191 protein-coding genes, 1 rRNA gene, 3 pseudogenes and 1 riboswitch are annotated in these 227,991 nt (G+C 46.3%); of the genes and pseudogenes, 62 read left to right on the forward strand and 133 right to left on the reverse strand.

The window, feature by feature from the left end; genetic code table 11:
• Positions 1 to 133: 133 nt before the first annotated feature.
• From G3352_RS17805 to G3352_RS17840, 8 genes are all read right to left on the reverse strand, one after another.
• Positions 134 to 1,684, reverse strand: a complete 1,551-nt coding sequence (locus G3352_RS17805) for an extracellular solute-binding protein (protein WP_205524923.1) — start codon at positions 1,682 to 1,684, stop codon at positions 134 to 136.
• A 135-nt stretch (positions 1,685 to 1,819) separates the two neighbouring features.
• Positions 1,820 to 4,189 carry a DUF4962 domain-containing protein gene (locus tag G3352_RS17810; RefSeq protein ID WP_163758437.1) on the reverse strand — a complete coding sequence of 790 codons (2,370 nt, stop codon included), beginning with the start codon at positions 4,187 to 4,189 and terminating at the stop codon, positions 1,820 to 1,822.
• A gap of 34 nt (positions 4,190 to 4,223) precedes the next feature.
• The gene (locus G3352_RS17815; protein WP_163758439.1) at positions 4,224 to 4,991 is read right to left on the reverse strand and encodes an SDR family NAD(P)-dependent oxidoreductase; all 768 of its coding nucleotides are present in this window, start codon (positions 4,989 to 4,991) and stop codon (positions 4,224 to 4,226) included.
• Positions 4,992 to 5,020: 29 nt separating this feature from the next.
• Complete coding sequence (locus G3352_RS17820; RefSeq protein ID WP_163758441.1) at positions 5,021 to 6,859, reverse strand: cache domain-containing sensor histidine kinase; 1,839 nt, start codon at positions 6,857 to 6,859, stop codon at positions 5,021 to 5,023.
• Positions 6,856 to 7,893: a response regulator transcription factor gene (locus G3352_RS17825; protein ID WP_163758443.1), complete on the reverse strand. Its 1,038-nt coding sequence runs from the start codon at positions 7,891 to 7,893 to the stop codon at positions 6,856 to 6,858. Before G3352_RS17825 ends, G3352_RS17820 begins: the two co-directional genes overlap by 4 nt.
• A gap of 42 nt (positions 7,894 to 7,935) precedes the next feature.
• The gene (locus G3352_RS17830) at positions 7,936 to 8,814 is read right to left on the reverse strand and encodes a carbohydrate ABC transporter permease (RefSeq protein WP_163758445.1); all 879 of its coding nucleotides are present in this window, start codon (positions 8,812 to 8,814) and stop codon (positions 7,936 to 7,938) included.
• 12 nt (positions 8,815 to 8,826) lie between these two features.
• Entirely contained in the window at positions 8,827 to 9,744 is a 918-nt protein-coding gene (locus G3352_RS17835) for an ABC transporter permease (protein WP_063567852.1), read from the reverse strand.
• Positions 9,745 to 9,800: 56 nt separating this feature from the next.
• Positions 9,801 to 10,010: a tautomerase family protein gene (locus G3352_RS17840; RefSeq protein ID WP_064640394.1), complete on the reverse strand. Its 210-nt coding sequence runs from the start codon at positions 10,008 to 10,010 to the stop codon at positions 9,801 to 9,803.
• Positions 10,011 to 10,290: 280 nt separating this feature from the next.
• Between G3352_RS17840 and G3352_RS17845 the strand changes: the two genes are divergently transcribed.
• Both G3352_RS17845 and G3352_RS17850 read left to right on the forward strand, forming a co-directional pair.
• Entirely contained in the window at positions 10,291 to 10,869 is a 579-nt protein-coding gene (locus G3352_RS17845; protein ID WP_063567826.1) for a TetR/AcrR family transcriptional regulator, read from the forward strand.
• Positions 10,870 to 10,949: 80 nt separating this feature from the next.
• Positions 10,950 to 13,136, forward strand: a complete 2,187-nt coding sequence (locus G3352_RS17850) for a YhgE/Pip domain-containing protein (protein ID WP_163758448.1) — start codon at positions 10,950 to 10,952, stop codon at positions 13,134 to 13,136.
• Positions 13,137 to 13,265: 129 nt separating this feature from the next.
• Here the strand turns inward: G3352_RS17850 and G3352_RS17855 are convergent, their stop codons facing one another.
• The 7 genes from G3352_RS17855 to G3352_RS17885 form a co-directional block, all read right to left on the reverse strand.
• Positions 13,266 to 13,604, reverse strand: coding sequence for a DUF4190 domain-containing protein (locus G3352_RS17855; protein ID WP_163758450.1), 339 nt, complete (start codon positions 13,602 to 13,604; stop codon positions 13,266 to 13,268).
• Between the two features lie 176 nt (positions 13,605 to 13,780).
• Complete coding sequence (locus G3352_RS17860) at positions 13,781 to 14,536, reverse strand: amino acid ABC transporter ATP-binding protein (protein WP_163758451.1); 756 nt, start codon at positions 14,534 to 14,536, stop codon at positions 13,781 to 13,783.
• 62 nt (positions 14,537 to 14,598) lie between these two features.
• Positions 14,599 to 15,258, reverse strand: coding sequence for an amino acid ABC transporter permease (locus G3352_RS17865; RefSeq protein WP_163758452.1), 660 nt, complete (start codon positions 15,256 to 15,258; stop codon positions 14,599 to 14,601).
• Positions 15,259 to 15,370: 112 nt separating this feature from the next.
• Positions 15,371 to 16,141, reverse strand: coding sequence for an amino acid ABC transporter substrate-binding protein (locus tag G3352_RS17870; protein ID WP_163758453.1), 771 nt, complete (start codon positions 16,139 to 16,141; stop codon positions 15,371 to 15,373).
• Between the two features lie 131 nt (positions 16,142 to 16,272).
• A complete protein-coding gene (locus G3352_RS17875; protein WP_163758456.1) occupies positions 16,273 to 16,830 on the reverse strand; it encodes a DUF4825 domain-containing protein in 558 nt (185 codons plus the stop codon).
• Positions 16,827 to 17,519: a permease prefix domain 1-containing protein gene (locus G3352_RS17880; RefSeq protein WP_163758457.1), complete on the reverse strand. Its 693-nt coding sequence runs from the start codon at positions 17,517 to 17,519 to the stop codon at positions 16,827 to 16,829. The genes G3352_RS17875 and G3352_RS17880 overlap by 4 nt, the downstream gene beginning before the upstream one ends.
• On the reverse strand, positions 17,516 to 17,875 hold the full coding sequence (locus tag G3352_RS17885; RefSeq protein WP_163758460.1) for a PadR family transcriptional regulator: 360 nt from the start codon (positions 17,873 to 17,875) through the stop codon (positions 17,516 to 17,518). Before G3352_RS17885 ends, G3352_RS17880 begins: the two co-directional genes overlap by 4 nt.
• A 71-nt stretch (positions 17,876 to 17,946) precedes the next feature.
• Here G3352_RS17885 and G3352_RS17890 point away from each other — a divergent pair, with 71 nt between their 5' ends.
• On the forward strand, positions 17,947 to 18,597 hold the full coding sequence (locus G3352_RS17890) for a hypothetical protein (protein ID WP_163758465.1): 651 nt from the start codon (positions 17,947 to 17,949) through the stop codon (positions 18,595 to 18,597).
• Between the two features lie 117 nt (positions 18,598 to 18,714).
• Here G3352_RS17890 and melA read toward each other — a convergent pair whose 3' ends face one another.
• Both melA and G3352_RS17900 read right to left on the reverse strand, forming a co-directional pair.
• Positions 18,715 to 20,220, reverse strand: coding sequence for an alpha-glucosidase/alpha-galactosidase (melA, locus tag G3352_RS17895; RefSeq protein ID WP_113054582.1), 1,506 nt, complete (start codon positions 20,218 to 20,220; stop codon positions 18,715 to 18,717).
• 180 nt (positions 20,221 to 20,400) lie between these two features.
• Complete coding sequence (locus G3352_RS17900) at positions 20,401 to 21,363, reverse strand: AraC family transcriptional regulator (RefSeq protein WP_163758758.1); 963 nt, start codon at positions 21,361 to 21,363, stop codon at positions 20,401 to 20,403.
• A 227-nt stretch (positions 21,364 to 21,590) separates the two neighbouring features.
• On the opposite strand from G3352_RS17900, the gene G3352_RS17905 reads away from it, so the two are divergent.
• Positions 21,591 to 22,193, forward strand: coding sequence for a histidine phosphatase family protein (locus G3352_RS17905; protein WP_163758467.1), 603 nt, complete (start codon positions 21,591 to 21,593; stop codon positions 22,191 to 22,193).
• Between the two features lie 160 nt (positions 22,194 to 22,353).
• On the opposite strand, the gene G3352_RS17910 is transcribed toward G3352_RS17905, so the two are convergent.
• From G3352_RS17910 to G3352_RS17945, 8 genes and pseudogenes are all read right to left on the reverse strand, one after another.
• Positions 22,354 to 24,696: a rhamnogalacturonan lyase gene (locus G3352_RS17910; protein WP_163758760.1), complete on the reverse strand. Its 2,343-nt coding sequence runs from the start codon at positions 24,694 to 24,696 to the stop codon at positions 22,354 to 22,356.
• A gap of 633 nt (positions 24,697 to 25,329) precedes the next feature.
• Positions 25,330 to 27,762 (reverse strand): annotated as a pseudogene (locus G3352_RS17915) (glycoside hydrolase family 6 protein).
• A 551-nt stretch (positions 27,763 to 28,313) separates the two neighbouring features.
• Entirely contained in the window at positions 28,314 to 29,423 is a 1,110-nt protein-coding gene (locus tag G3352_RS17920; RefSeq protein WP_163758469.1) for an efflux RND transporter periplasmic adaptor subunit, read from the reverse strand.
• Positions 29,424 to 29,489: 66 nt separating this feature from the next.
• On the reverse strand, positions 29,490 to 30,854 hold the full coding sequence (locus G3352_RS17925; RefSeq protein WP_163758471.1) for an FtsX-like permease family protein: 1,365 nt from the start codon (positions 30,852 to 30,854) through the stop codon (positions 29,490 to 29,492).
• Positions 30,851 to 31,555, reverse strand: coding sequence for an ABC transporter ATP-binding protein (locus G3352_RS17930; protein ID WP_163758472.1), 705 nt, complete (start codon positions 31,553 to 31,555; stop codon positions 30,851 to 30,853). The genes G3352_RS17925 and G3352_RS17930 overlap by 4 nt, the downstream gene beginning before the upstream one ends.
• Positions 31,556 to 31,787: 232 nt before the next feature.
• Positions 31,788 to 32,945: a hypothetical protein gene (locus G3352_RS17935; protein WP_163758474.1), complete on the reverse strand. Its 1,158-nt coding sequence runs from the start codon at positions 32,943 to 32,945 to the stop codon at positions 31,788 to 31,790.
• Positions 32,942 to 34,405 (reverse strand): sensor histidine kinase, encoded by a 1,464-nt coding sequence (locus G3352_RS17940; RefSeq protein ID WP_163758476.1) that lies wholly within the window; start codon positions 34,403 to 34,405, stop codon positions 32,942 to 32,944. The genes G3352_RS17935 and G3352_RS17940 overlap by 4 nt, the downstream gene beginning before the upstream one ends.
• Positions 34,402 to 35,115 (reverse strand): response regulator transcription factor, encoded by a 714-nt coding sequence (locus G3352_RS17945; RefSeq protein ID WP_024628875.1) that lies wholly within the window; start codon positions 35,113 to 35,115, stop codon positions 34,402 to 34,404. Before G3352_RS17945 ends, G3352_RS17940 begins: the two co-directional genes overlap by 4 nt.
• 206 nt (positions 35,116 to 35,321) lie before the next feature.
• On the opposite strand from G3352_RS17945, the gene G3352_RS17950 reads away from it, so the two are divergent.
• Both G3352_RS17950 and G3352_RS17955 read left to right on the forward strand, forming a co-directional pair.
• Positions 35,322 to 35,798, forward strand: coding sequence for a sigma-70 family RNA polymerase sigma factor (locus tag G3352_RS17950; RefSeq protein ID WP_163758478.1), 477 nt, complete (start codon positions 35,322 to 35,324; stop codon positions 35,796 to 35,798).
• Positions 35,799 to 36,003: 205 nt separating this feature from the next.
• A complete protein-coding gene (locus G3352_RS17955; protein WP_481856307.1) occupies positions 36,004 to 38,814 on the forward strand; it encodes a chitinase N-terminal domain-containing protein in 2,811 nt (936 codons plus the stop codon).
• A 369-nt stretch (positions 38,815 to 39,183) separates the two neighbouring features.
• Here the strand turns inward: G3352_RS17955 and phnE (G3352_RS17960) are convergent, their stop codons facing one another.
• From phnE (G3352_RS17960) to G3352_RS17975, 4 genes are all read right to left on the reverse strand, one after another.
• Positions 39,184 to 39,990 carry a phosphonate ABC transporter, permease protein PhnE gene (gene phnE / locus G3352_RS17960; RefSeq protein ID WP_163758480.1) on the reverse strand — a complete coding sequence of 269 codons (807 nt, stop codon included), beginning with the start codon at positions 39,988 to 39,990 and terminating at the stop codon, positions 39,184 to 39,186.
• The gene (gene phnE / locus G3352_RS17965; protein ID WP_163758483.1) at positions 39,987 to 40,850 is read right to left on the reverse strand and encodes a phosphonate ABC transporter, permease protein PhnE; all 864 of its coding nucleotides are present in this window, start codon (positions 40,848 to 40,850) and stop codon (positions 39,987 to 39,989) included. The genes phnE (G3352_RS17960) and phnE (G3352_RS17965) overlap by 4 nt, the downstream gene beginning before the upstream one ends.
• The gene (gene phnC / locus G3352_RS17970) at positions 40,847 to 41,647 is read right to left on the reverse strand and encodes a phosphonate ABC transporter ATP-binding protein (protein WP_063565947.1); all 801 of its coding nucleotides are present in this window, start codon (positions 41,645 to 41,647) and stop codon (positions 40,847 to 40,849) included. Before phnC ends, phnE (G3352_RS17965) begins: the two co-directional genes overlap by 4 nt.
• A gap of 173 nt (positions 41,648 to 41,820) precedes the next feature.
• The gene (locus G3352_RS17975; RefSeq protein WP_481856311.1) at positions 41,821 to 42,771 is read right to left on the reverse strand and encodes a phosphate/phosphite/phosphonate ABC transporter substrate-binding protein; all 951 of its coding nucleotides are present in this window, start codon (positions 42,769 to 42,771) and stop codon (positions 41,821 to 41,823) included.
• A 285-nt stretch (positions 42,772 to 43,056) separates the two neighbouring features.
• On the opposite strand from G3352_RS17975, the gene G3352_RS17980 reads away from it, so the two are divergent.
• Positions 43,057 to 44,694 (forward strand): bifunctional metallophosphatase/5'-nucleotidase, encoded by a 1,638-nt coding sequence (locus G3352_RS17980; RefSeq protein WP_163758486.1) that lies wholly within the window; start codon positions 43,057 to 43,059, stop codon positions 44,692 to 44,694.
• Positions 44,695 to 44,798: 104 nt separating this feature from the next.
• Here G3352_RS17980 and G3352_RS17985 read toward each other — a convergent pair whose 3' ends face one another.
• The 3 genes from G3352_RS17985 to G3352_RS17995 are packed head-to-tail and all read right to left on the reverse strand — an operon-like array spanning position 44,799 to position 47,405.
• The gene (locus tag G3352_RS17985; RefSeq protein WP_163758488.1) at positions 44,799 to 45,809 is read right to left on the reverse strand and encodes a Gfo/Idh/MocA family protein; all 1,011 of its coding nucleotides are present in this window, start codon (positions 45,807 to 45,809) and stop codon (positions 44,799 to 44,801) included.
• Between the two features lie 55 nt (positions 45,810 to 45,864).
• Positions 45,865 to 46,713, reverse strand: coding sequence for a sugar phosphate isomerase/epimerase family protein (locus tag G3352_RS17990; protein ID WP_163758490.1), 849 nt, complete (start codon positions 46,711 to 46,713; stop codon positions 45,865 to 45,867).
• 50 nt (positions 46,714 to 46,763) lie between these two features.
• Entirely contained in the window at positions 46,764 to 47,405 is a 642-nt protein-coding gene (locus G3352_RS17995; protein ID WP_163758491.1) for a carbohydrate-binding family 9-like protein, read from the reverse strand.
• A 186-nt stretch (positions 47,406 to 47,591) separates the two neighbouring features.
• Between G3352_RS17995 and G3352_RS18000 the strand changes: the two genes are divergently transcribed.
• Entirely contained in the window at positions 47,592 to 48,497 is a 906-nt protein-coding gene (locus G3352_RS18000; protein WP_163758493.1) for a helix-turn-helix transcriptional regulator, read from the forward strand.
• Positions 48,498 to 48,644: 147 nt separating this feature from the next.
• On the opposite strand, the gene G3352_RS18005 is transcribed toward G3352_RS18000, so the two are convergent.
• Positions 48,645 to 49,865 (reverse strand): stalk domain-containing protein, encoded by a 1,221-nt coding sequence (locus G3352_RS18005; RefSeq protein WP_163758495.1) that lies wholly within the window; start codon positions 49,863 to 49,865, stop codon positions 48,645 to 48,647.
• Positions 49,866 to 50,216: 351 nt separating this feature from the next.
• Here G3352_RS18005 and G3352_RS18010 point away from each other — a divergent pair, with 351 nt between their 5' ends.
• Positions 50,217 to 50,684: a hypothetical protein gene (locus G3352_RS18010; RefSeq protein ID WP_163758497.1), complete on the forward strand. Its 468-nt coding sequence runs from the start codon at positions 50,217 to 50,219 to the stop codon at positions 50,682 to 50,684.
• Positions 50,685 to 51,070: 386 nt separating this feature from the next.
• Here G3352_RS18010 and G3352_RS18015 read toward each other — a convergent pair whose 3' ends face one another.
• The 6 genes from G3352_RS18015 to G3352_RS18040 form a co-directional block, all read right to left on the reverse strand.
• Positions 51,071 to 51,874, reverse strand: a complete 804-nt coding sequence (locus tag G3352_RS18015; protein ID WP_163758499.1) for an undecaprenyl-diphosphate phosphatase — start codon at positions 51,872 to 51,874, stop codon at positions 51,071 to 51,073.
• A 481-nt stretch (positions 51,875 to 52,355) separates the two neighbouring features.
• Positions 52,356 to 53,387 (reverse strand): LacI family DNA-binding transcriptional regulator, encoded by a 1,032-nt coding sequence (locus G3352_RS18020; protein WP_163758501.1) that lies wholly within the window; start codon positions 53,385 to 53,387, stop codon positions 52,356 to 52,358.
• A gap of 251 nt (positions 53,388 to 53,638) precedes the next feature.
• Positions 53,639 to 54,982 carry an ABC transporter substrate-binding protein gene (locus G3352_RS18025; protein ID WP_163758503.1) on the reverse strand — a complete coding sequence of 448 codons (1,344 nt, stop codon included), beginning with the start codon at positions 54,980 to 54,982 and terminating at the stop codon, positions 53,639 to 53,641.
• A gap of 70 nt (positions 54,983 to 55,052) precedes the next feature.
• Positions 55,053 to 55,886 (reverse strand): carbohydrate ABC transporter permease, encoded by an 834-nt coding sequence (locus G3352_RS18030; RefSeq protein ID WP_163758505.1) that lies wholly within the window; start codon positions 55,884 to 55,886, stop codon positions 55,053 to 55,055.
• A gap of 12 nt (positions 55,887 to 55,898) precedes the next feature.
• Positions 55,899 to 56,789: a carbohydrate ABC transporter permease gene (locus G3352_RS18035; protein WP_072735121.1), complete on the reverse strand. Its 891-nt coding sequence runs from the start codon at positions 56,787 to 56,789 to the stop codon at positions 55,899 to 55,901.
• 11 nt (positions 56,790 to 56,800) lie between these two features.
• Positions 56,801 to 57,901 carry a Gfo/Idh/MocA family protein gene (locus G3352_RS18040; RefSeq protein WP_163758507.1) on the reverse strand — a complete coding sequence of 367 codons (1,101 nt, stop codon included), beginning with the start codon at positions 57,899 to 57,901 and terminating at the stop codon, positions 56,801 to 56,803.
• A gap of 641 nt (positions 57,902 to 58,542) precedes the next feature.
• Here G3352_RS18040 and G3352_RS18045 point away from each other — a divergent pair.
• The gene (locus G3352_RS18045; RefSeq protein WP_163758509.1) at positions 58,543 to 60,534 is read left to right on the forward strand and encodes a DUF4832 domain-containing protein; all 1,992 of its coding nucleotides are present in this window, start codon (positions 58,543 to 58,545) and stop codon (positions 60,532 to 60,534) included.
• A gap of 137 nt (positions 60,535 to 60,671) precedes the next feature.
• Here G3352_RS18045 and G3352_RS18050 read toward each other — a convergent pair whose 3' ends face one another.
• Positions 60,672 to 61,235 carry a TetR/AcrR family transcriptional regulator gene (locus G3352_RS18050; RefSeq protein WP_163758510.1) on the reverse strand — a complete coding sequence of 188 codons (564 nt, stop codon included), beginning with the start codon at positions 61,233 to 61,235 and terminating at the stop codon, positions 60,672 to 60,674.
• A gap of 176 nt (positions 61,236 to 61,411) precedes the next feature.
• On the opposite strand from G3352_RS18050, the gene G3352_RS18055 reads away from it, so the two are divergent.
• Entirely contained in the window at positions 61,412 to 62,428 is a 1,017-nt protein-coding gene (locus tag G3352_RS18055; RefSeq protein ID WP_163758512.1) for an NADP-dependent oxidoreductase, read from the forward strand.
• Between the two features lie 59 nt (positions 62,429 to 62,487).
• Here G3352_RS18055 and G3352_RS18060 read toward each other — a convergent pair whose 3' ends face one another.
• From G3352_RS18060 to G3352_RS18095, 8 genes are all read right to left on the reverse strand, one after another.
• Positions 62,488 to 64,329: an ABC transporter ATP-binding protein gene (locus tag G3352_RS18060; RefSeq protein WP_163758514.1), complete on the reverse strand. Its 1,842-nt coding sequence runs from the start codon at positions 64,327 to 64,329 to the stop codon at positions 62,488 to 62,490.
• Complete coding sequence (locus tag G3352_RS18065; protein WP_163758516.1) at positions 64,310 to 66,064, reverse strand: ABC transporter ATP-binding protein; 1,755 nt, start codon at positions 66,062 to 66,064, stop codon at positions 64,310 to 64,312. The genes G3352_RS18060 and G3352_RS18065 overlap by 20 nt, the downstream gene beginning before the upstream one ends.
• 292 nt (positions 66,065 to 66,356) lie before the next feature.
• Positions 66,357 to 68,012, reverse strand: coding sequence for an extracellular solute-binding protein (locus G3352_RS18070; RefSeq protein WP_163758518.1), 1,656 nt, complete (start codon positions 68,010 to 68,012; stop codon positions 66,357 to 66,359).
• A gap of 62 nt (positions 68,013 to 68,074) precedes the next feature.
• On the reverse strand, positions 68,075 to 68,944 hold the full coding sequence (locus tag G3352_RS18075; protein WP_163758520.1) for an ABC transporter permease subunit: 870 nt from the start codon (positions 68,942 to 68,944) through the stop codon (positions 68,075 to 68,077).
• A gap of 15 nt (positions 68,945 to 68,959) precedes the next feature.
• On the reverse strand, positions 68,960 to 69,931 hold the full coding sequence (locus tag G3352_RS18080; protein WP_163758522.1) for an ABC transporter permease: 972 nt from the start codon (positions 69,929 to 69,931) through the stop codon (positions 68,960 to 68,962).
• Between the two features lie 143 nt (positions 69,932 to 70,074).
• Positions 70,075 to 71,151, reverse strand: coding sequence for a response regulator transcription factor (locus tag G3352_RS18085; protein WP_163758524.1), 1,077 nt, complete (start codon positions 71,149 to 71,151; stop codon positions 70,075 to 70,077).
• Between the two features lie 46 nt (positions 71,152 to 71,197).
• Complete coding sequence (locus tag G3352_RS18090) at positions 71,198 to 72,976, reverse strand: cache domain-containing sensor histidine kinase (RefSeq protein WP_163758526.1); 1,779 nt, start codon at positions 72,974 to 72,976, stop codon at positions 71,198 to 71,200.
• A gap of 136 nt (positions 72,977 to 73,112) precedes the next feature.
• Positions 73,113 to 74,165: a CotH kinase family protein gene (locus G3352_RS18095; protein WP_240343131.1), complete on the reverse strand. Its 1,053-nt coding sequence runs from the start codon at positions 74,163 to 74,165 to the stop codon at positions 73,113 to 73,115.
• Between the two features lie 341 nt (positions 74,166 to 74,506).
• On the opposite strand from G3352_RS18095, the gene G3352_RS18100 reads away from it, so the two are divergent.
• The 3 genes from G3352_RS18100 to G3352_RS18110 all read left to right on the forward strand — a co-directional run bounded on the left by G3352_RS18100 (position 74,507) and on the right by G3352_RS18110 (position 77,468).
• The gene (locus G3352_RS18100) at positions 74,507 to 75,229 is read left to right on the forward strand and encodes a hypothetical protein (protein WP_163758530.1); all 723 of its coding nucleotides are present in this window, start codon (positions 74,507 to 74,509) and stop codon (positions 75,227 to 75,229) included.
• Between the two features lie 189 nt (positions 75,230 to 75,418).
• Entirely contained in the window at positions 75,419 to 76,786 is a 1,368-nt protein-coding gene (locus G3352_RS18105) for an arsenic transporter (protein ID WP_163758532.1), read from the forward strand.
• Positions 76,787 to 76,799: 13 nt separating this feature from the next.
• Positions 76,800 to 77,468, forward strand: a complete 669-nt coding sequence (locus tag G3352_RS18110) for a DUF2642 domain-containing protein (RefSeq protein WP_345940775.1) — start codon at positions 76,800 to 76,802, stop codon at positions 77,466 to 77,468.
• A 109-nt stretch (positions 77,469 to 77,577) separates the two neighbouring features.
• On the opposite strand, the gene G3352_RS18115 is transcribed toward G3352_RS18110, so the two are convergent.
• The 3 genes from G3352_RS18115 to G3352_RS18125 all read right to left on the reverse strand — a co-directional run bounded on the left by G3352_RS18115 (position 77,578) and on the right by G3352_RS18125 (position 80,686).
• On the reverse strand, positions 77,578 to 78,477 hold the full coding sequence (locus tag G3352_RS18115; protein WP_163758533.1) for a hypothetical protein: 900 nt from the start codon (positions 78,475 to 78,477) through the stop codon (positions 77,578 to 77,580).
• 333 nt (positions 78,478 to 78,810) lie between these two features.
• Positions 78,811 to 79,545, reverse strand: coding sequence for a nuclease-related domain-containing protein (locus G3352_RS18120; protein ID WP_163758534.1), 735 nt, complete (start codon positions 79,543 to 79,545; stop codon positions 78,811 to 78,813).
• 247 nt (positions 79,546 to 79,792) lie between these two features.
• Positions 79,793 to 80,686 (reverse strand): NAD(P)-dependent oxidoreductase, encoded by an 894-nt coding sequence (locus G3352_RS18125; protein WP_076290322.1) that lies wholly within the window; start codon positions 80,684 to 80,686, stop codon positions 79,793 to 79,795.
• Between the two features lie 196 nt (positions 80,687 to 80,882).
• On the opposite strand from G3352_RS18125, the gene G3352_RS18130 reads away from it, so the two are divergent.
• The 3 genes from G3352_RS18130 to G3352_RS18140 are packed head-to-tail and all read left to right on the forward strand — an operon-like array spanning position 80,883 to position 84,641.
• Entirely contained in the window at positions 80,883 to 82,019 is a 1,137-nt protein-coding gene (locus G3352_RS18130; RefSeq protein ID WP_163758536.1) for a GerAB/ArcD/ProY family transporter, read from the forward strand.
• Positions 81,976 to 83,481, forward strand: coding sequence for a spore germination protein (locus G3352_RS18135; protein ID WP_163758538.1), 1,506 nt, complete (start codon positions 81,976 to 81,978; stop codon positions 83,479 to 83,481). Before G3352_RS18130 ends, G3352_RS18135 begins: the two co-directional genes overlap by 44 nt.
• A complete protein-coding gene (locus tag G3352_RS18140; protein ID WP_163758540.1) occupies positions 83,478 to 84,641 on the forward strand; it encodes a Ger(x)C family spore germination protein in 1,164 nt (387 codons plus the stop codon). Before G3352_RS18135 ends, G3352_RS18140 begins: the two co-directional genes overlap by 4 nt.
• A gap of 662 nt (positions 84,642 to 85,303) precedes the next feature.
• Here the strand turns inward: G3352_RS18140 and G3352_RS18145 are convergent.
• Positions 85,304 to 85,675, reverse strand: a complete 372-nt coding sequence (locus G3352_RS18145) for a hypothetical protein (protein WP_163758542.1) — start codon at positions 85,673 to 85,675, stop codon at positions 85,304 to 85,306.
• 264 nt (positions 85,676 to 85,939) lie between these two features.
• Between G3352_RS18145 and G3352_RS18150 the strand changes: the two genes are divergently transcribed.
• The 3 genes from G3352_RS18150 to G3352_RS18160 all read left to right on the forward strand — a co-directional run bounded on the left by G3352_RS18150 (position 85,940) and on the right by G3352_RS18160 (position 87,968).
• A complete protein-coding gene (locus G3352_RS18150; RefSeq protein WP_163758544.1) occupies positions 85,940 to 86,284 on the forward strand; it encodes a hypothetical protein in 345 nt (114 codons plus the stop codon).
• 237 nt (positions 86,285 to 86,521) lie between these two features.
• A complete protein-coding gene (locus G3352_RS18155; RefSeq protein ID WP_163758546.1) occupies positions 86,522 to 87,052 on the forward strand; it encodes a hypothetical protein in 531 nt (176 codons plus the stop codon).
• Positions 87,053 to 87,635: 583 nt separating this feature from the next.
• On the forward strand, positions 87,636 to 87,968 hold the full coding sequence (locus G3352_RS18160) for a DUF1433 domain-containing protein (RefSeq protein ID WP_205524925.1): 333 nt from the start codon (positions 87,636 to 87,638) through the stop codon (positions 87,966 to 87,968).
• Positions 87,969 to 88,030: 62 nt separating this feature from the next.
• Here the strand turns inward: G3352_RS18160 and G3352_RS18165 are convergent, their stop codons facing one another.
• The 4 genes from G3352_RS18165 to G3352_RS18180 all read right to left on the reverse strand — a co-directional run bounded on the left by G3352_RS18165 (position 88,031) and on the right by G3352_RS18180 (position 91,609).
• Complete coding sequence (locus tag G3352_RS18165; RefSeq protein ID WP_163758549.1) at positions 88,031 to 88,312, reverse strand: hypothetical protein; 282 nt, start codon at positions 88,310 to 88,312, stop codon at positions 88,031 to 88,033.
• Positions 88,313 to 88,612: 300 nt separating this feature from the next.
• On the reverse strand, positions 88,613 to 89,911 hold the full coding sequence (locus G3352_RS18170; RefSeq protein ID WP_163758551.1) for a galactokinase: 1,299 nt from the start codon (positions 89,909 to 89,911) through the stop codon (positions 88,613 to 88,615).
• A gap of 163 nt (positions 89,912 to 90,074) precedes the next feature.
• The gene (locus tag G3352_RS18175; RefSeq protein ID WP_163758553.1) at positions 90,075 to 90,836 is read right to left on the reverse strand and encodes a hypothetical protein; all 762 of its coding nucleotides are present in this window, start codon (positions 90,834 to 90,836) and stop codon (positions 90,075 to 90,077) included.
• A gap of 32 nt (positions 90,837 to 90,868) precedes the next feature.
• Positions 90,869 to 91,609, reverse strand: coding sequence for a hypothetical protein (locus G3352_RS18180; RefSeq protein ID WP_163758555.1), 741 nt, complete (start codon positions 91,607 to 91,609; stop codon positions 90,869 to 90,871).
• Between the two features lie 134 nt (positions 91,610 to 91,743).
• Here G3352_RS18180 and G3352_RS18185 point away from each other — a divergent pair, with 134 nt between their 5' ends.
• The 4 genes from G3352_RS18185 to G3352_RS18200 all read left to right on the forward strand — a co-directional run bounded on the left by G3352_RS18185 (position 91,744) and on the right by G3352_RS18200 (position 94,817).
• A complete protein-coding gene (locus tag G3352_RS18185) occupies positions 91,744 to 92,208 on the forward strand; it encodes a hypothetical protein (RefSeq protein WP_163758557.1) in 465 nt (154 codons plus the stop codon).
• Positions 92,209 to 92,408: 200 nt separating this feature from the next.
• Positions 92,409 to 93,335, forward strand: coding sequence for a DUF2268 domain-containing putative Zn-dependent protease (locus G3352_RS18190; RefSeq protein WP_163758559.1), 927 nt, complete (start codon positions 92,409 to 92,411; stop codon positions 93,333 to 93,335).
• A complete protein-coding gene (locus tag G3352_RS18195; RefSeq protein WP_163758561.1) occupies positions 93,310 to 94,077 on the forward strand; it encodes a MerR family transcriptional regulator in 768 nt (255 codons plus the stop codon). The genes G3352_RS18190 and G3352_RS18195 overlap by 26 nt, the downstream gene beginning before the upstream one ends.
• A 68-nt stretch (positions 94,078 to 94,145) precedes the next feature.
• Positions 94,146 to 94,817 (forward strand): metal-dependent hydrolase, encoded by a 672-nt coding sequence (locus G3352_RS18200; RefSeq protein ID WP_163758563.1) that lies wholly within the window; start codon positions 94,146 to 94,148, stop codon positions 94,815 to 94,817.
• 76 nt (positions 94,818 to 94,893) lie between these two features.
• Here G3352_RS18200 and G3352_RS18205 read toward each other — a convergent pair whose 3' ends face one another.
• The 3 genes from G3352_RS18205 to G3352_RS18210 all read right to left on the reverse strand — a co-directional run bounded on the left by G3352_RS18205 (position 94,894) and on the right by G3352_RS18210 (position 96,129).
• Positions 94,894 to 95,214 carry a nucleoside triphosphate pyrophosphohydrolase gene (locus G3352_RS18205; protein WP_163758565.1) on the reverse strand — a complete coding sequence of 107 codons (321 nt, stop codon included), beginning with the start codon at positions 95,212 to 95,214 and terminating at the stop codon, positions 94,894 to 94,896.
• Between the two features lie 98 nt (positions 95,215 to 95,312).
• Positions 95,313 to 95,507, reverse strand: a complete 195-nt coding sequence (locus G3352_RS30915; RefSeq protein WP_205524926.1) for a hypothetical protein — start codon at positions 95,505 to 95,507, stop codon at positions 95,313 to 95,315.
• A gap of 223 nt (positions 95,508 to 95,730) precedes the next feature.
• Positions 95,731 to 96,129 carry a HEPN domain-containing protein gene (locus G3352_RS18210; protein WP_345940777.1) on the reverse strand — a complete coding sequence of 133 codons (399 nt, stop codon included), beginning with the start codon at positions 96,127 to 96,129 and terminating at the stop codon, positions 95,731 to 95,733.
• A 274-nt stretch (positions 96,130 to 96,403) separates the two neighbouring features.
• Here G3352_RS18210 and G3352_RS18215 point away from each other — a divergent pair, with 274 nt between their 5' ends.
• The gene (locus tag G3352_RS18215) at positions 96,404 to 97,255 is read left to right on the forward strand and encodes a hypothetical protein (RefSeq protein WP_163758569.1); all 852 of its coding nucleotides are present in this window, start codon (positions 96,404 to 96,406) and stop codon (positions 97,253 to 97,255) included.
• A 94-nt stretch (positions 97,256 to 97,349) separates the two neighbouring features.
• Here the strand turns inward: G3352_RS18215 and G3352_RS18220 are convergent, their stop codons facing one another.
• From G3352_RS18220 to G3352_RS31720, 14 genes and pseudogenes are all read right to left on the reverse strand, one after another.
• Positions 97,350 to 100,487, reverse strand: a complete 3,138-nt coding sequence (locus G3352_RS18220) for a DEAD/DEAH box helicase (protein WP_163758571.1) — start codon at positions 100,485 to 100,487, stop codon at positions 97,350 to 97,352.
• 207 nt (positions 100,488 to 100,694) lie between these two features.
• Complete coding sequence (locus G3352_RS18225) at positions 100,695 to 101,171, reverse strand: hypothetical protein (protein WP_163758574.1); 477 nt, start codon at positions 101,169 to 101,171, stop codon at positions 100,695 to 100,697.
• Positions 101,171 to 102,370 carry a WXG100 family type VII secretion target gene (locus tag G3352_RS18230; RefSeq protein WP_163758576.1) on the reverse strand — a complete coding sequence of 400 codons (1,200 nt, stop codon included), beginning with the start codon at positions 102,368 to 102,370 and terminating at the stop codon, positions 101,171 to 101,173. Before G3352_RS18230 ends, G3352_RS18225 begins: the two co-directional genes overlap by 1 nt.
• Positions 102,371 to 102,560: 190 nt before the next feature.
• A pseudogene (locus G3352_RS18235) lies at positions 102,561 to 103,043 on the reverse strand (NgoFVII family restriction endonuclease); the annotation flags it as partial.
• A gap of 454 nt (positions 103,044 to 103,497) precedes the next feature.
• Positions 103,498 to 104,046 carry a hypothetical protein gene (locus G3352_RS18240; RefSeq protein ID WP_163758579.1) on the reverse strand — a complete coding sequence of 183 codons (549 nt, stop codon included), beginning with the start codon at positions 104,044 to 104,046 and terminating at the stop codon, positions 103,498 to 103,500.
• A 194-nt stretch (positions 104,047 to 104,240) separates the two neighbouring features.
• A complete protein-coding gene (locus G3352_RS18245) occupies positions 104,241 to 104,729 on the reverse strand; it encodes a hypothetical protein (RefSeq protein WP_163758581.1) in 489 nt (162 codons plus the stop codon).
• Positions 104,730 to 104,793: 64 nt separating this feature from the next.
• Positions 104,794 to 105,267, reverse strand: a complete 474-nt coding sequence (locus tag G3352_RS18250; RefSeq protein ID WP_163758583.1) for a hypothetical protein — start codon at positions 105,265 to 105,267, stop codon at positions 104,794 to 104,796.
• Between the two features lie 55 nt (positions 105,268 to 105,322).
• Positions 105,323 to 105,757: a hypothetical protein gene (locus tag G3352_RS18255; protein WP_163758585.1), complete on the reverse strand. Its 435-nt coding sequence runs from the start codon at positions 105,755 to 105,757 to the stop codon at positions 105,323 to 105,325.
• A 126-nt stretch (positions 105,758 to 105,883) separates the two neighbouring features.
• The gene (locus G3352_RS18260; RefSeq protein ID WP_163758587.1) at positions 105,884 to 106,357 is read right to left on the reverse strand and encodes a hypothetical protein; all 474 of its coding nucleotides are present in this window, start codon (positions 106,355 to 106,357) and stop codon (positions 105,884 to 105,886) included.
• 79 nt (positions 106,358 to 106,436) lie between these two features.
• Complete coding sequence (locus tag G3352_RS18265) at positions 106,437 to 106,907, reverse strand: hypothetical protein (protein ID WP_163758589.1); 471 nt, start codon at positions 106,905 to 106,907, stop codon at positions 106,437 to 106,439.
• Positions 106,908 to 107,063: 156 nt separating this feature from the next.
• A complete protein-coding gene (locus G3352_RS18270; protein ID WP_163758591.1) occupies positions 107,064 to 107,393 on the reverse strand; it encodes a hypothetical protein in 330 nt (109 codons plus the stop codon).
• A gap of 188 nt (positions 107,394 to 107,581) precedes the next feature.
• Positions 107,582 to 108,064 carry a hypothetical protein gene (locus G3352_RS18275; RefSeq protein ID WP_163758592.1) on the reverse strand — a complete coding sequence of 161 codons (483 nt, stop codon included), beginning with the start codon at positions 108,062 to 108,064 and terminating at the stop codon, positions 107,582 to 107,584.
• Positions 108,065 to 109,090: a PDDEXK family nuclease gene (locus tag G3352_RS18280; protein WP_240343132.1), complete on the reverse strand. Its 1,026-nt coding sequence runs from the start codon at positions 109,088 to 109,090 to the stop codon at positions 108,065 to 108,067.
• A 17-nt stretch (positions 109,091 to 109,107) separates the two neighbouring features.
• Positions 109,108 to 109,260, reverse strand: a pseudogene (locus tag G3352_RS31720) (WXG100 family type VII secretion target); the annotation flags it as partial.
• 540 nt (positions 109,261 to 109,800) lie between these two features.
• Between G3352_RS31720 and G3352_RS18290 the strand changes: the two are divergent.
• The gene (locus G3352_RS18290; RefSeq protein ID WP_163758598.1) at positions 109,801 to 110,202 is read left to right on the forward strand and encodes a hypothetical protein; all 402 of its coding nucleotides are present in this window, start codon (positions 109,801 to 109,803) and stop codon (positions 110,200 to 110,202) included.
• A 151-nt stretch (positions 110,203 to 110,353) separates the two neighbouring features.
• Here G3352_RS18290 and G3352_RS18295 read toward each other — a convergent pair whose 3' ends face one another.
• From G3352_RS18295 to G3352_RS31450, 4 genes are all read right to left on the reverse strand, one after another.
• The gene (locus tag G3352_RS18295; protein ID WP_163758600.1) at positions 110,354 to 111,241 is read right to left on the reverse strand and encodes a permease prefix domain 1-containing protein; all 888 of its coding nucleotides are present in this window, start codon (positions 111,239 to 111,241) and stop codon (positions 110,354 to 110,356) included.
• Complete coding sequence (locus G3352_RS18300) at positions 111,228 to 111,485, reverse strand: helix-turn-helix transcriptional regulator (RefSeq protein ID WP_163758766.1); 258 nt, start codon at positions 111,483 to 111,485, stop codon at positions 111,228 to 111,230. Before G3352_RS18300 ends, G3352_RS18295 begins: the two co-directional genes overlap by 14 nt.
• A 107-nt stretch (positions 111,486 to 111,592) precedes the next feature.
• Complete coding sequence (locus G3352_RS18305; RefSeq protein ID WP_163758602.1) at positions 111,593 to 111,877, reverse strand: DUF4183 domain-containing protein; 285 nt, start codon at positions 111,875 to 111,877, stop codon at positions 111,593 to 111,595.
• 82 nt (positions 111,878 to 111,959) lie between these two features.
• On the reverse strand, positions 111,960 to 112,748 hold the full coding sequence (locus G3352_RS31450) for a DUF4183 domain-containing protein (protein ID WP_345940776.1): 789 nt from the start codon (positions 112,746 to 112,748) through the stop codon (positions 111,960 to 111,962).
• 800 nt (positions 112,749 to 113,548) lie between these two features.
• Between G3352_RS31450 and G3352_RS18315 the strand changes: the two genes are divergently transcribed.
• Positions 113,549 to 113,734, forward strand: coding sequence for a hypothetical protein (locus G3352_RS18315; protein WP_163758604.1), 186 nt, complete (start codon positions 113,549 to 113,551; stop codon positions 113,732 to 113,734).
• A gap of 84 nt (positions 113,735 to 113,818) precedes the next feature.
• Here G3352_RS18315 and G3352_RS18320 read toward each other — a convergent pair whose 3' ends face one another.
• Positions 113,819 to 114,292, reverse strand: coding sequence for a DUF4362 domain-containing protein (locus G3352_RS18320; protein ID WP_163758606.1), 474 nt, complete (start codon positions 114,290 to 114,292; stop codon positions 113,819 to 113,821).
• Between the two features lie 195 nt (positions 114,293 to 114,487).
• Here G3352_RS18320 and G3352_RS18325 point away from each other — a divergent pair, with 195 nt between their 5' ends.
• On the forward strand, positions 114,488 to 116,065 hold the full coding sequence (locus tag G3352_RS18325) for a stalk domain-containing protein (protein WP_163758608.1): 1,578 nt from the start codon (positions 114,488 to 114,490) through the stop codon (positions 116,063 to 116,065).
• A 129-nt stretch (positions 116,066 to 116,194) separates the two neighbouring features.
• Here G3352_RS18325 and G3352_RS18330 read toward each other — a convergent pair whose 3' ends face one another.
• From G3352_RS18330 to G3352_RS18340, 3 genes are all read right to left on the reverse strand, one after another.
• Positions 116,195 to 117,010, reverse strand: a complete 816-nt coding sequence (locus G3352_RS18330) for a putative phage abortive infection protein (RefSeq protein ID WP_163758610.1) — start codon at positions 117,008 to 117,010, stop codon at positions 116,195 to 116,197.
• Positions 117,011 to 117,198: 188 nt separating this feature from the next.
• Positions 117,199 to 120,678, reverse strand: a complete 3,480-nt coding sequence (locus tag G3352_RS18335; RefSeq protein ID WP_163758612.1) for a glycoside hydrolase family 2 TIM barrel-domain containing protein — start codon at positions 120,676 to 120,678, stop codon at positions 117,199 to 117,201.
• A 225-nt stretch (positions 120,679 to 120,903) separates the two neighbouring features.
• Positions 120,904 to 122,061: an epoxide hydrolase family protein gene (locus G3352_RS18340; RefSeq protein WP_163758613.1), complete on the reverse strand. Its 1,158-nt coding sequence runs from the start codon at positions 122,059 to 122,061 to the stop codon at positions 120,904 to 120,906.
• 204 nt (positions 122,062 to 122,265) lie between these two features.
• On the opposite strand from G3352_RS18340, the gene G3352_RS18345 reads away from it, so the two are divergent.
• Positions 122,266 to 122,847 carry a hypothetical protein gene (locus G3352_RS18345; protein WP_163758615.1) on the forward strand — a complete coding sequence of 194 codons (582 nt, stop codon included), beginning with the start codon at positions 122,266 to 122,268 and terminating at the stop codon, positions 122,845 to 122,847.
• Positions 122,848 to 123,047: 200 nt separating this feature from the next.
• Complete coding sequence (locus tag G3352_RS18350) at positions 123,048 to 124,817, forward strand: glycoside hydrolase family 13 protein (RefSeq protein ID WP_163758617.1); 1,770 nt, start codon at positions 123,048 to 123,050, stop codon at positions 124,815 to 124,817.
• A gap of 237 nt (positions 124,818 to 125,054) precedes the next feature.
• Here G3352_RS18350 and G3352_RS18355 read toward each other — a convergent pair whose 3' ends face one another.
• From G3352_RS18355 to G3352_RS18365, 3 genes are read right to left on the reverse strand one after another with little or no spacing between them, the layout of a single operon-like run.
• Complete coding sequence (locus G3352_RS18355; protein WP_163758619.1) at positions 125,055 to 126,467, reverse strand: ANL family adenylate-forming protein; 1,413 nt, start codon at positions 126,465 to 126,467, stop codon at positions 125,055 to 125,057.
• Positions 126,464 to 127,885 (reverse strand): cysteine peptidase family C39 domain-containing protein, encoded by a 1,422-nt coding sequence (locus G3352_RS18360; protein ID WP_163758621.1) that lies wholly within the window; start codon positions 127,883 to 127,885, stop codon positions 126,464 to 126,466. The genes G3352_RS18355 and G3352_RS18360 overlap by 4 nt, the downstream gene beginning before the upstream one ends.
• 2 nt (positions 127,886 to 127,887) lie before the next feature.
• Positions 127,888 to 129,261 carry an alpha/beta hydrolase-fold protein gene (locus G3352_RS18365; protein ID WP_163758623.1) on the reverse strand — a complete coding sequence of 458 codons (1,374 nt, stop codon included), beginning with the start codon at positions 129,259 to 129,261 and terminating at the stop codon, positions 127,888 to 127,890.
• A 485-nt stretch (positions 129,262 to 129,746) separates the two neighbouring features.
• Here G3352_RS18365 and G3352_RS18370 point away from each other — a divergent pair, with 485 nt between their 5' ends.
• Positions 129,747 to 131,906, forward strand: coding sequence for an alpha-amylase family glycosyl hydrolase (locus G3352_RS18370; RefSeq protein WP_163758625.1), 2,160 nt, complete (start codon positions 129,747 to 129,749; stop codon positions 131,904 to 131,906).
• Between the two features lie 99 nt (positions 131,907 to 132,005).
• Here G3352_RS18370 and G3352_RS18375 read toward each other — a convergent pair whose 3' ends face one another.
• The 4 genes from G3352_RS18375 to G3352_RS18390 form a co-directional block, all read right to left on the reverse strand.
• The gene (locus G3352_RS18375) at positions 132,006 to 133,292 is read right to left on the reverse strand and encodes an MFS transporter (RefSeq protein ID WP_163758627.1); all 1,287 of its coding nucleotides are present in this window, start codon (positions 133,290 to 133,292) and stop codon (positions 132,006 to 132,008) included.
• A gap of 158 nt (positions 133,293 to 133,450) precedes the next feature.
• Entirely contained in the window at positions 133,451 to 134,287 is an 837-nt protein-coding gene (locus G3352_RS18380; RefSeq protein WP_076290382.1) for a sugar ABC transporter permease, read from the reverse strand.
• Positions 134,284 to 135,639, reverse strand: coding sequence for a carbohydrate ABC transporter permease (locus tag G3352_RS18385; RefSeq protein ID WP_163758630.1), 1,356 nt, complete (start codon positions 135,637 to 135,639; stop codon positions 134,284 to 134,286). The genes G3352_RS18380 and G3352_RS18385 overlap by 4 nt, the downstream gene beginning before the upstream one ends.
• 95 nt (positions 135,640 to 135,734) lie before the next feature.
• Positions 135,735 to 137,021, reverse strand: coding sequence for a sugar ABC transporter substrate-binding protein (locus tag G3352_RS18390; RefSeq protein ID WP_163758632.1), 1,287 nt, complete (start codon positions 137,019 to 137,021; stop codon positions 135,735 to 135,737).
• A 458-nt stretch (positions 137,022 to 137,479) separates the two neighbouring features.
• Between G3352_RS18390 and G3352_RS18395 the strand changes: the two genes are divergently transcribed.
• Entirely contained in the window at positions 137,480 to 138,508 is a 1,029-nt protein-coding gene (locus G3352_RS18395) for a LacI family DNA-binding transcriptional regulator (RefSeq protein WP_163758634.1), read from the forward strand.
• A 125-nt stretch (positions 138,509 to 138,633) separates the two neighbouring features.
• Here G3352_RS18395 and G3352_RS18400 read toward each other — a convergent pair whose 3' ends face one another.
• Positions 138,634 to 139,392 (reverse strand): SDR family oxidoreductase, encoded by a 759-nt coding sequence (locus G3352_RS18400; RefSeq protein ID WP_163758636.1) that lies wholly within the window; start codon positions 139,390 to 139,392, stop codon positions 138,634 to 138,636.
• A gap of 191 nt (positions 139,393 to 139,583) precedes the next feature.
• On the opposite strand from G3352_RS18400, the gene G3352_RS18405 reads away from it, so the two are divergent.
• The 3 genes from G3352_RS18405 (at position 139,584) to G3352_RS18415 (ending at position 142,210) form a co-directional block, all read left to right on the forward strand.
• Entirely contained in the window at positions 139,584 to 140,192 is a 609-nt protein-coding gene (locus G3352_RS18405) for a TetR/AcrR family transcriptional regulator (protein ID WP_163758638.1), read from the forward strand.
• 167 nt (positions 140,193 to 140,359) lie between these two features.
• A complete protein-coding gene (locus tag G3352_RS18410; protein ID WP_163758640.1) occupies positions 140,360 to 141,400 on the forward strand; it encodes a cupin domain-containing protein in 1,041 nt (346 codons plus the stop codon).
• Between the two features lie 102 nt (positions 141,401 to 141,502).
• A complete protein-coding gene (locus G3352_RS18415) occupies positions 141,503 to 142,210 on the forward strand; it encodes a YoaK family protein (RefSeq protein ID WP_163758642.1) in 708 nt (235 codons plus the stop codon).
• Positions 142,211 to 142,322: 112 nt separating this feature from the next.
• On the opposite strand, the gene G3352_RS18420 is transcribed toward G3352_RS18415, so the two are convergent.
• The 5 genes from G3352_RS18420 to G3352_RS18440 all read right to left on the reverse strand — a co-directional run bounded on the left by G3352_RS18420 (position 142,323) and on the right by G3352_RS18440 (position 149,305).
• A complete protein-coding gene (locus G3352_RS18420) occupies positions 142,323 to 143,462 on the reverse strand; it encodes a toxic anion resistance protein (RefSeq protein WP_163758644.1) in 1,140 nt (379 codons plus the stop codon).
• Positions 143,463 to 143,543: 81 nt separating this feature from the next.
• The gene (locus tag G3352_RS18425) at positions 143,544 to 145,232 is read right to left on the reverse strand and encodes a vWA domain-containing protein (protein WP_163758646.1); all 1,689 of its coding nucleotides are present in this window, start codon (positions 145,230 to 145,232) and stop codon (positions 143,544 to 143,546) included.
• Between the two features lie 12 nt (positions 145,233 to 145,244).
• Complete coding sequence (locus G3352_RS18430; RefSeq protein WP_063566066.1) at positions 145,245 to 145,976, reverse strand: hypothetical protein; 732 nt, start codon at positions 145,974 to 145,976, stop codon at positions 145,245 to 145,247.
• A 358-nt stretch (positions 145,977 to 146,334) separates the two neighbouring features.
• A complete protein-coding gene (locus G3352_RS18435) occupies positions 146,335 to 146,901 on the reverse strand; it encodes a Uma2 family endonuclease (protein ID WP_163758648.1) in 567 nt (188 codons plus the stop codon).
• Between the two features lie 82 nt (positions 146,902 to 146,983).
• Positions 146,984 to 149,305, reverse strand: coding sequence for a beta-L-arabinofuranosidase domain-containing protein (locus tag G3352_RS18440; protein ID WP_163758650.1), 2,322 nt, complete (start codon positions 149,303 to 149,305; stop codon positions 146,984 to 146,986).
• A 194-nt stretch (positions 149,306 to 149,499) separates the two neighbouring features.
• Here G3352_RS18440 and G3352_RS18445 point away from each other — a divergent pair, with 194 nt between their 5' ends.
• Positions 149,500 to 150,267 carry an AraC family transcriptional regulator gene (locus tag G3352_RS18445; protein ID WP_163758652.1) on the forward strand — a complete coding sequence of 256 codons (768 nt, stop codon included), beginning with the start codon at positions 149,500 to 149,502 and terminating at the stop codon, positions 150,265 to 150,267.
• A gap of 166 nt (positions 150,268 to 150,433) precedes the next feature.
• Positions 150,434 to 150,943 carry a GNAT family N-acetyltransferase gene (locus G3352_RS18450; RefSeq protein WP_063566024.1) on the forward strand — a complete coding sequence of 170 codons (510 nt, stop codon included), beginning with the start codon at positions 150,434 to 150,436 and terminating at the stop codon, positions 150,941 to 150,943.
• Between the two features lie 147 nt (positions 150,944 to 151,090).
• Here G3352_RS18450 and G3352_RS18455 read toward each other — a convergent pair whose 3' ends face one another.
• Complete coding sequence (locus G3352_RS18455; protein WP_163758654.1) at positions 151,091 to 152,134, reverse strand: 2,3-butanediol dehydrogenase; 1,044 nt, start codon at positions 152,132 to 152,134, stop codon at positions 151,091 to 151,093.
• Between the two features lie 141 nt (positions 152,135 to 152,275).
• Between G3352_RS18455 and G3352_RS18460 the strand changes: the two genes are divergently transcribed.
• On the forward strand, positions 152,276 to 153,181 hold the full coding sequence (locus G3352_RS18460) for a LysR family transcriptional regulator (protein WP_163758656.1): 906 nt from the start codon (positions 152,276 to 152,278) through the stop codon (positions 153,179 to 153,181).
• Between the two features lie 75 nt (positions 153,182 to 153,256).
• Here the strand turns inward: G3352_RS18460 and G3352_RS18465 are convergent, their stop codons facing one another.
• From G3352_RS18465 to G3352_RS18490, 6 genes are all read right to left on the reverse strand, one after another.
• Positions 153,257 to 153,547, reverse strand: coding sequence for a hypothetical protein (locus G3352_RS18465; RefSeq protein ID WP_163758658.1), 291 nt, complete (start codon positions 153,545 to 153,547; stop codon positions 153,257 to 153,259).
• A gap of 93 nt (positions 153,548 to 153,640) precedes the next feature.
• Positions 153,641 to 153,922, reverse strand: a complete 282-nt coding sequence (locus tag G3352_RS18470) for a hypothetical protein (protein ID WP_163758660.1) — start codon at positions 153,920 to 153,922, stop codon at positions 153,641 to 153,643.
• 85 nt (positions 153,923 to 154,007) lie between these two features.
• Entirely contained in the window at positions 154,008 to 154,415 is a 408-nt protein-coding gene (locus tag G3352_RS18475) for a hypothetical protein (RefSeq protein ID WP_163758662.1), read from the reverse strand.
• Between the two features lie 2 nt (positions 154,416 to 154,417).
• Complete coding sequence (locus G3352_RS18480; RefSeq protein ID WP_163758664.1) at positions 154,418 to 155,704, reverse strand: WXG100 family type VII secretion target; 1,287 nt, start codon at positions 155,702 to 155,704, stop codon at positions 154,418 to 154,420.
• 289 nt (positions 155,705 to 155,993) lie between these two features.
• Positions 155,994 to 157,346, reverse strand: a complete 1,353-nt coding sequence (locus G3352_RS18485; RefSeq protein ID WP_275898439.1) for an amino acid permease — start codon at positions 157,344 to 157,346, stop codon at positions 155,994 to 155,996.
• 347 nt (positions 157,347 to 157,693) lie between these two features.
• Entirely contained in the window at positions 157,694 to 158,149 is a 456-nt protein-coding gene (locus G3352_RS18490; protein ID WP_079694988.1) for a GNAT family N-acetyltransferase, read from the reverse strand.
• Between the two features lie 256 nt (positions 158,150 to 158,405).
• Between G3352_RS18490 and G3352_RS18495 the strand changes: the two genes are divergently transcribed.
• Together G3352_RS18495 and G3352_RS18500 are read left to right on the forward strand one after the other, a co-directional pair.
• A complete protein-coding gene (locus tag G3352_RS18495) occupies positions 158,406 to 158,981 on the forward strand; it encodes a GNAT family N-acetyltransferase (RefSeq protein WP_163758666.1) in 576 nt (191 codons plus the stop codon).
• A gap of 2 nt (positions 158,982 to 158,983) precedes the next feature.
• Entirely contained in the window at positions 158,984 to 159,325 is a 342-nt protein-coding gene (locus G3352_RS18500) for a DUF1801 domain-containing protein (RefSeq protein ID WP_163758773.1), read from the forward strand.
• A gap of 209 nt (positions 159,326 to 159,534) precedes the next feature.
• Here G3352_RS18500 and G3352_RS18505 read toward each other — a convergent pair whose 3' ends face one another.
• The 4 genes from G3352_RS18505 to G3352_RS18520 all read right to left on the reverse strand — a co-directional run bounded on the left by G3352_RS18505 (position 159,535) and on the right by G3352_RS18520 (position 165,458).
• Complete coding sequence (locus G3352_RS18505) at positions 159,535 to 160,839, reverse strand: DUF1963 domain-containing protein (RefSeq protein WP_163758668.1); 1,305 nt, start codon at positions 160,837 to 160,839, stop codon at positions 159,535 to 159,537.
• A gap of 78 nt (positions 160,840 to 160,917) precedes the next feature.
• Positions 160,918 to 162,096: an alanyl-tRNA editing protein gene (locus G3352_RS18510; RefSeq protein WP_163758670.1), complete on the reverse strand. Its 1,179-nt coding sequence runs from the start codon at positions 162,094 to 162,096 to the stop codon at positions 160,918 to 160,920.
• A gap of 450 nt (positions 162,097 to 162,546) precedes the next feature.
• Positions 162,547 to 164,316, reverse strand: a complete 1,770-nt coding sequence (dhaK, locus tag G3352_RS18515; RefSeq protein ID WP_163758672.1) for a dihydroxyacetone kinase subunit DhaK — start codon at positions 164,314 to 164,316, stop codon at positions 162,547 to 162,549.
• Positions 164,313 to 165,458 carry a glycerol dehydrogenase gene (locus G3352_RS18520; RefSeq protein WP_163758674.1) on the reverse strand — a complete coding sequence of 382 codons (1,146 nt, stop codon included), beginning with the start codon at positions 165,456 to 165,458 and terminating at the stop codon, positions 164,313 to 164,315. The genes dhaK and G3352_RS18520 overlap by 4 nt, the downstream gene beginning before the upstream one ends.
• A gap of 369 nt (positions 165,459 to 165,827) precedes the next feature.
• Between G3352_RS18520 and G3352_RS18525 the strand changes: the two genes are divergently transcribed.
• Together G3352_RS18525 and G3352_RS18530 are read left to right on the forward strand one after the other, a co-directional pair.
• Positions 165,828 to 166,859, forward strand: coding sequence for a PocR ligand-binding domain-containing protein (locus G3352_RS18525; protein ID WP_063566033.1), 1,032 nt, complete (start codon positions 165,828 to 165,830; stop codon positions 166,857 to 166,859).
• Between the two features lie 140 nt (positions 166,860 to 166,999).
• On the forward strand, positions 167,000 to 167,989 hold the full coding sequence (locus G3352_RS18530; protein ID WP_163758676.1) for an aldo/keto reductase family protein: 990 nt from the start codon (positions 167,000 to 167,002) through the stop codon (positions 167,987 to 167,989).
• A 197-nt stretch (positions 167,990 to 168,186) separates the two neighbouring features.
• On the opposite strand, the gene G3352_RS18535 is transcribed toward G3352_RS18530, so the two are convergent.
• The 4 genes from G3352_RS18535 to G3352_RS18550 form a co-directional block, all read right to left on the reverse strand.
• The gene (locus G3352_RS18535; RefSeq protein ID WP_163758678.1) at positions 168,187 to 169,086 is read right to left on the reverse strand and encodes a LysR substrate-binding domain-containing protein; all 900 of its coding nucleotides are present in this window, start codon (positions 169,084 to 169,086) and stop codon (positions 168,187 to 168,189) included.
• Between the two features lie 32 nt (positions 169,087 to 169,118).
• Entirely contained in the window at positions 169,119 to 169,589 is a 471-nt protein-coding gene (locus G3352_RS18540; RefSeq protein WP_163758680.1) for an SMI1/KNR4 family protein, read from the reverse strand.
• A gap of 200 nt (positions 169,590 to 169,789) precedes the next feature.
• Positions 169,790 to 170,890 carry a threonine aldolase family protein gene (locus tag G3352_RS18545; RefSeq protein WP_163758682.1) on the reverse strand — a complete coding sequence of 367 codons (1,101 nt, stop codon included), beginning with the start codon at positions 170,888 to 170,890 and terminating at the stop codon, positions 169,790 to 169,792.
• 6 nt (positions 170,891 to 170,896) lie between these two features.
• Complete coding sequence (locus tag G3352_RS18550) at positions 170,897 to 171,772, reverse strand: LysR family transcriptional regulator (protein ID WP_163758684.1); 876 nt, start codon at positions 171,770 to 171,772, stop codon at positions 170,897 to 170,899.
• Between the two features lie 138 nt (positions 171,773 to 171,910).
• Between G3352_RS18550 and G3352_RS18555 the strand changes: the two genes are divergently transcribed.
• The 4 genes from G3352_RS18555 (at position 171,911) to G3352_RS18565 (ending at position 174,126) form a co-directional block, all read left to right on the forward strand.
• Positions 171,911 to 172,900 carry a zinc-binding dehydrogenase gene (locus tag G3352_RS18555; RefSeq protein ID WP_163758686.1) on the forward strand — a complete coding sequence of 330 codons (990 nt, stop codon included), beginning with the start codon at positions 171,911 to 171,913 and terminating at the stop codon, positions 172,898 to 172,900.
• A gap of 128 nt (positions 172,901 to 173,028) precedes the next feature.
• A complete protein-coding gene (locus tag G3352_RS30920; RefSeq protein WP_205524928.1) occupies positions 173,029 to 173,253 on the forward strand; it encodes a hypothetical protein in 225 nt (74 codons plus the stop codon).
• A gap of 36 nt (positions 173,254 to 173,289) precedes the next feature.
• A complete protein-coding gene (locus G3352_RS18560; RefSeq protein ID WP_240343133.1) occupies positions 173,290 to 173,508 on the forward strand; it encodes a hypothetical protein in 219 nt (72 codons plus the stop codon).
• A 27-nt stretch (positions 173,509 to 173,535) separates the two neighbouring features.
• Positions 173,536 to 174,126 (forward strand): hypothetical protein, encoded by a 591-nt coding sequence (locus tag G3352_RS18565; RefSeq protein ID WP_163758690.1) that lies wholly within the window; start codon positions 173,536 to 173,538, stop codon positions 174,124 to 174,126.
• A gap of 106 nt (positions 174,127 to 174,232) precedes the next feature.
• On the opposite strand, the gene G3352_RS18570 is transcribed toward G3352_RS18565, so the two are convergent.
• Entirely contained in the window at positions 174,233 to 178,570 is a 4,338-nt protein-coding gene (locus G3352_RS18570; RefSeq protein ID WP_163758692.1) for an S-layer homology domain-containing protein, read from the reverse strand.
• Between the two features lie 40 nt (positions 178,571 to 178,610).
• The gene (locus tag G3352_RS18575; protein WP_163758694.1) at positions 178,611 to 181,274 is read right to left on the reverse strand and encodes an S-layer homology domain-containing protein; all 2,664 of its coding nucleotides are present in this window, start codon (positions 181,272 to 181,274) and stop codon (positions 178,611 to 178,613) included.
• A gap of 381 nt (positions 181,275 to 181,655) precedes the next feature.
• Between G3352_RS18575 and G3352_RS18580 the strand changes: the two genes are divergently transcribed.
• Positions 181,656 to 182,444 (forward strand): formate/nitrite transporter family protein, encoded by a 789-nt coding sequence (locus G3352_RS18580; RefSeq protein WP_053784134.1) that lies wholly within the window; start codon positions 181,656 to 181,658, stop codon positions 182,442 to 182,444.
• Positions 182,445 to 182,648: 204 nt separating this feature from the next.
• Here G3352_RS18580 and G3352_RS18585 read toward each other — a convergent pair whose 3' ends face one another.
• The 6 genes from G3352_RS18585 to nirB form a co-directional block, all read right to left on the reverse strand.
• On the reverse strand, positions 182,649 to 183,638 hold the full coding sequence (locus G3352_RS18585) for a WXG100 family type VII secretion target (protein ID WP_163758696.1): 990 nt from the start codon (positions 183,636 to 183,638) through the stop codon (positions 182,649 to 182,651).
• A 50-nt stretch (positions 183,639 to 183,688) separates the two neighbouring features.
• Complete coding sequence (locus G3352_RS18590) at positions 183,689 to 184,177, reverse strand: acetyltransferase (protein ID WP_449008195.1); 489 nt, start codon at positions 184,175 to 184,177, stop codon at positions 183,689 to 183,691.
• Positions 184,178 to 184,453: 276 nt separating this feature from the next.
• Entirely contained in the window at positions 184,454 to 189,439 is a 4,986-nt protein-coding gene (locus G3352_RS18595; protein WP_163758698.1) for a DUF4132 domain-containing protein, read from the reverse strand.
• A gap of 23 nt (positions 189,440 to 189,462) precedes the next feature.
• Complete coding sequence (locus G3352_RS18600) at positions 189,463 to 189,882, reverse strand: hypothetical protein (protein WP_163758700.1); 420 nt, start codon at positions 189,880 to 189,882, stop codon at positions 189,463 to 189,465.
• Positions 189,883 to 190,210: 328 nt separating this feature from the next.
• Positions 190,211 to 192,343: an assimilatory nitrate reductase catalytic subunit NasC gene (gene nasC, locus G3352_RS18605; protein WP_163758702.1), complete on the reverse strand. Its 2,133-nt coding sequence runs from the start codon at positions 192,341 to 192,343 to the stop codon at positions 190,211 to 190,213.
• Positions 192,344 to 192,383: 40 nt separating this feature from the next.
• A complete protein-coding gene (nirB, locus tag G3352_RS18610) occupies positions 192,384 to 194,663 on the reverse strand; it encodes a nitrite reductase large subunit NirB (protein WP_163758704.1) in 2,280 nt (759 codons plus the stop codon).
• Positions 194,664 to 195,090: 427 nt separating this feature from the next.
• Between nirB and G3352_RS18615 the strand changes: the two genes are divergently transcribed.
• Positions 195,091 to 196,320: a nitrate/nitrite transporter gene (locus G3352_RS18615; protein ID WP_163758777.1), complete on the forward strand. Its 1,230-nt coding sequence runs from the start codon at positions 195,091 to 195,093 to the stop codon at positions 196,318 to 196,320.
• 99 nt (positions 196,321 to 196,419) lie between these two features.
• On the opposite strand, the gene fabF is transcribed toward G3352_RS18615, so the two are convergent.
• The gene (fabF, locus tag G3352_RS18620; protein WP_163758706.1) at positions 196,420 to 197,658 is read right to left on the reverse strand and encodes a beta-ketoacyl-ACP synthase II; all 1,239 of its coding nucleotides are present in this window, start codon (positions 197,656 to 197,658) and stop codon (positions 196,420 to 196,422) included.
• A 142-nt stretch (positions 197,659 to 197,800) separates the two neighbouring features.
• Between fabF and G3352_RS18625 the strand changes: the two genes are divergently transcribed.
• Complete coding sequence (locus G3352_RS18625; protein ID WP_163758708.1) at positions 197,801 to 198,664, forward strand: helix-turn-helix transcriptional regulator; 864 nt, start codon at positions 197,801 to 197,803, stop codon at positions 198,662 to 198,664.
• Positions 198,665 to 198,789: 125 nt separating this feature from the next.
• Here G3352_RS18625 and G3352_RS18630 read toward each other — a convergent pair whose 3' ends face one another.
• From G3352_RS18630 to G3352_RS18680, 11 genes are all read right to left on the reverse strand, one after another.
• Positions 198,790 to 199,629 carry a MetQ/NlpA family ABC transporter substrate-binding protein gene (locus G3352_RS18630; protein WP_163758710.1) on the reverse strand — a complete coding sequence of 280 codons (840 nt, stop codon included), beginning with the start codon at positions 199,627 to 199,629 and terminating at the stop codon, positions 198,790 to 198,792.
• A 76-nt stretch (positions 199,630 to 199,705) separates the two neighbouring features.
• Positions 199,706 to 200,374, reverse strand: a complete 669-nt coding sequence (locus G3352_RS18635; RefSeq protein WP_163758712.1) for a methionine ABC transporter permease — start codon at positions 200,372 to 200,374, stop codon at positions 199,706 to 199,708.
• Positions 200,364 to 201,182, reverse strand: a complete 819-nt coding sequence (locus G3352_RS18640; RefSeq protein ID WP_163758714.1) for a methionine ABC transporter ATP-binding protein — start codon at positions 201,180 to 201,182, stop codon at positions 200,364 to 200,366. The genes G3352_RS18635 and G3352_RS18640 overlap by 11 nt, the downstream gene beginning before the upstream one ends.
• Positions 201,183 to 201,313: 131 nt before the next feature.
• On the reverse strand, positions 201,314 to 203,596 hold the full coding sequence (locus G3352_RS31610; protein ID WP_205524929.1) for an outer membrane protein assembly factor BamB family protein: 2,283 nt from the start codon (positions 203,594 to 203,596) through the stop codon (positions 201,314 to 201,316).
• 109 nt (positions 203,597 to 203,705) lie between these two features.
• Positions 203,706 to 204,500, reverse strand: coding sequence for an energy-coupling factor transporter transmembrane component T family protein (locus G3352_RS18650; protein ID WP_163758718.1), 795 nt, complete (start codon positions 204,498 to 204,500; stop codon positions 203,706 to 203,708).
• Entirely contained in the window at positions 204,475 to 205,983 is a 1,509-nt protein-coding gene (locus G3352_RS18655) for an ABC transporter ATP-binding protein (protein WP_163758720.1), read from the reverse strand. Before G3352_RS18655 ends, G3352_RS18650 begins: the two co-directional genes overlap by 26 nt.
• Complete coding sequence (locus G3352_RS18660; protein WP_163758722.1) at positions 205,984 to 206,577, reverse strand: ECF transporter S component; 594 nt, start codon at positions 206,575 to 206,577, stop codon at positions 205,984 to 205,986.
• Between the two features lie 593 nt (positions 206,578 to 207,170).
• Positions 207,171 to 207,839, reverse strand: coding sequence for a pectate lyase (locus G3352_RS18665; protein ID WP_163758724.1), 669 nt, complete (start codon positions 207,837 to 207,839; stop codon positions 207,171 to 207,173).
• A gap of 331 nt (positions 207,840 to 208,170) precedes the next feature.
• The gene (locus tag G3352_RS18670; RefSeq protein WP_163758726.1) at positions 208,171 to 210,975 is read right to left on the reverse strand and encodes an S-layer homology domain-containing protein; all 2,805 of its coding nucleotides are present in this window, start codon (positions 210,973 to 210,975) and stop codon (positions 208,171 to 208,173) included.
• A 280-nt stretch (positions 210,976 to 211,255) separates the two neighbouring features.
• Positions 211,256 to 212,131, reverse strand: a complete 876-nt coding sequence (locus tag G3352_RS18675) for a radical SAM/SPASM domain-containing protein (protein WP_064640556.1) — start codon at positions 212,129 to 212,131, stop codon at positions 211,256 to 211,258.
• Positions 212,132 to 212,266: 135 nt separating this feature from the next.
• Positions 212,267 to 212,959 (reverse strand): aspartate/glutamate racemase family protein, encoded by a 693-nt coding sequence (locus tag G3352_RS18680; RefSeq protein ID WP_163758728.1) that lies wholly within the window; start codon positions 212,957 to 212,959, stop codon positions 212,267 to 212,269.
• A 286-nt stretch (positions 212,960 to 213,245) separates the two neighbouring features.
• On the opposite strand from G3352_RS18680, the gene G3352_RS18685 reads away from it, so the two are divergent.
• The 12 genes from G3352_RS18685 (at position 213,246) to G3352_RS18740 (ending at position 224,623) form a co-directional block, all read left to right on the forward strand.
• The gene (locus tag G3352_RS18685) at positions 213,246 to 214,388 is read left to right on the forward strand and encodes an iron-containing alcohol dehydrogenase family protein (RefSeq protein ID WP_163758730.1); all 1,143 of its coding nucleotides are present in this window, start codon (positions 213,246 to 213,248) and stop codon (positions 214,386 to 214,388) included.
• A complete protein-coding gene (locus G3352_RS18690; protein ID WP_240343134.1) occupies positions 214,385 to 215,440 on the forward strand; it encodes an ABC transporter substrate-binding protein in 1,056 nt (351 codons plus the stop codon). The genes G3352_RS18685 and G3352_RS18690 overlap by 4 nt, the downstream gene beginning before the upstream one ends.
• A 27-nt stretch (positions 215,441 to 215,467) precedes the next feature.
• Positions 215,468 to 216,253 carry an ABC transporter permease subunit gene (locus tag G3352_RS18695; RefSeq protein WP_163758732.1) on the forward strand — a complete coding sequence of 262 codons (786 nt, stop codon included), beginning with the start codon at positions 215,468 to 215,470 and terminating at the stop codon, positions 216,251 to 216,253.
• A 24-nt stretch (positions 216,254 to 216,277) separates the two neighbouring features.
• On the forward strand, positions 216,278 to 217,054 hold the full coding sequence (locus tag G3352_RS18700; protein ID WP_163758734.1) for an ATP-binding cassette domain-containing protein: 777 nt from the start codon (positions 216,278 to 216,280) through the stop codon (positions 217,052 to 217,054).
• A 24-nt stretch (positions 217,055 to 217,078) separates the two neighbouring features.
• Positions 217,079 to 218,200, forward strand: coding sequence for a histidinol-phosphate transaminase (hisC, locus tag G3352_RS18705; RefSeq protein ID WP_163758736.1), 1,122 nt, complete (start codon positions 217,079 to 217,081; stop codon positions 218,198 to 218,200).
• A 108-nt stretch (positions 218,201 to 218,308) separates the two neighbouring features.
• Positions 218,309 to 218,411, forward strand: a riboswitch (TPP riboswitch).
• Between the two features lie 176 nt (positions 218,412 to 218,587).
• Complete coding sequence (locus tag G3352_RS18710) at positions 218,588 to 219,355, forward strand: ABC transporter ATP-binding protein (RefSeq protein ID WP_163758737.1); 768 nt, start codon at positions 218,588 to 218,590, stop codon at positions 219,353 to 219,355.
• The gene (locus tag G3352_RS18715; RefSeq protein WP_481856310.1) at positions 219,342 to 220,154 is read left to right on the forward strand and encodes an ABC transporter permease; all 813 of its coding nucleotides are present in this window, start codon (positions 219,342 to 219,344) and stop codon (positions 220,152 to 220,154) included. The genes G3352_RS18710 and G3352_RS18715 overlap by 14 nt, the downstream gene beginning before the upstream one ends.
• Positions 220,155 to 220,202: 48 nt before the next feature.
• The gene (locus G3352_RS18720) at positions 220,203 to 221,270 is read left to right on the forward strand and encodes an ABC transporter substrate-binding protein (protein WP_163758739.1); all 1,068 of its coding nucleotides are present in this window, start codon (positions 220,203 to 220,205) and stop codon (positions 221,268 to 221,270) included.
• A gap of 151 nt (positions 221,271 to 221,421) precedes the next feature.
• A complete protein-coding gene (thiM, locus tag G3352_RS18725) occupies positions 221,422 to 222,231 on the forward strand; it encodes a hydroxyethylthiazole kinase (protein WP_163758742.1) in 810 nt (269 codons plus the stop codon).
• Complete coding sequence (gene thiD, locus G3352_RS18730; protein ID WP_163758744.1) at positions 222,231 to 223,043, forward strand: bifunctional hydroxymethylpyrimidine kinase/phosphomethylpyrimidine kinase; 813 nt, start codon at positions 222,231 to 222,233, stop codon at positions 223,041 to 223,043. The genes thiM and thiD overlap by 1 nt, the downstream gene beginning before the upstream one ends.
• A complete protein-coding gene (gene thiE, locus G3352_RS18735) occupies positions 223,043 to 223,708 on the forward strand; it encodes a thiamine phosphate synthase (RefSeq protein WP_163758746.1) in 666 nt (221 codons plus the stop codon). The genes thiD and thiE overlap by 1 nt, the downstream gene beginning before the upstream one ends.
• Positions 223,709 to 223,879: 171 nt before the next feature.
• A complete protein-coding gene (locus G3352_RS18740; protein WP_163758748.1) occupies positions 223,880 to 224,623 on the forward strand; it encodes a MerR family transcriptional regulator in 744 nt (247 codons plus the stop codon).
• 376 nt (positions 224,624 to 224,999) lie between these two features.
• On the opposite strand, the gene G3352_RS18745 is transcribed toward G3352_RS18740, so the two are convergent.
• Complete coding sequence (locus G3352_RS18745; protein WP_163758750.1) at positions 225,000 to 225,482, reverse strand: hypothetical protein; 483 nt, start codon at positions 225,480 to 225,482, stop codon at positions 225,000 to 225,002.
• Positions 225,483 to 225,674: 192 nt separating this feature from the next.
• Between G3352_RS18745 and G3352_RS18750 the strand changes: the two genes are divergently transcribed.
• Complete coding sequence (locus G3352_RS18750; RefSeq protein ID WP_163758752.1) at positions 225,675 to 226,136, forward strand: ferritin-like domain-containing protein; 462 nt, start codon at positions 225,675 to 225,677, stop codon at positions 226,134 to 226,136.
• 90 nt (positions 226,137 to 226,226) lie between these two features.
• Here the strand turns inward: G3352_RS18750 and G3352_RS18755 are convergent, their stop codons facing one another.
• From G3352_RS18755 to rrf, 3 genes are all read right to left on the reverse strand, one after another.
• Positions 226,227 to 226,877 (reverse strand): deoxynucleoside kinase, encoded by a 651-nt coding sequence (locus G3352_RS18755; RefSeq protein WP_076290439.1) that lies wholly within the window; start codon positions 226,875 to 226,877, stop codon positions 226,227 to 226,229.
• A complete protein-coding gene (locus G3352_RS18760; protein WP_163758754.1) occupies positions 226,874 to 227,497 on the reverse strand; it encodes a deoxynucleoside kinase in 624 nt (207 codons plus the stop codon). Before G3352_RS18760 ends, G3352_RS18755 begins: the two co-directional genes overlap by 4 nt.
• A 225-nt stretch (positions 227,498 to 227,722) precedes the next feature.
• A 5S ribosomal RNA gene (gene rrf / locus G3352_RS18765) occupies positions 227,723 to 227,839 on the reverse strand.
• Positions 227,840 to 227,991: the final 152 nt, after the last annotated feature.

Genomic DNA, 227,991 nt, shown 5'->3' on the forward strand with positions numbered 1-227,991 from the left:
GCTGTTATCCCCAGATTTTTTTGATTCCTCTTTTCAAAGGGGAAAATCCGGGGATAAAGGCGAACGCTCCGCTTCTTCAGGTTATTTCTGTCATCTCCGTTATCATGTAAATTGTATAGTTCAACTTAAATCGTTAGCGACGCGGTGCGGACACGCCTTCACCCTTCTTGAATTTCTCGGTGGCTTCTTTGATTGCCTGATCGCCACCCTTGGATTTCCATTCCTCTACCACTTTCGGCCAATCAGAAATTGGCTCCTTACCATAAACCATCTTGATCATGTGTGTGAGCAATACCTGAGGAGGTGTATCCGAATTGGGAGCAATATCGGGATTCTGTACAAAAGCTTCCAAACGCGGATCAAAGTTGATGCCATCCCGACCTTCTTTGGCTAAGATGGTATCGTAAATATTCATCAGCTTTCTGCCTTCTTCTGTCAGCGATAACGAGCCTTTATTGTACGTTGTGTCCTGTACGAACCATAAGAACGACTGACGGTAACGCTCTTCGTCCACACCAGCAGAGTCTGTTGGCGCTGTGTATGAAATCACGCCATTATCCTCTGTGTAGGTCTCTCCTTCTGTGCCGTATGTGAAAAACTTTTCGGCTTCGTCAGACACCATCCAGTTGAAGAAACGGATAATGGAAGCCGGATCAGCCGCATCCTTATTAATAAAGTAGGCACGTGTCACCGGACCGTACAAATAATAACCGCCCTTTCCGTCCGGGCCGACAGGGGATGGGATAATCTCGATTTTGGCATCGGGAACCGACGCTTTAATCTGCTTCTCCCATTGGATCAGTTCGTTGGCGTTCATGGACCACATGCCTGCCTTGCCAGAGAGAATCGTATTTTTGAATACGGTGGAATTGATGGTGGCGAACTCTTTGTTGATGAGCCCTTCCTCGTACATCGTCTTATAAACAGTTAGGGCTTGCTGCATATTCTCGTTATCCATGAATTTCGGTACAACCTGGTCGCCCTGCTGCTCCATCATGGACAGGAATTGCTGTACGTCATAGGCACCGAAAAAGGTATCCGCATATTTGAAATCCTCACGCCCCATATATGGATTCTCCACGCCGAGCTTCTTAAAGGCCCGCAAAACATCCATTGTCTCCTCAACCGTAGTAGGCACCGGTAGTCCCGTTTGATCCAGCAGATCCTTGCGAATCCAAGTTGCCCGGCGGGATGGATTGGATAAATATTCGGGGATGGCATAGATATGGCCGTCATGTGTTACCTGGTCCCAGGCTTCCTTCGGTACAGCTTTGAGCAAATCTTGCCCGTACTGTTGCAGCAGTTCATCCAACGGCTGAAATACTCCAGCTTCGACCGAGCCTGCCATCTCCTTGCCGTTGACGCCGCCGTCACCCTGCACTACGTCAGGAATATCATTGGTGGCAAACATCTGGACCATTTTCTGTTCATATTCCTTATGGGGCACCAGAACAATTTTCAGATCAGTATTGGTCAGATCCTCCAGTTTCTTCACCCATTGATCCTTGTTAATGTCGGGTGACTTCTCCACATACGTATACGCCAGCGTACGGAGTGAAATGGAGAATTTCGTTTTGCCGTCTCCCCCGCCCTCACCGGATGCCGCTCCGCTGCCTTTGTTGCACCCCGTCATAACAGCTGCCGCCAACAATAGCGCCATGCCTGAGACCATCCACTTTTTCATGCTACCCCTCTTTTCATCCTGATTTAGGTACCACTCATTGGTGAAGCGCTTTCAAATAGATGTTAAAACATCCCCACCGCCTGCAACAATGGGGATGTTTTAGATGAGATTGCGTTTTCTTTAGGTCAGCACTCCCTAGTACGTCTTGGATACCTCGATCTTCTTCGTTACACCGTTGTCGGTAAAATAGAGATGGATGCCGTGATCTTGGTCATCGATGAAATAGGGGACATACTTCGGCTCCTCGATTTTATATGGTACAAGCAGAGTCACAATCCTGTGGCTTGTGGCCAGCCGCGTTTCCGCGCTGAGATGATAATGTCTTTCCAACCCTTTATACTCTGCCGGGTCCACCTCTGCGAATTGATCCGTCTGGCTGAGCGACAACTCACCGGAGGATGCATATACAAACGTGCCCTCAAGCCCCGCCTTATTACCGTTCAGACGGAAGCTCTGCCCTTTCAGCTGTAGCGGGTGCAGTGCATGGAACAGCCATTGAACGCTGTCCGGCTTCTCCAGATCAATGTGGTCCACAATGACGAAATAGGATGATTGCAGAAAATGAATCTCCCGTACAACACGCTTCACATGGGGTACGGTGCTGGCGTAGGCATCGGTCGCTACCGCGCGCACATAACCATCGCCATCCCGCCAATAGGCCTCTTCGATCTGCCCGGTTGCGGCCATGTTCAGCACCTTGTTGTTCTCGGCATACTGACCTGTTCCACCAATCAGCAGGTTGTTTTTGGAACGTGTCTGCCTGCGCCATTCCCGGTGAAAGGAGCTGCCGTGCGCGATATAATAGCCCGTATCCGCCGCAAGCGGCTCACCGAATGCATGCAGGGTGAAACTGTTTTGATCCGCATGACTGTGGCTGATGGAGCCATAACGGCTCGATTTGAGCAGCAGCATAACATGCTCATCCGGATCGTCCATCCGGTGATGCATGGCTACCCACCCCACATCACGGAACCACTTAAGCGGCTCGATGTCCACAGGCGACTCTTCCTCAACCTGCGGATAATCGTGGCGGTATACCAAGTCGTCAAAGTTAAAGTCCCACCAACCGTAGTTATAAAAAGCTCCCTCTGTCCCCGGATCGGATTGGCGGACACGCTCAAAGTACCACTGGTACCAGCGGTTGCCTGTAACACCTGCCAGTTGGCGGACAAGATAGCCTGTTTTCAAGTTTACCGGGTCACCCAGCGTAGACTGATCTCCAAAGCTGGCGCGCCGAGCGTCGGGCGGGTACACGTAGAGTGGAAAATCTCCGGTACGCTGGAAGAACGGCCGACGAAAGAAATCGATGCCCGCATAGTTTCGCAACAAATTCATCGCTTCGGTCACATAAGCCATGCCTGTTGTCCAATACATTGGGCCTTCGGCCCAACCTCCATCACTTCCTCCCCAAGGGGAGTACAGACAGGCATAATAATCAATCGCATAATCCAGCCACTCTGCAGCCTGCTGCTCCTCATGCAACAAGGCCATACAGCAGGGCACAAGCACGGAAGACAATGAACGCACAGCATGGCTGTCATAAGGCACATGATGGATCTTCGAACGGACCATCACATGCTGGGCTACCTGTTCTGTTCGCCGCAGCAAACTGCGCCTTACCACCTCTTGCTCTTCACTGGTCAACTCATCATGCAGCCAATCATAGCCCCAAGCGAGCGCAGCTGCGACCCGAAAGGCCGACTCATCGTTATAATCACGGGAGGTCGTTCCCTCCGTATCCCAAGCCGCCACATGCAACAGCCAGGTTTTGGCTGCTTCAAGCAACCGTTCGTCACGTAGGACCCGCCCCGCGATGCTGAGATGACGAATCGCATATAACGTTTCCTGACAGTCAATGTACATTTGCCTCCAGAGCGAGGCGACACGTTTGTTCTCCGGGTAAGGCTGCGGTTCGCTGATCGGCTCGCGGTTGGCCCATGGCTCCACGGAATTTGCCATAAACACATCCCAGCCGCAATATGTAGCATCTGACGCAATGGCATCCGCAAGTTCCGTTAGCCCGCTCTCTCCGAGCCATAGCCGAGGGTGAGTCGTTTCCGTGGCAACATATCGCTGTGCCCGAGAAGGTATCGGTGTCTCGGGTAATCCCGCTGGTACTGTAAACCGCCTCACCTCACTCCATGCCGACATTTCCTGCTGCTTACCCAGCACAGCATCCGCTTTGGCTTCGCAATCTTGCTGCACTGGTTGATCTACAAGAAGCGCATATCGCCAATAATACTCCCCAGGTTCAAATACCCGGTCAGGCGTGAAAAAGTTATACGGGAGCGGCGCAAAGGTCATCGTCTCTTCTTCCTGAAAAGAAGGCCCCACCGAAATCTGCAGCAGATAGGCATTTTCATCCTCTTGCTGCGCCGCCATCCAGGTAAATCTCGGCGGATTTTCTGCCAGAACGGTATGTTCATCAGGAGCATAGTCCACATGGAACGGCCCGCTGATTGGTTGGTACAACGGTCTTTCTGCAAGCTTCCGCTTCACTTCCATCGTATCGTCCCCTCCTTATCGCAATGGTGTAGCATCAACGCATGTACATTCCGCCATTGATTTCAATCGTTTCTCCGGTTATAAAAGAACCCAGCTCGGAACACAGGTACAGCGCCGCTCCTGCGACATCATCGGGTGTCCCTTCCCGTCCAAGCGGAATGCTGCTTACCGCAGAAGTTCGTCCTTCCGCCGAGGTGAACGTAGCATGGAATGCCGTTTGCCCGATGAAGCCCGGGGAGAGGGCATTGACCGTAATCCCGCCAGGAGCCAGTTCTTTGGCAAGCCCTTTGGTTAACGCAATGACAGCCGCCTTGGAGGCTGCGTAAATAGCTGCACCGAGGCCGCCTCCATTATGAGCCGCTACCGAGGTCAGATTGATAATTCGGCCGCCTCCAGCCGCCCTCATGCCAGGAATGACCGCTTTAGAGACAAATACGGCGCTCTTCAGATTGACATCCATAATCCGGCTGTAAAGCTCCTCGCTCATCGTTTCAATGGGGCTCCGTTCCACCAGATGCCCCGCATTATTAACCAACAGATCAATCGGACCGCCGAAGTGGAGAGTAATATCTCCAACCATCGATTCTATGGCATTCGTATCGGTCACATCTGCCTGAAATGCAGCTGCTTCACCGCCAGCATCCCGGATGGCGGCAACGACCTCCTCCGCCCGATCCATATTATGCAGGCCATTCACAGCCACCTTTGCTCCGCAACGTGCCAATGCCCCAGCAATGGCAGCACCAATTCCTCCGCTGGAGCCGGTAACCAGCGCAATTTTGTTCTGCAAGTTAATATTCATTTTGATCTTCCTCCCTGTTATAGATTCAATTAAATCCGCTTGCTATGCTGATCTGCGGGAAGCGCCATCGTAATGGTCGTTCCCAAGCCTTGCTCACTCTCAATCATCAAGCCATATGTTTCTCCAAATACCAGCTGAATCCGGCGATGAACATTCATGAGTCCGATGCCTCCGCGATGGTATACATCATCGGAATCTTCGCCTGCCAGACGATTTAATTCCAGACGGTCACGCAGCTTCTCCAGGCGTTCCTCGCTCATGCCCATACCGTTATCCTGGACGATGACAAGAAAGCGATCTTCCAGGCGCCTAGCATCAATGCGGATAAAGTGACCAGGCTCCATGCCTCGCGGAAATGCGTGTTGTAACACATTTTCCACCAGTGGCTGAAGGGTGAGTCGGACCATTTTTTCCAGCAACAGATCCGGTGCAATGATGACCTCAACTTCAAGCTCCCGATCCATGCGATGTTTCATGATGGAAAGGTAGGCGAGCACATGCTTCAGCTCATTGGCAACCGTAATTTCCTCCAGATTGGTCTGAATGGAATAACGGAGCATATGAGCCATCGATTCCACCATCTGTGCAATTTCTTCGGAGTCCTGTACGACGGCATAACATTTGATCGTTTCCAGGGTGTTGTAGAGAAAATGCGGATTGATCTGCAACTGAAGCGCCTGAAATTCCGCACGGTGCCGTTCCAGTGCCTCCTGCTGAAGCTCGATTTCGGACTTCTGGCGACGCAGCTCCGACTCGTATACACTCTCAATCATGTCCGACAAGCGGCTGACCATCAGATTATAGCTGCGGATCAGCACACCAATTTCATCGCGCCTTTCCTTCATCTCCACCTTGTTCCAGATTCCCTTCTCCGTCTGTCTCATTCCGTTCATCAGCACACGAATGGGTTCCACTTGAGATGCTCCGATCCGGTAGGCCACGACAAGTGCAGCGAGCAAGGTCCCTGCACCAACCCATAAGGTGGCCGAACGAATCGTTGCAATCGGTCTTTGCAGCTCCGACAGCGGCACGGAAGCGACAAAACGCCAGCCCGAATAGGCAGAAAGCTCCGATATGAGTAGCCGTTTGGTGCCATCCATGTTCTGTTCCAGTGACCCTGCCTCCATGTGCATAAGCCTGTTCACAGTGTTGGACGGCATCGCTGTCTGCGCCTCTTCGTCCCCGGGTGTGTAGATTACAGTTCCGTTCTGATCCATCACATACTGATACCCACCTTGACCGAGGTCGAGTTCTCCCCATATTTTGTCAAGCTCCAGCACATTCACTTCCATCGCCAGTACTCCGTTGGGCGTATAGGAGGACACCCCTCTGATCCGGCGCGCGATCGTAATCACGTTGGCACTCTGTCCACTGCGAATACTGCGGGTAAGCAACATCGATTCGCCATTTGCAGGGGTTGCAGCCAGCAACTCCTTATACTGCTGTGCCGCGTCGATATCCGGTATGCCGGCTGAATTCTGGTTGTCGTCAATCACAACACGGCCGTTTTCCCCAATAACATACAGGAACTTGATCTGTGGGTATAACATAAAAACAGGCGGGAACACGTTCGTCTTAATCTGACGGCTGTACTCGTAATAGGCATAACTGTCCTCCGAATTCATATCGAGAAAGTGCTTCACACTTCCGTTCGAGAGGATGGAGTAGGTCGCACGATCATAATTTTGCAAATACAGATCAGTCTGGTACGCCGTATTGCGCATCGTTTGGGCGATGTTGTCCGCAAGCTGGTCGTTCATTTCAGTCGAGGCATAGGTATAGGTGAACAGGCCGATGGCGGACAGAGACAACGTAATCACGACGGCAAAATGAAAGAACAGGCGGATGGACAGGCTGCGCTTCATCATTCAATGCCCAGCTTGCTGCGGTATTCGGACGGTGTCAGTCCGGTAATTTTCTTGAATGTCTTCGTGAAATGGGGATGATCCGCGTACCCCACTTCGTAGGAAATATCCGTAATCCGGTTGCCCGGCTGTTCCAGCATGCGTTTGGCCAGTTCCATTTTGCTGCGTATCCGGTATTGGATAAAGGTCTGGCCTGTCGTTTGCTTAAATAGTTGGCTAAAGTAAGACGGGTTAAGGCCCAGCTTAGCAGCAATCTCGTCCAGTGAAACTTCGCGACGCAAGTGCTTCTCCAGATAGGCTTTTGCTTCTTCCACTGGATGCTTGCGCTTGCCACTGCGCTTTTCCTTGATCGTCTTCATTAACGTGTGGATCTCGTTGCCCAGAGCCTCGAAGCATTCTTTTGAGGAAGCGCTTTCATTTATCTCGCAGGATGTACTCATCGTACCGTTGCCACGTGCGTTCATTCGGGCCACAATCAATTCCAGCAATTCCTGAAAAAGCTCCGCTGTCTGCTCAGGCATCAACGAATATGCCGGATAGCGACCAGACCATGCTGCGAGCAGCTCCGTGACATCGGACTGTCTCAGCTCCCATATGGCCTCTTCCAGACGCATCGCCCAATCATTCAGCTCCCTCACGGGTACAAGGGACACCGTAGGTTTATCCTCTTCGGATGCCAGCAATTTGAGCAGCAGTTCTTGTAGCTCCTGTCGTCCCACAGGCTTCAGCAAATATCGCTTTACCCCATAATCCATACAGGCTCTTGCATATTCAAAGTCCGAATAACCGGAAACCACAATAATGCGCATCGTACTGCCTTGCTCGGATAAACGTCGACACAGCTCAATACCATCCATCGTCGGCATGCGGATATCCGTAAACAGGATGTGTGGCCGAAAGGCCTCTACCACCTGAAGGGCCTCTTCCCCATGCGCTGCCTGTCGTATCTCACAGTCGAACAGCCCCGCTTGCTTGATCATTTTTGCCAGACCCATCCGAATCATCGGTTCATCGTCCGTAATCAAGATTCTGAACATCGCCATTCCCCCGTTTCCGTCAGATCTGTATGCTTCTTGTACTTAAGATTTGACGGAGCCGACCATGATTCCTTTTACAAAATGCTTTTGCAGGAAAGGGTAAATGATAATAATCGGCAAGGTGGCGATGATGATGGTTGCCATTTTGATGCCTTCCGGCGATGTATGTGCAAGGGTGCTATAGACGGCAGATCCTGGATCGACGGAAATATCGTCACTCTCAAACAGCTTCTTGAGTGTTACCTGGATCGGCCACCAGGCCGGATCATTCAGATAATAAAGCGCGGTGGAATAGGCGTTCCAGTGGCCCACCGCATAGAAAATGCCGAGTGATGCCATAGCTGGTTTGGACAATGGAATAACGATACGCCATATGATGCCAAATTCCCCACAGCCATCAATACGGGCAGCGTCGATTAGTTCACCCGGCAGCTGTGCGAAGAACGAACGCATAACGAAAAAGTTAAAGGCATTAATCGCTCCTGGCACAATCAGAACCAGCGGATTGTTGACCAGATGCAGTTCCTTCATCAATATGAAGTTCGGAATGAGCGGCGCCGAGAACACAACGGTCACTAAGACAAACATGACGACCAGGGAGCGCCCCTTGTACTCTGGACGGGAAACGGGATACGCCAGCGATGCCGTTGCAGCGAGATTGACCAGCGTCCCGAACAACGTCACCCCAACAGATACCGCAAATGCCCGCCAGAACGAAGCATCGCCGAATACATATTCATAATTGATCCAGGTAAAAGCAACAGGCCAGAAGCTGACCTTTCCGCCCATGATCGCTTCCGAGCTGCTAAGAGATTGAGCCAGCACATTAATGAAAGGCAGAATCATCGTCAACGAGAGCAGCGTAAGAAAAACGAGATTTCCAATGCGGAATATACGGTAACGGACACTGGGGTTACGCATCAATCTCGCCTCCTAATACAGGCTTTCGCCGGTTGTTTTTTTGCTGAAGAAATTACCGAGTAGAACAAGCATTAAACCCACGACCGACTTGAACAACCCGATGGCCGTTGTATAGCTGTATTGCTGTGAGAGAAGGCCGGCTTTGTAGATATACGTATCGAGAATTTCTCCAGATTCCAGATTGAGCGGATTCAGGAATACGAACACACGCTCAAAGCCCAGATCGAGGAACTTCCCGATGTGCAGCAGCAGCAGGATCATAATCGTTGGCAGTAATGATGGCAGGGTAATCGACCATATTTGCTTCAAACGTCCGGCTCCATCCACCTCTGCCGCCTCATACAGATCGGGATTAATGCCCGCAATGGCAGCCAGGAAAATAATCGTTCCGTAACCGGAATCCCGCCAAATCCCCGAACCGATCAGAATGGAACGAATGTACGAGTCTTCTCCAAGAAAGTAGATCGGTTGCATGCCCAGAAATCCAAGTGCCTTGTTCACTACCCCGGCATCCATCGAGAAAATACCCATGAAGATACCACTAATGACGACCCAGGACAGAAAGTGAGGCATGTAAACAATCGTTTGCAGCAAACGCTTAAACACAATCATCCGTACTTCATTGAGCAGAATCGCCAGTAAGATCGGTACCGGGAATGCAATTACCAGATCATATAGTCCGAGCAGAAGTGTGTTGTTGAGAATTCGTAAAAAGTCATAATGGCTGAACATCTTCTGGAAATGCTCCAGGCCTACCCAATCACTTCCGGTAATGCCTTTGAAAATGTTGTAGTTCTGAAAAGCAATGATCGAGCCGAACAGAGGCACATATTTGAAAAGGAAAAAATACAGAATGCCCGGTACGGAGAGCAGATATAGTATCCGGTATCGCCACAGATAACGTCCCGCATCTCCGAGCCGAGTGCCCAGACCAGACGAGTTAAGTCTGGCTGTTCGTCGGCTTGGCGGCGCAATGTCCGCCGGCTTCACGTCTTCTCCCCTCCTTGCTTCTGTGATTGCATGGCTTTCAAATTATCAGGAACGTTCTCGTCCCATGGAATTTCATTGAATTCAACAGAAATATAATCCGGCTCACGGTCGATAATACGCGAGAGCTCGCGTGTGAACACCTCCACTATCTCCTGCTTTTGCTCATCCGTCCTGCCTTCATACAGCTTGATCGTAATTTCTGGCATCCGAGTTAAGCTCCCTTCACCATATAATGTAAACGCTTCAACAACTTCATCTTAGCGTTCCTGAGAGAGAGCAACAATGGACTGTCTTTTCGTTCACTTGTGTTTTCTTTAGGTGGGGATGATGGTGGAGGGCTAATATTTCGGATGGGCTTATGACAAACATCACTTCCTTCCTCCCCATTCAATGATACATTTGTTTACGACCAATTGACCAATTAAGTAATCCGGTCAACTCTGAGTTGTCTTTTATCATTGCATACGATCAGGAGGTGCATATGCCATGAAAACTATCGATCGAAGGCAGCAGGTCATTGACTCTGCTGAGAAATCGTTCGCGTTGTTTGGATACAAAGCCACTACAATGGAGCAAGTTGCAAGACTGGCCAATGTGGGCAAAGGTACGATCTATACTTTTTTCGAGAACAAGGAAGAACTGTTCGGAGAGATCCTCCACTCGATCATTACTGATATGAAGCGGATTACAGAGCAAACTGTGCAGGACGACAAACCATTTCTTGAGAACGTACACCAGAGCATGGACGCTTTGCTGGAGTATAGAGAGGAACATGAGTTGTTAATCAAGCTGTTTCAGGAGGTGAACGAGTTCGGCACGCCTCAGGCGAAGGAAGGTTTGCAGAAAGTAGAGACAGCCATTCTCGAATATTTAGAACGTCAAGTTCAGCGCGCTATGGAACTAGAGCAGATTCGCGAGGACGATCCCAGACTGGTCTCTTTTGTCCTGCTGAAGCTGTATGTCACCTTAACTTCCGATTGGAACAAAGCGCATCCTTCGCTGCACAAGGATCAGATCAAGGATTTCGTGGGCCTCTTTCTCAAAAGTGGATTATCCCCTACATAAAGAAAGATGTGAATATGAATCCTTTATCAATTAGAGATAGATATAGCAACAGAGTAGCGTAATGATGGGGAGAGAACATGATGAAATCATTCACTGTATTTGGGCAGGATTTGAAATCTGCCTTCAAGAAACCAAAAGTATTTATTCCGATTCTCGTGGTGCTGTTCATTCCGGTACTGTATAGCGGTCTGTTCCTCAATGCGTTCTGGGACCCTTATGGCAAAATGAATGAACTGCCTGTTGCCGTGGTCAACACGGATCAGGGGGCAACCTACAATGACAAATCGCTGGAAGTAGGACAGAATCTGGTCGATGAATTGAAAAAAAGTGATGACTTCAACTGGCAATTTGTGACCCGAGAAGAAGCCGAGCAAGGCATGGAAGACAACACATTTTACATGACGATTGTTATTCCGGAGGATTTTTCCGAGAAAGCAACCACTCTGATGGATGACCATCCACAACCGGCAGAGCTGATCTATGAACCCAATGAAGGATACAACTTCCTTGCGGGTCAGATTGGCGGGACAGCGGTCAAACAGATCAAATCCAAAGTCTCTGCGAAAGTGACGGAATCATATACGGAAACCCTGCTGGATCAGGTAGAGAAAATCTCTAGCGGTTTGGCAGATGCCGGAGACGGCGCAGGTCAGATCAACGAGGGTGCGGTTAAGCTGGATGAAGGTGCCTCCAAGCTGAAAGAGAACCTATCCAAACTGGCCGATGGAACCAACCAACTCGAAACAGGCATTACCCCGTTAAAAGAAGGCACGAACACCTTAGCTCAGGGTATTGATGAGCTTCATACAGGAGCCAGCTCCCTTTCCAAGGGTTTGTCCCAATTGGCGGCAGCAGGTACGAAGCTTGGTGACGGAGCAGCACAGGCTGAAGCTGGCGGCAAAAAGTTACAGGCTGGGATTGAATCTGCTCAGGAAGGAGTCGCAAAATTGGATGCTGGACTGGCTGCAACCGAGGAAGGCAGTGCCAAGCTGACCGCTGGATTGCAGACTTCAGTCGGAGGCAGTGGCAAAGTAAGTGAAGGGGCCAAGGCCGTTGCGCAAGGTCTTGCCCAATTAGCTGAAGCCAGTCCAGAGTTAGCTGCTAACCCGGCTGTACAGCAACTCCTAGCAGCAAGCCAGGCTGTTGCCGCTGGTAGCGAACAGGTATATCAAGGTGGACAGCAATTGCTCGAAGGCAACCAAAACCTGCAAGCTGCGCAGCAGCAGCTGCATCAAGGCAGCAGCCAGTTAGTGCAGGGTGAGCAGCAGCTTCTAGAAGGAGCAACGCAATTATCCGCTGGACAGGTGCAGCTTGCGACTGGCCTGCAGCAGTTCAACGCCAAGTTGTCTGAAGCTGCCGCTGGCGGAGCCAAACTTTCAGAGGGTTCGAGTCAATTAAACGCAGGTGCAGGAAAACTGGTTAATGGGTTGAACCAACTTTCAGATGGGATCACCACCATTGCCGATGGTTCCCGCAAGCTGGATAACGGCGCAGGAGATTTAAAAGAAGGTACTGCCAAGTTGAGCGACGGCTCTGGTGAGCTTGCCACCAAACTGAATGATGCCGCCGATCAAACGGGTAGTGTGAAAAAGACGGATGAACTCGTATCGATGTACGCAGAGCCCGTTCAGGTGGATGAACATAAACACAATGAAGTGCCCAACTATGGTACAGGATTTTCGCCATACTTCCTGTCATTGGGTCTATTTGTCGGGGCGTTGATTGCAACGCTGGTTGTACCAACACGCAGCAGCTCGGTTACCGATGCGAGTGGCTGGAATCGTTTTGTGAGCAGAACGCTGGCTTTCACGATCATGAGTGCCGTGCAGTCCCTGCTCGCTTCCTGGCTTGTCTTGTCCGGCTTGGGCCTGAAAGTCCAAAGCGTGCCTTTGTTCCTTTTATTCAGTTTCGTTACCAGCCTGACCTTCATGTATATCATTCAGGCTCTGGTTACTTGGTTAGAGAATCCCGGCCGCTTCCTGGCGATCCTCATGTTAATCTTCCAATTGACCACCAGTGCAGGTACGTTCCCGTTGGAGCTCATTCCGAATTGGCTGAAAGGTTTCAATCCATGGCTGCCAATGACCTATTCAGTAACCGGGTATAAAGCTGTTATTTCGAGTGGACAGTTCGGTGTGGCCTGGGATCAGATCGGAATTCTGTGCATCTTTGCGGTGATTGGTCTGGCAGCTACCTTTACCTATTTCATGATACATCGCACGAGTGAGGTCGAAGAAGTAAATAGTGAGGCAGTGCTTCACGTATAAAAAATGGAAAATAAAAAGCAAGGCATGTTGTAAGCAACACCCTCGCCACAACAACAGCGGGTGTTTGCTTATACACGGCCTTGCTTTTTTTGATCATGAAGAAAAAGAGGTAGGAAACTGCTCAAACACTTAGTATGTAGAAGTAACATTGGTACTTACCACAACAGTAAATAGCAGGACAAGTATAATGAGAATAGCATAGAGGGCCGTCCCAATTATCCCACAGACGAGACCCGCAATGGCCAACCCTTTCCCTTGTTCCATACGAATTCTGAGTTCTTTCAGTGCCAGCGCCGCAAATATGATAGCTACGATACCAATAAAAAATCCCAAGTATGGTATGGTGAGCGACAAAATCCCCAAGACAAGAGCTGCAATAGACTTGCTATTGGTTTTTGGTACTACATAAGGTGGTGGCGGAAGCGGATCGCTATAATAACGGTCCACATCATTGTGACGTTGATCCAAAGGTAAATCCTCCCTGTTTAATAAGTAGTCTTATTATACTTGATTAACTGGAAAAATATGCTCCATTATTTGTAAATATTCCGATTTTATTAAAAAAATCCGGATCCATCGTCGACTTTCGTCGAACCAATGAATTCGGATCCCGTTTACATTCATATCTCAACTCGTCTGAACTTCTATCCTTCCACTTCCACGCGCTGCAAAAACGTGCGTGTGCGCTCCAGCTTGGCATTGCCGAAGATCTGCTCCGGCGGACCCGCCTCGGCGATTTCGCCGTTATCCATGAAGAAGACGCGGTCAGCGACATCGCGGGCAAAGCTCATCTCATGGGTGACGATCATCATCGTCATATTCTCCTGTGCCAGCTGCTTGATGACGCGCAGCACTTCTCCGGTCAGCTCGGGATCGAGTGCCGAGGTCGGCTCGTCGAACAGCAGAATGTCGGGCTGCATCATCAGTGCGCGTGCAATCGCTACGCGCTGTTTCTGTCCACCGGACAGGTTAGCGGGATACGCATCCGCCTTGTCGGAGAGCCCTACTTTACCGAGCAACTCCAGACTTCGCTGCCGGATGATCGCTGAGCTTTCTTTTTTCAACGTCTTCGGTGCCAGTTCCAGATTCGCCTGTACCGTCAAATGCGGAAACAGGTTGAAATGCTGAAAGACCATGCCCATGCGATCCGTAATCTTCCGAATATCCGCGGCACCTGCATACGATCCGTTCTCAGCCAGCGCCTGGCCTTGAATACGAATGGTGCCACCCGAAATATCCTCAAGATGAATCAGGCTGCGCAGCATCGTACTTTTACCCGAACCCGAAGGTCCGATTACGGCAATAACCTCACCTGGCTCCACGTTAAACGATACCTGCTTCAGCACATCGAGTGTACCGAATGATTTTCTTAAATGATTTACTTCTATAATATGTGTCATATGCAGACAGTCCTTTGATTGATGAGATTGGATAACTTCATAAGCTTCTGTTCCGTTCGTTTTTACTCAAATGTATAACGTTTCTCCAGTGCCTTGAAGAACAAGGTGAGTACCATGGTCATTAGCAAATACATAATAGCTGCTATAACAAACGGCATCAATTTAAAATCCCGGTTTACTGCGGCCTGTGCGTAATGCAGCAGCTCAGGTACAGCAACAGCGTACAACAATGCCGTATCTTTGATAAGGCTTATGGATTCATTTGCAGTGGCAGGTAATGCTACCCGAAACATCTGCGGGATGATGACTTTCGTCATCGTCTGCCATTTGCTTAGACCCAGTACCTGTGCAGCTTCATGTTGTCCTTTATCAATCGAGAGCAATCCACCTCTGAAAATCTCTGCAAAGTACGCACCATAATTCAAAATAAAAGCCAACGTTGCCGCCGTAAAGCGGTCAAATACAAGATACTCCCCTACCCCTGGAAGCAGCGGCAGACCGAAGCAGAAGAACAACAGCTGAAGCATCAGCGGCGTTCCCCGCATCACATATACATACGTATGAGCGATCCATGCCAACGGCTTGAATCGGCTTTTCATCAATAAGGTTACTCCAAATCCAAGTGGTACAGACACTACAATTGCCACCAAAAATAAAAAGATCGTGGTCTGTGCCCCTTCAAGCATGGGCTTCATGACGCCCAATAAATACTCCCAGCTCATTGCAATCGGCTCCTCTAATCTGTTAACCCCGCATTCCGCAGGAGACTTGCTCCTTTTTGGAATCCGGGGTCATGTTGTTTACTACATATGTCAGGCAAATGGTGGCCTGATCCTATTTCAAAACCTCATCTTCACCAAACCATTTGGTGGAAATCTCGGCTGCTGTGCCATCGGCATTCAGCTCATCCAATACTTTTTGTAGCTGATTCAGCAGTTCTTCATTGCCTTTTTTCACACCAATGCCGTATTGTTCCGGAGCAAGGGATTCATCCAGCAGTTTGAACGTTCCCTCTTCCTTGGACATGTAATATCTCGCGACCACTTCGTCGATGATGACAGCATCCAAACGTTTCGTCTTGAGATCAGTAAGCGCCAGTACGTTGTCCGGGAATTCGGAAGCATTCACTTTATCCTTCAAAGAACTTGCCGCGAGTGCATCTGCCGCAGAGGACAAGGCCTGCAATCCTACATTTTTACCATCCAGTTCATCCAGCTTCGTAATCGGTGAGTCCGCGAGTGTGACTGCAACCTGGCTGTTCTCTAGATACGGCTTCGTGAACAGCACTTTATCTTTCCGCTCATCCGTAATCGTGTACCCGTTCCAGATCAGGTCGATTCGGCCGCTGTTCAGCTCCGATTCTTTGGAAGACCAATCAATGGGCTGGAACGTAATTTCTTTACCCATTTTCTCCGCTGCCGCTCTGGCATAATCAATATCAAAACCAACAATTTCATTCTTGTCATCCCGGAAGCCCATTGGAGCAAATTTATCATCTATCCCCACAATAATGGCATTATCATCTTTGCTTCCCGAGCTGGAACATCCCGCAACAACAATCATGCATATGCTGATCAATAATAGAAATATCGCTTGTTTTCTCATCTCTCTAACCCCTCCATGTCTATAACCAAAACCCAAACGCTTTAGTTCGTTACCACGTTATCAGAGTCTTATAATAACATAGCATAGGAGAAGAGTCGAGCCTCTTACCTTTTCCTTATCTTTGAACCAGCTTAATTGTCAACAATTTGTGAAAAAGCTTCTTTCACTTGTGCGGGCTCCACCAGCTTCTTACGCACCGATATATCCCACTCCCCCGGTTCCTGAAGCGTCTTCAGTTCTGTTCCGGCCCATTGCCGGGCGGCTTCACGGCTCAAAGTATATTGAACATCCTCAAATGAATAAAGCACATGCTCCAAATTATCAATCCATACAAAATTGGCAGCAGCGTTATATACAAGTATTCGTTCCAACTCTTCGGGCTTCATCTCGCTGGTATTCATCCTGTAATTGATCTGAGCCGTAAATGTCTCTGGAACCAACTGATACCCATTCAATTGGCCGTTTAGAGGCAAGGCTTGATTCAAATGGCTGAGATTAGAGAAGTCTCCCATATAAGCACTGCGATATTTCGCTAATGCCGCAAAATCATGGGTCAACGGATCTTGCTGCTCTGCTTCATACTGCGACTGCTTCGCCTCTATTCTCGGATTAACGATGCCCTCAACCACAATAACACCAAAAATACCGAGCATGACCAATGCAATAATCCATTTATTCTTTCCTGTCATATGACATCACCTACCTCATACTTGCCCACGATCCGATACGCCCTCTGCACGATCAAAGGAATAATAATACTTAATAAAGGTATGGCAAAAGCAATCGCGATTACCGCAAATTGATAGGGCCCCTCTACCTGTATCGGTCGGCTATACCAGATGTTGCTTCCAAATCGCAGCGCCGCCTGTGTACCCCATAACACAACGATGAGCCCTACCCATAACCACCACACTCTGCGCGTCCATTGCAAGAACACAGGTGTTCGAATAACGGTAGTGTCCTCTGGATCAGTCGAAGTATTTTTATTTTTCATCTTGTAAAATACATACGCTCCACCAACAATCACACTCATGATCATAAGCAAATTGTTAATGGTTGCGCCCTGGACCATGACTCTCATTGGAATGGTAATGATCCAGGCGATAAGACTATAGATCAAGGCAGACTGCAACACCGCAGTCCAATAAGGAACGCGATGCACCCTGCGATGATCACTCATGATCTGATCCATGCCAGCCACATGCTGAATGGCAGTCTGAAAAGCCTGCTCCTCGTCCATACCCTGCTCCATATAATCTTCAATTCGTGCAGCGAGATTACTGTGAATCTCTTCTTTTAACTCCTGATTAGCCAATGTATCCTGCGCATGATTGAACAGACGATTCACATGGCGGGTAATGCGAGCTTCCAATGTCATATCCCTTCATCTCCCTTTTCCCCGGAAATAATCATGCAGTCAATTAATGTTTTGGCTGCATGCCAAGCTTGAACTTGCTGTGTATAAGCTTCCTGCCCCTGGGTTGTAATTCGGTAATATTTGCGTCGTCCTCCCTGGGTCTCTTCCCCCCAGTAGGATTCCACATATCCACTCTTCTCCAGCCTTTTCAGACTGGAATAGAGCGTCGGTTCCTTTAATTCAAACCGTTCTCCACTCTTGCGATAAATTTCCTTAATAATGCTATAGCCGTAGTTATCCTTCGGTATAAGTACACTCAGAATAATGGGGTCAATGTTGCCTCGAATTAGGTCACTGTTAATCGCTTGTTCATCCATCTGCCAAATTCACCGACTTTCTTCAATCCTGGGTATACTATAAGACATATTACTATGTCTGTAAAGGTAATATGTATCGCATGGTAAATTTGCATTCCAATGAGCAACATTCTTCTCTTGCTTTTCGTCTGGAAGATATTAGGGAGGTGGCTAAAATAAAATTTATCATTACTATAAGAACGATAACTCTACTCGTGTTCCTCACAACATTGCTAATATTATCTGGCTGTAATCCTACTCCAAGTAATGGTACAAACGGAACTGCCTCACCGCCAGCGACAAATGCAAAGGAAACCGAAATGGGATCAAAACAGACTCAGGAATCGGAACCCAACTTACCTCAGAAACTGCCTACTCCAACTATCCAGAGCGAAAGCGGCATCTCTATTCCAGCTATACAGGGCAGTTATTGCTGGGGAGGTATGTGTGCTGACTATGCTAGCCTAAATTTTGAAGACAAAAGTCCGGTCCAAGTTCTTGTCGGTGAGGAATTATCCATAGACATGGGCATAGATATCCCCCCGGATGAGATAAGTATTTCTGAATATGTGGACAACCGCAATCAACCCATTACTTCAACGGATGGGACCTTCCAACTTCCCAAGAAACCAGGGACACATTATTACGGAGCATTCGTCCGTTGGTCTTCCCCTCAAGATTCACAAATCAGTCTGGGGGATACTTCTTTTACGTTTGTGGTTCATGTCGTTGAGAAAAAATAGAACCAAACAGGGCCCCTCCATACTGGAGAGGGCCCTGTCTACTCTTTTTATTTCTTATTCGTTTTTCTTATTTTTCAAATTCCGTTTATATTTCGTTGTTGTACATCCTGCCTCTATCTATTGCTGCACTTTCTCGCGATCTTTCCCTTTATCTGATTCACCCGCATTTTTGTTGGCGGCGTCGCGATCCTGCTGCATCTCCTCAACGGTTTTCACTTTGAGACGTGCAGCACCTTCATATTCCTTCGTAGGAATCAGGTTGCCTGCAGCAAGTCTTGCTTCTGCCGCGGCAATCGCATCACCATATTGCGGCAACCATTCGGCTTGGGCGACCAGCATCTCGTCAACCATTTGCCAGATCTCTTTTGGATTACATACCGCACCTACGAGTGGGTCCATCATGAACGCCTGACGCAATAGTTTATCGTCACCATGTACCGCAGCTTCAACCGCAAGCCGTTGAACGGAAATGCTCACATTACACACGGCAGCCGGGCCGAGTGGCAGGTCGCCTACATGTGGCATCGAAATACCATTACGGTCCACATATCCCGGTGCTTCGATAATCGCATCATCAGGCAGATTGGAGATCACACCGTTATTGACGGTATTGAAGTGTCCACGATATACACGCCCAGTTTCCAATCCTTCTATAATGTAGGAACCATGTTCTCCGCCTCGTTTTTCCGGGGCAAACTGCATCGGTTCATCCTTCATCCAGTTCGGGAAATCTGTCTCAAACCAATTTCTGCCCTCTGTACACACACGCAAATATCCACCTGTCTCGCCATTAATCCAGCTGTCCAGATCAATCCAATCCTTGATCTCCTCTGGACGTTTGCGGTACCAAGGCACATATTCGCTAAGGTGACCATTCGATTCCGTACTGTAATAACCAAATCGGCGCAGCATATCAATCCGCACTTTCTCGGTGCGGCTATACTCTGGATGTTTCTCGAAGGCTTCGAGCAAATCACCTGTAAGGTCTTTCCCTTCATGGGATGCCTTGATGTACCAGGTCTGATGATTAATTCCGGCACATACGATATCCACTTCATTCATTTTCAATCCAAACGCTTCCGCAATCTGGTGATGCCCATGCTGTACCCCGTGACATAGTCCAATCGTGCGAACACCGCCATACTTGTTGCAGGCCCATGTCAGCATAGCCATCGGGTTGGAATAATTGAGGAGCAGCACATCCGGTGCGCTTTGCTCACGAATATCTTTACAGATGTCGAGCATCTCGGCAATTCCACGCTGGCCATACATAATCCCACCTGCACACAACGTATCGCCGACACATTGATCTACCCCATATTTGAGCGGAATATCCACATCGGTTGCAAAAGCTTCCAACCCGCCCACACGGATTGTACACAGTACATACTTCGCGTCCTTGAGCGCTTCTCTCCGGTCCGTTGTCGGCTGAATCTGAATATTCAGTCCATTCTCGCGGATATCGCGCTGACACAGCTCGGTAACCATGTCCAGATTGTGCTGATTGATATCACAGAACGCAATCTCAATATTGTTGAATTCCGGTACCGCGAGCAAATCCCGCAGCAACCCCCGTGTAAATCCGATACTGCCCGCCCCGATAAATGCTACTTTAAACGACATGCACAGTTCCTCCCGTAATCCGAGTATATTCGCCCCGGTTAATGATCTCACTTCATGAAATCATTGTAGCAACGGGTTGTAAGGAAGCGTTATCAAAATCATGACCTCTTCGAAGCGAGGTTGTCAAAAATCCTCACTTTTGCATCAACCGTGCCGTACTTTCCAGATAAACTGCACGATTTATTCTTCAGCGGGATAATGACTGACATGTCGTTCCATCGAAGAACGGAATTCAACCGGAGTTCGGCCTGTATATTTCTTGAATAACATATGAAAATACTGTCTGCTCCCCACGCCCACGTAATCGGAAATTTCGGAGATTGGAATATCTGTCTGCTGCAGCAGCATCTTCGCCTTTTCCATTCGGAGCATCGTGAGATAATCGGTAGGCGTGCGCTGCGTGTGCTGGCGAAAAATACGGTGCAAATAGCCTGGATGCAGATTCACCGCTGCCGCGATATCCTTCATTTGAATATTGCGATCCATATTGTGATGCATGAATTCAATCGTACGTTTTACGTACAGCTCCGTCTGATCCAGCGCACTTCGGTTAATTTCCCCGCGAAGTCGTGCGACCCGCACCAGCAGTTGGATAAACAACGTGCGTACCAGCGTACCTTGCTCAGGCGACTTCAGATCACGGGATTCGCGATGATGCGAGCGTTCCTCCGGCGGGATGATCCGCATGGGTGCAGAAGACCGTCCCTTCTCCATCAGTCCACGCTGATCCAGCTCCAGCACCAGGCTTTTCATAATATGGTACACCTCTTCGGGGTCAGGCAAAACCAGATAAGGCGAGGCATCGGATAGAAAAGCATGGACTTCTTCCTCTTCCAGCGCAAGCTGGCGAATGGATGGATGCCCTGGCTCCGAACGGGCAACTCCAAATTCCACATTGAGCATGCGGCACGGGACGCCATCCTCCACCAGCAGACGGTGTGGAAGCCCTGCGTCCAGCAGAATGAACTGCCCTTTTTTTAATACTGCCTGTTCGGAGCTGCCATCCTGCATCTGTACATCGACCCGGCACATTCCCGAAATAATGTACATGATCTCCGTGGAATCATGATCGTGATAGGACATCTGGTAGTTGTCCCATTGCTTGTAATAATACGCGTAAAAACGCGGTCCATAATCCTCCATGCGCAGTTTCTCCTGAAACAGACTGCCTGTCCAATGTTTTGCTTCCAATGCCTGCACCTCCGTTGCTGCAACGATCCTCACTTTTCTCCATTGTAGCAAGTCTAGGCGATGTATTTCACCCGTGAAGAAGAAAAATCATTGTGATCATAAATTAGATAATAATATAATTAGTTATGAATCTAATCGATCTGTTTTTATCCAATCTACAAGAAGGAGGTCGTGAGACTATGAAAACTACATTTTATTTGGTGAGGCATTCATTAAAAGAAAAGCGCATCGGTGATGTTCCCATCACATCCGAGGGAGTTGTACAAGCTAAGTCAACAGCACTTCGTTTAGCTATCGTACCTGTCACCAAAATCATTGCAAGCCCACTTCAAAGAGCGATCGACACTGCGGCACATATTGCTCTCCAAACAAACGTTACAGTGATGGAAGACCCGCGTCTGCGTGAACGCGCCAACTGGGGTGACCTGCCTGAACAAACATTTGACGAATTCATCGCGATGTGGGACCGATGCACATGTGATCCAGACTACCTCCCACCCGTGGGTGATTCCTCTAAGCAGGCTGGTGAACGTTTGGCCTCTTTCCTAACGGAATTAACGAATGTAGAGCCACCAGATGGCCATATCGTTATCGTTACCCATGGCGGGTTAATTACGGATTTTCTGGTAAACACATTCCCGGAGCATGAACTTAACGTCTGGCATCCTGATTTTATCGCCATGCAAAGTCAGCTGATTCCCGAATGCTCCATCACCACATTGATTCATGAAAACGGGAAGTACACCATTCAAGGTTTTGCATCCGTAGCACATTTGAAATGATGATGCCGTATGTTGCTTCAGTTTAGCCATATCAAAAAAAACTCCGGGTAACCTCCCGTACGCTAAACGCACTGAGGTTACTCCAGAGCTTCACTTTAATACAACAGCAAAGACTTCCTATAACAAAATAATACTTTTGGATACCTATCGCCTATACTTCTCAATTTCCACCCTTACCCGACTTGGGCGTTTGGAACTTCGGTAGCGTAACCTTCGACCAATCGATATCCGATGCCATGTAGAAGGATGGATAGGACGGCTGATTGTATCCACTGTTCTGTCCAGCAATACCGACACGATACATCGCATCGTGCATCAGCGTGTACAGTTTACGGTCAGTCTTCTCGGTGCTCAGGTAGATGCGGATCGCCGAGCTGTCCTCAGTTCTCACCAGCATCTCTTCCCGCCAATCCCCGAAGATATCCGCAACGAGAGATGGCGTACCTTTGGTATAATTGTTAGTCAACGTTCCGGTTGCGGTCAGCAGCGTACCTCGATTCCAATCTTTAATCGTAGGTGTAACATCGATGGCACCATCCACGATCTGAGTTGTCATATCGGCGGCCCATCGTATATTCATATTCGTGCCAGGGGCTTTATCGCTTATTTTCTCACCGCTGGCCGTCCACAGTCCCACAGCCCATATCTCCAAGCCGCGGCGAGTCGGGTCCACATCACCGATCATGCCACGTCCGGTATCTTTGCCCGTATACCCGCCATAGATCACTTTCCCAGTCTTCGCATCCCGCAGGGAATATCCGTATGGCGCCCAAGGACCACCCTCATGCACCATGAAGATCTCCAGTCCTGGACGATCTGGATCAATATCCGCTACATGAAGTGCATCCCCATGGCCTAGACGTGCAATGGTTCCCGGAGCAGCACTCTCCGCAGGCATCAGGTCCTTGGAGCTGTACAGCACACTGCCATCATGGTCAATCGTGGCCGAGCCATACACAATCTCCTGTTTACCGTCTCCATCCACATCAGCGACACTGAAATAATGTGCGCCTTGCGTTGTAATTGAGCCATACACCGGATCTGTACCATCCACTCCATGCGGACCGTCATTGAACGGATTCTTCATCGGCGTCCAGCCACTATCCACTTTCCATTCACGCTTGAGCTTTTTGCCATCCCAGTTGTAGGCGACCATGGTTGAACGTGTGTAGTACCCTCGTGCAAAGATTGCAGACGGTTTCTTTCCATCCAGATATGCCACGCCTGCAAGGAAACGATCTACCCGGTTCGCTGGTTCAATACGCGCCATTGCGTAATCGCCCCACATCAACCCATCATCCTGCCGTCCCGGTTCATAAGGAATGGTCTCCAGCTCTTTGCCCGACTCTCCTTCGAACACCGTTACATACTCAGGTCCATCGACGATAAAACCTTCGAACTTGCGCAGCTCATTCTTGTCACTGCGGCTTGGTGCATACACATCGATGAAGTAATCGGCCAAGCTCTCAGCATCCTTCTGAGACAATGGATAACTATACTTTTTCTCAATCCCAAAAGCTTCCTCCAACGTAGCAGGCCAGTTGCCCTTCACGACCTCTTCATGTTTATGCCAGTTCTTGAACATATCCACGACATGATCATAGTAACCATCTGCACTTAAACGGTAATCATCTTCGTTGGAGTATCCTGCCTTACGATCCTGCTTCGGAAGGGTGATGTATTTCTCTGAAGTGACCTTTCCTTTTTTGTTATATTTGATAATCTTGGTTCCCGGTGCGGTCTTGAACATCAGCTCAGCCTTGCCATCCCCGTCAAAATCATAAACGAGCATCTGTGTATAATGAGCACCCGAACGGATGTTAACCCCGAGATCGATCCGGTACAACAATTGTCCGTCCAGCGTGTAACAATCCACGTAAGTTTTACCGGTGTAGCCTTTTTGCGAGACATCCTTGGAGTTAGAAGGGTCCCATTTTACAAAAAACTCATACTGACCGTCCCCATCCACATCACCCACACTCATGTCATTTGCAGAATACGAGTAGGCTTCTCCCACTGGCGTCACACCATCGGCCGGTTTTTGCAAAGGAATATCGACGTAGCCGTTCGCCCAAGGTTTGACAGCTGCACTGCGTTTGCTCTCCTTGCCCTTATTGCTTACTGCTGCCACTTCATAACGGGACGACGATTTGCCTGAGGCATCAACATAGTTGGTGCTGTCGGTGACCGTAGCAATCTTCTTGCCATCACGATATACGTTGAAATCCGTGCCTGTCAGACCTTTATCGCTATACCCTGTAGCCTCATCACCAAGCAATCTCCAACTGAGAAAAACACCCTCGGAAGTAGACGCCGCAACCAGACCGCGATCAAGATACTCAAGCTGAATGTCTTTCAAAGAACTACCTCCCTTATGTGACTGCACGCTGGCCTCAGCCGCGCTGTTCTCACTGGGAGCTGCTGCTCCGCTCGCACCCGCTGTTCCCGCAACGAGCAAAGCAACGCTTAGTGCCGAAGATAGCATTTTGGCTGCAAGTGGCATACGCACCTTCCTGCGATTGGAGTGCATACCTGAAACCGATCCCTTATGTATCGGCGCTGTTATTTTGGATTTCATCGACCTTCACTCTCCTTGAGACAGAATGGGTGATGCTTATGGCTGTGCTTGGATCGTGGCGACATCCGTCAATCCATACAGACGTTCATATCCTTCAAATTTCACTGAATGCGCTTACAATAATATAAATGAATAACTCTCCTGAACAGACTTCTTTGACTCCGTCCCCCTTCCAATCTCTCTCCATCAGAGCAGCTTCATCCTGCCCATCGGGTATTATTATAGACATCCCACCTGCTGTGACATAGGCAAATATCCGTCCAAAACGATCAATATTCAGTGTTGTTCAGGTCTCTAACGATACGAGCACACCTTATTACGAAGATTAGCGGGCAATAGAAAAACTAACGAACTCCAGTACGTTATCTGGTAAAAACCATCGGAAACAGAGTAAACACAGGGCGAAAACCTGGTAATAACGTGTATACGATTCGTTAAAACATTGCACCAGCTCCATTACACGAAATAAGATGCACTCCATTCGTTAAAATTGAAAACAGGGGCGCCCCCCAGTCATGAACATGACTTGGAAACGCCCCTGTTTCGTATTCGCTCCTTTTAAGGCTCAATGCCCCAGACCAGGGTTCCGCCTTTGTAGAGGGTCACCTTGTTCCAGTCCTGATAGGATGATTTGGTTGGATCGTAGGAATAATCATTGGTTTCATCAAAGTTGCTCCAGTCCGTTTTGTACATGCGGAGCTGGATATCCCCGGATTGTCCACCTGCCTGGATCGCACCTGCTCCAGAAGTAAAGCTCAGCTCCACATAGGAATCGGTGAATGTGCGTTGGATGTTATCACCACCGACCTGAGCCCAGTCAATTGCAGAGTCCATCGCTGCGGTACCTTCTTTGGAAAAGTAATAACGGATTTTCAGATCACTCAGGTTTACAGCCGTGTTACCTACGTTTTTGATGTTGAAATACGGTTTGATTTGGTTATCTGCCGCGTTGGTATCTCCCGCACGATATTGCAGAACTAGGTCACTGGTCGGAACAACTACACTTTGTGGTGTTGCAGAAGCTGCAGCAGAATTGACACTTTCCCCGGCAGCGTTCACGGCACTAACCACATAATGATAGGTCATTCCATTGGTCAGCCCTGTATTCGTGTAGGATGTGCCGCTCACGCCCGCAGCAACCGTAGTGAATGGACCCGATGCACTCAACGCCCGCTTCACGTTATAACCTGTCGCTCCTGCAGAAGCCGCCCAGGACAAGCTGATTTGCGCATTGCCTGCCGTAGCTGTCAGAGCTGTTGGTGCGGCAGGAGCGGTTACGCCTGCAACTGGCACAGCATTTTGTACTGTCGAATTCACACTCTCACCCGCAGCATTCACGGCACTAACTACATAATAGTAGGTTGTTCCATTGATCAGACCTGTGTTGGCATACTATGTGCCGGTCACGCCCGCAGCAACCGTAGTGAATGGACCCGATGCACTCAACGCCCGTTTCACGTTATAACTGGTCGCACCTGTGGAGGCTGTCCAGCTCAGGGAAACCTGTGCGTTACCTGCTGTCGCAGACAGTGTTGCCGGAGCTGCTGGAGCTGTCGTTCCACCCCCTCCACCATTGCTGGCAGGAAGAACAGGGAATGAGTTTTGCACCAGCATGACGAATTGGTCATGGAACCAGTGACCTGACACTGGTGCATTAGGCAGTGCACCCGTCAACACACCATCACGAGTTGTAAACGTTGGATCACACATCCGGTCGAAACCTTTTCCTTCGTTGTTCGGAATTTCCGAGCTGGAGCCATCAGACTCACCTGGAGGTTTGACCCATACATAGGCATCCAGATGGGCTGGTCCTGGTGCTGCTTTAGGTGCTTCACCTATCCCTGCTCCACTGTTATTACACCAGTTCCCCCGGTGATCACGCTTATCCACACGCCCGGAATTCACATACGTGTTAATATCACTGCCTGTGGCAGACGTTGGACGGTTCACCCCGCCCCATCCATTTCGGCTGGTATCAATAAGGAAGCCTGTGCTGGCCGGCCAGCCAGCTTGTACAAATCCGCTATACAGTGCCGCAGTGAAATCGGTTTCGTCAAAGTAAGGATTCCACTCGTAAAACTTGGAAGACTTGATCGGTTGTCCGCCGATGTTCAGATCCGGATTAGGCAGATTCGGTTCATTCAGCGGTGTGCTGTTCGCCGTGTTCGTAATGAAGCCATCCGCGCTGTTCAGACCTGCTACTGTTCCTTGGACAACGTTGGTATACAGCGAGATTGCACCTGTACGGTTGTTATCCCACCCAAGCCAGCCGGAGTGACCAATATCCAGATAGTTGTACACATTCGGAATGGCATGCAGCTTTTCCAAGGCGTATTTCACGCCAGCTTCATAGATGCCTGTTGAACTCGCCTGGGCACAAGCTGGTGTACTGAGATTAGTTACCAGATTGGGCAGACTGTCCGGCTCAATGATAGCGATGATGCGAATGTCCTGATACTTGGGCTTTGCAAAAATATCGGCGATTACATTGATATAATCATTTCGATACGTCTGCAGGGCAGCCTGTGTTAGTGGAAGTTCACCATTGGATGCAAGGGCATGACAATCCCGCCCAGGCAAGTTGTAGATAACGAATGAAGCGGTAATGGGAGTACCTGCTTTCTTTTGTGCCAAGGCAGCATCCAGATGCTGCTCCACACTTTTGCGTCCGGCATTGTCTGTTCCACCATTAATGGCTGCGATACGGTCGATCCAGACTGCCGTTGGATAGGATTTGACCGTTTCCATCTTGGCTTTTAACGACGCATCACTGGTGAGGGCAATGGACGTATCCACGAGAGCGGAATAATCCTGGTTTAAATACGCTGTAGCTCCGACAAACGGATTATCCACATGCGCTTCAGCCGCCTGACTCACTCCTGGAGCCATGCCCGGGAAGATTCCCGCCGCGAGCAGCGTTGCTGCCAGCATTTGTTTTACACTTCTGCGAAGCACCTTTCCGCCTTTCGATAAGGTTTTCGATCTTGTCATTAGGGTTCCACCTTTCCTGTACTTGGATTGGGTATATACTCATGTCTGATCCTCTGTGTCGGCAAGATGCTATGCACGGTAGAGAACGTATGGATGAGCTGTAGGGACTTCACCTCCATGAATGTAGTTCAGTTGGGTCAAGCTAGGTCAACCACAATAAGGTGTGAAACAAGAAACAGAAATGGTGTCTTACACTGAGGTTAAGTGACAAAGCAAGGGGAATAACATCTGTAGGTGTGTGCGGGTGATCTTTGGTGAACGGCTTTCAAGGCATTGCTCAGACTTAAATGAAGTAAGCGCTTACTTTTAGAGGTTTTAAAAAAAGGCTTACCCTCGATACAAACCTCACATCGCGTGTCCACCTCCTTATGAATCGATTATAACTCATGTAAATATTACTGTAAATTGAATTTATTAAAAATTATTATATTTAATTCCATAAATCTAGCAGGAATTCTGAGATGTGCCTCCCCAAGCCATAAAAAAGGCTCATCACGGGCTTATCCCCCGTAATGAGCTAATTGACATAGCATATTCTCAAGCTCTTTTTTTTATGGAAGCACTACAATATCTCCTGGTTTCAAGCCGTTCAATACTTCAGTCTTGTCATCTGTCTCGATGCCTGTTTGAATCGTCTGCTGTACATATTGCCCGTTGCCCTGATCCAGCATCACATATGCCGTATCCTGATCCCGCATGACCGCCAGCGTGGGAACGACCGTCGCTTTCTCCTTGCGCAGCGTTTCAATCTTGCCTTCCAGACTTAATCCACCGATCAGCTTGGCGTTTGGCTTCAGATCAATGATAATATCGAATTGGGACGGCTGCTTCAGATCTGTCTCTGTTCCCTTTTTGGCAAACTTGGAGATTTTGCTGACCTTTCCGGTTAACGGAACCTCCTTGTTTCCCGTCATATGTACACTTACAGGCATACCTGCTTGGATTTTGAATAGCTCCTGCTCGCTAATGGTCGCCACAAATTGTAGTTTGCCTGTGTCCACAATGGTACCCACATACTGACCTTCACCCACCATACGTGTCTTAGTCTCCGTATCGTTTATCAGAAACACACCGGATACCGGCGCGTACACGGTGGATAAACCGATGACCGCTTTCTTGGCCTGAACCTCCTGCTCCTTTACAGCGATGGATTCCTTGTTCATTTCGTTGGTCAGTCGTTTTGTTTCCCGCTCGGCGAAGGCTTTCTTCCGTTCTTCTTCGGTAACCCCCAATTGCTCTGGGCCCTCTCCCTGAGTAAGACCAATCTCATTCAATTGAGCTTCCAGCCTCGATTTCTCAATATCGGTCTCCAACTGCTGCACTTCCGTCTGCAATGCTTTCGAATCAAGCGAGAACATGACGGCTCCCTTGTGAATGTGCTCCCCATTCTCCACATTCCACTGCTTTATTTTCGAGGCAAAAGGAGCGTACACATCCGTCTGTTTGGCATAAGCCGACTTGCCTTTGACCTGAATTTCCTGCGTGATCGTCTCCTGTGTGACTTCAAATGTAATGGGCTGCGGGGCCTCGATGGGCGCTTCGGGTACCGGTTTATATTGCTGGTACAGGAAGTATCCAGCGCCTGCGAGCAGTCCGATCATGATGATTCTCTTTAACCATTTGCTTATTGCCGAGTTCTTCATTGCCGTATGTCCCTTCATTGAATCTGTCTGTTGATTCTGTCTGTTCAGTCCCTAAACTGTGCTTCCCCTGTATCTCTGCTTTATTTATGCCGATTTAATTACCTGCAACGCATTTGTACGCGAGGCGCTAATCGCCGGATAGATTCCCGAGAGTACTCCGGTGAACACCGCAAACGCTATACCAGCAGGCAGGGCCGACGTCTCAATAACCACTTGGAGAGGTGTGCTTGCCTCCATTGAGATTTGTCCTTGGAGTAGTCCATTTACCCCCTGAATGGCTCCGTAAGCGATGAAGACACCAACAATGCCACCCAACACTCCAAGTACAGCAGCTTCAGTAATGAACATCTGCCTGATCTGCCACAGATTGGCTCCCAGCACCTTCATGACGCCAATCTGTTTGCGGCGCTGATGCGTGGACATGATCATCGCAACAATAATGGACAGCGAAGCCAGCAACATGACGAATATCCCTATACCCATAGCGGCCTTCTGGTACATGCCAAGCTGTTCCTTCATCGCCTGCTCCTGATACAGATTGCTGTCTGTCATCAATGTCAGCTTCTGAATCTGCTCCTGCACCTGTGCCACATACTTTTTGTCCTCTACCTTCACGAGCGCCGAGTTCAACCGTCCTGCTGCCGCGGCCTGTGCCTGACTGCTCTGGAACTGTTCCGCGAGCATCCGGGCGGTTTCGAGGGAAACATAGACTTTTTTGTCATACATCGCATTGTTCTCACTCATGCCGCCAAGTACTTTCAGCACACCCGTCACTCGCAAAGGCGAACTTGTTTTGGCTTTGGACGAATCATTCATGTCCTGATATTTCAGGTTAAACTGTGCCTGAAACAGCTCGGTTTGGGTAGCCATCAACGCCATATACTGCTGTATAAACTCGTCATTAAACGAATCCTCCATGAGCTTGTTGTTCAGTTCGCGGATCACCTCGGCGTCCACAAGTCCGAAGGTTGCACCGTAATTCACAATAGCGGCTCCGCTAATCCCCGATGCCCCGCCTTTGTCAAAACGGTAGCCGAAACGGCTCAATGATCCAAGCTCTGTCCCGATGACTTCCACATTGGAGCTTTTGCCATCCAATGTAGCCATCTCCAGCATATCCAGCTTCAGCATCGGAGCAACGGCGACAACATGTGGAAGGCTGGCAATAATATCGATTTTTCGAGCCGTCAGTGCTCCGCGTTCGAAGGTGGACGTCTGCCCATTGCTTCCGCTCGAACCGATTCCCTCATTGGGAGATACCGTAATCTCATCCATTTTGTAATTCTCATTTAACGTTTTCTCACCATAGACCTGTACCGACTGCCCCACGCTTAATGCAATAATCATAGCTGCACAACCGATGGACAGGCCAATCATGCACAGTAGAGTTACGACCTTCCTGCGCACAATCTGTCCCCATGACATTCGCAACACATCCAGAACTCTCACAACCGCTCTCCTTGCTCTACTGCCTTGGACTGGCCACTCTCCACCAAGCATCCGTCCTGCAATGTAATGACAACCTGCATCTGCTCCGCCACTTCAGCCTCATGCGTGACAATAACAAATGTTGTATGCATCTCCCGATTCAGCTGTTGCAAAATGGAAATGATCTCTTCCTCCGTTCGCGTATCCAGGTTCCCGGTAGGCTCGTCCGCGAATATGACGGACGGCTCCGTAATCAGTGAACGCGCAATGCTGACGCGCTGCTGCTGCCCTCCCGATAGCTGGGAAGGGAATAATTCGGACTTGCCGACAAGGCCAACCTGTTCCAGCAGGTGCATCGCCTTTTGCCTACGCCGTGATGGGCGAATGCCCTGAAACACGAGCGGCAGCTCCACATTTTCCCGAATCGTCAGGTTCGCCAGCAGCTCATACGCCTGAAAAATAAAGCCAATATGTGTTCGGCGGAATTCCGCCAGTCGGTTCTCACTCATACGCACAATATCCTGATCTGCTATAAGGATCTTGCCTGTGTCCGGCTTCATCAGACCTGCCATTAGATGCAATAACGTCGATTTGCCTGAACCGGAGCTTCCCAGCAGTGCAACCATCTCACCCTTACCCACGGATATGTTAATGTCCTGCAATACGGGAACAGTCCCTTGTGCATTGCGGAATGTGTGTGACACCTGTTCTACTCGCAGCATGAATCCGGCTTCCTCTCATCGATGTAATAGAGGTAATTATAGCCATCAGATGTATCGGTCCAATCTGGACTTGTATCCAATTTGTAAAATCAGCCTTTAGCGCATTGGATTGAAAGGCCTTCTTTGGATTTATGCAAAATGTTCAAATCACAAAAAGGCCCTATGGGTTCAGTCCTTAACATAGCGACTTGATTCCATAGGGCCTAATTTCTGAGCTTTCATATTCACATCTTTACCAAGCTCGGAAGCTAAACCGATATAACTCGCTTTTTTCCATAGAGCTCCCGACAACAAAGAGATTGCTGTCATTCCATTTCAACTTGATAAAGTAATCGATATTTCGGTAGATAACTGTATCGGACCCCAGCTTGCGGTCATTCAGATAGGCAATGTGCACCTCGTTCTTCTGTCCTTCGAGTGTCAAAAAATAGGCAATGCGGGACTCCTCCTCATCCAGATCGAAGCTCCAGATGGGCCCTTTGACCAGCAGCTCAAACTTCTTGGTATCCTCTCGATATCTATACAATCCCTGTTCGTTGTTGATCATGCCCTGAATCAGCATGTCCCCATTCTTCAATACCTTAAACTGCTGTATATCCTGGGCAGGGGTGTATGCGGTGATATCATTTTTGTCGTTCAGAGAGAAGCTATAGACGGCGTAATTTTCTTTCAGTTTAACCAGCACATACACCCGTGATAAATCCCGGCTAATCTCATATGAATCCAGCATAATCAGCGTATCATCCGGACTTGAAATGTTACTCACCTGTGCAACCTTGGCAACTAACTCATCATAACTGTACAATTCGTGTTTCTTTCCTGTACTCAGATCCACCATGTTGAACACCAGGTCATCATATCCGATGTAGGATTCATTACCTACAAAGACGCGTGAATAGGAGTTGTCATTCTTCAGCTTGTGATGTTCTCCAGTTTTCAAGTCATATTCATAGGTTGTCTTCTGCGCCTGAGTCGATCGGTATTGGGAATAAATCATCTTGCTCTGATCCGGACTCAGAGTAATGCCATACTCTGTATTTGTGGCGATGTCCTTCAAGAGATTATCATCCATATGCAGCTGTGACAGCTTGATCCCGGTATAGGAACGATCCGGCCGATTCAATATGACCGTGTTGGGATCTGCTACTTCAAAATCATAAATGGCAAAGTCATTGGGCAGCTTGGTAGCCGACTCAATCTGAATGGTGCTGCTTGGCGGCGGGGTGAGACGGCTGTTGAACTGTTTATCCGGCAGAATGACGGTTCTGGGCTTCCCATGTCCAATGCTGAACAGGCTACCAATGCCAAAGATACCTCCAACAAATACAATCAGCAAACCGGATAACATAAGCATATCGCGATATCTGCTCCAAAATCCTCGTTTCTTCATACGTCCGATTCTCCAGGCAGACTGATATTCACCTGTGTTCCCTTATTTAATATACTCTTCATTTCCACCGTTCCCCCATGCTGCTCCACCGTGTTTTTCACAATTGACAAGCCCAGCCCAGCGCTTCCCTTCTCTGTCCTGTTCATTCCATTATCCCGATAAAAGGGTTCAAATACATGCTTCAGCGCTTCCTCCGGAATGCCTTCTCCTTCATCACGAATCAGTATAGCTACTGAATCCCCCAGCCGAAATGATTGGACCTGAATGATGGAATTCACATTCCCGTATTTGACCGAGTTATCCAGCACATTCAAAAAAACTTCCTTGAGCTTATTCCAGTCTCCCTGAACATACAGCATTTCTTCCAGTTCATAGCGAATGCCAATATTGTACTTGCCCGCCTTGATGGACATGTCTTCGCAGGCTTCCCGAATAATATTCGATACATTCACCCGCTCAAAACGGAAGGTCTGAATCGGTGTAGATGATACGGTCACTTCAAGGATATCCGCAACCATCACGTTGAGGCGTTGGCTCTCATTGATAATATATTTCAAACCTTTATCGAAGAACGCTTGATCTGTAAATCCATTATCCCGCAAAATCTGGGCATACCCCAGTATCGTGGTCAGCGGTGTCTTTAATTCATGCGTCACATTGTCAAAAAAAACCTTGTTACGTGCCTGTAAATGCTTGACCTCATCCCGTTCTCTTTCAATCACGTCTATCTGCTCCTTTACCCGAGCAATCATGACCGTAAAGCTGGAAGCCAGCTCTCCAATCTCATCTTTCGTAGAGATGTGGATGTCTGCATTCAGGCTGCCTTGTGCAACTTCGGCTGAACGTTTTGTCAGCACACGAATCGGCTTCGTAATCTGGCGTGAAATAAAGACAGATCCAATGAAAACAAACACAAAAATGACGGCTGCAAAGCCCTTGATGGTGTTCTGAAATCGCAGATGCCGTTTGAACAGATCTGTATAATCCCTTTCCAGCTGGATAATGCCAAGGATGCTCCCCTCCGACAGCACAGGGAAGGACAAATTCCCTGTTACTCTGCCTTTGTCCACCACGGTTGTATAGGCGATCTTTGATTTCATGGCAGCCTGTAGATCAGAGGTTTGAGCAGCAGCCAGCTTCGCCTCCGCACCCACGGTGCTAAACGGAGTGCCATCAGATCGATAGACCATGACCTTGCCGCCTACTGCGGAGCCGATCTGTTCTGCGAGGTCCCGATTCCCTGTTCCCAGGGAGTCCTCACTAATCCGTTTGTTATGAATCAGGAAGTATTGATTGAGCGCGATATCCAGGTTTTTTTTGGATTGCACCATGTCCTCCTGCACTTCCCTGTACATGTTCTCCTCACCCACTTTATTCGAAATAATGAGCAAGGCCGAAAAACCGATAAATACGATGACCGAGAAAAGAACGACCATTTTGAACTGGATCGTCCACTTCATGTATGCACCTGAATATTCAGTTTGTATCCTACGCCGAAGACCGTCTCGATAAGTGAAATCCCCTGCTCCCCACTATCCAGCTTCTTGCGGATGCGCTGAATATGAATGTCTACCGTCCGGGTATCTCCGGGAAAATCGAATCCCCACACTTTATCAAGCAACTCGGACCTTGTATGTACTTTGCGGTGATGGTTGACCAAATATAAGAGCAGATCATACTCCTTATTGGTCAGTCCGGCGCGTTCCCCATCTTTCCAGACTTCACGCTCATCCTTGCGTATCTCAATATGTCTGCCAAGCCGTACCACTTCATAAGACTGATTCTCCAGCGTCTCGCTGATTAGATCAATCCGGCGGAAAATGGCCCGAATGCGCACAACTACCTCACGAATGTCGAATGGCTTGGTAATATAATCGTCCGCCCCCAGCTCCATGCCGAGCACCTTGTCCAGCATATCGGACTTCGCCGTAATCATAATTACGGGAATCTTCGAATTCACAGAAAGTTGTCTGCATACATCGAACCCGCTCATATCAGGCAGCATCAGGTCGAGCAGAATCAAGTCTGGTCTGGACTCTCTGAGCAGATCTAAGCCCTCTCTGCCTGTTGCTGCTTCAGTCATCTCAAATCCTTCCTTGCGCAAAGAATAGGACAGGATGTCGCGAATGGACTCTTCGTCTTCAATAATCAAAATCTGTTTCGGTCTCATGATGAATCTTAATCTCCCTGCTCTATGAATTTCATCTGCCTTATATTTTGTATCTCTGCTCCAGGATTGAACAGAGGTTCACCGGAAATGTTACAACTCGGATACAAGTCTGGCGTCTTTGGAAACATCATCCCGATATACTTGGAACACAGAGAACAAACCAGACCGGACAAAGCCAGAACGGTATCCAAAGGGGAAAACATCACGTGAACAAAACAACCATTCATGATGCTTATATAAACTATAAATCAGAAGTGACACGGTATCTATCTCAGATCGTCAAAAATCAACAGGATGCAGAGGATCTCACGCAGGAGTGCTTCATTCGAATGATGAATGTATCGGCAGATATTCCGGAAGAACGGCTTCTCTACTACCTCAAAAGAATTGCCCGTAACCTCGCCATGGATACATTCCGCAAGCGAACCCGTACACTGAAGCGGGACAGCAAGTTGGAGATGCAGACGTATCACTGTGATACATCCGAATTGGAGATCTCTGAAGGTGTTAACGACCTTGTGTCGATCATTAATAATACGGAGCATCGCAAAATTCTTGAATTACGCGTGATTCACGGGTACACCATCAAGGAAACCGCACAGCTCGTTAACCGTAGTGAAGGCATGATCAAATCCTCGGTATTCCATGCCGTCAATCGCATTCGGGCCAAAGTCATCTCATAAGAGATGGCTTTTTTCATGAGCAGAAATGACGTGAAATCAACATCTGATGTTAGAAAGTATCAAAATTTACTCTATCGAGCATGACAAAGGACTTATTTTTACAAAAGTCGAGTTCGTTTTTACAAATTGTTATGACTATGTGAGATTTTGGTGTGTTAGAATATGGACGAACTCATGTTTTAACTAATATTTGGGAGGGATTTGGTTGGGTAAATTGACACGTATGCGAGGAGTATGGGTAAAATCACTCCTGGCATTATCCATGGCATTGCCGCTTCAGATTGGATTGTGGAATGGAGACGCAACGGTTCAGGCCGAATGGGCAACAGACCCTGCACCGTTCATTCAGGCAAAGGTTGTTAATGGAAATGCAGGCAAGAAAGTATTGTTCGACAATACTCATGCACAGACAGCCGGAGCGGCTGACTGGGTCATTGACGGAGGCTTCTCGGACTTCGGCAATGCACTCGCGAATGATGGATATTATGTAAAGGAACTGCGCAAGACGACTCCTTTTACCTATGACGATCTGAAAGAATATAACGTGTTTGTCATTGCTGAACCCAATGTTCCCTTCAAAACGACAGAACAGGCAGCCTTGAAAGAGTATGTAGAAAAAGGCGGCAGCATCTTCTTCATTGGAGATCACTACAATGCTGACCGTAACAAAAACCGCTGGGACGGTTCTGAAGCGATTAACGGCTATCGTCGTGGCGCATTCGAAGATCCAGCCAAAGGTATGAGCACAGAGGAACGTAACTCTGAGGCTATGCAAAATGTAACCAGCACGGACTGGCTGTCCGATAATTTCGGCGTACGCTTCCGTTACAACGCATTAGGCGATATTAACGCTACTAACATTGTGCCTGCTGGACAGGCATTTGGTATTACGGAAGGTGTATCCGCTGTAGCCATGCACGCAGGGTCAACTCTTGCGATCACCGATCCAACAAAGGCTAAAGGTATTGTATACCTGCCGAAAACGAATGCAGCTTGGCCAAACGCTGTTGACCAGGGCGTATACAACGGTGGTGGAGTTGAAGAAGGTCCTTACGTAGCCGTATCCAAGTTGGGTGCAGGTAAAGCAGCGTTTATCGGGGATTCCTCTCCGGTTGAAGATGCTTCACCGAAATATCTGCGCGAAGAGACTGGCGCTCGCAAAACAACGTATGACGGCTTCAAAGAAGTTGATGATGGCAAATTGCTCGTCAATACCGTTAACTGGCTTGCTAATCAAGAAAGTTACACTAGCTTGACTCAAGTGAGCGGACTTCAACTGGATAATGCAACAGCATTGCTTCCGTTCGAACAACCTGCTGCTTCCACAGAACCACAGGCTGAACCTTGGGCCGCACCAGCTGCAGGATACAAGTGGTATGATCGTTCCACATTCAAAGCAGGTTCTTATGGTGGACCAGCTTCAAGCGCGAACGCTTCCTACAGCTTCGTGAAGCAGGACACCCTTCCTAATGCGGAGGATTTCCAGATCCGTGTGGTTGTAGAGAACATGCCTGCGAACACAACCGTTTCCGGTTACAGTGCAGGGATTTACCTGACTGGCGGAACACAGGTCGCCATGATTCAGAATGAAGGTGGTACATGGCCGACTTCGTATGGTTACAGCTCCAACTTTAGCGTAACTTCCGACAGCAAAGGTCGCGCAATCAAGGACCTGAATGTCCGCATTAAATCAGGTACAACGGGCGCTGCCAGTCTGCGTCTGCGTCTGAACGGCAGCAACCTGATCACGACTGCAGTTACCGTCGGCAATGTTCCGGCTGAGCAGCTTCCGGAAGAAGAAGGACCAATCCCGGCAACAATCAGCATTGCTGATGCACGCACCAAAGCAGCTGGTTCAACAGTTACGGTTGAGGGTGTAGTTACTACAGAGCCAGGCGCTTTTGGTGGACAATCCTTCTATCTTCAAGACACAACCGGCGGCCTTTATGTTTTCCAAAGCACTGGCGGCTTCCACGCTGGAGATGTGGTTAAAGTAACCGCAGCAACGGCGCTGTACAACAGTGAATTTGAGCTTACAGATATCGTAGCGATCGAGAAAACGGGTACAGCCTCCATCCCTGCTGCCCTTGAAGTGCCAGCAGTTACGGCTGCAAACCAAGGTCAACTCGTTCAATTGAAAGAAGTAACTATTGAGAACATCATCAGTGCAACACCGGTAGGTTCGTTTGAATTCGATGCGGTTGCAGCGGACGGAACAAGCACGCATGTACGTGTGGATACACGCACAGGTGTAACGCAAACGACCTTCCCTTATGCAGCAGGCGATAAAATCAGCGTGACAGGTGTTGCCGCTATTTTCAAAGATGTATTTCAACTGAAGCCTAGAAGCTTGAACGATTTCGTAGCAGTTGAAGAAGGCGGCGAAGAAGGACCTTCGACGCCAGCTGTTGGCGCACCAGGTAAGCCGGCGCTTACATCCAACAATGGTTACAGCAACGGTCTGTCCGAAGGATCTTATACGGTTACGATGAACCTCTGGTGGGGTGACAATGGCACAAGCTATAAGCTGTATGAAGATGGCGTTCTGATTGACACACAAAAACTGACAGACTCTACACCAGCGGCGCAAACGGCCCAAACAACGATCAATGGCAAAGCTAACGGTACTTATACCTATGTAGCTGAGCTGACGAACTCCAAGGGTACAACTCGCAGTGAAGTACTCACAGTACAAGTTGCGAATGCTGCCCCTGGCAAAGCAGTTCTCTCCCAAGACAATTGGGATGGGGACGGCAACTACAAAGTGACGATGAATCTGTGGTGGGGAACAAATGCAACAGAGTACCGTCTCTATGAGAATGGTCAACTGATCGATACCAAAGCACTGAACGCAGTAACACCTAATGCACAAAGCGCTGTGACAGATGTATTCGGTCACGCGAATGGAACGTACACGTATCGTGCCGAGCTGATCAATGCAGCGGGTGTGACAAGCACTGAAACGATTACGGTACAAGTAACGAAATCCGCTGTATCTCTGCCAGCAGCAAGCTAAGTCTCACTAAGGAATGCCTAACGTTTAACCAAGCATTGAAAAACCGAAGCAAGTTTGCCGGGACTCCAGGCACTCGCTTCGGTTTTTTTCTGTTATTTTTCTCTTAAGATCAGTTTCTCTTCAAAGTTGTTACCATTCATATCTGTCCACTCAATGACAATAGTTTGGTCTTCATTCCTACTAACCATTGAACCTTTTGTTCTCGTTATAGGTAACATTTTGCTGATATTAACTTCCTATAAAATACAAAAAGCAGCACCTGCTATTGCATGGGCTGCTCTTCCGATAGATCAATAATGGATTGAAACATATCCATCATGTTCTTTATTTTATTCATCTTTATTAGCAAACAATCTTACCTTTACTTCTCTACACCAGCTTCTTGCGAATGTATCCAGAGATCAGATCAATGATCGTGATCATCACGATAATCCCCAGCAAGATAATCCCTACTCGCGGCCAGTTCCGCGTACTAAGTGCAAAGATCAACGGTGTACCAATCCCCCCTGCCCCGATAACCCCCAGAATGGTTGCGGAACGCACATTAATCTCGAACCGATACAACGTGTAGTTAAGGAATCCAGGCAAAACCTGTGGCAGTACAGCAAACCACAGCTGCTGCATACGAGTCGCCCCGGAAGCGAGCAACGCTTCAGAAGGACCATAATCAATATTTTCCACTTCATCAGCGAACAGTTTACCAAGCATCCCGATGGAATGAAGTCCAAGGGCGAGTACACCCGCGAAGGAACCCGGGCCCACTGCCTTGATAAACAGCAAAGCCATAATAATCTCCGGGAACGTACGGATAAAGCTGAGCACCATTTTGCCCGTACCCGATACAGGACGGAAGCTGCTCATATTTCGGGCAGACCAGAATGCAAACGGGATACACAGTACAGCGGAAATAACGGTACCCAGCACTGAGATCGCCAGCGTATCCAGCAATCCTCGCAGCAAATCCTCACCCTCAGGCAGATAAACAAAGTCCCAATCCGGGGAGAAAATCCCGGCGACAATTGCCTTCATGATCTGACCAGCCGTTTCCTTCAATCCGGTAAACGGTACACCGGTAAGTGCCCAAGCGTACACAAGTATAAGCAAGATTACAATGACCCAGCGAAGCGGGTTCTTCCGTGGTTTGCGCCGGATTACGCTTGTTTCATTTTTCATCATAACAATTTCTCCCGCAGCTTAGTACTTACATAATCAATGATCAGAACAATGACAAGGGTAAACAGAATGATTACACTCGTTTTGTCATATTCCAGGAATCCAAGTGTTGCTTCATAATACAGTCCGATACCCCCAGCTCCAACCAATCCGAGAATCGCAGCGGCACGTACATTAATCTCAAATGCATACAGTACATAGGAAGTAAACTGGGCGGCCAGTTGCGGCACCACGCCATAAACAATCAGTTGAATCCGGTTCATGCCGACAGCCGTCATCGCTTCAAGCGGTCCCTGATCAATCGTTTCCAGCGTTTCGTAGGTCAGCTTGGCAATCAGTCCCACCGAGAAGACGGCGAGTGCCAATATACCAGGAATCGGTCCCAGTCCAAACACAGCAACGAACAGCGCCGCAAGCAGCAGGTCAGGCACGGTACGGATCAGGTTCAGTACAAAACGGGCTGGATAGTAGATCCAACGGCTAGGCATTAAGTTGCCTGCACAGATAATCGAGACCGGAATTGCGATGATCGCACCGATCGTTGTACCGATCAGAGCCATGCGGATCGTCTCCAGCATGCCCTGAACGATGTTGTCAAAGTAACTCCACCGTGGCGGGAACATCTCACGCAGCAAATCCAGCATGTTGGGCAAACCTTCAAACAGCTCACTGAAGCTGGCATCAGTCTGTCTCGCACTTGCCCACAAAAGCAGTAGAATGATAACTAGCGTGAGCAGATGTTTCGTACGCCCCGGTGGTTTGGGACGGTGGACAGCCGAGCCTGAACCTGTGCCAGGACGCTTTCCCTTTCCTGATTCATTCTGCAATGATCCATCTATCGATACGTTTACGGGTTGCTTCATACCAGAACTTCTCCCCGCTGTTCCTGTACAGCCTGTTTATCCAGCAGCTCGTCTGCCAGAATAGGTCTGCCATAAATTTCTGCAAAACGCTCATCCGTTGCTTCGGATACCGGACCATCAAACACCACTTCGCCGGCACGCAATCCAACAATACGGGTCGCATACTCTCTGGCTAGGTCAATAAAGTGAAGGTTAACGATCGTTGTAATACCGAGATCCTGGTTGATGCGTTTCAGATCATCCATTACCTGCTTCGTTGTTAGTGGATCGAGTGAAGCGACAGGCTCGTCTGCCAGAATGATTTTGGCTTCCTGTGCAAGTACTCGGGCTATAGCCACACGTTGCTGCTGCCCACCGGACAACTGATCTGCACGGGAATAGGCTTTTTCTGCGATATTTACCCGTTCCAGTGCTCCAAATGCGAGTTCTGTATCTTCTTTTGGAAAACGACCCAGAATGGTACGCATCGTGGAATGATATCCCACGCGTCCAGCAAGCACGTTACGAAGCACACTGGAACGTTTCACGAGATTGAAGCTCTGGAAGATCATGCCGATATCCCGGCGAATCATGCGAAGTGACTTGCCATGAGCTTTCGTGATCGACTTGCCATTAATCAAAATCTCACCGTCACTGATATCATGAAGTCGGTTAATGGAACGCAGAAGCGTCGATTTTCCCGCACCAGACAAACCAACGACGGCAATGAATTCTCCTTGTTTAAATTTCAGATTAATATTATTCAGGCCCTTAGTGCCGTTAGCATATGTTTTCGTTACATTGTGAAGCTCAATCATGGCAGTAATCCTTCTTTCATTAATATGGTATTTCGCAGGGGCACGCTGTAATGGGACAAGCCAGCGCAGCGTATGTCACGCTGAACTGGCCTGCCCGCTGATACGATGAAGTTATCCAATGAAAAGATAATCAATGCAAAGCGATCATTAACGATCTTTCTTTTGATAGAAAACTACTCGGTTTTTACTTTTTCGTTGTATTGACGAACAATATCAAACTTGCTGTCATCAGACTCTACATAACCTTCGTGTGTGTAGATTTCTTTGATAATTTCGTGACCTTGTGGATCTTTACCGATGTCGATGAACGCTTGTTTGATCTTCGCTGTCCAATCTGCATTCATGTCTGTACGTACTGCGATTGTATCGTTAGGAATTGGCTCAGTGAACGCCAGTACACGAGTATCTTCAAATACAGTCGGGTAGTCTTTCGCTACAGTGTTACGAGCATCTTGGAAAATTGCTGCAGCATCAACGTCGCCGTTCAGTACTGCCAATACGCCTTGGTCATGGCCTTTAACCGTGATTGGTTGTACATCTTTCAAAGGATCAAGACCTCTGTCGAGCAACAGGGCTGCCGGCCATACATAACCTGCGGAAGAAGTTACGTTCTGGTAAGCGATTTTTTTGCCTTTCAAATCCTCAACGGATTGGATCGGCGAGTCTTTTTTCACAATAATCATGGATTTATACGAATCTGCCAGTTCCTCAGTTGGAGCGCCAGTCTCATCATTTACACCAAAACGTTGTGCCTGAAGGATAACTTCAGCTGCGCCTTTTTCTTTGGCAAGTACATAAGCCGTCGGAGGCAGGAAACCTACGTCCACTTTATTGGAAGCCATTGCTTCAATAATTGTGTTGTAGTCTGTGGATACGCTGACCTTCACCGGGATACCCAATTTGTCACCCAGCAGCTTCTCGAGCGGTTTTGCTTTGGCTTCGAGTGTATCTGCATTTTGTGATGGAACGAATTGTACAGTCAGCTCAGTCGGCACATAACCTTCAGCGGCTTTGTCTGTCTCTGCCGTGTCAGTACTGGATGAATTCGAGCTCGTATTAGCCCCGTTAGCCGAACCTGTTGTACTACTGTTAGACCCACAAGCACTTAGAAACAGAACCAAAATCAACAATGGTAAAAATAAAGCAGACTTCTTCAAGCGAACACCCTCCAAAGAGTTTCTATTTTTCATTACTTGTCTACTATAGTCGTCAATTATTTGCGCGATGTGAAACGAAATTTGGAGTTTTGTAAAGTTTCCTGTCAGGCTGTCAGAGCAGCTTTGATCTGTTAGAATAGCCTCATTACGGTTGATAATACAAGTAGAAATGGTGAATTCCCTTGTACACTGCCGCTAGAATGACCTGTGATTTGATATGTTTAAACTTATATATTTAGAGGAGATTGTAAAATGACATCCATAACAACTACTGCAAACTTCGACATCATGGTAACCAGTGACCTTCATGGGGCCATTCGTCCCATACATTACAACACCAATGCATATCGCCCAGCCGGACTTGCTTTGCTTGCTTCGCTGATCCGGCATGAACGAGAGCGTTCACCCGAACTGCTGCTCGTGGATAACGGTGATCTGTTGCAGGGCTCCCCTTTGGCCTCGTATACTGCGTCCTTTGTTTCAGATCACGAAGTGCATCCCTTCATTAATGTTCTGAATGAACTTGGGTATGATGCAGCCGTGATGGGCAATCACGAATTCAACTACGGTCAGGACTTGCTGCGTAAAGCCGTTGAAGATTCCCATTTCCCTTGGCTATCTGCAAATATTGTTAATGAAGGAAAGCCTGACGAAGAGGTACCAGACACTGCACTTACTGGAGCAGGCATACCCGCCTTCGGTCCTCCCTATCTGATCAAAACCTTGTCTTCGGGTGTTAAAATTGCTTTGCTGGGCGCAACGACACACTATATTCCGAATTGGGAGCATCCGAAAAATATAGAAGGTTTACAGTTCCTTGACGCTTTGGAGACTATTCGTGCGTGGGTTGGTTATATTCGTGAACATGAACAGCCGGATGTGCTCGTCGTCAGTTATCACGGTGGTTTTGAAAGTGATCTGGAGACAGGTGAACCTGCTGAGCGGTTAACCGGGGAAAATCAGGCGTACGCCATCTGCCGTGACATTGAAGGAATTGACGTTCTTCTTACCGGACATCAACACCGTCAACTTACCGCTGAAATACATGGTGTGACCGTGGTTCAGCCTGGATTTAGTGGGAACGGTGCGGGTCATGTATCCATTGAGTTGGACCGGTTATCGAATGGAAAGTGGCAGATTGCAGGCAAACAGGCTCGCTTGTTGCTCTTGGATGAAAATAGTGATGTACAGCCCGATGCGGCTGTTATGAAACTGACGGACGAGTTAGAAGCAAAAGCACAGGCATGGCTGGACCAGCCGATTGGCGAGGTGGCCGGAGATTTATCCATCACCGATCCTGCCGCCTTGCGGCTCGCGGCGCATCCCTTCATTGCTTTTGTACATCAGGTGCAGATGGAAGCAACGGGAACTCAAATCTCCAATACCGCATTACTTAGCGAAGAAGCCCGTGGGTTCGGTTCCCTCATTACCGTCCGGGATGTGTTGTCTAACTTTATCTATCCCAATACACTAACGGTGCTGGAGCTTCGTGGTCAGGATATTCGGGATGCATTAGAGCAAACGGCGCGTTACTTTGAAGTGGAGGTATCAGGCAAAGTAGTCGTTAATCCTGCTTATATGCAGCCGAAACCACAGCATTATAATTACGACATGTGGGCGGGCGTCGAATATGAGCTGGATATCTCCAAACCTGTGGGAAGTCGTGTGGTGAAGCTGGAACGTGAGGGCATACCTGTTGCGATGGACGCGACGTATTCTGTCGTGATGAACAGTTATCGCGCGGCAGGTGGCGGTGATTATGCGATGTATACAGGCAAAAAGGTACTTCACGAAGGTGCCACGGATATGGCAGCACTGGTCGAGGATTATATTCGCAGACATCAACCACTTACAGTGAAGCAGGCGAATAACTGGCGAGTTGTTGGATAATGCGGAGTAACTACTCTAATTGAAGGAGTATAATCATTACCCTAAGTCGTAATATTTCAGAAATGCAAAGAGCAGAACCTGCATCACAGGTTCTGCTCTTTCTATTATAATGAAACCAATGCCCCACGCTCATCCGCCGAGCGCATCTCCGCTTCAATTAACTCAAGCGTGCCTGTTGCACTCTCCGGTGTACATACAGATACAGGCGCACCTGCTTGAACAGACTGGATAAAATATTTGAGTTGGTGATAATATCCCGAGTCGGGTGACAGCTCAGCGACGAAACCGGGAGCATCGTTCGGATTTACTTTCAGCTCACCATTCTCAAAGACCAGATTGCCCTGCTCCAAGTTAACCCGATACGTCATCGAGAAACCGTAGTCTCCCCCCAGCGTCCAGTCGGCTTGGGCATTCAGCACTTTTCCATCAGGGTATACATAATTGGTGGAGACGGTATCATAGCCACTTCCCGGAATGACGTTGCGAGCCAGCGTGGATACTTGATCCGGTTTGCCAAACACCCAGTGAATAATATCCGCATCATGGATGTGCATATCTAATATGCAGCCCCCGCTTTTCTCCCCATCCAAAAACCACTCTTGAGGCAAACCTGAACCCCTGAAGAAATAACCTGCGTTGACCGCTCCATAACGACCATCTTCTACTACGGATTTCAGATAGGCATAGGCTGGCCAGAAGCGTAAACATTGACCAATCATCAGTGTTTTTCCTGTCTCTTTGGCCGTCTGTGCCATCTTCCAGCCTTCCGCCGAATGGCGCGCAACCGGCTTCTCACACAGCACATGCAAGCCTTTCTCCAGCAAGGAACACGTTAGTTCAGCATGCAGTGGCGTAGGCAGCGTAATATCAATGATATCCAGTTCTTCTTGTTCCAGCATTGCGTCGATGTTGTCGTACAAACGATAAGGTGTGAGATCATATACCTCTTGCTCTGTCGCCATATTGCCGGCTGCTTTACCGTTCTTCAGTTCCTCTATTCTAAGATCGCAGATGGCTACCAATTCCACGGGTTCCCCTTCTGAGGCAAGGCGTACATAGTTATCAAAATGCATACGTCCCATAAACCCAAATCCGATCAATCCCACTTTCAACATGTTTTTACCTCCCATAAAAATAGATTTTATATCGTATAAACGTTGTTATCTGTACCTACTCCTGAGAACGTCCAAGAATGGCATCTATCGCTTTGGATGTATTGAATATGATCTGCTTCGAATGATGAGTGTAAGGCGGAATCATCTCGGCAGTCACGTAGTTGTCGTAACCTATGGCCTGTAACGCCTGCATCACCGCCGGATAATTCACATCTCCAGCCAGCAAATCCACAAATCCATGAAGTCCTCCCGCTTGACGACGGTAATCCTTGAAATGCACTTTCTTGATCCGGTGACCCAGAATGCGAACCCACTGCTCCGGGTAACCATTCTGTACGACATTGCCCACATCGAAATACGAACCTATATAATCTGAGCTAAAGGAATCAATAAAGGTACGCAGCTCTAGCGGTGACACCAGAAATTTGTTCCACACGTTCTCAATGCCAATCGATACTCCAGCACTTTCCGCATACGGCAGCAGATACGCAAGGGCTTCTTGCGCTCGTTCATAGGCAACTTCATAATCCGTTACTTCGCTGTCTGGAATAAAGTCCACACCCACCGCACCCGGAATGACCAGAATGGTATCCACACCAAATGCCGCGGCAAGCTCCAGCTGTTTTTTACACACATCCAGTGCTTTCGTACGGATCTCTGGACGAGCGCTCGTCATCGGGTAATCCCAGTACAATCCGGTTGCAAGTCCCGCGATTTCGAGTTCGGCCTCTTCGAGACGTCCCTGAATATCACGAACCTCCTGATCTGTGGCAGACAGACTCAGCTCGCCTTCTCCATTAAGCGAAAGTTCAATCCCCTCAAAGCCAGCTTGCTTCGCCGTCTGAATACAATCCGCAATAGAGGCGTCTCCTGGAAACGACCATATGTTAATCCCTTTTTTCATCCGTGTACCCTCCTTCAAAATATGAAAACCTGTTCTTCAGCATCGCATCGCTATCCTAATTGAAAATGACCAAACCGGGCAGGCAAATGAAAGTTTACAGCCCCCGTGGGCTGCCATGCCTGATACTCCCGATCTCCCTGCACATTCTCATCAATACGATAAACGTTGACCCTCCAGCATACGCCTTTAGTCAGGGGCGACTTAAAGTTACTAGCTGGAATATGGATCAAATACACTCGATGGCCCTGACGATCCACTTCTACAGCCGTTTGCAACCCCTCCAGCTGCCAGGTTACATCTGCCTTCAATTCGGAACCTTCGCTGTTATTGTGAATGAGTGCATCAAATATTACGTTGTGCGGACTGACCTCCAGTTCGATATAATTCCTGCCATCGCCCTGTTCATCAATGAATAGTTCAACCACATCCTGCTCATACAATGGCTGATCCCTTTCCGTGAAATCAGATACAACGTAATCATCCTGGCATACAAACCGAATATGCAAGTATTCGGGACTCCAGCCAAAACGGACTTCTGTGGATTGATGAGGTGGTCTGCCTGTTACCGTGTCCACCAGTTCCACTGGAACACATCGTTCCCAATCCGCAGTCGAGGGAAATCCACTCTGTGCAGCTGACCTAAGTGGTTCGCAGCAATAACTCGGGCTCCGTTCCACAGGGAGAGAGCGCATCTTAATCCTCTCCTTTTTAGCTTAATCCGTGATGTTGTCACTCTCGTAAGAACATGTGATAATACATATATTATAAATAAATTATCTGATCATTTATTTAGGAGATAAAGAGATTATTTGCACAATTCCGTTCAGTTTTAATTAAATCTGTTTGTGCCAATCTCAGTGAAAAAGGAGATGGAATTTATGTCTCTCCAACAAGGGGTATATCCTCTGCAACGAACCGTCACTTACAAGGACTGGTCTCCCAACGTACATTATGCTCAGTTCCAGAGTCTTCCTCCCGGTAAGCTGGCAAAGCGGCGTTTGTATGATTTTGAACTTCTGTACGTCTCTCAAGGTGAAGCTGCAACTTATATGAACGATAAACACCATATTTTGAAGGCGGGTCAGCTAATCTTGCTACCCGCCGGGGTTTATCATCAGAATGAGGTGGTTTCGAGCCCGGAAGCACGTTTCATTGGCATTCATTTCGATTTCTTCAACGAATTGACCATTCAGACCGAGGCAGATATGGTTGTTAATGAAGAGACTGTTCTGCACCATAAATTCGCAGTGGAAGCTTGCGCAGAGGGTATGACGCCGCTATCTATTAACCCCGTGTATACCCCTTCTCCAGCTGCCGTGCAGCTTATGGAGCAATTGGTACATGAATTTACGATGCGTCCACCGGGATATGAACTGGTATGCAAAGCCTTGATGTTGCAAATATTGACCCATCTGCTGCGTTCATCCTGGCGAAGTTCGTCACGCCATGATTCGGTACACGGAGAGAAGCTGCTCGAACTCATGAAACGTATAGAGGTTGCCCCATCCGACCCGTGGACCAATTCGGGCATCGCTAAACAATTGAACCTGAGTGTGGATCACATGGCCAAATTGTTCAAACAGATTGCGGGCATGCCTCCCAACGAATACATTCAATCCATCCGCCTGAGTGAGGCACGTAAGCTGCTGCGGGAAACCGATCATTCCATTGAGGCTGTGGGTGTACAAAGCGGTTACCCGGACATTCATTATTTCAGCCGTATGTTCCGCAAATATGAGGGCATTTCCCCCCGGGAATACCGGAAATTGTCCAGAATGTTATAAAAAAAGGAGCAGCCTGCCAATGTGCAGTCTACTCCATGCTTTTTGAACTAATGTTACCCGTTAGTTTAATGACGGTCTATACTTGTTTCGAAGCATGATAACTGAGTCCTTATCTTCAAATATTATTCTGTAATTCCATTATGCTGATTAATTTTTGAAAATCACGACCATATGCTTGCTTCCCATATATTCAAGGGAAGTGTTTAACTGCTCCGCCACAAAACGAACAGGAACGAACGCACTGCCGTTCTTCAGAAGTAGAGGAGCATCTTGCATCACCGTTTGCTGGTTTACTTTTACCTGCCTGTTCCCTACAGCCCAACGAATCGTTTTACCATCCTTCTGAATCGTTACCTCTTTGGTGCTCTGGTTCCAATTCACGGTTGCCCCAAGCTTCTCGGAGATGAAACGGATCGGCACATAGGTACGTCCCATCTGAATAAATGGCGCTGCGGTAATACGATAAGCACTTTCTCCCACATAAGCTGTCGTGCTGCCGATCACCAAGCGCTGTGTCTTACGCTGACCGCTAGGCAACTCATTTCCTGCCAGTTTCACAAATAATTTATATGTTTTCGATCCCTTGCTTAAATCTAAATAGTTATTTTGCAGCGCAAGTGGTTCAATGAATGCACCCGTATCATAATACGGAAAAAAACTACGTTGTTGGATCGGCTCTAAATCCCACACTCTATTGTTGTTCAAATAGAGGTAAGCCAAACTTTGAAGATTTCTCAACGGCTCCAAATCATAGATTTGGTTAGATGATAAATCCAGAGAAAGTAAGTTAGTTAATTTAGATAACGGAGTAAGATCTTTGATGTTATTATTCGCAGCATCGAGTCTCCAAAGATTAACCAATCCTGCTAGCGGCTTTAGATCTGTGATCTTGTTAGAACTTATGGACAACGTATTCAGATTAACTAGTCCCGCTAGCGCTGAAAGATCATTGAATTGGTTCCTAGATACCGATAAATCTGTCAACTTCGTTAACTTCCCAAGGGGCTTAATATCCTCAATTTGATTGCCACTCAAATCCAAAGTCGTCAAATTCACAGCATCGGATAGAGGTGAAATATCCTCAATTTGATTTCTGCTTAAAGAGAGCTTCGTCATATTGACTGCATACTCCAAACCCTGCAAACTCTTAATTCCTTTACCCGATAAAGGAACGTCGGTCAGTGACTCTAAATCCTCTTTTGTTAGGGATTCATCGTCGTTTTTATTCAATAATGACTTAATCGCTTGTTCTAGATTGAGATCCTCAAAAGCCAAAGGCTGTTGGTTAGACGCCTCCATGTAAGCCTGTCCTGGTAAGCCCAAACATAGGACAAAAATAATTAATAATCCAGCAAGGTATTTCTTCATTCTGACCATTCCTCTCTAATCACTGTATAATCTAGCCAATAGTTGCTTGAATTTAAGACGCAGTTTGCAAAGAAAAGTTGTATTGAAGAGTAATGTAAGTATTCTGCTCGTTAGTTGAACAGCCCATCAAGTTGATCGGCTGCTTTCTTTGTGTTATTGATTTATGACCCGTCTCGTAGTCGAATGGCAGCAAACAGTTTGGCTCCTTTATGCTCGCCATGAGTCGGGATTTTGCGTTGTTGTCCTTTCGGAAACCAGTTGTACTGCAAAGCCAAATAGACCCTTACCTTTTTAGTGAATATAATGTTGTAAAGTAGGAAAAAATTGTTGGTATAGAAGGGTGGGGATAATATGTTTAAAAAAATATTTTTAATAGCCTTTGCAGTGACTATAATTTCAGGAGTGGCATTAATATCCAATTCAAAAGCAGACACCTATCCAGAAATGGAAACCGTAAATAAGACAGTTGAGAATCCTGTTAACACTAATTTTTCAACAAATAACGTGAAATCCGTAGAATCCGAAGAATCAGTAAAAAACGTAGTATCCGTAGAATCAAAAATCGCAAAAGGGTATTATAGTCAACTATATACACCTCATGGCATGTTCGTGCGAGCAGATGAACAAAGTATCTTTAAGGAATCGGAGATAGCAAGAAATTTAGATCAAATCGGGCCTAATACGAATCAACTAATTTTTGAAGGCGAATTTTTTTTAAAAGTAGATGAAGCAGAATTTCTTAAAAATTATCCCAATTCGTTGCTCTTAAATGATGAAAACCCGACTGATACTGATGTTCCATCAAGTTCATCAAAATAGTAATTTCACTTCATAAAGAAGGAGCCATTGTTTTCGACAATGGCTCCTTCTTTTTTTATTTTGGAATTAGCGTGACTCCAGTGAAGTGAATGTTTCGACTTCCGGCCGCTGTTGTTCCCATATATTCACGGTAGAAATCCGGAGACAAAGGCGGACGCTATCGCACCAAACTTCTCCTCCGTCTCTCTTCCCTTATAAAATATTTTCAAGTTCACTATATAATTTAAAAACTTCGTTTCAGTCACGCCCATATCTATTTTCCTACGTTAACCTGCCTGTTAGTTGAATAAATACAGCCGACCATATTGATCGGCTGCGTTCTTGAATTTTATTGAGTAATTGTTTCCCGTTAGTTGAAATGAGAGTTTATAAATTATAGTTTACAGTTACAGTATGACGATTAAATAGAAAAGGGCTGCTAATGCAAAACGGTATAGAGCAAACCACTCCAATCGAAGTCGCTTGATCAGTCTAATAAACGTTACTACCGCAATCATAGCCACAAGAAAGGATGTCATAAAGCCAATTAACATTAGATACAAATCGTCTAAACTAAGTAAATCGCGGCTATCATATAAGTCCAACAAGGTAGCACCAAACATAACAGGTACAGAAATAATGAACGTAAAATCTGCGGCAGCTTTTTGGCTAGTACCGAGCAAAAGGCCACCTGAAATCGTCGAACCCGATCTCGAAAAACCTGGCCACAAAGCTAGACATTGGAATAAGCCAATCCCAAAAGCTTGTTTGTAACTAATCATATCAATTGTATCAACGCTGGTAGTTCTCTTACTCTGTGCTGCGATGATCATTAACAAACCACCAGCAACTAAACCAATTAAGACAGGTGTAGGGCCGAATAATTGACTTTTTATAGTGTCCTTTAGTAGAAGATATACGATTAATGCTGGTAACATAGCCAAAATCATATGTATTACGTTTAATCCTTTACTTTTTGAAAAATCCATTTTAATTAAGTTTGACCCAATCTCCATATACCTTTTCCAATAAAGAATTAGAACTGCCATCACTGCACCCAACTGTATAACAATTTTAAAGGTTATTGCCGCGTCTCCCTCAAAGTTAAGTAAATTGCCTGCTAAAATAAGATGTCCAGTAGACGATACTGGTAAGAATTCAGTTAAGCCTTCTATTATGCCAAGTATTATTGCTTTTATTACATCAGTCATTAGAAGATATCCCCTTTACGAAAATAAACTCGCTTAACAAGTTCAAGTATAAGAGTAAATGACTATATATTCCCATCGATTAGCATAACAATATTCATTTCAGTGTGACATTATTGTCACATCATTTAAATGATATACAGTTCATATTGATGTATCTTGTTAAACTAACCTGCCCGTTAGCTTAATGGAAAGAAAGCCGACTATTTAGCCTGCTGTATACTTGAATTATCATTCTGGGTTCTATTGGGGACTTACGACATACTTATACTTCCGGTTGTATTATAGAAAACATGAATACACCTTGATATCGCCAATATACGCACACTTATGGGTGAATAACTGATCCCTTTATGGGCTAAGTCACACAGTGGTGCACTGCCGTTTCAGCAAAAAAAGAGTTTCCTTCGTCCAGATCCGGACAAGGGAACTCTTTTGATAAAAGCTACTATATTTTAGGCACCTAGTTGATCTGATATAGGATTTACATTTCCTGCTTGCCATTGGAAGACTGCCGGAATATACAGCGGTACGGGACGATCATTTTGACAGCTACTTCATACTGATGATCCAGATAATCTAGCAGCTGTTTCACCGCGAACATACCCATCTCCAACTTGGGTACATGAATGGTCGACAACGGCGGAGAGGTGAATTCGGATATTTCAATATTATCTACCCCAAAAAAGGCGATATCCTCCGGAATACGGAGCCCCTGTTCGGTTGCAGCACGCATGGCGGCAATCGCCATCATATCACTGGCTGCAAAGATGGCTGTAGGTCTGTTCGCATTGTTGGTAAATGCCTGCTTGGTCAATTCATAACTCAGCGAAACATCCCATTTCACGTCGATCACCCAGTCATTATCAATAGATAATCCCGCATCCGTCATGGCACGGCGATAACCAAGAAACCGTTTTTCCTCCAGGAAATCATTCTTGAATTCTGCTCCGCCAATGTAGGCAATGATCCGATGACCTTGGGCAATCAGATGATTCGTTGCTTCCCTCGCTGCCTCTTCACGATCATAACCGACGACCGGAATGTCGGGGTCTGTAATATCCACACCCACAACAGTCCGTACATTAGCCTTGAGCCAGCGATAGGCTTCCGGATCAATCCGTTCCACCACAATCATGCCATCAATCTGATGTTCCTTCACCAGAGACTGCAGCTGCACGATATCCCCATCGTTTTCGATGCTGTACACAAATTCCAGACGCATGCCCGCTTCAGCAAGCTGCTTCTCAATCCCTTCCATAATGACTGAAAAATAAGGACTGTTGTATTTATTTTGAGGAATAGCCACCACACAGCCGATGGCATATGCCGTCTTGGGCTGGACCTTTTTCTTCTTGGCCGGACGCTGTGAACGATAACCCAGTTCCTCAGCGGTGTCCCATATTTTTTTGCGGGTTTCATCGCTGACCGATCGATTGACATCGTTCTTCATCACACGTGAAACGGTAGAGATCGATACACCAACGCGGTCTGCAATATCCTTCAATTTTGCCATGTGAAGTCCCCACCTTTCCTCTACCTATGTATTTAAACCCCATTCGTATTGGGGCAATTTCATCTCTGCAAACACAAATTTGCGGCAAATATAATTCTATATTTCTACTGGCCAGAAGTCAATGAAATGGTGCACTGGCGCAGTCTTTTATAAAATAATAGCGGCAGTCAGGGAGCTTGTTGTCCCCCATAACTGCCGCAATTTTAATCCTTTTTAAGAAAACGTATGAAGCTTTGCACCTCTTTATCTGCTTATTGCATCTTGGAGGCCAAATCCTTAAGCGCTGCGTTCAGATCACCATCTCCGGCAAGTGGAAGTTTGAGTGATTGCTCACCATACGTCCAGACCAGATCGGTTTTCTTGGTGGTAAAGGGAGATACAATGCCATACTGCTGCGCATCCAGGAAGATTTTATTATCTTCACCTACAGTGGCAATATAAGCATCCGCTGCGGCCTTGTTCGCCGGAATCGAGTATCCCTGCTTCGCCAGTTCTGTCTGCCCTTCCGGACCTGCTAGCCAAGCCAGCAGCTTGTAAGCCGCCTCTTCATGCTTTGTATTGGAGCTGATTGCAAGACCTGCTGGCTGAACAACGGTTTGGTTCGTTTTGAATTTCGGCAAATAGGAGATGCCGTAATCCACACCAGCCTCCTGGTAGTTGGTTGTATTCCAGCTGCCACCCGGATTCATCGCTACTTTGGATGTAGTAATCGCAAGGTTCACCTGTCCACCCAAACCTTCAATCTGTGCAGGTGTGGTGTTGATCTTTTTATTTTTGGTCAAGTCGATAAAATAGTTCAACACTTCCATCGCTTCAGGTGTCTCAAGCGCAAGGGAGCCATCGTCATTCACCAATTTCGCACCGTTGGACCACAATTCCGGCTCCAGGAACCAATCCATCGTTGATCCTGGTGAAATGGACAAGCCCCACTGCACAATGTTTCCGGCATCAAAACCCGCTTCGTCTGCGCTTTTCCCGTTCTTATCCAGCGTCAGCTTGGTTGCAATGTCGGTAATTTCATCCCACGTTGGCTCAAGCGACGGAACGGGAGCTTTATGAGGATTCGTGGCTTCATTCTCAAAAATCGCTTTGTTGTAATACCATACGATGACGTTGGCATCGATAGGCAAGGATACTTGTTTGCCTTGATATTGGTGAAGACCGAGCAGACTTTTGTCCACATTGTTCAGATCAAACTGATTTTCCGCGAGTAAGCCGTCCAATTCCTTGAAAATGCCCAGCTCGGCGTATTTCTCCACGTATGCATAACTCGTTTTGAACACGTCCGGAAGTGTGCCCCCAGCTGCATTCGCTGTTAGTCCATCCCAATAGCTGCCCCAATCCTTGCCTTCGAGTTTGACCTTAATATCGGTATTGGCCTTCATGAACTGATCCAACAGTTCCTGTGTACGATGAAGCTCTTCCGCCGTCCCCCACTGGGAGTATGTGATCGTTACAGGTTCACTCTGGCTGCTGCCGGAACCAGAAGAGTCGGCGTTTTCGGACGTTCCCCCATTTCCACATCCACTGATCACCACCATTGTAGCAAGTACAAGTGCCCATACATTGAATAGCCGTTTACTCTTCGCTCTCATATACACAGCTCCCCTTTAAGTCATATCAATAAGTCCTGTTCACCTGAAAACCGGAAAGCAGGCAGCCACTCTACCCTTTGGTGCCCGTAAGCACCACCCCCTCGACGATATAACGTTGTGCAAACAGATACAGTAGACCGATAGGTACAATACTGATAAATGCACCCGCAGCGAGCGCCGGTAAATCCTGGCTCGTCTGACCAATCAACAGCTGCAAGCCCACGCTCAGCGTGAACATTTCTGCGTTTTTGATATACAGGAACGGCCCCAGAAAATCGAGCCAGGAGTTCACAAAGGCAAAAATAATGGTCGTCATAATAATGGGTTTGGACAGCGGCATAATGACTCGTGCATATACCGTCCAGCGATTGCCGCCATCGAGATATGTAGCCTCGTCCAGCTCCTGGGGAATAGTCATGAAAAACTGTCGGAACAGGAAGATATAATAGGCACCTCCAAGCCAGGCTGGCACAATGAGCGGCAACCAGGTGTCAATCCAGTTCAGCTTGGAAAAAAGGACGTACGAGGGAATCATCATAATGGATGGAGGAATCATTAAGGTAACAAGTACAACCGGGAACAGAATATTCCGATACTTGGTTGCAAAACGGGAGAAGCCGTAAGCGACAAGTGAACTGGACACCACCGCTCCCGCTGCCACAAAAAAGGAAATGATAAATGAGTTCTGAATCCACTGCCACATCATCGGCTGCACAGCGAACAACCGTTCAAAGGCTTCCAGGCTGAATGTGTCTGGCAGGATGGCTGGAGGTACCTTGTAGGTTTCCGCTTTGGTTTTCAGCATGGTCGAGAGCATCCATACAAGAGGCCCTGCGAACAGCATTAATGCTACAATCAGCATGGTATATTGGGACGCTTTTACCGCTATTTTTCGGCTGTTCATGTAACTCTCCTCCTATCGTTCTCCCTCGTAATACACAAAGCGGTTCGATACTTTCATCAGGATCAGGGTGACAAGCGAGATCACGGCGAACAGGAAAATCGACTGCGTCATCGCCATGCTGAATTTCAGATCGGTAAAGGCCGACTTGTAAATATTGTAGACAAACGTATAAGCAGAGTAGTTCGGACCACCCTTGGATAACAGCAGCGCTTCCGTAAACATCTGAAAGTTATACATCGTCTGAATAATGATGACAAACAGAATGGAAGGACTGATCATCGGCAGTGTAATTTGGAAAAATCGGCGAATCCCGCTTGCACCGTCAATTGCAGCAGCTTCATACAAATGTCTGGGTACATTTTTCAGTGCAGCCAGGAAGATCAGAACCCCACTGCCCGAAATCCAGACCTGAAGCATGATGATGACTGGCTTGATCGTATGCTCCCCGCCAATCCAATCCACTTTGCCTATACCCAGCGCGCCAAGTCCGGCGTTCAGGATGCCGAATTCAGAGTTGAACACTAGCCGCCAGATAATAACCGTTGCCACAATAGGCACCAGTGTCGGTAAATAGAAGAAGGTGCGGAACAAGGCAATACCTTTGACATTAAAATTAAGCAGCATCGCCAGACCCAGCATACCCGCCGTTACGATCGGAACACCGAATACAACGAAAAACATCGTGTTCATCAAGCTTTTCAAGAAGATGGGATCATCCATCATGTGCGTAAAATTATCGATCCCGACAAAATTAAAGTTGGTCGCTCCCGGAAGTCTCGCATCCGTAAAGGCGTAGAAAACCGAAGTCCCGAAAGGAAATAGGAAAAAGGTGATAAATCCGATAATCCAAGGCAAAATGAAGAGAAAGAACAGCAGTGTGTCATATTTTCTCAACCTGTTCATGATGACACCCCTCAGCCTGAAATTTCTTCTAAATAGACGTACCGTTCTTCCAAAATAGATTTCTCTGCCGCCAGGGCAATAAGCAACGCGTTACGACCAACCTGAGCACTAGCAAAAGGCTGTCTGCCTTCCTGTACACATTTCAGAAAATCAATACGTTGGGTCTGTCCACCCGTGTGTCCACCCATAATGGAATCCGACGTCACATCAATCTCCAAATGGTCCTTCGTCCAGTCCTGCCCGCCAACGATATCAATCGTTTTGTCATTACGGGCCACCATCTGACCGCCGTTCTCTCCGATCAGGCCAATCTCAAGCCCTTCTCCCATCAGATTGCGCGGTTTCAGATACATGCACAGGCCCAGATTGGCCTTACTGCCATTATCATAATCAATGGTGATAAATGCATGGTCGACGATGGAGGTATCCGAAATTTCTTTCGTCGGATAGTGACTGTATGAATTCTGAATCCGATTGGGCTCTCCTTGCTTCATGACATGCTGGCCTCCAGAGGCAAACACACGGACTGGCTTCGCCTGGATCATCCAGTTGAAAATATCGAAGTGATGACAATCCTTCTCTACAATCGCGCCCCCAGACTTGGTCTTGTCATAGAACCAATCCGCAGGTGGGAACGGATCACGGAATTCCTTGCACCACATCAATTTCACATCACCAAGACGTCCGTTCTCCAATTCCTTCTCCATTCGGCGATACAGATTCGAATATCGATAAACCAATCCGATCTGCAATATCCGTCCCGAGGCTTCCGCAGCTTCTATAATGGCATCACAGTCCTCAATGGTATGGGCGACCGGTTTCTCCAGAAATACATGCTTGCCAGCTTCCAGAAAAGCGACAGCCACTTCGCGGTGCAAATAGTTCGGTACACTGATAACCACCGCATCCAAATCTTCCTTGGCAAGCAGTTCACGATAATCGCTAACTATTGTGGGATTACTGTTCTTAAGTTCAGCCAGCGTACGTGCCACATTGGCTTCATTCATATCACAGATATAACGAACCTCACTATCCTCGAGCAAATCAAAACCAATGCAATGATGTGACCCCATGTCTCCTACACCGATAAAAGCCATTTTTATCTTCCCCATGCTTACACTCTCCGTTGCTCGTAAATTTGCGGCAAATGCCATGAAGCCAATTCGATGTTAAGAAATCTAACAGGACTGTGACTATGTAACGATAGTAAAATAGTTTTAATCCCTTGTCAATTGATTTTGGCTAAATTTTTGATTATTTTGCGGCAATATATTTGCAGTGCATTTTACATACTACTAAATAGTATAACTCTTTATTCATCATAAATTAAGCGTTTACATTTTTATTGTATTATCATATACTTTAATTTGTATTTATTTTATTTGCGGCAAATATTATATTCAAGTTATGAATACTCATGTCCAAAATTCAATAAAACACGCCTATTTTCAATAGAAAACATAATAAATTCTGGAAAAATATCTGTTGTATCTCCTGTACCCATCCCCTATAATGCAATTTAGACACGGAATCCAAGAACCAAAAACACATTTTGTATTTGCCGCAAACCAAAATCTCATCTTTCAGTTGTTTATTTCCTGATTACTACCATGACTCTCACATAAAACGTTACTATTCTGCTACTTCATGCGGATCAGAAAGGAGTTGAGCTCTCCTAACTCTCCCCTCATAACGAAATTCGGGGTGGGCAGAACGAGGTATCATTCAAAATCCATTATTCAGGAGGTATACCATGACAAGATTATTTGATAAAAGCAAGCGGAGCCTTGGATTGTTTTTGGCTTTTGTCCTCATGATTACCCTGCTATTGCCTGCGGGAGCCTTACCCAAAGCCTCTGCTGCAACCATCACCATTGATGGCAATGTCAGCGACTGGAGCAGCGTTAGTGCTCTCACCACCAATAGCGGCACTGCCCAAACGCTCAAGGTGACCAATGATGGAACCAACCTCTATCTGCTTATTCAAGGCTCTGGTCTGAGTACAACGATGGGCAACTTCTGGATCAATACCGATAACAATACTTCAACCGGCTACCAGGCAGCGGGCTGGGGAGCTACAGGTGTGGAATGGCTGCTTGAAAATACGGGGTTATACCGCTATGGCGGCAGCGGAACCGACTGGGTCTGGAACTTCAACAGCACGTTGACCAGCTCCCAATTCTACCGCGGCTCCACCGTCATTGAGGTCGCTATTCCTCTCTCTACACTGCAAATCAGTGCTGGTAGCACAGTGCGAGTCGGGTATATCGACAACAGCTCGGATACATCGAGATTGCCCGCGTCTGGACAAACACTGCCCGCTTACCTTCTGACCTCGGCCGGATCGGGTGGTGGTACGGGGAACAATACCGTAGTGAATCCCGTAGAGCTGGACAGCCCACTCAACAATCCATTCAAAGGCTGGGCGCCTTCGGCCAAGAGCACAACATATGCACAGCCACACAGGCTCGTATATGCCGGCGTAACTTGGAAGGAGCTGGAGTCTACCAAAGGCACATATGATTTTAGTGCAATTGAAGCCGCCAACAATTTTGCCTACTGGAAAAGTAAAGGGGTCAAAGTGGTGTTTCGCTTCATTCTGGACAGCCCGACAGGACAGGCTCACAGGGATATTCCCGACTGGCTCTACAATGACATGATTGCCCGTGGAGAATCACCTGGAACCATTTATAACGATACAACCGGAGGCATGGGTACCGGCAACAACATGGGCTTCTCTCCCAACTACAACTCCACCTATCTGCAAGAACGGCACAAATTAGCCATCGAAGCCATTGCGGCAAGGTACAACACGAATGATCGTCCGGTCGCCTTTGTCCAGATCGGTTCCCTCGGGCACTGGGGCGAGTTCCATACATGGCCTTATGTCGGACCAAATGGTGAAACCAATTACACAGGCGCTTTCCCTACCAATGACATCTCGAACAAGTATGTTCAGCATTATATTGATGCCTTTGCTGGCAAAGAGGACAAAATGCAGGTTCTGATCCGGCGCAGTATCGCCCTCGCCAAAACCAATAATAAAGGCATGGTCATGGGCATGTTCAACGATGTGTTTGGGCATAAAGACAGCTTCGATGCGGATTGGGGCTGGTACACAGGCACCCAGAATGGCTATTGGGATGACATCGGCCAACAGCAGCCAGCACATGCGAACTTCTGGGAGACACGTATCTCAGGCGGCGAATTTTACGGGGGAGCTTCCGGCATGCTTGCGGCATTAACCACCGGTAGTGGATTTACGGAAACGTTACGTCAGACGGAGCTTAGTAAACCAAGCTGGCTGGGACCGAATTCCCCTGCCTCGCTTCCTCTGAATCATGCCTTACAGGCCAATATTGATGCACTCAAGAAACGAATGGGTTACCACTTTGTAGTGAAGGAAATTTCGCATCCATCCACCATTAGCGGAAGCACGTTTACAACAACGATTAAAGTGGAGAATAAAGGCGTACAGCACTTCCCGTTTGCCTGGCCAGTTGAAATTCAACTGCGCAGCGGCAATACCGTGGTCGCCAAGAAAACAACAACCGTTAATCTGACCACGTGGAAAACGGGTACCTACACCCTGACCGATTCCATTCCGGTCTCCGGTCTTGCTGCCGGAACCTATGATATCGCGATTGCGATCATTGACCCGGAAACGAATAAACCTGGCGTAGACTTTGCCAATACAAATAAATTGACCGACGGCTCGTTCAAACTGAGCAGTGTAACGAAGTAATTTCAAATTACTTCGACTAGTGAAAATGCAAAGAGCAGGAATAGGGGCACTATGCTCTCATTCCTGCTCTTTCTTTTTTTGGATGATAACTATCTATCAACTGAACACAACAATTAGTAAACCCCAGCAGGTCTCCCCTATACGTGAGGCACAGGTGTCATTTGATTGCGTTCCATCAGAATCCATAATTCATCAACCAATTCTTCTGCGGAGTACGGTTCGGCTGAGGTAATCCACCATTCAATCATGCCAGCCAGCGCGGAAGCAAGGAATTGAAGCATGATCTCTTTGTTCCTTCCCTGATTGATGCCACTCATGTCGATTTGTTTATCCAGTCCTCTCAACAGAGCAGCCTGCAAGCGAGTTCGAAATTCCGGGACACTTTGATCAGCCAACACTGCACCATAGAATAGGGCATGTTCTTTCAGATACCGAAAACTGTGCAGCAGAGCTTCTTTGGAAGGAAATATGCCAGTGACTCCGCAGAAGAGACTGCTCTCGATCAGTTCCACCAAATGGGATTTTATACACTGATCCAACAAATCAAACTTGTCCATAAAATGCAAATAAACCGTTCCGCGACTTACATTGGCTCGCTCTGCAATTTGATTAATCGTAATTTGCTCGAAATTTTTTTCGGACAGCAGTTGAATAAAGGCCTCTATAATCGATTCACGTGATTTTTGTATTCTTCTGTCCATACTTACTCCTTTTATTATCGGATCTGAGATTGTACAAAACAGTGGATTGTGTTCAATATTATACACATTCTACTGTTTTAACAATTGTCATCCAATCCCATGATAAGTACGATCATTATATTGAACGGCTGGGAACAAATCAACTGACAGCCAGCAGTACCGAATGGAGGACTATGATGAAAGCAGTAGTGATAGAAAAATATGGAGGCTCGGAGGTTTTTGCAGAGCAAGAGCGCGATATACCACATATTAGTGATACACAGGTGCTCGTGGAGATGAAGGCGACCACAGTATCTTCAGCGGATCAACTGATTAGGACCGGAACATTCAGGCATTTCATGCCCACCCAATTCCCTTATGTTCTTGGAGTCGATATAACTGGAATCGTCGTGGCCACAGGGAAAAAGGTTACTCGTGTACAAACCGGGGATCGCGTTATTGCGGTGTCTCGTACAGGAGGTGGTTACGCTGAACATGTCGCTGTGGAAGAATCCGATCTTGCTGTGATAACGCAGTCCCTTTCCGATGCAGAAGCTGCTTCGGTCTCTGCGTCCGGCATGACGGCCTGGCAAGCCTTATTTCACTATGGCAAACTGCAGCCGGGACAGCGTATTCTGATCCACGCCGGTGCAGGTGGTGTAGGACACATCGCCATACAATTAGCCAAACAACACGGCGCTTATGTGATCACCACGGCTCGGGCCCATAACCATTCATTTGTTCTTCAGCTCGGTGCCGACGAAGTGATTGATTATACAACAACCGACTTCGCTGAGTCTTTGAGTCCTGTTGATGTCGTGCTGGATATGGTTCGTGATCCGGTTGTCGATAAAGTCACGGGAATTGGAGCAACAGAACTGAAAAACTACAGCATATTAAAGAATAATGGAACGTTCATTTCCCTTGTAAATCCGGCGATTGCGAAGCAACCTCCCATCCGTGGAATTGATGCCCAATTTGCCTTGATCAGCCCCAATGTCAACGACTGGGAAGCGTTTACCCAATGGATTCAGACGCATAAGCTCGATATACATGTAGACAACGTATTCCCCTTTACCCGCCAAGGTGTAGCCGAAGCTCATAAATATTACGACACCCGGAATATGAGAGGCAAAATAGTCATTCAGAGGGATGTTATAACAGATAATCGATCTTCGATAGTTGCTCAAGAAACTGGAATGTCCCACTTGTAGCAGCAAAAAGAGCAAGTACTCGAACACTTTCAAGGTTCAGTTACTTGCTCTTTTTTATTCTATTGCGCCTTATTCCGCAGCTGACTGTAATACAGTTCGCTGTAGAAGCCACCTTGTTCCAGCAATGCGTCATGCGAACCCTGCTCCAGGAGCTGACCATCCTTCAGCACAAGAATGCGATCGGCTTGGCGGATCGTGTTCAGCCTGTGGGCGATGACAAAGCTGGTGCGGCCTTGCATTAGGCGCTGCAGCCCTTCCTGGATTTTGATCTCCGTGACGGTATCGATACTGCTGGTCGCCTCATCCAATACAAGGATGGACGGATCAGCCAGAATTGCCCGGGCAATCGCAAGCAGCTGCTTCTGTCCCTGACTGATGCCACTTCCGTCGGCCTGAAGCACTTTATCGTACCCATCCTTCATCCGTATGATGAACGAATGAGCATTCGCCAACCTTGAAGCGGCTTCCACCTCTTCGTCTGTCGCATCCAGGCGGCCGAATCGGATATTTTCACGAATCGTGCCCTGGAACAGGAATGAATCTTGAAGAACAAATGCCATGTGTGAGCGCAAATTCTCGCGCCGAATGGTCGTAATGTCACGTCCATCCACCGTTAGCGTACCGGCTGTAGGATCATAGAAGCGGGATAACAGCTGAATCAATGTTGTTTTCCCTGCCCCGGTCGGACCTACCAGAGCAATCATCTCGCCCGGCTTGGCTTCAAAGTTAATTTCATGCAAAATATTGCGTCCTTCATCGTATCCAAAGGATACCTTGTCGAAGCGAACGGCCCCCTCCACCTTGTCCAGAGATACTGCTGCACCTTCATCCTTCGCTTCCTCATCCTCATCCAATACCTCGAACACGCGCTCCGCACCAGCAATCGCAGACAACAACGTGTTCCACTGGTTGGCCAGATCGTTGAGCGGACGGGTAAACTGACGGGCATATTCTACGAAGATGATAATCACGCCGACTGTAACGGAACCTTGAATTGCCAAGATCCCGCCGATGCCTGCGACAATCGCAAAGCTCAGGTTGTTCAGGCCATTCATCAGCTTTGGAATAAACCCGGAGATGGTCTGCGCCCAGAAACCGGACAACCGGATCTTCGTATTTCGTTCCTCAAACCCGCGAATCACCCGCTCTTCCTGCGAGAACGCCTTGATAATCTTCTGTCCGGACAATGTTTCCTCAATGTAACCATTGAGTTCTCCGAGATTACGCTGACGTTGTTTGAACAACGGCCCTGTTCTACGGGTAATCCAGCGCATGCCAATGGCCATCAGCGGTACCACGATAAATGTAAGCAAGGTCAGAAGCGGACTTAACCAGAGCATCACGCCAAACGTTCCGATCAGTGTTAACACACTGGAGAAAATCTGGATGGCCGAGCTGTTCAGCGTACCGCTGACATTCTCAATGTCGTTGGTAACCCGGCTCATGATCTCTCCCTGCTGACGCTTGCCGAAGAATGGAATCGGCAGTTTGTGCAGATGGGAGAACAGATCATACCGCATGCGGAACACGGTCTCCTGTGCAATTTCAATCATCCATATATTTTGCAGCCATGACGACAAGGAAAAGAGAACATAGACTGCCACCAGACCCAATAAAAATGTCGTCCAACTGGAACTCGTTGCTTCTCCATCAATGAATTTATCCACAGCTACACCGACCATATAAGGTCCAAGCAAAGCGAGCGCAGAACTGGCAAATACCATCAGCAGCACCATCGTCAGCTTGACCTTGCGACGGGCCAGATACGCCCAGATTCGGCCTAACGTACCGGACCAGTTCTTCGCCCGTGCCTTCGGCTTACGACCACCACCTGCCTTCAGCGTCTCGGGATCAATCGGCGGTGGGGGCTGACGGAAAGGTTCAATGAATGCTTTGAACATGTGGTGTACCCTCCCCGTATTGTGATTCATAGATTCGGCGATACAGTTCAGATGTATCCATCAGATCCTCATGTTTCCCCTGTCCAATCAGACGCCCGTCGTCCAACAACAGAATCAGATCGGCTGAGGTGGTTGAACTGATCTTCTGCGTGATGATAAACGTTGTACACGATAACTCTTCCAGTGCACCCAGCAGCCTTGCTTCCGTGGCTACATCGAGAGCACTTGTACTGTCATCCAAAATCAAGATGCTTGGACGACGAATCAATGCACGGGCAATCGAGAGCCGCTGCTTCTGTCCACCCGACAGATTGACTCCTCGCTGACCGAGCTGTGTATCGTAGCCATTCGGCAGCTTCTCAATGGTCTCGTGAATCTGTGCACGCCACGCTGCTTCCTTAATCTCTTCGAGCGTTGCGTCCTCCCGGCCCCAGGCAATGTTATCCCGTACCGATCCGGTAAAGAGGACCACTTCCTGCGGCACATAACCGATAGCTCCGCGCAATGTGGCAATGTCCAACCGTTCTGCATCATTACCGTCTATACGAACCTCGCCTTGATCTTCGGTATAGAGCCTTGGAATGAGCTGTACCAGCGAGGATTTACCCGAGCCTGTCGCTCCCATGATGGCGATACGCTCGCCTCGTTTGGCTGAGAACGTAATATCTTCCAGCACGGTAATTTCACTGCCCGGATAACTGAATCCTACACCACGAAAATCAACTGCACCTTGGATAACAGGATTCCCTTTCCCAGTTTGCGCAGAACGATCTGTATTCAATGTTTGCGAAACTTCTTCCGTGTCAAAAACTTCGTTAAGCCGCTGTGCCGAAGCACTCGCTCTGGAGAAGGTCACCAGAATCCAGGACAGCGCAGACATGGCGCCAATGGTGCGAAGCAGATAGTTAATGACTGCGACGACTTCACCCACGGTTGCACTTCCGGTAGTGATATCACGTCGTCCAAACCATAGTACGGCGATGATACAACCATTCATCATGAGCAGCATGAATGGCATCGTCGTCTCCGTCAAGCGCAGCGCGGAGATCGTGCCCTTCATCAGCTTGCCGCTATATCCGGCAAAGCGTTCAATCTCGTGGCCCATCCGGACGAAGACACGGATCAGCCGAATGCCTGTCAGATTTTCCTGGATGACTCCGTTGACGGCATCCAGTCTGCGCTGCACATTGCGGAACAGCAGCGCTGCCTTTTTGATCATCCAGATGACAAACACGAGCAGTACAGGCACCATCACAACGAGCAGTAGACCCAGCTTCGGATTCACCACGACCGCCATAATCATGCTCCCAATCACCACCAGCGGCACACGCGTCATGAAACGCAGACTCATAAATACCGTATCCTGCACCTGTGTCACGTCCCCGGTCAATCGGGTAATCAGGGATGATGTGGCAAAACGGTTAAACACCGCATAAGAGAACGCTTGCACTTTATCATACAGCTTCTCCCGCAGATCGTAACCGAAGCCAAGACTCGCATGTGACGCAAAAAATGAACTCGCAATACCCGCGGCAAACGCCACGACGGCACTGCCCACAAGCACCCCACCCCATAGCCAAACCACTGACAGATCTCCTTGCTGGATACCGTTATCAATGATCTTCGAGATCAAATAGGGTTGAGCCAATTCGACCGTCAATTCAATCAGCATCATGACCAGTGCTGCGATGGCAGCGACTCGATACTTCTTCAAGTAGTACAACAGCTTGATCATAACCATTCCTCCGGCCCAGAGCGTTTAATCTTCGTGACGATTTGGTATGTTCACGCAGCCAGCTCTGTTAGTCTCTTTCCATAACTCTATGTAAAATTTCACGTATCCAATACGCTTATTATATCGCATTTTGAACCTTCAAATCGCTAATATCTTCTTTCCTTCTTATTATTAACCTGAAATAGACTTGGAGTGAACATGCATCTGCAACAAAAAAACCTGGGCAGACTGCCCAGGTTCGGTGGTATCCAATTCGAATACGTTTATTGACACTCAACTCATTCCAGCTGTTTTACTCCGACTTCTGGAAATCGGCTTGCTGCTGTTCATAGATTTCATAGAAATCATCCCAGACAAGTACATTGTCCTTTTCCTTGCTCCACCATTCTTTGTACCATGTTTCAATCTCCGGGCCACCACCTTGTTCCCACTTTTGCTGCGCTTCTGCAGCAGCCTGCTCAACCGTATACTTACTGCCGCTAATAATGGAACGGGTGAAAATATCATTAATGGCTGTTGTCACATTGGTAAGCTTCACCTGAAGCTCTTTGGGCAGTTGGGGCATATGTTCCGAATGGGTAACGCCTTCTCCCACTGGCAGATCGTTCATGTATACTTCCCTTGCTTCCTTGAAAAGACGAAGTCCTTCCTTCTGGGATGGGATTTCCTCACTGAACAGCATTTCGGTGTAACCACATTTGCCTTCCTCCAGGCGGCTGTACAGCATCGCGTAATCTCCAGCCCAGCTTATTTCCTGTTTGTACTTTTCCTGGTCAGATATACGCGGGCAGCCCTGTTCGTTCAACGTATAATGAGTGCCTTCGAACCCGTTCTTGACCGTTCGGCCTGTCTCGGTTTTGGTCAGAAAATCAATATATTGAATGACGGCTTCCGGATTTTTGGCACGGGCATTCACGACCGCAGTCATCTGTACCGGGTTATTCCATACCATCGTATATTGCCCCACCGATGTGGAAGGCAGAGCAATGACCTTCAGCTTCGCATCAGGCACATTCTGCATGAGCGTATCCAGTTCCTTGGCCGCAAATCCGGTGTAATCAGCCGTCATTGCCGCATACATGCCTATTTTCCCGTTCAGGAAATCCTGCTTGGACTTGGCTCCATCCTTGTCGGTAAGAAAATCCTTGTCTACTACCCCCGCCTCAAACAATGCCCGCTTAAACGCTGTCATTTCCTTCATGTGATTGGGGCCGACCACGATCTCCCCGTCCTCCACGTTCACCCAATTGGCATTGTACATGTAGCGGAATAATCCCGCGGTGTCCCCAAATTGCAAACCTCCGATTCCAAAAGTATCGTCTGCACCGTTCCCATCCGGGTCATTCTCTGTGAATGCCTTGGCGACCGCCAGCATCTCTGCTTCGTTCGTCGGCACCTCCAGGTTTAGCTTTTCCAGCCAATCTTCACGGATGAAGAAACTGGTCAGCGGAAATACCTCATTCATTCGACCCACTTCATATAATTTTCCATCGCTCTTGATCCCAGCCTTCTTTAACTGTGGATACTTCTCCATCAGCGCTTTATATTCCACACTGGAGTTTTCGATCAGTTCATCCAGCGGCATCAGTTGTTTTTGATTAAATAACGTATTCCGAATAGGAGTCCCGAATTCAAAAATAACATCCGGTGCACTGCCCGAAGCGAACAGCACGTTTAGTTTGGACTGCGATTCCCAGCGGGGAACCGCCGTATATTTGACATTGGCCGGGCCGTTCTCATTGATCCACTTGGACCACATGTTATCCTCAATCGTTCCCATACCGCTTGGTACGGCGCCCCGATCATAGATCGTCGACGTTATATTGCCGCGCGCACCTTCCCCTTCAGCCTGTTCACTTCCACTTCCTCCTGAACACCCTGCCAGTATTCCGCCGATCAAGCCCAGAACAAGACCAGACTTCATCCATGCCTTGATGGATATCACCATAAGATCAGACCCTCTTTCTTATATAATGTGAAATGAAATAAGCGAATGGCTTGCAGCCTGCACTACCCTTTAATGGAGCCCAGCATGACCCCTTTAACAAAGTACTTTTGCAAGAACGGATACACTGCCAAAATGGGAATGACCATCACGATTACGGCCGCTGCCCGAATGCCTTCTGGCGTTAGATTCGAAATCATCGTCGGATCGGTAAAATCCTGCACGTTCAGATTGGACATAATCATATTTTGGACCAATACAGTCATGTTGTACTTGGAGGTATCGTTGATGTAAATCATCACACTCATGAATGAATTCCAGTACCCTACACCATAGAACAGAGCAATGGTCGCCAGCAACGGTTTGGACAGAGGCAGCACGATCCGAAATAACAAACCGAGTTCTCCGCATCCATCGATGCGTGCAGCTTCGTCCACTTCCCCTGGCAGATTTTCAAAATACGATCTCATAATCAGCATGTTATACGTACTTACCAGACCTGGCAGCCAAAGTGCACCATAACTGTTCACCAGCCCAAGGTACTGCACCACCAGATAAGTCGGAATCAATCCGCCGTTAAAAATCATCGTGAATACCATCGCCATTGTAAAAAACCTGCGGTGGTAAAAATGCCTGCGCGACAGCGGATACGCCGCCATAATTGTAACAGCCATACTCAGCCCCGTACCGATTAACGTAATCTCGACACTGTTCCAGAACGCATTCAGGATCGGCGTCCCGGTCAATAGACTGTGATAGGAAAACCAGGTGAAGTCGACTGGCCATAGCCCTACTTTACCGGATACTACGGCTCTCGCATCACTCAACGACAAAGCCACAATATTCAGAAGGGGCAGGATACAGCTGATAGCGACCAATGTTAACAACACATAATTGATCATATAAAAGACTTTTTCTCCTCGTGTTTTTCTCACTCTGCTCCGCCTCCCTTACCACAAACCTTCGTTAAATCGACGTGCAATATAGTTGGCACAATAGATGAGAATAAATGCGACCAGTGATTCGAATAATCCCATCGCCGTCGTTAGGCTGAACTGCGCTCCTTGAAGACCTGTGCGATAAATATACGTACTGATAACATCGGCAACCTCGTTCACGTTAGAGTTCTGAAGCATATACACTTGGTCAAATCCAACTTCCATCACGCGCCCCATCGACAGAATAAGCAGTAAAATAATGGTGGAGCGAATGCCCGGAAGGGTTACGTGCCAGATCTGTCGCAGCTTGCTCGCCCCATCCATCTGTGCAGCTTCGTACTGGCTTGGATCGATCGTGGTTAGTGCCGCCAGAAAAATAATCGCGTTAAAGCCCATGTCCTTCCAGATACCTGACCCGACAAAAACGGCGATCCAAGAGCCTTTGTTGTACATGAACGGATACGGCTCTCCCGTCCAGGCTTCCACCCATCGGTTCACGATTCCGTTCTCCAGTGAAAATACGGTCATGATCATCATTGCAATGATGACCCAGGAGAAAAAGTGCGGCATGTACACCACGGTCTGCACGGTACGCTTAAACGCCATGTTTCTCACTTCATTCAGCATGATCGCCAGAATAATCGGGATGGGAAAACCCACGATAATGCTAAGCAGACTGAGAAATAGAGTATTACGGATGATCTCCACTGTGCGCGGATCGCTGAACAAGGTCTGAAAATGTTGAAAGCCCACCCATGGACTGTTCCAGAGCCCGTCGTAGAAGTTATAATCCTTGAAGGCGATGACCAGCCCCCCAATCGGCGCATAACGAAAGATAAGATAAAACAGGATCACCGGAAGAAACATCAATAGTAGCGGAATATTCGTCTTGAAACGGCGAAGCCGCTGCTGCCGGATTCTCTGCCTCACTTCGCTGTCAGGCGGTTCCAACCTTGGCGGCCCTGCGGCCAGCTCTCCCTTCATGTTCATCACTCCTCTCTGCTGTGGATGTCTATAGTTGTATTTTAGATAAAAATGTAAGCGTAAACATTCGATATTTAACGATCCTTTTTTAAATTTCTACGCAAAATAACCCCACATCGTGGGGCTGTGTTCGGTAAAGGCTTCTACTCGCTGCTCTCATGGCTAGGCTGCTTGCGAAATTCGCGTGGCGACAGCCCGGTCATCTGTTTGAACACGGTTGTAAAATAACTGGAGTTATCGAACCCGGTCTGTTCGGCAATGTCCGCCATGCTCTGCCGGGTACTGTGCAGCAGTAACTTCGCCTTATCAACTCTACGCTTACTGACGTACTGGCTGAAGCCATGTCCGGTTTCTTTTTTGAACAGGTGACTGAGATAATTGGGGGTCACGTGAACATGCGCGGCTGCCGCCTGAAGATTGCAATTGCTGGAATAGTTCATCTCGATATACTGAAGAACCCGTGTGACCACGTGATCCTGCTGTTCCTGCGTAAGCCGGACCAGCATACCAAGCCATTCTTCACTTTTGCAGCGTGCCCAGGCCATCACTTCCGCTACCGAATGAATCCAGAGCAACGGATCTGGGCCGAACTTGTCGACACTCGCAGACTGCTGAACACGGAACTGCTGCACTAACAGATCGGTCATCACTTTCATGAGCAGCTGAATCTCGGCCTTACATTCAGGGAGAGGCATCCGGGATGCATGGCTGAATAGTTCATCGATCCGTGCAGCCATTTGCGGCATCTGCTGGTTCAACAAGAATGTTGCCAACTCATCACGCAATCGATCCGATCTCTCTACCAGACTGTACTGTTCCCTAATTCGGTTATCGGATTGTCGCTGGCAGTATCGCTCATGCGCTTTGCGAAGAACACGACAGGCCTCATCCAGAGAGAAGGGCTTGAGCAGAAACTCCATAGCACCATAACGGATGGCGCGCTGTGCATATTCAAACTCCCGATAGCCCGTCAAAATAATGATCATAATGTCCTGACCACGATCATGGATCTGTTCTGCCAAGTCCAAGCCATCCATCACCGGCATGTTAATATCCGTAATAATTAGATCCGGTGTACAACTGTTTACGGCTTGTAGCGCTTCTTCTCCGTCGGCAGCCTCACCAACCACTTCCCACCCGAGCGGATTGTTGGACACCAGATGTATCAATCCTTGCCGAAACATCGCTTCATCATCGACTACGAGCATTCGTCCATTCAATGAATGTATTCTCCTCTCAGCATGTTATCTGTTCACGTCCAGCAACCTATCCAACCTGATAGGGCAAACGAAGCCGCACCAGCGTTCCCACTTCAGCAGTGGATTCAATCTGCACACCATAAGGCTCACCATGAATCAGTTCGATTCGTCTGAGTACACTTCGCATGCCAATGTGTTGACGTTCCTCATCAGCGTGTGCCAAAGGTGCCAAAATACGATCCATCATGGATGGGTCCATCCCGCATCCGTTATCGGCTATCTCCAGAATAAGCATGTCCGATTCTGCATCATTTCCCGCGTACCGGAAGCCGCGAATCTCGAGACGACGATTGTCTCTTTTGTCCGCAAAGGCATGAACAAACACATTCTCCACAATGGGCTGCAGCAGCAGCCGAATCACCTGGCACCGGAGCAGTTCAGAAGGAACAGAAATCTCGATTGATAAGGCCTCCTGATACCGGGCCTGCTGAATCTGTAGGTAATGGTCAATCTGGGTCATCTCATCCTGTAGGGTAGTCAACCGCTGGACTGGCTCCAGTGTATATTGCAGCATCTCGGATAAGGCCGTAACCAGACGCGCCGACTTCTCATCTCCAAGCATATAGAACTTCCAGAAAAACATGCTTAATGTGTTATATAGAAAATGTGGATTCAACTGGGCCTGTATAGCCTTGAGCTCAGCTTGCTTTTCACTTAACTCCCGCTCATAGACTTCATGAATCAACGTATCGATTCGTGATGCCATCGCATTGAATCGATCTCCGATGAAGCCCAGCTCATCTTGTGTCTGAATCTGAACGCGTGTATCAAATTGTCCGTCACGCACTCTTTTCATCGCGTTAACCAGACTGGCCAGCGGACGCAGCAGCCTGCGGCTGATGATGGTAATAATGATCCACGAACACAGAACCGTGGCTGCCGCAGAAAATACAGCAACCTTTACGATAATCTTGCCCTTATGCTGAATCTGAGCCAAGGATACTTTGCTGATCAACGTGAACTTGGCTTTGTCTGACGTTTGTTTTGTATACAAATGAGCTGTCCCCTGCTCGTCCCTAATCTCGGTTGCTCCCATGCTTAGTTGTGTAAGCGGTGGTGGGTCCGCATCCTGATTATGGAACGCATATACCAGTTTCCCATCTGCATCCAACAAATACGCGGCAATATCTTCATTAAGACGTAGGTCCTTTAGATAGGATTCAAACAGAGAGGTATTAAAGAGGATTAACATGACTCCATACGTCTCCAGATCAACAGAACGCATTAAACGCCCTGCCAGAATCCAGTTGGATTTCTCCTCCTGAAGAAAAGCATCTGCGTCCAGACGGTTCCATACATATTCCCCTCCCGTCCCTTCCAGCTTATGGACCATCTCAGCCAAATATGAAGGGTCCATCTGTTGAAACGATCCGGCAAACGTGCCGAGATTAAATATGTTTCCCTTAAGATCATAGATTCGAATTCCCATGATCTCCGGTGCATCGAGACGAACCTGATACAACTGGTCATCCAGTTCATCCTCCAGCTTCATCTGATCGTAGGAGGAAATGCCCGCAGCCTGTGCCTTGATTGCATTTTTCACGGAGGGATTCAGCGTAATGTAGTCCGTCACTTTATACATGTCGTGCACCCTGGAGTCGAGTCTTGCAAGTACCTGTTCTGCGGTAAGACTATACTGGCGACTCACTTCCTCATTAAACAGCGAAATATGTATGCGATAAGTAATTAACCCCGTGATGCCTGATATCAATACAGTCGCCGCCGACAGAAACAAAATCAGTTTTGTTCTGAATTTAAAGCGTTTACATAATTGAATCCATCTCATCACTCTTCGCACCTCACCCTTGTCCCGCACCACTTTATTATTAAAAAAGATATCATACCCCTATGTAAAACAACAGAAAAAAACCTTGCCCGCATCTATAGTGGCCAAAGTTTCTCCTCTTCTACGAGCGTAGCATTTACAATCGATGTAATTCCTTCCGCAAATGTTCCCGACGCTCTATCACGTAAGTTCGAATCCTCTCCGGCTCACCGTAAAAAACGTTCATGTCCCATTTCATATAAGGGTCTTTCTCCACCTCTTTACGGATCTCGTTATGCAGGCTATAAACTATTGGCATAATCTTCTTCTCAGTAAATCCGGACATTAAGTGCTGTTGCATCAATTTCTTGTATTGTTGGCGGAAACTGCGGAATGCCAGCAATCGTCCGGTAAGTTTGTTATAGCCCTGAATTCGAACAAGATTGGGGTCAACTCTTGTTCCATAACAGTTTCTTCCCCAGGTGCCTTCATAATCCCATGGCAGAATGCCATACTTCTGGCTTTTAACTTTCTCATACCATGTGTAATTCTGATGGAACCCGTCAAAGTTCCCTGTAAGCACAGCCCCGCTTAGCCAGCGCAAATAGTTATTCGTATCAACCCTCGACTGCAAAAAGCGAAACAGTTCCAGTCTGGACTTCGTGTTCAATTGATGAATAAACGTTCGTAACCTTGTGCGATCCACATCCTTGCCCCGAATTAGACTGTATCCAGACAATAGATCAGTCCCTGTATCAGCTGCTCCTGGTTCAATCGCAAAACTGGCATGATCATTCACTGCATAGAAGATACTGCGGACAGGCATTCTTCTTTGACGAAAAAAGAAGGATTTCACACCTTCTATACGCAGGTACACTCCTGCGAGCTGCCCATTTAAGTAAAGTACACAGTGCCGAGTAGAAGGCGCGGGTACACGGATCGACTCGAAAAAACGAAAAGAGAGCGCATTGCGCAGCAGCGAAGGGTCATCGTACTCAGCATTAAAATGGAACGTCCGGCTGGAAGTCCGAATCTCAAATGATTTTTTGACATAGCCACGTGTATGTCCTCCCCGGTATCGAATCCGGATTGGGAGCTGTTTGCCGTCCATCTGCATCGTGCCATTCACAAACGTATCTGACCATATATTTGATGTTAGCTGCTGATATTCATTCGCAGACACATTGATGCGGTAGACAGGTAGAGCCATTTCCATCCGCCTTTCGAAGACCAGTGAGATTTGCCCGTAGGCTGTTACATCATCCTATGCAGGAGCACAGCAGGCCGTAAGGGCGGATGCACAGTCCTGTATATAACACATCAACTTCCCATGGCAGAATGCGGAATAACCGTGCCATTAATCTATAATTATATAATCTTTTCATAGATTAAAGCCAAATTAGTATATAAATAGTTGTCTGGCTAGTCCCCCCGAAGAGCATGTCACATATGATTAAACTACAGACAGACACGAATGACGAATGGAAGGGATCCTAATAACATCCGCCATCTGTCCATCTGAACTTATATCATGGAAGGGGTTAAAACACAATGTCTACGAATGGTCAAGGCATGAGAGGTTTGTTGGGAAGAGAAATCAAGGTTAACCGGGGAGGACCTGATTCAGTACAGGGCACTCTGTTGGACGTACGTTGGGACTATATGGCGATGAACTGCAAGGAAGGAATCGTCTATATCAATGAATCCCATGTCAAAAGCATAACAGACACAGGTCGTTCCGGTGGCAGCAGAACTCAAATGGGGAACCCTATTCCATCCAATACGTTTCTGGGAGTCATGCAGGCACTTCGCTTCCGCCAAGTGCAGATCAACCGGGGAGGTCCAGAAAAAGTCGAAGGCATCCTGGCCGATGCCAACCAGAACCAATTAATCATGACCATGAAAAATCAGGAGATCGTTCGTATTCCCATGCAACATGTGAAATCTGTATCCCTCGTACGCGGCAGTAGCAATAACAATAACAATAACAATAACAATAGTAACAACACGAGCCAAGGAAACCAGACTCAGAACAATCAATCTCGCGGCAACCGTTCCCAAGGCAATCAAGCTGCTCAAGGCAACCAGAGTAGTGGCAACCAATCTGGTGGAAACAAATCACGGGGCAATCAATCCCAGGGGAATAAATCAGGTGGGAACAAGTCACGCGGCAATCAATCCCAAGGGAATAAATCAGGTGGGAACAAGTCACGCGGCAATCAATCCCAAGGGAATAAATCAGGTGGAAACAAGTCCGGCGGCAAAAAGAAATAATAAAAAGAAACTGACAATTTAGGTTACTACCAGTTAAAGGGGGGAATTATCATGTTGATCTTCTTTGCAATGGTCTCCCTCAGTGTGCCTTTATATTGGATCGTTATACCTGGAAGGCCCACTCCGACCCATGAACATCTGATTCAGGCTTCACAAGGACTTCTCCCCCTGGGAGGTGAATCACAGTAAATGCCTGACTATCAGTTGTGGTTAACCTTCGGGGTATTTATCATCACTGTCATTTTCCTGATGTGGCGGCCTGGCGGATTAAATGAATCCATCCCTACCTCGCTCGGCGCCCTTCTTCTCGTTTTGACTGGAGTGAGCAGTTACGCTCATATTGTTGGCATCTTCGGGATTGTATCTGGTGCAGCCGTGACGATTCTCTCTACTATTGTGATGTCGATTATCCTTGAAAGCATCGGTTTTTTTCGCTGGATTGCCCTGAATATGATTGAAAAAGCGAGAGGTTCCGGCTTTCGATTGTATTGGCTAATTCTACTACTTTGTTTTCTCATGACCATCTTTTTTAACAACGACGGCAGCATTCTGATCACAACTCCGATTATTATTCGAATCTGTTCCATGCTTCGTCTGAAAATGCATCAGCAGTTGCCCTACCTGATCTCCGGTGCGCTCATTGCTACGGCCTCAAGTGCGCCAATTGGACTTAGTAATCTCGCCAATCTGATTGCCTTGCAAATGGTCGGTTTGAATCTTAACACCTATACCCAGATGATGTTTGTACCTTCCATGTTAGGCATTATCGTGATGACAGTGCTTTTATTCTATTATTTCCGTAAAAGTATTCCCAGGGTCATTCATTATTTCCCTGTTCCCCTGCAAACCCCATCAGGTTCGAGATATCATCCGCTGCAAGAGGCCAATGGTGAGTCACGGACAACGGATAGCGATAAAAACGTAGACTGGTGGCTGTTCCGAGTCTGTATTGGAATTGTTGTATTTATCCGTGCAGGATATTTTCTCGCTGAGCAATTCGGTATCCGGATGGAAATTGTCGCGATCACAGGTGTTGTTCTCATGCTCGCTGTGCGTTGGTATCGCACACGGACTGGACTTAAAGATGTGGTAACACAGACCCCCTGGCATATTCTGATCTTTGCCTTCAGCATTTATATTATTGTGGATAGTCTCCACCGGGCAGGAATGACCGCCTGGATCATTCAATGGATGAAACCTATGGTAGAAGGGGGAAACGCTAGCCTGATTGCTATATCAGGGTTAATGCTTACCCTACTATCCAATCTGTTCAATAACCTGCCTTCTGTCATGATCGGGACATTTGCTGTAACAGATCTTCAACTAAGTGATTCTCAGCTGCATCTTGCGTATCTTGCCAACATCCTGGGTAGCGACATTGGAGCATTATTGACACCTATAGGAACACTGGCAACGCTGATTTGGATGTATATATTAAAGACCCACCATATTCGAGTCTCCTGGAAACAGTATATGAAAGTGACATTCATTGTGATACCAATCAGTCTAATTGTCAGCCTAGTTTCACTATATATTTGGGCTTCTATTCTATACTGAGAGGAGGTATACTGTGAAATCCCCAACAATATGGCTCGGAAAGTCCATTGAAATGGAACTGTCCGGGTGTAAACTACCGATTCAGGGTGAAATTATTGATATGGGCCAGGATTTGATTGTGGTTTACGGTGATCACCGATTCATCTATGTACCCCTCCATCATCTTCAGTCCATGCATATTACCAAAGCCGATGATCCCAATTCCACTTCCAACTCACCTGCGCCTGATCCAGAGATGGATCATAACAATATATCTTACCGCAAAATTCTAATGAATGCCCGTGGAAGATTCAGTGAAATTTCGATAGGTGGCCAAACGTTGCATGGTTATATTACCAACATTATGAACGATTATTTCATATTCTTCTCACCATTACATCATTCGGTCTACGTCTCGATCAATCACCTCAAATATATTATTCCTTCTCCCACTAATAGCACGCCGTACTCTCTAAGTCAGCAGCATTTCCCTATGCAACCAGCGTCCATGCCGCTCTCCCGTACACTTGATCAGCAGCTTCAGAAAATGGTTGGCGAACTCGTCATCTTGAATCTGGATGATAAGCCCTACCGCGCTGGATTGCTGAAAAGCGCAGACAACAATTTGCTTGAACTGGTGGGGGCAGAAGGGAATACCTTAATTATGCATACCGATCATGTTCAAACCATTCATCTACCTTGAAATAATGAAAATTTACTAGAAAAGTAAAAGGTCCATCTGCTTATCACAGATGGACCTTTCTTTATGTTGAAAGAATGCTCTTGCAAGTCCATCCATTGCAACGGTTTTCCTATTTTCCGTATGTCTGCTCCATGCGCTCTTCCTCATTCGTAGACAGCAAGATGTTCAGCAGCCCCATCACGTTATTCGCTTCTGTTCTGGCTTCCGTATACTTCTCAGCAAATGCAGCTTCGTCCTGTTTCGGATCTATTGCAGCCAGTTTGGCCCACGACTCACGGGCTTTATCGTAAAGTTTCGTTAAAGTGATGTCATACGTATGCTGCGCGACAGGTGCCATGGAGTCGAACTCCGCTGCATTCTTGAAAAATACCATCGAGTCCGTAAAGGACTGACTGGTGTAATCCTTGTTCTTCATGGCATCCTCCGTGAGTAGCAGCGCCTGACGAGAGATAAACAACGTCTTCACCATGGCACGCTCCAGATTGGTTGCTTCTTCCCACGATACATAGGACACTTCTGGTGCCTGAACGGTTGTGAAAAAAGGAAAGGCATCATCGATCAAACGCTGTGAATCGGAATGGATTGGAATACCTGTGTTCATATTCACTACCGCATCACTATAGTTGGCGATATTAATATTTTTGGAGCCTTCTTCACTTACCCTGCGAACCGGATGATCGTTAAGCGGGACACGGATATAGCCAAGCTTGTCTGCATACTTCTGCTTCAATTCCTCCAGTGTAGAGTCCACTCTGATTTTGCCTTCTTCAGGCGAAGACCCCGTTGTATCGGAAGTTGAGGAGGTGCCCGCAGAGTCTTCAGCATTCGTATCTGCTGCCGACGAGTCAGTTGTTGACGTGTCCGAGCCATTGGTCGCTGTAGCCACCGCGCCAGCATCCTGAGCAGACTCCTTCGTCGTTGCTTCCTTCGTCCCACCTCCACATGCAGTCAATATGGCAACCAAGCTGAAAATGGCCGTGAACATCTTGATTCTATGATTCCATCTCATTGTATAATCTTCCCCTTATCTTATGTATGTACCTGAGTTACATTAACCTGTACTTTACTCCATGAACAGTTCATTCCATGAATGTATTTCGGATAACATGGATATATCACTTTGAATGCTGGTCTTTATTTTATCATAAGTTAAATACTGGGTGTATACGACAATGTGCCTGCATGCTCACCTGCACTTCAGGCTGTCCCATTCTCACATACGGAGAGAACAAAAAAACACGGTCATCCATGAAGGACAACCGTGTTGATATGTATGCTTAGTGATCTGCATTATTCGTTTCAATTCATCGCGCAGGTATGATGTAACAGGTTCAAATTCCTCTTATTTGATGCCTTTAGCCTTTTCCATATGATCAGCCCGAATCTGGGGATCCGTGGAATTGACTGCGGACAGCATGTTGTAGATCGCCTGAATATCCTGTTCCTTATACAACGTTTCGGGGACTTCAGTCTCAAGCCTTTCCGTTTTGCGCAGAATGGTCTCCACCAATTCATGATCATAGATAATCAGTTCATCCGAATTGACATACCGCACAGCTGGATCAACACTGATCCGGCATCGATTAGTGAAGGTCACCATGGAGACGAGACGAACTCTTTTATAATCGCCGAGGTGTGCCTGTATGGCCTCCACATGCCCTCGGTGCTGCATCAATGGGTTGTACATCTTGATTCGGCTGCTGCTGACTGTCCAATTGGCCTCTCTTCGGCCGCCACGAATCTCACCCGTTGTCAGGTTTCGTGTCTCAATCACGAAGATCCCCCGCGGACCGATGACAACATGATCAATCGATGAATAACCCGAGCGGGACTTGGTATTGGCAACAAGCAAGTCGTTCAGAACTTTGTATTCACCCGGAAGAGCATGCAGCTGCTGGGCAGTGCTTGGTTCCTCTGGCTGACGAATCCAATCTCCATCTGATTTCGTTTTTTTGCGTCTACTGCGGACCATACGCGTGGGTATGGGGGCCGTTGACGGTAAAGATGAAGCGGAAGCTGATATCTGGTTCGCGAGCTCTGGCTGTGACTTGAACAGAGACAGGATTTTTTTGAACATGGGCAAGCTCCGTTCTATGTAGTGTGGGTTTCGCACATCCATTATGTATACTTCTATTACTTATGTCGGATAAAGAGGGGTAAAAATAAAGGGAAGAGGGCCAAAAAACCATTGTTCAACTAAAGTATATACGATTCTTTAACCAATACTGTGACTTTAGACGCATATGAGAAGGGGGAATTTTATAAAAACAGCGTATTCCTTTCTATTGAAGAAAAAGAACACGCTGTTGTCTTGGTTGTGAAGATTAAGCCTGTAAATAATATGTGTAAAGCACCTGTGTACCCTTCTCATCCAGACCGTTGCTGGATATTTCCTGATACAAGGATTCCGCCAAGGCCAGCCCTGGCGTCTTCATGCCCATGGCTTTGGCAGATTCGAGAGCGATCCCCATGTCTTTGATAAAATGTTTCACATAGAATCCAGGCTCATAATCGCCTGCGATCATGCGCGGACCTAGATTGCTAAGTGACCAGCTTCCGGCTGCACCGGTAGCGATGCTCTTCAGCACATTCTCCGCGTCGAGACCGGATGTCTTGGCATAAGCGAGTGCCTCGCATACACCCATCATACCTGAAGCAATGGCGATCTGGTTGCACATTTTGGTATGCTGTCCTGCTCCCGCCTTGCCTTGCAGCACAATATTGGTGCCCATTTGCTCGAACAACGGACGAACCGCTTCAAAAGCCTCCGTGCTGCCGCCAACCATAATGGACAGCTTGGCATCCCGTGCTCCGATATCCCCACCGGAAACCGGTGCATCCAACGCATGCAGTCCTTTCGCTTCCGCGGCTTCATAGATCCGAGCAGCCAGCAATGGACTGGACGTGGTCATATCAATCAGGTACGAGCCCGGTTTCGCGTTCGCCACGAGACCATCTTCACCAAGATAAATCTCCTCAACATCCTTCGGATACCCCACCATCGTGATGATGACATCACACTCGGCTGCCAGTTTGCCTGGTGTGTCATGCCATACGGCACCTTCCTTCACCAACGCTTCCGCTTTGGCGGCCGTGCGCGTATAGACATGCAGCGGATAGCCTGCCTGCTGGATGTGCCCTGCCATGCTTTTGCCCATTACGCCTGTACCGATAAAGCCAACTTTCGTCTCTCCAGGTGCCTTCGTTGTATTTGTCATCGTAGGTTTCCTCCTATTTCTCTATACTTCGTTTGGAGCTTGTCTTCTAAACTTGCTATATCTGTATGTTAATGCTTTCTGTCTCTTCCGTCTATCTTGTTTCGTCTTCTATTGTTCAAAAAAATAAAATAGGAATCGAAAATCCATTTCCTGTACAACCTAACGGAAACTTCCTTGAACGGAAAGGAGGATTCCCATGAGCCGTGAAAAGGGAGAAATCACGATATGGCTGTCCTTTTCCATCATTTTGTTAAGTGCGGGCCTCGTGTGCCATGTTCTGTCCATTCCGGCGATTCTGGATTACGCAGGCAGAGATGGCTGGCTATCGGTAGTCGCTGCTGCTCCCTTCTTTTTGTTATTTCTATGTATGATGTTCGTTATTATCCGGCGGGTACGCGGACAGCGTTTGACGGACTGGATCACGCGGGAATTTGGCGCAATTCCTTCATGGATTTTCCGTATCACTGCCTCGCTCATGCTGCTTGCACTTGGATCACATACCTTATACGAAACAACTAACTGGACGGTATCCACCTATCTGCAATTCACCCCACCCTATGTGCTCGCAGGTGTGGGAGCACTAGTTGCTGCCTGGGCGGCTGCCAAAGGTATCCGTTCCATTGCCATGACTTCAAGTCTTCTGCTTCCATTCGTGATCCTGCTTGGATATTTCGTGATGTCCGCCAACATGAAATATAAAGACTATGGCCAGTTGTTTCCCATCATGGAATATGGTGCTGGTCCTGTCCTGAGGGGCATGATCTATTCACTTGCCGGACTGATGGAAATCTGGATATTAATGCTGTTTCAACACGATATCAAAAGTAAAATTCGCTGGTGGCATCTTCTGCTGCTCGGGTTATTCATGATCACTATGGCGATTGGTCCAACGCTGGGAGCCATCGTTGAGTTCGGTCCGGAGGAAGCAGCAAAACAGCGCAATAGCCCCTATGAGCAATGGAAGCTGGTGAATATAGGAAAATTGCTCCAGCACGTGGACTTCCTGTCCATCTATCAATGGCTAAGCGGTTCATTTGCCAGAGTGGCGATCTCCATATATCTTATCGTGGACCTGCTCGATTTTCGCAGACCAAAGAAAAGGTACGTTGCCGTTCTAATCGTCACCTTCATTATGTGCTTCATAGCCGTTCAGTGGTGGAGAATTGATTACGTTGACTATTATGTAAACCATATTCAATTTCCCGTGATGCTAGCCTATGTATCCACGGTAACAGTCCTGTTGACCCTCGCCGCATTCATACACAAAAAAGACAAGGAGGCTCCCGCTCATGCCGCACACAACCACACCAAAGAAGAACCCCCATCTGGCTGAACCATTCCGAATCAATGAGCATCATCTGACGACGTTTTTTGCAGGTTCAGACGATGTGATTATCAGCAGCCATATGATTGGGGAGTCTCCGCAGCAGATTGTCATCGTGTATTGCAGCGGTATGGTCGACAGCAAATCCATATATGATATTATTCTTCCCGAACTGACGCGAACGTACGAAAGTACTCACTTTGTTCGTGCATCGGATATCGAGAAGTCCGTTACCCTGCAATGGACAAGCATGGACTTGCAGAACAATCCACTGGGAACGGAACTCATGTCCCTGCGGGTGTTTGAGGGACATATGCTCATCTGCATACCTTCCCTTCAGAGGATGTGGAGTATGGATATATCCAACATTCCTACCCGGACGCCAGATGAATCCAGCACAGAGGTATCCATCCGTGGGTCCCGAGACGGCTTTATCGAACGACTATCAGTCAATATTGCCTTAATTCGTACACGCCTGCGTACAGCCGAATTAGCTTGTAATATTGAATTAATCGGTTCTCGCTCCGTGACCAAAGTCGCCCTGATGTATATCAAGAACATTGCCAATCCCGAACTGATTGATGATGTGAAGAATCGGCTGCGTAAAATCGACATAGAGCGGATTTTGACCGCCAATGAACTGGAGGAATTGTTATCCCCTTCCAAAATCACATTATTTCCGGTAACCCATTACACGGGCAGACCTGATTTTGCGGCGGAATGTCTTCTGAACGGACGTTTCGTCATTATCGTGGATGGCAATCCCAGCGTCATCATCGGACCCGTTAATTTGTTTCTGCTTCTCAAATCACCCGAAGATGCCAGCTTCCCGTTTCTTCCGGTTAATGTGGGTCGCATGCTGCGTTTTATCGGGCTATTAATAACCGTATTCTTGCCTGGTTTCTATATTGCGCTGACTTCTTTTCACATGGACCAGCTACCCTTTCCGCTGGTAGCCACGATCTCGGTTGGGCGCATGGGTCTACCTATGGAGTCTGGTGTGGAAATGTTTCTCATTATGCTTCTGATGGAGCTATTCCGGGAAGCAGGGGTGAGGCTTCCGAGCGCCATTGGTCAGACGCTGACCGTTGTTGGCGGATTGATTATTGGGGATTCGGCCATCCGTGCAGGCATGGTTTCCCCGCTCATGATTGTCGTCATTGCCGTAACCGTAGTGGCCGGAGCAACGATTGTGAATCAGGTCATGACCAGTTCTGTTCTGATTCTGCGTTTTTTCTGTTTTGTATTGGGGGCATCCCTTGGCATATATGGGTTCATTCTGTCCATTATCCTGTTCCTGATCTATCTGACCGATCTGAAATCGTTTGGTATTCCTTATCTGACGCCGCTCAGTCCGCTTAATTTCAAACAGGCACTCGCCTCCTTGTTCAAACTTCCGAAAGGATGGATGAAACGCAGACCTGTCTATCTGGAAACGCAGGAGCCGCGCAAAGAAGGGAATGAGCGATGAAGCGGCTTATACAACGATGGTTGCTAGGGCTGCTAAGTCTCTCTCTTTGTTTCGTGACAAGCGGGTGCTGGAGTGCATATGAGATCCAACAGGTGGACTATGCCAAAGCGATCGGGATCGATTACAAGGACGGGATGTATCACATTTATGTTCAAAGCATGGACTTTGCCAGTGTAGCCAAGAGCGATAATTCAACCAAAACAGCGGAAGCTCCACCCGTATGGGTTGGACATGCATCGGAGAGAACATTGAATCTGGCGGTAAACGAACTGTTCCGAAGTTCCCAGCTCCATATCGCCTGGGGCCATGTGACGGCCATTGTCATGGCTGAAAGTATCCTGACAAGCAAGCATATTAAGGAAGTGTTCGACATGCTTGGACGTTTTCCTGAATCACGTTATACAACCTGGGTATATGGCACTCGTGATCCATTGGAAAATATCCTTAGTGCCACGTCCATATACAATATGTCGCCACTGGACAGTATTCTGCATAACCCTCTTCCCTCATTCTTGGAAGAATCGCTGTTTCCTCCAGTGCTCAGTTTCAAACTCATTGCCACCCATAATGATGCGTCCACCACAACTTATCTGCCTTGCATCACCATGAACAAGGAACACTGGTCGCAGAACAAAAAAAATTATGAACTGTTTATGATTGATGGTGCTTTTTTTGAAAGAACCGGGGATGATTTTGAATATTTGCCCCATAGCAAAATCCCTGGATTTCATTGGTTACTTAAGGATATGCGGCGTGCGCCATTAATTATTGAAAACGAAGGAACCATCTATGGCGTGCTCAGCGTTGGTTTGCCCAATGTCAAAATTGTGCCTGTCATTCGTGGGAATGAGGTTTATTTCAACATCGATGCCAAGTACCTAACCGCCTTGTATGAATATATCACCCCTGTTTCCTATGACGAGATGGTCCAATTCAGCGAGAAGACATTGCGGGAGCAAATTTTGCAAACGTATCGCGAAGGTCTGAAACGTGGGGTCGATGTCTATGGACTTCAGGAGAAGGTTTATCGCAAAAATCCAAGCCTATGGCGCAAGCTGTCCAACAACGGCTCAAAGATGATCCTGACGGAAGATTCCATTCAGAAGCTGGACATTCATATTACCATTCCATATACGGGTAAATTCCGTAGGAAAGTGTAGCTATAACAAATCCCCTGCCGTATGAAACGGACTAGGGGATTGTTTGGTTTATGCTGCGATTTTTTTGTGTAGGGGGATGAGATTTTCCATAATATTTATCCCCGTTTTCGATTACGTGTCATATGCATTCCTCTTTTCTTTAAAAGCTAAATTTTAATCCTAAATATTCGACTATTATCCATGAAACAGGCCAAAGTAATGGAACATGAACAACCCAGTAAGGGGCTTTATATCGCCCATTCTCGTAACTGATCCCACAATAAAAAATCGCGAATAATACACCTAAAGGATAGGTGAAAAGAATTTTAACCAATAGATCACGGGAAGTATCATATGTGTGTGGATACGGTGCCGATAAGGACATACCAAGTCCAAAAAGAGCCATAGGCCAAATGAACAAAGTAACTCCATACAAAATCAAAAATAATAATAAATAATTGTATAACTTCTCATTCTTCCTCTTGCTCATATGCCCTCCTGATTGCCTGAACGTAATCTCCCAACGTGAATAACCTTATCAGAAGATTTTACAGGATGGATATGGAAATATAAATAGTTTATTCCTTACTGATTAATAAAAAGACCTCCAACCATACAGGTTAGGAAGTCATTGATGATGTTAAATTATCGTATTCTTCACCAGACAGCGGCCGCCTATAAGACTATATTCCATTCTGTCTATAATACTCCATTATTCGCATGCGTGTGGTCAGTATGAGGGTCTGTGGCAATAACACCACAAATATAAAAAGCGGCACGATCAGCACCAGATGAGCGGCAAAATTCTCTGCTCCGAACGATGGTTTGGGAAGTTCAATGAAGTACCACCAGAACGGGATGGCAACCATCCAGGTCAGTCCGGTAGAGATGAACATATCCTTGACATCACTCCACAGAAAACAAAACAATGCGACAAATACAATTGGAACAGCCCAGGAATCCAATATCGGTCCCCAGCTCTGGAAGACAAAGATAATGGCAGGATACAAAAGATTAATGGTCCAGCGCCAGATCGAATTGTGGTAGATAAACATAATACCTCCTTAGTCGACAAGTAAACTCGATTAATAAGGGGACTGAGATTTACGCCGATCTTCGCGTCTGCCTCTTACATCTTCCTTATATATCGTTTTAATTGCTCTTTGTGTTCTTCTAACTCTGCTAATTTGGATGTAGTCCCTTCAAGAAAGTCGACATTTTTGCAGACAACTGCACTGCAGACTCTCCCTTCCAATCTTGCAACCTTCCATAATTTGCATTAAAGTGTCTTTAGAGTTTAAAAGGAGAATTAATGCCCTATGAAAATAAAACCTGTAGCTCTGATTTTACTTGTTTTTTTATTTTTAGTAGGAGGATGTTCAAGTATGTCTACCTCAGATAAACAAAATATTGTAGAAACAGCTACACCAATAAGTGTTCAGTACATAAAGAAATACTACAATGCGGACTTTATTGTAACGAGTCATGATATTGACGACCCTTCCATCCATTCACGCCTTTATCTTTATGGTCATATAACAGGACATGAAGATGAACGTATTACCGTTTCCTATAATTATGATACACAGGAGGTTCTTAGTGTAGAAGGACCAGGCTGGTTTATCGATAGCCGAAATCCGAAAAAGGAAGTACCTCCTTCCTGAGAAAAATCTGCAAAGAAATACACAGATGTATTTACACTTCGTTATATAGGATTGGGAGAAAACCTCCCAATCTTTTTTTTCAATCTCAATGAGCTAAATATATGGAGTGCTTATAGGACGTTCTTACCAGTCTGATCAGAGATATGCTTATTTCTGGGAAAGAAATGAAGAATATAAGCATGATTATGGATATTATAGCTCATACTACCTTCAGGAAAATATTGAAGGAGTGACAACATGAGGTTAAAAAGCATTATCGCCGTTGGAACGGTGTTAACTTGCTCGACTCTGTTATGGGGCTGTGGCAATGCCAATATGAACCATGCTTCGCAGCAGAAGGATACTGTTCAAACCGAGAGCTGGAGCGATCCCAAACGACTGGAAGCTTCCCACTTGGAAGCGTTGGAACGGATGGAAAAGGATCATATTCATCGCATGGTTTCGCTAAATGCGAGCATGGATGAAGACAAAGTAATGACCACTCTTGAACGGTCCACCCAGAAGCTGGAGGAAATGAGACCTCTCGCTGAAATGCTGCAACATGAGGGCCATCCAACGCTGTTACAACGAATTCAGGAGATGGCTGGAGATATTCAAGGCTCTAAAGAAGTGGTTGCTGAGATGAAAAGACTGCCTCAGGACGGTAAAATTAAGATCCAGTCTGAAAACTCTGATTCCTTACACCACATCAGCAGTTTTCGCGATTACCACCAGTACATGCAAGAGAAGATTCAAACTTTAAACAAGGCTCAGTCAGCTACACATTAATCTGTAATGTTCACTTGAATGATGTTCACTATACAAATGTGAAACAAAAGTTAGATGGGAAGCTAATTCTTATCTAACTTTTGTCTTGTGAACAGGTATGATGATCATGCTTTAGTCTCTAGCTTGGTGACACTGTTTATTTTCCAAATCCAAGAGTTAATGTATATTATAGAGAGTTAAATTTAAATATATAGGAGGTAGAAAGAATATTTTTTAAAAAAATTCAATTCATATCAATTGTACTTATACTCATATCTGTTTTATTGGTAGGATGCAACACCATACCAAACTAAGGCAAGATTATTGAAGAAGCAACTCAAGTTGGACAAAAGTATTTTATAGATGAATACAGTACAGAAGTGAAGTTTACTGAGCATAAGTTCATGCCGAAAGATCTTAGCCACAATATAAGTTTAAGCGGACATGTCAAAGCGAATAAAGATACTGGAATTACAATTCTTATCGATTATGATACTTTCAGAATCCAGAATGCCATTGTTCCCAAAGAACTACTTAATAAAAGGCAGAATTGAAGCTTTGGAGCGAGCACATTGTAGCGAACGCTACAGCAAGGAGTAATGAAGTGGACACTTTCAATAAAAAACATCTTACATTAGCATTCTTATTTGTATGGTTCAGTTTTACTTTCATCGTTTTAAGCGGATGTATGTCAAGTGAACAGAAAGACATCCTTCAAAAAGCCGAAGAAGCTAGTCTCACTTACTTTAAAGAAAACTATGGAATTGATGTAGAATTCACAAATCACAAATTCATTCCGGCTGACTTATCTCATACGGTATCACTGACGGGATATGTGAAAGGCAACAAAGATCAAGAAGTATTCGCTATGGTAGATTATGATACTTATGAAATCAGAACAGGCTCAGTGCCGGATCATATCAAACCTCTTAAATAAATCGATTCATCTCTCACTGGGAATAAAGATATAAGTACTATTAAATTTGGCTGCTCTATGATTCATTCCACCCACAAGGACACCCATATAAAAGTGCTGAACAATACAATTGGCATAAGCACCCCAGTGGCTAACATGATCCAAAGTGTTACTGGCCTTACATTCTGGAAGTATTGATCAAACCAGTTAAATCGTTCTTTCCGCCATTTGGCAAACTTGAGCTGCCTGATCATACGCTTCAACATTTTCTGCCGCTGCTTTCCTTCTTCCACTTCTTCCAGCGTACGTCGCAACTCGTCATACAAACGCGCCTCTTCCTGCTCAGCCAGTGTGGTTGTCGTCATTCTGCATCCCCTCCCTTACCTAATTAACACGGAAACGCGTCCAAAGTTTGGAATTATATAGAGAACTGAACTTAAGATTTCTCACGTTCCACAATCATCTTCGCCAACTCCTGATCTGAAGTTATTAATAACGGACCGTTCCCTCAGAAAAAGTCCGGAGCGAGCTATCTCTCCTAATGTAGACAGCAAAAAGCGATCCTCTTCCATGACTAGCGTCAAGCTGGAGAACCGCTATAATGTACTGTTTAATACTACTTATACAATACAGGTTAAACATCGCAGTGTGTTACACCGACAAGATTAACCCACGTTTTCGATTAATGTGTTCAAACATACCGCACCCTGCGCACGCACATTAACCACAATAATTGGCGTATCCAGCATGCCGTGCATCCAGGACATATACTCCTCAACCTTTTCGTTGGGAAGAATCGTCAGAATGACCCCTGCAAATCCACCGCCGTGAACACGGCAAGCGCCATCACCCAGCTTTTGCAGATAATTTTCAGTTAACGCCAGTGCGATACCAATCTCCTGTTCCTTCACCGAGCCGCTCTGGTATACATTCTGGAGCCACTTCCATGAAGAATTCCCGGATGCCGTAATCAGATTCAGGAAATCAGCAAAACGCCCTTCCCGCAAGGCCTGTACCTGACCTTCCACCCGATTGTTTTCCTCCAAGAAATGCAGCGCACGCAGTACCGCACGATCCCCCGCTGCTTCACGTACCTGTTTGAGATTGGCATAAATCGCCTCGGCCGTAATTTCTCGGACATATTCGCTGCCCAACGCTTTAGCAACCGCTCTCATCTCATATGGTACAGCAGCGTAATCCTCCGTCAGATCCGCGTGATTCCCACCTGTGTTTACAATGACCAAGGAGTAACCGTTTTGTTGGAAATCCCATTTTACAGGCTCAATTACAGGCTCGGCTGGATTCTCAAAATCAATCGCAATTAGCCCGCCATAGGCACAAGCCATCTGATCCAGCAGACCGGATGGTTTATTCCAAAAGTTGTTCTCCGCATACTGACCAATCTTGGACATGACCACCACATCCAGTGATCCATCGTTGTAGAAATGATTCAGAATCGTACAAATCAGCATCTCGAACGATGCCGATGAACTCAGCCCGGACGCCGAGAACACGTTACTGGAGATGTACGCCTGGAAGCCGCCCACTTTGTATCCGAACTTCCCAAATCCCGCAGCCATACCACGGATCAACGCCGTAGTGCCGTCGTCCTCAGCCTTCGGTGCCAAATCCGTGAGATCGATTACATAATTCTGGTCATACCCTTCTGAATAAAAGGTAATTACCGAATCCGTCGTTGGCGCAGCCACCGCTATCGTATCCAGCGTAATACTGCCCGCCAGCACCTTACCATGGTTATGATCCGTGTGGTTGCCGCCAATTTCGCTACGTCCAGCCGCGCTGAACAATCTGCTGCCCTCTTGTACGCCAAAATACTGTTCGAATGATTCATTGAGCTTTGTGTAACGTGCTGTCTGTTCTTCCAGTTGTTGCTGACCATACATTTGGGCAAGCAGCGCTTGGCCTGAAGTGGACTGGATCAGTTCCAGTGGTTGTGTAATCATTAATAATCCTCCTATGGATATGCAGCATTTATTTTTTTGACGTAAATGATGAACAATACGGGGAGCAATTTATGCCCCTTTACTCTCCCATTATCTCAGCTTCGTTTCGTAAAAGGTAGGGTAGAATTGAAAGTTTGTAAGCGTTTTTTGAAGACATTTTATCTTATTTAACAGGTTTAACTTCAATCTGATCAACAATAAATTCATTGTCGGCTTTATCAAAGGTATACGTGATATTGAAGTCACACACATATGTAGGAGATATGCCAATAGAACCTGGAAGACTTAATTTAATTTTGTGATTATCCATTGTATAAATAACTACACCGCCGAAAGCAAGCTCATCTTGATTATAGTCTGGTGCTGGATCGAAATCATAATTGAAATTATCTACTTGTCCTTTTGAATTCACTGTAATATCTAATGTACCATCATCATTTTTAGATATACGCGATTCAATATGCTCAGCAACAATATCCTCATAACGCTGTACTTTAATTTCAGTTAAGTTATCAGAGTTAACGACATGAATTTCATAGATATTCAAGCCTGTCCCTCGGCCAATCTGAATGATTATTATAGCCTCTTCCTTACCATCACCGGTAAGATCGGTATAAAATAACTGCGGCTTCGTTCCCGAATGATGAGAAATGCTCCAATCAAAATCTTTTGTGCGCCCATTTATATCTAGAGTTACTCTTTCAATTGCATCTTCCGTTTCTTTAATTGCATAAAGTTTTACTTGTTCATCCTCAGAAGATCCGATTAATTTCAATTTTGAATTTGTTTCTTGTTCCGGTTTCGTTGTTACCTGCTTGGTGGGAGACACAACCTGTTCCTGATGGACAGCGCCTAACGATTCGGTTTGGCATCCTACAAAAAGAACTACACTCAACAACATCAATGAAGCTATTTCTTTTATCAAATCACTGTCCCCTTTCATCTAAATAGCTAAAATTAATCCAATGAATTTAACCGAATTGTTACCTTCCTCGTTTCACGATCATTAAAATCAAACCAGTCTTTAAGTACGTTATATTCACTTGTTTCTAATGCTGCTGTTTCAATCGTGAAATGGTTATTATCTAGCCAATCATAAGAGATGATGGGCCAAGTCGGTTTCAACATGAATGCTTCTTCCAAATCAGTTGATGCATATGGGATGATTTCTACTTTTTTGAGATCCACGGCAACAAGGATATGTCTCTTAACCAGACCGCCTTCATCATAAGCATATCGAATTAACACCTGCTGATAGTCAGAGGAAAGTTTATAATCTTGTAAAATGCCCTCAGGCATCGGCAAGCTATGGGTCTCTCTATCATCAATTTTCACCAAAAGGGTAGAGCAAGCTTTGGTTCCACATCCATACTTTAGCATCGAATATGTTTCCGAAGAGGGCACCTCCAACACTTCCACATGTGTACGATCTATTTCAGTTTGGAAGTCCGGTTCGTTCATCAGGTAGCGCCTATACTCTGGGACGTCGTTAAGAGGTAATTGTAGGGTTGCTTCTTCATTCGTTATTTCAATGATATTGGGTAATGAAGATGCCTTGTTATACAAGCCTGAAGAGTTGGTATCGTTATCATTTTCCACCTGATATGCGGGAGGTTCTAACCTAGAAAACCATATCATAATTACCGCGGAAGTAACGAGTACAATAACTAGTAGCAAAAAGAACATTTTCTTTTTCATAGCACTCCTCCTTCGTGCATGGTTTCGATCCAGAACCAAATGGATTATACTACAAAGATATCCATTTTTGGTGTCAGATCGGTTTCAATGTTATTTTCATGAGATAACCCACTATTCAGGTTAGAGGTGAATCTATGATCTTTATTTTAAACAAAGAACCAGATAAACGTCGTTTAAACGTAGCCATGCTTATGTATCTCATACTAATGATTTTATTTTATGGCATTTATGTTTCCTTGGAATCCGATCGTATAGCTCAATCACAACAGTGGACTTCCGGTGGTTCCATAAGCGACCAAGCGATCGAGTCAATGAGTCAGCTGGGAAAATGGACGTCTATCACTGAATCGCTGTTTCTGATTCTTTTCATACTCGTGATGATCATGATGATTACCCGGTATCGAAGTAATGTAGGAAGATTACTCCCTTTTGCCTTATGGAATGTCGCTTTGTTTGTTGGGGTTGGCGCGGTAAGTCTGGTCGGTTCACAAGTGACGTCAATGTCCATTGGCAATCTGGCACAACCCATCGTCGTACCTGCGTTTCTATTGGCAGCGTTATTCATATATGTGGTTTGGGGATTAATGAAACGTGGATAACGTGTGTGAGGCGATTATAAACGTTCAAAAACTTTGGTTGTTTTCTCCATAGATATCTGGATTGCAGCGAAAGTTTTTTACAACTTACCATAGAAGCGTATCGATAAATGTGCTTAAACGTATCACAAATTCTCTCCTTGACTGTTACGTAAGGTCATACTTGATAATGGGCTCAAGTTCACCTAAAGGAGAGATTAATGATGAAGATAACAGCGTTGCGTTCAGATAAAATCTATGAAGAGATCATCCAGGCTGCACCTGATGAAAAATTGGAGTTATACCGCGAGCACATGATGAGTCCATTCATGAACAAATGGAACATTCAACAAATCCCGTTTCGATCTCAAGAGCCTTACGGCTTCGACGTGATCATGATGAATAACTTTATGAATATCGCTCCAGCAGACATCACACCTGAGATCAGCGAGCCGCTGGTAGCGATTTCATCTGAAGCATTTTGGCAACAGTGTCATGAGGCTGTTTGTACGAGTCTATCCACCTTTACAGATCAAGGTATTGAGCTTAGGGTCTCCGAGTATCTATACACGATTTTATTAGGCGATAAGAACAGTCCTTCACTGACTATGAACGAAGGCATCAGCGGAGATGGTGGAATCCCGGGTTATATTATTGCGAACCTGACCCCCAATAGCTATACTCTACCTCGTATGCAATCCGTGTTGGCTCATGAATGCAATCATAACGTGAGGTATCAATTTATCCAGTGGGATCCACAGATTACGCTTGGCGAGATGGTTGTTAGCGAGGGGTTGGCCGAGAGCTTTGCGACATCCCTGTATGGAGAAGAGTTGCTAGGCCCATGGGTAGCCAAAACGGATATGGAGACTTTGAACACCTTCATTAAACCAAAAATGAAAGACCAGTTGCATGTCACCGGTTTTGACCAGATTAATCCCTATCTTTACGGCGATGAACTTGCAAGATTGCAAAACTTCACACCCGTAGGTATGCCCTATGCGGCCGGCTATGCCTGCGGTTATCACTTAATCCAATATTATCTGAACAAGACAGGTACACCTATTACCGAAGCAACCATCACTCCGGCAAGTGTTATCCTTGCTGAAACAAAGGACTTTTGGAATGAAGACACCCTATTTCACCGTTAAAGATATCATTCAGATCACTGGAATCACCAAACGCGCATTACATTATTACGATAAAACGGATTTATTCAAACCAAGCAAAGTCGAGGACAATGGCTATCGGTATTACAATCAAGAGGCACTGGGGAATCTGCAGATGATTCTGTTGTTCAAAGAAATGAATTTCTCATTAAAAGACATTGCAGCCATGATGCAACTCTCCAAAGACGAACAGAAAGATATCCTAAGAGAGCATCGCAGTACACTCGTTCAACGCAAACAAAAGCTCGAAACCATCATCGACCAGTTGGACGAGTATGTAGATGGGACGGATATCTCTCATCTTCATCTGTTTGACGACTCTTCCATTCTGCCCATCCAAGAACAATATGAATCCGAGGCGAAGTTTGTATATGGAGATACCGAGAAATATCAGGAATTCGAAGCTAATGTGAGCCAGCTGTCTGTGGAAGAACAAGAAAAAGCCTACCAGCAGTTCTCGGTCAACATGGAGCAGGTATTTCGGGAATTGGCGAAGCATCAGGATCTGTCCCCTGCTTCTGGTGAGGTGCAGGCGCTAGTGCGTGAATGGAAAAGTTGCCTAGAGCAGTTCATGGTCTGTGATGCTGAGATTTTGAGATGTATTGCGGAGGCCTATACGACGGATCGTCGCTATGCGGGTTATTTTGATCAGTTTGGTGATGAGGGATTTGTGAGGTTTTTGTATCAAGCGATTATGGTTTTTGTGGAGGGTGGGGAACAGTGATTTTGTGTGAAGTGAGAAAACATCACTAAAAGAATTAAATGTATGAACTAGGCTCAGGAGGTAACTTGATGCAAATGTTTCTTCATATGGCTATACACTTGATTACGGGCGGAACGATTCTATTACTTTTTCTAAATAAGCGGTTATCTCTTACTAAAGACTATATAATTACTATTGTTTTAGGTTGTATTATTGCTATCACTCCTGACATCACTAAGTACTTCGGTGATATATTGTTACATTCTCTTGCCATGGTTCCCTTGATTGGAGCTGCATATGGCTGGATCATCTATAAAACCTTAAACGTTCGGTTCTTCTGGGCATGGATAAGTACGATGGCCACATTATTCATCGGGCATCTTCTTATAGACCTTCTTGGTAATGGAATTAATTTGTTCTATCCTTTTACGAACCAAGAACAGAATTTCGCGATCTTGGGATCAAATAATGAACTCATCATTTCTGCGTTGTTAGCCATCGCCACTACAATCACATTAATTTATAAAAAGGTTAAACCCATTGCAATAGTTTCAATAGTACTAGCGGCTTCATTTGTTGTAAGCTTAGGAATTTCTAATGCAATAATAAGTTATTCTTTGCAACAAAGTTACTCCTTCAATGATCCACAATATATTATTGTTTATCCAGATAACACCCCATATCACTGGAACTATTATGTAAGAATTGATGAACTCACTATTATTACCGGCAAGGGGAATTATTTCACAGTGACAAAATAATCCCGGACGCATGCTGCATCCGGGTGATCAGTTCATCTGCCAAGTTATCTGAAATGAGTTGAGTTTAACGTTAAGCTTAATCGACATCGATCAGATACACCCGTTCCTGGAATCCACCACGCGTCTCGGCTTTGTCAGCCCGCAGTTTATCCAGCTGCGCCGCATTCGCCCCGTGTACCTCTGCCAGCGCTCGGATCACCTCTAGCATGTCTGCCAACTCTTCCAACGCTTCCTCATCGTTTTCTGCATTCAAGTACTCATTCGTCTCTTCTTGCAGTTTCGTTCTTAGTTCTTGCTTATACTCCTCCGGGTCGAGAATGCGTGTGCGGCATTCCTTACCGCTGGATGTGATAATATGCGGAATTTTGTCCCGCACCAATTTGTTGTAAGTAGGCATGTGGTACAACCTCCTTTCTGCTGTTGAAGTTTTCGAGCCTCATTCCATAATCTCCCTTTTTCTATTATACAAGTTGCTATGGGGAGGGAAGGGTTGATTTAATAGAAAATAATTAACAAACACACCAACGGGCACCCCGTCAACATTGCAGCTGTAAAACTGATCTGTGCCGCGACTCGTCCTCTGGTAAACTCTTGCCGTGAAAAGAACATCCAGATCGAGAGGTACGCAGCGAATAGCGGGAATGTAATCATCTCTCTAAACGTACTCGGTTCCATATACCCATTCATCATACTTTTACCAATTAGGATTAAAGTGACCAATTCCAATATAGATAATATGAAAAACACGATAGCAATTACTCTTTTCAAAATGTACACCTACTTTCCAGATGCAAAGCAGAGAGCATCCTTTGTAATCTCTGCATCATATATCCTTTATTTGGATGATGTCATCTTGTAAGCGTAACACAGATAAATCAAACATTTAACCCAAATGATCAATTAAAAAAACATCTTACTCTGATGAATCATCCTCCAATCGAGTGGCTAACTCGTCCAATATCTCTTCTGTTCGTTGAAGAAGCTTTTCGATGTTGTCCAGTTCTATTGGCTGGTCATGTGGGTAATCCGCTAGGGATGACATATGTTGTATCGTGCCGACAAACAAGGCAATATCCAATCCGGGTTCAGTGTCAGTATGCACTAGAGGCAAGATTTCGTTCATGGTGAGTTCCTTGGGTGGATGCGTTGAATGATACTTATGGATATAAAGCGCCTTAATCATGGAGGCTAGAGCCCAATCACATAGAATTAGACAGGCTTTAAACTGATTGTGATTACACATGATGACGGCAGCAAGTTTCAAATGATACTTAGCATGTTGGTGATAGGCCATTATTGTAGTACGTAGCATATGGTAAGCAGGAATGTGTTTGGACCTAGGTTGTGTGGAGATATCATGGTCTTGCAAACGGAATGTTCAGGCAAACGCAGAAAGTCATGCAACAAATACGCAGATGGGGTCGTTTAGATTTACAAATGTATCTTATAAAAATTCAAGTGGAGTTTGGACTGTAAATGACACAGCTCCAACCGCTAAAAGCCCTTATTCAGTCAGTAAGACCAGTAATGCAAATTTCCGAGTCTATGGGCCTTAAATTTAACTATTTATATGGAGGATAATTATAATGAGAAATAAAAAGTGGTTTCTTGTCGCAGCAGCAGTTATCGTCCTGAGCGGAGCCTTTTACATGAACTCTATTTCTGCTGAAAGTCCTACCCAACTAATCCAAGATCAGCTTGTTAAAGAAGGAGTGGCTATTTCAAAAATCACCTCCCAAGAGAGGAATTTAAAATTGGAAACAAAATCAACTTCTACTTCTGGAGAAGCAACCATAGAGGATATTAAAGCCATCCGAAAAATCCGGAATGAAGTAAGAAGTGGTGTTAATGGAACCTCCCAAATCAAAAATATTGATCTCACGATCACGGGCAAAAATGGTCAAAATATATACAATGGTGTTTCTAATGACATTACCCAAATACCAGACTTCTCATCTAAAATTGTAGGTAAACTCGATTCTGAATCAGTCCAGAACGCTATATATAGTGAACTGAAGGCAAACGGTGTAAGTGTGGAATCGACAGAAATCATGGATAACCAACTGGGTGGAAAGCTGGCCTCGATCGTGCTTACAGCGGAAATCCCAGAGGTGAACAGTCTCGTTCCTAAAATTGAGCAATGGATCACAGCGCTTAATGATTCTGATGGTATTGGAGTTTCTCAATATGAACTGACCATTAATGATAAAAGTAATCATTCAACGTTGTTATACTTGACAACAGATTTAGTGTATCGTGATTTTTATTGGTGGCAATCCCCGGCTCTTGGCGATGAAGTTTGGACAAAAACTAAACCAGAAAGCCAAGAATCAGCTGCTAGTAAAGACAAAGTTCCGGCGACAATTGAAGAAGGGATACATGCTGGGCCCTCTGGAGCAGATAACAATGGATATGAAGGGCCTCAATTTAAAAAATAAAAAAACTGAGTTTACCTAAACTCTCGTTTGAAAGACACAACAGAATCTCTCTGAATTTGAGGAGACTCTGTTGTGTCTTTTGGTAATTACCCCCTCAAACAATACACTTATTCGCCACCGCTACCATCTTCGCAGGCATCTCTTCCCACAGTCGCCACACAAAGCTCATCGGTTTGTTCCCCTCATGACTCACATAATCTGCTTCGCCCAAGAAGACAAATGGAGACGTATAGCCATGCTCCTCCTTATACTCCCGCACGAACAACGCGATCCGATTGCCCGTCTCTCGATGATGAATATACCGTTGCGCCGTAGCCGTATGCTCTGACACCCGGCTCTGAGTCTGCCAATGAAATAAACGTTCATTAATCGCATAATCCTCATACAATGTGGATGGTGAGAAATCCTTATCCGACTTGTTCAACGTAATGAAGAAGATATCGGTCTGTTCATCGGCAAAATACTTCACACCTTCGCGGAAGGCTGGTGATTGCTCAGCGTCCCAATAGCCAAAGGCGGCGAGCACTTGGTCCATGGAGTACATACAGTGGATATCCAGTGGACAAGTGTACGGGAACGAATTACTTTTATCCACAAATCGCAGATGAGCCAGATTATATTTGAAAATATCCACAAGTTCTTCTCGAAAAGCCTCACAAGATAGCACACGCTGCACACCCTCTTCGATGCTGCTCAGTCCTAGTTTCTCAGGCGCAGCCCGATGGAAGGTGTAATAGAACATGATCAACATGCGCCGTTCATCGGCGGTAGTGGGTTCTTTGCCTTTTTCAATGTAGTCAATCAGGAACGTCAGCCAGCTTCGGGAATTAATCGTCAACACAGATGGCAGTCTGCGGATATACTCCTCGTGTTCATCTTCAATGGGTGCTGTTAATCCGGCTTCGGCCAACAGGCCACGGAAATACCTTTTCCCCGTACGTCCACCATACAATTCATAGAGAGTCATCCCGTGATGTTCCACAAAATGAGCCAGTGTCAGTGGCAGTCCGGTGTCTTGCTGGAACGTTTGCAGCTTCTGGATCAACGCTCTGCGATTACGACTCATCTGCTTGAGGTTGCGCATGACGTATTCCTTCGCTTGTTTTTCCAATTGGATGAACGTGCCGCGTGGCAGGTTCGAAAAGCCGTTCTCGACGTAGTACGAGATGGAATGTTTGGTGGCTCCGATCAGGGCGCGGAATTTATCCTGGAACCTGTACTCCTGATGCGCTTGCCCGATGAAGTCGAGTACCGTCAGGCACTCTTTGCCCTCCGCCATCCGTAGTCCACGGCCAAGCTGTTGCAGGAATACGGTTAGACTTTCAGTAGGACGCAGGAACAGGATGGTGTTCACCTCCGGGATATCCACGCCTTCATTGTACAGATCCACGACAAAGATCATGCACAGTTCCCCGTTCACCAGCTGTCCTTTCGCAGAATGACGTTCCTGTTCGCTCGACCCGCCATGCAGGGCTATGGATGGAATGCCGACTTCGTTAAATATTTTTGCCATATACATCGCATGATCCACCCCAACACAGAACCCAAGCCCCTTCACATCGTCCAGATCAGTTACGTATTTGTTCAGACTTTGGATGATCTGGTTGGCACGGATTTTGTTATGAGTATAGAGCTTCTCCAGTTCGTTCAGATCGTAGCCTTTGCGCGACCACTTTACCTGGGATAGATCGACAGTATCGGTGACGCCAAAATACTGGAAAGGACTCAGTAGTTTCCGGTCAATGGCATCGGTTAGACGGATCTCGGCGGCAATTGTATGATCGAAGTAGGCGGTAATGTCTTTGCCATCCATCCGTTCCGGTGTTGCAGTAAGTCCTAGCAAAATCTTCGGTTCGTAGTGGGACAATAGCTTCTGGTATGAAGGTGCAGCGGCATGGTGGAATTCATCCAAAATGATGTAATCGTAATAGTCTGGACTGGTGATCTCCGTCAGCTTCATAGCGTTAAGGCTCTGAATGCTAACAAACAAGTGGTCCAGCGCCTCTGCTCGGTGATTCCCGACATGCAGCTCACCAAAGTTCATATCCTTCAGGATATACCGGAACGTGTCACGGCTTTGCTTCAAGATTTCTTCCCGATGGGCGACAAAAAGCAACTTGGCTCCCGCATGGCTCGCACGGAATCTCTTATAGTCGAAGGCAGAGATGACCGTTTTGCCAACGCCTGTGGCGGCAACGATCAGGTTGCGGGTTCGTCCATACAGCGTACGCTCGGCGTCCAGCTGCTCCAGCACTTCTTTCTGATAATCATAAGGCTGGATGTCGAGGTGAAAGTAGTTGGACTGATCTTTTTTACGATTCAGAGCCGCCTTCAGCTGTGCCTCATGTCCTTCATCCTCAGCCACATATCGCGTAAATTCGCGGTCATTCCAGTAACTCTCAAAGGTCGCTTCAATCTTGCGCAGCACATCGAGTGAATCCTTCTCGGTCACCTTGAGGTTCCACTCCATACCACTGGTCAGCGCCGGGTTGGATAGGTTAGAGGAGCCGACATAGGCTGTGGTGAATCCAGTATCGCGATGAAAAATGTACGTTTTGGCGTGCAGCCGAGTCACTTTGGTATCATAGGAAATCTGGATTTCTGTGTTAGGTAATTTGCTAAGTTCGGTAATGGCTTTGAGATCGGTTGCTTCCATGTATGTAGTTGTGATGATACGCAGCTTCCCGCCGCCTGCTGTAAATTGCTGAAGCTGTTCCAGAAGCAGTCGAAGCCCGCTGAATTTGATAAACGATACCAGCCAATCGATCCGATCGGCGGTCACGATCTCCTTTTGCAGCTCCAATAACATACTCGGCTCGGACTTTGCACCTGTGAATAAAGAGCTTTGGGAGATTGGCGTATCTGGACGAACGATTTTGGTATCCCGGACCGCACGAATGCTGTTCAGTTTGGAATATACATGGGTCAACACTTCCCCCTGCTCGTCCAGTTGCAATTCGTTGTATTCTTCTTCCCCCAGCGTGCCTTTCAGCGTAGCAATAATCTCATTACACGTTCGGATCTGCGCCAACACTGCTGTCTTATCTTCCGTCTGTTCCCTTACAATCTTGAGCGCTCGCCGGGTCACCGCCGCCAAATACGTGGACAGCAGTTTGCGCGCTTCCTCTGCATCCAACTTCTCGGTCCCAATGTTATACACATCCGGGTCCAGCGCCGAAATCTCCTGCCTGGTGATGATGTTGATAAGCTGTTCATATATGCCTTGTTTCATGAATGTACCTCGTGTGGGTGTAGGATGGTTGTGGATCGTTCTCTATGTATATGGTGAGCTAAAAATTGTTTCTTCTATATTATCGACCAATCTGTGGAAGATTTCATTAGTTGTTTGATTTCATAGGAAAAAGCACCTCTACTTGTGATCAGGTAGAAGTGCCTGTACAATGTTAACTTTATCTTTGTTGTAATGTTGTTATTTCATTTAAATGATGTCCTTGGGACTCATATAGCACCAGCTATTATTATACGAAGCTTTTATCTTTTTCAGGTCTTCCAAGGTATAAAACCAATCTTCCTCGATCCATACTTTTGCAACCGGGAATTCATTCAAAAATGCAAAAAGGAATTTAAATAATATATCCTCATTACCATCAAAATCTCCAGATACCACTGTTTTGAAATAATCTTCTTCAGAAGAATCCCAATCAAAATTAACAAGTTTATACGGGTATGGTTCATCTGCTATCCCAAAACATAGCTGCCTGTCATAGCTATCTTTCATTGGTACATCGCTAATGCAAAATTCGCAATATTTCAACTTTTCGGTCTCATCAATCTTTTTCAGATCATGACTATGAAATAAACCTTCTCTATTACATAACTCATTTAAGCGGGGTAATAATATATTTATTTCAACACTTTCCCCACTTTTGAATAGAATAACTGCTGATGTCCCCATTATTTCAATACTCCTCCTAAATCGTCTAGTGAATTCACAACGATAACACCCGAGTCTCTTAAATGATTTATATTCTCTTTTACGTATTTATTTGACAAATTGATGGGCTTGTCAATATAGACAATAACTTCCTTCATGTCATGATTGAAAAACTTAGGATTACCTGAATTGATATATTTATCGATCTGTTCCATGTCTAAAGCAGATGTAGACTTCTTTACTTCAATAATTTGTTTACTCGTAACAACATCTAGATCCCCTGCAATCTCATTCTTTGTAACATTGTTTGCTTTCAATGCAAACCCAACTACTTCAATTCTTTGTTGAACATAATCCCCAACCTTCCCCTCAAGGGCTCTACCTGGATTAGGGCTTTTTAACGAACTTTCGATTGCGTTTGGAATATTTTTAGGATTTTGTTCAATCCAGCTAATCTTATTTCCTGATGGATTGGTGAATTCAACTTCTATCCCCTTATTTGTTTTAATCTTTATAGGTTCTTTGAGTGTAGAAGCACTCTCCGCCTTACCCCCACTCGATCCGCCCAGATCACTATGCTTATTCTCTACCGCACGAAATGCCTTTCCAAAGAACGCATAAGCCAGTACCTGACCCGCCATCGAACCACTGTAATAACCCCATCCATCCTGGTCGCCCTGCTTTATCTGTCCTTCCACGAATTGCTCTATGTCAGATCTCGCCGTTCCGTTTCCCCAGGCTGTGTCAAATGCGAACTTAATGCCTCGCCCAACATCGACCACCCTGCCCACCGTCATCGCATATGCCACACTGGCCACCGTGCCGAACGGATCATAGAAGAGCGCTTCCGCCGTCTGGCCCATTCCGGTTATCGTTTCGCCAATAGATTTATCGAGCAGCCCTACAGCGAAATCCCGTTTTAATTCTTCCGGTATGTACAATGCTACCTCGCCTGAGCCATCGGTTGTCCTGAAATTCTTCGCAATAAATATAAACTCATTCTGAATTTTATCCAACAGACCCAATGTAGCCGGGAACACTTCTTTCACCCGCATAAAATCCCAGAAGAAACGCTCTCCCGTCACACCTGACCACTCTGATTGCAACATATAGATTGATTTCTCCAGTTCCCTGACCATTCGCTCCAGTTCCTGTTTCTTTTGCTGAACTAATCGGGCCTTCTCCTCCAACACATCAGGATGTACCTGAATACGTTGCATGTCGTTTCACCGCCAACCTGTTCGTAGTCATTATCCCTAAATTTTAACAAGTGAGCAGAGGGATTGGAATCAAACGGAGGATTCATTTTTTTGGACAGCCCAATCCGGTAGGTGGGATGTATCCATTAGCCAGTTATGTTGCGCAATAGTGCATGTTTAACGCTAAAATACTATGCTTCTCTCTCTTCGAAGAAACCAACCAGTCTATCCTATCGGCAGTCACGATCACCTTTTGCAGTTCCAGTAACATACTTGTTTCGGACTTCGCACCTGTGAATAACGAGCTTTGGGAGCTCGGTGTATCTTGACTTACGATTTTGGTATCCCTGACCGCACGAATGCTGTTCAGTTTGGAATACACATGGGTCAGTACTTCCCCCTGCTCATCCAGTTGCAATTCATTGTACTCTTCTTCCCCAAGCGTGCCTTTCAGGGTAGCAATAATCTCATTACACGTTCTGATCTGTGCCAACACTGCTGTCTTATCTTTTGTCTGTTCCCGTACAATCTTGAGCGCTCGCCGGGTCACGGCCGCCAAATATGTAGACAGCAGCTTACGTGCTTCCTCTGCATCCAGCTTCTCGGTTCCAATGTTATACACATCCGGGTCCAGCGCCGAAATCTCATGTCTGGTGATTGTGTTGATAAGCTGTTCATATATACCTTGTTTCATGAATGTACCTCGTGTGGGTGTAGGATGGTTGTGGATATGTAAGTGATATCATTAGATGCTTGTTATTAGTAAATATGGTCTCTACTCTATTATCGTCCAGCATGGGAGAAAATTCATTATTTGTTTGGTTATAAAAAAAGAGCACTCTCTACCCATTCTGAACGGTTGTAGTGCTACACTTTGGGTGTAAGCTATTATGAAATTAACATTAGTAATCGGCTTCCTGCCCAAAGTAAGTACCCGAATTGAATCGTGACATACATGATGTATTCTATAACCGTTAGTTTCCTTTGCCTTTTGATTTTACGTATCTCTAGAAAGTAAAAGAAGGTACCAATGAGTAAAAGAATCACTGCTAATTCATTAATTTTTTCTAGGATGGATATGCTCCTCATCTCCTTTCATACCAAAGAACCTCTTGAATTTTATTAGACATCAATCACACTCATAAGTATCATTCGTACCTTGGATTCAAAGCATCTCTCCAAACGTCATCATCCACGAAATCAACCTTTTTCTCACTAAAATAAGCTCGGGTCACTTGCTCCAGATCATTCAAGATCTGGGGCCACTCATTCTCGTTAATTTCCTTGGATTCAAAGTCCCCAACAATGTTCAGCCATCGATGATTTAACTGCTGGTACTCCCCGATTCTGCCTTTAAGTTCAGCTTTTACAGGATAACTGGTTATGTCCAGTCTCTCGAACGTCATTCGCATGCGGTGAAGTGTAGGTGGCAAAATAGCATCTTGGCCTAATTCGTTTGTAAATAATGCTGCGGGTTTTACCAGCCAGTTGGCTTCTTCGCTGAAACTTAGATTCATCAAGTTATACTTATCCATAATCTGCGTCATATCTGTAAAGTTGTAATAGAGCTGGCTGCCTTGTTCTCCATCCTCAACCATCTCGTTTGTTATTTTATCATTCGTAAGTATTCGGTTAAATAAAATATCATTATTTATAATCGCACTCTTCATATCAACGATATCTTGTCGTACATTCATCGTTAGGTACTTTTCATACATTCTTTTCTCTTTATAGAGGCTATAAGTTAGAACAAGTAAGATCACAACGGCAATACAACATCCGATTATTAAAAGTCGTTTTTTTAGTATCATCGCCATTTTTCTCCTAAGATTTTATAGTAAGAAGACCTCTACGTTGTTTGGTAGAAGTGCCTTTATGCATTATCTGTAATTCAGTTGTGAGGTTTCGTAAAAACCGAATACTCGATATTTTCAAGAAGTTCTCCATAATGCGTCTGGAGCAATTCAAGGTAAGTTCCGTTGAACGTATACTTTCCGTTTTCAAAGAAAAATATCTCTTCTCCAGAAGTGTGATAGAATACGCCATTTACTTTAAGTGATTCTAATATAGCGAAAGAAATTTCATACATTGTTTTATACCATAATTCATATTGCTGGTTATTCTCCAATTCATAAGATATTGTTTGTTGATAAATAAAATCCTCTTCTTGAAACATTGTTTCATAAGATGCTGCTGGATGATCAGGCGGAAAATTATTATCATAAGCAGTTATTTTCAAACCACCGCTTAGATCAAACTCATGGATGAACAATGAATTGTGTTGTCTGGTTATATAATTCACTTCAAAGTTCTTACTTTCAATTAATTTCTCCAACCATAACGCATCTTGTTTTCCATTCAACCTCAATGAATATTCCATAACCTTTTCGCCTTTACTTTAATTTGTGGAATGTTTAGACTAGTATACTTCCGGATAATTTTCCTTATTGTTTCAGTGCCCTTTCAATATAAGAACAGTTAAGTAAACAAAGTAGGCTTGAAGTTAAGTACTTCACTTGATACTGATTTAAAGAATTATTAACCATCAACTGACCACTTTCCATTCTAAGTAACTGAGCTGAACCATCTTCCAAGAATAATAGATTTCCGTTTATATGTCTTATGAGCTTCCCTATGACTTTAAATAATTTCTCAATACCTTTATAAAAAGTACTCCCATACAATTGAACCCTAATACATACATTAACATCTAAGTTATAATGCTTTTTAACAAAAGCGATATCAGAAATATCCTCTATCTCAAGTGTCAATGAGAAAAAATCAGAACCAATTACAATTTCTTCATCGTTACTATTAAAAGAAGCCGATCCGTTAACAAATTCAGTGGTATATCTTTGTAACAGTTTGCCTAAAGAATTAAGATCTAAATTAGATCGTAGAAATAATTCGTAATCCATTTATTTATCTTCCCCAAACCCGACTTTGTAGCCCACGCAAACTTCTGAGCATCACCTAGATTATATCTCCAACCTGATAACTTAATCCTAATCCATGAAAAGGGAATTTAACTGATCCATTTAGCTTTTTATCATCCACAGTTATTACACTGTTTTTTCTCAATAATATTGGTTTATCATTCAACTCTAGAAGACAGTCTCCATCCATACCATTAATTAATTTTCCAATGAAGACCATTAGCTCGTCTGCCCAATTACTATAAGAAGATATAATATCAATGTAACAACTAAATTTTAATTCAATATTATAATCTTCACTTGCAAACATAGTACCAGGCCCTCCCTCATTAATGGATAGTGTGAACCCGTCGCAAGGGACAGTTAGCATATTATTCTCTTCTATTATTTCAACATTTTGAAATAATTTAGTTAATGAATTCTTTAATTCTCTATATTCAGAGTAACCTCCAAAATAAAAATTACCAAACATATTTTTTCTCCTTTTCTAAGGTTTTAATCTCGTTATCTATCCAATCTAGTTGTTGTGATTTTATAGAAAAAGCACCTCTACTTATGGTCTGGTAGAAGTGCCTGAATCTTAATTATTGTGTTTCACTTAAATGTTTTTTGGATCTATATAGCACCAATTATAATTGTAGGATGCCTTTATCTTTTTCATATCTTCCAAATTGTAAAACCAATCTTCCTCAATCCATACTCTTGCATCGGGGAATTCGCTCAGAAAAGCAAAAAGGAATTTAAATAATAAATCCTCATTATCTTCAAAATCATCAGATACTACTGCTTTAAAATATTCATTTTGCGTATCATCCCAGTCATAAGTAACGGTTTGAAATTCATAAGGTTCATCATATACACTAAAGCTAAGCGTCCTTGAGTAATTCTCCTTGAATGGCGTGTCACTTATATATAGTCGAGTATATTTTAATCCACCTTCGCTATTGTAAGTTTCTTCATCCTTATCAAAGAAAAGTTTCTCTTTTCTACATATGTTCCGAGCAGCACTCGATAAAAGATAAGTCGGCATGCTCTTTCCAAGTCTAAATAGTATAAAAGATGATATACCCATGAATTAAATCTCCCAAATAATTAGATGATACAACTTTTCACTGCTTGTCGGCCATGATCAGGGATGAGCTTTATATCAGCTATTGTATAGATTCATTTTCTATACTCTCAACTTCTAACATCTTTTGTTCAACCCATTGTGTAACCATTTCTGCCTCCTTTAAAGCAATCACTCCCTTTTTACTTTTAAATTTGTAAGTTTCGTAAGCCCAAAGTAATATAATTTTCACAAATTCAACTGTCTCTAATTTACAGATCGGTTCAATTTCATCTTCTTCCTCATCATAAAATGGATCTTCAATTATTGTATAGTCTATACGTGATATAACGCTGGATGCATTTCCTCCATGTCTATATTCGGGTATCCTTCCCCTTAACAAATCAAGATAATTCTCAATATCCTTCTTCAAATCTTCAAATCTCCAAGGTATATCAGATCCTAAGGGATCACTTATCATACTAGCGAACTCTATTGTTTTTTCCTCGTCAAAATCCAATACAACCATATTAAATTCATCCATATATTTCAGTTTATAATTATATTTTATCATCACTAATTTATCTCCAATTCAGTATATTGGGTATGCTGAGATTATCTTATCATTTCTCCTCCGCATCCAACTTCAAAGTCCCAATGTTATACACATCCGGGTCCAACGCCGAAATCTCCTGTCTGGTAATTGTGTTGATAAGCTGTTCATATATGCCTACCCTATAAAAATAACTGCATCCTTACGTTGAAATGCAAGTGGCAGTTTATCTCGAAGTCCTGCTATCTTTTCGAATATTTTATCTTTTTGTTCCTCATTTAAGTTTTCTGCCGCCCATTCTTTTATCAGCATTAGCTCCCCAATGATTAAGGTTACATCTTCCTTCTCTATATCAACACCTGATGGAAAGAGGTCTATCCATTTTAATCCTAATGATTCAACAGCAGGTTGCCAACACTCCTTAAAAAAGGATTTCGTGGCAACTGGAACAAAAAAACTCTTTTCATAATCATTCTGTGGTTCAAGTATTACTGCACTGATAGACATTTACTTAATCCCCCTCCAAAAACCGAACTAAGATAGTCCGGTGGACGGTATGCATTGTTCTTTATACTTGCTTACTAGATTTCATTTCTGTGAGCTAACCTTGTAAAAAGAAACCTATTCCTACTTTTAATCAAGTTGGAATAGGCTTTTTGAAGTTTTTCAAGAATTCATCACATGCATCAGGGTGTTTAGTGTTGGGGATTTTTATAACACCAATCCGGATCAAACGGTAATGATTTAAGTTTTTTCATATCCTCCCAACTGTAAACCCAATTATAACCTCCCAACCAATAATATTGATGGGGATTTAATTTCAAGTATTCATACACAAAACTAAAAAGTAACTTCTCGTTATCATACACATCCTCGATACAACCAACTTGATATAAGGAAAGGGAGGTTTCTAATCCTGAAAATTGTCCATTATTATAAAACTCTAACCCATCGTTCTTAACTCCATCAATGTATATTAAAAATTTATTATCATCCATATCTGGATCCTGCATGATACTGATCGTTGTATACTTGAATTGTTTCTCTTCGGTAAAATACTTTTCATTCCTGTAGTAAAGCATAGCGTCAGAATGAAAAGCTGCTAACATTATGGATGATAGTAAGTTATCTGGTGAATATTTGTCTCTTTCAACTAAAAAAAATGATGAGGTTCCCATTTACTTTAAAACTCCTCTCAATTCTTCATCTGAGTTTACTATAATTGCGCCCATATCCTTAATCTTATTCAATTTTTGTAATTGTTCAGGCGCTAGATTAATTAGTGGCTCTTCAATGTATACAATAACTTTTCTGTTTTCTGAATTCAAAAAATCTTTGTGATCTACATTTGTATATTTTTCAATTTGATCAACTTTTAGAGCGCCAGCAGAAGCTTTCACTTCAATAATTTCATCTTTTGTTAACACATCAAAATCACCGGCTGGTGTTTTATCTTCCCTCTGAACCTTTTGTCCAAAGCCTATAACTTCTTTTTGTTCCGAAACAAGTTTTGCAACTTTTCCTTCTGTTGCTTTACCAATATTGGGACTATCAACAAATGACTTAATATCACGACTAATATTTTTCGGATGTTGATCAACCCAAGTTAATTGATTTCCGGCTGGATTCGTATATTTTGTTTTGTTTCCATCTTTAACTATACTACCAATATACGCATCTGTTCCCTTCCCAGACTCCGGCTTACCTCCACCCGATCCGCCCAGATCGCTATGCTTATTCTCCACCGAACGAAACGCCTTACCAACGAAAGCATAGGCCAACACTTGACCCATCACGGAGCCACTGTAATAACCGAGCCCGTTCTCATCCACCTGTTTCTTCTGCTCTTCTACAAATTGCTCTACATCCGACCTGGCCGTTCCGTTTCCCCAGGCTGTGTCAAATGCGAACTTAATGCCTCGCCCAACATCGACCACCCTGCCCACCGTCATCGCATATGCCACACTGGCCACCGTGCCGAACGGATCATAGAAGAGTGCCTCCGCCGTCTGACCCATTCCAGTTACGGTCTCTCCAATCGACTTGTCGAGCAGCCCTACACCGAAATTCCGTTTCAGTTCTTCTGAGATATACAGAGCAACCTCACCAGAGCCATCCGTTGTCCTGAAATTTTTTGCAATAAACGTAAATTCATTCTGTATGTCGTCCAGCAGCCCGAGTGTGGTCTGGAGCACTTCCTCCACCTGCATAAAATCCCAAAAGAAACGTTCCCCGTCACACCCGACCAATCCGATTGCAAAAAGTAGATGGATTTCTCCAGCTCTCGGACCATTCGCTCCAGTTCCTGTTTCTTTTGCTGGACAAGCCGTGCTTTTTCCTCCAACACATCAGGATGTACCTGAATACGTTGCATGTCGTTTCACCGCCAACCTGTTCGTAGTCACTATCCCTAAATTTTAACAAGTCAGAAAGGGAATTGGAATCAAACGGAGGATTCATTTTCTCAGAAGTTATCCGGTCGTTGGGCAACATCCCTCAGGCAGCTCTTTTGCGCATTAGTGCATGTTCAGCATCCCTTGAATACCACGTCTATGAAGCCGAATTCAACTTCCTTCTTGCAATCCATTTCCCTCATAACATCAATAACACAAGTACTAGTACACCCATAATAGAGACTGAGCATCATCATATGAACCAATGTATACAAGGTAGAAAAGACAAACGGGAGATGGGTTTGTAACTATTTTTACTACCAGAGCGTGTCCCGGCTTTGTTTCAATATTTCTTCCCGATGTTCGACAAATAGTAACTCCCCCCTTCATGACATTCACTACTCGTATAGTGAGGAGATGAAGATACAGAAGAAGTCCATTTCTTCTTGTTTTCCTATGATCCCAATCAAAATGAATTTAATAACATACTATAAACTATCACTTATAGGAGGTTGATATATATGACATTAGTAAAATATTCTACTGGTCCAGTTGAAAATGCTATTAATACTTCAACAGTTCCCGGAGAGTCCAGAACTTTTTTCGCGAAGGCAGTTAATAATGGAAGTAGCAATGCTACGGTACGTGTTCGATTATTCCGTTTGAATGGAGCAAAAGCTCTGGTTAGCACATTTACTTTCACTCTTGCACCAGGCTCTTCTAGCTTCCGGATTCTGGATGTTGCTAATTTGGTTCAATTTGAAGTTGAGTATACTACAAACAGCAAACATGTCCTTGTGTCAGGATGGGGTAAAAACGCAACTGGCCGACTGGTTGCAGCTCATCGCTTTTCGCCTACAGAATTGGCTAAGAAAAGTTTCGGCAAGCACTCTAAGCATCATAAACATTATAAAAAGCATTAATAATAATCAGTAGATTGGAGATCCACCTGCTTCTACAGAGGTGGGTCTTTTGGGTTTATGTTTCAGATTTTGCCGACCTTCTATTATTTGTATTAAAGCTCTCTTGTTTTATCGATACATAAATCCAAAAAAGCCGCCATATAGGCGACTATCAAGCTAAGTTCAACTGCCTTTTCCCACTCCATTTCCCCCAGAGCATCAATAATACAAGCACTAATGCACCCATAACCAAATTAAGCCCCATCTCCATCCAACGCTGCACATTACCATTCATGAAAACGCCATACCCCTGAGTTACCGAGGAACTAAACTGCTCTGACGTAAAGAATGTGTAATAAAGAGTGAACATCATCATATGAACCAATGTATACATGGTGGAAAAGACAAACGGGAGTATCGATATGTACCGATTTTTACTTATGGCAAAAATGATGAGCGTCTGTGTGAACAGGAACAAATCGCCGATCAACATGACTTCAACCCGACCGGAAATATCATATGAACCACTGAAAAATAACTTTTCAAACATAGTGAACGATAATCCCTCACCCCAATAATCAACGAAGATTTGAAAGTAGGCTTGCAGATATCCTAAGGCAAATAACAGTGGCAGAGATAGCAGACAAAGTCGATCCACTCGTTTACGCGTTAAACATATACAGATACTTAATGCACTCACGGTAATCAAAACAATCGGCATGATCTCGATATATCGGTTATGTACACCGTATTGGTTGGCTGCGAGTCCACCTACGAGTGTCACTATGAAAAGGATAAAACTTGCCAGAGCACAGCCAATGATCGTCCTCATATTGAATCCATATGTTTCTTTGGTTACCGTTCTGCGTAGTTCTGAGATAGAGCCAAATCGTTGGATGCTGCGTTCAATAGCCTGTTCTTCAGAATATCCCTGACTTCTATAGTGATCGGTAGACGAATGGAGATGAGCGGCCATTTCTTCTCTCCACTCGGACTTTTCCCGTTTGGTTAAAAACGTATTCCGTAGTACTTGATCTAAATATCGCTCAATGATTTCCATGAAGACTCCCTCCCAAGAAAATATTAATGATCTTTATGTTATCCGCCCAAGATGTTCTCAACTTGTCGAGCTGAGTCTGACCCTCAGAGGTCATTCGGTAATATCGTCGCCGTGGTCCTCCAATTTGCTCCCCCCAATAGCCCTCAATGTACCCATTAGCCTCCATTCGTTTGAGGGCGGGATATAACGTGCCTTCTTTCAGATCAAACTGACCATTCGTCTCGTCATGCACCGTTTTGGATATTTCATAATACCCTTTAGAGTCGACTGGTCACTTGTACAAAAAAAGATCGGCTCCTATCACAGATAGAAGCCGAACAAGATAATGATGCAGCATGATTCAGGTAAGCGTTAAGACACTACAAATTGTACAACAACTGGAATTCCATCATTCAGTGCGTCTCCACCAGGAATCGTAATTGTAGTGGTTGTAACGGTAGAAGTATCTGCTGTCTGCATAATGCCGTTAATATAAAGATTGTAATAATTGAACGTGCCTGGAAATGCCGTTGCAGCTGTACCTGCGTCGTTTGTAAAAGCAGTCGCAGCAATCGCAAACGTCGCTCCGGTACCTGTTCCATCGCCAATGGTTGCAGCAAATCTTAAACTGTTCTGAAAGGGTGTCACGAGTGGCATGTTTCTCACCTCCTACCTGACATAGTATATGTGGTAGATTCGAGAGTAGTGAAGGCAAAGTCACGAGGTGGTTTGACCAATTTTAACCATTTATTATATTTGCTGTTAGTTGGATAGTCTCCAATATGATCGGCGTTTCTGCAAAGAGTACTCCACCTTGGGAAGGAAAAAACAGCATAACCTTACTTACGTCATATGAGTTGCCCGGCTGGACGATCCCGTTGATATAAAGATTGTAGTAACTGGTAAGTCCTATTCCTGCAAATTCAGATACACTCCCACCTTCGTCATTCACGAATTCCCCCACAGGAATCGTAACCGAGTCCGATAAATTCAGATCGGTGTCTGGGAAATAGAAGTAACGGTTTACCGTAGGAATAATCTCAATTCCCGGTATGCTGCCCGGCGGACCCTGCTCACCTGGGGGGCCCGTTGGTCCTTGTGCTCCGGGAATTCCAGGGGAACCCTGCTCGCCTTGGGGGCCAGCGGGGCCTTGCGCTCCGGTTAAACCCGGTTCGCCTTGCCCACCCTGCGGGCCGACGGGCCCTTGAGCTCCTGCAAGACCCGGTTCGCCTGGCTCACCCTGCGGGCCGACGGGCCCTTGAGCTCCAGCAAGACCCGCTTCGCCTCGCTCGCCCTGGGGACCGACGGGACCTTGCGCTCCTGCAAGACCCGGTTCACCTGGCTCGCCGCGAAGGCCGGCAGGGCCGGGCACTCCAGGCAAACCTTGCTCGCCGTGAGTACCAGCAGGACCTTGCGCTCCAAGCTGGCCAGGCACACCGTGGGGGCCAACAGGGCCTTGGGCACCTTGCTCCCCTACCAGACCTTGCATTCCATGAGGTCCGACAGTCTGCGTTTCATGTTGTCTCACCGGAGCCAGCCGGGGCCTGGGCTCCCGGCATGCTGGGTTGACGCCGACATCTCTCGGCAAAACAATGATTTTTTTATTACAGATCAATTTCTGTTGTTGAAATGGACGCTTCAGTGAGCGCCGTTTTCTCCGACGGGTTTTACGGATACGAGAGCATGTTCTTAGTTCCCCTGAGGATTTTTTTCTACATTTCGGTGTTGAACGTCTGGATCTTAATCGTTTGGGCGCAGCTCTTCTCTTATTCAGATACTTCAAAACGTTCACTCTCCTTAGGCCAAAACACACAGTGTATATGCCCTATTCTATGTCCTCAATACATTCGGAGAGTGTGCGAATAACTATGAAGGATGCCCAATAAAAAAAGACAACAGCTTCTGCTGCAGTCCTTTGTCTTGGCCTATACTTTCATGGTTTGCTCATCAACATACTTTTCATACCAATTGTTTAGTGGGAAATGTGAGAACTTTAGAAGTTGCGCTACATTTGTAAATGCAGGCGACATAGGCTTCAGCTGTTCCGCTTTATAAAACTGAGCCGTTCTAAATCCTTACTAGGATCGTATATGCTGAACGATTTCTTCAGGTTTATGTGTCTCCAATGTAATCTGACCTTTCTCGAAGAGGATCATATACGGGTATGTTTTTAGATCAAAAATCTTCTCATAATTAAACTTCTGATCATCACGAATATTATAAAAAGTCAAGTTGGTGATTGGACCACTCCAATATATGATATAATTGGGTATTAATTATAAATCAAATATTATCAGATAAGTTTTATCTCTGAAAGGAGCACGCACAGTGAACAAAAAGAATATCATCTTGGCTATCATTCTGGGTCTTATCATTTTGGCGCTTCCACTCATACTTTATTTTTTTGTTACGGTGAATGAAGAATCCGCACCACATGAATCGAATATCCCAACTCAAACCAAAACCGTAGATGGGCTTACTATCACTTTGCGGAATGCTACCTATCCCATTTGAACTGGAACTTACGAGAGTTAATTCACGATCACAGTTTTTAGGTTCATGGCATTTATTAAGATTTTGCGTGTGGATACATCTCATTTAGAACTTCGGAATCGAAAAGGCATCCCCTTCATTCTCACACCCGACTAAAACGTAAAACGCACGCCCCTCTTCACTCTTCATCGTACCGATCCCTTTGCAGGTGTTGGTCGTCCTCCCTTGTTTGGAGCCATAGGCATCCCTTGAGTTATCATAAGTCGATTGAATGGCTTTGCCATCGTAAATCAATTCATGGATGATGGCTCCGCCTTCAATCGTATACATCGTCACACGAACTTGATCCTGCTGTTTGTTCTTCACATTCTTCACAAATGTTTTCCACTTATCCTTGTTTCGCATGCCCCCATGAAGCACAACCACATCCCCGCTTTGCTCCGCTTGCTCAGGGTTATGCGGCTCCATAATTTCAGGAAATGACGTGGTGCTCACTGGAGAATCCACTGTCTGATCATTTGTTTCACAGGCTGTTAACAGGATGAACACTAACCATATGATCGGCATCCTTTTTCGCATTCTATCACCTCATATTTATAACGTTGAAGACTCCGTACATGTTACCTATTTACTGTTAGATCATACTTCAACCACATTCCGTACCCTTCGATCCAAAGGGAATTTTTCAATATGTATGTAACTTCAACCCTCCATAAGGTGTCTATATAGCAAGCATCATTCACGTCCATCTCATCCGAAAAAGAGGCGATATCCATGCGTTCGGTTAACCCATCCGATGACATAGCAAAAGAAAAACGACGTCCCACTTCACGTTTGAATCATAGACCTAATAGTAAAAGTAAATCGTCCCGACGATTCGCCATTGCAATGGCTACAGCACTAGTTGCGTCCAGCTTGTTGTTGGAGCTGACAGCTGAGCCAATTACTCACGCAGCCACTAACGTACAGCATTCCGCCAGTAACACTTCTGTTCAATCGAATGCAGCAAACACAGAGAAGAAACTCCACTATACCGCTGTAGAGGGGGCTTATTATTACACAGTCGCCTTGAGAAGTGATGGTTCGGTCTGGACTTGGGGCCGCAATCTGTTGGGAGAGCTGGGTGTGAGCGAGAACATTCGATATCGTCATACATTTAGTCCCATCCGCGTACCGGAACTATCTAATGTAATAGCTATTTCAGCCGCCGGTGGTGGAATCAACGCAGCCGTTCAGGCGGATGGAACGGTCTGGGAGTGGGGTGCTGGCAAACTACCAAGCAAAGTCGAAAGCATCAACTCTGCGAAGGATGTAGTGACTGGTTCTTTTACCGTCGCCCTTCTCCAGAACGGGACAGTATGGTCATGGCAGCGCCCTACCGCTCAAGGAAGCGATTCTGATCTCATACGTAAACCGCATGCGATTAGCGGACTGAAAGATGTTATCCAGGTTGGATCCGCAGGTCTGCATGGATATGCTTTGAAGAAAGATGGCACCGTATGGACGTGGAACGAGCCCGACGAATCCGGAAGTGTCCTGTCCAAACCTACCAAGATAAAAGGTCTGACCAACATATCTTCGATCACAAGAACAGATACGTCCCTGCTTGCACTGGATAAGAACGGGAAAGTCTGGGGTTTGGACGAGACAGGGAAAGCATTCGCTTTTGATTACGACTTCAAGGTGAAAAAGATGGATGGAAATTCGCAATATATGTTATTACTTACGACATCCGGTGAGGTGTACAGCTACGGAAGAAGCGTGAACGGCAAAGAAGGAAAAGTAAACCATCTATCCGGCATTACCGATATTTCAGCAGGATATTACCACAGTCTTGCCTTATCCTCGGATGGAACCGTCTGGGGTTGGGGAAGTGATAAGTACGAGGAAGCGGGTGCACCTGCAACGTCATCTGGAGGAATGGTCTACAAACCCGTTCAAGCCAAAATTGGCACAGATGTATATCTGAACGGTGAGCTGTTCCAGTCGATGTATGCCGCTGTTGAAACGCCTAAGACCGTGCAACTGCCAATCAAAGCCATCGCCACAGCACTTGGAGCAAAATTTGAGATTCATCAGGTGGAAGGTAGCCTGAACCACTATACGTTGAATTATGACAATCGGACAATCACAATCCTACCTAACGAGACACAGTATGTTATAACCTCCGCCGATTCCTCTGGGGAGCGAGTCGTGCAGATACCTGAACCCATAAATAACTACTCGGGAGCAACTACAGTGCCTTTTGAGGTATTGCGTGGTTTGGGATTGAACGTGTCCTGGGATTCAGAGAAAGCTATGCTGACCATTGACGATTCTGATAAGAAAGATTCAGGAAGCTTAACAAGATAAAAAAGTCCATTTCTTTCTAAAAGCATGCTTCTTGTGACTTCTACATTTTCTATTAATTAGATGAAAGAACTTCGTAAAGAATCTAATCTAAATAAAAAAGAGTGACGGTTATCCGTCACTCTTCAATAACTAAGAAGTCATCCACTCATAATGATGCCGAGCGAAATGATTTAATTCACTTATATCAGTAAATTTCTCCAAAAATAATCTCGTCTCACTCTTGTATCCCAATGTATAGAAAATCAGAAATCGTTCGTCCTCTGATAATTGTGAGAGAGCAATACGGGTATAATTTGAATCTCTCAAATCTTCTTCTGTGTTCAGACCATGCTGCTCAATCAATTCAAGTATACAATAATAGTTATTAAGGTAATGTTTAATATGCCGACCTTTAAGGCTAAGAAAATCTTCTATTGTTTTATTCAAATCACGCTTATGATTAGCACGTTTCAATTCATCATAGAGAAACTCTCGTAGTTTCTCTATGGCTCTTCTTCCCTCATAAGGTTTATCATTCATTGATGCAATTAAATTGTGATGGAGCTCGATCATTTTAAAAAAAGTGTTTTCAAAACTTTGCTGAATCATTACATTTTTTTGTTGTTCTAATTGATCACCGTTACGAGCCACTTCCAGACGTTGCATCTCCAACTCTTTTCTTTGTAAACTCAACTCATATCTCTGAATGAAAAGAGTGTACACTAATCCTCCAAAAGCAAAAGCAGAGAAAAGTGCATTGATCGCTCCAAACATATCGCCAAATGTTCCCCTGTCGCTCCAATCCGAGAATGCATAATAAATAATTACTCCTGATAGACACCAGATAACCAAAAATCCTAATAAAATTGCTTTAAAGTTCACAATAACATTCGGCTTGTCTTGTTTTTTAATTGAATCCAAATCTTCTAACATAAACTTTCTAACACTAGACTTAAGACGATTCATATGTATATTTTCTCCTTTAGGTAACTTTCTCAGGAAAATTATACATAACAACAAGCAATGTGACCATCCTGAACAAAAGAGATTTAAAAAATCCCCTTCAGGTAAATATCCTGTTCTTAAAGAACACCGTTTACTTGAAGAGGATTCATATAAATCATCTCTATGCCTGAACTACTATATCTGGCGTCCTACTTCTCGAACCGGAACCAGCCAAAGTCAAACTGACTGCCCGGCAGGAAAATAAAGGTCACCTTCTGCACATCTTTAACCTGCTCAAGCTCAAACTCCCGCTCCTCATATCCATCGGACTGTGTGAATTCGACCAGTTGATTGCTCTGTCCGTCCTCACCTGCAAAGCGGATATGAATCGTGTTTTTATCAATCGGCGAAAGGCCATAAATCACAAGCTTGGATGCGCCTTCTGCTGTGAAGTCCATATTTTCAAACTCCAGCGACACATTGTTCCCAATCCCCTCGACATGATCACCCTGGATCTTGAACGTATCCCCGTAGAGATGATCGCATGATGCAGCCGTATTCTGTTCAAATGCCCGGCTTTGGCGCTCGAATGAGAAGCCTTTGATATGAATCTTTTGCTTCAGTACAAAACAGATCGACGTAATCCCGCTCAGCCGCTTGGACAGTTGATACGTCTCTTCCTGATACACATTCCATCTGGATTCTTTGTCATACACCACATCTGCCAGCAGTGTACTTCCCTCTTCATCCGGCATACCTTCCCAGATCTGAATGAAGTACTCTTCACTGGACAACGCAAAGATTGGAATCGTAATGGTATCGGAGCCGTACGGCCCGAAGTCGATATTGCGGAAGCCCACATGTGTCTCCCCGTCCCGGCTTGTCGCTACCCCACGTTCATTGCCGTTACCGACATCCCCTTTGGTGTAATCGTACAGCCCGCCAGTAATAAATCCGTATGGATCTTTGTAAGCCGTACCCAGACCTGTTGCTTTGAACTCCAGTTGGGAGATCAGTTTCGTTTTATCCGTACCGTTACTGCTCGTCGCACGAAGACGGAATTCTCCATCGCCCAGAGCGGATACGTTGACTTCCAGACCGTTGGCTTCGACCTTGGCAATGTTGGATTCGATACCTGCGTCGTTCACAACTGCCCACTCAATATCCCGATAGGATGTGTTCTCCGGATACAGCTTGGCGCTCACCGTCATCTGCTGTTTCGATGGATCGAATAGCTGTCCATCTTCGCTGATAATCTCGATTTTCCGCAAAGGAATCTCCTTCGCGCGGCCCGTCAGAACCGGACGTTCCGTATTACTCATAAGTACGGTTTGCTCCTGTCCTGCTGCGGCACCGGAATCACCTAAGGTACGATCTCCTGCGCCTGCAACAGCTCGTGATTCGAACTCGGCAGCTGCACTTTCCAATCCTTCCGATGTCACCTCGATCCGTACCGTTCCCGATTCGTTCGTTGCCCCGATGATTGCCATCAGCTTGCCGCTGAACAGCCTTCTGCTCAGTCCTTTGTATGGATCATAGTCCGTGCTGTCCCCGTTATCGAGACCCAACAGACGACCTGCACCTGTCACTTGGACCTGCACACGGTTGTTTGCATTTTGCACGGGATTGCCCGCTTCATCTTCCACTTGAATTTCCACGAAAATAAGATCTGTACCGTCTGCTTGCAGCTGCTCCCGATCGGCTTGCAGACGAATCTTCTTCGCATCTGCATAGGATCGTTGCACATCCGTTGCAATAACGTTGCCGTGTTCATCATAAGCGATCGCTTTGAGCTCGCCTTCTTCATATGGCACTTTCCACCAGCCTGCCAACTGGGTTCCCTTTACATGGTCGATATCATACGTGCCGATTGTCTTGCCATTCAGCTGCAATTCAATCTTCGGCGCATTACTGCACACGCGTACATCAATCAGCTGACCCGGGCTGAAATCCCAGTAAGGGAACAGGTGAACCATTGGATTTTTCTTATAATCCGTCCAGGCTGCTTGGTAGATATAGTAGGAATCTTTCGGGAACGTTGCTGTATCCAGCTGTCCAAAATACGAATTCTTCGTATGATACGGTGTTGGTTCTCCAATATAATCGAATCCCGTCCACAGGAACTGCCCCAAGGAATACGGCGTATCTCGTTCTGCCAAAATGCAATATTCTGCGGACTTCGCGCCCCAGCTTGTTGTACTGTTACCCAAAGCCGAGCACTGCTCATCATCATCTGCCAGTATGGATTGCTCGAACGGGAAGTGATAGATCCCACGGCTCTGCACCACAGACGACGTTTCACTACCATAGATAATCCAGTCCGGATGTTCTTCGTGATGTTTGTCGTAGTATTTCTCCGCGTAGTTATAACCTGCGAGCTTCACGATGTCTGCACATTTTTGTGCGTTTTCCCATGGCATGTAGTTCGAACCGATCGTCACGCCTGCATTCCCTTTTGGATCGAATTCCAGTACATAATCCATCAGCATCCGGGTTACTTCCTGCCCCCGCTCATCCGCATGGGTATCATAAATTTCGTTGCCGATACTCCACATGATCAGACTTGCATGGTTACGGTCACGCTTCACCCAGCTCTTCACATCAGTATGTGCCCATTCCGGGAAAAATCTCGCATAGTCGTAAGGGGTCTTGGCTCTCTCCCACATATCGAACGCTTCCGAAACGATCAGCATACCCATCTCATCCGCAAGTTCCATGAACTCTTTGGCAGGCATGTTATGAGCGGTCCGGATGGCGTTAACGCCCATTTCCTTTAACAGCACAAATCTTCTGCGCAGCGCAGTTAGGTTAAAAGCAGCCCCCAGCGCCCCAAGATCATGGTGTTCACACACGCCGTTCAGCTTCATCTTGACCCCATTCAGGTGGAATCCTTCGTTTGCATCCAGCTTGATATCCCTGAAACCAATTCGCTGTGTAATGGACTCGATCGTCTCATAGCCCTGCTCACCTGTAGCTACTTGCAGTTCCGTTACCAGATCATACAGATTCGGTTCATCCGGGCTCCATAACTTCGGAAGATCGACCGTCAGCTGTTGGCTGTTGGACTGTATCTGTCCATGTCCAGCGTCTTTACCCGCTGTAGCCGTAACGTCCGCTTTGCTGGATACGATCTGATTACCCTGATACCAAATCGTGTGCACAAGTTGTGCGTTCTGATTGAGACTTAGCTCCATATCCACCTCAACCTGCCAGCCTTCTGGCTGCTGCTGAATCGATACATAGATACCGTCTGTGACGATATGATTCCGATCTCTCGTTTTGAGCCACACATTGCGATAAATTCCGGCCCCGGAATACCATCTGCTGTTGGGACTCTGATGCACAACTTTGACTACAATTTCGTTGTCACCTTCCACCAAAGCGCTCGTGATCTCATGCTCAAAAGCCGAATAGCCATACTTCCATTCCCCAACAAGTTGACCGTTTACATATACGGAAGAATCCATGTACACCCCGTCAAAACAAAGCAGAAGCTGCTTCTCATCCTTCGTATATGGGAATGTCTTGCGATACCATCCGATGCTGTCCTCATACAGTTCAAGCGTATTATAGATCAGCCAATCATGTGGAAGCTCGACCGGTTCAAACGTTAACCCTGCAGGCTCCGTAACCTCCAGCTTACTTTTCGCAAATTGCCATCCATCCGTAAAAAGCTTTTTCTGATTCATCTCAGCTCTCACTTTCTGTGTGTATTATGATTGCGGTTACAAACAAAAATAGAACAATTACCGAAAACCTTTTCGAAAATAACTTGGTGAGACAATAACACTTCACCCGATTATACCATCTGACCGCCTCAATACGTCACTTTTTGAGCAGATTGAAGAAAAAAAAGTCCCGCTTTAGATATCTTAGTCGGGACCTTACGAAAGTTTACCATATATATAACTATATTAATTATTCATAGCTCGAATCGGTCTGTAGAATGCCCTGATATCATCAGCCAGCAACTCCGGTTCTTCCAAAGCCGTAAAATGCCCTCCACTAGGCATGGAGGTCCAATGCGTTACGTTCAGGTTTTGCATCGCCCAAGACTTGGGCGGCAGCACGATATCCGCAGGAAATATGGCAATGCCTGTCGGAACTTCTATTCGGCCCAATGGTGGCAAGGAATGTGAATTTTCGAAGTACATACGTGTGGATGATCCTATGGTGTTCGTAACCCAATAGATCATAATATGAGTCAGCAACTCATCCTTGCTAAATAGTTGATCGAGGTCACCTTTACAGTCGCTCCAAGCATGAAATTTCTCAATGATCCAAGCAGCCAAACCTACTGGCGAATCGGAAAGCCCATACGCAAGTGTCTGAGGTTTGGTTGATTGAATGGACATATAACCCCCCTCTTGTGAAATCCATGTTGAAGCATTTTTCTTGTACTCTCGTTCTTCCTCCGAACGTTCAGCCTCATCCTGGGAAGATAAGAGATCTCTTATGATACCAATATCCGTTAAGTGGATACCAACTAGAAGTTCAGGATTATTCGATGCCAGATAACGTGTAACACCAGAGCCAATATCTCCACCTGCAGCAGCGAATTTGTTGTAGCCTAATTCTTTGGTCATTAGTTTGGCCCACATCTGGGAGACATAAGAATTGTTGACGCCAGGTTGGTCAGGCCGACTAGAGAATCCAAATCCAGGAAGTGAAGGCACAATGACATCAAAAGAGTCCTCTGGATTACCTCCATGACTCGCGGGATCGGTCAGGAGAGGGATAATCTTTTGATAACGAAGATAGCTATCCGGCCATCCATGGGTAAGAATAATCGGCAGTGGGTTAGGCCCTTTACCACGCTCATGTACGAAGTGCACATCCACCCCATCCAACTGGCAATGAAACTGGGAAAATTGATTCAGCCTGGACTCTTGTGCTCGCCAGTCATAATGATCTCTCCAATAAGAGACAAGTGATTTTAAATAACTAATATCTGTTCCTCGCCCCCAACCCGAGTCTACCAATTGATCTGGCCAACGGATGTTATGCAGCCGATATTGCAAATCGTCCAGAACTTCATCGGAGACATGAATATGAAAACGTTCAACAGTCATCAATATTTCCTCCCTTTTTGTTGATTCACAACGTTATTATATCCTTTTAAACTTGCATCTTGCACGGTTATAACTGAAGCAAACAACATCAAATCGCCATCCATAGATTCCATCTCTGTAAATCGATTCCTGTAATTTCTTGTCGTGATATGTTAGATTATCCATTGGAATAATATCACATATATAGATAGGGGAAATTAGAACGTGAAGAAATCATGGGTACTATCAATTATTATGAGTTTTGTTTTGCTCGGCGGGGTATTCGCACCTGCAGGGTCGTATGCCGCTGCTGCGGATGACTCAACTACTACATATTCGGAAGACGAATACTATGAAGAAGTTGACACGTCAGAACAAGAACCGATCCCTACAGCCGAAGAAGAAGATTTCTTGAACTACCTGGATCAACTGGATAGCGCATCCGTATATGAGGAGAAAGCATTCAACGCTTTGGGCGGTGGATTTTACATTACATCTTCCAATCGCAAGTCCGTTTTCTTGAAATTGACCAACACAGCGATTCCTAACTACACCAAATATGTTTCCAAGCTGAAGCTGATTAAACCGCAAAATACGGAACTGCAAAAAATCCATGCCAACTTGATCAAAGGTAGTTATACACAGCTGGAAGGATTCCAACTCGCTAAAAAGGCTGTCTCCAAAACAACGGTAAACAGCGCTGTCCTGAAACAAGCCAATGCCAAAATTGATACCGGCAAGAAAAGTATCGAAAAATATCATAAAGAAATTTCTGCTTATGCCAATAAGCTTGGGTATGATTTTTAAAAAATAGTACCCGAATTTAAACGGTGAATTCAACTCATCATTTCAGGAAAAAAAAGTGTTTTCTTTTTCCGATTTAGTTCGTATAATAGCACTATAATCAAAAGGCTATGCTGCCGAAAGGTACAACCTCGTGAACATTGGGGTTGTGCCTTTTTTGCGTTTATAGCCATATTATCCATCCCAGATAAGGAGTGAATACTATGTTACTTGAAGCTATTTATCATCGTCCCAAAATGAATTGGTCCTACGTATATGACCGTTCCACTATGCACCTGAGGCTCCGTTCCAAGCGGGGCGACCTGGATGCTGTTATCGCCATCATCGGGGATAAATATGCATGGGATCGTACGGTCCTCCACCTTCCAATGCGAATCTTTGCCCGTGATGCCCTGTTCGATTATTGGGAAGTGGAAGCGCAACCACCTTACCGCAGATTACGCTACGGCTTCCAACTGATCGAGGGAGAAGAATCGGTCTGGATGACGGAACGGGGATTCGAACAGGCTCTGCCTGATCATCCGTTGGAATTTTTCGATTTTCCATTTATGAATCCGGTGGATTTCTTCGAGGCACCTGCTTGGGTTAAGGATGCTGTATTCTATCAGATCTTCCCTGAACGTTTTGCCAATGGTGATCCGTCGATCAGTCCAAAGAATGCTGAACCCTGGGGCGGTGAACCGACGCCTGTCAATTTTTTCGGAGGTGACTTGCAAGGCGTTCTGGACCACCTCGATCATCTGAGCGCACTTGGCATTAACGCCATTTATTTCTGCCCGGTGTTCCAGGCTACAACCAACCATAAGTACAATACCGCAGACTACCTGAGGGTCGATCCGCACTTTGGCACCAATGAGAAATTGAAGGAGCTTGTGGATGCATGCCATGCACGTGGGATTCGGGTAGTTCTGGACGCAGTGTTTAACCATTCAGGCAGAGAGTTCCTTCCATTCGCGGATGTGCTTGAAAAAGGGGCTGCTTCCCGTTATGCGGATTGGTTCCATGTCAGAGAATGGCCGGCACGTATCGAAGACGGTATCCCCACATATGATACCTTTGCCTTTGAACCCCTTATGCCTAAACTGAACACGGAGCATCCCGAGGTTAAGGAATATTTGCTGGAGGTGGCCCGTTACTGGATTCAGGATATGGGTATCGACGGTTGGAGACTGGATGTTGCCAATGAGGTAGACCATCAATTCTGGCGTGAATTCCGGCAAACGGTCAAATCACTTAACCCGGATGCCTATCTGCTAGGCGAAATCTGGCATGATTCCATCATGTGGCTGCAGGGGGATCAGTTTGATGCGGTCATGAACTACCCTTTCACGAATTCAGTCATGGATTACACTGTGCTTGGCAAGCTGGACGGTCTTGGATTCGCCAACGAGGTTGGCAAACTGCTTGCTGCGTATTCACAGCCTGTAACCGAAGCAGCTTTCAACCTGCTCGGCAGTCATGATACGCCAAGACTGCTCACCCTATGTGAAGGGGATGTACGCAAGATGAAGCTGGCTGTCATTCTGCTGCTTACGTACCCAGGCGCTCCTTGTATTTACTACGGTGACGAGGTAGGGTTGGATGGTGGCTATGATCCAGGTTGTCGCAAATGTATGGAGTGGGACGAACAGAAGCAGAACAAGGATCTGCTCGATTTCTTCACCCAAGCCATTGCCCTGCGTAAACAACACGCTGCATTGCGCAGTGCGGACATCTCCATGATTTACGCGGAAGCCGGAGACCCGTGTATTGCCATCGGACGCAAGGATCAGGATACGGGGAAACAATTCGTACTCGTCCTGAATGCAAGTGAAGAACCACGCAGTATGGAGTTGCCACTACACCAAGGAACTTGGCGTAATGTATTCTCAGCCACAACTCGGGAAACTCAGCAGAACAAGCTGAAGCTGGACTTGGAAGCGTACGGTTTCTCCCTGTTGCAGTTGGATGTCAAATCACACGTGAAGGCATAACATTTTGCTTCATTCTAAATCCTTTCTCCGATGAGACTCTTGGTGCGTCGCATGAGGCTATCTCCCATTAAATTGTGTGAAAGGATATCTCTCGTACGAATCACTTCGACTCTGTTCAACAAAAGGGGAACCGTAGATGCGTAATGCATCCAACGGTTCCCTCTCCAATTACAACTTACAACTCATGATGTCCCCTGCTGCATTGGCATTCATGAGTCACTTTATTCATTCGTTCATTCAGTATTGTGTCCCTTCCAAATCTTCCTCCAGGCTTGCCGCAACCTCATCCCGAACGGAGCAGTTTGGACCTGGATTTCTTATTTTCTTCATTCTTGGGCTTGTTAATGTCTCCTGGGTAATTACAATCTTTTGCGGGATTTTGTACTGGGGCAGCTTCTCTCGGCAAAATTCCCAGATTTGTCTGCGCAGTTCCGTAAGAGGCTGCTCAGCTGTAAGTCTGACCGTGGCCTTCACCATCTGCCCCATAATTCCACTCGGTTCCCCGCTCACCACAGCCGTTTCGATAGCATCCATTTGCTCCAGAATACTCTCCACTTCCGCAGGGTAAACCTTACGCCCGCCTACATTAATGATCTCGGAGCGGCGACCCAAAATGCGAATGTAACCATCCTCCATCTCCGCTTCATCCCCGGTCTGGAGCCAGCCATCTTCCGTGAACGGAGACGGAGCGTTCAGATATCCGATCATGGCCGTTGTCGTTTGGATCTCAAGCAGCCCGTCCACAATCCGATAACGGACTTCCCCATCACGAACCGTAAATAGCAATGAACCCGAATCCTTTGAGCGTGTCGGCAGAATGCCAATCTCCGACATACCGTAAGCTTGCACCGTACGTACATTCGGAAACTGTCTATTCCATGCGATAAGCAGCGCCTCTGGCATAACCTCTGAACCATAGGAGACCACTTCGAGACTGGATAGATCGAACTCCGGATAGACTCCGCTAAGGAGCAGCAAATTCATGAACGTTGGTGAGACTGGCAATGCCTGAACACGGTACTTTTCAATGGTTTTGCATACTTCCAGGGGGGAGCGATCCGGTATGACGCATAAACAGCCGCCGCTGGACAAGGATTGCAGCATTGTGTTTAAGCCACCAATGTGATCAAACATCATGAAAGGGATCGTACAGAGCGGTCGAACTTGCCGCCTAAACCCGTGCAACAGACGATCCGAGCTGTGAACAGCAGCTTTGCTTCGTCCTGTCGATCCGGATGAGAAGATCACCAGACCTGCTTTCTTTTCCTGACCCAGCCTGGCCAAAATCGGGGACCGACTGCCTTGAACAGAGCAATGTCTGGCTATAACTTCCCCTTCCCCAACACTCATGCGCCATTCCGCCTGAGCGAGCGCTGTATACTCATTCCGTTTGCCCTCAACCAAGTGTCGATCCATCGGAACCACAATACAATTCCGCTCCAGAAGAGCGATCAATGCCGCTGCGGCATAAGGAGAATAATCCTCTTCAAGCACAACGATCATCCCTTCGAGCCCTTCTGTGGAAATCCACTGGCTAAAGGTGTGAATCTGATCCAATAACCAGTTATAACTATACTGCTCGTCCTTCCATACCAACGCAGGGCGATGGTTATACGCGGCGAACCGTTCCAGAAGAAAAGTGATATTCATCCCTTATCATCCTTTGGGAAATGTTTCAATTGCGCCTCCAGATACTCAATCAGTGATTCCACCGTTCGATAAGGACTTTCTGGCATGGAAGCTGCCGCCAATTCAGCGAGGGTTATCCCTACACCGAACGTATCTTCAACACTTTGCTCGACAACCGCAAGTAGAGTTACAAGTTCAAGGGAGTCCAGTCTTCCCCGACTTCCATATAGGGGCGCCTGCAAGCCATGCTCTAGTGAAATAGGCGCATTATGGTACCGATTAAGCTCATCGCAGCTGTCCAGCACAATCCGCTCAATGACTTCCCGATGTGAAGGCGTAGGCGCGGGATTTTCCACAGTCGATGGAATCTGTCTGAAGCGATCGGCATGCTGATGTGTAGTCATTAGCGCTTCGTACCAGCGTAATTCGTCCGCCGCCAATTGTTCGATAATATCCGTTAACTGCTCACGCCATTCAGGGCTTCGTTTCATTCTGGCGATCTGCAGCAACTTGTGCGCCTGTTCCCACCGGGCTATCATTGCACCGAATTCCTCAACATATTTATCATGAGGAGAATCGAGCCATTTGGCTGCTTCCTCCAGCAAATCGCGGAAAAAGTAGCGGCTCCAGCGCATGTCGAACAGGAACGCGGAGATGGCTTTCTCCTGTTCCCGATCCACCTCGGCATTCGGGTGCAATCTTTGTAACAATTGTGATGTGACAGCCTGTCCAAAATAATAGCTTCGATTGCCCTCCCAGATCGTTCTGCCCGAGATGAATTCATGGGCCTGCGTCGCCAGAGCAGAGCGCAACATGTTTCGGTAGCCTGCAGCGTCGAGTGTCTCCACAGCACGGATCTCCATCGTGCCATATGTCCGTAATGTTTCTTTGCGACGGGCTATTTCGAGCTCGGAGATATTTTTGTTTCCTTTCCAGAACTCCTGGAAATCAGGTGATGATACAGCTCCCATGTATTTGGAGGGAACGGGGTCATAGACATAGAACTGCTCCTCATCCATTCCGTATACAGCCAGCCAATGATCGACCAGATGCAGGCGTGAATCTTGTTTAACGAGTTTATGAATATACTCGGGATTTCGATAATCATCCCCATAAGGCAAGCAATAACTTGTGCCTGTAACGACCAAAGGCCCCTCATTTTCAAGCCGTTCCCGAATATATGCCTTTCCTTGTTCGAAGCTGTCAAACTCCCGTTCTCCAAACACTTCCCATATCGGCTCCTCATAATCCAGCTTATGAAAGTAAGGCTTGATTAGGCCACGATCCGAACAGGAAGTCAGACTATACAAGCGGCTGGAAGCTAACAGGCCGAGACTGCTTATCGAGCCCTGACGCTGAAGGATTTCGTGAACTAAAGGAAAATTACAGGGATAATAATACGGAATATCCATCGTTGGTTGAAATGGTTGACTAATCATGGCTACCTCCTGTTCCCGGCTTTGGCAGCTGTGCTGCCCCAAGACTGGATTTTGTAATGAAGAGACAGGTTATCATGGGCACGAAACACCCGATTGGGAAGTGCCTTTCCATCTGCATCGGTTTCAAACTGCCGGAAGCCTCGCGTGAATCTGAACCGAAATCCGCTGTCACGTGGAACCTCGAAGCAGCCCTCATAATCGCCACCTCCGGTGTGCAGAAGCTTCATGCCCATGCCTCCGTAGATCGAGTCATCATACATGTCTTGAAACGGTACCTCGGCACTCATGCAGACTGTCACGTGACCCGATAATTCTTCCACAACCGTGTACATCCGTGATGCCGTCAACTCTCCCACCGTCAGGGTAACAACTGCATGACCCATCTTGACAGGAACCAGTTCCCCATTGGGTCGAACCTCAAGAACATCGGGTTGATCGGAATGATATTCCCCTTCAAGCACACTCATGGTGAACCCGCTGTCGTAATGAAGCAGCGCATTGATGTGCCCGCTCATGCCGCCCTTCAATCCGATAACGTCCCTTCCCATCAGTTCCAGAGAGACTGGATTGCCGATTCGGCCAAACATGTACAGAAGCGGAAGGTGAACCCGCTCTCCCCAATCCGCTTCCTGATGACCTGCATCCGGCTGTTCCAGAAATGCGATGTCCTCGCCAGGCTTGTATCCCAGTTCGAGCATCTGATGGACTACGTTCCTTACCTGGGAAGGAAGAAATAATCCTTCTGCATCCCCTATATCCATCCACATTCGAATCGGAGCACTGCCCTCAGGCATGAGGTACATATCCTCCTCCTGTAACCTGCTCTCCGACGTTTCATCCAGCTGCACATCCACGAAAAAGGGAGAGAGCATGATCAGTTTGCCAAAAATTTCAGGATGACGTGTTCCTATATGGAAGGTGCTGAGTGCCGCTGCGGAAGAACCAAGCAGTCCCGTATTGTCCTTGTCTGGAAGTGTGCGGTAATGATCGTCAATGAACGGTTTCAGTTCATGAATGATAAAGTGTTCATAATCCAGGCCTGAGCAGCCCACACTCACCGCTTCTCTTGCAGGCGCAATGAAATGATAGAATTCATTGTGTGTAACTGGACGAACATGGGCAATTCCGACAATGATCAGTCCATCCATCAAGCCTTGATCAATCAGTTGGTCTGCCGCCTGATCTACGTGCCACGTTTCATTTCCCGCAGTCGAAGAGCCGAAGGCCCTCTGACCCGCATGCATGTATAACACTGGATAGCGTTGATCCACATGCTCCTTATATCCTGGTGGCAAATAGACAAAAATCTTTCTTGTGTTGTCCAGCCTGGACGCCTTGAAACCTTCCACACATTCGATAACAGAATGAGTGTTCACTGATCCATCAACCGCCTCTCCTATAGATTTCGCTTTTACACTACCGGGGTTTCCCTGTTTTGTTAGTCCTGCTTCGTTCTTCCCTCGGCTACATCGACAAACAACCCCGTCTCTGAAGAGACGGGGTTGTTTTAAAACACCGAAATGTTCTAAAATGCATAGCCCTTATATTGGTGGGTCTGCGAATAGTTTAAATCTGTGGAGCCTGATTTGTAAATATAGAAATAGAAAAAAAATGCTCAAGAAAAAGTTATTGACAACCAAACCATTATTTAATTATCATAACGTTGTGATTATAACTAGAGGGCCATGCTTTTAAACCCAATCGGTTTAGGACAACCCCGGTAACTCCAGCAGGAGGTGCCGGGGTTGTTGGCGTTCATAAAGGGGGGATAACATTAAGATAACTTACCAACGTCTAACTTGAAAGCGCTTTTCTAATTAAGAAAGAGAATACACATCTAATAAACGAAGGGTGGATTACCATGTTCAAATGGACCAAGCGAATCATCCTCAGTACCACGCTGAGCTTCAGCTTGCTGGCCGGAAGCGCACTGCCCATATTCCCGGCGGCGTCTGTATTCGCAGATGCTGATACGGCTGTAAGCAACAAGCAGAACTTCAGCACCGATGTCATTTATCAAGTATTTACCGACCGTTTTCTGGACGGCAATCCCTCCAACAACCCTACTGGGGCAGCCTATGATGCCTCCTGTTCCAACCTGAAGCTCTATTGCGGGGGCGACTGGCAAGGATTGATCAATAAGATCAACGACAACTATTTTTCCGATCTCGGCATTACGGCTCTCTGGATTTCTCAGCCTGTGGAGAATATTTACTCGCTGATTAACTATTCCGGTGTCAACAATACGGCTTATCACGGCTATTGGGCACGTGACTTCAAGAAGACCAATCCTGCTTTCGGTACGATGACCGATTTCCAGAACCTGATCAATACGGCACATGCCAAAGGCATTAAAGTCATCATTGATTTTGCTCCTAACCATACCTCTCCTGCCATGGAAACCGACACCTCGTTCGCAGAGAATGGAAAGTTGTACAATAACGGCACTCTGCTTGGTGGCTACACCAATGACACGAACAAATTATTCCACCACAATGGCGGCTCTGACTTCTCCACACTGGAGAACGGTATCTACAAAAATCTCTATGATCTCGCTGACCTGAATCACAATAACAGCACCATTGACACCTACTTCAAGGATGCGATCAAGCTCTGGCTGGATATGGGCATTGACGGAATCCGGGTGGATGCGGTGAAGCATATGCCGATGGGATGGCAAAAGAACTGGATGTCCTCCATCTATGGCTACAAACCGGTATTCACGTTTGGTGAATGGTTCCTGGGTTCATCCGCATCCGATGCGGACAATACCAACTTCGCCAACCAATCCGGCATGAGTCTGCTCGACTTCCGTTTCAACAATGAAGTACGTAACGTGTTCCGTGATAACACATCCACGATGGTTGCCCTGGATTCCATGATCACCAGCACTGCCGCTGATTATGCCCAGGTGAATGACCAAGTGACTTTTATTGATAACCATGACATGGATCGCTTCAAAACAAGTGCCGTTAACAACCGTCGCTTGGAACAAGCTCTTGCATTTACACTTACTTCACGGGGCGTACCAGCCATCTATTATGGCACTGAGCAGTATTTGACAGGTAACGGTGACCCGGATAACCGTGCCAAAATGCCTTCGTTCTCCAAAACAACAACTGCTTTTAACGTCATCAGCAAGCTGGCTCCATTGCGCAAAACCAATCCAGCCATCGCCTATGGAACAACCCAGCAGCGCTGGATTAACAACGATGTGTATGTGTATGAACGTAAATTCGGCAACAACGTAGCCGTCGTAGCGGTTAACCGTAATCTTTCGACTTCCACATCCATCAGTGGCCTGACCACTTCACTCCCTTCGGGTACATACAACGATGTTCTTGCAGGTGCATTAAGCGGCAATAACATTACCTCTACAGGAGGTAACGTCGCTAACTTCACTTTGGCAGCAGGAGCTACAGCGGTCTGGCAGTATACAGCCAATACCACTACACCAACCATCGGGCATGTGGGCCCTACAATGGGCAAAGCGGGTAATACCGTTACCATTGATGGTCGTGGATTTGGTACTACCAAAGGCACTGTCTATTTCGGTACAACCGCTGTTACCGGTTCAGCCATTACATCATGGGAAGATACTCAGATCAAAGTGACCATCCCTGCTGTTGCCGCCGGCAACTATGCAGTTAAAGTCGCAGCGAACGGAGTCAACAGCAACACTTATAACAATTTCACGATTCTTAGTGGCAACCAGGTTTCCGTTCGGTTTGTCATCAACAATGCATCCACGACACTCGGCCAGAATCTCTATCTGACGGGCAATGTCGCGGAGCTGGGTAACTGGTCCACAGGCCCTCTCGCCATTGGTCCGGCGTTCAATCAGGTGATCTATTCTTATCCAACCTGGTATTATGACGTGAGTGTGCCAGCCGGAACGAATCTAGAATTCAAATTCTTCAAAAAGAACGGCTCTACGATTACGTGGGAAAATGGCAATAATCATACCTTCACCACACCAACCAGTGGAACCGCAACCGTTACAGTGGACTGGCAGCCTTAATCCCTTCACCGTCCTATCATTCAACCCGGAGTCAGACGCGATGAGCGTCTGCTTCCGGGTTCTTTGATTAGGCTCGTCCTTATCTATGGCATGCATTAACTATCGATAGGTCCGAATGGATTTTAATCCTACTGCGGAAATAATTCCTACCACCAACAGCAATGCTCCCAGACTCTCCAGCACGGTTTGGGCACCCCACTGATCAGCCAAAACGGAAACCACCGTTAATCCCAAGATCGGGGCTGTACTTGTTATGGTTCCGAGCACCCCGTAGATTCTCCCCTGCAGCTCATCGGGGACCTCGGCACGCATCATAATCTGGGTTAACATCGTACAGCACGCAAACATGGCTCCCCCAGCAACGATCAGCGGCAAGGCCACCAAAGGAGAAGATACATTGGCTAACAGCATATACAGTGGGCCGAGAACCAGCAGACCGATGAACACCCATCGTCCCCTTCGTTTCAGCCGATTGCCTGAGGCAATCAGAATTCCTGAACCCAGCATATACCCCAGTGGAATACATGTCTCAATCAGTCCGAACTGGACAGGATTCGCCTGCCATACTTTGACGGCCATGACTTGAACAAGCATGATGGCTGACATGAAGAAGAGAATCAGCAGTGGATTAAGAATAACGATGGAGCGAATCAGGGGATGTGCAAAGATGTAAGAAAATGAACCGCCCCACTCCTTTACAAACGATCCTCTATGCATCGAAGAGCGTTGTACATCCGGAAAACGCCCGGCCAACATTACACATATCGCTGACAGCAGAAAGGTCACACCCGTAATCATAATAGCCGTAAAGCCCCCAAATGCAGAAACCGCAATCCCCGCGGCGGCCAGTCCACTTATACGGGCGATATTATCAACCAGATGGATGGTTCCTGTAGCTTGCTGCAGATGCTCCCTCCCTACCAGACTGGTTACCGAAGCATGAAATGCAGGCGCCTGAAACAGGCTGGAGAACATCGAAAGGGAAAGCATGAGCAGTACGATTGGAAAAGGAGCATGCAGCACAAACAGACTCACCGCGATGATAAACGCCATAGCCCCACGAAACAAATCCGAAGACAACATCAATGTTCTGCGATCCAGCCTGTCTGCAAACGTACCCGCGAATGATCCGAACAGAAAACTGACGACCATATTACATACTTGTACAGCTGCCATACTCTTCGCACTTCCCGTGGTCTGCAATACCCACAGACTGATGGCAATGCCGTTGAAACAATCACCAAATACGGAGATGCCATAGCCACACAAAATTCTGCGATAAGCAACATTGCGCCAAAGCGCCCTGCTGGCCATTTTCTGACTTTCCGCAGCAGCAAGAGCCCCGTTCGGTCCCAATTCCGGTTCTGGGGACTGTAGCGTTCCCATCGATCTTTTCCTCCTCTTGTCATTCGGATCTCAAACAGCAGGCAGGCGCTTCCGGAGCAGTTCCAGCGATGAATGGAACCTCTCAGAAGCGCCTGATTGGTGGCCTGGGTATGTTCTACAGGCTGTCTATTCGATTTGGTGTTTATCCTCTTATCCTTTTATCCTTTGGAGGCCCCAGAGGTCAGCCCCTGCACCAGGAAGCGTTGCAGGAATACAAACAACAACGTAATCGGAATGGCGATCAGTACAGCCCCCGCAGCAAACATGGTAAAGTTACTGTCCTGATAACGGCTAACCAGATCCCACATGCCAACTGCAAGTGTCCAGTTCTCTTTTGTCCGAAGTACCAGCCGGGCAAAGATAAAGTCCATCCACGCACCAGTAAAGCTGGTTAAAGCTACATAGGTCAGCATCGGCCGGGACAACGGCAGAATGATACTGGTGAACACGCGCAGATGACTGGCACCATCAATTCGTGCTGCTTCATCTAAACTGCGCGGGATGGTATCAAAGAACCCTTTGACAATAAATCCACCCAATACTGCCCCGGACGAATACACCAAAATCAACGCGGCATGGGTGTCCAGCAATTTGATCTGAAGCAAAATAATATAAATGGCAATCATGCTCATGAAGCTGGGGAACATCCCCAGAATCAGCATCGTGGATAGAATGGTCTTACGCCCGCGAAAACGGAAACGGGACAAGGCATACATGCCCAAAGTGACCATAAGCGTTGAGAAAATCATCGTGAAAAAGGCGATTTTCAACGTGTTCAGATACCATGTGCCATACATGAACGACGGGTTGGTAAACAATTCCCCGTAATGGGCCAGCGTGAACGCTTCAGGCCACAGACGTTCGCTGTACAGCGCCGCCCCTGGACGCAGTGACGAGAGAAATATCCACAAGACGGGATACACCGATACGATTGCAATGATGACCAGCAGCACATAACTGATCGCCAGACGCATGGGATTATTGCGCTTTTTCATTGAATCATGTCCTCCTCTTTGAACGATTTGGAACGACGGAAATTCCAGATGGAGAACGACGCAATAATCAGGAAAATAATGATGCCGACCGCCGAAGCCATATTGAACTTGTTGTTATCCAACGTCAGTTTGTACAACCAGGTCACGAGAAGATCGGTTGATCCCGCGTATTGATAATCACCACGCAGCGGATTACCGTTCGTCAGCAGGAAGATGACATTGAAGTTGTTGAAATTCCCGGCAAATTGCATAATAAGCACTGGTGTCGTAGCGAACATGATAAAAGGAAGCGTTATGATGCGGAACTTCTGAAAGCCGGACGCACCGTCTACCTCAGCCGCTTCATACAAATCCCGTGGAATCGCCGTCAGCACGCCCAGGATGAGCACCATGCTGACCGGAATTCCGATCCACATGTTTACAATGACGACTGTAACTTTTGCCCAGAATGGATCGGTTAACCATGGCAGCCCCTCAAGGCCAAAAGCCTTCATATACGTATTAATCGGACCAAACTGTCCGTTGAACAGGTTACGCATCAGAAGCAGTGAGATAATCTGTGGAATGGCATAAGGAAGAATGAATATCGTCCGCCACACCTTTTTGAAGCGAATACCCTTCTGCTCGATGAGAAGTGCAACCAGCACCCCACCAAAATACGTAGTCACCGTTGCCAGAATGGCCCAGATCACGGTCCACGTTAATACGCCAAAGAAGGTATGGCTCCACGATTTAAGCTGGATCAGATCCGTGAATGTCTTGAAACCGACCCAGTCCACCAGCTTGGCAGGCGGAATATGATCCGGTGCCGAGTAATTGGTAAAGGCCAGGGTAATCGTAAACAAAATCGGCATAATGGTGAAAAACAGGATGCCGAGCGCAGGGATGGATAAGAAAAGATACGGGAATTGTTTATCGAGCAGATATCTCAGGGAAGCAGAAGCTCCAGTGGCCTGCTTGCCTTCCTCTCTTAATTTTCCCGTGATGTACGCATCCCGGATATTGAATATATACAGAAGAAGAAAAACGAAAAATACCAAGAGTACTATAATCCCATTGAGCAGCAAAAAGATGGAGTGGTCGCCCTGCTGGAGCACCGTTGATCCATTGACCTTGACGAAACGCTGCGTCTGCTCGCCCAGCGTCCATACTCCCCATACGGCTTGATTCAAACGGGGAATCAGATATGCGAGTCCCACTCCCTCTAAGATCAGAAAACAAATCCCCTTGATCCATTGACGGTTATACAACTGTCCAAGTCCTTGCAGGACAACGGACAACACAGCCGCTGTCATGCGATGCTGTCTTTCTTGATTCGGCTTAACAGTGACTGGAACATGCTGTTGTTTCATTCATTCCTACTCCTTCCCGGCAAGCGAAGTTACCGATCAGTTATAGCAGAGTGCAGAGGACATGTTAGCTTCCTCTGCACCTGCTCTTTCTTTTTTTATTGGACAGTTGCAAGGCTCTCCTTGACTTGTTTGACTGCGTTATCCAGAGAGGTTTTTACATCCTTGCCTCCATCCCATATGTCGGTAATTGCCGCGCTGATGGGACCCCATACGCTATCCATGGCAGGAAGCGAAGGCATTGGGGTGGAGTTGTTGAATTGCTCAAGGAATGCCTTCGTGATTTCATCCCCTTGAATCTTCGGATCTGCCGCCACGTCTTTATTGGCTGGGAGAGTTCCGTTCATCTCAAAGTTGACCATCTGGGATTCGGCACTGGAGAGATAAGCTGCAAAAAGCTTGGCAGCATTCGGATAGGTTGTAAATGCATTGACGTAATATGCCTTGACTCCAGAGAAGGAGGTCATCGGTTTGCCTTCAATCGCCGGGAGTGGCGCAACACCGAAGTCAATGCCAGCATTGCGATAATCGGCGATGGACCAAGGTCCGTTAATATCCATGGCCAGTTTCCCGCTTGAGAAGAGACCCTTCTTGATGTCATAGTTCACATCACCCATCTTCACAGGCAGTACTTCCGATTTCAGCGTTTGCAAGAACTGACCGCCCTTGATGGCCCCCTCATTGTTAAGGCCAATATCCTCGCTGTTCATGCCTTCATCACCGAAGATATATCCACCCTGGGAAGCCAGATAAGCAAAGTTATAATAAAACTGCTGAAGCTCCCACATCAAGGTGTATTTGTTGTTTTTGGTGTCATTAAAGGTTTTGGCAAAACTGATAATGTCATCAAATGATTTCGGTGCTTCGGGATAAAGCTTTTTGTTATAAAACAACGCATAGGTTTCTACGCTGTAGGGATATCCGTATAAAATATCTTTGAAGGTAACGGCTTTAACCGCATTGTCACTGGTAGATTGTGTGGTCTGTTGCTCAAAAATATCGTTCGGCAAGATCAGTCCGGCTTCTGAAGCGCTACCAATCTTGTCATGCGGGAAAACGACTACATCCGCAGCCAATCCCGCAGGTCCGTCCGTAGTGAGCTTGGTCACTTGATCGGTCGGTGGCAATTCCTCGATCTTTACAGTAACGCCGTACTCCTCTTCAAATTTCTTCGCACGCTCCTCGATAAAGCTGCGCTGATTTTTATCCTCCCATATGACAAGGCTCGCGCCCTCTTCTGGCTGAATATTTTCCGCGGTCACTATGGTTTCCCCAGTCTCACCGCTGTCTGTTGTGGTTGGCGCAGCGCCTCCACCTCCGCTTGAACATGCGGTAAGTGCAAGCGACATGAAACCTGCAAGTGCTGCTTGCTGCCATTTTCTCATTGAATTTCCCCCTTTTCGTAGTCTTGATCAATGCTGTACTCGCGCTTTTCACCCGTTATTCTGTGTACTGTTCCTGTATTCCGAAGTTCGGCTTGTATCCGTATAAACACAATACAAACGTTTGCTCATATTAACCTCAGACTGGTCCAATCCTTATGTAATCGGGATGAATATTCTAGGATGTATGTTGATTTAAGTCATGTAAGCGCTATAATAACAATAACATCATACAACAGTAAACTTTGTTTGTACAAACGTTTGCACAAGTCATTTTCGTTCATTTTCCGTCACTTTTGTGGTGTTTCTTTCTGTAATTTCCTATTTGCTTGATCTCCCATCATCTTCCTTTATTTTTCGATCGCCCTCTTCACCATGAAGCAGTTAGCAATTGATTTATCGAAGTCTTTGAATTAACATAGGAGACATGTTGAAATGCTTGTACAGAAGGGATTTTTCACATGATTACAATCAAAGATATTGCCAAATTGGCGGGTGTATCCCCTTCTACGGTCTCACGGGTTATTTCCAACCATCCCAGAATCAGTTCGGAAACATCACTCAAAGTGAAGCAAATCATGAAAGAAATGAATTATCATCCAAATATGATGGCCAAAAGCCTTGTTTCCAAAACGACTCAAACCCTGGGTATCATGCTGCCCCGACCTGCTGAGGAGCTGTTTCAGAACTACTTTTTCGGAGAATTGCTTCGGGGAATCATTACCCATGCCACCCGTATGAATTATGAACTTCTTCTCTCCACCGAAACGTCTTCCAGTGATGAATTGAATGCCATATCTCGTCTGGTACATGGGCGGCGCGTAGATGGCATCTTGCTGCTTGGCTCCAAACGGGAGGACCCGATTATTTCGTTTTTGGAGGCGGAAAAGTTTCCTTTTGTACTGATCGGCCGCAGCGAAACGCATCCTGATGCTCCGATGGTGGACAACAACAATGTACAGACAGCTTTCGATGCAACCACACATCTGATTGCCCAAGGGCATAAACGAGTCGGATTTGTTAGCGGACCACCAGATTTGACGTTGTCTCATGATCGCCTGCTTGGATACAAAAATGCGCTTGAAGAAGCGGGTCTTGATGCTAACAATGACTGGATCGTGGAGGGAGAATTCCTGCAGGAAAGCGGCTTCCGGTCGATGTCCCTATTCATGTCGCTACCCGACAGGCCTACTGCCCTCGTTGTCATCGACGACAATGTTGCCTTTGGCGTGCTTCGCGCTCTGGCCGAGCTGGGATACAACGTTCCTGAAGATATAAGTGTTGTGAGCTTTAACAATATTGCCTTATCGGAACTTGCTTCGCCGCCGCTTAGTTCGATTGATATCGGAACTTATCAACTAGGCTATACTGCGGTTCAGGTATTGTTAAAGATTCTAAATGGTGAACACCTGCCTCAGAATCCTGTTATTATTCCGCACCGCTTGATTGTTCGGGATTCGTCCCTATTTACGTTATCGGGGAATGTGTAGACATGTTTGTGCAAACGTTTGTCCTACTGGCCTAATGTCCCACATTCTCGCCTGTTTTGGACATGTAAAAAGAAGCCCATACACTAGTATGAGCTTCTTTCCATATTTCAGTTATGAACGATGGATTAGTAAGAGCTCCATCCTGCATCTGCCGTTACGACTGTTCCGTTCACGAAGCTGGATTCATCCGAACCAAGGAACAGCGCCACCTGTGCAATTTCTTCACTCGTCCCTACACGTGGATTGATCGCCATGCCCAGCTGTTGTCGCCCTGCACCAAATGGGCTTATCCCGTCCATGGACGAACTGATGTTGGTTGCCACCCCGCCTGGAGCAATTGCATTACAACGAATGCCTTGTTCGGCATACATGAAGCCAGTGTTTTTCGTTAATCCTACCACTGCATGTTTGGAGGCCGTATAGGCTGCACCTGCTCGTCCACCGTTTAACCCACCTGCTGAGGCGATATTCACAATGACTCCTTTTTGTTTCTCCAGGAAGATTGGCAACACTTTGCGTGTTGCACGCATGACACTGGTCGTGTTGATTGCAAATACTCTTTCCCACTTGTCATCCAGAACATCAGCAACTGGCTCCATGCCGTCCATAATGCCTGCATTATTGACCAGAATGTCCACTGTTCCATAGGTGTTAACCGTCGTATCGATCAGGTTCTGAATATCCTCTTCCTTCGCCACATTCGCAACCACAAACGTCGCTTCTCCACCATTTGCCTTGATATCCTCAACAACTGCCTTCGCTGAAGCTTCATTGATATCCGATACAACCACCTTAGCACCTTCTTGCGCGTAAAGTGTTGCAATTGCTTTGCCCATGCCGGAACCTGCACCTGTTACTACAGCTACTTTATCTTGAAGTCTCATAATTGTATCAACCTCCATGTATTCGTTTACAATAAGTTAACAAACAAATGTTCATTAACTCTTATCATTAGTATAATAAGTCATAGCATTCCTGTTCAATCAGTAAAAGCTTGTCCAATTGTACGTTAATCAACACTTCTAATTCCAAATGTACTTTATCTTAAAATACCTGTTTACGAGGAGTACTGCATATGACCGAACTTCCGAGTTCCATGGATCGAAGAATTAAGAAATCCAAAGCGGCACTAAAGGATGCCCTCATCCAATTGATGCAAGAGCAGTCATTCAAAGAAATATCCATTACCGATATCGTACAGCTGGCCGATCTGAATCGGGGCACCTTTTACAGACACTATCAATACAAAGAAGACCTGTTCAATGAGATTATTGATGACATCATTAAGGATCTGGTCTTCTCCTATCGTGAACCTTATCTGGATAAAGAAATATTTGAAGTAAGTCATATGCCCTCTTCGGCAATCAAAATATTCGAACATGTGCATCAGCATGCGCAATTCTACACCCTTGTCGTGAAATCCGAAGCATCGTCCAATTTTCAGCAAATGCTCTGCGATGTTCTGCGTGACCTTGCCCTTCAGGACCTCAACGAAATATTTCCGTCCCAAATCAATCGCGAGCTGCTGGCAAGTTATCAATCCCATGCGATATTCGGCATGATTATTGAATGGATTCGGCAGGAATTCAAACATACTCCAGCATATATGGCAGATGAGTTATTTAAAATTATTAATTTCAAACCCGGTGATATGGTGTGCCATACCTCGTATAAGTCGCCCTAAGTGCAACATGTACAGACAACTCAGCATAAGTTTTGAATGAAAGTCTCTCTTTTTCCTCATATTAATCAGGAATCAATTGAATAGTTTCTCAGAATATGGGTAAAAGGTATGAACGCCATATTTAACTATTTACATGTGTACCTAATATAATATGAGGAGGAATCATTATGACATCTTTCAAATATCGACTCGAACAAAAAGAACCCCGTACAGGCCCAGGCGGTATTACCCGCGGTGCTTCCGTTCGGGATTTTCCTGCGTCCATTGGGATAGCTGGGGTATCCATGCGCCTGGAACCGGGAGGCATGCGTGAATTGCACTGGCATGCCAATGCGGCAGAATGGGCTTATGTGATCAGCGGCTCCTGCCGCACCACTGTCATTCATCCGGACGGACATGCGTACACTGATACATTTGAGCCAGGAGATGTGTGGTATTTCCCACGTGGTTACGGACACTCCATTCAGGGATTGGGACCGGACGAATGTCATTTTATTCTGATATTTGATAATGGTGATTTCTCGGAAGATCACACGTTCAGCATTACCGATTTCCTGTCTCATACACCAAACAACATTGTTGCCCAGAATCTTGGGATTACCCCGGAGCGTGCAGCGAAATTGCCTCAGGGCGAAGCCTACTTCGTCAAAGGGCCTGTCCCTAATGACAGTTCCTCTTCTGGAACCTATCGCCGCAATTCAGAGCTGACGACTCCCCACCGATACCCGCTGCATGCCAAGCAGCCCAGACGTGCGCCAGGCGGCGGAACACAGCGTACGGTTACTGTCGAAGATTTCCCCATCTCCACCACGATGGCCGGATCATTGATCGAGCTGCAACCAGGCGCATTACGAGAGATGCATTGGCATCCAAACGCCGACGAATGGCAGTATTACATTAGCGGCACTGCCGAAATGACAGTATTTCTGGCAGAAGGTCATGCCGTGACAGAGCAATTCGAAGCAGGTGATGTGGGTTATGCGCCAATGGGTGCAGGTCACTATATCAAAAATACGGGAGATGAGGTCTGCCGTGTGTTAATTGGGTTCAACAGCGGACATTATGAAGCTATTGATCTAAGCGAGTGGCTCGCAGGCAATCCGGATGATGTGCTGTCCACGAATCTGGAAATGTCCAAAGCGGAAGCCGAACAGCTTCCGAAGGATACTCTTTTTATCGCACCGGACCCGAATAAATCGAAGTCATAGTTCAACTACTACAGGTACCTATTGAATATAGATTTGGAATAATGATCCTTCTGTCTTATATCACGGAACCAATCCATTATCATGGAAAAGGGGTTGGACATCATGGCTTCTGCTTCCGATTCGACCAGTGATCGTAAACATGTGGGACATACCGTAGAACGACTGGAGCCGGGTCTTTCCCGGCTTTTGTTGTCATGTGTGCTTGTGCTGATCTCCGGTTTCATTGATGCGGTCGGCTATCTGCAGCTGGGGAAAATCTATCTGTCTTTCATGAGTGGTAACAGTACCAAGCTTGGTATCGCGCTATTTGAAGGAGACGCCGCTGTATTAACGAATATAGGTCTGGTCATTTTTTTATTCGTTGTAGGCGCCTTTATCGGTACGTTGATCACAGATCGAGCGGGAAAATGGCGACTGGCGGGCATCTTGGGCTTTGAATCCCTGCTTTTTGCCGGTGCCATTGTATTCTTGCTGTTCCTCCATACCCAGAGCGTGCTTTTCCCGATTGCCGTTGCCATGGGTATGCAAAACACTATGCACCAGATGGTTGCACATGCTGATGTGGGCAAAGGATTTGTGACAGGCACATTATTCGGTATTGGACAGGCACTGGCCAAAGCCGTTCGGGGTAAGGCTCCTGCTTCCGAATGGGCAGTACTCGCTCTGTCCTGGGTTATTTTTGTGATCGGTGCAGCTCTGGGAGCACTGCTATTAACCCAAGGAAGCCTGCTGCTTGCCCTGATAGCTTCACTGGCTCTGCTTCTTCTGCTGATCCCCTATGTCCTCCATGTTCAACGTGATTTGACCTAATCAGCAGAAAAGCAAAAAAAAAAAAACGGTTGAACCAGAGCTTATCTGTGTTCAACCGTTATTCGAGGTCATGCCCGAAACTTCCACTATTACCTTCCGACTGCCTTTCAAACTACAGCCCCAGCTTCTGCCCTTTCTCCAACCGCTGAATCTGCTGCTCCCCGGTATCCGCCAGTTCACGGAACTGATTAATGGTCTCCCGCATCCGTGGCAAGGCCTCCTGCTTATAGAGACTGATGGAGTCGAGCGCGGAAAGAACATCTGTGAAGGCCTGCTTCATCGTATCAACGGAAATGCTGGCCTCATAAGCTTGCTTCTGGATGGCAATGCCCTGATCTTTCAGCATTTTGGACGTACCTGCGATCAGGTCGTTGGTCGTCCGATTAAGCAGTTCAATCTTCTGCAATACAATCTTCTGATTGTAAAGTGCACTCGCGACGGTAACGGCAATTTTCAATGCCGAGATCGTTACATTTTTGGCACGATCCACACCGCGGATCAATTCCTTGTTGTTGCGGATGACAACTTCAATCGCCATGATGCCCTGCTGGTTCACCACCAGCATTTGCTGTAAATCCATGACCCGCTGACGAAGCGGGAACAGCACTTCTTCCGTGATAAAACGGACTTTCTCCGGGTCCTCATTCCGTACTTTGGCGGCTTCGATCTGTGCGTCAATCGACTCATCCATCAGCACTCCAAGCTGAATTTCCTTCTGCAATCGTTTGGTGAGTTCCCGCAGATTTTGCTGTTCAATCTCAAGTGTAGTATTGTCGTTTCTCAAGGTCGATCTGCCTTTATCCAGCGAAGTCACAATATCGGCGATAACCGCGTCAGCCTTCTGGTACTTCAGGAAATAAGCCCGCAGCGGATTAAACAATTTGCCGAGGAATCCGGTCTTGGCGAAGTCGACCACGCTAGGGTCGAGATCCTTCAGTTGCATATGCAGCTCGGTCAAGCCTTTCGCGACCTGACCGCCCTCATCTCCCGTCTTGGACAGATGTCCAACGGAGACTTGAAGCAACGCGTTTTTCTCAGAAGAGGATCTCATCGTGTTCATGCCAAAGCCGTCAATGGATTGCAGAATCTCCTTGCGTTTCTCCAACGATTCGAGATCCAGTGTCATAATCATCTCCACATTGGCATTTGCGACTTGCTGCAGTTCCGCCACCTCGGCAGGTACAGGCTTTATTTCCTCCTCAATCACCTTCTGAATTTCCTTCTGGCTAGGTATCTCCATCGAAAACGACATCCAAGTTCCCCCTTCAATTACGTGCTATATAAAATGGAATAATGAACCTTACATTAGGTCACTTCGAGTGCAGTCCCCGTGCTACATCTGCACGTTGAACAGGTTACCGATTTTGTATACCACATCGTCGGTATCGGCGTTAATGCTTGCCGCTTCGTTAATGCTGGAGATGCTCTCCAAAGCTTTGATGTCCGCGTTATAACCAATCGTGTAGATTGGCACTTTGTACGTCTCAACCAGATCACGAATATCCTTCAGTGTATGACCTTCGTTGGTCTCTCCATCACTTAGGACAAAGATCAGTGGTTTCACATTTGGATTGGTAGCCATATAATCTTCCAGCATCTTCATCGCCACGACGATCCCATCGAAGGTTGCCGTACCGCCACCCGCTTGCAGGCTATCCACCGTACCAACAAACATCGACTGCTGATTCGTATCATACTTGGCAATTGGCAGATTCACCGTTACTCCACTAGAGTAGGAGACGAGGCCGATACTGTTATCTGTGCCCAGGAACTTCTGGCCTTTGCGCAATGATTCCTTGAGTCGGTTCAGCGGTTCGCCGTCCATACTCCCGGATACGTCGGTTACAAATACGGCTGCAATGGGTTTACTGCCGTTCTTTTTCTCTTTCCAAACTTTCTGAGCAGACAACAAAGTGCCACCATCCACTGTGTTCAATTCGGACTTGTAATCCTGCAAGCCGTTGAAGCCGAATTCCTCAGCCGATTGCTGATACTTCGCTTGGGTTACGAATTCCGCATACTTCTTAATGATCTCTTGCTTGTTCTGCGGCAATTGGCCCAGTGCATACAGCGGGCTGTCATGTCTTACGCCAAAAGGTGTAAAGACGTATCCGCTTTTCAGATCTGCGGTGTTTACGTAAGTCTGGTACTCCAGTACAAATGCGTCCAATCGGCCTGACTTAGCTGCCTCACGCATCTGAATGGTTGTGGACGCCGTAAACGGTACGTTCGCTTGGAACTTCTCAAAACCCTCAATCGCTTTCTCTCCAAGCGGATTGGAACTGTCGTATGTGTTGAGTGCCGTCACGAGAAAGTTTAGCCCCGTTGAACTGGCAAATGGATCGGTGTACCCCATCGCGAGCTCATTGTTGGCAATTGCTTCGGTCACGGTTTTTACATTAACCGAGCCGTACGTGTCGACCAGCGCATCATATTTGGCTTTCGAGATGACGATACCAGGAACGTTCCCCACCAGTCTTTTGGATACCAGGTCTGTCTTTACTCCGCTTGCAGCTACCATCTCGCCCCATAACTCATTCGAAGGGGTAAACGCATCAGGCACATATTTACCAGACTTAATATAATCAGCAGCCGTACCGGATGCGATATTACGTAATTTCACTGAAACTTGTTTGCCGCCAAGGGTAATGTTAGCCTTGTTGAACTCTTCGGTGACCTCGGTTAACCAGCCATCTGCTCCGGTTCCCGCCTTTTCGATGGAAGAAAAGATCTCTACATAATCATTCGTTGTATTCTCGACCGTGATCGGAAATTTGGAGATGTCCGGCAGTGATTCAGCCACATCCACCGGATCGAGATCAATCTGTCCCTTCACGGGTTCAGCCGTTGCCGGCGCAATGTCCGCATACAGCTTGCCTAACTCTTTGCCTGCATTCTCTGTCGTTACCTGTGTACTGGATTTACCAACGTTCGACGTCAGCGTAATCCCTGCATATACGAGGCCAAACACGAGTACCAGCATCACGATCGATATGAAAAAAAACTTTCCCTTCTTAGCCATACGTACAACCCCTCACTGTCTGTATAATTTGGTGTGCTTGATTAATTGGTCAATTTCTTGCATACATGGCATTTGTTCAATATCTCCTGCTTCAAAGCTGTCCAGGCGGGAGATTTCCAGCATCAATTGGTCGAGCTTCAAAAGAATTTCCTCATTGGTATGAAGCGAGTTTTTCACATAGCTTAGATAGTCGTTATATACTTTGGTCTTTTCTTGAAAAAGCTTCTGGGGAAGTGTTGCGGATTTGGACTTCATCAGGCTGGCGTACTCCGCTTCATCGAACACATTGAGTCGGTTAAGTACACTTCGGATGTTGAGGTATAACAGCTTCTCCACCTCGAGGGTGACCGAAGCAAACTTCTTGTAACTCAGTTCCCCCGGATCAAATCGCTGATTCAGCACGTTCAGGAGGGTTTCTTTCTTTTTCTTCATGCGGCTTAGTTGAGATAATCCCAATGTGATATCTTCCTCAAGTACTTTAATTCGTCGATAAAAGGATAACGCTTCCACATAATCTTCATGGGTTTCGATATTCTTCACGGGCAAGACTACTGGCTGTCTGAACAACAAGGTGTAGCTTCCATAGAAGAGCGCCATCACGCTGCCGAACAGAAATGTCACCGAGAGCGCTGTCGTAAATGCTCCCCCGCCAAACTCCAGTCCGATGAATCCTGGTGAGAACAATAGAACATTCATGACCACAACGCCGAAGATCAGCCCCAGCAGTTTTATGTACTTTATCATGTAAATCATCAGACCTCCTTTCGCGCTATGTGTTGGACCTTTATGTCGATATTTACCATTGGAACTTTATTTCATTGTACATGATGTTGCCGCATTCGGGTGGATTAATATGGATATTCATAATATACGTGGCTTGGGCTTATCCCATTTCATCTTTAGAGGGACAACGTGGATAAGATTTTGTAACCTCTGGGAAATGAGCCTGGCACCCTTGAACAATCGGTGGCGGAAAAAGAAATGTTATCAGGTAATACGTGGAAATTTGCTGTGCGTGTCATTTTTTACTTAGGGCTTATTCGATAAAAAGCAAAAAAACACCCCGGCGCCCAACGCCGGAGTGATGATGATATTGTCATATCTAATTCAGCTTGAATAAATTTCGAAGCGGAATCTCCAGTTCCGGATATAACACCGATTGAATCGTTTCTTGCTCCGTGTACAGTTGACGGTTCTGGTAACTGCCTTCTTCCAATGTGTACACATGAACGGTCTGATTGCCAGGGTCAACAATCCAGTATTCATTCACACCATATTTCTGATACAGATTAAACTTCTCGTTAAAATCCTTCAGCGCAGTTGAAGGAGAAAGTACTTCTATGATTAGAGACGGCGCACCTTGACAGCCGTTTTTGGATATTTGGTCTTTGGAACAAACCACCGATAAATCCGGTTGGACAACATGATCAGGTACGTCATACTGTTCATTCTCACTGAAATACACGTCAAAGGGAGCAACAAATACGATACATTTCCGATTCTGAAAAAAAGTACGCAAGGAGAAGTGCAGCTCACCCACAATAAACTGGTGTAATGAGGTGGGGGCTGGAGACATGTTGAACGCTTTGCCGTTAATTAACTCCCAAGTCCCCTCCCAAGTTAACCAATCCTGAAAACTATAGGTGCCTTTATTATCCGGTTTTGCCACACTTCCAACCTCCTCTTTTACCTAATCAGCATTTTGCTCTTATTATAACATTGTGTTTGCCCAATTTCATACAATGCCTCTTCTACGAAAAAATAGATTCCGGTTTGCTGCGCGTTGTACGTACCTCTACCACTTTCCCGGCACATCCGTTGTCGTCCAACGCCTGGAATGCAACTCGAACGTTGTCTTTGCCTGACGTAAGCTTCTCAGGGACATCATAGGTAACATAGAATACTTCGCCGATCTTGTTCATATGAATTCGCTGTTCTCCGACCACATGGCCATCGACGGCGATATTAAATATTCTCTCATGCCGTGTTCCTTCCCGTTCAAAAGGAGAATGATCCCCGCCCCAGTATGCCACGCATACATAGTTCGGTGCAGAACCATCCACCGCCAGCTGATAGCTGAAGTAAGCTCCGCTGACACCAAATGCTTCTCGCCACATATGTAGCTTGTTGCGGCTGTCTGTATATGAACCGTTATGATGTTCTCCACGGCAATTGCTATCCAGATGATGTCCAATCTCATCTTGCTGACCGTCAGGCTGCACCCTGTCGATGGTGATATCATTCAATTCCTTCTCCAGTGCATCCCCTTCATCGTTAAACGGCCAATAGACCGTATAGAACTCATGATGCACATCATAGAACGGGATCAGCCTCACCGGATTGCCGTCCGATGTAACATCCTTGCTGATCTCAAACGTCAACGTACTTGCGTCTACGACCTTGATCCACTCGCGCACATCCTCCTGCTCTGTCCATATAACAGGTACAGGTGCAGTTTTGGGATTCAGTGCCGTTTCCTCCACGATGGTATCCTCGGGCAGCCCTTTGCTCCCCAGAGCCCCTGCCAGTACAATCGGGCCGTACAGGAATGCCACCTTGTGTGCATCATCCCGGGATGTGTATTGGTGGAGCGACATTGGCAGCGTGATGGTGATGACATCACCAGCGGTCCATGTGCGCTCGATGTCGAGGTATCCGGGTTCCATCCGTGTATACGAATGGGCCGTATCCCCGTAGACTGTTGCCGTCATGGGCTCCTGCAGCCATGAGGGCACACGTAGTCTAAGATTGGCCGAGGCGCTGCCTTCGGTGATCGTAAGGGTTACCTTTTCCGAATAAGGAAAGTCGGTTTCGAGCTTCAGTGATATGCCTTGCGATCTCCAGTCTAACTGGGAAGCAATATACAGGTTAACGTACAGATCCTGTTCATCCTCAAAATAGATCGCTTCGGCGTATTTGCCTGGGTTCTCCATGCCAGATCCTGTGCAGCACCACCAGGCGGTATCGTGAGTACCGTAGATTTTGTAGTGGCCTTGCAGTGTTGATGCAAAATACGTTTTGTTCCCTGTGTCCGGGTCCTGTGTGCCCAGGATGTGGTTGTAGATCGCATTTTCATAATAGTCCATGTAGGCACTGTCGGGATTCCAGGTGTAGAGCTGCTTCGTCAGATGCATCATGTTGTGGGTACAGCAGCTCTCTCCGGTTTTGATGCCCAGACTCTCCATGCCTTTCGCTTCATAATGCTCCGAAATACTCGTTGCGCCAAATACATAAGACCGATGATGAATCGTAGTGTCCCAGAAAAACTCCGCCGCTGTACGGTAGCTCTCGTGGTTATGGTCCTGGTTATAGATTTCGGCTGCACCGATGACTTTCGGAATCTGCGTATTCGCATGTTTGCCCTGAAGGTCGTCCTGTTTGTGTTCCAACGGTTCGAGGATTAATTGATGTGTGAATTTGTTGGCTATCTCAAGGTATACAGACTTCCCGGTGATTCCATACAAATGTGCAAATACTTCGTTCATCCCACCGTGTTCACATTGAAGCATGACCTGCATCTGTTCCTCGGTCATCGGGCTCAGACCTTCTACCGCCCAATCCGCAAACTGTGTTACCACATCAAGGGCCTGTTGATTACCCGTTAATTTGTATGCATCAATTAGTCCGCGATAGATCTTGTGCACGCTGTACCATGGAACCCAATATTCACCGATGTTAAAACCACCAATGTGTTCTGCCCGAAATGCAATACGGAAAGCTTCTTCGGACAGGCCGCCGACATACCCGCTACCTGTATGCTGTTGAATGGATGCAAGCTCGCTGACGGCATAGTCCAGCGTTTGCTTTAACGTTTCATTACCTGCCGCCTGATAGGTCACAGCCAGGGCAGACAGATAGTGTCCGAGGGAATGTCCGCTAATCGAGCGTGCCTCCCAACCCGCGTATCGTTCCTTTTTCGCCGGTAACCCATGGGCCTCAAAACACGGTGCCAGAAAACGATCAATGTCCAGTGATAACAAATACTTTTCTCCAACTTCCTGTGACGTTTGAAAAACGCCATTTAACAGATCTACATGTTCAGGTCCCAGAAATCCCTTTTTGGTTTCAATCATTCTGCTCGCTCCTCCTCGGTATGTAATGGATATTTAGAAGTACTTTTATAGATATACAAAGGGTAAAATCCGTGTTGTAATTCATGGGTCCCTTGCGCTATTTCTTCATACAGGCCTTGAATATCCTCATATTATCAAATAAAATACAACTACATCAGACTCATAATCCAAGAAAAGGTGGAGAAATCCGTCCTATGCAAAAGACATTGGAACATTACCTGTGCGGCAAGTTCATAACCGAAGGCAATTGGAGCCACATGAAGCGCAGCATGCCTGTTCACGAGGTCATTTTGATGTTGGAAGGCGAGATGTACATTGCGGAGGAGGACGAGCAGTTCGTGGTTTGTGCAAATGATCTGCTGTTTCTGAAGGCTGGACGCACCCATTATGGCTATCAGGTCAGCGATGCCCCCGTCAGCTTTTATTGGGTTCATTATGATTCAATTGAGAAAGAGTTCGACCAGTATCCCACCCATGCGACTATTCAGGTTCCGTCCACCGCCAATCAGCTGTTCAAGCAATTGCTGCATAGTTCATCGTTCTCACCGGAAGAAGCAGACGCAGCATTGCTGCTGCTGCTCAAAGAACTGGAACGCAACACACAGGCGGGTTATCGGCCGCACAATGCGATCGTCGACCACATCTGCAAGTGGGTGGATATTCATCTGCATACCGACATTACGGTTGGCAAGATTGCCGAGACTTTTAATTTTAACAAGGACTATATCTCCAAAATGGTAAAACGTGAGAAAGGCATTGGGCTCAAAACCTATATCCTCACGGAACGGATTCACCGGGCCAAGCAAATGTTGCTCAATACCAATGCCAGTGTGAAAGAAATTGCGGGGCAATGCGGTTTTTCGGATTACAAACTCTTCCTACGCATGTTCAAACAATACGAAGGCAATACACCCACCGAATATCGCAATAATTTGTATTCCACACAGCTCAACCGCCTATAATGAACCTTATACGTACGAACCTTGGATGTGCTTGTGCGGATGTACCAACTCATAGAATTTCATGAGTCATATATAGAAAATTTGAATGAATCCAGTACCATCAGGTGTGATACAATTCAAGTCAACTATATCTCTTATCAAACCAAGATCAGAAGGAGAACTTGAGATGACAACGGCAGTAACGATTCATCCCGCTACAGAAGCTGACCATGAAGAAATTGTACATATTCTCATTGAAAGTTACTCCGAGTACCGGGACACGTTCCAAACACAGGAACAATGGGAACATTATTTGAAGGACATTCGGGAATCTCCCAGCAATCCTTATATCAAGCAATTATGGATTGCCAAAATTGATAATCAGATTGTTGGAACGGTCCAATTGTTTGAGACTGCGCATAAAGCTTACCCGAGCTTCGAGTTGCCTATTGATTATCCGTTTATTCGACTGCTGGGCGTTGATCCCAAGTGGAGAGGTCACGGTATTGCCAGAGAATTGCTTCAACAATGTGTTGAATCTGCCAAAGACATGGGCAAAAATACGGTGTATTTATATACGGGAGGCCAGATGGTCAACGCGATCCGATTATACGAACGTTTCGGTTTTGTAGAAGACCCGGAATTCAGTTCCGAAAGTGGTGGAGGCAAAGCGATTTGCTACCGTTATGATTCATAATTCTCGCAAATGGTAATAAGCTTGGATAACACAAAAAGGGATGCCCATAAGTCATTAATATGACGGAGGGTATCCCTTTTTAGCGTTATTCTGAGCTAAAGAATCGGAATAGAGCAGCAAATGCTATTCGCTCCATTTTCCATACTATTAACTGCCGATTTCCACCAAAATTTTCGCATGGCTCTTGTCGGTCATGAGCAGCTCAAGTCCTTCCTGAACGATGTCGTCCAGCTTGATTTTTCTGGTGATCACCTGTTTCACATCAAGTGCTCCCTCAGCAATCAAAGAGATGACTTCAGGGAAGATATGACGGTATGCCAGCGTTGCTGTCAGGTTCGCTTCTTTCACTAACAGGTCGAAGAAATTCACCTGAAGTGGATTCGGAATTGCTGCGATGACAACAACTTCTCCACCTTTTTTGATCACGGCTACAGCGCTATCCATGGTTGGCTGTACACCTGCCGCTTCATATGCTACATCTATTCCGCCAGACTGCTGCAAAATCACTTCAGTGGCATTAACTTTGGCACTATTCACCGGAATGGCTCCCAGCTTGGCAGCCAAATTCAAGCGTTCTTCAAATACATCGACTGCATAGATCGTGGAAGCTCCAGCAGCTTTGGCTGAAAGGATCGTCAGCAATCCAATCGGACCTGCACCATACACAGCAACCTTCTGACCTACTTTTAATTTGCTATGGCGAACCGCATGGAAAGCTACCGCTGTAGGCTCAACCAGTGCGCCCTCTTCAAAGGAGACGTTATCTGGCAATTTGTGCACCATATACGCCTCAACCACAACGTATTCAGCAAAGCCTCCATCACCGTTCAGTCCCACAAATCCGAACTCGGTACATTGGTTATAACGTCCCTGAATACAGTACTCACACTTTCCGCAATGATACAGCGGTTCAACAACGACACGCTCCCCTATACTGATACCGCTTACATCACTTCCCAATTCACTGACGGTTCCTGCAAACTCATGACCAAGTGTCAGCGGCGCTTTCTGTCCTGAAAGCGGGTGGTTCTGCCCTTCCTGAATGCCTACGCCATGATGGTAAGCATGCAAGTCACTGCCGCAGATTCCTGCGTACTCGACTTTAATTTTCACTTGTCCTGATTGGGCTACCGGTATTTCCCGTTCTTCGACCCGGACATCTTTTTTGGCATACCATACTGCTGCTTTCATAAGATACATCCCCTTTGGTTTATCTTGTCTACCTGAGATTCAACTACTGTCTATTAATTATATCGCTGTTCACGTATTATTCATATTTATAGATACTAATGTTAATATTACTTGTACTAATGCTAAAACGGAGATGAAACCATGAATCTGGAACAACTTGAATATGTCGTTGAAATTGCCAAAACCCAATCGTTCTCGGCTGCCTCGGAGCACCTGCATGTCACTCAGTCGGCAATCAGCCAATCTGTACATCGACTTGAAAATGAGCTGGGTATGATCCTGTTCGAACGCTCGCGCCATGGGACGTTCCCCACCCCTGAAGGCAAACAGTTTATTGCCAAGGCACTCGATATTTTGCAGCGAATTGATGAATTGAAATCACTGAATGCCGAGACATCCTCGTTAACCGGAGACCTGCATGTTGCTACTTTTCCAAGTGTGATGCCTTACCTTGTTCAGACTGCTGCAGATATGAAACGCGAGCACCCTCAATTGAATATTGCCATTGAAGAGAAAGGTTCCATGGAAATTATCGAGGACATCCGTAACAACAGAACCCACCTGGGCTTCATCGCCATCTACGCCAAACAATTGCGGGAGTTCGACGGACTGCATTTCAGTCCTATGTATTCAGGCAAACTGGTCGTATGCACTCATCACCAATCCGAACTAGCCAAGCTTAACCGGGTTACTCCCGAACAATTAAAAGAACATAAGCTTGCTCTGTATCGTGATGGATTTATCGAAGATTTCCTGCAGGAGTTCACGTATGATTATGGCCCTCTGTCCATCCTCTTCAAAACGAACAACTCGGAAGCGATCAGCACCGTTCTAAGAAACAATATTGCCGCCACCATTGGTCATGACTTTTCCTTCTACCAACATCCGCTATGGAAAGAAGGCATTGCAAAAATGGTAGAGATCGCCTCCATCGATCAACCTAAAATGCAAATCGGCTTCGTACAGACCGAATCCAAGGAGGTTGCGGTAGCCGCAGAGCGATTTGCCCAACGCTTCAGACAGGCGATTGAGTTGGATCAGTTATGACTTCCAATGCTTGAAGTACAATTTTGGTATAAAAAACACACTGGGGCTAGCGCCAGTGTGTTCCAATTAAACCCATTAAGAGATATCTGTATACACCACTGAGTTAATAGGGATTTCAGATTGGTTTATTGAATTACCAACGCATATACCAATGCTCTTCTTATTCATTAATGAACTTGAGATTTGTACAGAAACCACATCTATTGGAAATTCCTTATTGTCAGGTGTTCGAACAACAATATGATTATGGATTCGCTTTTTGATCTGATCATGGCTTAGGTCATCAAGATCAGGATTGATACCCACTAAAATAGTGCCATATTCGGATGATTCAAAAACATCTCCAACCTTCATCAATTTATGCATATTTAACATCCTTTCTATCTGTGTTGAATATAAAGTTCATTCTTCACATCTTGTACACGGAGATCTGCGTTTTTTAATCTCGTTACTGCATCTCTAAGTAGTGTCATTCTCTCTACAGAAGTTAATTCTGGTGCAAACCTCGCTGCTCTTATGCTGGCTTGTGCTTCGTCCAAAGCAACGTATCATGCCATGTATACCGAACGTGAGCCAGTTGGCAGCATCATTGGGGGAGTTGAATGCGTTATCCGCCCTGTCTACATGCCCCTGAACCAGACCACTCGTAATACCGAATGTCCAGTAAGACCACGAGAATGCTTGGGTTGGAGAACCACTTACGAATCTTTCATAGAGGAACTGTCGCATTTGGTTTGACAATCTGTCATATAGAAGTATTTATTCTCCTTCCCTCTAAATAAGAAACACATCTAACTATATTGTAGAGTGATCTAATACTTATATCTCAGTTCGACTTATAAGGAACATCTATGTCTTCTCCCACTTCATCAATAGTCTCCTTAATGATCTCCCTAATCTGCTTATCCAACTCCATGTTTAAAGCTGACTTCATTATCTCATAACTTTTTATCAGATTAAGATTTACAACAACATAGGCATAATTATCGACTAGTTCAGCCGATGAAACATCCCACAGTTTTTGTACAATATGATCCACTCTTGCTCTTAAAGTAGACTCCAACAATTCGTGGGTATACACCTTTCTATCAGCTAATTCCGATAGTGATTCCAAAATTTCAATGCTGTCCAAACTCTCTGCGTTCTCAATCCTATCTAAATAAGCTACAAAATATTTATCTAAAGATTCTTTCGACATAACATCAGGTAAATTTTTAATCTCCGAAAGTTTCATATTTATCCTCCAATATTAATAGGTATATGAGTTATATTTTGCTGATTGTTTCTATATAGACTACCGTCTGTACCTAAGTATTTTTTACCAATCTTAATTTGTGCACTCCATCCATTATATGAATTACTCGTCAAAAGTTCTTCTTCCGTCAATATACCTTGCAAATTTTGCTGTGGCGAATGCCACTTTACTTCTATCTTCTTATTCTCATGAAGAAAATTATACTTGAATCCTTCCTCTATGATTCCAGGATCGGGTCTGAATTTATTAAAACCTCCAGGAGGAACCAATCCTTTCAAATAACTCTCATTGATTTTCCCATCATTCAGCACTCCTTCAGCAAGATTGAAATTACCCTCATTATCAAAAATTGTGCTCATATTCAATTTATGTTCCTGAATACTTTTTGAGAGCAGTCTTTCATTTTCTAAATAAACATTCACATTAGATGATTCTCTCGCTTTTTTGCTCTCGGCAATGTTCTCCATAACATGAAGACGTTTATCCTGAAAACCATTAAAACCACCCGTCATTTGTCCTGTACCCGGAGGACGGTTAAAGGCATTAATTTTCACACCGCCTCCTGATGAAGTCAGCAGATTATGCGGCTTAATCATCGTGGAAGCATACCCACCTCCAACCATTAGCCCTCCCATACCAATCATATTCGCCCAGTGTTCACTGGACCAGGCATTGGTTGGGAAGGCAGCCTCCCGGATTGTGCCATGAATGCCGAACGTAAGCCAGTTGGCCGTGTCAGTGGGGGAATTGAAGGCTTTATCTGCCCGGTCCACATAGCCCTGAACCAGCCCACTCGGAATTCCGAACGTCCAGTAATCCAAAAATCCACCTACACTATCATAACGCTTTTGATATCGATCATCCGCAGATTGCATAAAGGCTTGTCCCAATTCGACCAAACTGTCGGCAGACTTCTGAAAAGCATTACGTGTATCAGCTGCTGGTGCCCTGCATTCATCCGGCGGTGGTGGTGCGCACCTTGGATCATAGGATTGCAGAGCTTGCTGATCTGCAAGTCTGAATTTCTCGGAATACCTCTGTAATTCCTCCGCAATGGACAGAGACAAGGAAACAAAGTTATCCATGACCTTCTGCGCCACTGTAAAATCATAATAAAACTTCTCCTTCGTGCTGCCATCCCACTGTCTTTCGATCTCGAATAAGTGTTGTTTCAGGATACTGTTCATCTGAAAAACCTGGCTTTGGGCTGCTTCAAACTGTCTGGAGACTGATAACAGCTGTTCCGGGGTTACTTTTATCGTCGTCATGTGGTACCTCGTTCGAAATATATTCGTTGTTATATGAATCCAAGGGAGGAGTATGATTTATGTAAGATTCAAACGTACTTCTGGTCCTTTATTATAAAAGCAGCTCATGTCATTTCGTAGCTACTGGCGATTTATTTTATCTAGTTCGTATTACCCCTATTTTTCCACAATATAACATAACAACTTCAAATCAGTCCCTATTAAAACTTTTCTTTCTCAAAAAAAACACCCCAGCGTGAACGCTGAGATGTCTTGTTACTGCATAGCTATTATGATTCTTCTACAAACACTAAACTTCTTGCCCACGTTTCTTCCTGAATCGAATTAGAGACCAGAGAATCAGTAACACGAGTACAGTTAGACAGATGCTGATGCTAAAACGATTGCCTTCATCAAATACAAACATGACTGCAATGACACCGAGACACAGCACAGCAGCTCCAGTAACGTAAGGAAATCCCCACACCTTAAATGTCGGTTGTACTGGATATCTCTTGCGCAGCTTCATCTGTGATGTGGCGATACAAATCCACACAAGCATCACGACAAACCCCGGAACCGCCAGCAGCACGCGGAAGAGCTGATCTTGTGCGAACAGCCCCAGCATGGAGCCCCCAAGCAGAATCACAGCACATACCAGCAGTGTATTCACCGGGCTGCCGTTACGATTCGTTTGTGATAATGCCTTGGGAGCTTCACCACCTACCGCCATCGAATGCATCATACGGGATGCGCCATAAATGCCGGAATTTGCAGCAGACAGAACGGCGGTCACCAAAATAAAGTTCATAATATGTGCTGCACCGGGAAGTCCTGTGGAAGCCAACACCTGCACAAACGGACTGCTCTCGGGCCCCAACTCATTCCACGGAATGAGTCCACAGATGATGAGAATCGGCAGCGTGAAAAACAAAATGATTCTCAGCATAAAGTTCCCTACAATTTTGGGCATCACCTTGTCCGCATTTTCCGTCTCCGTTAAGGTTAAGCCAATAAGCTCAGATCCTCCATAAGAGAACATGACGACCAATAATGCCGAGAAGATCGATGACCATCCATTAGGGAAGAACCCGCCTGCTTGCGTGTAATTATGCAGATAAGGCGTGTTGTCACTTGGAATGATCCCGAAGATCAGACCAGCCCCAAGAATAATAAAAATAATAATCATGGCGATTTTAATGCCCGCCAGCCAAAATTCAAATTCCCCAAATACGCCCACACTCAGCAGATTAATCAGTATAATAAACACCGCACATGCCAAGCTCAACGCCCACAGCGGCACTTCCGTGAACCAATACTGCAAAAAGCTCCCTGCTGCGATCACCTCAATCACACATACCGACAACCAGAGGAAACAATACATCCATCCCATGATAAAGGAGACTCTGCTGCCGAACGCTTCCTGCACAAAGTCTTTCATATTTTTGTTCTTGTATACCGTAGCCATCTCCGCCATCGCAGCCATGACAACCAGTAACAATAATCCTGCAAAAACGTACGTTACAATAACTCCTGGACCTGCAAGTCCAATCGTTTCGGCGCTTCCTTTGAAAATTCCGGTTCCAATGACACCGCCCATAGCCATAAAGCTAATATGCCTTGGTTTAAGTTTCTTCTGCAATGTTCCTTCTGTCTGAGCCAATTCAAGTCCTCCTGATGTAAAAAACGTCTGCATTTCTGTTTCATGTTTATATAAACATAATGTCCAGTATACCCTATTGTCCATGCCTCAGCCCAGCAGTTCCGTACGGCCAATTCATCCCAAACGAATGCTCACATGACCTATGTTTTATACCCCTTAGTGAGACAGCGCAATCTGTATGCAATCCAATTCGTTCATTTGAATACATTCTACTCTTCTTGCGATCTCCAATATGTATGATTTGTTGCATTCCATCACTTCGCAAAACAATTAATAAACGTAAAAAACCAGCCGTCTGTATGCAACAGAATACTGGTTTCCTTTGTCCCTGCTATGTTTTACTTCCTTTATAATTCCTTCGTCATAAAAGCGCTGTTCGGGTCCAAACTATAATCTGCAAATGGCTCACAGTATACAAACCCAAAGTCCTCATACAGCTTCCGCGCCGGAATAAAAGAATCCATCGAACCTGTCTCCAGACTGATTCGTTTATAGCCCCGATTCTTCGCAACCTCGATAATATGGGCAAGGATTTGTCTTGCTACGCCTTTTCTCAGGTGAGCTGATGCTGTACGCATCGATTTCAATTCTGCATGCTCCGAATTCAATTCCTTCATGGCACCGCAGCCAAGCAGCTCCTCCGCTTCCCATGCACACCAGAATGTTATCTCAGGTTTCTTTAACCCATCCAGATCCAGAGCATGAATGCTTTCCGGCGGCGAATCTGCTGCCATTCCCTGCAGATGTTCTGCAATTAATCCAATGACTTGATGACCGCTCAAATCGTCTACTTTGATCTCCATATCTACCACTCCTGCCGACATTTTGTTGTGTTGTTGTATCACTGAATACATGTCTATTGTTTATATAGTACTACCATGACAGGTTTCCTGACAACAACTTCAAAAACACGAATGAAATGTCTATTGTGATACCCTTAAATTTCCATTATAGTGAGGCTATCTGAAACCAAAAGGAGCGAAGAATATTGCGTAGCAGTCATATAGCTAATTGTCGTGCTGAGGTGAAGCGAACTTAATTTGTGAAAAGGAGACCATCATGACACTATCGACTGAAAATCTGTTTTATAGCAAACGCTTGAAAATGACTCCGCCCCGTGCCGAAGACGTGCAGACCATGCTGCAATGGAATGAAGATCCTGAGTATTTGCGAAATGTGGATACGGATATTGCCATTCCATTTTCGGAAAAGCAGCTTGAAGATGAGGGCGAGACGAAGGACAAGGAAGTTTACTTTCGGCTTCGAACGCTTGAGGATGAACAACTGATCGGATTCGTTGTCATTCACAGCATTGAATGGAACAACCGCTGTGGACAACTTGCCATTGGCATTGGACTAGCAGAACATCGCAACAAGGGATACGGCACGGAAGCGTTGAATCTTATTTTGCGGTACGCCTTCCATGAATTGAATTTGGACCGGGTCGGTCTGGATGTCATCGCCTATAATGCCAAGGGTATCCGTGCCTATGAGAAGGTCGGCTTTCAGTTGGAAGGTCGTGCTAGATCAGCCGTGTATCGTGATGGAAAACGCTATGATCGCTTATTGATGGGAATTCTAAGACCGGAATGGGAAGCACACAATCAGATCAATGTGGAAGGTGGACAAGCATGAATATGAATGCGGAAGTCACTGATTTTATCGAACAGATCCCGGTTCCCTGGCAAGCCCAGGTTGCAAGTAAACTGCGGGAGTTGGTACATGAGTCCATCCCTGAAGTAGAGGAACGTGTGCAATACAAGAAACCTCATTTCCTGAAAAACGGTAAATATGCAGCGGTCATCTCCCCTTCCAAGCCGGCAGTATCCTTCACGATCTTCAATGCAACCGGACTTGAGCTGCCAGATGGGATATTTGAAGGCCCAGCGGAACGCAAAACAATTAAGATCAAGGAAAAAGATACGCCTGACTATGTGTGGCTGGCTGCACTTCTGACACAAGCATCGGCAGAACTCTAAGTTGGAATTGAGGATATAAGGTGTCTCAGTTTCTTTCAACCGGCTCTAGCAACTAGTAAAAAGGCCAACCAGCATATATCTGGTTGACCTGATCATACGAAGGGGTTTCCTAGAATGTTAATACATATGGGATAGCCCCTTTTGGGTATGCAGCTGTCAATACAATTTAAATCGCATCTATGCAATAACAGATCATTAGAGTTCCCTCATCAGGATTGTTGATAAGATACCGCCGTCATCTGACACGACTCGCAAATGAACATGTAATACATGCCATCCCCGGATTCCTCAACCTCGCTCCAGTCCATTTGTCCAACGGCCCTCATCCTAGAAGAGCAGCATGGACAATTCGGATACTCCGCGTCCTGAACCCATCCGGGATGGCCCCCAATCTGGGATGTAGAAGGCTCCATCGCCCACTCACTGCCATGGAACGCATGACGTGGTGCAGTCGCAATCCGAAACTGCCGGCCTGCATCCGGTGCAAGCTGAACATAGTCATCCGGGTCAAGATCATCCGCTCCCATCGGCATCACATTATGCGCACTCCAGCACGGTCCACATGCTGAATCCATCTCCATATAAACGACACCATAACAGCTACACATAACGCAAGTCTGCACTTGAAGTCGCTCACTGTTCCAAGCAACGTCCTGCAGTGCTGGATGCCGTACATCCAGATCAATTAAGGTCGTTAACTGACTGCCACACCACTCACAGTTATCGTCACCGGTCAACAGCATGGAGATCGGATCGCCAATAGATGTGTCGTCAGCCCCTTCATTTTCTTTTACTTTATAGAGTGAATAACTTGGAGTGATAAATAAATCCCTGCGCTGGCCTTTATTCGTTAACTCCCAACCGGCTTCGGTAGTATAGTGCTCTGGTGCGACATGCAGCTGATCTGCCCAGCGAGGTGGAGACTGCCTCCATTGCTGGAACTGACGTACAACCACTTCATCTCCAATATAGGCGAGCATGAGCAACAGATTATTCCGATTCTCATCATCGGTGTTCACCCGCTGCAACAGTTGATCACGTACTTCAGCCGAGGCGCTCTTATACAAAATGACAGGGTAGTAGATTTCGCGCTCCAACAGCTCAGGAATCTGTGCACACAACGACGTATCATGGTAACAGACCAGATACACCAAAATATCTTTACCTGTATCGTCATCCCCTGTGCGAATCAGCTGCATCGCATAATCGACCATGAGGGCTTGCTGCTCCGTAGACAAGGACAGATATACCTGTTCTTTGGAATGCTCATATGCCACATAACGAATTAGCGGATCATGAACCTGGCGTGTATGCATAATTTTCAAAATCTCCACAGGGTCCGTGATTCCCTCATACAAGTTCACATCCTGCCGATTGGCTTCAATGTATCTTTGATGTGCCTCACGTTCCATCTCCTGCTTGCAAGGCATGCAGTACCCACCTGTTCTGGCAGCCGTTGCTGGCAAAATTGTATTTGGGCACTCCTCTCGTATGCACGGAATACGTTCTGTCATCTACGGATACCTCCTCTGCTATTGATCTCGCTTCACGATCCATCGAGTCCAATCCATATCGATCAGCGGGAAGGTAGATTAATGATGTCCCAGTTGGTCCTTCGTGAATTCATAAAATGCGAGCGCATCTTCGCTGCTGGCAAAGCCCGCCTGAGCCATCTTGTCGCTACCGCCACCTTTGCCCTGGTAGGCTCCGAGATTGCCTTTGAAGAAAGGTCCACAAGCCCACTCCGGCGGCTGCCCGTTCTGTGCCAATACAACTTTGGCCTCCGAGATGCTCACAAAGAGTACAAGTCCCTCATGTTCTGATGTCAACTTGGTCGCCAGACTCTGCATATCCTTGAGCGATTTGTCCTCAAAGATTTGAGCAATGACAAGCCCTTCCCGTGCAGATAAAAGCTCTTGCGCATAATAAGCGTCATTGGAAGATTTTACAGCGTTCAGCTCTGCTTGCAGCTGCTTTTGTTCTGCTTCCATTTTGTCGATCCGATCCGCAAGCTCTTCCCGGCTGGTCTTCAATTTGGCTGTAATTCCGGTCAGCACGCTTTGCGCGGCGTTGAACTCATTCAGTGCTCGGTATCCGCATTTAAAATAAATCCGGGTGCCGCCCTTCACTTTCTCGGTTTTCAACAGTTTAATAATCCCGATCTCTCCAGTGGCTGACACATGTGTTCCACCACAAGCGTTATATTCCACACCCTCGATCTCCACGATGCGAATATCTTCAGTTATGGAAGGCTGCTTCACCAGCGGCAGACTGGCCGCTTCTTCCGCCGTGACCCAGGAACTGCTGATTCTGGCATTCCGGTAAATCTGCTGATTGACCTCCATTTCAATTGCAGCCAGTTGGTTCGCTTCCAGTTCGGCTGCGGCCACATCAATCGTGATATAATCTGTCCCCAGATGAAAGCTGAGCGTCATCGCATCTGCCAGCTTCAGCGTAATAGCCGACAGCAAATGCTGCCCGCTATGCTGCTGCATATGATCGAATCTGCGCTGCCAATCGATGTGGCAATCCACGTCATTCTGCTCCGGCGCACGCTCCAGCTTGTGCAGCACCTCACCATCTTCACTAATCACATCCAACACATCAATGCCACCGATCTGCCCCAGATCACAAGGCTGTCCACCCCCATGCGGATAAAAAGCAGTCTCTGCCAGCGTGACATATATACCGTCTTCCTTGTCCACTCTGCCTGTAATTTGTGTATGCCACTCCCGTGTGTACGCGGAGTCATAATAGATTTTTTGCGTCATCGAATCATCCCGATCCCTTCTCGTTCAAATGGCTATCCATACTCTCCAGATTACACTATCTGGAACCGCCAAGCCAAATTTCCCGCCCCACATCTCCGTTTTCCATATCAAAAAGACCGCTCTGCAAGCCAAGCTACAGAGCGGTCTCCTTACTTAATATCCACTATCCACGTTTAATGAAACGTTGGATATGGATTGTACCTATGATTACACCAAAACGGAGATGCAGTCATATTAATTTGGTATAGATACAAGAGCGAAACAGACAGAAAGGACCTGAAGAAGCGGAGCGTGCTCCTTTATCACCGGATTTCTCCCTTCAGGGGAAAATCATTGAAATCCGGGGGCAAGAGAGATCGAAAGGTTTTCTGTCTGTTTAGTTCCTGAGTGTCTAAATCAAGTATAGTCTGCAATCGGAGTGGCCAAGTGTAATCTCGTTGCACTCCATATTTATTTCATTGACTCGGATAGCTCTGTGAAAATAACACCCAGCGCATATGCGCCAGCATCCGGGTAGCCCAGACTGCGATCACCAACAGCACCCGCGCGGCCCATACGTGCCACGATGTCTTCTGTTTTCTTCGCGCCCTCTACTGCCGCTTCTGCACCCTTGGCAAACGCCGTTTTGAAGTCATCTCCAGACTTCGAACTTTGCGTCCATGAGTCTGCACAAGGAACAAGTGCGTCAATCAAAGTTTTGTCGCCCACTACGGCTCCACGTCCAAAAGAGCGTTCACCTGTAGACTGAATCCCCTGCACTGCCGCCTGCATCATGTCGGCGAATTCTGCAACGTTCAATTGCTGCTTGTCACCAACGGCTTTGCCTGCTGCCCGGAATGCCGAACCCCAGATTGGGCCGGATGCACCGCCGCAGTATTCCATAATGACAAGAGAGCATGCATCGAGGAATGAACCGATATTCTTTTTCTCTTCGTTCACGATATGGTTCCATTCGCGTTTGAGTTGTCTGAAGCCCTTCGCTACGCTCATGCCAAAGTCGCCGTCACCCGCATGGGAATCCAGTTCACAGAACGGTACTTCGTTCTTGATAATGATCTCACTCATCTTATCGATTAGGTAGACGATATTATCCAGGGAGAATTGATTGTTGTTGATCACCGCAGACGTTGCAGGTGTCTCCACTTCATAGGATACAGGCGCATCTTCAGTCACGACGGCTTCCAACGCTTCGGAATATGCCACTTGCGCTACTGGAGGACCAGACACTTTGAAAGCAGGTGTATCACTTTCCTTGAACAACAACGTTTTCAGTTCATCGTCCAGTTTCAGGATAGTTACCGATGCGCCTGCCATATCGATACTCGTCATGTAATTGCCAACAAACGTAGTGGCTACACCCAGACCTGAACGTTGTGCAAGCTCACGCTGAACCGAGTTGTTGAGCAGATAAAGCTCCTGTAAAGGTGTAGCGCCAAAGCCATTGACGAGCACAGCAATCTCAGCGGAAGCATCGTTGTCCAGCTTCATGTCTGCAAGCAGTGCTTCAACCATGCGTCCTGCAAGCTCATCCGCAGATACCAATTTCTCGCGGCGTATGCCTGGTTCACCATGAATTCCTACACCGAATTCCATCTCATCTTCAGCGATTTCAAATGTCGGTGTTCCTTTGGCAGGCACGGTACAGGAAGTGAATCCAAATCCGATGCTGCGTACATTTTGCGCTGCTTTCTCGGCAACGGATTTCACCTCTGCCAGACTGCGGCCTTCTTCGGCTGCGGCTCCAGCGATTTTGTGCACCAGTACGGTTCCGGCAACGCCGCGGCGTCCTACCGTATACAGACTGTCTTGAACAGCAATGTCATCCTCAACCCGTACATATTGCACGTCAATGCCATCTTCCTCGGCAAGATGCGCCGCGTTCTTGAAGTTCATCATGTCGCCGCTGTAGTTTTTGATGATTAGCAGCGTACCCTTATTGCTGGCTGTGGCCTTGATCGCCTGGTATACCTGAATCTGGGAAGGGGATGCGAATACATCTCCACAGACCGCAGCATCCAGCATGCCTTTACCTACATAACCCGCATGAGCCGGTTCGTGTCCACTGCCACCGCCGCTGATGAGGCTGACTTTATCCCCATTAATATCTCTGCGTTTAATGACCTTATATTTTTTCAAAAATTCAAGCTCCGGGTGCGCCAGCGCAATCCCGTTGCACATTTCCATGACAACATTTTCAGCCTGATTGATGATTTTCTTCATGATTTCGCCTCCTGGCGAGCTGCTTTGTAGTCCCGTCCGATACGGTCAGCCGCCGCAATGGCAGCAGCCACTTCAGGAACAGTAATCGGGAACGGCATGGCGTGAATGGATTCTTCCGGAATACATGCGATCTCAGCCACCTTCAACAACTCTTCCTGAGTAATGGTATCTACACCGATATCCGCCAAGCTTACAGGCAGTCCCACTGCAAGACAGAAGTCCATGACTTCATGCAGCTCTTCGGTTGGTGCATTTTCAAGGACGAGTTGCGCAATCGTACCAAATGATACTTTTTCACCGTGGAAGAAGTGATGTGTACCCTCCAGAACAGTCAAACCGTTGTGGATCGCATGTGCTGCAGCCAGACCGCCACTTTCAAATCCAAGTCCAGACAACAGAATGTTTGTCTCAACGATGTTTTCCAGCGCTTGAGTCACGACGTTGCTGTCACTAGCTACTTTTGCTTTCAATCCATCAGTCAGCAGCATTTCATAACACAGTTTTGCAAGAGCAAGTGCTGCATTCGTACCTACTGCGGATGGCGTGTATCCTTCACGGGAACCCATCGGCAGACTTGCGTTCACACGAGAGTACGACTTCGCTGTAGCTCTTGCTTCGAAGTACGTAGACAACGCGTCACCCATACCCGATACAAGGAAACGTGTTGGTGCGTTTGCAATAACCGTTGTGTCCACGAGAACAACACTTGGGCTTTGTTTGAAATAAGCGTAGTCATCAAAAGCACCTTCCGGCGTGTACAACACAGCAGAGTGACTTGTTGGCGCATCCGTTGCTGCGATGGTAGGACAGATGATTAGCGCTTCGCCTTCTGCCACACATTTGGCTGCATCGATCGCTTTACCGCCACCGAGACCAATCGTACATGTGCATCCTTTTTCTTTCGCAATTTCCTGGAGACGAGCAACTTCGTCCCGGGAACATTCTCCTCTAAAACCGCTTTCAACAAACGTAATATTGAATTTCTGTGCCGTTGCATCGAGCTTCGTTTTTACACGCTGTACATCATCCGGATGTGCGATTAACAATGCAGATTCACCAAAAGATTTCACAAAGTAACCGAGGTTTAACAATTCGTCTTCGCCTTGCACATATTTCGTTGGACTAATAAAAGCTTTTCTCATAATGATATAAACCTCCTATGGATGATATAAGTTCGTTTTCGTTTGCTGCATAAGTGACCTCCATACCTTCAACAAGGCTATCTGATGTAATTCTTGGATGAACTTAAACATTAAATTTTAAATACTCACATTAACCTAAATATATACCATGCATGTGAGGTTTACAGTGGACTTTGATAACAAATTATTATAATTTGCAATCGTAATTTTTTGCTTTTCAACGGAATCATGGTATCTTATTGTCATGCGATAGGTTAATTTTTGACATCATCTATACATTACCCGTCATTAACTCATCTTAATATGTACAACTTGCTAACTTTTAACGAACGAAATCATTCATCAGGTTAGCTATGGAGGGTTCCACCCATGATTAAAGAATATCTGCACATCAATAAAATCCTCGACCTGAATAAATGGAAGCGTCTACAGGATTCTCTTGCCACTGTGACCAAGCTGGCTATTCTAACCGTTGATTATAAAGGCATTCCCGTAACCAGCCATAGCAGCTGTCAGGCCTTTTGCCAAAATGTTCGCAAAGATCCCGAACTGCTCCCCTACTGCCAAAAATGTGATTCTCGCGGTGGTCTGGAGGCCGTTAGATTGAATGAGCCTTATGTTTATCTTTGTCATTTCAATATCGTGGATATTGCGATTCCAATCACGATTGATGGGAAATATATCGGTGCGGTAATGGCAGGACAGGTAAAGCTCGCTGACCCGGAGAAAGGTACGGAACTGGAACAGATCGTCACGTCCAAGAACGTGCCTATGCATGCTGCAAAGCTAAAGGAATTACAGGACGATTATGACCAGTTGCCTGTCATGACCTATGAAGAGGTTGTGAAAATTTCCAACATGCTTTCTTTACTCTGTAATTACATCGTGGAGGAAGCACTGAACAAAAATTTGCTGGTGGAAATGTTCGAGAAAGCTTCGGGTCATCAGGAGTCTCTGAATCTGTCCACTATTTTGCCTGGATACTCCATCCGTAATATTGAGTCGATCAAAAAAGAAATGACCAATGCGATTGCAGATGCCTATCTTAAAAACAGTCCAAGTGATACAGAGAGCTCCAGCCCGGTGCTCCAACCTGCCTTTGAATATATCCACAGTCACAAGAGTGAGCAAGTCTCGCTTAAACAAATGGCCGATCTGTGCCACCTGAGTCCAAGTTATTTCAGCAGGCTGTTTGCTAAGGAAACAGGTGAGAACTTCACGACTTATATTGCACGACTCAAAATCAAATGGGCCAAGCAATTGCTGGAAGTTACGGACATGCCCGTGTCACAGATCAGTGATGAACTGGGGTTCAATGAATCGGGTTATTTCATCAAAATATTTAAGAAATTCGAGGAGATTACGCCAGCCTTATATCGCAAATACATGCAGGAACAATGAGCACGTTTAACCATACGTTTTCGTTACAAGAGAAAACTCAATGATATCTTTTTCATATTAAAGATGGGGTTAAAAGATATTTCACCTATTAATCTGCCATTGCTACAATGGAGTCCAGATTACTTAGGGAGGCGTCACGAATGGAATATCGCAAATTGGGAAACAGCGGTCTAACCGTCAGTGAGATTTCACTGGGCAACTGGATTACACATGGAGCACAAGTGGATGATGGAACCGCAAAAGCTTGTGTCCGAGCTGCTTTGGAGGCAGGCATCACGACATTTGATACGGCAGACGTCTATTCCAACACCAAGGCAGAAACTGTGTTAGGACATGCTCTAAAGGAGATCCGAAGAGAAAGTATTGAGCTGTGCACCAAAGTCTGTCATCCAACTGGCTCAGGTCGCAACGACAGAGGACTTTCCCGCAAACATATCTTTGAGGCCTGCAACGCTTCATTGCAAAGATTGCAAACCGATTATATCGATGTCTATTATGCTCACCGTTATGATCCAAATACGCCGCTGGAGGAAACATTCCTTGCGTTTGCCGATCTGGTTCGTCAGGGCAAGGTTCACTATATTGGAGTTAGCGAATGGACTGCGGCTCAGATTGAAGAAGGTTCCGCATTAGCTAAGGAGCATCGCGTGCCTTTTATTGCAAGCCAGCCACAGTATTCGATGTTATGGCGTGTTATTGAGGAGAAAGTTGTGCCAGCAAGTACACAAGCAGGTCTGGGCCACATTACATGGTCTCCCCTGGCTCAGGGCATACTATCTGGTAAATATATTCCGCACGAAGCGCTGCCAGCCGGATCACGTGCAGCTGCCGAGGCTGGAGCACCCTTTTTCAACAATCTTGCTGGTCGGTGGTTACGTGACGACGTTTTGACTGCTGTGCAGCAACTTATTCCATTGGCGAAAGAGATCGGGCTGACGCTGCCTCAACTCGCCGTCGCCTGGGTTCTCCAGCATCCGTATGTGTCATCCGTCATTATTGGGGCATCCCGTCCAGAGCAAGTCCTTGAGAATGTGAAAGCCTCTGGTGTTCAACTGGATCGGGACATCCTGTCCCGCATTGATGAAATATTAGATGAATGGATTGAAAGAGATCCTGCCAAGACGGGTTAGTAGCTCTTCTTAAACTACTCTAAACATACTATATAAGTTGAACTAATCATTTACACGACAACGGAGAGGACAGAAAAAACCTGAAAAAGCGAAGCTACAAGCTTTCTACAAGAAAGCTACTTCGAAAGCATACGCTTATCCCCAGATTTTCCGATTGGAAGGTTGTTCTGTCATCGTAGTGAAAGTGTAAATCATTTTTAGCTCAACTTATTTTCCTCATCAATACATTCATCTACAATATTCATAAAACGGGAAATCACTTCCTGATTCATGTCCGTCCGCCATGCTGTGTACAACGGTACGGAGGGCGGACTTTCTATTAGTGGTAGAAATACCACACCCCTCCGCTCGAACACATCTACTGAAGAAGGAACGATGGAGATGCCCATGCCCGCTGCCACGAGATTCACAATCGTGTACATCTGAATGGCTTCCTGTGTAATACGAGGATCTACACCATGCTCCCTGCAATAATCCAGAACGAGACGATGGAACGGAGAGCCCAGATGCCGCGGGAATAAAATAAAATCTTCGTCCGCCAGCTCGGTGATTGACACCTGAGTCTGTGAAGCTAAAGGGTGATGGTCTGGCAGCACTGCGATTAATGTTTCCGTCTGACAGACCCGGAACGACAAATGTCCGTTGTGATCCTGATACCGCAAAAATCCAATATGGATCTGTCCATCTGCTAGTGCCTGCAATTGTTCGGACGAGGTCATCTCACGCAACGTAAGTTCAATCTGCGGGTACGCCGCACGGAATTTTCTCAACACATCGACCATAATACTCCCCGAAGCCGAATCCACAAAAGCAACCGTTAAATGTCCAATGATGCCCTGGTCAGCCTTCTGCGTAAGCTGGATGGATCGCTCAAGTTGGGCCATGATCAGCCTCGCCTGTTCCAGAAATACGGCACCGGCTGCCGTGAGACGAACCATTTTTTTCGTGCGTTCCAATAGCTTCACGCCGAGCTCTTCCTCCAGATTCTGAATCTGCTGGCTCAGCGGCGGCTGCGTCATATTTAATTTCTCAGCCGCACGGTGGAAATGAAGCTCCTCCGCCACGGTGATAAAGTATCGTAATTTTCGAATATCCATATGCCTGGTTTACTTCCCTTCCGACTAGCCTGTTACTTCATCTGTTCCTGAACCCAAACAGCTGATTCAGCCAGCATCGTCATTAATTCATTAAAGTCCACGGCAATCTCACGAAGAGGAAGTTCTCCCGCATCGTGGATTAACATCAGGACCTTGCCAGAATTTTGATCCAGTATAGCAATGCTTCCTTCGCCAAATCCACCAATTGGAAATGGTTGCAGCTCAGCGGGCAACTCGTATTCCTTCTCATATTCACGGTATACATCCAGGAACTCGGGATATGCCCAATTCAATTCTTTCACCGAATACAAGGCAGGATCGCCGAAGTTGCATGCACCAAATTCAAGCAAGAGCTCACGATACGCTACGGGCAATTTCACGTTATGCTTTTGCTCAAAATCCTCAATGCTCTGTTGCGTTTCAGGAGTACACCCTTCTCCCATGGTTGTATTGTAAGCTTCCACCAAAAGATCACGAATGGGCTCCAAACTTATTGACTTCACTTGAACTCCTCCTCTATAAATGAAAATCAATGAAATTGTGTTCCACGAATATGTTCACTATTAACGACGCGATGATACCGGAAGCTGCATTATTGCTGTTATTGCTGCATTAAAGTACCTTTCGTCAGCTATCTTTCTTTTCCTGCAACAAAAATGCCCTATCCAGCAAGTGGATAAGGCAGAATACGCATAGCTTTATTTTAGTTCACATGTTTCCGTAGTTCTCCATCCAGCCATTGTAGCGCTGAATGCAGCTTGTCCTTGGGTACATTCTGATATCGATCCCCCGTTGACAATTCAAAGGCACAACTATGAGCACTGGTCTGCTGCAAGTATGAAGTAATCCCTATCCCGAATTGCTGAGTCATGGATGCCAGAATACCCTCCACCTCGGCTTGAGCCAAAGGAAAATGTACGTGAAACATATTGGAGACGGGTACTTCTGGCAATGTACGTATACCGTGACACGCATTTAACAAGGAAGCAAGTTCCTTCGCCTGCTCATAATAAAGCCCCATTTTGCCAATCCGTTCATTGAAATAATATTGAGAACTAAGAATATATGGATATAGGCCGATCAGATCGCCGCCGTGCCGACGCTTCCATATTTTCGATTCTTGCATAACATCCGTATCTCCTGCCAATATGGCCCCAGCGATTCCTCCAATGCCTTTGTAAAAAGACACGTAGACACTATCGAACAGACTGCAAATCTCGGCGGGTGTCTTCTGATAATAAGGCGTGATTTCGAACAGGCGTGCCCCGTCCAGATGAAGTTTGATTCCACGTTCACGGCAATAAGCCGAGATTGCTTCCAACTCTTCATAGGCAGGCAATTGTCCACCAATCTCGCGTTGAGGTAGTTCAAGCAACAGGCAGGAAATTTCCTCATTCATCCCCTCTACATCTTCCAATCGAATCAGTCGGTCCTTGTCCGCCAGCAAAATGGATTCAATCTGATGTAACTCTTTCAGTCCGTCTTCCTCATGGATTTCCAGATGAGATAAAGGATGATAAGCTACCCGCTTGATGCCTTTGCGGTCACACCAGATACGTAAGGCGATTTGCTGTGCCATCGTACCACTGGGGAAAAATACAGCCGATTCCTTGCCCAGAACGTCAGCCATCTGCTGCTGGAATTGATCAATGATTTTACCGTTGCCATAATGATCACTATACTGTTCCCCATCCACCTGCTCCAGCGCTTTCTGAAGTACTTTGACTTTACGACTTCCGTGACCACCTATAATAAACTCTGCCTGATTAAAAGCTTCCGCTAATGTTAACTCTGTATTCTCCAAGGTTATTTACTCCTTTATTGTTCTGGTTTTTTGGTTCGTTATCATCTGGACCAGTGCACCCAGCGCTCCGTATTGATGCTCACTCCGGGAATGCACAAATCCTACTTCCAACCTGCAATACGGATCAGGCAAAGGTAACACTGTAACCTCGCCTCTCCCTTCAGCTTTCGTAACCGAGGATCGTGGGAGCAATGACACACCTATTCCCGCAGATACGCCATTCATAATGGTGTCCAGTGTTCCGTATTCCGTAACGTTGAGGGTGTGCACGCCTTGATCTTTCAAAAAGGCTTCTGCCTGCGCGCGATGGGTACAGCCTACTTCAAAAAACAACATCGGTTTGCACAATAAATCATGCACTTCATGGGTTCCAGGTTCGGCAATCAGTACCAATTCTTCGTCGTACACTTTCATATAGTTCAGCTCAGGGTGGTCGATCGGGCCATATATCAAAGCTCCATGCAGCTCATGTTGAATGACCTTCTGATTGAGTTCATGTGTCCCCCCTGTAATTAACGAATGTTGCACCTCGGGGTAACATAAACGGTATTCAGCGAGCAGCGGCGTCAGATAACTGGAGGCTGCGGTCTCAATCGCACCAAGACGAAGCATCCCTGCAGGTCGATTTCCGATCTGCGTTGCCTGCTCCGCTTCATATAATAAATGTAATATTTTATCCGCATATCCCAGCAAATTCTCACCCGCTGGTGTGAGCGACATGCCTCGGTTGGAGCGATGAAACAGTGGTACTTGCAGCTGATCTTCCAACTGTTTAATTCGTGTTGTTACATTGGATTGCACATAATTCAGCGCTACTGCTGCTTTGCTGATACTGCCTTCGCGGGCAACCGCCTGAAATATTTTTAAATCTCCTGCATCCATGCCCTGATCACCTGCTTGTTATCTATTATCTGAATTGATACTGACATTCATTTTTGTTCATTTTACGTGAATCTGCCCTATCTGTACAATGAGGCTCAGTAGTGAATTTCGATCTAGACAGGGAGGAACTTTTTGAAAATGAAAGCCATGATACATTCCGGCCAAAGCGGCCTTGAAGGTCTGCAATATACAGATTTTGCAGATAGAACGCCTGCATATGGTGAGGTGAAAATCCAGTTAAACGCCGCCGGCATTAACCATCGTGATCTGTTCATCATGGCAGGACGTACATTCCAGGACACACCACTCATTCTTGGTTCCGATGGAGCAGGTGTAATCATAGCGATTGGAGAAGGTGTAGAGGACTTATCTGTAGGTGATGAGGTCATTATCCACCCTACTCTCGGTTGGGACCACGCAGTAGACGTGCCCATTGTGCCCGATATTGTAGGAGGCCCTACGGATGGAACTCTCGCACAATATATTACGCTGCCTGCTAAAAATGCCTTGCCCAAACCCTCTCATCTATCATGGGCGGAAGCAGGAGTGTTGTCCCTTTCGGCTTTGACAGCATACCGCGCCTTATTCACTCGTGGCGGACTTAAGCAGGATGAACATATCCTCATTCCCGGTATTGGCGGCGGTGTAGCGACCTATGCCCTGCTCATGGCCGTAGCCGTGGGTGCCAAGGTAACCGTTACATCCAGAAGTGAAGCCAAGAGACATGAGGCTCTGCGTCTGGGCGCTTTCCAAGCTCTGGACAGTCATGCAGACTGGAATCTGCAGAACGATCTTGATCCTGTCGATTTCATCTTGGATAGCATCGGACAAGCCATGTTCCCCAAATATTTTGATATAATCAGACCAGGTGGCCGTATCGTGATGTATGGCGCAAGCTCTGGAGATGATCTGAATGTTCCGATACGTTCGATCTTTTTCCCACAAATTAGCCTGATTGGCACCTCCATGGGCAGCCGTGAAGAGTTTGTCCAGATGCTGCAATGGGTGGAAGAACACAATTTACATCCTGTGATCGATAGCATATATCCGCTACAAGACACAGCGAAAGCATTCGAACGTATGGAAAAGGGAGAGCAGTTTGGCAATCTTGCTATACTCGTGGAGTGATATCTGGTTTTAGATGGACCTTCATTAATTGGTAAAAATCATTTTCTAATGGGGGAATCCATCTGACCCGTCTCACTAAACGTACAGCCATTGTTCTGGTCGCAATTATACTTTTGGCCCAAATTCCTATGTTGAAAGCAACCTTTGCCCGAGGGGTAACTATGCTATATGTAAACATAAAGTATCCGGAACGCTCCTTTCAATACAGGGATTTCATCTATGAATCTCATTTTGGAAGCTATCTCATTTCTTATGCTGATCAAAACGATCAGCTCATTACCCTGATGCTTGAGCCCAAATTTCTACCAGTGATCGTTACGTATGATCCATTGGATCAACCTATGAAAGACTAAATTATTCACTCTATGAATCATTCAGGAGGTATCGATATGTCCAATCATTTGCACTTGGTCGAATTAGTTCGCAAGCTGATGAATGCGGAAGGAACCGAAGATGAGCTGGATGACATGCTCACCGAGCTACAGCAGCAATTGCCTCATGCAGAGATCAGCAATCTGATTTTCTGGGATGATCGAGATCTGACACCCGAACAGATTGTTGAGGAAGCGCTGGCTGCTAATCCAATCATTCTTCCGCCCCAGCCCTAACATACTTCTGGAGGTGAATGATCGGATATGTCTGATATGAATCATAACAACAATGAACAGACTGATTTTAACGCTGTCAGTGGAGAAGAAAAACTGCAGGCACTTCGTGATCTGATTAAACTGACGGATAACCATCTTACTCAGCAAGTTCTCAATATTGGTATGGATCCACACGAAGAAGATCTCATACGCATCGAAGCATGGCGCGCTCTTGGTATGACAGGCTCCTCTGCTCTTCTGGGTGAAATCCTTCATACTGCCGCGCAACTTGTTCGTAATCCAGAAGAAGATGAGGATGTACAGAATTATGTCTTGCAAACCCTCGCTCTTCTGCCCATTACAGAAACCGAGATCAAGTTGGCTCAGGAGGTTTTGGAGGGGGGTGCCTACATATTGGTCAAAGGAGCGGCCTTCGCTATTCTCGTTGCACATCAACATGTTTCTGGTGCCAAGTCCGCATTAGAGTCACTTCAATTCGATCCTGATTTTGGCTCTTCCGCGAAGCGGGTACTGCATTCGAAGCAAGGTAGTGATAAAGCTGCTACGAAATCTGTCCGAACGTACAGAGGAACTGAAGATCGAGATTCTCAGATCCTATATGTATCCATCTCCGGTTAAATATTAAAATCCTCCATACTCAAGTTCAGAGCATGGAGGATTTTTAATATCATTCATGAAACATACTACCTAGTAAACTGTATTTCTTGGTTTATTACCCTCAACTCTACGGCGTATGTTTACCCACGTACTGTAAAGTTCCTTTAGGGAGCTCGTTCCATTCACCTGTTAATGAAAACTGTTGTGAACCCGTGTAAATCCCACGTTTGCGAATAAATGTCCCACCAGCAGGCATAAATTGATCATGCGAGGATGGATCTCCCAAAACGTCCACAATTCGTCCGTCTTTTTTGAGAACCAACGCAACCACATTGTACTCATTCGGATTGTACAATTCCAGTTCATCGTTGTAGTACGTGGCTGAAGTGATATCAAAAAAGTCGTAAAAAATATAATTGATGTTTATATAGGGCATACCTGGAATAACATCGAATACATTTTTCGTCGTCACCTTCATCGTTGACGTCTTTTTCATCCACTGATACACGTCCACTTGATAACCTGTTGCCTTGTGAGACGGATTACCGTCACCAGTATAGTACAGTTGGACAACACTACGTCCATCTCCTGCATCCATGTATTGAGAGAAGAACAACTCGGGTGAGCCTTGTGGAAGCGAATTGACCTTAACCACCACGGCTCTACCATCATTTCCAATAATCCAGAAGTACAACGGAGATGCGGTTAAAGGAATTTGAGTCGTATTCATCGTATCTGGTCCCGTAAACGTCGAATCTGGTGTGCCACTATATAGTTTGAAACTTGTCTGTCCCGGGAACAAATTCGAGGTTGAATAGGTTAGAGCATCCTGCACCCCTGATTTCGTATTGATCTGCATCACTCCAGCATTCACCAGAGAAGCGGTACGAACATTAAAGGAATACTCTGCCTCTCCACCTTTTCCATCCTTCGCCGTCAGGGTTAATGGGGCTACTGCATTACCTGTTCCCGGCTTCAAGGTTAACAGGCTACCATTAATGCTTGCATTAACTGCTTCGCTCGAACTGCTGCTAATTGCAAATTGTAACGAATCTCCATCGGGATCACTAAACAATTGACTCAGATCAAACGTACGATCATTCGTTACCGTTGGTGTTAACACTTGTTCGTAAATGCTGCTTACAACCTCTGGTGATATATTAGGTCCAGCAGGCTCGCCTTGTATGGTCATGCCAAAGGATACCTGCTCCCTTCGTCCAGACTGATCATAAACCGACAACGTCACGGTTGTCTGTCCTTCCGCAACTGGAGCGACAGATACCTTTGGGCCAGCGGTAGAAACTTCCGCAATATTGACGTCTCCAGAAGAGGCATCAACCGTTAAAGTACTTATGTCAAAATTCAATAGGTACGGAGTAAGATCTATATCCAAAGTCGACCAAGGCCACGTTATTATTTGATCCGGGATCGAACCAATACTTCCTGATTCTAAGACCTCCACATCAATAGAGGCTGTTGCGTCTTTGCCATATACATCTTTTGCTATAATGTTAGCTTGAAATTGACCAACTCGCTTGGGATGAATAATCAGCTTGTTTTCTAGAATGTTCATCTCTGCGATCAGGAAATTATTAAAGTCAATTGGCGTTTGAAATTCTAATACATCTCCATCAGGATCACTAAAATATTGTGAGAGATCAATTACAATATCTTCCCTACCCAGAAACAACGTTTGAGCAGGTAGATTACTCGTAAGAACTGGAGAAGCATTAGGTTTAGGGTTAACGCTTATCTGAAATGCAGTTAAAATGAAACCACCCCTACCATCGTCTACCAAAAAGTGAAGGGTATATTCTCCAAATTTCAAAGCAGTCAAATTCAGTACTCCGGAAACTTCCTCCACTATTAATCCATCCGGATCAGATGAACTGGCGCTGAATGTAAGTGGGTCACCGTCTGGATCACTATAATAATCATTTAAGTTAACAGATGGAATTCGATCTGGTAGGAAACCCAAGTATACGTTAATCGAACTAGGTGACTGTCCTACCGGATTCAAATTCGGTACAGGATCTACATTAATATCAAATGTTCCACTTGTTACTCCACCCTTGCCGTCATTTACGGAATACGATATGGTATAAGTTCCAAGTTGAAGAGCAGTTAACTTCAACTCACCTGCATTTTCCTCCACAGTAACTCCATCTGAATTGGATGAAGCTGCTGAATACGTTAAAGCATCACCATCTGGATCAGTATATAGCTCGTTCAGTTTCACTACAGGGATGTCATCACCCAGATAGACGTCTATTTTCGATGGAGCTTCTCCCATAGGCGCACGATTCAGTGGTGGAAGAACAACAACCCTCATGTCGAGTTCTGTAACTCCCGTACTGCCATCATCTGCGATTTGCCCATCATCCACTTTGATTTTAAGAACAACTTCGCCCGCCTTTTTAGGCGTTAACCTCAATACAGATTGCCCATATTCCGATTTTACGATCTCCGTATCCAAGATTTCCGGGGCACTATTCAATACACTGTAAAGCAGCTCCGATTCATATTTCTCATCATCCATAACATAGACCATGAGATGGACATCTGTGCTGCCTGACCCGGCTACAAGCTTTTGATCCGGGATCGGTGATGGAAGAGGTGGTGCATTCACGTTGACGTCAAATGTGGACCTCAGCCTTTTGCCGCGACCATCATTCGAGGACACAGTTATTGTGGCTGTACCATGTTCCAAGGGTATAATTTCGAGATTTGATCCACTAAGCACAACCTTAGCTACTGAGGATTTGGACGAAGCAACCGTATACGTTATTGAATCACCATCCGGATCAGTCACATAGTCGTTCAGGTTTAACGTCTTACCCTGACCATTTGCCGTAAACTTGCGATTTTCAAATGGCTTCAGCAGTTCAGGTGATCGATTGGCAACAACAGGAGTTGTTTCGCTCCCTCCCGTTCCACCTGACGAAGAAGATGCCGCATTCGAAGTTACTGTTCCGGTGTTTCCACTTACGGCCGAAGATGGTACTCCAGCAGCCAGAGAAACGTCGGCAACCTTAATATTCCCTGTTATATTAACCTGTGCTGCTGCATTATTCACCTGAAGTTGTTGAATGGTGCCCGCTACATTAAGATTAACAGCCCCAACCCCATCTACCGTTAATTGTGGCAGGCTGACATTACCGTTAAGTTGCAGAGGCTGTGACGTATTCAACTTGATCGTATCTACAGTTCCCTGCAATTCCACCTTACTTGCGCCATCTACAATGTTCAGCAAAGACAGCTCAGCTGTGTTTGCAATTTCAAGAGTACTATCGGATTCAATGCTAACCTCTTGAGCATTCGTACTGCCCGAGAGCACCACATGTACATCACTTTTATCTATATTCACATTGTTTAGAACAGAGTCTTCGAACACAACGGTATTGCTGTCGCCACCCTGAACTGAAATAGATTGTTCGACTTTTATATTTTTGGCATAGAAATCATGTTCCATCTCTGGTGCTATCGTCAGTTTGCCTTTGATCTTAAGCCCTTGTACCGAAGTGAAGTCCGCCTTAATCGTCAGATCCCCATTCAATGTGGTTTCCCCAGCATTCAATAACAGATTACGGCTGAATTCCGCCTCTCCTGTCTGTGCTGATTTTCCGCCTTTTCTAATTTCCAAGGCGTTAATTTCGGTAATTGTATTATCTTGGCTCTTAAACTGTATACCAGCCTGATCAAGTACAGCCTTGTCACGTTCATTCAGAAGACCTGCCACTTGTTCAGATATCTGATAGACAACTCCGTTGATCTGAACTTGGCTTCCATGGATTGACTGAACCACAGACAGGCGGGTTTCTGGGAAGATGGCTGACAACATCATACCTATGGCTTCGCCCCGAACAAGACCTTGTTTAACTTTATTCTCTCCCTGATATTCACTTAGAAGATTAGCCTTCTCAGCAGCTTGGATATAAGGAGCCGCCCACGCACTTGCCCCTTTCCATTCCAAAGGAAGTGACTCTATTTGATTACCTTGTGTAGTATAAGCCGTTGCTCTCACCAAAACGGTGATCAATTCCTGTCCGGTAATCTCCGCTCGTGGATGGAAATACCCTTTTGCATCTCCCTGCAAAAGACCAGCCTTCTTCACTGCTTGAATGGAAGGTGCTGACCAACTAGTTGAGTTCACATCTGCAAATGGCTCTGAAACTTTTTTACTTGTTGTTAGTCCGAGAGCCTGCGCAAGAACAACCGCCAGTTCCTGGCGGGTGATCGGATCGGTCGCCCGAAGGTTCCCATCCGGATCTCCTTTGATGAACCCCATGCCTACAGCCTTATTCATCGAATCATTTAACTGATTTGTAGCATTGAAGCCTGAAGATATGCTAGATGTGGTTATCGTCTGATCTGCTGAATCCCGACTCTGTGCAGCAACTGGAACAGTATTACTTAAGAGCAATGCAATCATGGCTAATTGTGCTGTTCTTTTCATTTTTCGCATTAGTATTCTCCTTCTGTATCTGCTGTTGAATTAAACGAAATTAAGGAGTAATTAAAGAATCGAATTTGCCCAAGTTATCATAATTGTTTTCTCCGATATTGCTCCATTCGGATGGCTCATAAGAAACCTTGTCACCTTGAACAGTGTCCCATTTTCTTGTCAAAGATTGAGCAGGTACAATAACTGCCGTATCCATGATTTCCCCTTTGTAATATAGCGTCAACGTTACCGGTTCCGTATTCTCAACCAGATCCAAAATCAAATAATAATAATCTTCATCTGAAAATTCACTAAACTCTTCTGCGAGAACCAACGTACTATTCGATGGAATGATTGTGCCTGAGTCCAGCGTAATGGGAGTATTGGAATCACTGCGTACAATTGTGATATCCCCTCCGTTAAGCGGTTTGGATGTAGGATTATACAACTCAATTGCCTGATTGAACTCCTCACCCCAGACTACCTCAGAAATAAATAATCCCTTTCCTGCATCCGGGTCTTCCACGTTAACCGTAAATGTGGTCTCAGCTTCTTCACCATCAGGATCGGTAGCTTTGACCGTAACCGTAGCTGAACCAATAACGTTCTTGAAGCCCAATGTCAATGTTTCTCCTTGCACACTGGTATCTACTACATTGGAATCCGAAGATTCTGCCGTATACGTCAGAATGTCTCCATCTGAATCTTCGAACACGCCAGCCAGGCTTACCGTATCGCTAACCTTTCCCAAAGTTACATTCAACTTAGAAATCTGCCCTGCTACCGTAGGTTTATGATTAATAACTACAGGGGCTTTGACCTCGACAGTGAACTCGCTCTTCACTGCTGCACCGATATTGTCCTTGGCAGTTACAGTCATCGTGGCAGATCCAACAGAATAGAAATTCAGTGACATCATACTGTCTGTAATATCAGCACTCGCGACTTGATTATCGGATGAGGATACAACGAAGGTCAGTTCATCTCCGTCCGGGTCTGAGAAAATAGTTTTTAAATCTATCGGATCACTTACAGCACCCAATTCAATTTCTACAGTTTGCAGTGTTTTCACCACTTCAGGAGCATGGTTTATTGGAGGTAGCGGCGGTACAATCGGTGGTATAACTGGCGGTATCGGTGGGGTTATAACGAACGGATTCACAAAATAGCCAAAGGATGTTGTTATACTTCCTCCCTTTCCGTCCGTAGCTTTCACCGTAACCGTCGTATTACCTAAAGCAATAGGCTGGATTCTCAATGTTGAACCCTGAATATCCACAGTAGCAATGTTATGATCGATTTCTGAAATCTCATAACTGAGTTCATCTTCATCCGCATCCGTAAAAACAGTGCTCAGATCAATCTCTTGTGCACCCTCTCCCAAAAATACAATTTTGTCGGGGATGGTCGATTGAACAACCGGCGGTTGATTCTCGGGAGACGGAGGTCCAATGACAACAGGTGGTTCTGGTTCAGGTGTTGGTGTGGATGGTCCTGATGAGCCGCCTGAACCTGAATTAGAGTTGCTAGTCCACGTATTACTGGATGGTGTCGTTACAGTCGGTGTACTGCGGATAATCTGTGTTGATGCTCCTCCCTTTGGAAGAATAACCTTGTCCGTTTTTACAGTCTCAGGCAATTGAATAACAGACTTCGCATCTTTCATTACAATCTGTTTCCACGTCCCACTTCCCTGAACGTTAACTTTGTTAGTGGTGTTTATGATTACTTCGTCGATGTCCCCTTCGATTGTCACTTCACTCGAACCTGGTTTGAAGACAACCTGTGGCAATGTATCGGCTTTCAAAACAACATGATCCGCCGAGACTGAAATCACGCCCTTATAAGATGAACCTTTCAGATCCAATGTCACTGGATCTTTAACCGTCCCTGCTTGAACAATCTGAATTTCCGACAAGGAAGACAGATTACGTGTTCGAGTATCATAAGTGATCACAGCGTTCTGTAATGCATCTTTATTCCCATCATTCAAAATACTTTGAAGCTCTTTACTAATTACAAAAGGACGCCCGTCGATGTAGGCAACATCTCCGTCCAATTTAGTCAGAGAAGCTGTTCTCTCTCCCGTTTGAAAAACGTCTACCAGAATGCCGGCAATATCTTGCCGCTCCACCAAAGCTTTGGAACTGAACCTTCCTTCACTGGATTCCAACAATCCAAGCTTTAATGCAGTATGTACCTGCTCTTTGGCCCAACTACTTACCATGGATTCATCTGAAAGTGTCTGTTGTTGACCTCCCTTTATTCCTTGTGCTCCTGTAACTCTTACCAAGATGGAAGCGAGTTCTTCCCGTCGAATTGGATCGTTGGCACGGAAATTACCGGATGCATCTCCAGTCATCCAGCCTACTTTTCGAATAGCATCAATATAAGGTGCAGCCCAGTCTGAATTATTCCGAACCGATTGCGATGGTTTATCAAGTGTTAAATGGGATGCTTTAGCCAGCAATACGGCCATTTCTCTCCGAGTCAAATGCTTCCTCGGATGAAAGGAGCCATCAGGATATCCCGCAATTAATCCTTGTTTTACCGCTTCCTGAACCGCTTGCAAGGAAGTGGAACGGATATCGGTTTGATCTGTAAAGACCGATGATATATGATTTGCTACTCCTCCCGTTTGATCGGCTGCGTTGACGATCTGATTTCCCCACAGCATGCCCACTACAATTGAAGTGAGTAGTAATTTTTTCCAATCTTGATTCATGCTTGTTCCTCCCCAAAAACTTCGTTTTCGGCACATAGTTTATCAAGATTTTCTGAACAAATTCTGAACAAAAAAACTAACATTTTATCCAATTAAAAGGTGCTTACTAAAGCCTTCTTCACCCTCACTTCAGTTAACATTGGATCAAAAAGTTAAATGAAAAAAGGATTGACCATCGGATTGAAATAGGTGCAAATAAATTATGAAAAAATAAATAATATCAGTTCATATAATACGTATTCACGTAAAACTCACATTGCGCTTTCTTACATTCTTTTTCTGAAATCACGTGTATCTGCCTCAAAATTCGTTATAATGAAAAGAACTTGGTGAGATTTGTAAGTTTATGCAATTATTCAACTTAGCTATTGGGGGCGAATTATGGAAACGGAAGGTTTACGCAACGTAGAGAAGCTGGCGCTGAAGAAACACAAGATTTACAAACAAAGCTTGATCAGGTACCTTGCACGCTCCATGCTCGCCAGCATGTTTATCGGGTTTGGCGTCATCGTGGCGTTCAAGACGGGCAATTTCTTTTATATGGAGGATTCCCCTTTTACATACCCTATGGCGGCCCTCACGTTCGGCGCGGCAATTATTCTGATCGCCTATGGTGGCGGTGATTTGTTCACAGGAAATACGTTCTACTACACCTATGCCGCCTTACGCAAGAAACTGAAATGGTTCGAAGTGGTGAAGCTGTGGATTGCAAGTTACAGTGGAAATCTGATGGGTGCGGCGGTATTTGCCTTGTTAATCTACCTGACGGGTCTGTTCGATTCATCTCAGGTGAATGGTTTTCTGCTGAGTGTCGTAGAGCACAAGATGGAAGCTCCGGCCATGCAGCTCTTCTTCCGGGGCATTCTGTGTAACTGGCTCGTATGTCTGGCGTTCTTTGTACCGATGTTCATGAAGGAGAATGGCGCGAAAATGTTCGCCATGATGCTCTTTGTCTTCTGTTTCTTCATCTCGGGATATGAGCACAGCGTCGCCAATATGTGTACGTTTGCGATTGCGCTGGTACTGAACCATCCGGGGACGATCTCATTCGGAGGGGTTATTCATAATCTGATTCCGGTGACGCTCGGCAATTTGGTGGGCGGCGTACTGTTGATGGGCTTCATGTATTATGCGGTGAACAAACCTTTTCTGGACGAAGAGACACACTAATCTATGGGCAAAAAAAGCCCCCTTACTGGCCCGGTCACCTGACCTTGGCTGGACGGTAAGCCAAACAACAAACACCCGCGCAACCTTGCCATCCTGTGATGAAGGTTGTGCGGGTGTTTGTTTATGGGCAGGCTCACTATGTGCCCGCCCTCGGTTATATCTGCCTTGTATCCGAATGGAGGCTACAAGGCTTGGCACCGTGGCTTAGTTATACTCACGCCATGGAATATATTCAATATCGTTGTCGCCACGCGTGACCACGATCATATTCTCGATTTTGCCCGTATCCTTATTGGTTCGGTAAATCATCGTACGCGTCTCGCCTTCTTCTGGCACGGAGAACAGGAACTTGTCCGCAACAAAGGAGGAACCGAGCCCTGTCGCATGTTCTGTAAAGGCAGATCCGCTCTTGCTGGTCAACAGCAGGCCGATTCCATAAGCTGTAGCCGTTTGTGCTCCTTTGCCAAAGAGATGCTCCCCTTGACTGGTCGTATGGGTTTGGTCCCAATACTCATATTTTTTCGTATCCTTGTTGTAATCCACTACATTGCCCTGTTTATCCAGGCTGATGCTGGTCGTTTCACCCTTGTCGCTTTTAACCTGATACGTACCTACAATCGAATCCTCGGTAATCTTCACCGTCTTACCCGTGTTCGGATCAGTCTGGTAGATTTCGTCCTCATATTGAAGCCGAATAACGTTCATGCTGGCCTGAAGCTGCTGCGCCAGTTTCTCGTCACCCATTTCCTCGGCTTTCTTCAACATTTCCTCATAGTTTTTGTAATCCTCGGCGCCCTTCTTATCCCAATCCTCCATATTCTCCGGAGAACCTGATGACGTTTTGCCCGGGCCATCACCTTTATTTTTACCGAGGGACGTAAGAGTCTGTGCCGCAGCCAAAGCCACCATAAGAGCCTTGTTCACAACATCCTCATCTGTGGTGCGGAAACGCTCAGCAATTTTCTTGAGCTCCGACTGAATGGACAAGACCAGCTCAAGGACAGACTTCATTGTACCTTGAGCCGCTGCATAATCGTTATAAAAGCGCTCCCGCTCCATTCCGTCCCAATTGCTGCGCATGACACGGATCTGGCTATCCAATGTGGACATAAACCCCGACAATTGCTGATGGGCCTGGGCGAATTGCCCACTGACTGTATCCAGTTGTTCCGGTGTTACCTTAATCTGTGTCATCCTGCACGCTCCTCTTCGTCATATTCTCCTGTTTCGTGGTCCGCCGATGATTATCTTGCAGCCTGATCTGCCTTGATCTCCAGATGCAGCAGCGGAAATGGATTACCGGAACCATCCAACTCGGAACGACCAATTTGTACAAATCCCATTTTTTCATAGAATCGGGCTGCTCCAGCATTCTGCTCATTGACATCCACCTTGAGGTGACGGCCTTTGATGTTAAGGGTATGGTTGATCAGAAGACGTCCCAGACCCTGTCCGTGCTGACTGACATCTACAAACAACATCTCAATAAAGTTATCATCCAAACCGATAAATCCAACGGGTTCATTGTCAGCATTCAGCGCTTCCCATACCTCAACTTGTCTTTGCTGCAACACATCGCTCACTACTTTTTTATAGAACTGGATGTGATATTCTTCCAAAAACGTATGTGTTGCCCGAACAGCCTTCTCCCAAATCTCAACCAACTTGTCATGATCCTGTTCACGATATGAAGCGATTAACATGTCCAACGTATTCTCCTTTTCCTTTTCCATATAACGATTATGTAACCATCCGATCCTGCGATTGATTTGGTTAATACATCAATTTTAATATCATTCTACGCAAATTTTACCATGCCCAACACTCAATCTGTACCCACCCTTGCCAATCTTGAGTCAACTCACCACTGACTCCTTACCAAAAAACAGAAAATAAAAGACAGCCAAAGTCACCTTGGACCGGTGCTTCAGCTGCCTGATATTCGATAAGTTCACTCGGTATCGTCAATCTAATGCCGCTTGGCTACGGCATTATCTCAATATTTCTAATCATTGCTGCAATTGTGCAAGGATTTGCGGGTCCTTGATCTTCTTGTCTTCAGCCAATAACATCACTTTGGATAAAATCTCAGCCGTTCTCGGATCTTCATCAAGGAATGGCAGGAATATTCTGCCTCGATGCTGACTGTGCACAGGTACGATATGAAGCGCGCCCGTCGCCTGTTTAAACACATTACCGCTGCCAAGATGAACGGCATACTCGCCCAGTTCACCATCAATTCGAGCGTAATTTCCATCGAGGCGTACGTTATCGACCTTCAACAGACGCAGTGACTCATTCACAATCACGTGACGCATCTCAATCGTGGTCAAGCTGGCTTCCGGATCTACTCCGCCAACATGCGCAACGCTAACCACCAAATCAATGTCACGCATGACTTCCGAGAAGAAGACTGGCGGTACATCTTTTAACGCGACAGGTTTATAAGTTTTCCGATCATAGAACTGCACCGTCTCCAGGGTAGGCGCTTCTGTATCTGCGGGCGAGAACCAGTCTGCCATGGCATAGAGATTGGCAATCAGATTATGCTCATAGCTTACCTTTTGCAGTCCTTCCTCATAGCTGACGGTCCATTGACGTCCTTTAAGTAGAGCAACTGCTTTTTTCGGCTGAATCTGATAACCTGCATACCGACGGGATACCGTTCCATTAGCCAGCTCATCTTCATTCGGAAGATAGAGTTCACGGAACACCTGCTTGAATGGCTGACGTTCCTGACGGTTGAACAGATCCCGTTGGAATTCACTCCAGCTTCCACTCTGGAACAGATGCAATGGATGAGCAATCAGTAGACGATCTTGTTCCGTCAAGATTTGAACCGAGCTTGCCGAATCATCCGAAGCCGGAGTAACCAGACCACCGGATGTTACATCGAAACGGCCCAGCTTGTCATCTGCTTGGAACACAAGCGTGCGAACCAGTGGACGAAGAACCGGATTCTGCAGCAGACTTGAAACTTCCTCACTCGTAAAGGACGTGCCTGCCGTCATGGAACGCTCCAATTCCTGTCTTGCCCGGCGATACTGATCAACCAGATCCGTTTTTAATTCCTTCAATTCGGCGATATATCCATCTTTCTTGAACCGGGCAGGTACAGACTTGAGTGTTTTCCCTTTGCTTACGATTAACAGTTCCGGCTGGCCTTCTTCATCAATGACCAATTGGGCTGTGGTAGCCTCATCTAGTTCATGGGGTTCAAAATAGGATTTCATCTCATCCAGCTTGCGAGCTTCCATATCCCACATCAGCCGGGTAACATCGGCATATCCTGCATTACGGGCAAGGTTGCCCAGCGCTATCTGGGATACCAGACCTTCACTGGCACGGCGCTGTGCACCAAACTGTTTGCTCTGCATTAGAAACTTTTGAATGAAGTCGTACCGCTCACGCAGGTCCTGTTCCCGTTCTTCTGCAAATGGAATCAGGCTGTAGGTCAACAAATGATCTTTATTACGCTTATCTTCCACGGACTGACGCATATCTTCAAGTTTCAGCTTCCCAAGTGCCGCATCCGCGAACAACTGTGATCTGCGGTGATTGGCTCCTCCGGAGATATATTTAGCGCAATCGTACAACAGACTGAACCGCTCTTCACCAACGGCTTCATATGCCTCCTCGAACCAGGCGATATCAAATGCACCTTCGTTAAAGTCCTGAGGTGAAATTGGAGAATAATGCGCCACAATGGTTTCCTTTTCAGCAGTGAACCGTTCATTGATATGAGCATGGAAGTACCAGGCTGCACTGCGCAGTCCTTCCCATCCGAGATGCTTCGCAACAATCTCCATCCATTGCGGCGCGTACATTGCGGCTTCCAGGAGCTTCTTCTCCTGAATGGGATGCTTCGCCAGCAATTGTCCCAGCAGCACTTCGTCCTCTCCATCACGTGGATGGCAAACCTGGATCAGATGGCTAAACGTTTCTTTACGTGTCGTATTGTCACCGTAGCTGTAGATATATCCACGGACAAAGGTATCCTGATCCATGGCTGCAACGAGATGCACCCAATGCTCCATACCTTCAATGCGTTCAAGCTTCATGGCCAGCGTACTTACTTCTGTTGAGAGCTCTCCTCGGGTTAACTCAATCTCCAAAATCCGTTCAACAACGGTTCTTCGCAGTTCTGCCAATACCGGTTTCTCCGTAATCCAGTCGGACCGGCTTGATGTCAATTCCCGAATAAACTGGGCACGAGAATCTCCCACAAGCAGCTGCTTGTAGACTTCCTGTGCATCAATGAAGTCCAATTCATAGGCACGTAGGTAATCGTTCAGAGTGGGGAAGGAGCCCCGGTTACTTTCCTTATTTAATCGGTCGAATTGGCTTATCGTCTGGAAGTATCGCATGAAACTCTCATCGTCATATAAACGATCCCGGACAATATAGAACCATGGACCAGACAAGAGAGCAAGTATGCCCGATTCCTTTTCCATTTGTTCCTCAGGCATCATTTTCATCAGCGCATACAATGTCCGCTCAGCGATTTCAAATGTATCTGACTTATCACTGTCCTCATATACGGCCTCAATCAGCGTTTTCACCTGATCTACGTAACGAAGCTCACTGACCATCTTTTTCATGTCCTGGATATACTGAACCGGATAGACCTCTTCGGCAAATTCCTTGCGCCATCCTTCCAGCAGCCAGTGTTTCTCCAATTCACTATATTCGTATATGTTGGAATAGTAACGGTAATAACTATCCAGCTTCTTGTTCAGATCCTCCAAACGAATCACAAACAAAATTTGCAGCAGTTCTTTACTATCCAGACCACTCTTCTGAACATATTCTCCCCATATGTTATGGAGAGGGAACTGCTCCAATAATGCTATATCTTGCCGCTGATCATAAGGAATGAAGACCATGGCACGCAATGTCGCACCTACAAGCAAGGTTTCTTTGTAGCCAGCATAATATTCTGCCTCATATTCATAGTCTCTGTGCTCATGTAGCAACGCATCCAACCCTTCAAGAAACTGCTTCGCTTTTTCCAGGGAAAGGGTAAACATGTCCTTCGGCTTGAAGCCGCCGAGATCACGTTCTTCATGAAGCAGTGGATTTTCCCATGAAGGATCATACAAACCGAATCCATTAGCCGCCGTATACCTGCTGCTCTGCTCTGTGAGCTTGTCCAGCAGCTTCTGCTCCTTGGCTGTTGGTGTCTTGATTAACGCTATGATTGGCTGTATCCGCTCCTGCTGCTCCATGCGTTGTGGATCTACGGAGATCTCGGTCAACAGTTCCAGCGCACCCAATCGCTGCAGTTCAGTTTTGGATTGTACAAGTCGTTTCAGGGATACCATCAGCTGATCGGTTGGCTGAAGCAATAACACCTGAATGGTCTTCTGACGCAACGATCCCGTTTTCAGTTTGAGCAACGCCTCCATTTGCAGCATCTCTTCGAGCGTCAGCGTCAACAGCTTGGCTTTGAGCAGAGCATTCTCACGGTTGTTCATGCTCTTATCCGACAGACTGTCAAAAATAAACTGTCTTTGTACTTCGTTCTCGGGATGATGGACAAATTGGGACAACAATTCTCCTCGCAAATCCGGGCTTAGTTTGTCTTTGAGCGCAATGACCTCGCCAATCCATTCCGGGTCCATGTCATACGCAGCAAGGTACAGCATTTTTTTCACTACATCATCCGGATCGATCCGATATTGGACAAATTCAAGGACACCGGATGGTCTACCAGCCCCTCCCTGCGGAATGTAGGCCAGCATTTGTTTAAACAGATCAAAGTCACGCCGACGCACAGCTTTATCTTCAAAAACAGGCAGCGGCCAGACGTGAACACTACGTTGATTCTCCCCATTTTCAAAGCTCCAGTTAAACATGTACATAGCATCATAATTCTCAATCACCCAATGCAGCAACTCCAGATCCTGTACTTCAAGATACTGACGTGCCATGTTTAAGCGCAGCCCTCTGTTCTGACTGTTAGCAAGTACGTATTGCGCAACAATCTGCTGATATACTTGCCCGTGATCCATGATTTGGATGACTTTTCGCTCCATCTCATTCTCTTCTATAACAGCCGTTGCCCAGAGACTGATGAATAATTGGTTTGAATTGGCGCTTTGCTGCCATTCCTCTCGCACCGCAGGATCAGTCAATGCTTGATGTGCTTGAGTAATTAATTGCGCGGCAACACGCTGATTCGCCGCTTCAATTCCGATCCCTGTCCATACGGCGAGCGCTCTCACCACCGAACTGAACCGAATCAGGTTGTTGTCGATGATTATTTTTAATATGTATATATATGCCTCAAGCGTTCCTTCATCCATCCGTTCCACAATGCTTTGGCGCAAACCCTCCTGCAGTCTGGCTGCTACCAGCAATTCCCCAACCATCTGATAAGCATCCATCTGATCGCTCATGAAGATACCTTTGATCATTTCAGTGGTCAGCAATGCATTCTGATTGTCGCCATAGATAATATCATGCAGCGCCTGCTTCATATCGCCGGTTTCATGATCCAGTTCATAGGCAATGCAATCCGGTACAACGGCTCTGATCTCATGAAGATAATCAAACTTGTACTCCCGCACGGATACATATTCGTTCAGAGAGAAGCCATACATCTCCATACGAAACAAGGCAATCATTTTACGAAGAACCTGTCCTATATGCTGTTCGGGATCGGTCGTACGAAATGGTCTGCGCTCATAATGTTTGCTATAAGGAAAATTCGCGGCACGTTCTGCAATGTAACGGAATCGAGCCAAGAAGGATTCACTGACCAGTTGCTCCAATACATCCAATAATGGACGGAACAATGGAGTTTTCGTCTCAGCGGACATACCTTGCAATTGCTGCACTGCATCCAAATAGGCCTTTTCGTCTTCGCGCAAATAGGTGAATCCAGCCATCTCTGCAACATAGCCTGCGAGTTCCTGCTCCACACCCTTCAGCGATTTCACTTTTTCCTGCAACTCTTGTTGATACTGTTGAACTTTATCTTCCTGATTCATTCCATTCTCCTCCTCGTCACTCTCTACCACATACGTCCGGCAAGCATTGTAAAGCGGATAAACACCACATTATCGTCTTCCTGTATAATCAACGGCTCATCCAGTGCCTGCAACTCTTCATCATTGAGAAACACCTTAAATAATCCATCTTCATATGCGGTTACAGCTGTATTCATGGCGCCTTCTACATCGGGAACCCCTTCGTTATATATCGTGCCAAAGCCTACTTTTCCTGCTGCTCCCTGCTCTTGAATGTCTTCGGGCATCAGGTAGGCAAGCCATTCTGCTTCATTTTTCTTTTCCTGAAGAGCCTTGAGCTGCTCAGCCACCATGTTCTTAATAAGCTTTCTCAGCGTATCGGTTGTTTTCGGAAGTTCGGCAGCTTGTTTGGCAAGTGCCGGCTTGCGTTTACCCAGACTTTTCACCGTAATCCATACGTTCACTGCTTAACCTCCTATGTATAGCTTTATGTTAGAAGAAGCCTCTATCAGCCCTTATATCTATACCACCATGGAAAATGGACCAAACTGAATCCGTAACCTATTCCAAAACACATAAAAACGCGCACATATGTACCCCTATTGAACATCATAACGAATATTCCGGCCATAATCATGGGCCAATCCTCATGTTTACGTGGAACCTCGGAACTACGGTCTTCTTGTGTACAATACGCAAAAAAAACTGCACAGTCTCATATAAATATGGGACTGTACAGCCACTACGCTATTCATCAAGACTTCCATTTCGACTAAGGAAACCAGTATTGGATCATCTCACCAATCGCAAAGGTCGAATGGTTACCGCAGCTGTCTTGAACCCAGGCATCCGGCAAAACGGGTCAAGTTCGGGTCTTGTTGCCCGATTTACATTTTGAACGCCGCCCCAGTGCATCGGTACGAATAAGGTATCCTCCCGGATGGTTTCCTTGATTCGCGAGCGAACGGTGAAGCTCCCGTACTTCGATTGAATTTCTACCCATTCACCATCTAGAACACGATTACGGGAAGCGGTAGCCGGATGAAGTTCAACGAAGTTCTCCAATTCACGAGTTGCGAGCGCTGGACTTCGATGTGTCTGAACCCCTGTCAGGTAATGAGGAAGCACACGTCCATTGGTGAGAATCAAGGGGAATTCCGGTGATACATCATTCCAGCCAGGGCTTGACTCGGCTGTAAATGAAGCTTTGCCATCAGGATGGGCGAACCGCTCGCCAAACAGCAGCCCTTCTCCCTGCTCCTCCAGAGCAGGACAAGGCCAGTATACACCTTTCTCGTTACGCAAGCGTTCATAGGTTATGCCATAATAATCAGCAACCCCGCCCCGGCTTGCTACTCTAAGCTCATTAAATATGTCCTCTGCACAATCATATTGAAAGTAGGAAGCTTTGCCCAATTCTGCAGCAATGCGGCATAAAACATCCCAATCATCGAGTGTTTCTCCTGGCGCAGGTCGCCCTTGTTCACGGAGCAGAACACGTCCTTCCAGATTGGTTAGTGTACCTTCGTTCTCGAGATAGGCCGTGACGGGAAGAACCAAATCAGCCATTCTGGCTGTCTCGGACAGAAACATGTCGGCCACGACTAGAAAGTCCAGCTTGCGCAGACCCTCCTCCACCAAACGCACATTGGGATTGGATACAACGGGATTGGAACCCATCACGAGCAGTGCGCGAATATCCTGATCATGTACCCGCTCCAACATCTCGTAGGCCGAAACCCCTTTACCCGGCAAGCTTGCAGGGTCCACTCCCCAGACAGAGGCCACATAAGCACGATCTGTTTCATTTTCAATGGAACGATAGCCCGGCAGCTGGTCAGCTTTTTGTCCATGTTCCCGTCCGCCTTGCCCGTTCCCCTGTCCAGTGATAGCACCATATCCGCAGCCCGCTCTGCCAATTTTGCCCGTCGCCAGTACCAGGTTCAGAAAATGTCTGACCGCCATATGCCCATCCGTTTGCTGCTCCACACCACGAGCTGTCATAATCAAGCCTGTATCTGTCTCACCATAGGCAACGGCTGCCTGACGAATTAATGCCAGATCAACTCCGCATGCCTCTGCCGCCTGCTCCAGTTGCAGATCTGCCAAACCCTGTATCAACTGCTCGTATCCATGCGTTCTCTCTTCTATAAAATGAGGGTCCACCAATCCGGCATCCATAATCACTTTCAACATGGCATCCGCCAGCAGAGCATCCATCCCGGGCTTCACCTGCAAGTGAAGATCGGCCATCGCAGCTGTCGCAGTCCTACGGGGATCTATAACGATAATAAAAGCTCCGTTCTCTTTTGCCTGATTGAAATAGGGCAGCAGTGTGGGTTGACACTCCGCGATATTGGTACCTGCCAGCACCATGCAACCTGCATTGGGAATATCAGACAGACGGAACGTCAATCCACGATCCATGCCGAATACTTTACTTCCTGCTGAAGCCGCCGCTGACATACAGAATCGCCCATTATAATCGATATATTTCGTCCCTAATGCAACCCTCGCGAACTTGCCGAGAAGATAGGCTGTCTCGTTCGTCAAAGAGCCGCCTCCGTACACCCCGACGGTATCTGCTCCATGGACCTCTTTCATATGCTGTAATCGCTCTCCGATGTGCTCCATGGCCTCTTCCCAGGAACAGGGTTCAAGTTCGCCGTTGCGACGAATCAGCGGATGCATTAATCGTTGTCCACTGAGTGCATGCTGGTGTGCATTCATTCCCTTAACACACAGCCTGCCCTGAGAGGCTTCATTCGGAACCCCCTGAACCGTGTACTCAGCGCGGCGATGACCTGCTATGGGTGCAGCCAGTTCTTCAACTGTCATCTTACATTGCACACTGCAATATGGACACTGGGTCTCTTTTACATAGAGCCTTGAAGCGTTTGATTCTGAACTAACCGATACTCCCATCTTCCATCCCCGCCTTTCAGCTATAATAGACCAACCCGATTCAGGCTTTGCCCTGCACCGCAGGCGTTTCACGGTACAGCCAACCTTCAGATTCTGACGTTAATCCACGCTCATCATGACGAATAGCAGCGAGTTCTTTCTGTAACTGGTCATCCAAAAGCATTTCCCGAATCGCCATGAATCCCAATCGCTCTGCCCATGCCCATAACGGTTCATCATACCAGGCAGTTTGACGGTACCACTGGAGACAAGCAGTCGCGATCATGGCTGCTTGCAGCTCCGTATCTGCCACTCCGAGCAATCCACCTTCCTTGACCGGGTGCTCTGCATGACCGCCTGCGTAAATCTCCCATCCCGCAGGTGAAGCCAGCAAGCCGATGTCTTGAACCAGTGCGCTCACCAATGACCCAGGCCCTGGTGCGACCCCTATTTTCACGAGAGACGGCATTGCAGCATCCTTCCATCTCCCACGAAGTTGTCCAGCCAAGCTACCCGCATCTCTTGCATAGGATGACAATGGAGTATGATCATCCCAGCGTATCCAAGCCTCATGGACATGCTCTGCCCCGCAATCCACTGGAACCAGAATGGTTCTCTCTTCAACAGCTGAATGCTGACCGCTCTTCGTCTCTTGTTCATTCGTCGTATGACCTGATACCTGCAAGTAATAGCGGATCGCGGGGCGACATACCGCGCACCCATGCTCCGAACCCCAGTTCAGCTTCTGCATGATCACGGTCAGATTCATTTGCCAAGTTCCCGCAGGTGGATATTCCAGCAAACCCACGAGATCTTCACGTGAAGCCAGAATATGATTCAAGGCTTCCTTCAGTCCTGCGTGCCCAAGCTCTGTACAGCCGCATACAGGCAGATCTGTCGTTTTCTCCGGTCTAGTTATCGCTTCTGCACCACCGTTATTCTTCTGGTTGTGTGTATGCTTCACCAGAGCAGCAACCATGGGGCGGCATCCACCACATGAACCTGAAGCTTTGGTGTGCTCCTTGACCTGATCTGCGGTCTCCAGACCCCGATCCTGAATGGCTTTCATAATGGCAGCCTTGGTGACATTGTTACAGGCACATACGGCCTCCTGATCCGGCAGTGCAGCGGCAGCCATCTCCGCCGGGTCCGGGGCACCCTCACGCGGAACCAGTTCCACCACGTCCGCCCCTCGTTGCAATAGTCCAAGCAGCGCAGTCCCTTCAGCCGTATCTCCGAACAAAATGGCTCCGCGCACCTTGCCAGCCTGCATCAGCACTTTTTTGTATGTGCCTCGAATTCCATCCAGCGTTTGAATAGCTGTCTGCATGCCTTCCCCGCTAATCTCACCCGCTGAGAACACATCAATCCCCGATACCTTCAGCTGAGAATATGGAATCGAACCTTTGTATTCCGGCGTTTCCTGTCCGCAAAGCGTACGTGCGAGCACTTTCCCCTGCTCGTATAAGGGAGCTACCAGACCATAACTGATCCCCCGATGTTCAGCGCATTCCCCAACTGCATATATATCCGGTACACTGGTTCGCATATAGTCATCGACGACAATCGCCCGGTTCGTTGTAATCCCACTTCTCCTCGCCAGATCCACATTCGGCCGAATGCCCACAGCCACAACGACAACCTGGGCTTCAAGCCTTGAACCATCTGTGAAAAGAAGTCCCTGGGCCTGCGAACGTCCGGTAATCTTCTGAGTATTTTTCGCCAAAAGAAAGGACATGCCCTGAGCTTCAAGCTCTTGCTGAAGCATAGCGGCTGCCTTATGATCCAGCTGTCGGTTCATAATGTAAGGTGCATTATGCACCACCACGGCTTCCATGCCCAGATGCAACAACCCACGTGCAGCCTCCAACCCGAGCAATCCACCACCAATGACCGCCGCCTTGCGATATTCTTTCGAATACTCGGACATGCGTGTACAATCATCGATCGTACGGAAGGACATAACCCTCTCTTTATCGATCCCCGGAATCGTTGGTAGAAACGGAGACGACCCCGTTGCCAGAATCAGAATATCATAGGCTTCCCTCTTGCCGGATTCAGTCTCTATATATTTTGCGTGGGTGTCCACTCTGTGCACCGTTTCCCCTGTACATAGTCGAATACTGTGTTTGTCATACCAGGACCAATCGTTAATAATGATATCCTGTAACGAATGTTCACCCTGCAATACTTTGGATAACATAATCCGATTGTAGTTGGGACAGGGTTCATTTCCGAAGATTACAATCTCATGCGTATCGGGCTCTAGGGCAATAATCTCTTCTACACACTTCACTCCAGCCATACCATTCCCGATAATCACCAGTTTCCTTCTGCTCATGGGCTGCCCCCTATCTCTCTCACACACCTGTAAATAAACAGAAAAATCCCTCCTCCATGGTTCGGAAAAGGGCACCGTTGCCTCCGGAATCCACACGCCATTGTGTAGATTCATATTAGATTCAGATTAAGGTAATCCGAATCATATGTCAACAAAATTAACATTATAAATACAAAAAAAACTAAAAATCGAAATATTTAAAATTTGGTGTAATTTTTGTTGACATATCCGTTTTCCCTTTTTATAATTTGAATCAAAATCACAGTGCTGTGATCAACTCAGGAGCGGGAACACAATGACGTGTACCGCCTGTCGGCAACGGGGCCGCAAATCGTTCATATCAGGACGAATTGCGGCCTTTTTCTGCCTGAACAAGCACATAGACAAATGATGAAGATCTCAATTGGATGAGGAGCGATGATGGATGATGGAGAGCAAAAGTTTTTGGAAAAGCGGGCATAAGCCCACCCTCTTCGGGGCGTTTATGTATTTTGACATCAGTTTTATGATATGGGGTATGCTTGGTCCACTCGCCGTAGTGATTGCTTTGGACTATCCGATGACAGCTCTCGAAAAGGCCAATCTGGTGGCATTGCCTATTCTTGGCGGCTCCATCCTGCGACTAGTGCTTGGGTTCATGTCCGATTATATCGGTCCGAAACTGACCGCGCAGATCGGTATGCTCGTCACTCTTGTTCCCTTGTTACTGGGCTGGCTATGGGTTGATTCCCTGAGCCAACTGTATGTGGTGGCTCTCTTGCTAGGTGTAGCAGGCGCCTCCTTTGCTGCCGCTCTGCCTTTGGCAGGACAATGGTATCCCAAGGAGCATCAGGGTCTGGCCATGGGTATTGCCGGTGCGGGTAACAGTGGGACAGTACTTGCAACGTTGTTCGCCAATCGACTGGCTACCCATTTTGGCAGCTGGGAAGTCGTGTTTGGACTTGCTATTATACCGATCGCAATCGTATTTGTGTTCTTTTCTCTCTTTGCCCGCAACAGCCCCAACCGACCTGAACCCAAGAAGCTGTCTCAATACGGAAGCTTGCTTAAACAAAAGGATGCATGGGTATTCTGCGCCTTCTATTGTGTAACCTTTGGTGGCTTCGTTGGATTGTGTAACTATCTGACCATTTTCTTCAATACCCAGTATGGGCTCTCCCCGGTTCGTGCTGCAGACATTACCACATTCTGTGTGATCGCAGGCAGTTTCTTCCGGCCTGTAGGTGGTTACCTAGCCGACAAAATTGGCGGAACCCGTATGCTGACCTTCCTGTACACAGGGGCCTGTATCATGCTGGTTGGTGTATCCTTCATGCCACCGCTTCCGGTAGTTGTAGTCATGCTGTTCCTCGGTATGATGTGTCTGGGTGCCGGGAACGGCTCCGTGTTTCAACTGGTTCCTCAACGATTTGGCAACGAGATTGGTCTGATGACCGGCATTGTTGGTGCCGCTGGCGGATTGGGCGGTTATGCACTGCCGCTGATTCTCGGCCAACTGTACAGCAGCTATCAATCCTATACGCCAGGCTTTGTGATTCTTAGCCTGATTGCTGCCGCTTCCCTGTTCCTCGTTCTCTTCATGCAATCCCGCTGGCGTGTAAGCTGGCTGAGCCGAGGCAGTAAGGGTATCACCGAATCTCCATCCCTCTCTTCCTGAGGATTAGCACTATTCCTTCCGCAATCTAATGTTTATGCGGAGGATCATCAACGAACCGCAGAACAGCGCAGCCTACTGGCTGCGCTGTTCTGCATCTGTTTACGATGAATATTTCTGCAAAATAATGACCGCATTATGACCACCGAAGCCAAATGAGTTGGACATGCCAATCTTCAGGTCAGCTTCTCTTGCAACGTTGGGGACATAATCGAGATCACATTCCGGATCGCTCTGCTCTTGATTGATTGTCGGTGGAATGATGCCGCTACGCAAGCTTTGAATGAGCGATATGGCTTCCGCCCCACCAGCCGCACCCAGCATATGTCCTGTCATCGATTTGTTTGCTGTTACCGGAATATGATAAGCTTCCGCACCAAACAGCTGCTTAATTGCTCGGGTCTCGGAAAGATCACCCGCTTCCGTACTGGTAGCATGAGCATTAATGACATCAATCTCATGCGGCTGAAGCTGTGCATCCGCCAGAGCGGCTTTCATGGCCAAGTATGCACCACGCCCTTCCGGATGGGTCGCTACCATGTGATACGCGTCTGAACTGGCACCATAACCTACGATCTCTGCAAGGATGTTTGCTCCTCTCGCAAGGGCGTGGGACAAAGACTCCACAACCAAGACCCCGGCACCCTCAGCCATAACAAAACCATCTCTGCCTGCATCAAATGGTCGACTCGCTCCTTCGTACACTTCGTTTCGTGTAGATAGCGCCGTCGCATTGCCGAAGCTTGCCAGTGATACTTCGGTGACAGCTGCCTCCGTCCCTCCAGCAAAAATCACATCTGCTCCACCGTGACGGATCAGCCGGAAAGCCTCACCTATCGCGGTGTTGCCGATCGAACAGGCTGTCACTGGCGAGAGAGTAGGTCCCCAACAGCCAAATCTCATGCTCACCATAGCCGCCGCCATATTGGATATCATCATGGGTACCAGTGTTGGACTGACTCTTGCAGGCCCGCGTTCAGACAGGAGTTTACCTTGTTCCATCAGGGTCTGGATTCCTCCGATGCCGGAACCGATATACACGCCAACGCGCTCCCTGTCCACATGATCCATCACGAGACCGGAGTCAGATAAAGCCTGATCTGCGGCCGCAACAGCAAATTGCACGAACCGGTCCATACGCCGTGCTTCCTTCCGTCCAAACCGTTCTTCTCCGTCAAAATCACGGACCGCCCCTGCTATTTTCGTTTTATAGGACGTTGTATCAAACGCTTCAATTGGCGAAACTCCTGATTTGCCTTCCACCAATCCATTCCAAAATGTATGCACATCATTCCCCAAAGGAGAGATAATCCCCATTCCTGTAATAACAACACGCTCCATAATGCATCCTCCTTTAGTGCTCTTTCCATACTTGATTAGTTAAGTTATGCACTTATATTGCCATTCGTATTATCCTATTACAAGTTGTCAATTATAATAGTATAATGACTACCATGATAAACTCAGGAACGAAGGTGATGGAATGAACCATGATGTCAGGCTACAGGCACTGTCCGCTTTTCTGAAAAACCAGCGCTCCAAAATCTCTCCGGAATCTGTCGGATTACCTGCGGGCTCCCGGCGAAGAACGCCTGGATTAAGAAGAGAAGAAGTATCCCAATTAGCAGGTGTGAGCACAACATGGTACACCTGGCTTGAACAGGGCCGAGATATTCAGGTATCTCATTCCGTATTGGATAACATCGCCTCAGCTCTCAGGCTGACAGCGGATGAACGAAAGTATTTGTTTTCCCTTGGTCTGGATTACCATTCGGAACTTCATATCCTGGATGAGAAGCCACTCCAAATTCATCCCTCTTTGCAAAAAATATTGCAGGAACTTCGCAATTGTCCCACAATCATCTCAGACCGACGCTGCCACATTGTTGGCTGGAATGACGCAGCTCGGCATGTGTTTATGGACTTTGAACAGATTCCTGCTGAACAGCGGAACATGATCAGCTTGTTGTTTGAACGAAAAGAATTTCGGAGACTGGCCGTGAATTGGGAGGATTTTGTTAGCGGATTCCTGGCTATTTTCCGTGCTTATTATGGTCAATATGTCGATGATGAATGGTACAACTTGTTTTTGGATGACATGATGGACAGATATCCTGATTTTCAACCCCTTTGGAAACAAAGCAGTGTTAGCAGCGCCCCGGACGTGTTGATTGAATTTAGACATTCCAGAGTTGGCAAAATGCTTTTTGATCTTACCTCACTCCAGGTTCAGGGAAATGCCGATTTGCGGTGCAGTATCTACACACCTGCAACAGACACCGCTACCGAGCGTAAATTGATCCGCCTCATGGAGCCAAAGGTAGAACCTGACTCTGACAAAAGTTGATGCTGGTCTTCTCCTTTACTCCGTAATACAAGTTAACAAAAAAAGACCCAGGCGATGAGGCCTGGGTCTTCATGTTTGTGTTGAAACCTAACTGTACAATCATTTCAGTTGCAGATTAACGGATGTTATTTAAAAGCCGGGATTGCAATATCTGCATACTTCTCTTCAAAGAAGGCTTTCACTTCTGGACCCGCCATGCGCTTCGCCAGCTTCTGAATGGCTTCCGAATCCTTGTTATCTTCCCGAGCAACCAAGGTAATGGCAAAATGGGAATCATCCTTCTCAGTGAACAGCGCATCCTTCTTCGGTGTAAGTCCCAGCGGACTCGCATAAGCTGGTGTCATGGCAACCAGATCCGCATCATCCAACATACGGGCGAGCATCAACAGATCCACTTCTTTGAACTTGAAGTTCTTCGTGTTTTCCGTGATGTCTGCTTGCGTTGCATTAAAACCGACGCCTTCTTTCAGCTTAATCAGGCCGTTCTGTTCCATCATCACCAGCGAGCGTCCAATGTTGGACGGATCGTTTGCAATCGCTACCGTTGCACCTTCAGGCAATTCTTCAATGGATTTAACCTTTTTGGAATATGCTCCGTAGATGGCATTGTAGATCGGTTGAACAGCTACCAAGTTAGCGTTATTTGCTTCATTGTACTGATTCATGTAAGGTACGTGCTGGAAGAAGTTTGCGTCTACTTCTTTGTTCGCCAGTGCAGTATTCGGTTGAACGTTATCGGAAAGTACAACAACTTCCAGATTAACGCCATCTTCTTTCAGCAATGGCTTCACAATATCCAGCACATCCGTCATTGGCGGAATCAAAGTAGCTACTTTCAACGTCACTTCTTGTCCGGCTTGAGTGCCTTCCTTATTTCCTTCCGCCGCAGGTGTTTCTTCTTTTTTGCCGCATCCGGCTGCTACCAGCGTCACTGCCAGCAGCATGAGCATTAGTTTAGCTTTCATCTGATATAAACCCCTTCATCATGTAATCTGTATTCTTCATGCTGTAATTCAATCTTTCTGCAATGCTTGTCCTTCTTCAGGATCTGCGATCGAGCCAGCGGGACAGTCTGCTGCCAGTAAATTGGATCATCTGTACCAGGATAATCATAATAATAATCGTAAATACCATAATCTCCGTCTCGAATCGCTGATAACCGTAACGAATCGCAAAATCACCAACACCGCCACCACCGACAATACCCATGACCGTAGAGTAAGAGATAAAGCTTATGGTTGCCGTTGTTAAGCCGAGTACAAGACTTGAGCGAGCCTCCACATACAGGAATTTCGCCACAAGCTGTATGGTCGATGCACCCATAGAAGAAGCAGCTTCAACCACCCCTTTCGGGACATCAAGCAATGCCTGTTCTACCAGTCTGGCGTAATAAGCAATGGCGATGACCGAGAGCGGCACGGTTGCCGCGAGCGTCCCGATGGATGTTCCAACGAGCAGACGTGTGAACGGAATCATAAATACGACTAGCAGCAGAAACGGGAAGGAACGAATGATGTTGACGAGACTTCCCAGAATCGTGAACAGAGGTCGATTCTGATAACGTTGCCCTTTTCTGAACAGATACAGCAGTGTGCCCAGAGGCAAACCGATTAACACGGCTGCCGTGATGGAGATCCCCACCATGACAAACGTCTCTCCGATGGCCTGCCAAATTTCATGCTGATACTTCACAACGGACTCAGGTATCATCGTTTTGGTCCTCCTGACCGCCATGAAGAGAGGTATTTCGTCCACTCATGGATACATCTTCGCCCATCAACAAGGATGTTAGAAGATCAGGCTTCGGTGCCGGTATGCTGCGTACTTCCGCTTCCGACAGCGTTTTGATGATCCTTCCCTCTTTCATCACCGATATCCGGTTGCAGAGCTTTCGAGCAACCTCCATCTCATGTGTAACGAGTACAATAGTTACCCCCAGCGTTTCATTGACATGACGCAACACATCCAGAATTCCACTCGTGGTCTGCGGATCAAGCGAAGATGTTGGTTCATCACAGAGTAGCACATCCGGGCGGCTGGCTAGTGCTCTGGCAATGGCAACACGTTGCTTTTGCCCTCCACTTAACTGTGCAGGATACTGGTTGGCCTTAACTTCAAGTCCGACAAATCTCAACACTTCAAGTCCCCGTGCAACCCGCTCGGTACGGGATACGCCAGCGAGTTCCAGAGGCATGCAGACATTGCCACTTACGGTCCGATTGCTGACCAGATTGAAGTGCTGAAAAATCATGCCAATGGACCTCCGTGCCTGACGCAGACTATTCTCACTCATCCGGGTCAGATGCTGCCCATTCACAATGACTTCGCCGTCATCCGGCTTCTCCAATCCATTGAGCATGCGCAGAAGCGTGGATTTCCCTGCACCACTAGAGCCGATAATGCCGTGGATCTCTCCCTGGCCTACTTCCAGAGAAACCGAGCTTAACGCTTCGAATCCCTGATCTTCACGGGACCCACGCTCGTTATAACGCTTGCTTACCCCGTATAATGAAATCATGGGAGATTCCTCCTGCGATTAATCGTACATGGTCCTTCAAGAACACATGAAGAAAGCCCGCACAGCCGATAACCGGAGCGCGAGCAATCCTGTTTACTTATAATAAATCATCATCCCACATGAAACAAGCTTTAACGTGAGATATCTGTGTGCAAATCATTTGCATCATATATACTAAACCGTCCGTTGGATGACCCGATATAGACTTCATTTCCAATCCGATTGATGGTCCCGTTCTTCGCATCCCGATCCCGGTGCTCCGGTGTGCCCATCACAACATCATGCACACGGCCAATCAAGGTACCGTTATTTTTATCCATCACCAGAAGATCGTCACCCATCGGCAGCAAAAGCTGATCATCAATCACCACGTAACTCCCCTGATTGGTAGGGTATTGAAAGGCAGCAATCATGTTTTGTGCAGTCCAGCGGGTCTCCCCTGTATCATATGCAAGGGCTGCCGGATAACCGTTTTTGATTACATATAATTGATCGTCCTCTACAAACCCTCGTTCAATCTTACTGTTCAGCGTCCAATGTTTTGTTCCGCTCTTGGCATCGTATAGGGTGGTTGTAAAATCTGCGTACTCACCGTATATATCCCCTTTCTTGTTATCACGAATCAGCACCATGCCGTCATTCAGCACCTCAATTTGCTGTCCATTCCGAGCAGGAAATTGTGCAAGCTTCTTACCAGTGTTCAGATCAAGCAACGCCCATTGATCTCTCAACAACATCCAGCGTTCTGGCTGAGTTGACGCAAAGGGATCAAGACGGTATATTCCATCAAAGTATGGATTGTTCTCAGGATGATCCACAGTCGGTTTACCAACCTTGATGCTCCATACGGTTCGGCCAGACAGAGGGTCCGCTGCGACCAGTTGGTTTTTCTCCCAATACATCACATAAGGGTCATCTGCACCCTTGTTTAACAGTTGATATCCTGTACTAAGTTTTCTTGTCCATATTGTTTCTCCATTTGCACTGTCCAGCACCGTTAACCAGCTATTACTTGATCCTTCAACAACTGGACTATTCACTACAACTACATTCTTTGCGGCAGTGATGCCATTCAATCTAAAATTTTGCTTGGGGGTATACTCCCACTTGACCTTTCCGTTCTTTAAGCACAGATGGCGTATACGATCCACGTATTTTTTCTTGTCAGGATCATAATCGGTGTAGATGGTAACGTATTGGCGTCCCGTATCCACCTCTGTCTGCTGCCTTCCAAACCCACCATTGATCCCCCATAACTTCTGGCCTGAATGACGATCAAGGGCGTAAACAGAACCTTCGTAGTACCCCCCACTAAATCCACCGTCATCCCCTTTCATCAGGAGCACATCATCCGTTGCTGCTTGTAGAAAGGTGTAATTAATATCCCCCTGATTGGTCCATACCGATTTCCAGGGTAAGGTGGTAGGCAGCGTTGTGCCATAGATTTTAGTCGTGAACGGATATTCATCTGAATGACCAAATTCCCAATTAGACACTACACCGTTTCGATCGTCCTGGGATATATTCCAGCGCGCTCGAACCAGCCTGCCGTTCTTGTTAAATGTCACGAGAAAATGAGCATCTGCTCGTTCGTACCGCCAGGTCTTTCCTATGCTCATGGCATAACCCGTATCGTTTAAATTGCCGGAATGCTCTTGCCAATCCGGTTCGCCAAGCCACTGCGCCACCTGTTTTGAGGTCGTTTTTGAATTCAGCACAATATCTGTCAAATGACGTATAGTCGACGTGGGCATAGTCAATTCTCTATTGAACCAGCCATCCGCTACCTTGGTATGCTGTGCTACATCCTGTGCCTTAATCCAGAGCAATGCAGGACGATAGGTGGACGATTCCTTACTCCAGACGCGCGGGGCAATCGACACGCCATACCAGTCCTTCGTCGCTGCAACAATCAACGCCTGATCTTTCAGTAATGCACCTGAAGACCAGGTTGCCTGACTTCCGGGAAACAGGTACAGTTTGCTGCCCGATCGCAGTGTGAACGTTTGTGGCATTGTTTTCGTCAGACTGCGGCTTTCTTTGGAGGTATACCAACCAGGTATCCAGAATTCAGTGTAATCGCTGCCTTTTAGTTTGATCCATTCCCCCCGAACAGCGTCTATTTGCAGGCTTCCTTGGGCGGAGCTATACCCGTTTATGTCCATCCGATCAGGGGAAGTACTGCTCTCGACCACACCACTGTAAATAGGTACACCTTCGGCTACCGTCACCTTATCCCCCTTTTTATAATTAAGCTTCACCGATTGCACTTGCATAACTGCAACGGAACCTTGTCCTTCAACCGCCCTGGCATGGTTATTCAGCACGAGTCCCCCCGTGACCAGCACAGCTACGATACCAGCAATTATATTCCATGGGTAGCCCATCCCTTGCCTTTTACGCCCGGTCTTCACGTCAGCCCACTCCAATCATTTGAAGTTATTTCCAATAAAGACGTTTTGAACAAGGAAAAGTTACCGTTAATCCCAACTATATTTACAAGGTGCAAAATAATTACAGGTCTCACCTTACATCCAATAGGGTTGAATTATAAGGGAATGTGGTTCCCAATATATAAGCAGCGGTTAACATGATGATAAAATACCCTACAAACCATACATCCGCTCGGGAATACCCGATCTGAACGTAATAGGTCCGGCTCCCACCTTCCTTGAATCCTTTTGCTTCCATCGCCACCGCCATACGCTGCGCACGGCGAATACTCTGTGCAAGTAGCGGAATAGCATATCGTTTCAATATGCCGTACACATTCCAACGGGAGCCGCGCTGCCTCGTTCCCCGAATGCGGATGGCATATTGCAGCGTCTGGAATTCATCCAGCAAAATCGGAATCATACGCATAGCCGCCAGAAAACTATAAGCATACTTGGGTGGGAGCCTCCACTGCTGCATGAGGGAATAAAAGAGACGCACAGGCTTGGTCGTCAGGCCGAACAGCAATCCAGCTGCCGCCATACTTAGGGAACGAAATCCCAGGTGCAGCCCGCGATAGAAGCTCTCTTCGGTAATATGAATCAATCCCCACTGAAACCAGGTGGTCTCGCCTTTACCAAACATGATCATACCTGTGGAAGTTGATATAAATACCAAAATGAACGGAGACGCATACAGCAATAATCGGGGCCATGGATGACCTGTCCAGCCCAACAGTAACAGCATGACAACTGCCACATTCGCCATTACATTCAGGTTGTGAATAAGGATGACGAAGACAAACAGCAATGTCAGGAAAATCATTTTCAACCCCGGATTCACCGCGTGAAGCCAGGTCTCACGATGAGGAAACGAGAGATGCATCCGTTAACCTCCCCTCATCCACCGTCCAGATTCGGTTGCAATAACGTTTCACGATTTCACGATCATGCGTAACCATCACAATAGCTGTCCCTTCACGCCGCAGCCGCTCCAGCTGTGATAACATGGCAAAGGTATTCCGCGCATCCTGTCCAAAGGTAGGTTCATCCAGTAACAAAATACGCTGTTCCCGTACCAGAGCTGAAGCTACACTCAACCGTCGTTTCTGTCCCATCGACAATTGATATGGATGTCTCCCCGACAGCTCAGTCAGTCCGAATTGCTCCAGCATGTGATCGGTTCGAATACCTCTTTCTTCGGCAGTTAACTTACCGCTCAGCAAGGAGAATCCCACTTCATCCCGGACCGTATTCGTCACGAATTGGAATTCAGGATTCTGGAATACAAAGGCAATGCGATCTGCAAGTTGCTCGGTTTTTCCGGCCGATTGTCCTTCCACACCATAATGACCTGTCGTTTTTAGAATATTCATCATGGACAGCAATAATGAACTTTTACCTGCCCCGTTAGCCCCGACAATCCCCACCCAATCTCCGTGCCATACCTTGGCCTGTTCCACCTGAATGAAAGGTGTTTTTCCGCGCCATCCGGTGAATTGTTGCATTTCCAGTGCTGGTTGGGGCAGCGCAGAAGCTCGCCCCTCCTTGTTATCCATACTTTCACTTTCTGTTGACCCATAACGAATAAACTCTCCTGTAACCAACGTCTGTGCTTTCGTCTGCCCTCGTTCTTCCCAGACCCCCGGATACCAGATTCCGTATTCCCTGAGCATATTCCGCTCATCTGTAAACACCTGATTTGCCGGACCATCTGCCACAATCTTTCCTTCAGGCGACAATACGATGATTCGGTCTACCCACTCGACAATTTCACTAATTTTATGTTCCACGATAATGAGTGTTTTGTCCTGTGCAATCTGTTTCACCGTATCCCACACCTGAGAGGTTCCTTCATCATCCAGCAGTGCCGTTGGTTCATCCAAAAAGAGTACGTCTGGCTCCATGGCCAGAGTCGAGGCCATCGCAAGACGCTGCTTCATGCCCTGTGACATGGATTGAATGAGTGTTCGATTATGTTCAAAGCATAACCCCACCTGTTCCAGGTATTGATGGATAAGAGCAGGCATCTGCTCGCGTGGAATATTCCGGTTCTCCAGTACAAAAGCAATCTCTTCATCCGTATATGACATACAGAACTGGGTATCCGGATCTTGAAAAACAATGCCGGGCTGCTCAGGCACCTGAATATCATCACATTTCATCGGAATCTCCACAGATCGCGGAATCAGACCGCTCAGAATTTGCAACAAGGTTGATTTGCCAGAGCCACTTGGTCCAAGCAACAACACTTTCTCCCCTTGACGCACAGAGAGAGACAAGCCTTGGAACACCAAGGCCTTCTCTCCCGGGAACTTGCATCTTAGATTCGTAACACCTACCGCTTGCACTTTCTCCACTTCATTCATCTAGTCCAGCGCCTCATAATCCTGCTTCGACACCGGTCTAAGGGATCGTGTTACACCTGTAAGCTCCAGCGCTTTGGCAAGATAATAGGCGAATACACCTGCAATCAGAATACTGCCAATGAAGCGGAAACCGATAAACAGCGTGTAGTTCCAAGCCGAGAGGGAATCAATGTACCCATACTGATAATCCAGTACAAGTGAAGCCGCCGCTGCACCAATAGCCGCAAGGCAAGTGACGAGCAGATTGCTTTTCCGATACAGAAATGCGGCGAAGAAAATCTCCGCTCCCAGCCCTTGCAACAACCCATACACCAGTGTCGACATGCCCCACTCACTTCCTAGAAAAGCACTCACCGTTGATGCCGCAACTTCAGCCAGAATGGCTACCCCCGGCTTACGAATGATTACAAAGGCAAAGGTACCCGCCATGAACCACATGCCGTAAATCATCTGCTCCGCATGAATGCCGAATGGCTTCATCAGATCATATGTAGGTCCCCATATTTTGTAGATCACCCCGAAGACCACTGCAATCACAATCGTTACCAAAATATCGGTTAACTTCAATCTGTTGCTGCCTACTGCTGTTGACATGTTCTCTACTTCCTTCCTCTGTTTCCCTGGATTTATAAAATAAACAATAAAACAAACAAAAAAGCCTCCCCGGTTCCCAGGCAGGCCATACGCACAGTTTACAATTCTCACGATGCTGCGCATTAGGCAGATATAGAGAAAGTAGAAAACAAACGACACCATTCCCGACACATCAGAAAAATCCCGCTGCACTCAAGAAACGCTGACATTTATTATTTATCCCTTATCGCTTAAATATTGCACATCGCAAATTCATGTTCTCTACGCTGGCATTACCCAGATCAGATATACGGTCAGCGGCACAAGGCCGCTCTCTCAGCCCAACTTCATTGAGCTCCCGGTTCACTTATTTCATTGCTTCTACTGTACAACACATGGGTATTTGTGACAATACCGACAAAGAAAAATCAATTTAACCTAGGAGAAGAGCGATTAAATATATGTTTCTTTTATGCGTGATATGCCTCTTCTTCAAGCTGTATTTCTTGCAGTCCATATTTAGAACTACATAACCAAAAAGGCCTCCCGAAGGATACCTTTTGTTGTATTTCCGTATCAATGGAACATTCCATGCAAGCAGGTACGCTCCGTTTTTAATATTGTGTATTCCCGGATTGACTTGTTTTGCCCGATGCAAAGCCTTTAAACAAGGTCGGTACTTTGGAGTAACGGGTATTTGTAATTTTGCCTTGCGATGTACTGCTATCCGTACGCATAATGGAATCTTTGACATTGAAAATGTCCGAGTTGTCGAGCGTCATGTTCACGGCGAAGGTTGTTCCGCCATTCTGGCGTACCAGCTTGCCAATATCGTCTGCACGGAAATTTTTAATGTTAATCGTTCCGGCTGCATTCATTTGAAATACTTTATCATAGGCCTTGTAAGCTGCTCCACCAGTGATGTTGACGGTTCCGGAAGACTTCAGCGTCAGTGCATCCTCGCCCACGTCTTGCCATACCACATTCGAAATAGAACAGTTACCGTAACAATGAACACCGTCAGCTGCAGGTGAACCGATAATTACATTTTTGAGTGTGGCGCCTGCCTCCAACCGAAAGACCGGCTTCTGATCTTCCGCTTGAGATCCATCTCCCAGAGTGGAAGGGTTGGCTACATACGTTTGGCCTTTGCCGTCAAAAGTTTCACCCTTGGCTACAATAATCGTTGAGTTTACAACAGTAGGTGCAGCAAAAGCTGGAATTGCACCGAACAATGAAGCAACCAGACCGGCAGACAGCAACAACGTCAACATTTTTTTCATCACTTAAATCCTCCCTTATTCAGATGAATTGGCGTACAAGCATAAGCTTGTCCTCAAGGAACCTATCAGAGGTGCACCTCTGGCTCGGAACCTACCCTGATCCTACCAAAAAAGGAATGTTACGATAATAATCATTAGCTTAGATATAGAAACGACAGCATTATGCCTGTGTTCCCGGCATTTTTTGTATCGTACTCCATTGTGTAATATGCCGATCTCAACTTCGGGTATGCTGTATTTGTATCTGTAAATCAAAAGTACTATAACAAAAAAAAGAAAGCCCTAATCTATAAAAGACAGGGTTTCTCTACAATCTGTAAGATTCCTATAGTTATTCCTCAGTATTATTATTCGTTGATTGAAGTGTGTAAAGTGGGTTCATGTCTGTGAATTCATTTACGGTTTCAAAAGTAACTGTTCCAGTCTCCGAAACAACCATTTTGAAGACAACCCAGTATCTTTCACTTCCGCTTCCTTCAGAAACGATAAACTCTGCACTTGGTGTGGCCACCGCCCCATTGAATACTTCAATTTTAGCACCAGAACTCTTAATTGTACTTACTCCTGAGTAATGATGTACATAGAAAGTATACGTGCCTGGAAGAAGATGACGAATTGTTGTTGTTTCTGGTCCATAGGACGTGACATCATCCAAGTCCAAATCAACTAAAACTTCTCCGTCGTAATAGTATTTCTTGTCACCATAATACGTATGGAAAATGTCACCCGAACCTCCAGGACCGATAAGATGGGAGTCCAAATCAACCGGATCTTTACCCCAAGTTAAAACGATACGTGTTTCATCTTGAGTAGGAATCTCAATAGCGGTTTGATTCTCATTTCTGTTTTCCACATTTAAAGCCGATACACCAATTAAAAATGTTTTAATATATTTTGTATTTCCTCCGCCCAGTTCACCTGTATATATGCCAGGGGGAAGATAAATCTTATAATTTCCATAGGAGTCTGTCGTTACTGATCCTACAATTTCGCCTGATTTGTTATCCAGACCTTTTCTGAAATCAATTTGTAAATTTGCAACTGCACTCCCAGCAACATCCTTAATGTGGCCACCGAATCCGGTAAGCTTGATTGCTCCACTTTGACTTCCTGCAAAAAGAGTCTTATTTACATCGGACTCTACAGTCAGATATAGAGTAGATCCATAACTGTTAACAGGTTCAAAAGTAAATTCTCCATTAGCATACTGCAGATTATTTAGACGCTTTTCTGATCCATTTAAATATGCTGTAACTATGAAATTATCTGAACTCAGATCGCTAACATCAATACCTTCTGAAAACTCTAGTTTTGCACTTCCATTTGTGACATGGATTGCTTTAAGAGTCGGATAAGTTTCCTCTTCATTGTATACAGCCACCGTTACAGGAACATTGATTACAAATTCACCATATGTTGCTTTTACTTGCGTTGTACCATTGCTCTTCGCCTGAATTTTGCCTGAGTTAACGACAACAATGGAGTTATTCTCTACATCCCATTTCGCAATGGTTGTAATATCTTTGAATGATGTGTCAGTGATTCCAGTGAAAACGATCTGACGTGTTGAATCTATTGCAGATAATTCTACTGCCTCAGGAGAATAAACGACCTGAGTCACTGTCGGATCTGCTACAATATTGGGCGACTGACTGAGTCGACTAAAGTCAATACCATCTACATTAACTAAAGCCGAATTTAGTATCCCTTGTCCAGAAAACTCGACTATTGCGTTTAAAATCGCTCTGTTCACTACAGCCCCTTGTCCAATTTTGAACGTAGAATTCAGTGCCTGTTCAAACACTTCAAGATTACCAATCATAGAGTTATCACCAAATTCTACCGAAACTTGTTCGGCATGAACCCGGATAGAATCAAAACTTCCGTTGAGTCTTACAGATGCATTATGCGGAACTGATTCTGCTAATTCTATCGGCCCAACGTTGCCGGTTGAATTATTATCTATTATCGCCCCGGATTTGATTTCGATTTGTTGAACTTCACTCCCACCCTCAAGAACCAAACGAATGCTTCCGTCTGCTTTGTTGACGATGACTGTTGCAAGAACTGAGTTAATAGCGTGAATGCTGTTAGGCCCCCCACCTTGAATCTCGGTAGTTCCCGTAACACTTACATTATCAAGGATCACATCACCGTTCCCAACGGATTCAAGCACTTTCAAACTACCATTTATTTTAGTATTTTTTAATACAACATCTTGAGAACTAATTGTCACATTCCCAGTCACTTCACCAAGAGTGTAGGTACCTGGAGCTTTGATATTATTGGAGACTTGTTCCCCACCTCCAGTATTTCCACCATTACTATTATCGTTCCCCTTACCACCGGAAGTGCTTCCACTATTTCCTTTATTACTATTATCAGATGGCTTTGAGATTTCTGGTTTTGCTTCTTCAGTTCCTTCCTCCGTTTTGGTAGGAGCCATGTACTCATCATATGTAGACTTATTCATTACAAACTCATAAGCTAGTCTTGCCAACGCCTGTCGATCTGCAACACCTGAAGGGTTAAATTTCACCGTTCCATCTTTTTGCACCAATCCTTTGATGAAACCCGATTGATAAGCCGTAGATACTGATTCTTTCGCCCAGTTAGATACTTGATCTAGATCAGACAACTGAGGTTTGGAAGATTGACTCATTACACTTTGTTGTTCCCAACCAAAAGCTCTGACAAAAAATACTGCCAATTCTTCTCTTGTAACACTTTTATTAGGTGAAAAACTTTCTTTTGATGTACCTTGAGCAATTCCAGATTTGACAAGTGCACCGATATATCCGGCATACCATAAATCCTTATTAACATCTTTAAATTGGGTTGCTTCCGAAGCATCGGGCTTCAAATTGAGTGCACCAACCATGATTTTGGCTAATTGAGCTCTTGTTACGGACTGAGAGGGTTTGAATGTACCATCCGCATATCCTGTAATTATCCCTTGTTCCACTAATTTTGAAATCTCCGTTTTGGCATAGGATTTATCAATATCAGTAAGAGCATTTTTAGGCTTATCAATTTCTGCAGATACAGATAAGCTCATCGATAACATAGAGACAACCAGCGAAGTAGAAAGCATTAGTGATACTTTTCGATTAAAATTTTTCCATTTTGAATTCAAAATTAAAACACACTCCTCAATAGGCTTCTGGTAGGTAAAATAATAAAATATGAATCTTTAGAACTAAAACACCTCCTTATCAATAGGATAATAATACCATGTAAATTTATAAAAACAAGATTATTAATCTATCATTTTACAAAAAAGTTGTTTTACTGCATTCATTTAAAATTCTACTTCCAAGGACTAACCTGTATAAAAAAACAAAAACGTACCATTTCTGAAATGCAATTTTCAGAAATGGTACGTTTCTCAATTATATACTTGTTATATCTTTATTTTAGGCTCCGAACCGCTGACGATATCCGCACTTCCGACATAATTCCTCTACTGCTTCCCGTTTGGAGAAACCATAGAACAGATTGTTGGCTCGTTCACCATCCACAATCTCCGAGAACGATTTTTCATGAACGTTGCCCAAGTTAATTACACCCTCACCATCGAGGCAGCATGGAACTACAGTTCCATCGACAAGCACGGCAGCCTGACTGCGAAGCGCATGACAGAAACCTTTACCATCATCTTCGGGTGCATCCAGACTCGGCCACTGGAATTCATGATCCTGATTCAGATACACATTCGGGGCAATTTTGACACCGCTTCCCGGCACCACTTTTTCCTCAATACGGAAATCCAGATTGAACTCTCGTTCAAGAACCTCCAGTGTCTCCCGGTTTCGGTTCATCTGCGCATTCGTGAAGTTATCCTGTGTCAGATTCCAGAGTCGAAATGAAATAATAACATTGTGCTTCACTGCTTCCCGTACAAATGACAACACATTGCCCAGATACCCCTCACGGTCTGTGGAACCTTCGTGTCCATCAAAGCTGTGCAGGGAGAAGTTCATCTGACGCAGCGCCGGTTTGCCGAGCAGTTTGTGCTGGGTCTTGGGCAGCAGCGTACCGTTTGTCGTAATGTTGACCTTGAATCCCTTCTCATGCGCTGAATCCAGTAACAGATCAATTTTGGGATGAAGCAGCGGCTCACCTTTGACATGTAAATAAATATGTTTGGTATGGGGTTTGATCTGATCCAATATATTGTTGAAGACTTCAGGGTCAATGAAATTTTTGGCACGTTTGGTCTGTGGACAGAAGCTGCATGCCAGATTACATATACTTGTGATCTCAATATATACTTTCTTGAACGTTTTCAACTCGGGGTCCCCATTCTGCTTAGAGGGAGAACAGTCCCACCCTCATTTGTGATCCGGCCTATAGTGCCACCACTATTATATCGGGTTCAGGAGCGGAGGTAAATCCGAGAACGGATTTATCTGGTTGTGTCAAAATTATTTTTCTAATGCCAAATTAACAGATTCAATGGCATGTATTCGTGTTGTATCAAATAATGGCACTTCTGAATCCTCTGGTTTTACTAATAATCCAATTTCTGTGCAACCTAATATTATTCCTTCAGCTCCATCATCAACTAACCTCTTGATCACCTTTTTATAATAATCCCTTGATAATTGTTGAATTTCCCCTAAACATAATTCCTCATATATTACTTTATTTATAACTCTTCTATCCTCTTCATTCGGTATCAAAACCTTAATACCATTAAACTCAATTCGTGTTTTATAAAAGTCTTGTTCCATCGTATATTTAGTGCCAAGTAAACCAACCGTACTTATTTTGGACTTTTGAATTTGATTTGCTGTTGAATCAGCAATGTGTACAATTGGCAAGCTAACGTTTTCTTCAATATGTTTAATCACTTTATGCATCGTATTTGTACAAATTACAATCATTTCTGCTCCTGCCTTTTCCAAAGACTGAGCAACATTCCCCAATAATTTACCAGATCTTTCCCAATCGCCTTCAGCTTGATAGCGCTCGATTTCTTCAAAATCCACGCTATATAAAATGCACTTGGCTGAATGCAATCCTCCCAATTTAATTTTCACTTCTTCGTTAATAATTCGATAATATTCTAAAGATGACTCCCAACTCATTCCACCAATAAGGCCAATAGTTTTCATAAATACTCCCCATTCCATTTGATATATCCCGAAAGCAACATATAGAAATTTAATAGACATTGTACAGTATCTTTCTTATTAAATAAACCTGCCCCAATATGCGTAGTAGAGAGTCGAATGTTTCTCGCTTTCCCATTCTATTGTCACTTATAGATTCTTTCAATCGAAGTATAGGATGTATTGATTGTCCGGGTTATTGTGGTTGCTGAAACGCAATGCTAGAATCTAAACAATTTAAAAACCAAGTTAAAACGTAAGAATAATAAGTTATAAGGGGAGTGTATTCATGATTACTGTTAAGGCACCCGCAGTATATGTACACGAGGCTAACATTCTTGAGCAAAGTGGTTCGCGGATTGCACAGCTTGGGCAGCATGTTCTCATCATAGCCGGTGAATCTGCATTAAAAGCCGTAAAGCCTTACCTTCTTCCTTCACTGGAGGAGCATAAGATCAAGTTCCAAGTGCAATTGTTTCACGGTGAGGTTACAACAAGCCAGATTGATACTTTTACGCAGCAAGCTTTTGATCTGGATGTTGATCTGATTATCGGCGTCGGTGGTGGTAAAGTGCTCGATTTGTCCAAAGCGGTGGCTGAGCAAGCCCAACTGCCCATTGTAACGGTCCCAACGATTGCAGCAACCTGCGCTGCCTGGTCCGCCTTAACCGTGCTCTATGATGAACAGGGCCAATCTGCAGGATATCGTCCGCTGCGCCGTTCGCCTAATCTCGTTCTGGCTGATCCTCATATTCTGGCGAGTGCACCAAGGCGGTATTTGGCCGCTGGGATCGGTGACACACTCGTAAAATGGCATGAGTTCGCCGTTAATCTAAGTGGCAACGCCACCAGCCTCACTCTCCGAAACAGTGTCAGCACTGCCAAGCTTGCACTCGATATTCTTGAAGCACACGCCATCGATGTCTATGAATCCACCGATACAACCGGTAGTACACCTCAATTCCGTGATGTTGCCGATGCCATTATTGTGCTCGCGGGCCTTGTAGGCAGCATTAGCGATGGATCACTTCATGCCGCAATTGCTCATGGGCTACATGATAGCCTGACCAAATTACCCGAAACACACGCTTCACTACATGGAGAAAAGGTAGCCTTTGGACTATTCACCCAGTGGATTCTTGAAGGCAAAGCAGGGGATGAGCTTCATGAGCTGACCACTCTGTTACATAAACTGAATCTGCCTATTACTCTTGCCCAACTCGGCATACAACAACAGCCTCAGGAAGCTGCTGCGCGCATTGCAGCAGGACTACAGCTGCGGGAAGGCAGTGCGGCACATCTCTCCTTCGGAGTTAACACGGCGCAGGTAACCGAAGCCATTCTTCAGGCAGACCGTATCGGCCAAACATTCATAGAATCCAGTCAGTCCAGTGAAAGCAGTACATACACCAAGGAGGTTTCCTCCCTATGATCCGTCCAAACCGCCATTACACTCTTCCCTTAACTGCCTTTCTGAGCGCGCTTCTGTTGATGCTGATCTCCGGCTGCTCTGCCGGAACTGACAATCAGGCCGCGGGTACAGGCACAACACCGACAGCGGCATCAGCTGCTTCGAATAAAGACGTTACTATTCGTGTTGGTCAGACCGGATGGGGCAATCTCGAATTGGGGCTAAAAGCCGCCGGACTCGATGACACCCCCTATAAAGTCACTTATAACGTATTTCAGGGAGGTAACCTGATCCTCGAAGCGATGGCTGCAAATCAATTGGACTTTGGTGTGACCAGTGAAATTCCGCCCATTTTTGCATCTAAGGCTGCCAATGGTGGAAGCTTCAAAATTATTGCGGTACAACAAGGCAGCACCTTAAATCAGGAGGTCGTTGTTCCTAAAGGTTCATCGATCAAATCAGTTGCTGACCTGAAAGGCAAGAAAGTTGCTTTCGTGAAAAATACAACTGCCCACTATTTCCTGCTCAAAATGCTGGAGGAAGCCGGATTAACCTGGAGTGACATCAGTCCGGTCGAACTTTCAACAGCCGATGGACTCAGCGCCCTGATTAGCGGGAAAGTGGATGCCCTTGCCAGTTACGGCAATGCCATCATCTCCGCACATCAGAATGAAGCAACAACGCTCGCCAGCGCCAAAGATATTCTGTCAGGCAGCTTCCTAGTAGCCGCCTCCGATCAGGCTATTGCAAATGCGGAACAGAAAGAGGCCCTGGCCGATTATCTGGGGCGAATCAACAAATTCAATGATTGGGCTCGTGCCAATAAGGATGCGTGGGCTCAAATTACAGCAGACAACACCCACCAGCCGGTGGAACAAGCTCTTAAAACCTACACGGACGGAGAAGCACAACGCCCATCACGTATTGTTGCCATTTCTGAAGAGGCCATCAAGTCCGAACAGGACGTAGCGGATACGTTTCAGCAAGCGGGAATTTTTGAGCAGGCAGTCGATGTGAGCACATTCTGGAGTGATGCACTTCAAGATCAACTTCCAGCTCCAGGTAGCCAATAACAAAGGAAGCAAGGAGGTAGGCATAACGTGCGGTCCAAAACCTTTAACCGGGCATGGTTTAACAAGTTCATTCCTTTTGTTGTCCCCCTACTCATTCTGGCTCTGTGGCAATGGCTGACTGCATCTGGAGTTGTTGCAGCCAATATTTTGCCCCGTCCCGCTCAGGTGCTGGAGGCCTTCATTCGTCTGCTTGGTAACGGTGAACTACTGAACAATATCAGTATTAGTGCCAGGCGAGCTTTAGGAGGATTCCTCATTGGTGGGGGTCTCGGTTTCCTGCTGGGTGTGCTGAACGGCATCTCCTCCCTTGCGGAAAAGATTGCCGACTCCTCGGTGCAAATGATCCGCAATATTCCGCATCTGTCCTTGATCCCCCTCGTTATTGTGTGGTTCGGGATCGGTGAAGAAGCAAAATTATTCCTCGTTTCCCTGGGTGTATTCTTTCCGGTATATCTGAATACGTTCCACGGGATACGATCGGTCGATCCCGGACTCATTGAAATGGGCAAAGTATATGGCCTCAGCCGTTGGTCCCTTTATAAGGACATTATCCTGCCTGGTGCACTGCCTTCCATTCTGGTGGGCATTCGTTATGCACTTGGCATTATGTGGCTGACCCTCATCGTAGCCGAGACGGTTGCGGCGGATGCGGGGATTGGATACATGGCGATGAACGCGCGGGAATTCATGCAGATGGACGTAATCGTCTTAAGCATTCTGCTATATGCCCTGCTCGGCAAGTTGTCCGATACCATCGCCAAATGGCTGGAACGGCGCTGGCTGCGCTGGAACCCGGCTCTATCCCGCAAGTAAAGCCAAAGGAGCGTGAATTAATCCATGAGCACAAGTCAGATCAGTCCTTTTCTTCAAGTAGATGGGGTTCAGAAATCGTATGGTCAACGGACGATTCTATCCGACATCAACGTCAATGTAAGACAAGGAGAATTTGTAGCCATCGTTGGACGAAGCGGTTGTGGCAAAAGTACTTTGCTGCGTCTGATCGCCGGACTGGAATCCCCCTCTTCCGGGAATGTTATGCTCGGCAACAGAAAGCTTGGCAGTACAGCACCTGAGACACGGTTTCTGTTTCAGGAAGCTCGGCTGCTGCCTTGGAAATCCGTGCTCGACAATGTACGACTGGGCATCCCCGACAAGAATAAGGAAGATGCACGCCAGTCGCTTCGCAATGTAGGACTTGGAGAGCGTGAAGGTGACTGGCCGGGGGTATTATCTGGCGGACAAAAACAACGTGTTGCCTTGGCACGGGCACTCGCAAGTCATCCCCGCTTACTACTGCTGGATGAACCGCTGGGTGCATTGGATGCATTAACCCGAATTGAGATGCAGCAGTTAATCGAACGCTTGTGGGTTGAAGAAGATCTGACCGTCATTCTGGTCACGCATGATGTCAGCGAGGCGGTTGCTCTGGCAGACAGGGTGCTGTTAATCGAAGATGGTCATATAACGATGGATACCCGAATTACGCTGGAGCGGCCGCGCGTTCGGGACAGCGGGTTTGCTCATTTTGAAAACCTGATTCTGAATCGTTTGTTGACTCCTCCACAAGTGACACCACAGCAGATTGCCCAGAAACAGATATCATTCTCGATCTAATTCCACTGGAAAGAAGGCATGATTATGCAATCCCTCTCAACTGTTCCCTCTCCTCCTGTTAAAGACTTGTTAAATCAAATTCCGGCTTATACACCTGCCAAATCCATGGAACAGATCCGAAGGGAGTTGGGACTGGAAAGTGTAGATCGACTTGCAGCGAACGAGAATCCGTTTGGTTCTTCTCCCCTGGCAGCAGAAGCGGTCAGATCGCTGGGTTCCGATCTTTTGGCTCAATACCCCGACGGTTCCAGCCAACTGCTGCGTGACAAACTTGCGGAACGTCTGGGTGTGCGTACCTCCCAATTGGTATTTGGCAGTGGATCATTCGAGCTCCTAACCCTTACCGCCCAAGCCTATCTTAATCCCGGCGAGGAATCACTCATTCCGGTGCCCTCCTTTAACTGGTATAAGGGCGCTACGCTGCTGGCAGGCGGGGTCATTCATGAAGTGCCTTTGGTCAACCATTCGCTGGACCTGGAGCAACTCCGGCAACGAATCAATGCTTCTACCCGAATTATCTGGCTGTGCAATCCGAATAATCCAACCGGAACTATTTTCACGGCAGATGCCCTGCATGGTTTACTCGAACATGTTCCCTCCCATGTCGTGGTTGTCCTGGACGAAGCGTATTATGAATTCGCGGAAAGTGAAGATTATCCTGATACGGTTAAGCTGCTGGAGCAGTATAATAATCTGATTATTTTGCGGACCTTCTCCAAAATATATGGACTGGCCGGCCTGCGAATTGGATATGGCATCGGGAATGAAAGCATCATTGAAGGCATTAACCGGGTCAAGCTGCCCATCAGTCTGACAGCCACATCCCAAGCCGCTGCTTCAGCCAGCCTGGATGATCATGAATTTGTTTCTCATTGCCTGCACTACAATCGTCAGGGACGGGAAACGTTAATACAGTCCTTTGATCATTGGAAATTACCCTACATCCCTTCCGAAACGAATTTCATCATGGTGGATCTGTTACAGGATAGTGGCCCGATTACCATAGAATTGTTGAACAGAGGCATCTCTGTCCGCGGCGGTGCCGAATTCGGAATGCCTACCTGGCTTCGGATTACGATTGGCACACCTGAGCAGATTGCCCGTCTGATCGGTGAGCTTGATTCACTGTTACATTCAAACGATTAGAATCCTAGGTTACTTTCCTAACTCACATTACGCACACTTCTTTTAAGCCGCCCTCTTTACATTCCACTTGCATGTGATATATGCTGAACACACAACTGCATATCTTGAACATTGCACTAGGGGAGCCTTGCGGCTGAGACGAATCGAACGATTCGGACCCTTTGAACCTGATCTGGATCATACCAGCGGAGGGAAGTGGAGCGGCCTCTCAGTAAGCGGATTTTTTCATGTTGATGATGAATTTTAATGTGAATTGAACTTACAGACCCACTCATTTCTCCGGAAATGGGTGGGTCTTTTTCGCGTTCTGCGGGCAGATCAGAAGGTGTAATTAAAGATCCCGCGGTTTGAGGTTGAATTTTGAATAACAAGGGGGAACGGATCGAGATGGATAACGATATAACCATTCACAACATGAGCTACGCTTTCCCGGGAAAAAGGGATTCCCCCGTGCTCTCCAATGTGTCGATGCGTGTAGCCAAAGGCGAATTTGTCTCGCTCATCGGTTCCAGCGGCTCCGGTAAAAGTACCCTTTTCAAGCTGCTGGCAGGCTTGCTTGAGCCAACACACGGTACCATTGAAATTCCTTGGGTTCAAGAAGGAAAGCGACTGGGACATGTGGCCTACATGCCACAAAAGGACCTCCTGTTATCCTGGCGAAGCGTCATGGAAAATTGCATGCTCCCCTCTGAACTTGCTACAGGTCGGCAGGATAAGGTAAGGATTCGAGCGGACATTCTGGCCGGTCTCGAAAGATTTGGCTTATCCGGCCACGCGCATGCTTACCCGAACGAACTGTCGGGTGGCATGCGCCAGCGTGTCGCGCTGCTTCGTACTTTGCTGACAGGTGGCCAACTCATGCTCCTGGATGAACCATTCGGCGCACTTGATGCCCTGACCAAACGTGAGATGCATCGCTGGCTGCTGGAGCTCAGGGAAGGCCTGGGCAAAACCGTGTTGTTCATCACACATGACATTGAAGAAGCCCTGCTGCTCAGTGATCGGATTATCCTGTTAACTCCGGGGCGCCAAGGCCAACAGCTGCAGGATCTGACGGTACCTTTGCCACGTCCAAGACATTCAGACATGATCTACGAACCGGCTCTCGTTCAGATGAGACGACTACTGGAGGAACAATTGCATGCGAGACGGTAACTTGAGAGATAGCATGAAGCATAGCGTACGAGGTTGGCTTGCCCGTTATGGTCTGTTTCTTTTGCTCATGATCTTGCTGCTTGCTTTCTGGGAGTGGATTGTGCGTATAGGATGGGTGCCTTCCTTCATCATTCCAGCCCCGACGGCGATTGCCAGTTCGCTGTATGAGCATCGCCACCTTCTGCTAGCTACACATCTGCCTGCTACCTTGATGGAGGTTGTCATTGGTTTTGGCTTGTCCATTGGTGCCGGAATTGCACTTGCAACTGGTATGCATATGAATCGGTCGATTGAAAAAGCGTTATATCCCTTCATCGTGATCAGTCAGACGATCCCGCTGATTGCCCTGTCCCCCGTCTTCATCCTGTGGTTTGGCTACACGCTGTGGAGTAAAGTTGCGGTGGTGTTCCTGATCGCATTTTTCCCGATTGTGGTGAGCACCTACGATGGCCTGCGCCAGGGTGATCCGGAGCAGCGTGAACTGCTGCTGACGATGAGGGCCACCAAGTGGGATATTTTTCTCAAACTCCAGATTCCACTTGCCCTTCCCTCCTTCTTTTCGGGACTGAAGATGTCTGTGGTGTACTGTGTGGTCGGTGCAACGATCGGGGAATGGCTTGGAGGAAGTAAGGGTCTCGGTTATTTCAGCCGCAGAATGTCGAGCAATATGAACACGGATGCAATGTTCGCCGCCATTGTGCTGTTATCTTTGCTTGGTATCGCCCTGTTTGTACTCATTGCATGGATGGAGAGAAGATTTGGTACACCACGTCATGCAGGTAGAAGAAAAACTGGATAACTTTCGGAATTCAAAACAAAAAACAAAAGAAACGAGGAACTTTACGTTATGAATAAAAAGCATATCTATTCCCTACTCCCCATTCTGCTCATGTCTCTGTTGCTGATCGTCAGCGGATGCGGAAATACGGGTACCAACACACCTGCTACAGACTCAACTTCCAATGCAAACGATACAGACTCATCTGCGATAGAAACGCCATCGGAATCCAAAGACAAGCTGTCCATCATGCTCGATTGGTACCCGAATGCAGTACATTCCTTCATCTATGTTGCTCAGGAAAAAGGTTACTTCGCGGATCAAGGTCTAGACGTGGATGTTCAGATGCCTGCCGATACGAATGATGCACTCAAACTTGTTGCCGCCGGGAAAATCGATTTGGCACTAAGTTACCAGCCGCAAATTTTGCTCGCGCGTGGGGAAAACATTCCTGTACGTTCGATTGCTGCCGTCGTTCGTCATCCGCTCGTGCATCTGTTGACCGAAGCCAACGGTAAAGTGAAATCGCCAAAAGATCTTGAAGGGCTGACGGTCGGCTATTCCTCAATCCCTCTGTATGAAGCGATGGTGCGTACCATGATCAGCCAGGATGGTGGTAATGCAGCAAAGATGAATCTGGTCGATGTAGGATTTGACCTGATCCCTTCCCTGGCTTCCGGGCAGGCAGATGCCATTATGGGTGGTTTTATTAACCATGAACAATTGATTCTGGAAAAGGAAGGTCATGCCATGACATCAATCAATCCCGTCGATTATGGGGTACCCGATTATTATGAACTGGTCCTCACTGCAAGTGATGCGGGCATTGAAGCGAACAAGGATCAGTTTACCCGCTTCATCAAAGCGATACAGGAAGGACAGAAATATGTAACAGAACACCCCGAAGACGCCTTGAACATTCTACTCGAGCATGAGAACGAAACTTCTCCCCTTGACCCGGAGATCGAAACCAAAAGTCTGAATATTTTACTGCCACTGATGAATGAAGAAGGTCAGCCGTTTGGCAGACAGGACGCCTCGTCCTGGGAAAACGTACGTGCATGGCTGGTTCAAAGTGAACTGATTCCGGATTCCGTGAAGGCTGAGGATGCTTTTATCAATCTAGAGGGTGAATAAGGAAAATCGGTTGCTGGGTGAGATCAAGAAAGTTTGAAAGTTGCCAATTCATTACTATTAAACAACGTTGCAGAATTAACACTGATATAAGGGCAAACCTGCCCTGACTACTTTTATTGATCAAATTGCTTATTTATAAGGAGGAACTTATATGTCTTATCTGGAACGTGTTCGTACGCAAAATCCGCTTGTTCATAACATTACGAATATTGTCGTCGCTCCGTTTACGGCCAACGGTTTGCTCGCACTAGGTGCATCTCCCTTTATGGCTTATGCGCATGAAGAAGTTGCTGATGTTGCCAAGATGTCAGGAGCGGTTGTACTGAACATTGGCACACTGGACGAAAAGGTGGTTAAGGCGATCCGTTTGGCTGGTCAATCAGCTAATTCAAATAACGTACCTGTTGTGCTCGATCCGGTTGGAGCTGGCGCAACCGCCTATCGTACGGAAACCGTTCAGATGCTCGTTCGTGAGCTTCGCCTCACCGTGTTGCGGGGCAATGTGGCAGAAGTCGCCAATGTCATCGGTGAGCGTTGGAGCATCAAAGGTGTGGATGCAGGTCAAGGCGAAGGGGATCGAATTGGAATTGCGGAACGGGCAGCACAAAAACTCGGCTGTGTGGTCGTCATTACCGGACGCGAGGATGTCATTACGGATGGGCAAACGACATTCCTGACGTGTAATGGACATGCCTTGCTTACCCAAGTAACTGGTGCAGGCTGCTTGCTCAGCTCGGTAATTGGTGCTTTTGCAGCCATTGCGAAACCGGGAGACGACTTGCTGGGCAGTGTTGTGGAAGCACTCGCTTTCTATGGCGTTGCAGCAGAGATTGCGGCGGAACGCACCGCTGACCTGGGACCGGGCAGCTTCCAGATCGAATTGCTGAATCAACTGGCCCAAGTGACACCTGACGTTCTTGCACAGCGGGCACAGGTTCGCCAGTTTGATGGAGGTGCGTAATGAGTATTGCGCAGGCTTTGACGATTGCTGGTTCCGATAATGGTGGCGGCGCCGGAATTCAAGCTGATCTGAAGACCTTTCAGGAGCTTGGCGTGTACGGCATGACTATAATTACAGCTATCGCTGCCCAAAATACAACAGGTGTGCAGGGCGTCTTCCCTATTTCATATGAAGGTATTGCTCAACAGTTGGATTCGACCGGTGATGATTTTCAACCTACAGCCGTGAAGACGGGCATGCTCTATAGTGCTGAAATAATTAAACTGGTTGCCGAGAAATGGCAGCACTATGGATGGTCCAATTTGGTCATCGATCCGGTTATGGTTGCCAAAGGTGGCGCTCCCCTGCTACAGCAGGAAGCCGTTCAAGCGCTAATTACGGAGCTGCTGCCTCATGCACTGATCACGACACCGAACATTCCGGAAGCCGAGCTCCTTACTGGAATGTCCATTTTAAATTTGAGTCAGCGCGAAGAAGCCGCAAGACGAATCGTGCAGATGGGCTCCACGTATGCTTTGGTGAAAGGTGGTCATGATGAGGGAAGTGGCATGATTGTCGATGTGCTTTATGATGGGCAGTCTTTTCACTATCTGGAGAACGTTCGGGTAGTGACAAGGCATACCCATGGAACGGGATGTACGTATTCTGCGGCCATTACTGCCGAATTGGCGAAGGGCTCAACTGTACTGGCTGCCGTCACCACCGCGCGAGCATTCATTCAGGCAGCCATCGAAGATGAGCTGGGGATTGGGGCTGGACATGGGCCGACGAATCATTTTGCGTATCAGCGCAGACTGCGGGGTGAACAGTAATGCGCCCTCTGGATGCAGAAGCAATACGGCATGCGATGCAGGTGTATTTGGTAATGGGCAGCGTGAATACGACGCGTGACCCGGTGGAGGTGCTGCGCCAAGCCATCGATGGCGGCATTACGCTGTTCCAGTTCCGGGAAAAAGGAACTGGTGCTCTGGTTGGCGAAGCACGCATCACGCTTGCGAGGCGGCTTCGCGAGATGTGCAGCCAGCACGGGATACCGTTCATCGTGAACGATGATGTGGAGCTGGCTGTGACGGTGGAGGCCGACGGCATACATGTCGGCCAGGACGATGCGGACGCGGCGCTGGTACGCGCCCGCATCGGAGAAGGGCGGATGCTTGGCGTATCCGCCCACTCCGTGGAGGAAGCCCGCCGTGCAGTGCAGGCGGGCGCCAACTATCTTGGCGTCGGGCCCATGTACCCGACGCGGTCCAAAGCGGATGCCCACGCTGTGCTGGGCCCCGCCGGGGTTGCCGAACTGCGCGCCGAAGGCATCGCAGTTCCGGTGGTGGGTATCGGCGGCATTACGCCCGATACCACGGCCGCCGTGATGGCGGCAGGAGCCGACGGCGTAGCCGTCATCTCCGCCATCGCGGGCGCGGCCGATGTGCGCGCAGCGGCTGCGCAGTTCGCTGCGGCGGTGCGCGGGATGCAGGCGTAGCCATGCGCTCCCTGCACCGCCAGCCCGTGTGCTGCACCAGATAGATGGTGCAGCACATTCAGTCATTCTCAAGATGCAGCCTCTGTGCCTGCATCTTATTTTTTCATTTTCACCTGTTGACTCTCACGTAACGTGACGCTGTACAATCGGTGGTGTAAGGAGGTTTCTATCATGGCCATGAAAGTAAAAGAAGTGGCCGAACTTGTCGGGATCAGTGTGCGCACACTGCATCATTATGATGAGATCGGACTGTTAACACCGGACGAAGTGACTTCTGCGGGATATCGACTGTATTCAGATACCAATCTGGAAATGCTGCAGCAGATTATATTTTTTAAAGAACTCGATTTCTCTCTGAAAGATATCAAGGAAATTATAAACAATCCATCTTTCAATCGAGAAGATGCTCTGAATATGCATCGCCGTATTTTGCTGAAAAAACGCCAGCGGTTGGACCAAATGATCGCCACCATTGATAAATCGGTTCAACACGTGAGAGGAGAAATTAAGATGACAGCCAAAGAACAATTTGAAGGGTTTAATTTCAGTCATAATCCGTATGAACAGGAAGCGCGGGAACGTTGGGGAGACCAAGCAGTGGATCAGGCTAATCAAAAGTTACACAACCAGTCTCCTGGGGAGCAAAAAGCTCTATCCGATCAAATGAATTCAATCTACACTCGTCTTGCAGCAATTCGTCACACGGATCCAAACTCTGCCGAAGCTCAAGCCGGAATCTCGGAATGGTACAGCTATCTGAACAACATGGGCAATTATTCTCCTGAAGTCTTCAGAGGGTTGGGCCAAATGTACGTAGACGACGAACGTTTTACACGTAATATTGATCAATTCGGCGAAGGCTTGGCTGTATTTATGCGGGATGCCATGGCTGTGTTTGCTGATCGAAACAGTTAATCTAGGCCTACATTGATTCCACCTATAGCATTATCCGATGCCCCTCGCAATCAGGTATAAGTTGTAAACAAGTAGTTCCATTTCGATCTTTCTATTGCAAATGAAAACTTGCTCTCTCGATATAGGGAATATGCTCATATTAAATAGAACTCCGTTCTGCCACATCTTTTCCGTGTTCATGCAATGTGCTGGACAGCCGAGGGATTCAACATTACTCAGTTTACACAAAAAAGGGACGTACGCCCTAAGGCGTCACGTCCCTCTTTTAGTATCTCAGCCGCAATGTGAATAAGCCATTACAGTTATTCACTCTGAGTACTTTTTTAATGGAGGCAGTCCCTGTATTACTCAGGTCTAGCTTCCTGCTATCCATCGGTTAAGCTCTAGGAGCGTGATCAGACGAAGAAGCATCCGATGCCAGACTGGTCTTCGCCATCCGTCCTGGAATCTGCCATGCCGATACGATCGCCAGTACGATGAATAACAGGTCAACTGGCTCGCTGAAATAATCCGTAAAGGTATCCACAAATGCACTTACCATCTCTCCATCGAACACCAGATCCAACATGCTGGCATCGCTGAACAACTCGGAAGTAAAATACACCACCGTCAGATACTTCCCAAGCAAAATGCCGATAAGGGCAAAGATAACTGCAATTGCTTTGTGTGCCGTAGCGATCCGTTTGTTCGAGAACAATACAACCGCGTAGCCTGTGAGCGCCCCAATGACGATAGCAATGAGCCCAAGCTCCCTTTCCGTCATGGCAGCGATCACTGCCCACACAATGCCCCCTACAACTGCTGCCAATAATCCACCAACGATTGGCATGCCAATCTTGATCCCTTGTTTCTCTTCCACGTTGTCTTTCCCTCCTGAGTCATGCTAATGCTTCTTTTCCAGAATTCACCTTTCCTATGAAACCACAAATACACCTTTTATTCAACAAAATTCTCCCTGCTTTTGTTTCGTCCCCTCACTCTTTAAGAAATAGGCACATCCGCCTAATAATCGCATATTCTGGTTAAAACGTGTTTGGAAGGAGTACTTCCCATGTACTATGTTCCCTATTACCGAAATGACAACTTGCTGTTAGCGCAAATTTCCAAAGCTATTAATGGAGAATCCTCAGCAATTGTCTGTTACGCCAAACTGGCAGAATTAGCACCCTCAGAAGTGGAAAAAGCCCGTATTCTGGAGATACGTCTTGATGAATTAGAGCATCTTCAAAAATTCACCGCCATTTATGTTTCGTTAACAGGTACGCAACCTACGGTCCAAATCTCTTCGGATTGTCCATCAGAGTATTTCGCGGGAATAGATTATGCTTTTAATGATGAGCAAAACACGGTTGAGTTTTACTCACAAGTCGCAGATCAAGCAAATGACCCTTACATTAAAGAATCGTTTCGACGTGCAGCAACGGATGAACAGAGACATGCCGTCTGGTTCCTGTATTACTTAACAAAGCATAAGTCAAAAACATCTTTTGAGAATTCTCCTATTACCAAATAACGAAAAAATCCCCTCTAGAAGCTTTCGCTGGCGTAGAGGGGAAGACTATATAAATCTAATTATCTCATGTCAAAAGGCATTTTATATAAATTAAGCTCCCTTGGCAGGATTAATGACAGCAGCAATCTGCGCCAAAATAGCATCCACCGATGCTGGGTCATTCACATCATACTCATCAATGTTCAAACGCAGCACCGGACAAGCCGTAAATTGATTAATCCATACCGAATAGCGCTCATGCATATGCTCCCAGTAGGAACGGTCGGTCTGAATCTCCATCTCCCGTCCGCGTTCCGTAATCCGATTCAGAATGGATGGCAAGCTACCTTCCAGGTAAATCAGTACATCCGGATGAGGGAAATACGGTGTCATCACCATAGCTTCAAACAAACTGCTGTACGTCTCAAAATCCGTAGCTGACATTGTCCCCTGATCCGCATGCATTTGCGCAAAGATACCTGTATCCTCATAGATAGAACGATCCTGTACGAAGCCACCGCCCAGTTCAAAGATTTTCTTCTGTTCCTTAAAACGTTCTGCCAGGAAATAAATTTGCAAATGGAAGCTCCATCGTTCAAAGTCATGATAGAACTTCTCCAGATATGGATTGTGGTCGACTTGCTCGAGCGAAGTCTTGAAGCTCAAACGCTCTGCCAGTGCCGCTGTTAGCGTGGATTTGCCCACCCCAACGGTACCTGCTACCGTAATTAATGCATTCGCCGGAATGCCATAGTTGTTCATGTGATATACTCCTTTACCTGATTAACAATCTGTTTAAAATGTTCGGGATGTTCTACAAAATCGATCTGCTCCGCATTCACCTTAATAATTATCGGCGGATTCGGGCTGCTAGCCAGGTAGGCCATACCTGTTTTATAATCTGCAATTAACTGCTCCATATAAGCCGGGTCCATATCCTGCTCAAAAGACCGTCCACGTTTGTTGATCCGATTCATCAATGTATCGAGTTCAGCCTCAATATAGAGCACCAGATTGGGTTTCGGCAGATCATCTGTTAAGAGATGATAGATTTGACGGTATTTGTCTCGTTTCGTTCCCTTTAAGGTACGTTCGGCAAAAATCATATTTTTATAGATATGATAGTCCGAAATGACGGGTGTATTCTTCTTAATGTAGTGCACGCCTGTGTCTTCCAGTTGCTTAAACCGGTTACACAGAAAAAACATTTCAAGCTGGAAGCTCCACTCATCTATATCCTGATAGAAGGAAGCCAAAAAGGGATTCTCTTCTACAATTTCCTTGACCAGCGGAAGGTTCAATTCCTGAGAAAGCATCGTTGCTAACGTTGTTTTCCCCGCACCAATCGGACCCTCCACGGCAATAAACGGGGCTGATTTCATCGTGATTCAGTTCCTCCTCGTACTCATGCGTGTTTCCGTTTCTATATAGGCCCCACCTATTGTATCACAGCTTGGATGATGGGAAGGCCAGTATTTTATGTATAAAATGAGTTTTATCTCTAAAATCGAAGATATATAAAACAGCCTACAGTAGTTATATTCATTCCTAAAATCATAATAACAGAAAAAGACACGATCGCTTATCTACGATCGTGTCTTTTGATTGCTTGGCGGCGTCCTACTCTCCCAGGACCCTGCGGTCCAAGTACCATCGGCGCTAGAGGGCTTAACGGTCGTGTTCGGGATGGGTACGTGTGGAACCCCTCCGCCATCGCCACCAAACGCGATTTGTCGAAGCATAGCTTCTTGAAATCATTGTGGAACTGAAAATCATACACACATTCTGTGATGTACCAATTTTCATTTCAGAGATTATTCTCTGAAAACTAGATCCGAAACGAAATTTGCGATTTATAACCTGCATATTGGATAAG

It is taken from the genome of Paenibacillus sp. ALJ109b (assembly GCF_010747435.1).
GTDB lineage: Bacteria > Bacillota > Bacilli > Paenibacillales > Paenibacillaceae > Paenibacillus > Paenibacillus taichungensis.

Excerpts from the sequence above, each read along its gene's own strand:
- G3352_RS17805 (WP_205524923.1), bottom strand. The coding sequence starts at position 1,684 with ATGAAAAAGTGGATGGTCTCAGGCATGGCGCTATTGTTGGCGGCAGCT.
- G3352_RS17810 (WP_163758437.1), bottom strand. The coding sequence starts at position 4,189 with ATGGAAGTGAAGCGGAAGCTTGCAGAAAGACCGTTGTACCAACCAATC.
- G3352_RS17815 (WP_163758439.1), bottom strand. The coding sequence starts at position 4,991 with ATGAATATTAACTTGCAGAACAAAATTGCGCTGGTTACCGGCTCCAGC.
- G3352_RS17820 (WP_163758441.1), bottom strand. The coding sequence starts at position 6,859 with ATGATGAAGCGCAGCCTGTCCATCCGCCTGTTCTTTCATTTTGCCGTC.
- G3352_RS17825 (WP_163758443.1), bottom strand. The coding sequence starts at position 7,893 with ATGTTCAGAATCTTGATTACGGACGATGAACCGATGATTCGGATGGGT.
- G3352_RS17830 (WP_163758445.1), bottom strand. The coding sequence starts at position 8,814 with ATGCGTAACCCCAGTGTCCGTTACCGTATATTCCGCATTGGAAATCTC.
- G3352_RS17840 (WP_064640394.1), bottom strand. The coding sequence starts at position 10,010 with ATGCCAGAAATTACGATCAAGCTGTATGAAGGCAGGACGGATGAGCAA.
- G3352_RS17845 (WP_063567826.1), top strand. The coding sequence starts at position 10,291 with ATGAAAACTATCGATCGAAGGCAGCAGGTCATTGACTCTGCTGAGAAA.
- G3352_RS17850 (WP_163758448.1), top strand. The coding sequence starts at position 10,950 with ATGAAATCATTCACTGTATTTGGGCAGGATTTGAAATCTGCCTTCAAG.
- G3352_RS17860 (WP_163758451.1), bottom strand. The coding sequence starts at position 14,536 with ATGACACATATTATAGAAGTAAATCATTTAAGAAAATCATTCGGTACA.
- G3352_RS17865 (WP_163758452.1), bottom strand. The coding sequence starts at position 15,258 with ATGAGCTGGGAGTATTTATTGGGCGTCATGAAGCCCATGCTTGAAGGG.
- G3352_RS17870 (WP_163758453.1), bottom strand. The coding sequence starts at position 16,141 with ATGAGAAAACAAGCGATATTTCTATTATTGATCAGCATATGCATGATT.
- G3352_RS17875 (WP_163758456.1), bottom strand. The coding sequence starts at position 16,830 with ATGACAGGAAAGAATAAATGGATTATTGCATTGGTCATGCTCGGTATT.
- G3352_RS17880 (WP_163758457.1), bottom strand. The coding sequence starts at position 17,519 with ATGACATTGGAAGCTCGCATTACCCGCCATGTGAATCGTCTGTTCAAT.
- G3352_RS17885 (WP_163758460.1), bottom strand. The coding sequence starts at position 17,875 with ATGGATGAACAAGCGATTAACAGTGACCTAATTCGAGGCAACATTGAC.
- G3352_RS17890 (WP_163758465.1), top strand. The coding sequence starts at position 17,947 with ATGTATCGCATGGTAAATTTGCATTCCAATGAGCAACATTCTTCTCTT.
- melA (WP_113054582.1), bottom strand. The coding sequence starts at position 20,220 with ATGTCGTTTAAAGTAGCATTTATCGGGGCGGGCAGTATCGGATTTACA.
- G3352_RS17900 (WP_163758758.1), bottom strand. The coding sequence starts at position 21,363 with ATGGAGGATTATGGACCGCGTTTTTACGCGTATTATTACAAGCAATGG.
- G3352_RS17905 (WP_163758467.1), top strand. The coding sequence starts at position 21,591 with ATGAAAACTACATTTTATTTGGTGAGGCATTCATTAAAAGAAAAGCGC.
- G3352_RS17910 (WP_163758760.1), bottom strand. The coding sequence starts at position 24,696 with ATGCCACTTGCAGCCAAAATGCTATCTTCGGCACTAAGCGTTGCTTTG.
- G3352_RS17920 (WP_163758469.1), bottom strand. The coding sequence starts at position 29,423 with ATGAAGGGACATACGGCAATGAAGAACTCGGCAATAAGCAAATGGTTA.
- G3352_RS17930 (WP_163758472.1), bottom strand. The coding sequence starts at position 31,555 with ATGCTGCGAGTAGAACAGGTGTCACACACATTCCGCAATGCACAAGGG.
- G3352_RS17935 (WP_163758474.1), bottom strand. The coding sequence starts at position 32,945 with ATGAAGAAACGAGGATTTTGGAGCAGATATCGCGATATGCTTATGTTA.
- G3352_RS17940 (WP_163758476.1), bottom strand. The coding sequence starts at position 34,405 with ATGAAGTGGACGATCCAGTTCAAAATGGTCGTTCTTTTCTCGGTCATC.
- G3352_RS17945 (WP_024628875.1), bottom strand. The coding sequence starts at position 35,115 with ATGAGACCGAAACAGATTTTGATTATTGAAGACGAAGAGTCCATTCGC.
- phnE (WP_163758480.1), bottom strand. The coding sequence starts at position 39,990 with ATGATGAAAAATGAAACAAGCGTAATCCGGCGCAAACCACGGAAGAAC.
- phnE (WP_163758483.1), bottom strand. The coding sequence starts at position 40,850 with ATGAAGCAACCCGTAAACGTATCGATAGATGGATCATTGCAGAATGAA.
- phnC (WP_063565947.1), bottom strand. The coding sequence starts at position 41,647 with ATGATTGAGCTTCACAATGTAACGAAAACATATGCTAACGGCACTAAG.
- G3352_RS17980 (WP_163758486.1), top strand. The coding sequence starts at position 43,057 with ATGACATCCATAACAACTACTGCAAACTTCGACATCATGGTAACCAGT.
- G3352_RS17985 (WP_163758488.1), bottom strand. The coding sequence starts at position 45,809 with ATGTTGAAAGTGGGATTGATCGGATTTGGGTTTATGGGACGTATGCAT.
- G3352_RS17990 (WP_163758490.1), bottom strand. The coding sequence starts at position 46,713 with ATGAAAAAAGGGATTAACATATGGTCGTTTCCAGGAGACGCCTCTATT.
- G3352_RS17995 (WP_163758491.1), bottom strand. The coding sequence starts at position 47,405 with ATGCGCTCTCTCCCTGTGGAACGGAGCCCGAGTTATTGCTGCGAACCA.
- G3352_RS18000 (WP_163758493.1), top strand. The coding sequence starts at position 47,592 with ATGTCTCTCCAACAAGGGGTATATCCTCTGCAACGAACCGTCACTTAC.
- G3352_RS18005 (WP_163758495.1), bottom strand. The coding sequence starts at position 49,865 with ATGAAGAAATACCTTGCTGGATTATTAATTATTTTTGTCCTATGTTTG.
- G3352_RS18010 (WP_163758497.1), top strand. The coding sequence starts at position 50,217 with ATGTTTAAAAAAATATTTTTAATAGCCTTTGCAGTGACTATAATTTCA.
- G3352_RS18015 (WP_163758499.1), bottom strand. The coding sequence starts at position 51,874 with ATGACTGATGTAATAAAAGCAATAATACTTGGCATAATAGAAGGCTTA.
- G3352_RS18020 (WP_163758501.1), bottom strand. The coding sequence starts at position 53,387 with ATGGCAAAATTGAAGGATATTGCAGACCGCGTTGGTGTATCGATCTCT.
- G3352_RS18025 (WP_163758503.1), bottom strand. The coding sequence starts at position 54,982 with ATGAGAGCGAAGAGTAAACGGCTATTCAATGTATGGGCACTTGTACTT.
- G3352_RS18030 (WP_163758505.1), bottom strand. The coding sequence starts at position 55,886 with ATGAACAGCCGAAAAATAGCGGTAAAAGCGTCCCAATATACCATGCTG.
- G3352_RS18035 (WP_072735121.1), bottom strand. The coding sequence starts at position 56,789 with ATGAACAGGTTGAGAAAATATGACACACTGCTGTTCTTTCTCTTCATT.
- G3352_RS18040 (WP_163758507.1), bottom strand. The coding sequence starts at position 57,901 with ATGGGGAAGATAAAAATGGCTTTTATCGGTGTAGGAGACATGGGGTCA.
- G3352_RS18045 (WP_163758509.1), top strand. The coding sequence starts at position 58,543 with ATGACAAGATTATTTGATAAAAGCAAGCGGAGCCTTGGATTGTTTTTG.
- G3352_RS18050 (WP_163758510.1), bottom strand. The coding sequence starts at position 61,235 with ATGGACAGAAGAATACAAAAATCACGTGAATCGATTATAGAGGCCTTT.
- G3352_RS18055 (WP_163758512.1), top strand. The coding sequence starts at position 61,412 with ATGAAAGCAGTAGTGATAGAAAAATATGGAGGCTCGGAGGTTTTTGCA.
- G3352_RS18060 (WP_163758514.1), bottom strand. The coding sequence starts at position 64,329 with ATGTTCAAAGCATTCATTGAACCTTTCCGTCAGCCCCCACCGCCGATT.
- G3352_RS18065 (WP_163758516.1), bottom strand. The coding sequence starts at position 66,064 with ATGATCAAGCTGTTGTACTACTTGAAGAAGTATCGAGTCGCTGCCATC.
- G3352_RS18070 (WP_163758518.1), bottom strand. The coding sequence starts at position 68,012 with ATGGTGATATCCATCAAGGCATGGATGAAGTCTGGTCTTGTTCTGGGC.
- G3352_RS18080 (WP_163758522.1), bottom strand. The coding sequence starts at position 69,931 with ATGAAGGGAGAGCTGGCCGCAGGGCCGCCAAGGTTGGAACCGCCTGAC.
- G3352_RS18090 (WP_163758526.1), bottom strand. The coding sequence starts at position 72,976 with ATGAGATGGATTCAATTATGTAAACGCTTTAAATTCAGAACAAAACTG.
- G3352_RS18095 (WP_240343131.1), bottom strand. The coding sequence starts at position 74,165 with ATGGCTCTACCTGTCTACCGCATCAATGTGTCTGCGAATGAATATCAG.
- G3352_RS18100 (WP_163758530.1), top strand. The coding sequence starts at position 74,507 with ATGTCTACGAATGGTCAAGGCATGAGAGGTTTGTTGGGAAGAGAAATC.
- G3352_RS18105 (WP_163758532.1), top strand. The coding sequence starts at position 75,419 with ATGCCTGACTATCAGTTGTGGTTAACCTTCGGGGTATTTATCATCACT.
- G3352_RS18115 (WP_163758533.1), bottom strand. The coding sequence starts at position 78,477 with ATGAGATGGAATCATAGAATCAAGATGTTCACGGCCATTTTCAGCTTG.
- G3352_RS18120 (WP_163758534.1), bottom strand. The coding sequence starts at position 79,545 with ATGTTCAAAAAAATCCTGTCTCTGTTCAAGTCACAGCCAGAGCTCGCG.
- G3352_RS18125 (WP_076290322.1), bottom strand. The coding sequence starts at position 80,686 with ATGACAAATACAACGAAGGCACCTGGAGAGACGAAAGTTGGCTTTATC.
- G3352_RS18130 (WP_163758536.1), top strand. The coding sequence starts at position 80,883 with ATGAGCCGTGAAAAGGGAGAAATCACGATATGGCTGTCCTTTTCCATC.
- G3352_RS18135 (WP_163758538.1), top strand. The coding sequence starts at position 81,976 with ATGCCGCACACAACCACACCAAAGAAGAACCCCCATCTGGCTGAACCA.
- G3352_RS18140 (WP_163758540.1), top strand. The coding sequence starts at position 83,478 with ATGAAGCGGCTTATACAACGATGGTTGCTAGGGCTGCTAAGTCTCTCT.
- G3352_RS18145 (WP_163758542.1), bottom strand. The coding sequence starts at position 85,675 with ATGTTTATCTACCACAATTCGATCTGGCGCTGGACCATTAATCTTTTG.
- G3352_RS18150 (WP_163758544.1), top strand. The coding sequence starts at position 85,940 with ATGAAAATAAAACCTGTAGCTCTGATTTTACTTGTTTTTTTATTTTTA.
- G3352_RS18155 (WP_163758546.1), top strand. The coding sequence starts at position 86,522 with ATGAGGTTAAAAAGCATTATCGCCGTTGGAACGGTGTTAACTTGCTCG.
- G3352_RS18165 (WP_163758549.1), bottom strand. The coding sequence starts at position 88,312 with ATGACGACAACCACACTGGCTGAGCAGGAAGAGGCGCGTTTGTATGAC.
- G3352_RS18170 (WP_163758551.1), bottom strand. The coding sequence starts at position 89,911 with ATGATTACACAACCACTGGAACTGATCCAGTCCACTTCAGGCCAAGCG.
- G3352_RS18180 (WP_163758555.1), bottom strand. The coding sequence starts at position 91,609 with ATGAAAAAGAAAATGTTCTTTTTGCTACTAGTTATTGTACTCGTTACT.
- G3352_RS18185 (WP_163758557.1), top strand. The coding sequence starts at position 91,744 with ATGATCTTTATTTTAAACAAAGAACCAGATAAACGTCGTTTAAACGTA.
- G3352_RS18190 (WP_163758559.1), top strand. The coding sequence starts at position 92,409 with ATGAAGATAACAGCGTTGCGTTCAGATAAAATCTATGAAGAGATCATC.
- G3352_RS18195 (WP_163758561.1), top strand. The coding sequence starts at position 93,310 with ATGAAGACACCCTATTTCACCGTTAAAGATATCATTCAGATCACTGGA.
- G3352_RS18200 (WP_163758563.1), top strand. The coding sequence starts at position 94,146 with ATGCAAATGTTTCTTCATATGGCTATACACTTGATTACGGGCGGAACG.
- G3352_RS18205 (WP_163758565.1), bottom strand. The coding sequence starts at position 95,214 with ATGCCTACTTACAACAAATTGGTGCGGGACAAAATTCCGCATATTATC.
- G3352_RS30915 (WP_205524926.1), bottom strand. The coding sequence starts at position 95,507 with ATGATGAATGGGTATATGGAACCGAGTACGTTTAGAGAGATGATTACA.
- G3352_RS18210 (WP_345940777.1), bottom strand. The coding sequence starts at position 96,129 with ATGCTACGTACTACAATAATGGCCTATCACCAACATGCTAAGTATCAT.
- G3352_RS18215 (WP_163758569.1), top strand. The coding sequence starts at position 96,404 with ATGAGAAATAAAAAGTGGTTTCTTGTCGCAGCAGCAGTTATCGTCCTG.
- G3352_RS18220 (WP_163758571.1), bottom strand. The coding sequence starts at position 100,487 with ATGAAACAAGGCATATATGAACAGCTTATCAACATCATCACCAGGCAG.
- G3352_RS18225 (WP_163758574.1), bottom strand. The coding sequence starts at position 101,171 with ATGGGGACATCAGCAGTTATTCTATTCAAAAGTGGGGAAAGTGTTGAA.
- G3352_RS18230 (WP_163758576.1), bottom strand. The coding sequence starts at position 102,370 with ATGCAACGTATTCAGGTACATCCTGATGTGTTGGAGGAGAAGGCCCGA.
- G3352_RS18240 (WP_163758579.1), bottom strand. The coding sequence starts at position 104,046 with ATGAATGTACGACAAGATATCGTTGATATGAAGAGTGCGATTATAAAT.
- G3352_RS18245 (WP_163758581.1), bottom strand. The coding sequence starts at position 104,729 with ATGGAATATTCATTGAGGTTGAATGGAAAACAAGATGCGTTATGGTTG.
- G3352_RS18250 (WP_163758583.1), bottom strand. The coding sequence starts at position 105,267 with ATGGATTACGAATTATTTCTACGATCTAATTTAGATCTTAATTCTTTA.
- G3352_RS18255 (WP_163758585.1), bottom strand. The coding sequence starts at position 105,757 with ATGTTTGGTAATTTTTATTTTGGAGGTTACTCTGAATATAGAGAATTA.
- G3352_RS18260 (WP_163758587.1), bottom strand. The coding sequence starts at position 106,357 with ATGGGTATATCATCTTTTATACTATTTAGACTTGGAAAGAGCATGCCG.
- G3352_RS18265 (WP_163758589.1), bottom strand. The coding sequence starts at position 106,907 with ATGATAAAATATAATTATAAACTGAAATATATGGATGAATTTAATATG.
- G3352_RS18270 (WP_163758591.1), bottom strand. The coding sequence starts at position 107,393 with ATGTCTATCAGTGCAGTAATACTTGAACCACAGAATGATTATGAAAAG.
- G3352_RS18275 (WP_163758592.1), bottom strand. The coding sequence starts at position 108,064 with ATGGGAACCTCATCATTTTTTTTAGTTGAAAGAGACAAATATTCACCA.
- G3352_RS18290 (WP_163758598.1), top strand. The coding sequence starts at position 109,801 with ATGACATTAGTAAAATATTCTACTGGTCCAGTTGAAAATGCTATTAAT.
- G3352_RS18295 (WP_163758600.1), bottom strand. The coding sequence starts at position 111,241 with ATGGAAATCATTGAGCGATATTTAGATCAAGTACTACGGAATACGTTT.
- G3352_RS18305 (WP_163758602.1), bottom strand. The coding sequence starts at position 111,877 with ATGCCACTCGTGACACCCTTTCAGAACAGTTTAAGATTTGCTGCAACC.
- G3352_RS18320 (WP_163758606.1), bottom strand. The coding sequence starts at position 114,292 with ATGCGAAAAAGGATGCCGATCATATGGTTAGTGTTCATCCTGTTAACA.
- G3352_RS18325 (WP_163758608.1), top strand. The coding sequence starts at position 114,488 with ATGCGTTCGGTTAACCCATCCGATGACATAGCAAAAGAAAAACGACGT.
- G3352_RS18330 (WP_163758610.1), bottom strand. The coding sequence starts at position 117,010 with ATGAATCGTCTTAAGTCTAGTGTTAGAAAGTTTATGTTAGAAGATTTG.
- G3352_RS18335 (WP_163758612.1), bottom strand. The coding sequence starts at position 120,678 with ATGAATCAGAAAAAGCTTTTTACGGATGGATGGCAATTTGCGAAAAGT.
- G3352_RS18340 (WP_163758613.1), bottom strand. The coding sequence starts at position 122,061 with ATGACTGTTGAACGTTTTCATATTCATGTCTCCGATGAAGTTCTGGAC.
- G3352_RS18350 (WP_163758617.1), top strand. The coding sequence starts at position 123,048 with ATGTTACTTGAAGCTATTTATCATCGTCCCAAAATGAATTGGTCCTAC.
- G3352_RS18355 (WP_163758619.1), bottom strand. The coding sequence starts at position 126,467 with ATGAATATCACTTTTCTTCTGGAACGGTTCGCCGCGTATAACCATCGC.
- G3352_RS18360 (WP_163758621.1), bottom strand. The coding sequence starts at position 127,885 with ATGATTAGTCAACCATTTCAACCAACGATGGATATTCCGTATTATTAT.
- G3352_RS18370 (WP_163758625.1), top strand. The coding sequence starts at position 129,747 with ATGTTCAAATGGACCAAGCGAATCATCCTCAGTACCACGCTGAGCTTC.
- G3352_RS18375 (WP_163758627.1), bottom strand. The coding sequence starts at position 133,292 with ATGGGAACGCTACAGTCCCCAGAACCGGAATTGGGACCGAACGGGGCT.
- G3352_RS18380 (WP_076290382.1), bottom strand. The coding sequence starts at position 134,287 with ATGAAAAAGCGCAATAATCCCATGCGTCTGGCGATCAGTTATGTGCTG.
- G3352_RS18385 (WP_163758630.1), bottom strand. The coding sequence starts at position 135,639 with ATGAAACAACAGCATGTTCCAGTCACTGTTAAGCCGAATCAAGAAAGA.
- G3352_RS18390 (WP_163758632.1), bottom strand. The coding sequence starts at position 137,021 with ATGAGAAAATGGCAGCAAGCAGCACTTGCAGGTTTCATGTCGCTTGCA.
- G3352_RS18395 (WP_163758634.1), top strand. The coding sequence starts at position 137,480 with ATGATTACAATCAAAGATATTGCCAAATTGGCGGGTGTATCCCCTTCT.
- G3352_RS18400 (WP_163758636.1), bottom strand. The coding sequence starts at position 139,392 with ATGAGACTTCAAGATAAAGTAGCTGTAGTAACAGGTGCAGGTTCCGGC.
- G3352_RS18405 (WP_163758638.1), top strand. The coding sequence starts at position 139,584 with ATGACCGAACTTCCGAGTTCCATGGATCGAAGAATTAAGAAATCCAAA.
- G3352_RS18410 (WP_163758640.1), top strand. The coding sequence starts at position 140,360 with ATGACATCTTTCAAATATCGACTCGAACAAAAAGAACCCCGTACAGGC.
- G3352_RS18415 (WP_163758642.1), top strand. The coding sequence starts at position 141,503 with ATGGCTTCTGCTTCCGATTCGACCAGTGATCGTAAACATGTGGGACAT.
- G3352_RS18420 (WP_163758644.1), bottom strand. The coding sequence starts at position 143,462 with ATGTCGTTTTCGATGGAGATACCTAGCCAGAAGGAAATTCAGAAGGTG.
- G3352_RS18425 (WP_163758646.1), bottom strand. The coding sequence starts at position 145,232 with ATGGCTAAGAAGGGAAAGTTTTTTTTCATATCGATCGTGATGCTGGTA.
- G3352_RS18430 (WP_063566066.1), bottom strand. The coding sequence starts at position 145,976 with ATGATAAAGTACATAAAACTGCTGGGGCTGATCTTCGGCGTTGTGGTC.
- G3352_RS18440 (WP_163758650.1), bottom strand. The coding sequence starts at position 149,305 with ATGATTGAAACCAAAAAGGGATTTCTGGGACCTGAACATGTAGATCTG.
- G3352_RS18445 (WP_163758652.1), top strand. The coding sequence starts at position 149,500 with ATGCAAAAGACATTGGAACATTACCTGTGCGGCAAGTTCATAACCGAA.
- G3352_RS18450 (WP_063566024.1), top strand. The coding sequence starts at position 150,434 with ATGACAACGGCAGTAACGATTCATCCCGCTACAGAAGCTGACCATGAA.
- G3352_RS18455 (WP_163758654.1), bottom strand. The coding sequence starts at position 152,134 with ATGAAAGCAGCAGTATGGTATGCCAAAAAAGATGTCCGGGTCGAAGAA.
- G3352_RS18460 (WP_163758656.1), top strand. The coding sequence starts at position 152,276 with ATGAATCTGGAACAACTTGAATATGTCGTTGAAATTGCCAAAACCCAA.
- G3352_RS18465 (WP_163758658.1), bottom strand. The coding sequence starts at position 153,547 with ATGCATAAATTGATGAAGGTTGGAGATGTTTTTGAATCATCCGAATAT.
- G3352_RS18475 (WP_163758662.1), bottom strand. The coding sequence starts at position 154,415 with ATGAAACTTTCGGAGATTAAAAATTTACCTGATGTTATGTCGAAAGAA.
- G3352_RS18480 (WP_163758664.1), bottom strand. The coding sequence starts at position 155,704 with ATGACGACGATAAAAGTAACCCCGGAACAGCTGTTATCAGTCTCCAGA.
- G3352_RS18490 (WP_079694988.1), bottom strand. The coding sequence starts at position 158,149 with ATGGAGATCAAAGTAGACGATTTGAGCGGTCATCAAGTCATTGGATTA.
- G3352_RS18495 (WP_163758666.1), top strand. The coding sequence starts at position 158,406 with ATGACACTATCGACTGAAAATCTGTTTTATAGCAAACGCTTGAAAATG.
- G3352_RS18500 (WP_163758773.1), top strand. The coding sequence starts at position 158,984 with ATGAATGCGGAAGTCACTGATTTTATCGAACAGATCCCGGTTCCCTGG.
- G3352_RS18505 (WP_163758668.1), bottom strand. The coding sequence starts at position 160,839 with ATGACAGAACGTATTCCGTGCATACGAGAGGAGTGCCCAAATACAATT.
- G3352_RS18510 (WP_163758670.1), bottom strand. The coding sequence starts at position 162,096 with ATGACGCAAAAAATCTATTATGACTCCGCGTACACACGGGAGTGGCAT.
- dhaK (WP_163758672.1), bottom strand. The coding sequence starts at position 164,316 with ATGAAGAAAATCATCAATCAGGCTGAAAATGTTGTCATGGAAATGTGC.
- G3352_RS18520 (WP_163758674.1), bottom strand. The coding sequence starts at position 165,458 with ATGAGAAAAGCTTTTATTAGTCCAACGAAATATGTGCAAGGCGAAGAC.
- G3352_RS18525 (WP_063566033.1), top strand. The coding sequence starts at position 165,828 with ATGATTAAAGAATATCTGCACATCAATAAAATCCTCGACCTGAATAAA.
- G3352_RS18530 (WP_163758676.1), top strand. The coding sequence starts at position 167,000 with ATGGAATATCGCAAATTGGGAAACAGCGGTCTAACCGTCAGTGAGATT.
- G3352_RS18535 (WP_163758678.1), bottom strand. The coding sequence starts at position 169,086 with ATGGATATTCGAAAATTACGATACTTTATCACCGTGGCGGAGGAGCTT.
- G3352_RS18550 (WP_163758684.1), bottom strand. The coding sequence starts at position 171,772 with ATGGATGCAGGAGATTTAAAAATATTTCAGGCGGTTGCCCGCGAAGGC.
- G3352_RS18555 (WP_163758686.1), top strand. The coding sequence starts at position 171,911 with ATGAAAGCCATGATACATTCCGGCCAAAGCGGCCTTGAAGGTCTGCAA.
- G3352_RS30920 (WP_205524928.1), top strand. The coding sequence starts at position 173,029 with ATGTTGAAAGCAACCTTTGCCCGAGGGGTAACTATGCTATATGTAAAC.
- G3352_RS18560 (WP_240343133.1), top strand. The coding sequence starts at position 173,290 with ATGTCCAATCATTTGCACTTGGTCGAATTAGTTCGCAAGCTGATGAAT.
- G3352_RS18565 (WP_163758690.1), top strand. The coding sequence starts at position 173,536 with ATGTCTGATATGAATCATAACAACAATGAACAGACTGATTTTAACGCT.
- G3352_RS18570 (WP_163758692.1), bottom strand. The coding sequence starts at position 178,570 with ATGCGAAAAATGAAAAGAACAGCACAATTAGCCATGATTGCATTGCTC.
- G3352_RS18575 (WP_163758694.1), bottom strand. The coding sequence starts at position 181,274 with ATGAATCAAGATTGGAAAAAATTACTACTCACTTCAATTGTAGTGGGC.
- G3352_RS18580 (WP_053784134.1), top strand. The coding sequence starts at position 181,656 with ATGGAAACGGAAGGTTTACGCAACGTAGAGAAGCTGGCGCTGAAGAAA.
- G3352_RS18585 (WP_163758696.1), bottom strand. The coding sequence starts at position 183,638 with ATGACACAGATTAAGGTAACACCGGAACAACTGGATACAGTCAGTGGG.
- G3352_RS18590 (WP_449008195.1), bottom strand. The coding sequence starts at position 184,177 with ATGGAAAAGGAAAAGGAGAATACGTTGGACATGTTAATCGCTTCATAT.
- G3352_RS18595 (WP_163758698.1), bottom strand. The coding sequence starts at position 189,439 with ATGAATCAGGAAGATAAAGTTCAACAGTATCAACAAGAGTTGCAGGAA.
- nasC (WP_163758702.1), bottom strand. The coding sequence starts at position 192,343 with ATGGGAGTATCGGTTAGTTCAGAATCAAACGCTTCAAGGCTCTATGTA.
- nirB (WP_163758704.1), bottom strand. The coding sequence starts at position 194,663 with ATGAGCAGAAGGAAACTGGTGATTATCGGGAATGGTATGGCTGGAGTG.
- G3352_RS18615 (WP_163758777.1), top strand. The coding sequence starts at position 195,091 with ATGGAGAGCAAAAGTTTTTGGAAAAGCGGGCATAAGCCCACCCTCTTC.
- fabF (WP_163758706.1), bottom strand. The coding sequence starts at position 197,658 with ATGGAGCGTGTTGTTATTACAGGAATGGGGATTATCTCTCCTTTGGGG.
- G3352_RS18625 (WP_163758708.1), top strand. The coding sequence starts at position 197,801 with ATGAACCATGATGTCAGGCTACAGGCACTGTCCGCTTTTCTGAAAAAC.
- G3352_RS18630 (WP_163758710.1), bottom strand. The coding sequence starts at position 199,629 with ATGAAAGCTAAACTAATGCTCATGCTGCTGGCAGTGACGCTGGTAGCA.
- G3352_RS18635 (WP_163758712.1), bottom strand. The coding sequence starts at position 200,374 with ATGATACCTGAGTCCGTTGTGAAGTATCAGCATGAAATTTGGCAGGCC.
- G3352_RS18640 (WP_163758714.1), bottom strand. The coding sequence starts at position 201,182 with ATGATTTCATTATACGGGGTAAGCAAGCGTTATAACGAGCGTGGGTCC.
- G3352_RS18650 (WP_163758718.1), bottom strand. The coding sequence starts at position 204,500 with ATGCATCTCTCGTTTCCTCATCGTGAGACCTGGCTTCACGCGGTGAAT.
- G3352_RS18655 (WP_163758720.1), bottom strand. The coding sequence starts at position 205,983 with ATGAATGAAGTGGAGAAAGTGCAAGCGGTAGGTGTTACGAATCTAAGA.
- G3352_RS18660 (WP_163758722.1), bottom strand. The coding sequence starts at position 206,577 with ATGTCAACAGCAGTAGGCAGCAACAGATTGAAGTTAACCGATATTTTG.
- G3352_RS18665 (WP_163758724.1), bottom strand. The coding sequence starts at position 207,839 with ATGAAAAAAATGTTGACGTTGTTGCTGTCTGCCGGTCTGGTTGCTTCA.
- G3352_RS18680 (WP_163758728.1), bottom strand. The coding sequence starts at position 212,959 with ATGAAAACTATTGGCCTTATTGGTGGAATGAGTTGGGAGTCATCTTTA.
- G3352_RS18685 (WP_163758730.1), top strand. The coding sequence starts at position 213,246 with ATGATTACTGTTAAGGCACCCGCAGTATATGTACACGAGGCTAACATT.
- G3352_RS18690 (WP_240343134.1), top strand. The coding sequence starts at position 214,385 with ATGATCCGTCCAAACCGCCATTACACTCTTCCCTTAACTGCCTTTCTG.
- G3352_RS18700 (WP_163758734.1), top strand. The coding sequence starts at position 216,278 with ATGAGCACAAGTCAGATCAGTCCTTTTCTTCAAGTAGATGGGGTTCAG.
- hisC (WP_163758736.1), top strand. The coding sequence starts at position 217,079 with ATGCAATCCCTCTCAACTGTTCCCTCTCCTCCTGTTAAAGACTTGTTA.
- G3352_RS18710 (WP_163758737.1), top strand. The coding sequence starts at position 218,588 with ATGGATAACGATATAACCATTCACAACATGAGCTACGCTTTCCCGGGA.
- G3352_RS18715 (WP_481856310.1), top strand. The coding sequence starts at position 219,342 with ATGCGAGACGGTAACTTGAGAGATAGCATGAAGCATAGCGTACGAGGT.
- G3352_RS18720 (WP_163758739.1), top strand. The coding sequence starts at position 220,203 with ATGAATAAAAAGCATATCTATTCCCTACTCCCCATTCTGCTCATGTCT.
- thiM (WP_163758742.1), top strand. The coding sequence starts at position 221,422 with ATGTCTTATCTGGAACGTGTTCGTACGCAAAATCCGCTTGTTCATAAC.
- thiD (WP_163758744.1), top strand. The coding sequence starts at position 222,231 with ATGAGTATTGCGCAGGCTTTGACGATTGCTGGTTCCGATAATGGTGGC.
- thiE (WP_163758746.1), top strand. The coding sequence starts at position 223,043 with ATGCGCCCTCTGGATGCAGAAGCAATACGGCATGCGATGCAGGTGTAT.
- G3352_RS18740 (WP_163758748.1), top strand. The coding sequence starts at position 223,880 with ATGGCCATGAAAGTAAAAGAAGTGGCCGAACTTGTCGGGATCAGTGTG.
- G3352_RS18750 (WP_163758752.1), top strand. The coding sequence starts at position 225,675 with ATGTACTATGTTCCCTATTACCGAAATGACAACTTGCTGTTAGCGCAA.
- G3352_RS18755 (WP_076290439.1), bottom strand. The coding sequence starts at position 226,877 with ATGAACAACTATGGCATTCCGGCGAATGCATTAATTACGGTAGCAGGT.
- G3352_RS18760 (WP_163758754.1), bottom strand. The coding sequence starts at position 227,497 with ATGAAATCAGCCCCGTTTATTGCCGTGGAGGGTCCGATTGGTGCGGGG.